Source organism: Pseudomonas sp. PAGU 2196, assembly GCF_022179005.1.
GTDB classification, from domain to species: domain Bacteria; phylum Pseudomonadota; class Gammaproteobacteria; order Pseudomonadales; family Pseudomonadaceae; genus Aquipseudomonas; species Aquipseudomonas kermanshahensis.
In genome coordinates this window covers 1-203,202 of the sequence record NZ_BNTL01000035.1, presented here as the reverse complement: position 1 = coordinate 203,202, position 203,202 = coordinate 1, and the positions used below count along the sequence as shown (strand labels likewise).

Below are 203,202 nucleotides of genomic sequence, written 5' to 3'. Positions count from 1 at the left end.
TGCCTGTCGTGTGGTGCGCATTCTACGCAATCCAAAAACCCTGTCAACACTTTTTTTCGCGCTAACTCACTGAATCTTAAACTCTTTATAGAAAGGCTTCGGCGACAGCCGGGTAAAGGATTTTTAACGGACGACTAGCGGGTGTTTATTATTATTGATAGCATCGCTACATTCGTTAAAAATATAAAACACGAGGTTCCTCGAGCATGGCCAACACCCCCTACCCCCAGTCCTACTACGCCGCCTCGGCTAACCCGGTGCCGCCACGTCCGGCGCTGCAGGGTGAGGTGGAAACCGATGTGTGCATCATCGGCGCCGGCTACACCGGCCTGTCCAGCGCCCTGTTCCTGCTGGAAAACGGCTTCAAGGTCAGCATCGTCGAAGCGGCCAAGGTCGGCTTCGGCGCATCCGGCCGCAACGGTGGCCAGATCGTCAACAGCTATAGCCGTGACATCGACGTGATCGAACGCACCGTCGGCCCCAAGCAGGCACAACTGCTGGGCCAGATGGCGTTCGAAGGTGGCCGCATCATTCGTGAGCGCGTCGCCAAGTACAACATCCAGTGCGACCTTAAAGACGGTGGCGTATTCGCTGCCCTCACCTCCAAGCAGATGGGCCACCTGGAGTCGCAAAAGCGCCTGTGGGAACGTTTCGGCCACAATCAGCTGGAGCTGATGGACCAGAAGCGCATCCGTGAAGTCGTCGCCTGCGACAGCTACATCGGCGGCATGCTGGACATGAGCGGCGGCCACATCCACCCGCTGAACCTGGCCCTGGGCGAAGCTGCCGCGGTCGAATCGCTGGGCGGCATCATTTATGAGCAGACCCCGGCCGTTCGCATCGAGCGTGGCGCCAACCCGGTCGTTCATACCCCACAGGGTAAAGTGCGCGCCAAGTTCATCATCGTCGCCGGTAACGCCTACCTGGGCAACCTGGTGCCAGAACTGGCCTCCAAGTCCATGCCGTGCGGTACTCAGGTGATCACCACCGAGCCCTTGGACGCGGACCTGGCACGTACCCTGCTGCCGCAGGACTACTGTGTCGAAGACTGCAACTACCTGCTCGACTACTATCGCCTGACCAGCGACAAGCGCCTGATCTTCGGCGGTGGCGTGGTCTACGGCGCACGCGACCCAGCAAACATCGAGGCGATCATCCGTCCGAAGATGCTCAAGGCCTTCCCGCAGCTGCAGAACGTGAAGATCGACTACGCCTGGACCGGCAACTTCCTGCTGACCCTGTCGCGCTTGCCTCAGGTCGGCCGCATTGGCGACAACATCTATTACTCCCAGGGCTGCTCGGGCCACGGTGTGACCTACACGCACCTGGCAGGCAAGGTGCTGGCCGAGGCGCTGCGTGGTCAGGCCGAACGTTTCGACGCGTTCGCCGGCCTGCCGCACTACCCGTTCCCGGGTGGCCAGATGCTGCGTGTACCGTTCAGCGCCATTGGTGCCTGGTACTACAGCCTACGCGACCGCCTGGGCTTCTGATCCCTCTGTAACATCGCACCGGCCGCTTTGCGGGTAAGCCCGCGAAGCGGCCGGTGCGCGGCTTACCGTCCCAGGCTGTTCACCGCCTGCTTCGCGGCGACTTCCTGCCCTGCGCGGGCCAGTTCGTCGGCAGCCTGCAACCAGCGTTGCCGGTCTACCTGGGCGGGCAGTTGCCGCGGCGGTTGCAGCAGCACTGCCCAACTCCCCTGCTTGGCCCAGGCCGAGGCAAAGTCATCAAAGGCCATCAGTTGCCGGCGGTGCATGCCTGAGCGCAACAGTACGCGTTGCTTGTAGCGGTCATAACCGATCAGCACGGCGTAGCGTGGCTCGCTCCACCAGGCCGAACCCTCCTCATAACGCAGCAACACCGGGTTGCCCGCCGCCACTTGCGTGAGCAAGGCGTCCAGTTGTTTGTCCAGCGCATACACCACCATGCCATAGTCCCGTGCGACACGGGGGATACTGGTATCCAGGGTCTCGGCGCCTTGGGGCAGGTTCAAAGGTTTATCCAGCAGCCCGGGGGTGATCGGCGCGCCCTGTTGCGAAAGCAGCGCCGCCAGCGCCATGGCCCCGCTGTGGTTGGCGTTACCCCGGTAGAACGGCACGCTGCTGATTTCGACCCGCTGCGGCAGGCCTTTGAGGCTAGCGGGCGGTGCGCTGGCGCAACCGGCCAGGCTGACTGCCACCAGGCCAGCCAGCAGCAACCGGCGTGGGGCTGAAGCCAGCGATTTAAAGGAAACTTGCTCCATGGGCACTCGCTTGTTCCGATGCCAGGCAGGCAGCGCCCGGCTCTGGGCACCGATCATAGGGCCCACAGGGGCGTGGGTATAGTCCGACACCGGCTTGTAGCGAATCGGCCTCAGCAATAGACCTAAGGTCAATGGAACGTCACAAGGGGCAGGCTAGACTAATGAGGTGTCTGTAAGGCGAGCCCTGGCTGACAGCGCGCTGGCCCGAGAGAAGGAGGCACACATGAGCCTGACCCTGGCAATCCTCATGCTGGTAGGTATGTGGCTGAGCGTCGCAGCCGCCATGCTGTGGGGTGTACTGCGTATCGTACGGCGTCATTCCCATCATCACCTGCCACCGCAGGGTGTGGCCGAACCTCAGGCTGTGCGCAGAGCGCGGCGGCAGGTAGAGGCACATTAAACGCACGTATTTGATGTATACCTGTGGGAGCGGGCTTGACCCGCGAATGGGGCCACGCGGTGGTTGGCACCGGCTTCGCCGGTGTTCGCGGGGCGAGCCCGCTCCCACATGGCCCCACTTTTTCTAGATCAACCTTCAGCCGCTTCGCGCTTCATCCGCGCCCGGCGGGCCATGATGTTGAGGATCTCGATCAAGGTCGAGAACGCCATCGCCGCATATACGTACCCTTTCGGCACGTGAGCGCCCATGCCTTCGGCAATCAGGGTCATGCCGATCATGATCAGGAAGCCTAGGGCCAGCATCACCACGGTCGGGTTGTCATTGATGAACTTGGCCAGCGGGTCGGCCGCCACCAACATCACGATCACAGCAGCGATCACGGCAATGATCATGATCGGCAGGTGCTCGGTCATGCCCACGGCGGTGATGATGCTGTCGATCGAGAAGACGATATCCAGCAACAGGATCTGGCCAATGGCCGCAGCGAAGCCCAAGGTGATGGTGGAGCCGGCCTTGGATTCTTCCTTGGCGCCGTGCGGGTCGACGTTTTCGTGAATTTCCTTGGTCGCCTTCCACAGCAGGAACAGGCCACCGGCGATCAGGATCATATCCTTCCACGAGAAGCTATGGCCGAACACATCGACCACCGGCTCGGTCAGCTGGACGATCCAGGCCACGGTGCTGAGCAGCGCCAGGCGCATGACCAAGGCCATGCTGATACCAATGCGCCGCGCCTTGGAGCGGTACTCCAGGGGCAGTTTGTTGGTGAGGATGGAGATGAAGATCAGGTTGTCGATACCGAGCACGATCTCCATGGCCACCAGCGTGGCGAGGGCGACCCAGGCGGTCGGGCTTGCGGCGAGTTCCAGCAAATATTCCATTTAATCAATCCTGCATCGGGTCTTGGGGTCAGATGTCCTGGGTCTTTTCTTGCTTTTCAACGTCTTTTGGCGGCTGGCCTTCGCTGCCGATGGCATCGCTCAGGGCCTGCTGCGCCGCTTCGTTGGTCTTGTCGATGGCCTGCTTGGCCGACTGGGCGGCCTGGTCGAGCATCTGCTGGGCGGATTTCTCGGCCTGATCGCAGCCGGCCAGGGTGAACAGGGCCAGGGCCAACACCAAAGGCGTGCCAATGGATTTAAGCTGCAACATGGGTTCCTCGCTTGTCGATATTCCGGCGGCGCACGCAGCGCCTGATGGAGTCGCATTCTAAAGAGGCTAATACATCAGGAAAATTCGTATTTTCAGCGGTTATACTTCGGTTTTTACGAATCGAGAAAAACCCGATGCTCAACTACCGCCAGTTGCACTACTTCTGGGCCGTGGCCAAGACCGGCAGCATTGCGCGGGCCAGTGAGCAATTGAACCTGACTCCCCAGACCATCAGCGGGCAGATCAGCCTGTTCGAGCAGACCTATGGCCTGGAGCTGTTTCAACGGGTCGGGCGGCAACTGGAGCTGACCGAAACCGGCCGCCAGACGCTGGTGTATGCCGAGCAGATGTTTCAGATCGGCGGCGAGCTAGAAGCCCTGCTGCGTGCCGGCCCACAGGAACAGATCCTGTTCCGTGTGGGCGTGGCCGACGTGGTCCCCAAATCCATCGTCTATCGCCTACTGGCGCCGACCATGGAGCTGGACGAGGTGCTGCGCATCAACTGCCGCGAAGACAAGCTCGAGCGGCTGCTGGCAGACCTGGCGATCCAGCGCCTGGACCTGGTCATCTCCGACAGCCCGATGCCCAGCCACCTGGACATCAAGGGCTACAGCCAGAAGCTGGGCGAGTGCGGCCTGAGTTTCTTCGCCACCCAGGCCTTGGCACAACGCCATGCCGGCCCCTTCCCAGCCTGCCTGCAAGATGCGCCGCTGTTGATTCCGGGCCAGGAGACGGTGGTACGCAGCCGCTTGCTGCGTTGGCTGGGCGAGCAACAGGTGCAACCGCGCATCGTTGGCGAGTTCGACGACAGCGCCTTGATGCAGGCATTCGGGCAATCGGGCAGCGGCATTTTCGTCGCGCCCAGCGTCATCGCCGAGGAGGTGTGCCGCCAGTATGGCGTGCAGTTGATCGGGCAGACCGAGGCGGTGCACGAGTCGTTCTACGCCATCTCGGTGGAGCGCAAGGTCAAGCACCCGGGCATCGTGGCCATTACCGAGGGCGCGCGGCGGGAGCTGTTCCACTGGTAACTTTTCCCACTTCATTGCCGGCAAGCCCTACAGCGGTCTGTGGTAAAGTCCCGCCCTTTCAAAAACCGAGACTGCGCTGCACATGACCCCTGTCTTCCGCCTCCTCAACCGCACCAGCCTGGTGACGCAGATCGTCATCGGCCTGCTCGCGGGCATCGCCCTGGCACTGCTGGCGCCCGACGTCGCCCGCGACTTGGGCTTCCTCGGCAAAGTGTTCGTCAGCGCCCTCAAGGCCGTAGCGCCGATTCTGGTGTTCATTTTGGTAATGGCCTCGATCGCCAACCACCGCCACGGCCAGGAAACCCACATCCGCCCGATCCTCTGGCTGTACCTACTGGGTACCTTTGCGGCAGCCGTGGTGGCCGTGGTCGCCAGCATGCTGTTCCCGTCCCACCTGGCACTGAGTGCCGGCGACGCTACGCTGAGTGCGCCGGGCGGCATCGGCGAAGTCTTGCAGAATCTGCTGCTGAGCGCCGTCGACAACCCGGTCAACGCCTTGCTCAACGCCAACTTCATTGGCGTGCTGACCTGGGCGATCGGCCTCGGCGTTGCCCTGCGTCATGCGGGTGACACCACCCGCACTGTGGTCGAGGACCTGTCCAACGGCGTGACCCTGATCGTGCGCGTGGTCATCCGTTTCGCCCCGCTGGGCATCTTCGGCCTGGTCAGCGCGACCCTGGCCCAGTCAGGCCTGAACGCCCTGCTCGGCTACTTGCACCTGCTGGCCGTGCTGATTGGCTGCATGCTGTTCGTGGCCCTGGTGATGAACCCGCTGATCGTATTCTGGAAGATTCGCCGCAACCCGTACCCACTGACGTTGTTGTGCCTGCGCGAAAGCGGTATCACGGCGTTCTTCACCCGCAGTTCGGCCGCCAACATTCCGGTCAACCTGGCACTGTCGGAGCGCCTTGGCCTGCATGAAGACACCTATTCGGTGTCGATCCCCCTGGGCGCGACCATTAACATGGCCGGCGCCGCGATCACCATCACCGTGCTGACCCTGGCGGCCGTGCACACCTTGGGTATCCCGGTCGACCTGCCGACTGCGGTGTTGCTGAGTGTGGTGGCAGCGGTCTGCGCGTGCGGCGCTTCGGGCGTGGCTGGTGGTTCGCTGCTGTTGATTCCGCTGGCTTGCAGCCTGTTTGGCATCCCCAGCGAGATCGCCATGCAGGTAGTTGCCGTGGGCTTCATCATTGGCGTACTGCAGGATTCGGCCGAGACTGCGCTGAATTCTTCGACCGACGTGCTGTTCACGGCAGCGGCGTGCCAGGCGGAAGAGCGACGCGAGGCTTAAGCGTGTTGGGGCCGCTTTGCGGCCCTTTCGACCAGCCCGGAGCCCTGGCAAGGCCGTTCAACAAGCGCTGCCAATTGCCTAATGCAGCGGCTTTACCTACGCTAGTGGCCTTTTCCTCGCAATGAGACTGGGCCATGTCAGAACACGAACCCGCAGGTGAAGGCCGTTTCAACAGCACCGAGATCCGCATTCTCGGCTCGCTGATCGAAAAACAGGCCACCAGCCCGGAAAGCTACCCACTGACCCTCAATGCCCTGGTCCTGGCCTGTAACCAGAAGACCAGCCGCGAGCCGGTGATGAACCTCACCCAAGGCCAGGTCGGCCAGGCCTTGCGCGCACTCGAAGGCCAGGGCATGACCCGCTTGCAGATGGGCAGCCGCGCCGACCGCTGGGAGCAGCGCGTGGACAAGGCCCTGGAGCTGGTGCCGGCGCAGCTGGTGCTGATGGGCCTGATGTTCCTGCGCGGGCCGCAAACCCTCAACGAGCTGCTCAGCCGCAGCAACCGCCTGCACGACTTCGACGACACTGAACAAATCCAGCACCAGCTGGAGCGCCTGATTTCACGGGATTTGGCTTTGCACCTGCCGCGCCAGGCAGGCCAACGCGAAGACCGCTATACCCATGCGCTGGGTGACCCGGCAGAAATCGAGGCGATTTTGGCCGCGCGCCAGCAAGAAGGGGGCGCACGCAGCAGTGGCGGCAGTGTTTCGGAGGAGCGCATAGAGGCCTTGGAAGCCCGGATTGCAGCACTGGAGGCGCGCCTGGCCGAGCTCGAAGGCTGAGCCCTTCAGTGCTCAGGGTCGGGGAAGTTGCGGCAGCTTTTGCGCTCGGCCAGTTCTTTATCGCTGGGGCGCTGGTCGACGAACACAGTGCGGCCGTCGGCGTAGATTTCCAGATAGCCCCAGTGCAGGTCCTGCTCCTTTTGCCCGGGCTTGGGTGGCACTAGCCACCAGGGTTCGCGGCTGATCAGGGTCATGAGTGAGATTCCTGAGGGTGTCTGGGGTAATCATAGACACCCTCAGGCTTGCGCTTGGCTTACGCCGGCGCCGAGGTGCGGATCAGGTGATCGAAGGCTGCCAGCGAAGCCTTGGCGCCCTCGCCTACTGCGATGACGATCTGCTTGTACGGCACCGTGGTCACATCGCCCGCGGCAAACACGCCTGGTATGTTGGTCGCGCCCTTGGCATCGACAATGATCTCGCCACGCGGCGACAGCTCGACCGTACCTTTCAGCCAGTCAGTGTTCGGCAGCAGACCGATCTGTACGAAGATGCCCTCCAGCGCCAGGTCATGCAGCTCCTCGGTGGTGCGATCCTGGTAGCGCAAACCGGACACTTTCTCACCATTGCCCAGCACTTCGGTGGTCAGCGCACTGGTGATCACCTTGACGTTCGGCAAGCTGTGCAGCTTGCGTTGCAACACGGCGTCAGCACGCAGCTGGCTGTCGAACTCGATCAGCGTCACCTGGGCGACAATGCCGGCCAAGTCGATGGCCGCTTCCACGCCAGAGTTGCCGCCGCCGATCACCGCCACGCGCTTGCCCTTGAACAGCGGGCCGTCACAGTGCGGGCAGTAGGCCACGCCGCGACCGCGGTATTCCTGTTCACCCGGCACGTTCATTTCGCGCCAGCGGGCACCGGTGGCCAGGATCACGGTCTTGGCCTTGAGCGAGGCACCACCGGCCAGGCGTACTTCGTGCAGGCCGCCATCGGTGGCAGGGATCAACGCCTCGCCGCGCTGCAGGTTCATGATGTCGACGTCGTACTGCTTGACGTGTTCTTCCAGCGCGGTGGCCAGCTTCGGCCCTTCGGTTTCCTGCACTGAAATGAAGTTTTCGATGGCCAGGGTGTCGAGCACCTGCCCACCAAAGCGCTCGGCGGCAACACCGGTGCGGATGCCTTTACGCGCGGCATAGATCGCCGCCGCGGCGCCGGCTGGGCCACCACCGACCACCAATACGTCGAATGCGTCCTTGGCGTTGATCTTCTCGGCCTGGCGGGTGCCGGCGCTGGTGTCGATCTTGCCCATAATCTCTTCCAGGCCCATGCGGCCCTGGCCAAACACTTCGCCGTTCAGGTAAACGCTCGGCACCGCCATGATCTTGCGCGCTTCGACTTCGTCCTGGAACAGCGCGCCATCGATGGCCACATGGCGCACGTTGGGGTTGAGCACCGCCATCAGGTTCAGCGCCTGGACCACGTCCGGGCAGTTCTGGCACGACAGCGAGAAGTAGGTTTCGAAGGTGAATTGGCCTTCCAGCCCTTGGATCTGCTCGATCACGTCGGCGCTGGCCTTGGACGGGTGGCCGCCGACTTGCAGCAGCGCCAGCACCAGGGAGGTGAATTCGTGGCCCATGGGGATGCCGGCGAAACGCAGGCTGATGTCAGCCCCCGGGCGGTTGAGCGAGAACGAAGGACGACGGGCGTCGCTTCCGTCCGCGCGCAGGGTAATCAGGTTCGACAGGCCGGCGATTTCCACCAGCAGGTCGTGCAATTCGCGGGACTTCGCGCCGTCGTCGAGGGAGGCAACGATCTCGATCGGCTGGGTGACCCGCTCCAGGTAGGTTTTCAGTTGCGATTTAAGCGTGGCGTCCAACATACGGGCGATTCCTTTTTCAATCTTCAGATACAAAAACGCCCAGGCAGTAGCGCCCGGGCGTTTGGCGGGGCGGTAGGTATTTCAGCTTTGGCGGCTGCTTACCGCCCGCGACTGGCGCACGACCTTAGATCTTGCCAACCAGGTCCAGCGACGGTGCCAGGGTGGCTTCGCCTTCTTTCCACTTGGCCGGGCAGACTTCGCCTGGGTGGGCGGCAACGTACTGGGCAGCCTTGACCTTGCGCAGCAGCTCGCTGGCGTCACGGCCTACACCACCGTCGTTGAGTTCGACGATCTTGATCTGGCCTTCTGGGTTGATCACGAAGGTACCGCGATCGGCCAGGCCGGCTTCTTCGATCAGTACGTCGAAGTTGCGCGAGATGATGTGAGTCGGGTCACCGATCAGCGGGTATTCGATCTTGCCGATGGTGTCCGAAGTGTCGTGCCAGGCTTTGTGGGTGAAGTGGGTGTCGGTGGACACGCCGTAGATCTCGACGCCCAGCTTCTGGAACTCGGCGTAGTTGTCAGCGAGGTCACCCAATTCGGTTGGGCAGACGAAGGTGAAGTCAGCCGGGTAGAAGAACACGACAGACCACTTGCCTTTCAGGTCGGCTTCGCTGACCTGGACGAACTCGCCTTTATGGTAGGCAGTGGCGTTGAACGGTTTGACTTGGCTGTTGATGATAGGCATGAGAGACGCTCCTTCATGGGGTTGGAATCAGTTGATGGAGAGAATCCTAACCGTTCATCCCAATGAAGGCTCATTGGCAAAGCTGATGCTGCTGATTGGTTTTGGCTATAACCAGGGTTTATTAATAGAAGAGATTGCGCTGAACAACGCAGCTGCTGCTGGTGTAGCAGAACCCTGTGGGAGCGGGCTTACCCGCGAACACCGGCAAAGCCGGTGCCATACACCGCGTTGTATTCTTCGCGAGTAAACCCACTCCCACAGGGTGGTGTCGTCACACGCGATTATTAGCGGGTAACGGTACGCATGGTCACGAACTCTTCGGCCGCCGTCGGGTGCACACCGATTGTCTCGTCGAACTGCTGCTTGGTCGCCCCGGCCTTCAGCGCAATCCCCAGGCCCTGGACGATCTCGCCGGCATCCGGCCCGACCATGTGGCACCCCAGGACCTTGTCGGTCTCGGCATCGACCACCAGCTTCATCAGGGTCTTTTCCTGGATGTCGGTAAGGGTCAGCTTCATGGCCCGGAAACGGCTCTCGAAAATCTGCACCTTATGCCCGGCTTCCAGCGCTTGCTCTTCGGTCAGGCCGACGGTACCGATCGGCGGCTGGCTGAACACTGCGGTGGGGATGCTCTGGTAGTCCACCGGGCGGTACTGCTCGGGCTTGAACAACCGCCGTGCAACGGCCATGCCCTCGGCCAGGGCCACGGGGGTAAGCTGCACCCGGCCGATCACATCGCCGATGGCGAGGATCGATGGCGCGGTGGTCTGGTACTGGTCGTCAACGCGAATGTAGCCGCGGGCATCCAGCTCGACGCCGGTGTTTTCCAGGCCCAGGTTGTCCAGCATCGGCCGGCGACCGGTGGCGTAGAACACGCAGTCGGCAACCAGCTCGCGGCCGTCCTTGAGGGTGGCCTTGAGGCTGCCGTCATCCAGCTTGTCGATACGCTGGATGTCCGCATTGAACTGCAGATCGAGGCCGCGTTTTTCCAGCTCTTCTTTCAGGTGCGTGCGCACCGAGCCGTCGAAGCCACGCAGGAACAGGTCGCCGCGGTACAGCAAGGTGGTGTCAGCACCCAGGCCCTGGAAGATGCCGGCAAACTCGACGGCAATGTAACCACCGCCCACCACCAGCACACGGCGTGGCAATGCCTTGAGGTAGAACGCCTCGTTAGAGGTGATGGCCAGCTCCTTGCCTGGGATGTCTGGCACCTGGGGCCAGCCACCGGTGGCAATGAGGATGTGCTCGGCGGTGTAGCGCTGGCCGTCGACGTCCACTTCGTTGGCGCCGGTCAGCCGTGCATGGCCTTGCAACAAGGTCACCCCGCTGTTGACCAGCAGGTTGCGGTAGATGCCGTTGAGGCGCTCGATTTCCCGGTTCTTGTTGGCAATCAAGGTGCCCCAGTCGAAATGCCCTTCTTCCAGGGTCCAGCCGAAGCCTGCGGCTTGTTCCAACTCATCAGCGACGTGCGCACCATACACCAGCAGTTTTTTCGGCACACAGCCGACGTTGACGCAGGTACCGCCCAGATAGCGGCTCTCGGCCACTGCCACTTTCGCGCCAAAGCCCGCGGCAAAGCGCGCAGCGCGCACACCGCCGGACCCGGCACCAATCACGAACAGATCAAAATCGTAGGCCATTTATTCAGTCTCCTAGGCTGGCGCCCAGCATACCGCCGTTGGCCGCCGCAAACAAAAAAGCCACCCCGAAGGGTGGCTCTCAGACCTGCCAGGCTTATCAGTAAGCCTTGCCCGTCTTGTAGTAGTTCTCGAAGCAGAAGTTGGTCGCGTCGATGTAGCCTTCGGCGCCGCCGCAGTCGAAACGCTTGCCCTTGAACTTGTAGGCGATCACGCAGCCATCTTTGGCCTGCTGCAGCAGGGCATCGGTGATCTGGATTTCACCGCCTTTGCCCGGCTTGGTGTTGGCGATGATATCGAAGATATCCGGGGTCAGGATGTAGCGACCAATGATCGCCAGGTTCGATGGCGCGTCTTCAGGGGCCGGTTTTTCGACCATGTCGGTGACGCGGAAGATGTCGTCGCGGATCATCTCGCCGGCGATCACACCGTACTTGTTGGTTTCCTGCGGGTCGACTTCCTGGATGGCAACGATCGAGCAGCGGTACTGCTTGTACAGTTTGACCATCTGGGTCAGTACACCGTCACCTTCCGGGTTGACGCACAGGTCGTCGGCCAGGACGACGGCGAACGGTTCGTCGCCGATCAGCGGGCGGCCGGTGAGGATCGCGTGGCCCAGGCCCTTCATTTCGGTCTGACGGGTGTAGGAGAAAGAACACTCGTTGAGCAGACGACGGATGCCGACCAGGTATTTTTCCTTGTCGGTGCCCTTGATCTGGTTTTCCAGCTCGTAGCTGATGTCGAAGTGGTCTTCCAAGGCACGCTTGCCACGGCCAGTCACGATGGAGATCTCGTTCAGCCCGGCATCCAGCGCTTCTTCAACGCCATACTGGATCAGCGGCTTGTTGACCACCGGCAGCATTTCCTTGGGCATGGCTTTGGTAGCGGGCAGGAAGCGGGTGCCGTAGCCGGCGGCCGGGAACAAGCATTTTTTGATCATATACGTCCTTAACGAAGGCTAGGCCTGTGGAATTCGGCGCAGTCTAATCAGGCGGCAGTCACCTTACAATGCCCCACCTGAGGCCGACCGATGCCATGATAGAGATAACCCAGTGTAGATAGTTCCTGAGCATCGTAAATATTGCGACCATCGAATACCACTGGCATGCGCATAAGCCCCCGCACCCGTAGGAAATCCGGCTGCCTGAATTGCTTCCATTCGGTCACCAGTACCAGGGCGTCCGCGCCTTCGACGCAGGCGTAAGGGTCTTCGCTCAGGCGCAGTTGGCCAGTGGCCAAAGCGTGCGGGTAGCGCCCTGCCATGCCGCCCAGCGCCACCGGGTCGCAGGCCTGTACCCGCGCCCCGGCCGCCAGCAAGGCGTCGATCAGTACCAGGCTGGGCGCCTCGCGCAGGTCGTCGGTACCGGGTTTGAAGGCCAACCCCCACAGCGCCACGCTACGCCCACGCATGAAGCCGCCAAAATGCTGGTGCAGCGCCTTGAACAGCAAGGTCTTTTGCGCTTCGTTACGGGCTTGCACCGCCTGCAGGATACCCGCCGGGTAGCCAAGCTGCTCGGCGGTGCGGATCAGCGCCCGGACATCCTTGGGGAAGCACGAGCCGCCATAGCCACACCCGGCATAGATGAAATGGCTGCCGATGCGCCGGTCGCTGCCAATGCCTCGTCGCACCTGCTCGATATCCACGTCCAGCTGAGCGCAAAGCCCGGCCAGTTCGTTGATGAAGGAGATCTTGGTGGCCAGAAAGGCATTGGCGGCGTATTTGCTGAATTCGGCGGCGCGCGGCGCCATCAACAGGATACGATCACGGTTACGGACAAACGGCGCATACAGCCGCTGCAGGCACTGGCTGGCGGCTGCGCTGTCGGTGCCGATGATGATGCGGTCCGGGCGCATGAAGTCTTCGAGGGCGCTACCCTCCTTGAGAAACTCGGGGTTGCTCGCCACCTCGACAACAAAGCCTGCGCCACGCTCGCGCAGACCAAGCGCAATGTGCCGGGCTACGCGTTCTGCGGTGCCTACGGGAACAGTCGACTTGTTCACCACCAGGCACGGGTGGGTCAGGTGTCGCCCCAGGCTGTCGGCCACGGCCAGCACATGCTGCAGGTCGGCTGAGCCGTCTTCCTGGCTCGGTGTGCCCACTGCGATGAACACCACCTCGGCGGCGGCCAGGGCTTGCTGCCAGTCATCGCTGAAGGCCAGCCGGCCCGCCTGCATGGCGCTGTGCAACAGCGCCTGCAGGCCTGGCTCGTGGATCGGGCAGTGGCCTTGGCGCAGTTGCATCAGGCGCTGCGGGTCGCGTTCCAGGCAGACCACGCGATTGCCCATTTCGGCAAAACAGGCCGCCGTCACCAAACCTACATACCCCGCCCCGATCACACAGAGTTCCATGGCCGCGCTCCTTGAGGATGATGGCGGCCATTGCAACCCGGCAGTGGTTGCAGGGCGGTGACGGGTAGATGACAAAAACGGTTGTTGCCTGTGCTTGCCCGCGAAGAGGCCAGCACAGCAACCCCGTCAGCTACCGGTTCCCTGCCCGATCAGCACCCCCTCGACCTTCTGCCCATACAGGTTCACCCCGTCATTGGCGTGAAACTTCAGCCGCGTCTTCTCCACAGACCCCTCCACCAACCGCGGGTCCTGCGGCCGCTCATGGCGGTTGATCCATGCCGCCACATCCCAAGCCTGTTCATCGCTCAGGCTGCCAGGCTTGCCCAGCGGCATGTTGTATTTGATGAAGGACGCCGCCGTATTGATACGGTGCATCCCAGCACCCCAGTTGTAGGAATCCTTGCCCCACAGCGGCGGCATCACATACTCGCCGGCCACCTGCTGCCCTTCACCCTTGTCGCCGTGGCAAATCGCACACTGGTCACGGTAGACCTGCTGGCCACGCTTGAAGTCGTAGCCACCCTTGGGCTGAGGGACATCCGGGTAGCCGCGCCCGGCGATCTCCACGCCTGTCGGCGCCTTGGTCGACAACCAGTAGGCATACACCGACAACGCCGTCATCTGCGGGCTGTCTGCCGCCGGTGGCTTGCCATTCATGCTGAACTGGAAACACCCCTGAATGCGCTCGGCATAGGTGTTGACCTTGTCGTTTTTCTTGCGATACGCCGGGTACATCGGATACGCACCCCACATCGGCGCAGAGTGGGCCAGGCGCCCCTGATCAAGGTGGCAGTTGCTGCAGTTCATGCCGTTGCCCACGGCTTCGGGCATCAGCCGCCGGGTATCGACAAACAGCGCATGGCCCTGGCGGACCATCTTGCCAAAGGCATTGTCCGGCAACTCGCTCTCGGCAGGCGGCACGAACTGCGGCGCGGCCTGCACGCCCGGCACTTTCAACTGCGACTGGTCTTCCATGGCGATCGGGGCTGCCTGGGCACTGCCCATGGCCAACAGCAGCACGGCTGGAATCATCGGCTTCATGGCGTGACCTCCGGGTGGACGGGACGGGCGAAGAACGCGGCAATCGCCTTGACCTCGTCATCGGTCATGGCCTTGGCCACGCCGACCATCAGTTGGTTGGGGTCATTGCTGCGGCTGCCGTCGCGCCAGGCATTCAGTTGGGCTACCAGGTAAGCTGCAGGCTGGCCTGCCAGCGGAGGGAAATGCTCACCCACGCCGCTGCCGCCTGGGCCGTGGCATTGCACACACCCCGGAATCTGCCGCCCCCAGTCGCCATAGAGTGCCAGGCGTGTGGTGGGGTCATCGGCTATCTGCTGGCGGCGCAGATCGGCTGCTGGCTCAGCCGGGAGGCTGGCCAGGTAGGCACTGACGGCTTTGATTTCGTCGTCGCTCAGGGCCTTGGCAAGCGGTTCCATGACCGGCTGCTTGCGGGTGCCATTGCGCCAATCCTGCAATTGCTTACTGAGGTAACCGGCCGGCAGGCCGGCCAAGCGAGGGAACCCGGCAGCGGCAATGCCCTTGCCATCTGGGCCATGGCAACCTATACAGGCCATGGCGGCGGGGTTCGCCCCGCCTTGGGTGAAGATCTTCTGGCCATCGGCGGCATGCGCCGTGGGCCAGGCCAGGATCAGCAGGCTGCCGATCACGACTCGACTCAACGGGGTCATCACGAATCTCCATTTCTTTTGTTATAAGCTTAGGCTTAAAAAACATAAGCAAATGGATACTAGACCCGTAGGGCAAGTCGCAACAACGCCAACACCTACCAGGTGACAGCTATTGGCCTTTTAACCGCGCATCCGTTGCGCCAGATCAATGGCCAGAAATGCACTGCGTCGCTGCGGTGCGCACATCACCCAGGCGCAACGGGAAGTTGTTCAACCGTTCATGCAATTTGATGCTGCTGCCGCTGCCGCGCGAGTCGATATCGACCAGTGCCGCCGGCCCAGCCCCGGCCGTGAGCTTTTGCGGGACGATCAGGCGCAAGCCATCACCGCGTTGCTCCTCGACCAACGGATCACGGGTATCGGCCAGCTTCTGCTTGACGCAATCGGCGTATTCACGCGGTGTCTTGCCAGACATCACATCCAGCGTTTCATGTGACTGTTCAAGCTCCGAAACGCTGACACAGCCCCCAAGCCCCAGGAACAACGCCGCCACCATCCACTTCATTTGCAGCACCTCTGCCATCAAGAATCCAGTTCGACCACAGCCAGGCCTGTTTGCTCCCTGCTTTGGCAGAATTATCTGCGCCTGGCCATCGAGCGCGGCAGCTTAGCGTGACATCGTGGTATCTTTCGCCTTTGCAGATCCAAACCTTGCGGAGCATCACATGAAATTCGTACACCAGCGCGAGCACCTCAACGAGGACGATATCGTCGTCATCGAGTGCTCTCAGCGCTGCAACATCCGCCTGATGAACGACGCCAACTTCCGCAGCTTCAAAAATGGCGGTCGACACACCTACCATGGTGGTGCCTTCGACAAGTTCCCGGCCAAGATCACCGTTCCAAGTACCGGTTTCTGGAACATCACCCTGGATACCGTGACCACGCGCCCGATCTCGGTAACGCGCAAGCCGACCTTGACCCACAAGATCAAGATCATCCGTCGCTCGTCGTCGAAACTCAGATAAGACCGCCATGACCCAGACCATCAAGTACGTCATCAAATACAAACTCGACGGCGAGCGCCGTTGGGATTTCGCACTCATGACCGATGCCTCCCAGGAGCAGGCGCTGCAAGCGCTGCGCAAGATCCACGGCGATGACGCCGAAAAGATCAGCGACATCCAGGTCAGCAAGGCCCTGTAAACGCCCCGCAGGTACTGCCGCACCGATCACGCCGCCCGCAAGGAGACCCGCATGAGCCGTTGGCCCGACCGCCGTATTCTCGATCTGCTGGGCATTGAAGTGCCTATTCTGCAGGCGCCGATGGCAGGTGCGACGGGCTCGGCCATGGCCATTGCCGTGGGCGCTGCGGGCGGCCTTGGCGCACTGCCCTGCGCCATGTTGAGCAGTGACCAGGTACGTGATGAGATCGAAGCGTTCCGCGCCGGCTGCCCTGCGCAGCCGCTGAACCTGAACTTCTTCTGCCACCAGCCACCACCGCCCGACGCGAACCGAGACGCGCGCTGGAAGCAGGCACTCACGCCTTACTACAACGAGGTGGGTGCCGATTTCGACGCCCCTACCCCGGTCTCCAACCGCGCGCCGTTCGATGAGCAAAGCTGCCAGTTGGTCGAGCAGTTGCGCCCTGAAGTGGTGAGCTTTCACTTTGGCCTGCCCGAGCCCCACCTGCTGCAACGGGTCAAGGCGAGTGGTGCCAAGGTGCTGTCCAGTGCTACCACGGTGGAAGAAGCGCTGTGGCTGGAGCGCAACGGCTGCGACGCGATCATCGCCATGGGCTATGAAGCGGGTGGCCATCGCGGCATGTTCCTCAGCGAAGACATCACCAGCCAGATTGGCACCTTCGCCCTGGTGCCGCAGATCGTCGACGCGGTCACGCTGCCGGTGATTGCAGCCGGGGGCATCGGCGACCACCGTGGCCTGGTCGCGGCCCTTGCGTTGGGCGCCTCGGCCGTGCAGATCGGCACGGCCTACCTGTTCTGCCCCGAGGCCAAGGTGTCTGCGGCCCACCGCCGCGCGCTGGACACGGCGCCCGCCAGCGACACGGCCCTGACCAACCTGTTCACCGGCCGCCCAGCGCGGGGCATCAACAACCGCATCATGCGTGAGCTGGGGCCGATGAGCGACCTGGCACCGCGCTTCCCGCTGGCAGGTGGCGCGCTGATGCCACTGCGTGCAATCACCGACCCGCAAGGCAACAGCGATTTTAGCAACCTGTGGTCGGGCCAGGCGCTGCGCTTGGGCAGGCATATGCCGGCAGCTGAGCTGACCCAGGAAATTGCTAGCAAGGCACTGCAAACGCTATCGCGCTGAACAGCACTTGCAGGCCATTATCGCCGTCGTCGTCCAGCCCCCTTCCCGGCCAATGGCCTATCGCTATATAGTTCACGCTATAACGATAACCTAAGGAGCTGTCTTCATGCGTATCCGCCCACTCCACCTGGCCGCCACTGCCCTGGCCAGCCTGATTTGCCTTAACACTGCCTGGGCCGACGAAGTCCAGGTCGCGGTCGCAGCGAACTTCACAGCCCCCATCCAGGCCATTGCCAAAGACTTTGAAAAGGACACCGGCCACACGCTGGTCGCCGCCTATGGTGCTACCGGGCAGTTCTACGCCCAGATCAAGAATGGCGCGCCGTTCGAAGTGTTCCTCGCCGCCGACGACAGCACCCCGGCCAAGCTCGAGCAGGAAAAGGAAATCGTCCCAGGTTCGCGCTTCACCTACGCCATCGGCACCCTGGCCCTGTGGTCGGCGAAAGAAGGTTACGTGGATGCCAAGGGGGACGTGCTGAAGCAGAACACGTACAAGCACCTGTCCATCGCCAACCCTAAAGCCGCCCCCTACGGCCTGGCTGCGACCCAGGTGCTCGACAAGCTGAAACTGACCGAGGCCACCAAGGGCAAGATCGTCGAAGGGCAGAACATCACCCAGGCCTTCCAGTTCGTGTCCACCGGCAATGCCGAGCTCGGCTTCGTCGCGCTGTCGCAGATCTATAAGGACGGCAAAGTCACCAGCGGCTCGGCCTGGATCGTACCGTCCAACCTGCACGACCCGATCCGCCAGGACGCTGTGATCCTCAACAAAGGCAAGGACAGTGCCGCTGCCAAGGCGCTGGTCGAATACCTGAAAGGCCCGAAAGCTGCCGCAGTAATCAAATCCTACGGTTATGAGCTCTGATGCCACTGGACGCCAGTGACCTGGGTGCCATCTGGCTGACCATCAAACTGGCCGGCCTGACCACCTTGATCCTGCTGATCGTCGGCACGCCCATCGCCTGGTGGCTAGCGCGCACGCGCTCTTGGCTGCGTGGGCCGGTGGGCGCGGTGGTGGCCCTGCCGCTGGTGCTACCACCGACGGTCATCGGCTTTTACCTGCTGCTCGCGCTCGGGCCCCATGGCTGGCTCGGCCAGGCCACTCAGGCATTGGGCCTGGGCAGCGTGGTATTCAGCTTCAGCGGGTTAGTGATCGGCTCGGTGATTTACTCCATGCCCTTTGTGGTGCAGCCCTTGCAAAACGCCTTTGGCGCCATCGGCCAACGGCCGCTGGAAGTCGCTGCCACCCTGCGCGCCAGCCCATGGGACACCTTCGTCCATGTGGTGCTGCCGCTGGCCCGCCCCGGGTTCATCACCGCCAGCATCCTGGGCTTTGCCCATACCGTGGGCGAGTTCGGCGTGGTGCTGATGATCGGTGGCAATATCCCCGACAAAACCCGCGTGGTTTCGGTGCAGATCTTCGATCACGTCGAGGCCATGGAGTATGCGCAAGCCCACTGGCTGGCCGGTGCCATGCTGGTGTTCTCGTTCCTGGTGCTGCTCCTGCTATACGCTGGGCGCCGCGGCAAAGCTGGCTGGAGCTGAAATGACTGCATCGATTGTGGCGCGCCTGAAACTGGCGCGCGACGACTTTACCCTGGATGTCGACCTGCAACTGCCAGGGCGCGGGATCAGCGCGCTGTTCGGCCATTCCGGGTCTGGTAAAACCTCCTGCCTGCGCTGCCTGGCAGGGCTGGAGCGCGCCGCCAGCGCCTACATCGAAGTAAACGGCGAGGTCTGGGAAGACAGCAGCCGCGGCTATTTTCAAGCGCCTCACCTGCGCCCGGTGGGCTATGTATTCCAGGAAGCCAGCCTGTTCCCGCACTTGTCGGTGCGCGGCAACTTGGAGTTTGGCTGGCGCCGGGTTGCGCCCAGTGAGCGCAAGGTCAGCCTTGAACAGGCGTGCCAGTTGCTGGGCATCGGCCACCTGCTCGCACGTCGGCCCGCCACGTTGTCCGGCGGTGAGGCGCAGCGGGTCGGTATCGCCCGCGCGCTGCTGAGCAGCCCACGGCTGTTGTTGATGGACGAGCCGTTGGCTGCCCTCGATGGGCCGCGCAAGCGCGAAATCCTGCCGTACCTGGAGCGCCTGCATCACGAGCTGGATATTCCGCTGGTGTATGTCAGCCATGCCCAGGACGAAGTAGCGCGCCTTGCCGACCACCTGGTGCTGCTGGAGCAAGGCCAGGCCGTGGCCAGCGGCCCGATTGGCGAAACGCTTGCACGCCTGGACCTGTCGCTGGCCCAGGGCGAAGATGCCGGGGTAGTGTTCGAAGGCCTGGTAGTCGGGCATGACCCCCATTACGACCTGCTCGATCTGCGCCTGCCCGGCAGCGGCGCGCCGATACTGCGCATCGCCCACCCCGCTCACGTCATGGGCAGCACCCTGCGGGTAAAGGTGCAGGCGCGCGACGTGAGCCTGGCCCTGACGGCGGACAGCGCCTCCAGCATTCTCAACCGGTTGCCGGTGCAGGTGCGCGAAAGCTGCCCGGCTGACAATCCGGCCCATGTGCTGGTGAGCCTGGATGCCGGGGGCAATGCCTTGCTGGCGCGCATCACCCGCTTCTCGGCAGACCAGCTCGGCCTGCACCCAGGCCAGGCTCTGATCGCGCAGATCAAGTCGGTGGCTTTATTGGGCTGAGCAACCCTGACGCGGCCGTTGTCCATTGATCAGAGACCTGATCGAGGCCTGCCGCCAATGCTCGACTGCCCCCTGCCCCGCACCCTGCATTACGTTGACGACAGCCAACCTGGCTTGAGCCGACGGCGCTGGCGCGACCGCTTCATCTACCTGGACACCGAGGGGCAGCGGGTTCGCGACGCCGACACCCTCGCACGCATTGCCGCACTGGTGATCCCCCCGGCCTATAGCGATGTGTGGATCTGCGCCGACCCGCAAGGCCATCTGCAAGCCACCGGCCGCGACGCCCGTGGCCGCAAGCAGTACCGCTACCATGAGCAATGGCGCGAACTGCGCGACCAGCACAAATACGGGCGCATGTTGGCATTTGCCCAGGCACTGCCGAAATTGCGCTCGCAACTGGAGACCCACCTGGCCAGACCGGGCCTGGACCGGGAAAAGGTGATGGCACTGGTCGTCAGCCTGCTGGACCACACCCTGATCCGGATCGGCAACCAGCGTTACCTGCGTGACAACCAGTCATACGGGTTGACCACGCTGCGCAACCGTCACGTCAAGGTGCAAGGCGGCACCATCCGCTTCCAGTTCCGTGGCAAGCGCGGCGTCGAGCACGATGTCACCCTGCACGACAGGCGCCTGGCCAACCTGCTCAAGCGCTGCATGGAGCTGCCGGGCCAAGCGCTGTTCCAGTACCTCGACGAAGAGGGCGAACGCCACAGCATCGGTTCCAGCGATATCAACCAGTTCTTGCAGGCGCTCACTGGCGCTGACTTTACCGCCAAAGACTACCGCACCTGGGCTGGCAGCAGCCTTGCGCTAAACCTGCTCAGGCCGCTGGCCTGGGAGCCGGAAACCGAAGCGAAACGCCAGGTCGCTGCCATCGTCAAGCAGGTCGCCACGCGCCTGGGCAACACCCCGGCGGTATGCCGGCGCTGCTACATCCACCCGGCCGTGCTGGAACACTTTGCCCTTGGCCGCCTGGCCAGCTTGCCCCGCAAACGTAATCGCAAAGGCCTAGATCCAGAAGAAGTGGCGCTGTTGTTATTTCTACAGGCGCTGGAGGAACAGGACGATCATTGACACTGTCTATTTAGGCCATGATGCAGAGAAATTTCCCATCCGGGCTGAACCCCCCTATTCTTGCCACCGAGCACCTTCGCCGGGACACTGCTTGCGGCAGTTACCGGCGCCTGCACCTGAAGATACGCAACAGAATTTGTCTGTCGGGGAATTCCTATCCGCCGAAAGCGTCTTTAATGAGAAGGAAGAGGGACTGGCTCCCACCGCCGCGGCAATTAGCCCGACGGATTTCAACATTACCAAGGAGAACTACATGCTGATACTCACCCGTAAGGTTGGCGAAAGCATCGTCATCAACGATGACATCAAAGTCACCATTCTGGGCGTCAAAGGGATGCAGGTGAGGATTGGCATCGATGCACCGAAAGATGTTCAGGTGCACCGCGAAGAGATCTTCAAGCGTATCCAGGCTGGCAACCCAGCCCCGGAAAAACACGACGACTCGCACTGAGCAGCACTGCCTCAAGCCGCACGGACGCGCTTGATCGACCTGCGCCTCAGGTGCCCAGCAGTTCGCGCACCTTGGCGATCATCCTGTCCATATCGAAGGGCTTGTCGAACACCGCGGCGAACAGCTCCGGGCATCCTTGGCTGGCCTGCGCGCCGCTCATGAGGATGACCGGCAAGTCGCTTAGCTGCAGCTCATCGCGCATCCTGCGTGCCAGCTCTTCACCATTGAGCAACGGCATCATGTAGTCGGTGATCACCAGCTCGACGCGTTTTTCCTTCAGTGCTTCCAGCGCCTTCAGGCCATTGCTCGCCTTTTCCACCAGATAACCTTCATCCTCCAGGGCAAAGCCGAGGATGTCGGCGATCAGGTATTCGTCATCGACGATCAGAATGGTGTTCATCAGCCGCCCCGTCACCCGCCGCCTTGCTGCACCGGCGTCCCCGAGAGCACGCCGCTGGCGCCCTCGAAGGCCTTGCGCAAGGTAATGCCCTGCGGGCCGAGCAACAGCTCGTGCAGCGCGGGGTCATGGTGGCTGTCACGCACCTTGAGAACCGACAGCATGCGCCGCAGCTGGGAATCCAGTTCGACGAAACGCATCAGCATCAAGTTGTCGACGATGCTCGACAGGTCCGGTGCCGGGGCCATGATTTCCGACCCAAACATGTCACGCATCTCCCAGGTCAGCAGCACACTGACGTCTCGCGCCCGCAACTCGCCGGTCAAGGCGCGGAAAAACGCGTTGAGCCGAGTCGGGTCAATTGCCAAACGGCTGAAGGCGCCCAGGCTGTCGATCACCACACGCTTGCTGCCTTGGGCCTCTACACGCGCCAGTAAGCGCGCACCAACCTGGTCCAGCAAACCCTCCGTGGTGGGCTGCCAGCACAGCTGCAGCGCACCTTCGCGTTCCAGTGCGGCAAAATCGTAGCCCAGCGATGCCGCCTTGAGGCGCAGGCGTTCGGGCGTTTCGTAGAAGCCAAAATGCACACCAGGGGCTTCTTTCGTGCACGCGCTAAGGAAGGCCAGGCCCAGGGACGTCTTGCCGATACCGGAGGGCCCCATGATGAGGCTGACCGAGCCTGTGGCCAGCCCGCCGTCGAGCATTTCATCCAGGCTCGGAATGCCCGAAGAAACACGGCTCAGGCTGGCGTTGCCCAGGTGGCTGGGGTGGCTGAACAGCGATTCCAGACGTGGAAAAACATGCATGCCCGCTTCATCGATCAAGCATTCATGGCGCCCCGACAGGGCTGCGCTACCACGCGTCTTGCGCAGTTGAATATGGCGCACGGCACGGCTGCCCACCAGTTGCTCGCCCAGTTCGAGCACGCCATCGACCATGGTGTGCTCCGGGCTGCCCTCGTCCAGCCGGGCGCTGGTCAACAACAGCAGGGTGCAGCCGGCAAAGGCCGCGTGGCCTTGCAGTTCCGAGACGAATTTCTTGGTGTCCAAGCTCGTTTCGGCGCGCACGCGGGCATTGAGCACCCCATCGACGATCAGCAGGCTGGCCTGCTGCCGGTTGATTTCCTGGCGCAGCAGCTTGACCACGGCATCGAGCCCTTCCTGCTCCAGGGTATCGAAGGCACTGACAAATTGAATCTGGTCGCCCACCAGGGTCGGATCAAAAAACGCCAGCGTCCCAAGGTATTGGAACAGCCGCTCGTGCGATTCACTGAGCAACGTCGCCACCAACACCCTGCCGCCACCCTGTACGTGGCCACAGGCCAACTGATTGGCGAGGATGGTTTTGCCCGCGCCAGGCGGGCCTTGAATGATGTAGGACGCGCCCGCTACCAGCCCGCCCTTGAGCAGGGCATCGAGCCCTTCGATCCCCGTCACCAGCCGCTTGAGTGCTTGTGCCATGGTGTGTACCTGTAGGTTGGCGATCCGCTTATGGGTCACACGCGGGCAAATAGAGACGCATGCACGTGCCTTGGCCAGGTACGCTATCGACGCTGATGGCGCCATTGCTCTGCTTGGCAAAGCCATAAACCTGGCTCAGGCCAAGGCCGGTGCCCTTGCCGAAGGCCTTGGTGGTGAAAAACGGCTCGAAGATACGTGGCAGTACGTCGGGAGTAATCCCGCTGCCGCTGTCCTGCACCTCGAAGCACACATAACGGCCCCGCAACCCTTCCACGTCCCCGGCCAGTTCAACAACATCGACCGCCAGGCCAATGCTGCCTTTACCCTCGATGGCGTCACGGGCATTGAACAGCAAATTGAGCAGCACCATCTGCAACTGCCCGGCATCCACTTCGATGGCGGGCAGACTCGCGGGCAAATGGTGTTGCAGGTCGATTTCACTTGTCAGCGAATGCTCGAGCAAGCCACGCGTGGCAGCGATCAATTCCAGGGGTGCGATGCGCGCGACATACAGTTTGCGGTGGCGGGCAAAGCTGAGCAGTTGCTGGGTCAGTTCGGTGCCCCGTTCGCCGGCCTCGACGATGTGATGCAACATGCGCTGGATGCGCTCCGGGTCGTGGGAGGCCAGGGCCAGCCGGGCGGAACTCAGGATGATCGTGAGCATGTTGTTGAAATCATGCGCCAGCCCACCGGTCAGCTGGCCGAGCGCTTCGAGCTTCTGCGCCTGGAACAGCTGCGCACGCACAGCGTCGAGCTGCAGTGCCGATTCGCGCCGGTCGGTAATGTCTCGGGTGACCTTGGCCAGGCCAATGATCTGCCCAAGGTCATCGCGAATCACATCCAGCGCAGCCAGCGCCCAGAATTGCGAGCCGTCCTTGCGCACGCGCCACCCCTCATCCTGCGCCACGCCTTGCTCGAGCGCCTGGCGCAGCAAGCGCTCGGGGCGCCCTTGCGCGCAATCTTGGGGGGTGAAGAACAACGAGAAATGCTGGCCGATCACTTCATCGGCCCGGTAGCCCTTGATGCGTTCGGCGCCAGCGTTCCACGACACCACATGCCCCGTCGGGTCGAGCATGTAGATGGCGTAGTCCACCACCGACTGAACCAGCTGTTCGTAGCGGTGCGCGGGCATGACAGGGTGTTCGAGACAGTCAGCTGAAACCATGCAAACTCCACAGGCACAGCGGGGAGGAATTGGGCGTGATCAGGAGTGTCCTCTGCAGCCGCCCTTGTGGCAACTGATTGTCAGCGTTCTCGGTCGACGAGTACAGGCAGTGCGGCCACGGGTGAGGGCTGTCTTCCCTTGATCATAGGTGCTGCGGTTGACGCAACTATAACAATGGGTTATAAAGCGCGCTTGAATGCAACGCGCTTTCTACTTAGATGCATCTGCTTAGAAGCCCGTCGGTCGTCAAGGCCCATTCAAGTGCGAGTGTGGTGGAATTGGTATACACAGCAGACTTAAAATCTGTCGGCGTGAGCCTTGCGGGTTCGAGTCCCGCCACTCGCACCAAATTCCTTCGAAAAGGCGCCCTGGTGGCGCCTTTTTGCTGCCCAGCGGAAATCCCCGGTGCAACTGCTAGAGTGGAGCTTGTCCCCGTCCACTGGTATGCCGCCATGCGCTACTCCCTGTTCGATGGTCAACGCGACTTCATCATCCTGGTTGCCCGCATTCTGCTGATGATTCTGTTTGTTGTGTCCGGGTGGGCCAAGTTGACCGGCTTTGATGGCACGGTCAGCTACATGACCTCCCTCGGCGCCCCCGCCCCTACGATCGCCGCGGCCGTTGCGGTGATCATGGAGTTTTTCGTCGGCATCGTGCTGATTCTGGGGCTCTACACGCGCCCACTGGCCTTCCTGTTTGCACTGTTCGTGCTGGGCACCGCATTGATCGGCCACCCGTTCTGGAACATGGTCGACCCCGAGCGCAGCGCCAACATGACCCAGTTCCTGAAAAACCTGAGCATCATTGGCGGCTTGCTGTTGCTGGCCGTGAGTGGCCCCGGCCGCTTCTCGCTGGAGCGTCGCTGACTCACGCGTCTTCGCAGTCGTCGAACCAGGCTGGATGATCACGTTCCTCATCATCGAGGTCATCCAGCGTTTCCTCATCCTCCTCGACAGGGTCTTCGGCGCCTTGGGCGTCTGCCTCGGGGTCGATGCCGTCGTAAAGGAATTCGTGGTCGAGCAGGTGATCATGCTCGGGCTCGTGCAGATCGTCTTCGTCGCGCATGCGGGGCGGGCTCCTGGAATGGCGGGAGGCCTGTATAGGCTGAACAGGAGGCGAGGTCAATGGGTTGCGGCTTAATGCTGAGTTAACGGAGCGGGCGCAGTCTGCAGGCTCTCCCTTCAAACGTTATTTGCCCGCCTTTTCATGGCGGGCTTTTTTTGGGTGGTGATTTTTGATAGTGGGGCGAAGGGCCTGGCTTGAGAGTTCTAGCGCCTTTGAGATCGAGCGCCGCCCGAGCGGCGCTCGATCTTATAAGCGCAAAAACTCCAACGCCATACACTTCGCAGCCCACATCCCCCCCAGAATTGAAACCTACCCACACCAAACGACAGCCTCATGACCCCCTCTTCACGTATTACCGACAATAGGGGCGGCACACTGACCTTGCTCCGTACGTTCTTTTAGCCCGCCCCTTGTAGGCGGGCTTTTCTTTTCTATTGCATCGCCCGACCGGCTGACCAACGAGCGCAACCTTCAAAACGCACTAAGCTCCACTATCCAATACTTGGGTATTCGGCTTTTCCACACATTGCCTATCGTCGCTCTGGCGATCCACACCGACGCGCCGACTTTCGGCGCAAAGAGGGTGCTCCAATGGCGACAATCGAGACAAAAGCGTTCGCTCGCGGGTTGCTCAAAGTAGAGAACTGTTGGCAGGCCTACATCCTGTCACGCCAATCCACCCAGGGGCTTGCCGGCCACGAACTCACGGCCGCGCAAGAAGCGTGCGACCGCGACTACATTCGGTTTCAGAACCAAAGCCAGCAGTTTTACGCCGAAGTGCGCAAGCGGGTAGGCGACGCTGAAAAGCTGGAAGCGGACTTGGCACACTATCCACCTCAATAACGCTTCTTCAGCCGTCATTGGGGTCGCTGTGCGACCCCATTCGCCTTATCTGACGACTTTGGAGCTGGGCCACCTCGCCGATGGCAGCTTGGGGCCAACACGATCGGATGCACCAATGCCAGACGCCACTTCCTGGATGGCTCCGCCTTTTGAAAGGAATGCTTTGATCTGCTCGTCTAGCCGCAGGTGGGCTTTGTGCGTGGGGGACTGGTGGGAGGCATTCATGACTGAACCTCGATAGAGGAGTCACTGAAATGCAGCAACTCGTTTGTCACTATACGCTGCATCGGCCACAGAATGGGCGAAATCCCCTGCCCTTGCCACCGGTGCCTGCCGTTACAGGGCCTCCACTCGCCGGTCGCCGGCCGGCGGCGCCGCTTTCAAGATGTGGGTAAAGCTCCCGGTCAGGCCGAACCGAAGCTCTTTGGGCATCAAGAATGTGAAGTGGATGAGCCATGACCCATCGCCGAGCAACAACGTCTCGCTTCTGTACCGAATGACTTCCGCTTCGCTAATGCCGATCGCCACAGCGACTTCCTGATTGCTTGGCTTGCGATCCATTGAGGTGACTCCCTCCGACATTGCGCCGGGAAGCCATCAATACTCCTCTAGGGTCGCAAGCGCTACTTATAAATTTGCACCCTGGCATACCGCTTCATGCTGCTGAAGCCCGTTCAGTATGAAACGCCATCAAAAGGCAATGAGGTACGCGGCAACGCCCTTAGCTAAACGCCAGGGTTTCCACAGGGAAAGGTGGTCGAACACTCGGCTGGAATTGCCCGCGACACCTGCAATAGCGAGGTAGACGAACCACTTTCGCAGCGCTCTGGAGAGTTTCTTTTTTGTGAATCGCAACAGTCGGTACACCTTAAAAAACAACCCTGTCGCTAAAAACGGAAAAACCCAACATGTGCTGAGCCTAGGCGTCATGCCTCAAGGGGCTTCTATATTTTCCGCCCCATAAAGAAAAACCCCGCAGACGTTAATCTGCGGGGCTTTCGAATAATGGAGGCCGAGGTCGGAATCGAACCGGCGTAGACGGATTTGCAATCCGGAGCATAACCACTTTGCTACTCGGCCTCAAAGTCGGATCTAGCTGCTTGCGCTTTGCTATCTCCTTGAAACACTGAACCTTTTTCAAAGTTCGCTGCGTTTCGATGGGCGCCATTATGTCTTCAATCATCGAACCTTGCAACCCCCTGAACGTAAAAAAATTTCAAGGGGTTCAAGGTGTTAGCGCAAGCGGCCGAGTTTGCTCCAAAGCCCCACCACGGTGTTCTCCACCGTGCCGCTGGCAGCCATGCCGATACGCTCCTGCAGGCTCTTGCGTTCGGCGTAGTGCAGGTGGAACAGGTTGGCGTTGCGAGCGCGGTCGCTGAGGTACTCGTCGCTGGTCTGCAGCTCGTCAACCAGCTTGCGGTTGAGAGCCGCCACGCCCAGCCAGACTTCGCCGGTGGCCACTTCGTCGATGTGCAACTGCGGGCGATAGCGCGAGACAAAGTCCTTGAACAGCTGGTGAGTGATGTCCAGGTCTTCCTGGAACTTCTCCCTGCCCTTCTCGGTGTTTTCGCCGAATACGGTGAGGGTGCGCTTGTATTCGCCCGCCGTGAGCACTTCGAAGTCGATGTCATGCTTCTTCAACAGGCGATTGACGTTAGGCAGTTGCGCCACCACACCAATCGAACCCAGCACGGCAAATGGCGCGCTGACGATCTTCTCGCCAATGCAGGCCATCATGTAACCGCCGCTGGCCGCCACCTTGTCGATGCACACGGTCAGCGGAATGCCCGCCTGGCGAATACGCGCCAGCTGCGAAGCCGCCAGGCCGTAGCTGTGTACCAGGCCACCGCCACTCTCCAGGCGCAGCACTACTTCGTCCTGCGGGGTGGCGAGGGTCAGCAGCGCGGTGATTTCGTTGCGCAGGCTCTCGGTGGCCGAGGCCTTGATGTCGCCATCGAAATCGAGCACGAAGACCCGGCCCTTTTCTTCGGCCTTGCCTTTTTTCTGCTGTTTTTCCGCCTTGGCCTGCTGCTTGCGCAGGGCCTTCAGCTGGGCCTTGTCGAGCAGGCCCGACTCCAAGCGCTCACGCAGCTCTTTATAGAACTCGTTGAGGCGGGTGACCTGCAATTGCCCGCCCGGTTTGCGCCGCCCTTTACCGCGCAAACCGGCGATGGCCGACAGCACTACCAGGATGGCAATCACCAAGGTGGCGGTTTTGGCGAGAAAGCTTGCGTATTCGGCAAGAAACTCCACGTTGACTCCTTCATAGACCAGCGCCAGTTCGGCGCGTAACTGCTGCAAGCATACCGGTGCGCCTGAGGCGCTGCCAGCCGGTGTAAACGCTGGCAACACAGTTCAAACAACCTTTTCAAACGCTTGTATGTTTTTTCGTTGACAGCCTGTGTGGCACATCCTAACCTCGCAGCAACCTCCAACAGGCCGGATACCTCCGTGGGCAACCTCTACCTGATCCGACATGGCCAAGCCTCCTTCGGTGCCGAGGACTACGACGTCCTCTCGACCATCGGTGTGCGTCAGAGCCAAGCCCTGGGTGAACACCTGGCACTCCTCGATGTGCAGCTGGATCGTTGCGTGGCCGGCGACCTGCGCCGCCAGCAGGACACCGCACGCCTGACCCTGGAGGCCTTGCACGCCACAGGCTGCCCGGTTCCGGCTGTTGAGACCGATGCGGCGTTCAATGAGTTCGATGCCGATGGCGTGATCCGCGCCCTGCTGCCCGGCCTGCTGGCGCAAGAACCCGATGCCCTGCACATCCTGCGCAATGGCGCGCAGCACCGCAGCGAATTCCAGCGCCTGTTCGCGCTGATGGTGCAGCGCTGGCACGCTGGCGATCATTCTGCCGACGATGGCCTGGAGACCTGGCAGGCCTTCACCGCGCGCGTCCAGCGTGGCCTGCAGCGTGTGCTCGAAGGCGCGGGCAGTGGCGACAACATTGCCATCTTCACCTCCGGCGGCACCATTGCGGCCCTGCTCCATCTGGTTACCGGCATTACCCCCAGCCAAGCCTTCGCGCTGAACTGGCAGATCATCAACACGTCGCTCAGCCAACTGAAGTTTCGGGGCCGCGACGTGGCACTGGCCTCCTTCAACAGCCAAGCCCACGTGCAGCTGTTGAGGGCGCCGGAGCTTGTCACCTACCGATGAGCCCGGCTTGTTGTGTCCCTGCGGACGCGAATATAACTTAATAAGGATTACGCCATGAGCGATGTAGCTAAAGCCGTCGAAGCGATGAAAGCAAAGTTCAATCCAGCCGCTGCCGCAGGCCTGGACCTGGTGTTCGGCTTCGACATCACCGACGAAGACAAAAAGTACGCCCTGATCATCAAGGACGGTACGTGTGACATCCAAGAAGGCGAAAACCCAGACGCCAACTGCACCCTGGTACTGGACAGCGAGACCCTCAAGGGTATCGTCAGTGGCGAGACCGACGGCATGCAGGCCTTCATGGGCGGCAAGCTGCGCGTCGAGGGCGACATGATGCTGTCGATGAAGCTCAGCGAGCTGTTCCCGTCCTGAGTGATGGGCACGCCGATTGATCAAAAAACCGAAGCCTGACCGGCTTCGGTTTTTTTTTGCCCGATCACATCAAGGCGATTGATCCATCAGCAACACCCTCACCTATATGACGGCTGGCACGCTTGTTCCAACGCCGGCAGGCCATTAGATTAGCCAATAGTTGTTGCGAACGAAAATAAGGAAAACGCATGACGCTCACCGATCAGTCCACCCAGGTCCGCCCCGGCGAAGAACTCGACGCGGCCGTCATCGACCCTTATCTCAAGGCCCATATTCCCGGCCTCGAAGGCTTGCCGAGCATCAGCCAGTTCCCCGGCGGCGCCTCCAACCTCACCTACCTGGTCACCTACCCGGGCCGAGAGTTCGTGCTGCGCCGCCCGCCATTCGGGCAGAAGGCCAAGTCGGCCCACGACATGGGCCGTGAATTTCGCATCCTTAATCAGCTCAACAGTGGCTTCCCTTACTGCCCCAAGGCGTACGTGCACTGCACCGACGAGACCCTGATCGGCGGCGAGTTCTATGTGATGGAGCGGGTCAACGGCATCATCCTGCGCTCGGACATCCCGGCTGAACTCAAGCTCGACGCAGCCAGCACCGAAGCCTTGTGCAAAAGCTTCATCGACCGCCTGGTCGAGCTGCATCAGGTCGACTACCAAGCCTGCGGCCTGGCCGACCTGGGCAAGCCGGAAGGCTATGTGCAACGCCAGATCGAGGGGTGGACCAGCCGCTACGACAAAGCCATCACCGATGATGCTCCGCGCTGGGAGCACGTGATTGCCTGGTTGCACGACAAGATGCCCGCCGACCACCCACGCCCCGGCATCGTCCACAACGACTACCGCTTCGATAACGTGATACTCGACGCCGACAACCCGATGCGCATCATCGGTGTGCTGGATTGGGAGATGGCCACCCTCGGTGACCCGCTGATGGACCTGGGCAACAGCCTGGCCTACTGGATCGAGGCAGCAGACCCGGCGCCCATGCAACTGATGCGCCGCCAACCCAGTAACGCGCCCGGCATGCTCACCCGCCGGCAGTTCGTCGACTACTACGCCGAGCGCGCCGGCATTCGCCTCGACAACTTCGATTACTACTATTGCTATGGCCTGTTCCGCCTCGCCGGCATCGTCCAGCAGATCTACTACCGCTACTACCACGGCCAAACTCAGGACAAACGCTTCGCCCAGTTCATCCACATGAACCGGCTGCTGGAGCAGATGGCCTTGCAGGTGACCCGCACCTCCACGCTCTGACGACAGATAACAAGGAAAACAGCATGTCCAAGACCCACTTGTTCGACCTTGACGGCAAGATCGCCTTCGTTTCCGGCGCCAGCCGCGGCATCGGCGAGGCCATTGCCCATCTGCTGGCGCAGCAGGGCGCCCATGTCATTGTCTCCAGCCGCAAACTGGACGGCTGCCAGCACGTTGCCGACGCGATCATCGCCGCCGGGGGCAAGGCCACTGCGGTGGCCTGCCATATCGGCGAAATGGAGCAGATCCAGCAGGTGTTCGCGGGGATACGCGAACAGTTCGGGCGCCTGGATATCCTGGTCAACAACGCGGCCACCAACCCGCAGTTCGGCAACGTGCTGGACACCGACCTGCTCGCCTTCCAGAAGACCGTCGACGTGAATATCCGCGGCTACTTTTTCATGTCGGTGGAAGCCGGCAAGCTGATGCGCGAACACGGCGGCGGCAGCATCATCAACGTGGCGTCGATCAACGGTGTTTCGCCTGGGCACTTCCAAGGCATCTATTCGGTGACCAAGGCTGCGGTGATCAACATGACCAAGGTCTTCGCCAAAGAATGCGCGCCGTTCGGCATCCGCTGCAATGCCCTGCTACCCGGCCTGACGGATACCAAGTTCGCCTCGGCACTGGTGAAGAACGAGGCCATCCTCAACGCCGCCCTGCAGCAAATCCCGCTCAAGCGCGTGGCCGACCCCAAGGAAATGGCCGGCGCGGTGCTGTACCTGGCCAGCGACGCCTCCAGCTACACCACCGGCACCGCACTCAACGTCGACGGTGGTTACTTGTCCTGATCAGGCCTTGATCGCCTGCAAGGTGTAGCTCAAGGGCAGGCGTGACGGCTGGTGGCGCAAACGCCACTCGCCGTCGGCGCCCTTGTCCATCTGCCCAGGCAGCGCTTCCCAAGGGATGCTCGGGTGCTCGACCAGGCCTGTCAGTTGCAGCCCGTGCGCCAGCAAGGCACTGATAACCTCGCCCAGGCCGTGGTTCCACTCATGGGTCTCGGTATGGACGAGGCGCTGGTCGGTTTCGACGTACGTCTGGTCGGTGTGCCACACCGTCGGGGTTTCGTGCTCGAAGTACGGATACTCGATCAACAGGCGGTCCTGGTGGTCTTCATTGACGGCCATCAGCATCGGGTGGCCATCGCGCAGGAACAGCCGCCCACCCGGTTTCAACAAGGCCGCCACAGCGCGCGCCCACGGCTCGATGCGGGGCAGCCAGCAGAGCGCGCCGATGCCGGTGTAGACCAGATCGAACGTCCCCGCTGGCAGCACCTGGTCGGCGGCGTAGACATCTGACTCCACATACGCGATTGGCGCTGCGCAGCGTTCGGCCAACGCCCGCGCCTGCGCCAGCGAAGCCGCGGAAAAATCCAGACCACAAACCTGCGCGCCAAGGCGCGCGAGCGACAGGGTATCGGTGCCGATGTGGCACTGCAGGTGAACGGCGTTGAGCCCGTGGATATCGCCCAGCAGCGGCAAGTCGAAACGAACGGTTTCGGAAAGATGCGCGGGGCGTTCGACCAGCAGCTCGACCTCATAGTCTTTCGAGGCAGCGTGCAAGGGGGCGCGTTCGTCCCAGCTGGTGCGGTTGAGTTGCAGCGATCGGTCCATGGTTGACGTCCTTGTCTGCTCGTACTGATTTATTACAGGCACGTCGCCGCAGCAGCACGCCGCTGCAGCGCCACGCCGTCATTTTTTTGCGCGTAGTAATCGACCCGCGCCCCACCCGCCTGCGGATAAACGTCCACGAACGCCTCGGCCTCGCGGGTATACACGGTGAAACCACCCTGTTTGCGCGGCTCCAGGTAGCCACTGGCATCGTCCCCGAACACCGCCTCTTCCTGCCAGCTGAACTGAATGCATTGGGCGACCAATTCTGGCGCCTTGTGCGAATCGAGCTGCGCGGTCGGCTTGCCGCCACGTGCCGTTTCCATGGTCGCGGAAGCGCAACCGACCAGCATCAGTACTGCGGCCATCGGCAGAATCGCTCGCATGTTCAATCCTCAGGGCAAAAAAGAAGGCGACTCTAGCATTGGCGGGCACCGCGAGTGAATTGTCGGGCGCATGCTGCTGTCGCAGTAGGAACATGCCGTCACAAGGAAACCGCGATGAAAAAGCATCACCTGATACCCGCCCTGCTGCTCGCCGCCCTGCCCTGCCTGCCGTTGGCCGCTTCTGCCGCCCCGTCCGCCGAAGAAAGCATTACGGGGCCAGAAACCCACAACCGTGAACTCAAGGTGGGTGACAAGGCCCCCGACCAATACAAGCGCGATGATCAGACGGTAAAAGACTGGAAGGCCAAAGGCCTGCCCACCCCAGAAAAGGAAAGCCATTGGGTACGCATGGGCGAGCACTACGTGCTGGTGCAGATCACCAATGGGGTAGTGTTGGCGATCCACCCGGCCAGCTGAATCAAATGACCTGCACCAAGGCCGCCATGTGCACGGTGTTGCGCCCAGCGGCCTTGGCCTGATAAAGCGCTGCATCCGCCTGCGCCAGCAGGCTGGAGGTGCTGTCCCTGGGCCCCGGCACACCGCACCACAGCCCGACGCTGAAACGCAGCTCGATCTCATCACCGGCAAAACGCGCGGGGCTGTTGGCAATCGCTTCCCGCAAGCCCTGCAGCGCGGCCATCGCCCCGCTTCTGTCGGCACCCGGCAACAACAGCAGGAATTCCTCCCCGCCATAGCGCCCAAGGCTGTCCCCCTGGCGCAAACGCTGCTGCAACTGACGCACGCAATGGCACAACACCTCGTCACCCGCCAAGTGCCCATACAGGTCGTTGATCCGCTTGAAATGATCGATATCGATCATGGCCACGGCCAGGCTGCTCTGCGCCTCGCGGGCGCGGTCCAGCTCGACGCCGAAGCGTTCGAGGATCGCCCGGCGGTTGTAGGTGCCGGTCAACACATCGCGCAAGGCCAAGTGCTGCAAGCGCGATTCGCTACGCTCCTTGGCCATCAACACCAGGCCGATGGAATACATCATCACCGTGACTGTGCCGATCGCCACCGAAATGCTCTGTTTGAGGTTGCTGGTGTCATAGCGCATTTCCACCGCCGTGCCATTGGCCACCGCCACGGCGCGCATGCCCAACCCGACCAGGCTGATCAGCGCACCGATCTGCAGCAGCAGGTGCGCCCTGCCTGGCCGCTCGACGTACCGCCTGGCCCAGTACAGGATCATCGAGCACTGCAACATCAGCACCAGCGTCGCCAGCAGCATGCGTGGTTCGAGGGTGTCGAGCAGCAGCATCAGCCCGACCAGCATGCACGCCGGGATGATGAAGATCAGCCGCCACGGGATCACTTGCTCACGCACCCGGAACAAGCTGGCCGAATAAAACGCCAGGGCCAGTGACAGCAAGCTGTTGCCCAGGCCATAGCTGAGCCACAGCGGCGCTTGCGCGTAAACGGTGTAGCAGACATACGCCAAGGCATGCACCAGCAGCCCGCAGCCGGTAAGCAGCAGGTTGTCGCGGCGGTTGCTGCGGCCGACCAGCAGCAGGCAGAAAGCCAGAATGGTCGCTACCAGGGCGACCGCGGCGAACAGCGTGGGGGTATGGGCGATCATCGTGATTCACCGTGTGGCAGTTTGCCGTCTTGGCTGCGGCTTACCGTGCAGTCTAGGTGCCGACGGCCGGCTCGGCCATGACCCAGCGAGACAGAACAGCAGCCGGCAAGCACGCCACTCATCGCTGGCAGGACAATTTTTTGCCCGCCCAGGAAACCAAATGGATCGATCCCAGTCTCAGGAAGTGTCCCGTAAACCTTTGCGGATCAAGGACCTATATCGTGATGACCCGCCTTGCAAGCTTTTCGCTGATTGCCGCCATCCTGCTGACTGCTGGCTGCCACAGCCATCGCTACCATGACGACGACGATGGCTGGCGTGATCGCGACCGTGGCCATGGCCACCATCATCGGCATGACCGTGACGATGACGACCGTCAGTACCGCGGTGACCGCTACTACCGCTGAAGCGTCTTTGCAACCCTGACCCGCCGCCCGCTGCGCGGCACCTTAACCTGATGATTCCTTTTGAGGTTCGTACCATGCGTCTGACTCTGCCTTCCCTTGCCCTCGGCCTGCTGCTGTGCCAGGGCGCTTTCGCCGGTGACGGTACCGCCGCCATTGGCGGTGGCCTGGGTGGTGTACTGGGTAACGTTGTCGGCCAACAGATCGGCGGCAGCACAGGCGCTGCCATCGGCGCCGGTGTCGGCGGCGCTGCCGGCAGTGCGGTAGGCGCTCGCAAGGGCAACCGCACCGAGGCTGCCATCGGCGGTGGCCTGGGTTCTGCGGGCGGTTCGCTGCTCGGTGGCAAAGTCGGCGGTTCTGCCGGCTCCACCATTGGTGCCGGCCTGGGTGGCGCGGCCGGTGGTGCCATCGGTAACCACATGGGCGACAACAACGGCAAGAAGCACCACCGTCACCGTCACTGATCCAGGCGATAAACAGGGGCCGCATAGCGGCCCCTTTTGCGTCTTAAACCCTGCAACACATCAACACACCCTTCATCCCAAGCTGGCACACTGGCTGCTAATGTCTACCGTGCCCCTGTGTGAAGGAACACCCCCTCCCCATGAACCACGAGCTGCTCTGGGTCCTCGGCCTGCTGGCCATCGTCGTCGTCCTCTTCATCATCAACCGCCCGCGCATGGACGTGGTCGCTCTCATGGTGATCCTCGCCCTGCCGTTATCGGGCATCCTCACGGTGGAGCAGGCGCTGGCCGGTTTCAGCGACCCCAACGTGGTACTGATCGCCGCCCTGTTCGTGATCGGCGAAGGCCTGGTACGCACCGGCATTGCCTACCGCATCGGCGAATGGATGAGCGAACGCGCCGGCAACAGTGAAGCGCGCTTGCTGGTACTGCTGATGGTAGCGGTGGCGGGCCTGGGGTCGGTGATGAGTTCTACGGGAGTGGTAGCGATCTTCATCCCGGTGGTGCTGAGCATCGCCGCACGCCTCAAGCTCTCGCCCAGCCGCCTGATGATGCCGCTGAGCTTTGCCGGCCTGATCAGCGGCATGCTCAGCCTGGTGGCCACGCCGCCCAACGTGGTGGTGCACAGCGAACTGGTGCGCCATGGCGAACAGGGCTTCAACTTCTTCAGCTTTACCCCGTTCGGCCTGGTGGTGCTGGTGCTGGGCATCGGCTACATGCTGCTCACCCGCCACTGGCTCAACGGCGAAGTGCGCAAGGACGGCCGGGTGGAAACCCGCCGCACGTTGCTCGACCTGGTACTGGATTACAAGCTCAGCGGCCGCGAGCGGCGCCTGCGCATCCGCCCGCATTCACCGCTGATCGGCCACACCCTGGGTGAGCTGGAGCTGCGTACAAAGCACGGCGCCAACGTGATCGGCATCGAGCGCCAGCACAAATTCAGCACACGGGTGATCACCGCCGACTCCAATACCGTGCTGCACCAGGGCGACGTGCTGCTGCTCGACCTGTTCGCCAACCGCGACGACCTGCGCAGCCTGTGCCAGACCATGCAACTGGAGCCGCTGCATTTCAAGGCGGCCTACTTCATCGATCAGTCGCAGGAACTGGGCATGGCCGAAGTGTCGCTGCCACCCGGCTCGCAGTTGATCGGCAAGAGCATCCTCGAGCTGGCGTTCCGCACCCGTTTCGACCTCAACGTGGTCGGCTTGCGCCGCGATCAGGTGGCCATCGAAGAGCAACTGGTGGAAGAAAAGCTGCGCCTGGGCGATACCCTGCTGGTGGTCGGGCCCTGGAAAGCCGTGCGTCAACTGCAGAGCAAACCGCACGACTTTCTGGTGCTGAGCTTGCCCGCCGAGATCGACCAGGTCGCCCCGGCCCGCACGCGTGCGCCGCAGGCCTTGTTGAGCCTGGCGGTGATGGTCGGGCTGATGGTCAGCGGCGCGGTGCCCAATGTGATCGCCGCGCTGATCGGCTGCCTGCTGATGGGCGCAGGCCGGTGCATCGACATGAACAGCGCCTACCGGGCAATCCATTGGCAGAGCCTGGTACTGATCGTCGGCATGCTGCCGTTCGCCCAGGCCCTGCAAAAAACCGGCGGCATCGACTTGGCCGTGACCGGGCTGGTCAGTGTGCTGGGCGGGGCCGGCCCCAGTGCCATTCTTGCCTGCCTGTTTGCCGTGACGGCGGTGATCGGCCTGTTCATTTCCAACACCGCCACTGCCGTGCTGATGGCGCCGGTGGCAATCAGCACGGCCACGCAACTGGGCATGTCGCCCTACCCCTTCGCCATGACCGTGGCCCTCGCCGCATCGGCTGCGTTCATGACGCCCGTCTCGTCACCGGTCAACACCCTGGTGCTGGGCCCGGGGCAATACCGGTTCGGTGATTTCGTCAAAGTCGGCGTGCCATTCACCTTGCTGGTAATGCTGGTGACTGTGGTGATGGTCCCGTGGTTCTTCGGCTTGTAAGGAAATCGACTGGGGATACCGGCAATTTGGCATTATCCTGCAGGATCGCGGCAGATTGACATCAAGTACCCTGTCGAAACACACTGACACGTAATTGCCCCAGGTGCTTCAAGCCGTTGTCCTGGATTTCGTTTCCGCTTGCCGGTCGAGTTCATGGTTTTTCCAGCCCAATCGCGCTTGTTGCCCTATGTCGCGTTGCTTTGCCTGACGTTTGCCCTGACCCTCGGCGGCATCCTGGCACGCCCCATCGAGTCCCTCTCCCTGTTCTGGCCAGTGAATGCGGTATTGGTCGGCGTGCTGTTGCGCTACCCCCGCCAGGCCAACGCCCTCGGCTTCATGCTGGTGTGGCTGGCCATGGTGCTCGCCGACCTGCTGTGCGGCAGCGCGTGGAAGCCGGCGTTGTGGTTCAACCTGTGCAACCTCGGCATGGTGTTCACCGTGTGGCAGTTGTTGTCACGCGTGCCGCGCCTGCACCGACGCATGCGCAGCCCGCATGGCGTACTCAGTGTGTTCGCCGCATGCGCCGCTGGCGCGATGGTTGCCGCGAGCCTGGCCTCGGTGATGGCCGCACCGTGGTTCGAGCAATCGCTGCAGGCCACCTGGCTGGCCTGGTTCAGTGAACAGTTCTCAACCGGAGTACTGGTGCTGCCGGTGCTGCTGACGGCGCCCTCGGTGCGGGCGATGGTGCGCAGTGGCGCCCAGGCAGTGCGTTTGCCGCCGCTGCTGGTGCTGCTTGGCTCGCTGGCCTTCAGCATCGCCTTCGGTGGGCCGGGGGCGATTGCCTTCCCGATCGCCGCCCTGCTGTGGTGTGCCTGGACCTACCCGCCGTTTCTGGTCTCGATGCTGACGCTCACCGCCGGCAGCACCCTCATCGTCGCAGTCGCGCAAAACCTCATGCACTTCAGCGTGCCGCAGAGCGAACCCGGGGTCACCACCCTGATGTCGGCGCGCCTGGGCATCGCCATGCTGGTACTCGGGCCGCTGGTGGTGGCCTGCGTCAGCCAGGCCAATCGCAGCCTGATGGCACGCCTGGCGCACCAGGCCACCATCGACCACCTGACCGGGGTACTGACCCGCAGCGCGTTCACCCGCCGCGCCAATGCACTGCTCGACAGCCGCCAGCAACATGCCCAAGCGCTGCCGCTGACGTTGATGATGCTGGATATCGATCACTTCAAGGCGATCAACGACGCGCATGGCCACGCAATCGGTGACCAGGTACTGCGCCAGTTCGCCCGCACCCTGCAAGACCAGTTGCACGAAGGCGAGCTGTTCGCGCGCATGGGTGGCGAGGAGTTCGTCGTGATCCTCCCAGGCCTTGCGCCAGATCGCGCCAAATTCACTGCCGAACGCCTGCGCCGGGCCGTTCAGGACCTGCATGTGGTGCACGCCGACCATCGCCTGCAAATCACCGTGAGCATCGGCCTCGACGGCTGCGCTGCCGACACCCCGGCGCCAAGCCTCGACGAGCTGCTGGCGCGCGCCGATCAAGCGCTGTACCGGGCCAAGGCGCATGGCCGCAACCGCGTCGAACAGGCCGAGGCACAGCGCCAGGTGGTCTGACTCAACCGGCCAGCAAATCCCAGGACAACTTGGCAATCAGTACGCACAGCAAAATCAGGAACAGCCCGCGCACGAAACCTGCGCCCTTGCGCACCGCCAGCCAGGTGCCGGTCAACGCACCGAGGATGTTGCAGGCCGCCATGGGCAAGGCGATGGCATACAGCACGTTGCCCGACGGCACGAAGAACACCAGCGCCGCCAGGTTGGTGGCGATGTTCACTACCTTGGCCGAAGCCGAGGCGTGCAAGAAGTCCAGGGCAAAAAAACGAATAAACAGAAAGATCAGGAAGCTGCCGGTCCCTGGCCCGAACAGGCCATCGTAAAAACCAATGGCCCCACCGATCAACACCGCCAGGCATTGCTCCTTGCGGCCGATCTGCGTGGGCGTGTGCAGCGTGCCGAAGTCCTTTTTGCAGAACGTGTAGATCGCCATCAGCACGATCATCACCAGCACGGCCGGGCGCATCACGCTGGGCGGCACCAGCGATACCGTGGCGGCGCCGGCAAACGACATGACAAAGGCACTGAGCGCCGCTGGCACGATCAGCCCCCAGTCCAATGTGACCTTGCGGATGAACGAGCGGGCCGCAAAGGCAGTGCCGCACACCGAGGCCAGTTTGTTGGTGCCCAGCAAGGCCGCCGGTTGCGCGGTGGGCAGCACGTTGAACAGCGCCGGTATCTGAATAAGCCCGCCACCGCCTACGGCGGCATCGATCAAACCGGCGGCAAAGGCGAACACAGAAAGTACAGCGATATCCATCATGACGCGGCTCCAGGCAGTAAGACAGGCTGCAAGGCTAATCAAAGTGCCGCGCTTGTGTTGAAATGCCATATTGCGAAAACTGCAATTAGGAGCAGGCAATGGCCTTGGACATGCTGCGGGAGATTCAGGCGTTCGTCAGTGTCGCCCACAAGCGCAGCTTCGTCGCTGCGGCACGCGCCCTGGGGCGTTCACCCAGCGCGGTAACCCGAGCGGTGCAAACGCTGGAGGACAACGCCGGCAGTAAACTGCTCAACCGCAACGCCAACGCGGTGACCCTGACCGAAGCCGGCGAGCGCCTGCTCCCCCATGCCGAACGCTTGCTGGATGTGCAACGTGATGCAGTCGACGAGTTGGCCGCGCTAAGCGGTAGCGCCCAAGGCTGGATCCGTTTCGCCGTGCCGCAATTGCTGGGTGAGCATGTGTTGCCCCGGGTACTCGCTGAGTTTTCCCAGCGTCATCCACAGGTGACCTTGGACGTGCAGTACAGCGATGCCGCCCTGGACCCGCTGCTGGACAAGTTCGACTTCGTGGTGCGCGGCGCTTTTCCGCAATCCAGCGAACTGATCGGCTATCCGCTGTGGGGTTACCAACGCCATCTGTATGCAAGCCCGGCTTACTTGGCCAGGGCCGGCAACCCACAACACCCAGAAGACCTGGAACACCACGCACTGATTCTGCATACCGCCCCACGCATACTCAAAGCCTGGCATTTCTGCCGAGATGGCCAAATCACCAGCCTGCGCCCCACGCCACGGCTTCGGCTGGGTTCTGGCGATGCGGTGTACCACAGCACACTGGCCGGGGCCGGTATCGCCCGACTGGCGGCCTGGGTGGGCGAAGCCCAGGTCAAGGCCGGGCGCCTGGTGCGGGTGTGCCCGCAATACCGTCTGACTTCAAGCACCGGCCAAGATCCACAAATGCACGCGCTGTACCCGGCCGGCGAGTTGCCCGCGCGGGTTCGTGAGCTGCTGCAGGCCCTGCGCCGCGCCGGCCTGTCGGCCTAACGGCGACGGCTCAAAAGGACTGTTCAAATTCTGCTCAATTTAACAGAGCCCGCTTCCGGCTTGGCTTACAGCATTTTATCCACAGACCTACCCACGTTTTTTGTGGACAGATTTCCCAGCGCAAAGAACGACTTATCGCACATGCAGCAACGCTGTATTGGCCAGCCTGACCAACTCGATCCACTCAAGCGTGCTTATCTCACCCGCCTGTTCCAATACGCCCGCGCTGCGCAGTGCCTCGTCATACGCGTCCTCATCGAGCGTGCCTTCAGCGAGAAAACGGCTACGCCACTCCAGCATGGCTGAAGTGCCTTTCTTGCATTCCATGTGTGTTTCGACTCCAAGGCAAAAGACCGGCCCATCAACGTGGGCCGCAGGACGGCGGCGGGAGATTACACGAGCCATTCGCACTTGAGAATTACTTGCAGGTACCACTGATCAGTCATGGTGAATGAACGGGGTAGCCGGGGGCGCAGGCGGGTGGGCCCATCTGGCGAATCAGACGGGCCGCGAAGGGAGGAGTCGGGTGAAAGTCAGCTTGGCGGAATGGTGCCCAAAATACCTATCAGAATGGTCAGGAGCAGAAAACCACCCAGGAACAGCGTCAGCTTGCCCATCGGAACCTCTACAGTGTGATGCGGGGATGTGCCTATTGTCGGTCCATGGCTGATACGGTTACAGATGCAGGTTTGTAGAAAAAAAGCGGATCAGATGCCAGTGATCAGCACAGCGGCGCGACCCACCTCAACTCAATTGCTCCAGTTTTGCCAGCGGCAACCAACCAAACTCATCATCGTCATGGCGCCGGCACCACATCCAGCCATTGAGCGAGCGCACCTGCTGCACCAGTTGCCCGGGGTCGGCATCCAGCTCATGGGCCGAGTAGTGATCAAGCGCCCTGCCTTTCTCCACACTGAACCGCTCGATCAATTGCGCCGGTACCCACCCCGGCTCCTGCCCAGGGCATGAACACAGGTACCAGTCCTGCCAGCCCGGCTCGCCTTCATAGCGCGGGCCGATATCCAGCAGCGTCCCTTTGGCAAAACGAATCGGCCTTGGGTATTCGCTGCGGTGGCGCTCGATCACGACATAATGCATAGGGCCTCTCCTTGGCCTGGGGGAAATTATCGATCGTAGCAGAAGCGGTCTGACACGCTGCGACGGCACGGTTGTATCTTTATGTGTACAAACTGAGACCTGATACACAAGAACGTTTCCTACAGCTAAATCGGACATACCCTTGATACAGAGGTCCTCTTTACTGGCTTGCATCAACCCATACCTGTGGCCTTGCCAAGGAGATGCACGATGCTTGCCCACCCCTCGACACCTTCAAGCCACCCAACACGCCGCATCCGCCACCTCCTCGCCTGTGCCCTTCTTCCCCTTGGCCTGATGGCGACTGCCGCCTGTTCGGCTGCGTCAGCACCGGCTCAGGCAACGGCCACCCCAGCGGAGCGCTTCGGCCCACTCAAGCACGTTGAAGCTGGCGTTCTCGATGTGGCCTATGTCGAGCAAGGCCCAGCCGATGGCCCTGTGGTCATCTTGCTGCATGGGTGGCCCTACGACATTCACAGTTTCGAGGCGGTGGCACCGAAGCTCGCCGCAAAAGGCTACCGCGTGCTCGTGCCGTACGTACGGGGCTATGGGCAGACCCGCTTCCTCTCAGCGCAGACCCTACGCAATGCCCAGCCCTCGGCCCTGGCCAGCGACGTCATCGCCTTCATGGACGCCCTTCACATCCAGCACGCCGTGCTCGCCGGTTTCGACTGGGGCGCCCGTACTGCCGACATCGTCTCGGCCCTGTGGCCCGAGCGGGTCAAAGCACTGGTGTCAGTCAGTGGCTACCTGATCAGCAGCCAGGAAGCCGCCAAGGCGCCGCTCCCGCCCAGTGCCGAACTGCAATGGTGGTACCAGTACTACTTCGCAACCGAGCGCGGCCAAGCCGGTTATGACAAGAACCGCCATGCGTTCGCCAAGCTGATCTGGCAAACCGCCTCACCCAAGTGGGCCTTCGATGACACCACCTTCGAGCGCAGTGCCAAGGCGCTGGACAACCCCGATCAGGTTGCCATCACCGTGCACAACTACCGCTGGCGCTTGGGGCTGGCACAGGGCGAGGCCCGCTACGCCCCACTGGAAGCGAAACTGGCCACCTTCCCCAGCATCAGTGTGCCGACCATTACCTTGGAAGGTGATGCCAACGGTGCACCGCACCCACCGGCAGAAAGCTATGCACAGCGCTTCACCGGCAAGTACGCGTACCGCCTGATCAGTGGCGGCATTGGCCACAACCTGCCCCAAGAAGCCCCCGATGCGTTCGCTCAAGCAGTGATCGACGCGGACCACCTGTAGTCACAGGCGTGTTTCCCGCGTCAGCAGCCCCTACTTCAGGGGCTGTAATTGCTACATAAGGTTTCACAATGTTCGGTAACCTTGCTTTACACCGCTGCGGGCGACGGCGCGTCCGAAATTGCTCAAAACCCTTGAGCCTGGGGCGTTGAGGACCTTCTGCAGCACACGATTTGAAACGGTCAGATGCGAAGTTTGTAGGATCTTTACCCGTGCATCGTAGGAGAAATCCAAGCAGTGGCATTTCCCTGTATGAAACATCAGTTTCATCGGCAAAATCGAGCTGCTACGGTCCCATTTTCCTACAACGGCACGGATGCCCACCGCATGAGAAAAGCATGGACCCGTTCGACGCCTCGGCCCTGAAACTGCAAAAAAACCTGCTCAACCTGCGACAGTCGCGTGATCGATTTAGAAAGGAGGGCTATGACAAGGAAGCCGATGACCTTGAGAAGTCGATCGCGCGAATAGAGGCGGTGTTGAGCAAGATGGCGGGCACGGTCAAACCACCGACCTTGCAGTAGCCCCTGTTCAGCCAGCGGCCAGCGCATGAGTGATTTCTAGCGTCTGCGCGGGTAAGCTCTTTGCTCATGCCTTCGAACGGGAATAGGGAAATGAGCGTTGACTGGCACGCAGGGCCGATCACCAGAAGCACCCCGCTGGACAAACACTACCGGAGCACGCAAAAAGTTCGACGCTTCCTGACGGATGAGTGCGGAAGCGCATTCAAGTTTGATCGCGCCTTCATGGCCTGGATCAAGAGCGGCGAACCGTTGACGATGGGCGACGTGGCTGACGGGTGGATACGTACCCATCTTTGAATTTGGCGCGCTGAGGGTGAGGGGTTAACTCAAGCTGGATGTACTCGGTAACGTGCAGTAATACACCGAACCCAGGCGGGGTGAGTTACCGAGATAATATCCATCGATGATGCAGGGCCACTCCCTCAATGGCCTGATGAACAATGGACTGGTCAGGACGCTTTATCGATGACGAGCTGGAACGCTTTCTATGAGCGCACGGACAAACGTGCCCCCTCCCCACTGCTCAGTTACGCGATTGACCACGTCAAAGATCAATACCCCCGCCACGCAGTCGACCTGGGGTGCGGCGCCGGCAATGAGGCTTGGCAACTCATCCAGGCAGGCTGGCAGGTTCTGGCAATCGACAAAGAACCTGAAGCCATCGCCAGGACGATCCGCAAGTGCTCATCGAGCGACGCCCGCATGCTCGACGCGAAAGTCGCAGACTTTGAGCACCTCACCGAGTTGCCTGCCTCGAACTTGATCCACGCCGGCCTTTCCCTGCCTTTTTGCCACCCTGGCCGATTCGATTACCTCTGGAGCCAGGTGCGCGATGCACTACTGCCAGGTGGCGTCTTCGTGGGCCATTTCTTCGGCCTGAGGCACAGCTGGGCGAGCCAAGTGCAGATGTCATTTCAAAGCGTGGAAGACGTTCGGCGGCTTTCAGAAGGGCTTGAGGTTATCCTGTTGCGTGAAACGGAATCCCCTATGATCATCGACTCTGAATCCGTGAATTGGCATCGGATCGATGTGATCGTGCGCAAGGTGCATTCCGCCAAGGCTGACCAAGCCTAATGACCCGAACCGTATGCCCTTTACGCCTTTTGTCGTTCTCTGCTGGAAGCCCTAATGAATAAATTGATCCTGCCTGTCGCCATCTTCTTTAGCGTACTCATCGCTGGGAAGGCCTCCGAGCATTTTGGGCTGGAGGGCAGCTGGAAAATCGGCCTGCTTTGCGTCGTAGCGGCTGCCGTGCAGATCGCCGTGACCCGTTTCCAGCGCCGGCAACAGCAAAAAGTATAACGCTCGCCCTCTGACGGAACCGCCCTAGCCCGCCTTGGCGGGCTTTGCTTTGCCCGTTGAAATCAGAATCGATATCATTTATGTTGTTACTTTATATCATTGCAAATGGAGATTCTGATGAAGCCTGGCATTCACCCCAATTACCGCCCCGTCCTTTTTCATGACGTATCGGCGAACGCGTTCTGGTTGGTCGGATCCACCATTGATACCGACAAGACCTACGTTCACAGCGATGGCGAACGCTACCCCTACGTCACGCTCGACGTCTCAAGCGCGTCGCATCCGGTGTATACCGGGCAAGAACGTAAGGCCAAAACTGAAGGACGGGTAGCCGGGTTCAACAAGCGGTTTGCCGGGTTCGCTTCTAGGTAGGAAGGAGCCTAGCGCTGGGGATGAGGGGATACAGGGCAGCTTGGCGCTTGGATTTCGCAGTTGTTGCGCAGAAGGCCACGTGCGTAGGTTTTTAGGCTGAAGGAACGGAGAGATTCGAGCGAAAGCGTCGAGGGCATGTACCCCAAAAACGCAAAAAGCCCTGAATAATCAGGGCTTTGAATATGGCGGAAGCGTAGAGATTCGAATCCTTATCCTAGGTACCCCTACAATCCGGTCAACGCTTACCTAGCCAGAATCCTACATTAACCCACCCAGCCCAGCAATACCGGGGCCTCGCAACCCTGACGATCCAGCGCCTAAGAATGCATCCTACTGCATGCTAAAAATTTCGAGCAAAAACACATACTTGCTGTTGTCTGACACTGCCCGCTCTCTAGGTTGTGCTAATTGCCCCAGCTAACTCAACCGGAGTATTCCGAACACAGCCTCCCCACCTAACAATGTGAGATGGGGACATACCTATGAAGACTAAGCTTCAGCTTAGGTTTTGCAGACAGTAAGGTGACGAGCCCGAAAACCGAACGTATAGCTTAGTTTTTTGCCAGCGGTTCGTGTCTGGGCGTCCACAGCCAATGACAGAAACCGCACGCGCCCTCTCGGTCTTTCTCGGTTTAAACGTCAACGCCCCACGCTCGAACCTGAGCTTTCAAACCCTCGCGGTGCACCTCGTTTTCAGCATGGCCCAAATAATTCGTACCCACCAGTTGGTTGAATTCTGGACGTATGCCTGGCGTGATCGATCGCCGCCCCTGCTTGAGGCCGAGGTGAATTTCAATGGTGCGGTACGCCAACTCAGCACTGTCTTGCCAGTCTTTGTCCTTAAGGTAAAGATCGGGCACATCTGCAAATGGCTCAAGAATGACCTTCTTAATCGCGTCCACCGTCATCCGCTCGTGCACTTTCCCCAGGTGGCGGTGGAAAAACGAGGTTACGCCAACACCGCAGATCTGCACACGCTCATTGGGCGATGGGTAAGTCGGAGTCAACCCCGCAGGAACGAAGACGCGCTCGTAAACCTGGCGCAACGCTTCGCCATAGGCCGGCAGCAGAGCATCCGCTCCTTCAGCATCGAAGGCTGGGGTGCGCAGCCGATTGATAATGGGGCGCAGGTTCGGGCATCTTGCTACTGCAGTAAACACAAGCCTGGTGCCAAACAAGTCGGCCCACATCTCGATGGCTTTGCTGTCTAGGTCATCCGTGTCCACATGCTTTGTATGGGCGTTTGCCCAATGTGCCAATTCATGGCCGGCGATGATCAAGCAGTAGAACAAGTCCGTGTGGCTGCTCACGACGCTACCTGCAAAGCGGTAAGAAAATTTCAGGGTCGGATGACCCGCAACCGGCAGGATCATGGCGAGCTCTGATGGATCGCCATTGAAGTCACATCGCACATCAGGCTGGTGGCTGGCGTGGTGCATCCACTTGAAGTCTGCGATGAATGCTTCGACAACATCCTGATAAGTGATCGACACCAAGCACCTCCACATTTTGGGGTGCCAATCATCGCCTGAACCCACGTCCAGCGCCAGCTAAGCGCTGACCATCTTCGCCTCGAATGCGCTCGCGAGCACCGATTGGACAAGACGCGTCAGGGGATCTAGGTTTTGGTGGCACCTAGCCACCCCGATGGCTGTGCGATCCGAACGTGCTCAGCATCGCTAAAGGAAAGATGAACCATGCACACCATACGCACAGCCGCCCTTTTGTCCCTGACCATCCTCGCAGGATGCTCCGCCCAACCCAAAGCCTTCTACCAAACCCCGCCTCCCCATGATGCGCCCTTGGCGAACGGTACAAGATACGAAGGTGACTGGGATGGGCTGCCGAAATTCACGCTCGCCAAGAGCCAGTTGGTCGTCGATTTCAAAGACAAAGACAAACAGACCTTGCCGCAGGTGACCTCAGTGCCCGCTGAGGCGAAATCGGAACCAGATGCTCAGACGCGCTTCATCCTGCGCCAAGACGACGCCTTCGGGGTCGACACCCACCTCAAAGTCACCAAACTGGACAACACTGACTTGCTTTCCAGTATTGGCACTGAGGTTGAGGACAAAAGGGTCAAATACATCCAAGCAGTGGGAACGCTAGCGGTTGGCATCCTTGGTGCCGCCGCACTGACCTCAAGCGCAGAGCTGCCAATCTCCATTGATAGCTATGATCTGCTGCGAAATAGCCAGATCAAGCGGAACGGTGGTAAAGCCTTCGCTAAACTAACCTCGCCCGATGCGTCCAAGGCCATTCATCTGGAAGCAGAATTTGGCCCGGTTAAAGACGAAGCGCTGGACAACCTTGTCTATGCCGAGAGGGCCAGTGAGAAATCTCAGGAGACGATTTTTTACTCGGCGTGCCGGAGCGTAACCGTGCTGTTTAACGACGGCCCTTTAGCAGGGCAGAAATTCAGCGCCACCGTCGCCGACCCTCGCTATATCGAGACCGTAAAATTCCCCAAGAAAGGCTCCATAGAATTCCACTCAGCCTGCGGAGCAAATACCACCAGCTCGGCTTCCGGTGCCAGCAGCACACTCGATGTAGTGAATGCGGTCATTGCGCAGTCGAAGTCAATACGAGAAGCCTGGAGGACTTTGAAATCGACAGAGCAGGAGTCGAAGAACGCAGCGGCTGCACTCCTTAAAGCGAAGAATGCGAAAGCTGCTGGAGGGAGCTAGGCCCAACCATTGCTCGCTCGGTACCCTCAGAGCACTCGTCAGCGATCATACGTTCAGCAGCACCCGGCCAGAATCAGCTGTCGCAACGAGGTGGGTCAGGTGAGAGTTAATCTGCTTCACGGCCTGGGTAATGACTGCCTGAGCCAGCTAACCCTCCCTTAGATTAGCTATCTCGGGCTCGACACTATTCAATACAATCCGAGTCGCTTTTGGGCTCAGCCACTTAGGGCCCGTAACATTTGGGCCTACCGACATCACCCGCCTTAGCCAATCCTTTTGACTCGCCGTTGCGTGAGCTCCGTAAACCTTAGCAATGAGTAGCTGAAGGATCTCCTCATGCGATCCGCTGTGCCCGCCCAGAGAATAGATATGGTCTTGGGACAGCGTTTCGACCTTGAGGACGACCTCAGATTGGGTATTCTTGTACCTTCCCATTCCCTGCGGAAAGTTATCTACCGAGCGCTTATGCTTTTTCACTGCCGCTTTGAAATCCGGGTCGCGAAACAGCTTCCACAGATTGACAATAATCTCTTCTGAATGGGGCACTCTCTCGAAAATAACGCCTTGCTGGCCCGCCCCCTTGGGTGGAACCCCGTTCTTGAAGCGCTTCGCAAGATCGAGGTCAAATGTCCAGGAGGAAATCTTCTCGGGCAGCGCCTGCTCCCCAAGGAGATCCCAGATGCTTCGTTTTTTGAGCGCTACTCTCCGAAAACAGGCTAATGAGACGACCTTGAACTCACTTGGAAGCGCCGCACACTCACGCTCCAAGGCCAGTCCTCGGGCCCTGGCAGTCTTTACATCACCACCGTTCTGCCAGTCACTGATGGCTTGTATAAGCGGGAGGGTGAACAGTTCAGTCATTGCGCCGTGACCTCATGTGAGGAGAGTGGAGCCTTAGCGTAGTAGGCATCAAAAATCTGCTTCCGATGCCTTCTCATAGTCGCCCAGGTGGGATCCGCAGGCTGCATGGTCACAGAGAAGCTGGTGAAGGCACAACCCGATGATAAAGACTCATCGACGAAGGCGGCGCCGATCGCAAGCCCCCTCTTTCAGACTGGTTCGGATCTGCAATGGAGCGAACATTGCCTCATGGTACGATTCTGCCACCACAGCACAAGGCAGGGACGCTACATGCTCAACAACATTCGATTCGACCTTTCCGATTACCTCATTCATTTTTTCCGGGACGTCGATCAGTGCAGCTCTGAAGGCATTCTCTTTCCGGAGCATGTGCGCTTTAACAACGTTGTAGAGTCCAGCGTGCTGGATTCGCTTTTCCTGATGCGATGTGCGCTCCGGCATAACAAGATTTTCGCGACTTGGTCATATCGAAACGAACGGCCAACCATTTATGGCAGGTCGCCAGCAGTCTGCTTCACAGACATGCCCCTGTCGGCATTCGTCCAGGCCAGCAACGAACGTCAGGCAAGAGGTGAGAACGTTGGCCGTTACGCCTTCATGATCCCAAAGACGGCGATGTTCAGCATCGGCGCCCGCCCGGTAATCTACGGTCTTAGCCAAGACGCCCGAGAGCGCAGAGACACCCATTGCTTCAGGGTACTTGAGGCAGATGTACTCCCCATCGGCGAGCAGTACCGTTACGTTGCCTACAGCATCGGCGATGTCAGAACGATTGACTGGACACATGAGCGCGAGTGGCGATGGTGCTACCAAGGTGACGAGTCCCACTTCGCACCAGATGGTGAATTGGTTGAGACTCTAGCGGAGATGCCGGGATTGAGCTTGGGAAACTCGGGCATTACTGGAATGGGGGTACTGGTTCAGGAAACTGAGGATGTGCCGAAAATTGTTTACGACATCCTGACCTTGGTGGACGCCGGGATCATCAGCCAGTCGATGATCAGTTTTGTGATACCGCTCTGTGATGTGGAACAGCATGGGGCTATACAGGATCCCAGCCGCGTTTCCGATTTGATTAATGCCCACTCGATCGACTTGTCAGACTATTTCTCGATTTCAGAGGCGCGGGTAGATGAGATCAACAATGAGGTTGATTGCATCATCAGGTCGATCACCATGTCGGTAGGTGATGAATCAATCGAGCGAGGCGAAGGGGGCGGAAAATCGTGGGTATGGCTTCCAGACAACACGTCGGATCTGGTGAGAGCACTCATTGCTTCAGGTCGCCTAATTATCAGCACCGAGGGCCGCTACCTGCTTGATATCTCCAGCTTTGACTCAGTCCCCTATGGGTTAGAGGAGCACTACTGCAAATGTGTCGCTCTAGGCCTAGCCACTGAATTTGAAGTCAATGCCACCTATTTTACCGTTCAGGGCAGCGAAAGCTGCGACGGAATACCCTACTACATGGGCCTTGATGACCTTGATCACCCCTTCTACAACTGCACATCACTTATGACTAGCTGAGATAGGCACATAGGGCTCGACCCGAGCTAGCGCCCGCGCAGCGGAACATGCGCGACGCCACCCTCGGGGCGCTCCACAGGCCTGGAGATGCGGGCTCCCCTCAAAGTCATGTCGAATCGAGATAGTGGGTCTTCTCAAAGTCCCCTTCCCGATGCGGCCCCACATACAGTAGGAAAACGTGGTACCCCACCGTCAGCTCCGCCGTCTGGTAATAAATCCGAGGGCAGTTCTGGGGGGTAGTGGCGTCTCCTTTCTTCAGGTGAATGCAGGACGTTTGCTTGTGAATCGACTTGCCCGCCAGAAACACCTCAAGCTCAATATTGTCGCCGCCAGACTGCGCAAGGTTCAGCTTCCTCGAACGGAAGAACTCCTCCATCGTGCCTTCGGTGCGACCTTTGAGGCCAATGATCTCCACCAGTGCATCAATACCATCCCTAACGAACCGATATCGCTGCTTGCTGACGTCATCGCATGTATCGATGGCATTGGAAACCACGACAAGCCCTGGGCAACTCGCCACGGCATCAGCAATATAGGCCGACGGGTTTTCAGGCTTCTCTTCACCACCGATCGCCTCAAGCAGCAGTCGAGTAATGGTCGAGGCCTTGGGTTGATCCAGCTGCTCATGTCGCTTCAGGAATGGCCAGCCATCTTTCTCCTGCTCGAAACAGACAACATTCGCCCCCATCCCCGACATTTCTACAATGTCATCAGCAACATTTTCAGGGAGCAGCGCGTACGGAAGGACGAAAATACGCGCGTCTTTAAACCCGTCACCGATCGTTTCGCAGTACTGCCAGAGAGCATGAATTGCGCAACTGGGGTGCGGTAAAAGGACGTATTCCCCTTGATTCCCCCAGCCACAGGGAATGATGTGAGCCTTCATCTGCCGCTTGAGCAACTTGCTCTCCACGCGACTTCGCTCACTTTGGGGCAGGCCAACAATAAAGACATCGGTCATCCCCGCAACCCCCTTTTACAGACGGGTGTTGGCGAGTACGTAACCTAGCAGTGCAGGAATTGCGATAGACACAACTTCCTGGTCAGTCATCATGCCAAGCAGCTTCTGTGCCTGCTCACGAGGACTCAGCTGCCCTGATGGAGTAGACGGTGCCGCTTCGGCTGGTTCAGCAGATTGGCCGACCTTGAAGGTGAATAATGGGCTCAGTGCAACGCCATGCTCCCCCGCCCAGCTCTGCACGATCTCTGTTACTCGCTCAGCGCGATAGCGTTTCCACTCGGCCTGTCGCTCACCAAGCGCACGACCAAACAGCACACTCAACTGACTTGAATACGGCTGGTCAAGCAGTTGGGAAAGCGTGGCAGCCTCAGCATCTGGAAAGTTGCTGATTGCAAGGAAGTGCTGCATCCAGGACAGCTGAGTCTCAGCGTCGATCCTTGGGATTTCCACAAAACGCCCTGAAGCTTCAGCAACCAAAGCCACGTTAGCGGAATCGGTATCCAAGAAGTGCAGTACCTTGCCACTCTCTCTGTCCAGATAGCGCTTACGGTGCTCATTGAGGTGCGTAAAGGCTTGCCACACATCGCCACGAATCAGTCGGACGGGAAGTGGCTTAGCTGATGCGACATGAGGCACGTCATTCGTGCCTAAAGGAGAGCTAGGGGATGCTGCCAATCGATGCTTTAGCGTGATCTGGATGTCACCGCCTTCGCGCGGTTTTTCAACCAGCAAGTAATCGCCGAGCTCAGAAATCAAAAATTCTGAAAATTTCCTGAAACCAAACTGTTTTTCATCGAAAGCTGGAAGCCCTGCGTTCAACAGGGTGCGGTTTAGACGCTGCTTGAGTCGAGCGCCAACCTCTAAGGGCCGATCCGAGAGAAGCTCCAGGATGGCGGTCTGAAGGTATTGCGAGTCCATAAATTCTCCGAGGCAATGAGCCGATACTCGCCACAAAGCATATGGCGAGTATCGTCAATTCGTTTTATTGCCCGGTTTCATTACTGTTGGCATCGTCATCTGGAAAGCGAAACCGTGGAGAACACGATCCAGCACACTGGCAATGCTACAGCCCTTAAGAACGAGTAGGTAGGTTTTGTTACCCAATGATCTCGCAGTAGCCCCCCAAAGCACGCACGTGTCAGCTTTGGAGCCGTGAATCAATGGTACGCAATGCTCGGTCAGCGCGTCAAATCAATTTGGTACAGTGATATTGTACGATGCAAATGGTAGCTCGCGATCCCCCAGAAAAATCTCAACGCTGGCTCCGATCCGATTGCTCAAAGCACCTCGTCTATTGGACTCATCTCTGCAGATTACGAGCCCGAGCCCGAGAGCCGATCTCGTCAGAAACCTGCAGGCCGTCCCCAAACCGCCATCACGAATGCACCATCACTCGGACGGAATTCGCATCTAGCGGGCTCAAGCAGCACCATCTGTCACTGAGGCGCTGACAGATGGTCTCGCTAGGTTAGGAGGGCACGACAGAGATCCTAAACCATCTAGATCTAGCATCTCTGTCCTGCTGACTTCATGAATGGCCGATACACCTAATCCACGATAAAATCGAGGCCTCAAAGCCGCCTCACCCTTCCCAAAATGCCCCTAAGGAAAGCCTACGAGATACTGAGCTTTTAGCCAGCTGCCGCAAGGATCAACTGGCGAGCCGAGTCGAGCTTCTTGAGGTAGTCCCTCAATGGCTTCGAGTCCAGATAGGTTCCCGTCAAGATTGAACGCACATGGTCAACCGCTGAGACCATAGCCTCCACACCCGAATACCTCTGAAGCCCGTCAGCACCGTAGTAGACATCGACATCGACATCGTCACGATCCTCCAACCTGTACTCGGCGAACATCCAGTTCTCAAGCTCAGACTGAATCTCCTCAAGCCTCGCGTGAGCCTCCAGTGGCATGGTTGAGGTATAGAGACGCTTGAGCGTGAGCCCCATCTCCTTGTGGTTCTCCATGCTCATCTGCTGTGCTGGGCGCCAGCGCGATGCATACCCTTCCTTCCAGCTGTATTCGACTGCATTTTTGCTGAAGCCGTAGGTAGTACCTGGACGTGGCTTGCGCTTTTTACCATCACGTTCGCGAGCGGGACTCACGAATTGGCCATTGTAGGGCTGGGAGCTGAAGGCCCAAGAAGCGATGCCGGCACGATTTTGCTCTGCCAGCCGCTCAACGGTCGCAACTGTTCTGCGAAGCAGCTCCGAGTCTTTAGCTACAAAGTACGGTACCGCATGGCCCGGGTAATACAACCCTTCCCATTCCGGCTTGGCCCAATGCAGGTCGCAGGATTGCACCCATGCATCACGCACCTGAGTTTCGCTCTGCCTAGCCACATGATCGTAGGGCTCATCCAGCATGATCCAATCCCCACTCCCCTCGTAGATCCACCGCGACACGTGATCGCAGTGAGGAAGTTGCTCGGCCCTTTCCATGGCTTTGCGATGAGTTTTTGTCGTGGCTGGCCGAAGCCGAGCCGCTTCCAAGAACTGCAACGCCAATGCCGCGCGAGTCAGCAACTCCTCCGCCCGCGCCTGGCTGTCAGCATTGCTGCGCATTTCAACGTGGTCGGAATATTCGAAGAAGAAACCCTGCAGGCCCTGGGCAAACCCACACTGATACCTGCTCAGGAATTCTGCCAACGGCCTGGGCAATTTCAGTTCGAGAATTTCAAGGCCCGATGACGGCCTGACAGTTGAGTCGCGCCAGTATGCAGACAGGAAGATGCTGTGCATCCGATGCACACGTTGAAGCACTTTCTGAGCGTGTTGGAAGCTTTCGAAGCCAGACAGCCTGGCAGAAGCATCAAGGGCCGCACGGTGAGGAAGGTTGTGATCGCGGCCAAGGGATTTGGCCTTACGCTTGATCCCAGGAAGGGTAGACGCGCGTACGTCGAGGGTAGTGCTCATGTTTTTTCTCCGCCCTACCGCAACGCCACCCGCCTACGCTGCATTGGGGCCTCGAAAAAAGGGGCCTTCAGCAAAGAGTTCCAACAGGTAGTACCGTTTCCAGCTTTCATGACGGGTGAGATGCGCCTACCCAGCGCAACACAAATCTATCAAGCGATCTTCGGTAGCGCAAGCCACCCAGCCCCGCCTTCGGCAGACATCTTCAAACCGAGCTCCGTGGGGATTTACCTGGCCATTAGCACCCGTCATGATGATCCCAAAGGGCTTCCGACAAGTCCTCAGAGGTTACTGATAACGGGATATTTCATGGCTGAGCAGTTCCACTACCCCCACGATATCTTTGAGCTACTGGTGGAGACCATTCCCCGTTTGGTCAAGTCCAAAAAGGACGTCTTCCTTTTCTTTGAAGGCGCGGGGGTAGCTGAAGCTGACTGGAGTGAGGCTCGTGCCACCCTCACCAAGGCCCCTCAGTCCATCAACAAATTCGAGATTGCCCGTGACGTGCTGACCCGCCTAAATCGGCGTGGTGACAGCGGACTTGCGGCTCGGCGCGAAATCATCAAACGGGTGACCCAGTTCGAAAGTTTTGAGTCCTGCTGGGAGAACGAAAGGCTCAAAGCCAAAGGTCTGGTGGCAAGCCTCAGGGAAGCTGTGAATGCAAAGGACGCATTCACCCGAATGAGGCAAGAGCGGGACTTCGAGCGTGAACAGAATCAAGCACGTCATCGCGAGGAGCATCAGCAGGCGGTCAGAAAACGGAACGAAATCGATGACATAAAGTCCCGGCTGTACGGCCTGTTTTCGATGGAAGACAGACCGCAGGAGCGCGGAAAGCTCCTTGAGAGCGTCCTCAATGATCTGTTTCGAGCCTATGGCGTCCACGTTAAAGAGAACTTCGTTCGCAAGCCGCTGGATGGTGCCACCGTACTGGAGCAGATCGACGGTGTGATTGAATTGGGTGGCAAGATCCACTTGGTGGAGATGAAGTGGCTGAAGGATCCTGTGGGAGTGTCGGACTTCGGGCCCCATCTTGTGAGAGTGATGGGCCGAGCAGATGCCTCTGGCATCTTCATTTCCAATAGTGAATTCACCCAACCCGCCATAACGCAATGCGCGGAGTTTTTGAACCACAGAACGACGTTCCTGTGCTCACTGGAGGAGATCGTCATGCTCCTGCAGCGCCAAGGTGATCTTGTGGATTTTTTGAAGACAAAGTCTCAGGCAGCGATCATCAGCAAGCAGCCTTTCCTGAAAATCCTCAATTGACCCCGGCTCCACGCGGCCAGTCCCCCCGGTGACCTTGATGAACGCCAAAACCCTTTACATCATCGGCAATGGTTTTGACCTTCACCATGGAATGCCGACCCGCTACCTGGACTTTAAAAACCACCTGCTTGAGGTTGATCGGGAGACGTATGACTGGGTGGATACCTATGTCCCAGCCGAAGGAAACTGGGCAAATCTCGAACAAGCCCTTGCTGATCTGGACACCGATAACATTGTCTCCGACATGGATTGCTTCCTGGGCTCGTACTCATCTGACGGCTGGAGTGATTCCGGCCACCATGACTTCCAGTACGAAGTGGATCGAGTCGCCACAGGGCTCTCGCACACCTTGCAGCAACAATTTGCAGACTGGGTGAGGTCTATCGCAATTCCTGAGCGCTCCGAGGTCTTGGCTGGTCTCGCGAACCTGGAAACCAACGCCACATTTTTAACCTTCAATTACACCAGTACCTTGTCCCACCTCTACGATGTTCCAGCAGAGAACATTCTGCATATCCATGGTGAGGCCTTAGACGCAAGCTCGACCATTGTCTTGGGGCACGGACGAGATGAGAAAAACCGGACATTGCTCTACGACAGCGTCGACCATGAATCAGCAGACCACCGTCTAGTGGAGGCCTATTTGACTCTGGACGACTATTTCAGTAGTACCTTCAAGCCCAGCGAAAAGATCATTCAAGACAATTCGAGCTTTTTCGAGCGTCTAGGTGATATCGAAAAGGTCACCGTGTTCGGGCACTCGATGTCCGATGTGGACAGCGCCTACTTTTCGAAGCTGCTTGAAACCTTTGGTGATACTCCCACGACCTGGACGTTTATTCTTCCCCCCGATGAAGATGGCCAGAGAGATCTTAAGTCCAATGTTGAGAAGCTGGGCTTGATGCCTGACCGGATCACCTTCAAGAAATGGAATCAGTTGTAGGGTAGCTGCGCCAGGTCATGTACCCCTGATCAACCACCCGACTACTGTTGGCTCCCTTTCACTGGCTCCAGCCATACCGTATATTACGCACCGCCTAGGCTACGAGCCTGACCCTACTTCCCCTGAATGCCTATGACTTCCTTCCCTATCCCTCGAACGCCCCTAGCTGCAACCATTATCGAGGCGACAGCCAAGCTGGTTGCTGAAGAAGGCATAGCGTCTGCGACCATTCGGAACATCGCCACCCAGGCCAACGTCCTTCCTCCGCAAATCTACAAGCATGTCGGAGGCATCGATCAGTTGCTAGACGCAGCGGCGCTGCACCTCTGGCAAAGTAAGCCAAAGCGGCCAACAGATGCCGGTGACACTATCAATGGTCTGTACCAGGCAATTGAAGATCTGATCTCGTTTGGGCTGAAATACCCTGACCTCTACCTTCACATCTGCAAGCCCCGTCAATCGAGCGTCTCTCATGTATGGCAAATTCAGCTTGATGACCTCAAGAATCGCGTAAGACTGGTCGCAGTAGCAGGACTACTGCAAGTCAGTCAAAAGCAGGCCATTGAGTTTATCCATCCTTTTTGTGCAGGTATGGTATTTAGTTGTCTGCATCAAGTGAGCCGCCCGCCCGACGCAAGCTGGCTTGTGAGACAAGCCGTTAAACCTTTATTAAAGGCAGGCGCGAGGCGCACCTTGCAAGACGGTGACCCGCCGAAAGCCGATCCCAACCGTCGAACTCAAAACCTGGCCTCTGAGTTGAGAGGGAATCTGAGCAACGTGAAAGTCTTCACCCGCTGCGAGTATTTGCTTCTGGGGGAATGGCTGGAGCGCATCGCCGCATCCTGAATTGAGTTTGCGAAGGGCCTCATCCGCGCGAACCTTCTGCAGCCATGCCAACTGCATACTTGGCGCCTCTGGAATAATTCTGAAGCGATACCCTTGAAGCGCGTCGAGAACCCCGTTTCGCGCCTGTAAAGCCCCCCTACTCCCGTCCTGACCGCCAAATTCCCCACCCCAATCAGCCTCGAAACAGCAGCCAGCAGGCCAACCTCAAAAATAATTTTTATTTTTTTGTGACCTTGACAATCAAGGCGATCTACAGTTTTTACAAAAACCTGATGGCCATACTTCACCTTCTCCTGATGCCCTGAAAGGCCTGGCGCATGCACTTTATGACGATGCGGTCAGCAAAACAAGGTACAACACATCAACTTTCCGCCCCAGAATCGATAACGTAGTTATATACCATTATATATCAACGTTAATTTGAATTTAGAAATCAACCTGCGCAGTTAAAAAGCACGCACTAGCGTGCAGTTGCATGCTTTGAAGTTCCCATGTAACCATTTGGTCACCCCAACAGAACTGGACACCTGATATGAACTCCGTGGCGCTACCTGGCTGTCTTACCTCTTTTGCGCCACCACTTCTTATCCCAATCACCAAAGATGGAAAAAAGATCTTCGCGCTAGCTTCAAACGACAAAGTAATGGATGACTTTTTCGAAAACTGGTGCTTCATGCTCAGTAAAAAGCATTCATTCAGAACCGTGAAGGCTTACGCAGGATACAACAGAGTTTTCTTAGAACTCCTCCAACTTATTACACATCTACATGGAGAACTGAGTGCAGCTCTACTCAGCGAGATTATCGAAAACTACGAGAGCTTCTTAGTTTTTGGAACCTCCAGTGAAATCCCTATGATCGCACGAGCGGCTGAAATCATGGGAAATCGTAACTTATCTGGCAGTTCTGTTGGTGTAGCGCTGGCGGCTCTTAATAGCTTTGTCGAAGCCAGTGAACGCTTTCGCCTTGGCTTGTTGGAATTGGAGGCACACGGTTATATAAAATCGAGGAATTTGTCGGGCTTTTCCCTGGCCCAGGCCGTCAAGATTGAATCAACTTCTAGCGTGAGAAGTGCTATTAAAAGGAGTAGTTGGCTGGCAGGATGCCTGGCGGGGGGCGCGCGGAAAATCAAGCGAGCGGGTCTTTCAGCGATTTCAAAGCCGTCAACACTTGCACACACCGACCAATATGGCGGAGACGAGTACGCATTCCCGATTGATCGCTGCAAGGAGCTTATTGAATCGGCGCCTAGTGCCCGTGACAAAATGCTGTGGAGCTTGCTGGCAGCGACAGGAGCGCGTATTTCAGAAGTACTAACAATGCTCAACGAAGATATTAAGCCTCAAATTGACCTAATGAACAGCCGTGTGATGATCATTGATCCCAACACGCGGCGAAATGTACTGATCAAATACATTTCATCTTCCGACATTGATGCGCTTCCGCATAAGGGTCGCGCCCACCCTGAAACATTTATGATTGAGCCATTCGCGTCCATATTCTGGATTGCGCTGGAACAATATAAAACTGAAATTCGCGCACAAAAATTGATGGTGCCGGTTAGGCATAATTTTTTAGTCAGAAATCTGGTAAACGGCGAGCCTATGCACAGCAGTTATCAGTCACTGTATGAGCGCTTCAGGAAAGCCGCATTTGAGCTGACTCAAAAATCTTATGGCTTTCACTCTTTAAGACATATGTACGGCTATTACCTCGTCAACCATTGCCCCAACCCGAACCCTCACAGCAACAGACGGTACGGACTCGAACTGAGCATGGTTCAGCAGCTAATGGGGCACGCACTCATCAAGACTACCCGACGATACGCTCGACAGGACGCGCATCTGCTGCAGGCCGCACTTTCAGCTGCGAACCTTGCCCGCCTGTCTGGGGGGCCTAAGACCATTCTTGAGGCAAGGATTGCGTACCATCAGCAGGAAATTAAACAACTTCAGCAGCTCGTCCTGGAGGACGTATGATTAATACATCGCATATCGAACCCATTTGGCTAATCAAGAATAAAGAAATTGGCCCCGCCTTTGACATGGCCATGATCGATGTGAGGCACCGGTACTGGAAAAAATATAACACGGTGGACGGCGGTCGTCCGCGCGACGTATTACTGGCTCTGAACCAACTGGGCGCTCGCCCTTTCTTCGCATTGAAACGCGCGCAGGTTGAACAACTGCTGACATGCTGCTTTTCTGGAAATGACAAGAGGGAGGAAATCGTTAACGCCATCATCCCTGAATTCCCAGTGTATCGTACCGCTCCCCTCATTTCGTTGCTGAAGCTGGCATTTCTGCGCCTATGGATGGAGAAAAAAATAATTCTACCGCTAGGCTGGAACTGCCCTATTCACAGCGACGCTATTTTGGACGACCTCATCCAAGAGCACGCGGACAGCTGCCCCATGCTCATCAAAATCAGGGAGCTGAACCCCGTGTCATCGCTTCCCTACAATGGCGCGATGACCAAGAAAGAACGCGATCTCAGGGCCAGCGGCTGGATGCGTCTATTGGTCGCCTCTAACCTCCATGACGCCAAAAGTTTCACGGCAGAAGATGCTCGCGATTTGAAACTCCGGAGTTTTGGACACAAATCAGAGCTTGCTAGATTCTACACGGACGATTTCTCTGTATTTCTGGCCAACGCCTCCAACAATCCTTGGATGCGAGATGCAGTCAATCAAATTCTTGCTGAAAGCCGCGAACAAGCTAAGCAGGCTCACAAATTAAAGTATGCTTCCGCTCGAAAAAACCAGGTTAGCAAACAACATTTGAAAATGGTTGAGAAAACTCGCTCTTATTTGGAGGGAACCAACCATGGTATCGAGCGGCTTGCAACCATCTTTTCCGACACAAGGGATCTAAGCCGTGCGTTTAGAATGGAGAACAGCCCAACACTCCCCGGCGGACTTGAACTACTGCCTGAAAAGGTCGTAAATTTCTGCAAGATGCTTAACACAACCTATCTTGCGTACATCAAGTCAAGAAGACTTGAGAGCGAAAAAAATACCAGAACCCCGCTCTACTACCTGCTTGCTTACTGCGGCCCCTACCTCTACAAATTCTTCATGAATCGTGATGGAAACCTAGAACTCTACCCAAGTACCTTCAACGATTTTACCTGCGCCATTTATATCACCGCCGACGCCGACCTCTTGAAAGAAGTCGGAAACTTTGAGCGAGAACTTCCAGAAACTCTGATCTCGATGATCAGCATTATTGTCGAAATTAACCAGAATACTCCAGACACTCAATATCAAAGAACCTACCCTATCGATGAATTCTTCGACTACATCATTTCCCAGTCCGCTGTCATTCCCAATGCAGAAAAAGTAAGGAATAGCTTTTCACCAGCTTGCTATCCGAAAACAGTAAAACGATGGGGGACGAGTAAGAAACCAATCCCAAGGACGTACTTCTCAACCTTTATCAGCATGCTGTACTCATTGGAATATCTGACCATGCACCTCAATGGCATGGCAGACGGCAGTGAGCCTGGTCTCGTCTCCGGCGAGCTGGCCTGGCCCACACTGAGCGAGCTTGTGCATGGTTCAAATTGGTCGGGACTATGGGGTCAGGGTGCCATGAGCTGCGAAAGCGTCGACTTCAATGCACTTAATTTCAGCCCCATTTTCTATCACAACGGGAAGCCCACTCCATTCAAGTACATTCCAAGATTCTACCGAATTTCAGATATGCACATTGATGGAAGCTTGCAGCCGCGCATCATCATGAACGATGTTCGCTCTACTTTGCTTATGTGTGAGACCGGAATTCGTCAGCAGCACTTGTTGTGGCTAGATAAAGATCGGTATGCAAACTATGTAGAGCGCAATATGACCAGGCCACTGGCCCCGCTGTTAGTAAGCACAGACAAAGCTCATGGCGAATGGACTGCGATCGTCTCCAGCAGAGTTATAGATATTTTAGATAGGCAGAGCAAATGGTATGAACGCTGCACAGAAGCGAGCTTTCAAAATACAGTTTGGTATAACCAGAACACAAACTCCAAGTTCGGACGTCTGCGCCCTCTATTTAGGCTCGCGCTCACCCCTAACAGGTGGAGCAACTATGACCCTTTCAGACTTCTCCTGCTGTGCCTACAACAGTTCTTCAAGTTTGAACTAGGAGATATGCGCTGCCCAGACATCGTATGGTGCAAACCACCTGCAGGCTCTACTGAAGAAATCATTACCATCAATGACCATTCAATTACCAGCGTATCTTCCATTACTGCTAGCACGCTAACTAGCGACTACACACCTCATGGCCTGAGAGCAGGCTTTGTGTCGGAGGCAATCAAGTTCCTACCTCCAAGCATTGTTGGACAGTGGCTCACTGGACAGTCAGAGCCCCTAGTAAATTATTATTCAGTTTTTGATGAGAGTGACCTCGGGATGACCCATCAGCAAATGCTCTGCATGTCTCTCATGAGTAATCAGAGCAAATTGTCGTCCGGTGACCTTCCAGAGTTGGCCGGAGCAATTTCAAAGCTAAACTTAACACTTAAGAGAGATATCGCAATCGACCCTGTGACTGCCATTAGTCAACACAGACTCATGAGCCTGTCGAGCGTGAAGCGAGAGTCAACTACCGGCCTGGACAAAATCCTCGCCAAGGAAGTTAGTGAACTTGCGTTTAACACTACGCATATTTGCCCTTTTAACAACATCTGCCCTAAGGAAGTCCTCGACTTATTTGGTGAGCCCAACTGCTGTTCTGCCTGCCCATTTGCTATCCGAGGAGTAGCGCATCTGCCCGCGATTTCCGCGAAGAAAGACAAATATCGGGAATTGATGGCAGGCACGCTTACTCTCATTCAACAATACGTAGAGCGCAAACCATCGGCACGTATTAGTACTGAACTTGAACAGCTTGAATCTGAAAATGACCGCTTCGCGCGGGAAGCCTGTCTGCTAGAGGCGATCGAGATTCAGCTGTTCCAGATGTATGAGAAAGGACTGGAACGAGAGCTTATGGTGAAAGACCGTGAAGAGATCGTCAAACATTACGAGCGCTTTTCACTACCTGAAGAGGCCGGGCTGCTGAAAAGGCTAATTGATGTCCAGAATTTCCCGGATGTTTCATCTGAGGATCTGAGCATGAAACTGGCACACCTACGCTATATCTTGTTAATGAAAGAAGGGGACATTTCAAAGCTACTGGGGATTGACCCGGACAAAACCACCCCGATTGCTACTAAAGTTTCAGCCCAGATCAGCTCAATGGTATTGTCTGGGGCAATCACTCCATACGAACTTTTTGCTGTAAGCTCGGGAGACGCCAGTGCAATCAAGGAACTGATTTCAGCGCCCGATCAAAAATTAAAACTTACTCACATGGTAGCTTAAAAACTTATCCGCATGAAAAATAAAATTAAGCCCACAAAGCCCCCGAAAAAACCATCTACATTCGATGAGTATGTAGCAGCCAGATCCGTGCAAACCGAAAAAATGTTGCGACAGGCTATCCGCGTGGTATCTGCCAGCAAATATGCTACAGTCACCGATTACTGCAAAGATTTAGCAGGGGTGATTTCGGAGGTGAGGGAAGCAAAGTCAGGCGACCCCGCAACACCATTTTTCAACAAAAAAATTCGGCCCTTTAGTTACATTACCTTACTCAGGAACAGCGATTACAGGCACCTGGTGGATGACGCATTCAATCATGGACGTGAATCGCTAGAGGAGCCAGAAGCCGTTTCGGAAGAAGTCTGATTGAAAATTTCCAGTTTGCAAGCACAAGTCAATCTTTTGAAAGACAGGCTCAGCGGAATTAAAACTACTGGTGATTCGAACGCACTTTTGGATGCAAATTCCCAGGACACTATAAAAAAGCTATCATCCTATCTCACTGCTACCCTGATTGCGTACACCGCGATGCGTGAACAGCTGAGTGGCTTTACCAAAGTTATTACCACGCCGACTGATAAACATAAAACCCCTGGCTTGTACAGCGGCATGGGTCTGCTTATTGAGATGGAAGTATTATATGAAATTGAAGATGGCCGAAAATTTCTGAAGCACTTTGCTCAGTGCTAGCCTCGCTTCTCGATAAAACCAAAACAACCTGACAAGGCGCGACAGCCCCTTGTCAAATCCTGATGAGGATCGGCCCTAACACGAGGGGCGTTTTTCTTGGAATTTTGGAGGCCACAAGAACATCAGCGCGGGGGCGCTTACAGGATGATTATGGTGAACCATAGAATGCAAATGTGCAGTAATTAGGCTTGCTACTGCGGATGTTCCGAGCCAATCATGGAACTGAAAGCGATAATGCCAACAGGAGTTCGAATTTGCTTGCCGATTGGGCGAAGCACGTTGCAGCCCCCCACTCTGAGCCTGGAACGCGGCAAGCCGCCAAGTGGACTCGTCGACCAATTCCGTAGCGAGATAGAAACATTGGCTCGTGATGGGGTTGCACCTCGACTAACTCTGCGACCTGTAGATTACGACCAGTCCGCCTCAGTGAAGACGCCAGTGTCAAGCTGCACTGAGTGGCCAGACCGATGAGTTTTTTTAACGCTCAGGGCAACCCCATAACTTAGGCGCCTTGAAATATCTGGCAACAAAACAACGTTAGGTCACCCCGCATTGGATCCCATTATGCTGGACGTTCAATATCAGCATCCACGGAGACTCCCATGTCGCAAGGTGTGTTTGAGGTTCAATTCCGCTCCAACATCCAGGATTTCGGATCTGGTCTCGTATTCGTCAAGGACGGCAGCGTGAATGGCAGCGATGCCAATTTCCTGTATCAAGGAAAACTTCCCACACAATCTGGCGAATTCAAAACCCAGATCAACGTGCAGCAATGGCAAGCCGGTAACACCCATGTTTTCGGCGGTACAGGCGGGTTCGTGCTTGAAGCAAATGGCACTGTCGATTACGAGAAAGGCGTTTTCTTCCTGCAGGGCTCCCCGCAAGGGAATACGCAGCTGACACTCCAGGCAAGTGGCAAGCGGATCGGTGACGTAGCTTAAAGGCATAGCGCAGCTGATCTCACATCGGCTGCGCATGCTTCTCCTCCGAGCCCCGGCATCTGCTTTCCAATAGAGAGCACAGAAACGCGAAGCTGCATGAACATGCCGAATAGCTTCCCAGCCAAGGCCTGCCTCAGCCAAAACCCGAGCTCAAAGCCCAAGATCTTTTTCAAGCCTCAGCTCCAGAAGGTGCAGTGGGAGCAGGTTTCCTGGACATAGCCTGAGCGCTTCGAAAGTGAGGCAATGCCAGATCCCGGCCATTATGCGGATCGACTCCAGGTTTTCCGGGCCCGAGGAAGTGACAGATAGATCCCAATCTGAAAGCAAGTGTTGGAGAAGGCAGATCACTACCGCCTGTAACCGAAAAAAACATACTATCAACAGCCAAAGCGCCGAACAAACTGAAGTCAAATATAGTACACATACTACCGATTCGCATACTATCCCGCCAAGCCTCCCTTCCCGACGCCTCGCCCAGCAGCAAAAAGCGATACTCACAGCGATTTGCTATTTCTATGAGTAGCTACTTCCAATGCGCACCTGTTCCTGACACAGCCGGCGCGATTCCGAACCCTCAGCGGGCTTGTCACGCCCTGTGCGGAATGATAAAAGCATGTTGTAACAGGTCGATGATACCAGGTAGCCATCATGATTCTGATTGCGTTTGTCGCATGCGCGAGAGCTGCAACCGATCGTTTGCCGCCGTTCAGAATCATTCTGAGGCTCTGCGTAGAAACACTGCGGCTATGATTCAAGCTGCCATCCAGCCAAATGCAATGAAGCGAAACATAGGCCTGAATCAAGGCTTAGGTCGACCAAGTCGACAGCAACGTGCGACCACATGGTCGACGACTATAAAAGAACCAGAGAAAATAAAGGACTCCTCTTAAGCATGGACAGAAAGAAATCAAGAAAATACAGAAAATTCATTAAAAATCTTTCAAAAGACCAGCTGGCCGCTTTCAATGTCGCTGGGGACTATGTAGCGGAGCAACGTAAACTTAAAATACTCCAAAGCCTTCCACAAGAAGATCAAGAAAGTTTACTCTGCACAATCTCGTGCATAACCTTTGCATCGGAATACGATGTGAGGAAACTTGAATCGGACGAAATCTTCAAAAAGGTCTACACACTCTTAAAAGAGAGCCAATCAACCAACGAAATAAAGCCCGAGCTCAAAGAAATTTATGATAAGCAGCGAGGCCAGGCAAAAAACTACCTGCATATCAAGAAAGGTAGACTGCTGAAAACAATTCTCTCTGATGCTTGCTCCAACTATAGAAAACTCAGAAAGGCAGATGCGGAAAAAGCTGAACACATGCTAAACCGCGCCATTAGCAGAGCCACTAAAAGTCAAAAAGAGGAATTAGAAGCCCTAGATAACATGTTGCTAAACCTTGAGTATAGCCCAATCATTTTACGCTTGACACCTGCACTATTAGTGGCAAGTCTCAGCGAAATCGACAGCTTTAGTTTGGCTGCTGCGATAATAACCAAGCCCAAACTTCAGCTACTCCAGCTAATGACTCTCGACGAATCCTGGAATAGATTCCCCCTTAAATGGTATATAGATCACTTACCAACCACAACGGGCAGAGCATTATTTGAAGCATATAAAAACGAACAAGATCTCTCCGGAATATTTACAGCCAATTATATAGACGGGAAATTCAAACGATTTGAAGAGCTTTTGTCAAGTCAATACATAAGCCCTCCTCTATCCCATGTACTTTGCTCACGAGCACACATAATTAACGACATAATAAACTGCTTTAGAAATAAAATATACTCCGCCTCAATCTGCACAGCCCTGACGGTAATTGAGGGTGTATTGTGGGACTTCTCACAAGAATTCAATCGCAGCAACGATAAGAAAATTTATAGTGACGATGCATGCGAAGAGCTAATACTGCTATCAGGAAAAACAGTTACTAATTTTACAGTTGGCACACTGCTCACGCAGACCGCGCTAGGAGATTTTTTTGACAAAAACTTCATCACATATTTCTGCGACGAACTATACAATGAGCGCAATCCGATTTTGCACGGTAGAGACACGAATGCTTTCACAATGGAAAATTCTGCAAAAAAGATCTCTACCATCGAACATATCTTGCGTAGAATCGACGATCACAACAAGCAGACATACATGCAACGCTTAGATAATAATCTTCCGCCTGAGTTAAAAGATAGGCTCACCCAATTTGCATCCAGGCCATTCCCTCATCAATTGGCGTGAATGTAAAGCGCTAGCTTGGAGAGCCAGGCTAGATCGCTAACAGGTTATCAACCAGAAGTTAACCAAAAAATGCCTTCCTGACTAACGGGAGTAGGCTTGGCATACTGGCTCGATTGCGGAAGCGCTCCTTCTCCCGTCAAAGCTCGATCACACGCTCCGCCTTTCCCAATTTGACAATTTCTCAGCCTGCTCCACCTAAAATACCCAGCTGCCCGGAGCGAAATCGTCGCCTCCCTATCTGGGTAATTGTGAGATCCAACATGGAAGGCCTCTTCGTTGACGGCTGTGCAAACGGCTTGGGCAACCATTTCGATGTTCCACATCCGGAAAGCACGCTGTCCCAGTACTTGCGTAATCGCCCCCTTGCGGGTCAACTACCTCGTCAGTGCTTCAGCGACGGCCATACTCGCTTTCATGGATGTACCGCTTATAGAGTGTCTCGGCGCGCTCAACGAGGGATTCATTTGAATAGGCAAACGGCCTGCGATTATTTGGACGAGTACACCCATGCTTCTGAAATCAGTATTCAGGAAGCTCAACCTGTAGCGTTTGGTGCAAAGCTTGCCCTGTGAAGTGGTGTACCACACTCGCAATGGGATACCGGAAACAGCGCAGACAGGGATGTCTCAGTCAGACGCTATCAAGATGCCCACTTCAAAATGGCGGAACGCAACTACCTCACTTCCCCGTGCACTCAACATCACTCGTCTGTCCTGCTGATGCATCGATTTCTGACAGCATCAGCTATCGCCTCACAATATTTGATCTAGCCCTTTTTCAGGAGCCAGAGCAGAGTTCCACCCAGGGAATTGAGGCTTTGGGAAGCTTCAGATTCTCAATCCTCGATATGAGCCGTAGCTGCGCGTTGCTGAGGTGATAGCGCTCCCAGGCCGCGCGCAAATCAGCGTCCTCCAGTGTGGCGACCACCCCATCCCTGGAGCCGACTACGACGTTTAGCGGATTAATCTGGTTAGCTCGACAGAAATCGAAAAGCAGCTGGTCAAAGGTACTCGGCGCGATGTGATCAACCGCAGCATTGAATCGGCTCAGAGCTTCTCCTGATAGCGGACAGACTGTGGTCGAAGCGAACGCTTGATCACGGAAAGACCGAATCTGGTTTCTGATTGCGGTACGCGCGCCATTACGAAAGTCTGTCAGGCCTTGAGGCTGACGGTTTCTCCCCCTGCTACTGGGAATGAGATCAGCCGAATGCTTAAACGAAATATCGATCTCGGTACCGCAGCGCCGGCGCAGAACGAAGCACCTTGTGCCCTGAACGGTCATTTGCGCCGTGATGCCTTCAACCCCACTTCCGGATTTCTCAGTCCATTCATCGTGGTACTGAAACAGCTCGTACAAGAACTCAGCATCCGCTTCAGTCACCAACGCACCGTCTGCAGTTCCCGCAAGGATTGCTCGGCATCGCCCCTTCACATCATCCTTGGTTCGAAACCACTCATCATTGATTAGATACGCCACAAGATCCCCTGATTTGGATGGCTCACCCACTGAAATGGAATGTGCCAGAGATGACCTTTGACTCTATTTCGGCACTATACGACGGCTGCACGCTTCGCGCCCTCTCGGAAAACATGCTATGGCTTCGACAATGCGATGGCCATCCGCTATCGTGGCGCGATAGGCGTTGATCAGCTCTAGCGATCAACTCGACCTCAACAAGTATGTCGGGCTTTCGAATGAGAATTTGCTACATCTGGGTCTCAGCTTTCAAAAATCTCAAGCACTTTGGAATAAACCTTTGCAATGATTTGCGGTTTTCTTTCAGTCCTGAATCTGGCGTACTTAGGCTAGTCGAGCAGACGCCGCTCCCTTCAGAAATATTTGGCGAAAATATTCATGACATCTCTGCAATTCTTGGCATTAATGGCGCAGGCAAGTCCAACGCGCTAGAGCTTATATGCCTTGCCTTGAAGTCCAACGAAAAAATTGATACACCTCTGCTCATCGTATACGAAAAAAATGAACAGTTGTTCTTCATAAAAAAATCAATAAACTACCTAATTCCAGTTTTTGACGCTAAAGAAAGAGACGACCACAAAGACTTCAAAGACCTTAACGTCGTATATTTTTCCAACGTATTCGACGAAAACAAGATGGACTTAGGGAAGCACGTCCAAGACATTTCAACAAACTTCAGATATAGCCGAAAACTCTATCCATTTGGAAAGGGCGGATCTGACACCGAAATTATCGACCAATTGGACTTTATTTCTTCAGATGTTTTTCACCATGCCCGGATTGACACACCTAAAACACTAGAAATAAAAATTGACAGAACGATTCGCCAGCGCCCCATGAACGAGCGCAATTACCCGTACAAAGAAATACTTCTCAACCTGGCGCAGTTACAACAGGAGACCCGAAAAAAAATAAAATACCATGCCGCTCCTGAAATTGCCGCCGAAGCCATACAAGCAATGTTCCTGCATCAAATACTGATAGAGAACCTTGATCACGAAGAACTCCGCACCCGGATACGAGAAGCACTGAATTACAATGCTGCCACGCCACCAAGCTTCAAGGGACTGCTTCGAATCACCGCAGAATTTTTCTACAAAAATGAAAGCTTAGACATAAAAAAACACCCGATTCCGCTGACTCAGCTCATTGAAGCCGCAATCAATCTTGAGTCTCTGCTTTTCTTTACGCATGCGAGGCTCGACAGCTCAGTAAAAACAAGCCGCTACTTTATCACCTTGGATTTCTTTAAGGGCGAAGAGCGCCCATACATAGAGCTAGCTTGGATTATCGAACGAATCAGGACTGGCTCTATGACCTGGACAGGGATCAGCTCCGGCCAGAAGGCCTACTTGAACATGTTTAGCTCTATATGGAGCACACTTACCCACTCCGATCTAACTAGAAAATCCAGCAGCACATTATTGTGTATTGATGAAGCAGACCTCTACCTGCACCCACAATGGCAAGTGGAATTTGTTGAGCGATTGATCTATTGCCTTCCAACCCTCTCGAATGGCAAAAAGCAAATTGTCATTACAACCCACTCACCTATTCTGGTCAGTGATCTGCCCAGCCAGTGCTTGATTGCTCTCCCTCCACCGCCCTCAGAGCATGATAAAGAACCCCCTGCTACCGACGATCTAAAAACGTTCGGTGCCAACCTGTTCGATATCTATTCCTCAACTTTCGGCCTGCACGGACAACGAACAGGTAATCTGTCATCGAAGTACATATCCAAAATTTTGCAAATCCTCGACTGCGATGACATCACGTATCGCCAGCGCGAAGCCCTTAAGCAAGCTGCCTCGATCATTGACGACGAACTGATAAAGTCTCACATCCTGAGAAGGATCAAGTACCAATGATCAGTATTCTCAAGCACTTGGAATCCATAACGCTTGACGTCAGCGCATTACTGACAGAGACCGTGGAAGAACTGTGGAATGATTTGAACCCAAAAAACCTAGACGGCTCATATTCAGACAGATCACTCATTAAGAGCGTAGAAAAATATCGGCTCAAACTGAACAAACCAGAATACATAAAACTAGCGGGCGCCGACGTCGTGGCACGACAGATTGCCTACATGGACTACATCGCGGACATCGACAACCTTAAACACATCATTACTGCACTGCCCGCTCAGCTAGATGACATTATCGCCAAAGCAAACGAGATGTTAGAGCCGGGCGATTTCCTCATCAGTATTGATGAGAAGACTCATGAAGATTCATTTGGGCCGAACCTGCTGACCCAGGTATTCAAATACGATAACTACCGAGGCAGCGAGCACTGTGCAGCCCGCTACAAAAAACTCGGCTTCGATAACGCCACATGCCCATACTGCAATGAAGCGACTATGAAAATTGTCCCCAAAGAGGATGAGGGCCGCTTTAATCAGCTCATGCTATTTGACATCGATCACTTCTATTCCAAAAGCGCCCACCCTTACCTAGCGCTCTCGTTCTATAACCACATTCCGTCATGCAAGGCTTGCAACCAGACCTATAAGGGCAATAATGAATTCTCATTTGCCACTCACATCCATCCGTACCACAGATGCTTCGATACGCTTTACAGCTTTCAGCTAAACCATACTGTACTTCGGAGCGACCCTCCCACCACCGTGAAGGTCAAAAAGAAATCTACGTTTGAGGAAAAACTGCTAGCAGATCTTCAAATTGAGAGTCGGTACCTCACGAATTTGGGGTACGCACGCCTGAATCAGTTAGTTAAAATCCTCTCTAATTACTCTCACATTCTGAGAGAGGGTGTCGAGAATGACGATGACCGAGCGCGGCTCAAAGGGCGCCTAGAAGATTTTGGATTAATTACCACTCAAAAGCACATTCTCAGCCAGTGTTATAGCAAGCTTCAGCGCGACACCATCGCCATGTTTGATCCGGACAACACCTTGGAGTTGCAGTAGTGAACGCGTAGGAATTACATATTATCGCGAATCCAAGCAAGCCCTCACCCGATGCCGTGCATTAAAAAGGTGTGCCTTGTGCACACCTGGAAGTCTATCTGCAACACACCAGCACCTACTTAAAGGTGCTGGGAGGCTGATCAGCAGCTTCTGGCGGACGTTCTGATATCCCCGCACTTTGTGCACCTGATTTGGTGGATGATACCGATCAGAGCAATGGCCACACCTGCCCCACCTGTCGAGACAACCAGAGCTTGGTACTGAGGGATCATCGACATGGCAGTCAAGCATCCAACGATGAAGATGATCACGGCCCACGTAAGCCAAGGGTAGAGCCACATCTTAAGCGGAATCGTCTGCTCTCGGGAGGGAGTGCAAAGCTTGACTCCGTCGAGACCGCGTTGATTGGCACTATGAGCATCAGCGAAGCAGTCCTTGAGAGGAAGCGTCAACAAGCTCAATCCACACTCTTTGAAAAGCTCAGAGATGTCATGAACTCACTGGGGTGCTTATAGGGACACCAATGTGGGTATTGTATTGATGGTTCAGAACCTAGGTGAAACCATCGAGTTCGGTATCTGATACCAGCCAACCGGCAGCCGAACCGTAGAGCCACATAAGGGCTGTGTGATGGGCCAATCACACCAATCCGGTTGGTCTTCTGCGCAATCAACGCTCTGCGGAGCGCCGGAACTGAAATGAAATTAGCAGCCACGCTCAGCGGCAAATCGTTTCAAAATAATTCAAAAGCAAACCTCAAAAATGGTTACGCAAAACACAAAATCAATAAAAATCAGATAGTTACAAAAACCATCTTCACCCCGCTATCGTAAAGCGCTTGGTAACTCAACGCTGATTAATCGTTTAACCCTACCACTTACTGACGCCAAAGAACCCACCCGACTATTGGGTTATCAAAAGCGATCAAGAGCCGTGATATCGTTCTGCCATCCAGCATGTCCCGCTAGCCAGGAGTCATTGTGAGCACCGAAGAAAAAGATGAGAATCTCCCAGCCACGGCCATTACTACATGGAGTGGCTATGTTTATCAGGGGAAAATTGCACTCTACCATTCCCTCAAGCTAATCAATGAGGGCGATGATGATTTTGAGCTCCAGCTAGATAGCTCAGACGACTTCGCCATTTATAAAAATAATGCTCTCGTAAGCGCTCACCAAGTAAAAGCCAAGATCAGCAAATACCGAAGCGAATATGAAGAGGCCCTAGAAAAATCATCTGTCATTGAGTTTGATCGCATCAAGGGTGTCTCACGATATTTTCACGTGTCCGTCCCACTGACGGATACCGCAAACCACACAGGAAAGGTAAGCGGAGAGCTCGTTGAATTCTACACCTACGGCGATAATAAATATTGCGGCCTGGGTGAGATCGAGGCACTCACAAAAGATATCATCAGGCAGATCTGCACCAACAAATCCGTGCTACTGAGCGAAAAACTGCTTCACTACAACTACTGCGTATTATCAGAAAAGATAAGCACCGAGGCTATAGCGATTCATCGCCTCGTACAAGTAGATCGCGAAAAAGCTGTGCAAGCGGCCTATGAGGCCAGAATAACGGCCATTAGCTTGCTAGACGACATCCTCCAATTAAACCCCCATAACGACACTGAATATTTCGCTGTTGAGCTAAGGGCAGACCTTTACAACCACCTTGAACAAAGACTCGACCAAGCTTTGCCTGGCATGAGCGATGAAGCGTACGGCAGAGCGCGCAGCCTATTCGAGCATATTCAAGACGCTCCCGTCGAAGATCTGATAACGCTCTGCCAGCTAATGAAACCGTCGGTGAAATTCTCAAAAATACAAAAGAATGATATCAGACAGTACTCCCGCCTGATAGAGGCAATGGCAGTCAAGCCAATCCTGAATCAATCCCCTCACTACTTGGACAAGCAAAAGACCTTCTATCTTCCAACGGCTCTCGACCTTCCCTCCATAGATGATCACGAAGATTGCATCACAGATCTCCTGGCTGAAATGGGAAATAACGATGATCTGCTCAAGCTCTTGTTTGAGTACAACCACCTCATCCCCAGCAGATCAACTGAGTCCTTTGTAATTGACACCAAGTTCTCTCACCCCGACGATCTGAACGATCCGGCAGTGAAAAGCCGCATCGACAGCAACATCATTAAATCCTTTTGCTTAAGCATTGTAACCAAAACAGAGGCAGAGGCCAGACTAAATGATAAATGACATTATTAAAGAGGCGCTCACTACTCATGACTTCAAAAAAGAGCACGAGACCGAAAGCACCAGCTTCTATATTCGACAGCAAGGCTCGGCTATACGCTTTGCGATCCTGCACGAGCTTGATGAACTTCCTACGCCTGCAGAACTGAATGCACTCATCAACAACTCAGCGCCCGATAAATTCCTCAGCCACCCTTCATTCAAAAAAAATTGCGACCTCATTTGCATTTATCATTTGAGTAAGCTATCCGAATTCAAGGATCACGAAGAGCAGATCTTCGCAATCGAAGAGGATCCGCATTTTTTCAAGAAATATGTACTGTATTACAGCGACACCGAAGCGCATGCAATTCAGGACTACACATTTAGCAAGCTGATCACTACCGTCTCGGACAAAAGCCAGTTCAGGGGCTACAAAAGCGAACCAACGGCTGCAACTCAATACAGCGTGGCAGCAAAAATCTTCATCAAACTTCCGTTTCTTATACTTCCGTATACGCGAGGAGAGCTCATCTCCTTGCGCCGTCAGGCAGCCGACAAGGTTGCTGAAGCTGATCTTGATGAAACATACAAAATCATCCAAAAACTCACCACTAGCAATGCAGACGAATTGATTACGGAGCTGATTAAGCATGAAATGGAAAATAGTTCAAATTGAAATCTCCCGCTTCAAGGCTTTTAAGCACGTCAACCTGGATCTCGGAAATTCTTCCCTATTAACGCTCGATGGGCCGAACGGGTTCGGGAAAACCAGTATTTTCGATGCTATCGAATTGCTACTCACCGGCCAAATCAAGAGAATCAATAATCTATTTACCACGCTATTTACCAAAGCCAAGATCAACTACGACGACAACCTGTTCTGGAACAAACGAACAGACGAGAAAGACCTCACCATCAAGATTGAGTTTCGCCAAGGTGAGGAACGCCTGATTCTAGCCAGGCATGCGCCTGTTGATGCTTTTGATACAAAATCAAATAACCGAGCAGATCAGTTTGAGCTTTTCCAGCTGTATGAATTGCCTAATTTCGAATCCAAGGCGTTCACCACTGCCAATTTACGCAATAATGAATATCTCGATGAGCTCTTTGGTAAAAACTTCAGAGAAAACTTCATTTTCCTGAACTACCTTGAGCAAGGGCAGAACAAGCTACTTCATTCGCGTGTCGACGAGCGTAAAGATAAGCTTGGAAACCTGTTCAACATCAGCGATGTTGCAGCAGAGATCGAAAGCTGCCGTTCGCTTTCATCGAAACTGACCAAGTTCCTGGGGGACAAAAAGCGTATTGCTGAAGTGGATACCCTTACCACAGAGAGCGCGGCCCTACGCGAGATGGTACAGGCCGATCTGGGTAGCGTGGAATTCAAGAAGCTGTCGAACACTGAACCGGAACCCAGTTGGGATAAAGAAGAGCCCTTCCCCACCTATGACAAAGAGGTTCACACCCAATTCCTGGACGCCCTTCGCAAGCTGAGTGAACTGCTGCCCCAGAAAGCGGCCATCCGCGTCAGAGCAGCGAATGATGCCATCGAAGCTGATATCAAATCGCATGCGGAGTCGCTGAGCAGTCTGGCGCTGTTAGGTACTGACCTGAACAAGCTGGATGCCCTGGACAAGAGCAAAAAGGAGATCGACGAGCTCGCTAAGGCAACCGGCATCATCAAGAAGGGTGTGTCAGCCATCACGGCAGAGCAAGCCCGTACATTGCCAGGTTGGGCGGCTGGGCGACTGGCTTGGTTTGAGGAGCAGATTGCGATACGCGATGACCTGAATACCAAGAACACCGCCAACGATAGCGCTGCTGCTGAGTTAACCCGTCTGAAGGCGCAGTTGCTTGATGAGCACGCTAAGCTTTATCCGGACGACAAGCATTGCCCGCTGTGCGGGAACGACTGGAAAACGCACGCTGCAATGCTCGAAGCCATTGAGGCAAGAGCCAAGAAGATCTCTGATACTCTGGGAACAGATGGGCAAGCACTTGTCGCTCTCACCGCCTTGATGGCTACCGAACTGGTCACCATCGAGACGTACATCCTGGGACGTGAAGCGATACTCAAGCCAGGGTATAACGGTGCACTGCACAAGGCGTTGATCAAAGTAAAAACACGCCTCCCCACAATTCAGCAGCTCCTTGAACGGCTCAGAGACAACGGTATCCCGATCACCTTCTCGTTCAACGAAGATGAAGTGGTGACCGATGCTCGATTGGAAAACCTGCGCGCGTTGATGCGAGCCAAGAAAACAGACGAGGTAGTGGTGCTACCTGATGATTGGCGGCCATCCATCGAGGCGGTGTTCAAGGACGTGCAGGACTTCTACATTCTCGACCCTCAGGATCTGAGCAAAAAAGAGCTCTACATCAAGATCAAAGCTAACGAAGCGCAGAGCAGCCGGCTTCAAAAATGCCTCGACAAGCTACATGAGCTTCAGCGCGAGACTGATGCTGCCAATAAAGCCAAGGACAAAGTGAACAGGCTGCGGGCGACGTTGGACGCGGCAGAGCAAAACTACGCGAGTCAGACCATCGCGGAGATCGAGCTCATTTTCCACATCTATAGTGGACGGCTCATTCAGAACTACCAGCGCGGCCTCGGCCTGTTCATCGAGAGCCGAGAAGGTAAGCAGTTGCGGTTCCTCACAGCAGAAAAATCTGAGCATGATGCGGTCATGTCGATGAGCACCGGACAAGTGTCAGCGCTTAGCCTCGCGTTCTTCCTGTCGCTCCATAAGGTCTATTCAGAGGTTCCGCTCATCCTCATCGACGATCCGTCACAATCGCTTGACGAGGTGAACATCGCATCGCTAACTGACTTGCTCCGTTGTGAGCTCAAAGACCGTCAGCTCATCGTGTCGTCGCATGAAGAGGATATCTCGTCGTACATGCGATACCGCTTCAATCGGGCCGGAATGACGGTGAGCTCGCTCAACATGCAGCGCTTGGCAAAGGACGCGGCGGCTTGATCGCGGCGCCGTAGCATCCCAGTAATAGAAATAGCCACAGCAAACAGAAAAAGTGGGATGGAAGACAACCTCTGAGGTCGTTCGAGGCTAGGGTGCAAAAGTGCCTTGGCCTCCTTCATCTGCCCCCGGTACACGTTCTACAACACTGTCTGGATCTGATCAAAATGGGGAGAGAAGTGCTTGAGCATCAGCCTTCATCAGGCTGCATCTCCCGGATACTCGGATCAATCGCGAAAACAAGCTGACCACCCAAACACAATGGCACTCGCCCTCCAAGCAGCCCAAGCTGGAAAGGATCAAGCAGCTGAGGCCTTGCACCCCGCACTGGCCGTCATCTTCCCAGACTGCTAGCTGCCTCTCCTCAACGCTAGCCCGCCCTGTCTGAATACTCCGCTCCGCGAAACCGGAAACACCAGCTAAACCCGGAGCGCCCAGGCGAGCTCAAAGCCCGAGATCTTTTGCGAGCCGCAACTCCAGAAGGTGTGGTGGAAGCAGGCTTTCTGGACAAAGCCTGAGCGCCTCAAACGTGAGGCAATGCCAGATCCCAGCCATTATGTAAATCGACGTAAGGTTCTCCCACCCAGATGAATTGACAGAAATATCCCAGTCCGAGAGCAAATGCTGGAGGAGGCAGATAACAGGCGCCGGGTACCTGCTCTCACCGCCTTCGAAGGCAATGGGGAAGCTCCCAAGTCCAGGATCATAACATGCCCGATCCAGGCAGGACGCCAGTTCGTCCCAGAGGTATTCGAATCGATGGAAGGAAGCTGCCGTCCACCAGATCGTCTCGACGTCCTCGACAGAAAGTCCTGAGGGGAGGATTTCCCCATAATTCTCGACTCCGGCAAGAAGGACAGTCGCTGGCTTGGGTATCGGCGTACCTGTAATCCATACGACCGGAGGTTGGCTGGACTGCATCATCTGGGAAAATGTGGGAACTGACATGAAAGGCCTCTTTGTTTACAACTGCGCAAACGGCTTGGACAACCAGTTCAATGTTGCCACGCCCGAAAGCTCACTGACCCACTACTCGACATAATCGTCACCTTGCGAGTCAAATACACCGCTGGTGCTCCAGCGACGGCCAAACTCGCCTTCATGGAAGTACCGCTTTAAGATTGTCTCGACTCGATCAAAGATCTGCACTCGCGGTACGCAGAGTGGCAAAGTCTGCACCGTGTTGGGGAGCCGCTACAGCTGACCTGCCCCAAGAAACGGATCACTTAGAACAAACCGTCCAATCACCAATAGCTTCCTATCGCCCTCTCGCACAATGGTGGCAAAGCTCCCCAAGGCTAGGCATCATCGCTGATGGTTCCCCTGCCACCTGAGGGAAGGATCAGCGCCAGGCGCCTATAGATTCTTGGTTATCTTCCTGCAGCGCCACAGGAGTACATATGTACTCCTACCATCACGAGGTACTCCCTCCTTCTTGACTCCGCAAGCAGAGCTCAGTTATCCGCAGCTCTCCCGCCTCGATCATCTTGGCGATGAAGTCCGGATCGTCAGATGCCTTAAAGTGTCCGCTGCCAGGTAGCGCATCTCATTCGTCCTCAATCCTGCGATGCAGGGCGATAAGCTCTGGCATGAATTTCAGGCAGTGCGCGGTAAAGAATTCCCGGGATTTGTTGATCCGATATTTGTCGAACAAGCAGTGCAGAGCTTGCTCAAGCTTTGAGTAGTTGGTCGTTTCTAGCTGGCTCACAACCGTGAAGCGAAACGGCACCCCAGTCGTGTACAGCTGGGTGATCCGTTTGTCGACCGAGCCGGTGGTGATCCCAATTTTGATTATTTCAACCTGGTCAGCGGTATACAGGCCGGTGGAAAGCACGTACAGGGTACCGATGTCCGCCTCCAGCTTGGCAAGATCTTCCCCCTCAATGAAATCATCAGCCTTGATTTCGCTAGCCCCCGCTTCCGCCAACAGTGTCATCAAATGCGGTTTTCTGCTCTTATCTGCCGAGATGTCTGAAGCGCTTCTGCAAGCCAGGTAGATTCGTGCCAGCACCGCATGATCCAAATCCTTGTAGTTGCCAGCCGCAACGTTTTTAAGGTGGCTCGGGGTACCGACGTGTTGCGGGTACTCCACCTTGACGATTTCTCGAATCTGCTGGGGTGTAAGCCCCTCGGGGTGCTGGCGAAGAATCTGGCGGATTACATCAGTGAAGTTGATTTCGTTCTGCATCTTCAATTCCAAAAAACTGCTCTGCTGATTCCTTTGACCGCCTGTTGTTTACGCTTCGCTCTCAAGCAAGCGACGCCCAACACCTCACAGCCAGTGAGGCCACATGCAAGGTTTCACAGATGGCCACTCCATTTTCACACAACAGGCCCACGATCAACGAAACGCCAACTGCTCATGGCGACAGCTAATGATTAATCTCAGCCGGCCCGCCCAGCGCCCGCAATTGATAGTCGGTCACTGCCTGGAACCTATGCTCAGCAAGTAGTCGCAAACGCTCAAGCTCTGCACCGGCCACCCCAGCGGCTTGGGCCTGATGATAGCTTTTCAAGGCTTCCACAGCGTCTGTATACAGTGGATCGTCTGGGTGCAAAACCTTGCTGATGTCCCTTTGCATTTCTGTCACTCCTGGGTCAATGGATGAGATGGAGCCAAGTCAATTACAGCAGCCCTGTGCTGCCCAGGATTTTCATTTGCTTCTGTCGGGATCAGCGATTCCCCCTAAATAGGTTACCGGGTCGGATTCACTAGATCGGTCTCCTATTTAATGCAGAGATGGAGCATCGAAACGCAAGATTTCGCTGAGCGGGTCATTGGGCAATGATGCCGGCAGTAGGTGGAGGTCGAGTGCAAAGCACGCCGATGAAGAGAGCCGATAGCCAAAAGGAGTACGCCTGTACTCCCACTATAAAACACCGCCCGCCTCCAGATTTGGCGAGATGCCAAGCACCTATCAACTGCCGTACCACCTGCAATCTACTTGCCGATCACCATGAAAGCTGAGCTTCAAGGGAGGCAGCATTTCTTGTATTTCTTCCCACTTCCGCACATGCAAGGCTCATTGCGGCCCAGCTCCATGTGAACCACTTCCTTCTTTAAAACGCCCATAGCGATGTTGATGCTTTTGGGCCTTTGCATACCCTTCGTGAGCTTGTCCATCACGCCAGACTGAGCCCAGGGTTGGCTATACATCATGCCGAACTGAATATCTCCTCGCGTGCTCACAGAGACCCCAAACCATCTGGCCGCTCGCTCCGCGTACTTGCGTTTCTCACAATGTAATTTGAGGTGCTCTATCGCAAGCGGATCTGGAAATGGATAGCAATGGAAGGTGATTCCAGCCTCTCCTCCATCGTCTACAAAGGTGAAGTCATGGGGTCTTCCGTCTCTGACTGCCGCTGCGGTGATGCCAGTAAGGCCTTGATGGATGATCTGGCACGCCTCCCCATCCAGCGACAGCAGCTCAAACCCGAGCTCCAGCAGCCCAGGATCCGCCTGATGCTCTATCTGCATGATCAGGCGCTCATAGAGCGTACCCTCCATGTGCGTCAGAATACCTGGCGGCGTTCGCTTCCCTGGCAATCCTTCTCTTCTCACTGTCATAGCGACATCGACATCGGTTGTGAAGGATTCATCCACCGCTGCCAAGCTGTACGTACGGTCAAGCCATAGGTTCTGGTTCAAGTGGTAACCGAGCGCAGCAAGCTCATGGCTGACCCTCAACCGGCTACTTGCAGCCCCTCGCAACCTTACATAGCTCAGCAGCCGCAATGGTGACGCTAGCAACTCTGCCAGGACATCCAGCAAAAACACGTCCATCACCAACGGTGCCTGGACAACCTCTGTCGTTTGATACTGAAGGTATTGGCTCGCCTGCAGGGCTAGTGCCGGGTAGTGGTCGGACACTACACAAAATGGATAGATCTCTTTGACTGAGTCCGGAAGGGTTATCTCGCGCCCCGTCTCATCAATCAGCCGACATTTGCGTGTGAGGATAGCCTCTGCACACTCCCACGCTTGATCTGATGCCTTCTGGATAGCGGCAGCGAAGTCAGCTTTGAGCTGACCGTCGTTGCCCTTTCGCGCAGCCAATGTCAGCTTCTTGGCCTTAGCTTGAACGATGATCATCCGATCACCGAAAATCACGAGAACGTCAGCCTCCCCGGCTCTGTTTTTGCCATCAAGAATATTGACGTTAGTGAAAACGTTGGACTCTCCAAAGACTGCAGCCAAGCGGCTGTGAGCGAAACGCTCCACAAAAGCGCCACGATTGTCCGAGGCTTGACGACGGTAGACCGGGTCATCCTTCATCCAGAAAAACGGGGACTCATAGAGCGCTTCGTACATTCCGTAGTGGCTGAAGAGAAGCACTGATCCGCGATCAGTTGGGAGCAGCGGCGTGGCGACCACACTGTTGTAATCGCCAAGCTCTCGAAACTCTTCGTTTTGGCCGGAGAAGGTCAAAGCATCAAAAACTGCCTGAACAATTGCTAGGTCTAACCCGGTTTTTCTAGCCACCTCACCGGCGGTAAACTCGAAAATAGTCAAAAGCGACACGGCATCCGCCTGACTCGCTCTACCCCCTTGGTACATCAAGCTGGCACGTGAGCCAGTCATCGAACACATCGCCTGGGCCACTCGCCGCGCCTGACGGCTGCTGAAGCCCTTGTTCAGTTCGAGCCATTCATCATCACAGCTGTGTTTTTCAACAAAGAAGTCACGGTACTGGAAGCTGTAAGCAGACTCCGAGCCGTAAAAAATTGGCTCTCTCATCAGCAAACCTTTCAGGACTGGCGACTGCTTTATCTCCCCCGTAACATTGCCTCTCACCCAATCGGCAATCGCGGCTGCCATAGATCCGTGTAACTCCCGCAATAACTCTTCACTGCGAGTAATGTGAGCTCGGATCTGAGCTGGCTTAGGAACCGTCAGATCCAGCGGCTGCCGCATCATCAGTCCAAGCAGCGTATTTACCTCCGGCCTGATGAGCCCGTCTGTACCACTCAGCTGACCTGCGTACGAGGCAGTGTATTCATCGCGATAGCCGACCAGGTTGTCGCGCAAGCAAAGTGCCGTGATCGCATAGGCGTAACCAGGCTGTGCGGTGAGCTCAACGAGGTCGGCAAACACCTCGGCTTCACTACGGGCTGTTAGTAGCATGCTTACCCTCTATCAACGGGAGATCAAGACTAGTCGAGACGAGCTACTCACTGAGAAGCCTCGTTAAACCAACGGCGGTACAAATGCTCATCCGATCCGACCCGCAGGTCTGGCAGCAACGACTCAACAGCAAATCCCTGTTCGATAATCGTTTGACGGAGAAATGCCTGATTGAATGCTTTCTGATAGCTCATAAAATCGTACCGCGAGATCACGTTCTGCGCATAATCAATAAGATAATAATTAAGCGTGACAGGAGTCTTCTCTGGCAGGTTATCTGTTAAGATCATTGTGAGTCCAAGCCCGCCGTATAACACCATGCTAATTACAGCTCTTTGTCTTCCTCCGGAAGCGCTATGTGAGATCAGCACACAATGATGGCCAGAGGGGATCTCCCCAAATGCTTGATGCTTAATATCCTTATCAAGAAAGACTGTTCTGTGACTTGATGACTTCCCAAAAATAAAATCCTTAACTGCCGCAAGGTCAGGATGTCTAGCGACTTCCAAGCCAGCATCTTTAGCCAGAATATTAATACCAATCTTAGCTATAACCCGATCACACTCCTGCGACCAACCTATGCCCGTAGTGGTCACGAGTGGTTTGTCAATAGCTACCGCTTCTGCGTGCATGGCTTGAGCCATGATCCCGGGCAATGTGTGCCTTATGTTTCCTAGTATTTTACTGGGCAATTCACCCGGCCTAGTCTTGATGGCCAACTGCGAAGCTGCACGCCGGTAAAGACATCCATCTGCCTCAGATTTTTTGTTTTGGGATTGCTCGATCCAAATCCCATCCTTAGGTGGTTTTTCGGCTCCCTCTCTGGCAAGAAAAGAATAAGAGCTACCAATATATCGATAACGCGAAATAGAAAATTTATTGCGAGTATTAGATCTATTCTTCTCAACTAAAACCAACTCAGCCTTGGCGAGAATAGCCTCAACCCTCTTAAGAAAACTGAGTAAGCTTTCCTTACCTGGCCCATTAGTTAGAACACGCTCACCGCTAACAATAATCTGGGGAAGAACCTCCGGATTAAAACCGTTCTTGTATCCTGCCTCAACAAGCTGTCCTTCCGAACCAACAATATGCGACTCGATAGGATCGTAGGTGGGAGATTTTCCGTCTCGATTTTTTGCCTGGTGAATGACCCTCGCCAGGCCCACTATCGACCGCCTCTGAAAAGTACTCTCGATCCCAGAAAATCCGTGATTGCAATCCCCGCATACACCAACATGGAGAATGTACCGAGAATCGTCTCCGCCTAGACCGGCAGGGAAGATATGCTCACCAGTTGGCGGCTTCCTCTCACCACAAAAAATGCAGGGTTCATGGGTGGTCTCCATTGGGCTTCAATCCTTTTAGCATGCACTGGCGGGTTCCTATATTAGATGCCTCCTGATACTACCAGCTAGCTATCAAAGCCAAAATTTCCCAAGGATTGGTTTAGCCGTTTAGGAAGGATCCGCATAAGGCCTTCCTGAAGGATGTCCCCAAATCTCTTCATTCTCCTCCACTCATTGCAAAATTTTGAGCCCGCTAGGCTGCGGCATATGACGGCATCAGAGCACCTGATGCCACGAGCATTTACCAAGCATTGGGATCGTCCAGCAGCATCGAGCTAGCAGTCAATGGAATCTATGTGTAACTACCAATCCAGTACTGCACCCTTAAGTCAACCTTTCCGAGCAGACCACAGATCGGTGGCCAACCGCCATCGCAGAATTAGGGCATCTCGGACGAGCTGCTGAGAAGCTCAATCGCACTCAGCCAGCGTTGAGCAAAAGCATTCAACGTTTGGAGGAGTCACTGGGTGCCCGCCTTTTTCAACGAGATAGCAGAAGAATCAAGCTGACCGATGTAGGTGAGCTACTGCTCGCCAGAGGCAAGCAGTAGCGTATCAACATTGCAGAAACCGAACGAGAAGTCCGGGATTACGCCAATGGCTTGGTGGGTACCATCCGGCTAGGGTGTGCAGCAAGCATGGCCGAGTATCTACTGCCGCAGCTTGCCGAGGAGTTGCTAGAGAGGGCTCCAATGATCACACTGAAGCTCTCCATAGGCCAAGATGATGTCCTTCGGGAGGCCCTCAGAGCCGGGCGGTTGGATGCCATCATCTACCCCCTTGTCTCTAACGATCCAGACTTTAAGATCTATCCGGTGCTTCAGGATGAAGCCGTGGTGGTCGCAAGTGCAGAGCACCCAATTTTCTCTGCTCCGTTTAATCAGCAGGAACTCTGCCGCTACCAGTGGGTGCTGCCGGGGCCAATGGTTACGGCCAGGCGGTGGATAGACAATGCTTTCATTTCGAGACAGCTTCCAGCACCAACTGTCCAGATCGAAACAAATTCGATTTCTTTACTTCCTGGATTGATCGCTCGCACTCGACTTCTGAGCTTCCTTGCTCGGGAAACCTTGGAGTATGGCCAAGGCATGTCGCGACTTAGGGAGGTTCCGCTGACTGAAACCACCATGAGTCGCACAGTTGCAGTGTCAGTGAGATCCGAGGGATATCTCCCGCCTGCCGCTGCTGCTTTGGTTGAACTTCTGCGAGAAAAAGGAGGCAGCTTTTTGCAGGAATTGTAGCTTGAGAGGTATTTCACTCACGCAGGGCGATAGTGACTCATGGAAAAAGAAAGCCCGCTGCTAGGCGGGCAAAGGTGTTTTTATCGCACGTAGAGATGGCCAGTTACAGCTGAGTGAAGCAACCTATTAACAGCTGCGAGGCCTGAGGACGTTCCTCCACTCACGCCAAAAGATCAAAACTACCTCACAAAGGCCCTGCAGAAACTCTGTGGGGGATCGTAACCACCCCTTCACAACGAGCCAGGCAAGCCGCATATCTGCCAGCTAGAAAATGAGGCCTCCGATTGGGAGGCCTTGCCAGGTAAAGCGGGATTATCGGCTCAGCCAGCTCTCAACTTCGTCGGAGCCGTATTCCGCCTTCCACTCCTTCAGCAGCTTATGATTGCCGCCTTTGGTTTCGATAATTTCGCCGTTGTGCGGGTTTTTGTACTGCTTGACCTGGCGCTCACGACGCTGAGCCTTCTCAGCGGCCACTGGTGCTGCAGTACGACGGCTGGCCTGTGGATCCAGGATATTGATGATGTCCCGGAGGCTGAAACCGTACTTGTTCAGCAAGTCCCGCAGTTTGGTCTCAAATTCGATTTCTTTCTGCAGTTCGGAGCTTCCTTTCATCGCTTCAAGCTCTGCGAGCTGTGCGGCCAAGGTTTGCTCCAGCTTACGGAATTCTGCCAAACGAGACATAAGTAACCCTCTGTAATTTATAAAGTGACGCTAGCCTAACGCAATTGGAGGCTCAAAGCCTAATGAATATGAGCCTGTATTGCTGAGTTAGTTCGTAAATTAAGGCGTCACGGCATAGCCATGCTGATGAAGTCGAGCATCACGAAACTAAAGATGCGCCCATTTTTCATGCACCAACCTGAGCCACGCCCTGACGTCTAACCTGATGAGCGTCCCCAGTCGCCGCATCCAGTCATGCCGCACTGAACTTTGCCAATGCTCTGGGGCCGTGGATCTCGGGACTGGCCATCAATACGGGCTGGGGTTGGACTTCAACGGGCTAATGGGGGCGGGTTGATTGACCAGCAATAGCCATGAGACAGGGCGATCAAGTGATCACGCAGGCGCACGCTAATCCCGACAACCATTACGTTCAAGGGGAGATTCACGGAAACGCTGAGAAGCCTAGGGAAACCCTCAGGGTAGTCACGAGCAGCTGAGCTCAGCTTCGTAATCATATGCAGAGAGGTCGATAACGGGAAAATTGGTGGTATGCATCATCACGCAATGCATAAAACCTTGATCAGATCGGACTAGCCGTTTGACCTGGTGGGGCGAATTTTAGAAACCGCTTCCGAAAAACGGTGGGTGAGATTCCAACGCGCTGACAGAACAACCGCCTGAACGAATTACTGTCTTCATAACCCACCCTGTCTGTGATGGAATCGAAGCATAGCCGGGTCGTTTCGAGCAATTGCTTTGCCTTCTCCAGACGAAGCGTTTGCAGATATTCAAGCGGGGAGTAGCCGGTGGCCTCTTTAAAACGACGCTTGAAATTTCGCTCACCAAAACCGAAGCGCGTAGCTATGTCGTCGATTTTACATGGTTTTTCAAAGTGTTCTTCCATCCAATCCTGTACTTTGAATATGGCGCTATCCGCATGGCCCCGAGGCATTGACCAAGTGACGTACACAGATTGACTCGTACGCACCCCGTCTAGCAAAAGAAAACTGCTACATTGCTGAGCTAGCTCGCGTGAAGCGAACCTACGAATTATATGCAACATCATGTCCACAACCGAGCTAGCTCCAGCTGAGCTTATGATGCGGCCTCGCTCGCAGAGGATGCGTTGCTCCTCTAAACGAACCTTCGGGAATTTTCGACGGAACAAGTCTGCAAATGCCCAATGGGTGGTGGCCTCAACGCCGTCGAGCAATCCTGCGTGAGCGAGCATGAAGGTAGCAGTACACATCGATGCAATCACCGCACCTTGCTCATGCTGACGGCGCAGCCAGCTTCGATAGTTGCCGAAGGTTGGTAAGGCATCCCGCAGGGTGAAAAGAAAGCCTGGGATGATCACGAGGTCAGTCCGCTCTATACCACTCAAAGCACCGTCCACGGCCATGGAACGACCAAGCGCATTGCGCACGGGCTGCCCTTCGAGCGACGCAACGTGAACCGAAAAGGGCTCAGCAGGTACAGCCAGACGGTTCGCAGCATCTAACATCTCAAGTGCCAGCGCGGCGGAAGCGTGTGAGCTGAGATCTGCTAACAAAACTGTTACGTGCATCAAGAACCTCAATGCTGGATCGGCATGGTTTAGGTCATTTCTGCATCTACTTTACGACACTTGTAAAGCCTAAAGTAGGCCGTTTCCAGCCTTGGATGGCCTTGAATATGAATCTCTGGTTCCGACTTTTTTTGATGCTCTTGCGGCTTCCTTGGCGCCGCCCTGTTCCAGGGCTTAGCACTACAACCGTCCGGATGCGCGTTTGGCCTTTGGATCTTGATTTCAATCGGCATGTCACTAATGGCCGATATTTCACTCTGGCTGACGTAGGCCGTATGGATTATGTGTTGCGCAGTGGTGCTTTTCGCGCTGCGCTCCGCCACCGCGCTATCCCGGTCGTTGGAGACGTCTGCGGTAAGTTCCGGCGCGAACTTAAGCTATTTGAGCGCTTTGAAGTTCGCACCCGGATGCTTGGTTGGGATGAAAAGTGGAGCTTTGTGGAGCACTGCTTCGTGAAGGATGGGAGAGTAGTTGCTATGGTTGTCATGCGCGGGCTCTTCAGAAGTCGTGGCGGCACAGTCCCTCCGGCAGAACTGGCGCGTGAATTGGGGATGGACGAAAAATCACCGCCTCTGCCTCAATGGCTAACTGAATGGTCGAAAAGCTGTGATGGGCTCAGCATTCAGCTTCGCCAAATGGAGACGCTGTGATCGCGCTCACCGCTAGCAGCAACTGAGCAATCCGAATGTGAGCGCGCAACGATGCCATGGTTTCCTCAACTGGATCGTTTCCCCATCCAGTTGGATCGCCCCAAACCGGCGTACCAGATTACATGCGAAGGAATACGCTGCTCTGTGTGTCACGTTCAGCTGCGCCAGTTCGCTCGGTTCCGCGAACGATGAACGTATGCTGGGCCTGGAGCACTGACCATCCGCTAACATTGATCAGTTGCCTGCCGATAAAACCTCTATACCCTATCTCGGCAGGACGCCCATGAATTCGCTATCAGCGTTACCGCACCAGGCACAGCCCTTGACGCCCACGCAATCAACCTCTGCCCTTGCCAGCAACGCGACCCCGATCGCCGGCGTCCCCACAATACCGAGCACTAGCGTAACCCTTGGTGAGAACACCACGGTCAACGATTCAGAAACCTACTCGAGGCTGGGCCTTCTATCAGGGCAAGTTCGCTATGCCTGGGAAGTCGAAAGCCAGGATAAGCTGACCAGCACGCTTCAGACTGCCTTCGAGGCGTCCAGAACCTCAGGGCGCTTCAAGGGAATTGGCGCAGCCTTGATTGAGCAGCTCGCTCAGAATGGCGGCAAAAATGTGTCTCAGTCAGTGTTTGCTTTCAATGACCGCTCCCTACTCGCTCCTGCTGAGCTGGCACTTCAACAGCAACAGCTGCGCGAGACTCCCGACAATGGCGTTTCCTTCAGCCTCACGACCTCTTCTGGCGCGACCATACGCCTGTTGCTGGCCAGTGGTGCCAATGGCCTAGCGGTGAGCGCTGAAGTCGAAGGAGAAACACTGAGTGACGAAGAACTCAAGGGGTTGGGTAACCTGGCAGACTCTTTCCAGTCTACTATCGACGGCTTGCATGAGGCGCCCCCTCAACTGAAGCTCGGCGCGCTGGTCAGACTCGATCCGAAGCTTTTTACGTCACTGGAAATGACCGCTAAGCTGGAAACGCCAAGCGGCGAGCAAACATTTGCCCTGATGCTTGATGACCATGAGCGCAGCATCAGTCTAAAAGGGCCGTCAGGACAGGTACAACTTAGCCTGGATACACGTAACTCCGAATTACTGGGCAGTTCGGCCCAGCGTAAGGCTGCGACCGACAACTATCTGACCCAGTTCGACGCCGCCCAAAATAGAGGACGCGGTGACAAGAACCTGATGAACATTCTCAAGGTCGCGTTCACTCAACTCAACAGCATCGACGATAACCGTCAGGCTGCGGTACAGCGCCCATCCCCGCTAAACGATAAGGATCGAGCCTTGCTCAGCGGGCTGGCCGACTTCAAAGCATCAATCAGCGAGAGCGTGAACAGAATCAATCCGATGCGCCAGGACGAGGTCGACAGCTTCACGTTCAACACCTCGCAGACCACCACTATCAAAGGCAGTGCTTTGCGAGACCTTTCGGTTGAGCAGACCCAGACGAGCAAGCTCAACGCATCGTTCCACCGCAGCCTCAACCCGATGACGGAACTGGCGCTAAGCAACGACCGCAAGTCGCAGAACTACACCTATCACCTCATTGAAGATCAGGCGAGTAGCATTACCCGCCTGGCTTACGATGAAGGCCGGCTGGTCGAAGCCAGCGCATCCCAACAGGCGAGTCAGAAAGAGCGGATCCTTTCGTATATGAATGGGGATCTGAAGAGCGACTTGACCACACCTAAATCGGTGACCCAGTCACGCAACGTGCTGAATCTGCTGGAAGAAGCGTTTAGACAAGACCGCACCTCCCAACAAAAGCTCGGTGTCTCGCTTCTTGATGATCTTTTGCAATCCCAGCGCAGTAGATGGGGACTGCAGGCGGATCCGTCTAAGATCTCCGCGTAATGCAAAGGCATCCTCCTCTTCTGTAGCATCTAATGGCAATTGCGCCCGCTTAAAAATACACGAACACGGAGGGAGGGAGCCTGATTGAACCAGAGTTTCAGGAGCTCGACGACCACCGGACAGCGCGGTGGTATCTGATCCGAGGCGCCGCATATAGTCGTTTGGGTGAAAATAGATCCGCTACACCGCGAGCGTATTTTGGCGCGTCGCGATTGAACATGCCGGTGCGGATGCTTACACCAGTACCCCCTTGAATTTCTTCCGATAAGCGGCGGGAGGAATGCCTACGCGCTTTGAGAATAGCTGCCTAAAAGAATTGCTATCAGAGTATCCAACCTGTTTAGTTATTGAGTCAAATGCCTGATTAGTTGTCTCCAGCAATATCTTCGCACGCTCCAGGCGAAGAGTCTGAATGTAGTTTATAGGTGTATAACCTGTCGCCTCAGAAAATCGCCGCTTGAAATTCCTCACGCCAAACCCAAACATTTCCGCCACGTCATTTACAACAAGCTGACCGCCTAAATTCTCTTCTAGCCACGTTTGAACCTCCAAAATCTTCAAATCACCGTGCCCTTTCGGCATCGACCAAAGCACGTAGCAGGTTTGTTCCGTTCTAGCCGAATCTATTAGTAAATAACGGCTACACGTATGCGCCAACTTAAAGTCCGCAAACTTTCTAATTATATATAGCATCATATCAAGCGTAGCGGTTGACCCTGCACTAGTAATGTAACGATTATCCTCACTTAATATTTGACCAGCATTAACAATAACCTTCGGATGCCGACTACTCAAAAGCCCAGCGAATGCCCAGTGGGTGGTAACCCTAATAAAATCGAGCATGCTATTTTCCGCAAGTACAAAAGTCGCCGTACACATTGTAGCTATCTCAGCACCTTGCGCATGCTGCGACCTGAGCCAATCTCCATATTTTTTGAATTCGGGAATCACATCCTTCAATGTCAACAAAAACCCCGGTATCACCACTAAGTCGGTGCACTGAATCTCATCCAAAGATTTCTCGACTTTTATCTGCTGCCCGCCATAAGCATCAACGTTACGCCCTTTCAGCGAGGCCATGCAGACATCGAAAATTGGATGTTCGCGCCCCGAAAAATGGTTTGCTAAAGCAAACACCTCCCAGGCAACCGCTGCACTGGCGGCGGAACATTGATCTATGACAAGAATTGTTACATGCATGGGCCGAATTTCACTTATCACATGTTTAATTGCACTAATGACTATTTTCGCAGTGATGGCACATCGCTATAATTGATGGAAACAATGTGCGCGCCCGTCACGCGACTAATAGCCTCGGCACCAATATATGTGGCAATTGAGATTGCGTCAAAGGCCGTTGCACCACTGATTCCACCTCAGATAAGGAGCCTTCAATGCTACATATGTTGCTGATGCTACCGATGCTGTTAATCAGTTACTCCGCACTGGCAGATGACCCTATTGAATTATACATTCCTAACTCGCCGCCACTGGCATGGTCAAAGATTACCAGCCAAGGTATAACCATCACCCCCATAGTTACAGCACTTGAGCAAACCAAAAAAAATATAATACTTCGAGAGACTCCTTGGCCACGAGCCCAGAAGGAGGTCTCCAGTGGCCGGAACAAGTTGATTGCACCTCTTGCACGCACTGCCCCTCGCGAAGATAAATTCACTTGGATAGCCCCTATTTTAGAGACTAAAAATGTGATGTTCACATTAGGCACTCCCGCCCGAAGCTTTTCTGAAGCGAGGAGAATGTATAGCCGTATCGGAGTAGGTCAAGGTTCGGCTCAAGCAGAGACTCTAGTTGAAAATGGTTTTCCACCAAAGCAACTCGTACACATCAAGCTCGGTGAAAATCCAGGAAAGCTGCTGCGCTTGGGGCGAATAGATGCATGGTTCACAAGTACAACTGAGGGCAATTACATCTGGCGAAATCGGTTAAACGAGATGAACCCACTGAAATCAAGCCCTATCCTAACGAGCACGACATTGTATTTAGCTTGCTCAATTGATTGCGACCCTAATCTAATCACAGAACTTAGATCCACCCTCATGCCCTCAGCCAATCCAATCCAAAACAACCCATCCAAAAACTAGTGACTGCACATATCAGACACACTTTAAAACCAGGCACCATCGTTTTATACGACCGATATCGCAGCGTCAGGAGTAATCGTGAACCTTAACAACGTAAAAATTGGAACCAGATCCATACTACTTTTTTCTATAGTTGCTGCACTAGTAGTATTAATGGGCGGAATCTCCTTATACCAATCAAAAAATATGAACGATGCCTCTGATGAGATAAAAACAGTCTGGATGCCCGGATTGTTCGAGCTATCAGAAATTGGCACAGATATCGGTAGAGGGCGCGCGTTGACGCTGCGAGCATTCCTGCTCAAGAACCAGGAAGATAAAGCATTGACCTTGTCAAAGCTTGCGGAAATCAAGGCTTCCATTCCTGAAGCCTTCAATAGATACAGAAAAACCATAAAAAGCAACGAAGAAAAAAAAGCATTCGACGAATTCGAAAAGCACTACCTCCGCTATCAAGACCTGCAAGATAACATAGTCAAAAATATCATAAAAAATGATAGCACCGAGGTAGAAAAGCTCATAAACGGGCCACTTATTGAATATGCGGAATCTATGATATCTGCACTAAAAAAAGTTTCAATGCTCAATTCAGAAGGTGCCAGCTCAGCTGCTGCTGCCAGCGATGATGCCTACACCGAAAACATTATAGCAATTCTAGCAACCATCACTACAATTCTATTGACGATGGTAGCACTTGCAACATATTTTACCAAAAGCATTGTCAACCCATTATCCGACGCAGTTTCGATTGCACATCAAATTGCTTCTGGCAATCTGTGCCAAACAATTAAAATCAGCGGGAAAGACGAAACAAGTGCACTACTAACATCACTCAGCCAAATGCAGCACGAATTGAAGAACACAATCTCTCAGATTGCGAGCTATTCAGATCAACTGGCGTCAGCATCAGAAGAGCTACAAGCGGTAACAGAAGATGCAAATAAGGGTCTTCATCAGCAAAATCTCGAAATCGATCAAGCTGCTACTGCCGTCAACGAAATGACTGCCGCAGTAGAGGAAGTAGCGAGAAATGCAAACAGTACTGCCGAGGCGTCGAAGGAAACTGAAAGCGCCACCAAGTCAGGGAGCTTGCAGATTGATCAGGCGCTGTCTCTCATCGAACTGCTCGCCGGCGATGTGACAACAACCTCACAAGAGGTGGAGCTTCTCTCTAGCAATATTGAAGATATCAATAAGGTTCTTGAAGTAATCGGATCAATTGCACAACAGACAAACCTTCTAGCGCTCAATGCTGCCATTGAAGCAGCTCGGGCAGGGGAGGCTGGTCGAGGCTTTGCAGTGGTCGCAGACGAAGTACGGGCCCTCGCGCATCGGACGCAGCAGTCCACTGAGGAAATTGGTGAGATGATCAATACGATCCTCTCAGGCACCTCTAGAGTGGTAGGCGCGATGTCTACAAGCGAGAAACGTACACACGAGACATTGGTTGCAGCTAAGGCTGGCGGGGATGCATTGCGCGAAATCTATGAATCTATCATGGGCATAAACGAGAGAAACTTAATTATCGCTACCGCTTCGGAGCAGCAAGCACAAGTCGCCAGAGAGGTAGACAGAAACATTGTTAACATAAGAGACCTGTCCACACTCAACTCTGCTGGCTCGAATCAAACAAGCGCTTCGTCGCAAGACCTTTCAAAACTAGCCGTCCAACTCAACAGTATGGTTTTGAAATTCAAGATATGAGCGTTCTCCTGGGTCTTCCGGAGCACGAAAGACCCAGGATAAACTCATATTCAAAAATTGAGTCTAGCCGGTAACTTCTTGCACAGCGGCTTTAGCTTGCTTACGCACCATGAAAAACATCACAAGCGCACCTGCACAGACTGCAGTTGCAACACCGAAGCTTATGCCAAAAGCAAACTGTTCGAACAGGCACAAAGCGAGAACAAGGGAGAACAAGAGAACCAGCCCGAGGAGAAGAAAAATTATATTTGCTAACGTTGGGGGCATATCAAAAGATTGGTCGGCCCTCAGTTCGCATCTCAAACAATACATATGACGCCTCTTGTTATTATTTGTTAAGCGCTATCACAATACCATCGCGTACCGACGGTTCATTTTGAGATCAGGCCCAAAGAGCCTTCTAGCTCCCACTCACTTGGGTACAGACGCTCAGACCCCTCTGGCGCCTGTAACCTTCTCGATAGAGAACGTCAGAATCTCTATCAGCTTGTCTACGTCTGCACGGGTATAGTTCAGCGAAGGAGCGAACCCGAGGATGTCGTCGTTGAAAGCTCGGAATACAAGGCCCTCGCTGAACGCATGGGCAAGGATCTTTTGGCCCACCTTCAACTTGGCATCAGGCTTCGCTCTGGTGTGTTTGTCTGCTACCAGTTCGACACCCGCCAGCATCCCGCGTCCACGTACCTGGCCTACCACATCCAGTTTTTCCAACGACCGCAGTTTGCTCTGGAAGTACTCACCTACTTCAGTGCCATTTTTCAGGAGCCCATTCTCGTAAAGGTCGAGCGTAGCATTGGCGATGGCCGCGCTGACAGGATGGCCGGCATAGGTTTGACCATGACCAAAGGGTGTGCCGTCAGATCCAGCCTCCGCAATCGCCGCGTACATTCGTTCAGAAATAATAGTCGCGCCCATTGGCGCGTAACCGGATGTCAGGCCCTTAGCCATGGTCATAACGTCCGGACTGACGCCTTCATGCTCACAGCCGAACATCGGGCCGGTGCGGCCAAACCCAGTGATAACTTCGTCAACGATCAGCAGGATTCCAAGCTCATCGCAAGTAGCCCGCATCGCTTTCAAATAGCCAGCCGGAGGCACAATAACTCCACCGGAGCCGATGATGGGCTCACAGATGAATGCCGCTACGTTACCCTGCCCGATTTCTTGAACCTTGCTTTTGAGTGCGGCAACGGTGGCTGCCAAGACAGCAGTCTCGTCTGGCCCGGCGCTGTGGCGGTAAGGGTAAGGTGCTTCGATGTGATGCTGAGTTGGCGTAGGCACATCGAAATATCGATGGAAAACTGGAAGTGCGGTCAGGCCGCTCCCTACAGCCGACGAGCCATGATAGCCACGTTGCACCGCGATGAAGTGTTTCTTTTCGGGTTGTCCGATGGCATTGAAGTAATAGCGAACAGTACGAATAGCGGTATCGACAGCGTCCGATCCACCTTGGCCAAAGATGACGTGATTCAGGCCTGGTGGAGCCAGCTTGGCCAAGCGATACGCCAGCTCGATTGCAGGCTCGCTCCCGAAGCCAAAGTATCCGGTTGCGTACGGCAGGACTTCGAGCTGCTTCTTCGCCGCTTCAACAATCGATTGTTGGCCGTAACCAGCGTTTACGCACCAGAGCCCCGAAAATGCGTCTTGTACACGGTGACCGTTCACATCCACTAAATGGATACCCTCGGCGCTTTCCCAAGCGCATACGCCCTTCGCCTGGTGATCCATCAGGGCGGTGACCGGGTGAACCCAGTGTTGATCTTTTTCCTGAAGCTTTTTCATACGACCTCTCAGCAATACATGCATGAACAGTTGGCTCTGTCCAAAACAACATCGGCCAGAGCCAACCCACGTCTTGGACGTGGAAATTAATCCAGTCCGCCTTGGCAGACGTATTTGATGTGCATGTACTCTTCGAGGCCGTGAACGGAGCCTTCTCGACCGTATCCCGAATCCTTCACGCCACCAAACGGAGCGGCTTCGGCAGCCAGCGCGCCTTCGTTCACACCGACGATGCCGCACTCAAGTGCGTCGGTTACACGATGCACACGGCGCATATCGTTGGTGTAGAAATAGGATGCCAGGCCGAAAGGCGAGTCGTTGGCCATCTTGATGACCTCTTCCTCGGTTTCAAACCGGGTGATCGGGGCTACCGGGCCGAAAGTTTCCTCATGGAAGCATTTGGATGACGGATCTACGTCGGCCAGAACGGTTGGAGCGTAGTAGGTAGACTCAGCACGCTGCTCGGTGAAAAGGCGCTTGCCTCCCGCCATGACGCGAGCACCCCGAGCTACTGCATCGTTGACATGCTCTTCAATCTTGGCGATCGCTTTCGCGTTGATCATCGGGCCAATCTGCGACTTCGAATCGCTGGCCGGGCCAACTACCAGGGCCGACACACGAGCAGTGAGTTTTTCCAGGAAATTACCGTAGACCTTGGACTGGACGTATACGCGGTTAGGGCACACGCAGGTCTGCCCGCCGTTTCGGAATTTAGCCACCATCAAGCCTTCTACGGCGGCATCAATGTCAGCGTCCTCAAACACGATGAACGGCGCATTGCCGCCCAGCTCCAATGCCAGCTTTTTCAAGGTACGCGAGGATTCGTGGGCCAGGTGCTTACCGACAGGCGTCGAGCCAGTGAAGGTAATTTTGCGAACACGTGGATCATCTAACCACACATCCGCAACCGTCTTGGACGCGGAAGTATTAACGATGTTAAGGACGCCAGCCGGGACGCCAGCCTCTTCGGCGAGCTTGACCAGTGCCAAAGCAGTGAGCGGCGTTTCCGCCGCAGGCTTACATACAACAGTACAGCCTGCAGCCAATGCTGGAGCGATTTTCCGAGCGATCATCGCCGCCGGGAAGTTCCAGGGTGTGATGGCCGCCACAACACCGACTGGCTCCCTGTAGGCCGCCATTTTGCGGCCACGTACGGCTTGAGGAATGATGTCACCATTTGCCCGAGTTGCTTCCTCAGCAAACCACTCGACATAGCTCGCGGCGTAGGCAATTTCGCCTACGGCTTCAGCAAGCGGTTTACCTTGCTCAGTTGAAATGATCTTACCCAGGTCTTCAGCGTTGGCCATGATCAAATCATTCCAACACTTCAAGATTACCGCTCGCTGCTTGGCAGGCGTCGAGCGCCAAGCTTCAAACGCATCAACTGCCGCTTCGACCGCTGCCTTTGCGTCCTTCTCGTTGCTGTCTGGAACCAGGGTAACGCGCTCCCCAGAGGCTGGATTGTTCACTGGGAGGGTTGCGCCAGATACTGCGTCCCGCCACACACCAGCAATGAAGTTCTTGGTGAGAATCAACTCCTCGCGCTGCAGCTTAAAGCTCATAAAACCTCCAGAGAAATGCGAAAAAATAAGCAAAAGGGCATGCGCCGCCCTGTAGCAACGATTATTAACGTGCAGTGAACACCAACTCGTGCACGCAGTTCAGCTTGATGTGACGTAGCTTTAACCATTGATCTGGAGTAGATGCTATGCGGCGAGGACGGGGGCTTCTACCTATTCGAAGTAGGATTAATCAGTGGTTTTTGAGCTTACCGAGTAGGAGTACACCTGTCAGCCTGACCATTAAACTTGTGACATCCTGACGTAAAGGGTGCGCTCCCCTATATAAATCAGAGAGTAGCGAGAGAGCAAAAGTGCACCAAGTCCATTTCAGATTGGGCTGCCCGGAGTGTTGTGAAAAGATAAGCAGCCGCTAGGCTAAGCGATACTCGACTTGGTTGTCAGGGCGAAGGCGTTTCGAGGAACTCATTGAGGACAGCGTCAATGAGGTTTTTCAACAGTGCCCCACTGGCCCCCGAATGCGTCCTCAACACATGACATACTTGAGGGAATTTAGGTAGGCCTTCAGCGATTTCCACCAGCCCTTCTGTCACATTCCTCGTGCTCAACAACGTCACACCGAGTCCGTTTAAAACTGCGGCCTTTACCCCTTCCCTACTTGGGCACTCAAAAACATTTTCCAACCTTATGCCAACTTCCTCTAGTTTTTTCTTGGCCGCCAGCCCGTAAAAACTATTCTTGTCAAACGACACGAATGGCACAATTCCTGTAAAGACGAATGGGTGAAGAGCAGCTTCGACCCAATGTAGATCTTCGCGCCAGAGCTCTATATCCCCAGGCATTTTCTCGTGCACGAACACTTGCATGATGGCCAGATCGATTTCTGTCATCCCAAGCCATTCATTGAGCAATAGGCTCTGAGCAACTCTGATATTGACCGACGCCATGGGGTTGGAACGGCGGAATCGACCGAAAACTGCCGACATCTTGCTGTCGATTGCATCTTCCGTGGCGCCAAGCCTGATTTCACCCGACAAGTCCGAACGCTTGAAAAACTCGACGGCTTCATCGTGAATCGCAACCAGTCGATTGGCAAAACTCAACAGGTGCGATCCGTCTGCTGTGGGCATCAGCCCGTTTGGGCCCTTGAACAGGATCGGGCGGCCCAGCTTTTCTTCCAGGCGGGAGATTTTATGGCTGACAGCGGATTGGGTTAGATAGAGTTTTTCCGCCGCTCGGGTTACTCCCCCAAGATCTAAAACCGTCTTGAAAGCCCGCAGAGAATCGATATCCAGCCTCATCGCGATTACCACGCCATCACACCTCAGACATTGAAGTCTAAAACATGAGACGCCCGGCGTCACCCGCTCCAGCATGCGCTTTTCAACAGGCAGCCTCCCGTACAGAAGGCTGCCTCGCGGCGGTCACTCACGCTTTATTTGAGGATCACGTACAGCTTGCGCATGGTTTTCTCGATAACCCAGGTACCGTGGGTGTCAGCTTCGAAGAAGAAGGTGTCACCGATATCAAACTCAAGGGTCTCGCCGCCGTCTGGAGTGAAGCTGCCTGAACCTTGCAGGAAGTGCATGATTTCTGCCTCTTTTACCGAGCGGCGGTAGCTGCCTGGTGTGCATTCAAATACGCCGGTATCAACAGACTCTCCACCGATTTCTACCCGGGAACCTGAAACTTTTACGACCTGGGAGTCAGGGAGACCAACCTCACCCCAATGCGACAAGCCAGACATTTGAGCCGGTTTAGTCAGCTTTTGTACCTTCATAATTACTGCCTCGTATTTGTTATGACATATATCTATCAAACGATTTGGGACTTCCCAAATCAAATAGTGCAAAAGGCTGTGCGCCCCTGCTTTTTTGATATCCAAGCAGGAGCACTCTAATTCTCACGCAAATCAGTCACAAGGGGATATGACAAAATTCGATACGGCCATGACAACGTGTCAATTTGCGACTTGAGATCATTGGGATACAGTCGCTTCACACCCCACCACCACCATGTTGGAAAAACAAAAATGAAACTGAAACAGCATAAAGTTTTGACTTTTGATGTCGTTGGCACCCTGATCGATTTCGAGCAAGGCGTTGTTAACTACATCCGTCCTCTGGCCGAGAAAGCCGGTCGCGGCGACCTGACCGACGAGCAAATCCTGGTGAGCTTTGCTAACGCCGAGACTGGCCTGCACAAAGAAACCCCCGGTGTCTCGTTCACCTCGATGCTGCCTCACATCTACCGCATCATGGCAGCCGAATTCGGCCTCTCCTCCGCCGAAGCCGACGTCGAAGGCCTGCGCCTTTCCATCTCGAACTGGCCAGCCTTCCCAGATTCCATCGAGGCCATGAAAACTCTTCGCAAGCATTTCCGCTTGATCGCCGCGAGCAACGCCGATAACTGGTCTGTTCGGGAAATGGCAAAAACTCTGCAGGAGCCCTTCGACGACATAGTCACAGCAGAGGACGTTGAAAACTGCAAGCCGGATCCGCAGTTCTTCTCCTACATGCGTGGCACCCAGCGCGTTCATGGCTTCCGCCTGGAAGACTACATGCATGTTGCTCAAAGCCAGTTCCACGACATCGGTGTAGCCAAACAACTGGGTTACACCGTTAGCTGGATTGAGCGTCGCCATGAGCAAGAAGGCTTTGGCGGTTCGCCAGTGCCAAAACAAGGCGTGACTGTGCCTGACTACCACTTCACAACTCTGGCCGAGTTGGCAGCAGCAGCAGAGTCAGAGAAGTAAGAGGATTACCTAGTACGATACTAGGTCTAAGCAGTTAAACACCGGCCACTCACATAACGTTTGGCCGGTGTTCTCGCCGTTAGCGCATGTACTTGCCGCTCAATTTATTAAGCATTTGCTCGAACTGCTCTAGCCATCCATATATAGCGCTAAAAATAAATATCTATATGGAGCTCCAATGAAAAACAAGCAAACAGTACAGTCACAGCATCATCCAAGCTCGAACCAAGCTAACTCCCTTGCGAAAGGATTCAAACCGCGTCATGTCACCATGATCTCCATTGCAGGGATCTTGGGTGCTGGTATTTTCGTCGGTTCAGGCCAAGCCATCGCTGCAGCTGGCCCTGGGGCAATCCTCGCCTACGTCATGGCAGGGATGCTCGTCATTCTCGTCATGAGGATGCTTGGTGAAATGGCCGTCGCCTCACCTGATACCGGATCGTTCTCAACATACGCTGACAGAGCCATTGGGCGGTGGGCTGGCTTCACGATTGGCTGGCTCTACTGGTGGTTCTGGGTACTGGTTATTCCACTTGAAGCAATTGTCGCAGGCGCGATTTTAAACTCATACTTCCCTCAACTGGACGTTTGGGTCTATGCCCTGTCTGTAACTGCCCTACTCACCATCACCAACTTATTTGACGTCAAGAACTACGGTGAATTCGAATTCTGGTTCGCCATTATCAAAGTTCTGGCGATTGTCTCCTTCATCCTGTTCGGTGCTGCGGTAATTCTCGGCTTTGTACCTGGAGTGGAGGCACCTGGCGTTGTTGCGCTCTCACAAAATTATGGCGGTTTCATTCCGAACGGATTCGGGGCAGTGATCGGCGCACTGCTGACCACAATGTTCAGCTTCATTGGTGCAGAGGTTGTAACTATCGCTGCTGCGGAGTCATCGAACCCAGCGCAGCAGATCGCGCGAGCCACACGCTCAGTGATCTGGCGTATTTGTATCTTCTATTTGGGCTCGATGTTTATCGTCATTTCGGTAGTCCCGTGGAATGATCCACTTCTTCCCGCACACGGCTCCTATCAGCGAGCGCTTGAGTTGCTGAACGTACCGTATGCCAAGCTGATTGTTGATGCGGTAGTACTGATCGCGGTAACAAGCTGCCTTAACTCGTCCATCTACATTTCGTCCCGTATGATTTTCTCCCTTAGCAAACGAGACGATGCACCACCTATTTTTCAAAGAACGTCGGCCAGCGGAGTACCAAAGGCAGCGGTTATCGGCAGCACTATTGTAGGCCTGGTAGTAACTGCCTCGAACTTCTTTGCACCTGAAGCAGTATTTAAGTTCTTGCTTTCCAGCTCAGGCGCCATCGCTTTACTGGTTTATCTGGTCATTGCTATTTCCCAGCTGCGCATGCGAGCTGTAAATAGAGCCAACGACCCAAACAGTGCATGCAAGATGTGGCTTTACCCTTATCTCACTTGGGCAGTGATCATCGCCATTTCCGGCGTCATGGTGACGATGCTCATTCTGCCCAACTTCCGCAGCGAAGTAACCTCAACAGCGTTGTTGGCCCTGGCACTCATCGTGCTGGGCACCATCAAGAAGAAGTCATCCAAGAAGATTGCAATGGCAGGGGCGTAGCTATGAACATGGTGCACAACTCATTACCAAACGTGAAAGACAACAGTCAGCCTCCGTTCCCGGACATCTCCTCTCTGTGGCAAGCCACCGCAGAAAAGGGCCCAAAACTGCCAACGTTGAATCGCGAACTGCAGTACGACGTGGCGATTATCGGTGGCGGATATACGGGGATGAGCACAGCCCGCTATCTGGCTCAAAAAGGCCTGTCCCCGGTAATTCTGGAAGCTAGCCGCATTGGGTGGGGCGCCAGTGGCCGCAATGGTGGAGTGGTGGAGGGCAAGTACCGTGTGACCCTGTCAGACGTCGCCAACCGATTCGGGTTGGATACCTCCCGCCGCATGTACAACCTCGCTCATGAGGCCGTAGATCATGTGGAGGAGCTTATCGAGGCGTACTCGATCGCTGCTGCCAACTACAACCAGAACGGCACCATGCGCTGCGCTCATCACAAGGCAGCCCTGGCCACCCTCGTCAAAGAAGATGAGTGGGTTCGCAAAACCTTTGGTGACACTAGCACCCGCGTGCTGGATGCCGAGGAGATGGCGCACGAAACCGGCTCCCGCGATTTCTGGGGCGGCATCCTCAACAGCCACGGTGGTACTATTCACCCGCTGAACTTCGCTCGCGGCATCGCCAAGGGCCTCACAGACAGCGGCGTGGACATCTTTGAGGAATCACCTGTTATCAAAATTCAGCACCACAGTAATGGGGTGAAGCTGTTCACTCCAGGTGGAGTAATCAACGCCTCTCAAATCGTCATCGCGACCGACGCATATACCGACATCACCGGGGCAACGAACGCCGTTACCAAAACCATCGTACCCTTCCGTTCGGCCATGATCGCAACCGAACCACTGGATCTGGCTGGTGTGTCGACACCACTGCAGGATGGCCGAAGCTACAGCGAGACTCGCCGCATGATGCGCTGGTTCCGTAAGAACGGTAACCGCCTTATGTATGGTGGCCGTGGTGCATTCGGTAAAACCGACTCGGAATCAGCTTTCAACGCACTGGAAACGGCATTGCGTAAGCAGTTCCCGCAACTGGAGAACGTGAAGATCACCCACCGCTGGTCTGGGCTTGTGGCACTGACACTCGATGCTGTCCCACATCTGGGTCGTCTGAATGACAGAACCACTTATGCCATGGGCTATAACGGGTTGGGTGTCGCCATGGCCTCGAACATGGGTAAGTACGTTGCTGAGGTTGTGACTGGTAACAGACCGTCGCTGGGAATGATCACTGAGTCCGAACTCAAATCAATCCCCTTCTACTCGCTCCGCGAGCCTGGTGTACGGATGGTCGCCGGTTGGTACCAACTGCTCGATAAGCTCGGCTACTGATAAGCCAACCAAAAAAGGGGGCTGTTCGTTGAACAGTCCCCTTTTTTGACACTTGAAATTGCAATCACATACTATCTGCGGCTCGACCAAGCGATGAAACGCTCTTCCAAGGCTTCGCCATGGTCTGTCCAGAAGGCGACATCCATCTGCAACGCGTTCTTCATATTTTCTGGAGCGGTTGGCAGTTCAGACGCCAGGTCTTTGTTAAGCATGCCAACGGCAGCCGTATTGGCAGGGCCATACGCCATTTGCTCAGTGTATAGCTTTTGCTGCTCCGGTCTCATCGTGAATGAAATGAACTCATACGCACTGTCGAGATTCGGAGTGCCTTTGGGAATGGCCCAGGTGTCGAACTGGTAGAGATTGCCGTTCCATACAATCTTGAGATTTGCCCCACTGGTTTTCGCGGCGTGGATCCTTCCATTGTAGGCCGAGCTCATCACTACATCTCCGGCTATCAGGTACTGGGGCGGCTGGGCGCCAGCTTCCCACCACTGAATACTAGGCTTGATCTCATCAAGCTTGGCGAAAGCTCGATCGACCCCTGCCGGAGTTGATAGCACCTGGTAGACCTCTGATGGCGGTACACCATCAGCCATCAAGGCAAACTCTAAGGATCCACGCGCGGATTTTCGCAGGCTTCGCTTGCCTGGGAACTTCTTCAAATCCCAGAAATCCTTCCATCCGGTCGGGGCCGTGGCGAGCTTGTCTGCGTTGTAAGCGAGAACGTTCGACCACACGAAAATTGCCACCCCGCATTCACTTTTAGCACCTGCTACCAACGGCTCTTTTATCTGCAAGCGATCGTAATCAAGCTCTTCAAACAGCCCCTCCTCACAGCCCCGCGATAAGTCATTATCCTCAATGTCCAAAACATCCCAGGACACGCTGTTTGTAAGAACCATAGCCTTCAGCTTGGCCATTTCGCCGTTCCACTCCCCAGCGATGAGCTTTTTTCCGGTACTCGCCTCAAAGGGTCGATAAAACGCGGTGACCTGAGCTGCCTTACTGGCGCCACCATATGAAATAACGGTGAGTTGATCTGCAGCCGAGAGATTGGCCGAGACAGCCAAAGAGAGAAGCGAGAGAAGCCTTAGATTTGGCATAGCTACATCCTTTATCTGCGCATAATTATTTAAATAGCAGCAAGCAGACGAGCTCACTTCAGACACGGGGGTCGAAGCGACGAACCATGGCGCATAAAAACGCCAAAGGGATAATAAACATAAGACTGCAGAAAATTCCTCCTAGCAAAAATAGGATTACAGCCCGCCAACTTCCAACCGCGCGCACTAATAAACAGATCCGGAAAGATTATGCGGCTTTCAGCCCTTAGAACCTGCAGGCAAAAAAAGCCCCCAAGTTGTAGGGGGGCAAAATACAGAAAGCAATTCTAAAACCCGCCAGAGTGACCAATCCAAGCCAGCTCCAGACTCATCGAAACATCAGCAATTAACGCCACATCGTCATTGCAAGCTTACCCAATGAAGATGCGATTTAAAACATGATAACACTTACCACATTACCCCCCTACCAAACTAATAATTAGCCGCAAACACCCCCGACAGGCTTGCGTTCGAGCACACTTAGGTTCGAGGTACGAATAACACTAAAGCAAGCTATAAAGACAGCCTGGAAACTGTGCAAACCAATTATATCAGCTTTGCAGCCCCCAGCACTCATCAAGCTTGCTTTATAAAGGCTGAGCCCGTGAATGTATAAATTCATACTCATGCTCAGTTTCAAGCAGCGTGCGATCACCTATGGCCTGAAATCAATCGAGACCGCCCTGACAGGTGTACTTGATATGCATGTACTCTTCAAGGCCGTGGGTTGAGCCTTCGCGACCGTAGCCGGAGTCTTTCACACCGCCAAACGGAGCGGCTTCCGCTGCCAGGGCACCTTCGTTGATGCCAACGATGCCGCTTTCCAGGCCCTCACTCACCCTCGCCACACGACGAATGTCAGTGGTATAGAAATAGGCTGCGAGACCGAAAGCCGACGCATTGGCCCACTCCAGCACCTCGGCTTCGGTGCTGAATTTGGTGATCGGGGCTACTGGCCCGAATGTCTCTTCTCGGAAGCAATCGGAAGCCTGGTCAACATCGGCGAGTACGGTTGGAGCGAAAAAGGTGGTACCTCCAGAGCCAACTACACGAACACGCTCTCCACCCGTGGTGACACGAGCTCCACGCTCTACAGCGTCACGGACATGATTTTCGATCTTTTCGATTGCTTTCTCGTTGATCATCGGGCCGATTTGCGACTCAGGATTCGAAGCTGGCCCTACGACGAGTGCTGCTACACGATCAGTAAGTAGGCGAACGAACTTCTCATACACACCTTCCTGTACATAGATCCGGTTCGGGCAAACGCAGGTCTGACCACCGTTGCGGAACTTGGCAACCATCAGGCCATCAACAGCAGCATCGATGTCAGCGTCATCGAACACGATGAACGGAGCGTTACCGCCCAGCTCCAAAGACAGCTTCTTAAGGGTATTGGCTGACTCACGAGCGAGGTGCTTGCCCACTGGCGTGGAGCCGGTAAAGGTGATTTTGCGCACCCGCGCATCTTCCAGCCAGACATCGGCTACCGGTTTGGATTTGGAGGTAACCACGATATTCAATACGCCAGCCGGCACCCCTGCCAATTCAGCCAGACGCACCAAGGCCAACGACGTCAGCGGCGTTTCAGCTGCTGGTTTGCACACCACGGTGCACCCTGCTGCGAGTGCCGGCGCAATCTTTCGAGCAATCATCGCTGCGGGGAAGTTCCAGGGCGTGATCGCCGCAACGACGCCGATTGGCTCTTTGAGAGCCATCATGCGCCGACCCGCGACCGGACTCGGAATGATTTCGCCATTGGAGCGAGTGGCTTCTTCAGCGAACCACTCTACATAGCTCGCGGCATAGGAGACTTCACCGATGCCTTCGTGCAGGGGCTTGCCTTGCTCGGACGAAATGATCTTGCCCAGGTCGTTCGCGTACTCGAGTATCAGATCATTCCAGCGTTTCAATATGGCGGCGCGTTGTTTGGCAGGAACATTTTTCCAAGTCGCGAAAGCCTTGCTCGCTGCTTCAACAGCTGCCTTTGCGTCTTCAACATCACTGTCAGCTACAGTGACGTAAACCGAAGCAGTGGCAGGGTTGATCACGGGAAAAGTCGCACCACTCGCAGATGCGCACCATTGCCCGTCGATGAAGTTCTCACCGCGCAGCAAGTCGGTTTTAACAATAGTAAACGACATATAAATCTCCAAACATCACTTAGATAGAGCTCGCGAATCACGCAGATTGAAGCGGCTCAACAACCGCGCAGGTCACGCCCAAGGCGATATCGAACCACTACTTTGACCTCAAACCCCGCCGGCAAAGCTGCACTCCATCGCACTGCAATCAGCCCCGTCGAGCACTCGGTACGGCGGCAAGCTGAGGCTGTTTACTCGCGTCGCCCTCCAACAGCGCCGCTGGGGCCACCATCGCAAAAAGAAGCTGCTGTAGAGTCACCAGTCCCACTGGTTGACCTAATGTGTCGACCACGACGAACTCGGAGTCGGGCGACGACCGAACGATTTGCACAGCCTCCTCGATGGTCAACCAGCTCTGTAGAGTCGGTGCCATCAGCGTCGGATTAGGTTTGACCGGTGACATTACCCCTTCCAGGGTCACGATCTTCGCCCTGTTAACCTGACGCACGAAGTTCTCGACGTATTCGTCTGCTGGACGCATGACGATGTCCTGCTTGGTGCCCTGCTGAATCATCTGCCCGTCCCGCAGAATGGAAATCTGATCACCCAAACGCAGCGCTTCATCCAGGTCATGGGTGATGAAGACGATGGTTTTTTTGATTTCCTTCTGAATGTCCAGCAGTACAGTTTGCATATCCATTCTGATCAGTGGGTCTAGGGCGGAGTAGGCCTCATCCATCAGCAAAACCGGTGCATCCATCGAGAGCGCCCTGGCCAACCCAACGCGCTGCTGCATTCCGCCAGACAGTTGAGTCGGATAGCGCTTTTCAAAGCCCTTCAGTCCAACCCGCTCGATCCAACGCTTCGCGACGTTCACACTCTCGGCTTTGTCGACGCCTCGGATCTCCAAACCGTACACCACGTTTTCGAGTACATTACGGTGCGGCAACAGTGCGAACTTCTGAAACACCATAGCGGTTTGCGAGCGACGGAAATCCTGTAGCTGCGCTTGATCCATCTTGGTCACGTCTGAGCCGCCGACAATCACCTCCCCTGCAGTAGGATCGATGAGCCGGTTGATGTGACGAATCAGCGTCGACTTACCCGACCCCGAAAGCCCCATGATCACTTGGATGGATCCTGCCGGGATATCAAGGCTGATGTCCTTCAAACCTAGAACATGGCCATGCTTGTCCAACAGCTCTGACTTCGGCATACCCTTTTTGACGGCATCCACATAGTCGCCAGCATTAGGGCCAAAAATCTTGTAGAGGTTGCTGATCTTGATACCAGCGTTGTGCTGATTAGACATGAGCCACTTCCTGATGCTTCTGCAGCCGTTTGCCGTAGGACTGGCTGACGCGGTCAAAGATGATTGCAATGCCAACAATCGCCAGCCCGTTGAACAAGCCAAGCGTGAAGTACTGGTTTGCAATCGCTTTCAGTACAGGCTGACCGAGCCCCTGAACACCAATCATGGAGGCCACCACCACCATCGCTAACGCCATCATGATGGTTTGGTTGACGCCAGCCATGATGGTCGGCAACGCCAATGGCAACTGGACTTTCACCAAGCGTTGCCAGGCGGAAGAACCAAAGGCATCTGCAGCTTCAATGATGTCCCGATCAACAAGGCGAATACCCAGATTGGTCAATCGGATCATAGGAGGTAGCGCGTATATCACGACCGCAATGAGCCCAGGTACTCGACCAATGCCCAGCAACATGACCACGGGGATCAGGTACACAAAGCTAGGCATCGTCTGCATGACGTCCAACAGCGGATTCACCACCCGTTGCACGCGATCCGACTTCGACATGAGCACACCCACCGGCAGCCCAACAGCAATGGCAACCACCGTTGCGACAAAAATCATCGCAAGCGTGCGCATCGTGTCTTCCCACATGTCGAAATAGCCGATTGCAAGCAGCACGACTGCGCAACTGGCCACAACTTTGACGCTGCGACTGGCGAACCACGCAATTCCCATAACCAGAAGCAAAATTACCGGCCAGGGCGTTTGAGTCATGAACCGCTCAGTGGCCAGCAAGAACTGTTGGAGCGGTGAAAACAAGCTGTCGAACGTGTCGCCATACGCACGTGTAAAGTCTCGAAAGCTCTCATCAATGGCCTTTTTCAAGGCCAGAAGAGAGGCGTCTTGCATATGTGGGAATTTCGTTAACCAATCCACTTCACACCTCACAGTGCCCGGATGAATTCATGATGTAAGCGACGAGACTTACAAGGACTCATGGATCTTCTTGGCGGCCTCAGCCGAGACCCAAGGCATCCAGACACTCTGGTTGTGTCGCAGGAAGTGTTTGGCTGCATCCGCTCCGGTTGCCTGGTTATCAGTCATCCAGGCCATCAGTTGGTTTACGAAATTGTTGTCCCATACACGTTTGTTCAGGTACTCCATCACCTCTGGGTTTACCCGCTTGGCAAATGGTGCCGAAGCCAGCGTAACCACCCGGTCGATCGGCCAGCCGGTGGGTTTCGGATCCGGGCAGTTCGCAACGGTGATGCAGCGCTTCCACTCGGCCTCGTCATAAGGCACACCTGGCTGGAGTTGCACCATTGGGTATTTCCCGAGGAGAGCGGTGGGCGACCAGTAGTAACCAACCCAGCCTTTCTTGCGCTCGTAGGCCTTGATCAACGACCCATCGAGTCCCGCTGCCGACCCCGTATCAACGAGCACGAAACCTGAGTCTTCTGCTTTGAAGGCCTTGAACAGTTGAGTCGTGATGCCTGTCCACCCCCATCCTTGGGCACCGTTGTAGATTGCGCCTTTGCTCGGATCCTCAGGACTTGGGAACAACTCGGGGTGCTTGAGTACGTCAGCAATGGTCTTGATGTCGGGATGCGCGTCAGCAAAGTACTTCGGAATCCACCAACCGCTGACACCGCCCTCGCTAAGAACCTTGGGCGTTGCGACCAGTTGCTTGGAGTCCAAACCTTTGCGGACGACATCTGGCAGCAGATCGATCCAAGCCTCCGGCGCAATATCAGGCGACCCTTTTTCAACCATGGAAGTGATGGTAGGCACAGTGTCACCAAAGGTGATTTCTGCGTCACAGCCGTACCCTGTTTCCAAGATGAGCTTGTCAATGTTGGACAGCACTTCAGCGCTTTGCCAGTTCATGCTGGCAATTGTCACCCTTCCGCAGTCTTGCGCACTGGCGGCAAAAGCTGTTGCGAAAATACCAACGGCCAAGCTGGTAGATACAAAACCCTTGTTCATCTGTATTCCTCTCTTATTATTTATCTAGGATCAGTGATTCGGCTGTATACATAAACCATTTAGCAACTACATTACCTTCAGCAGTCCCTTGAGAGTTTTGCACTACCCTTCATGCTTACCGAAACTCCGGCACGCAATTCGGCCTCCATGCAGTCACGCTACACATAATTTCCAACCCCACATGCAGAGCGCTGGAAAAATGCCTACAACTGGTACTCACTCGCGGACAGTGCAAAGGCTCATCCCGCCTGCGGGGAATACTCCGCACTCCTTTAGTCCTGGAAATCCTATATGACCTATCAAGGGCTACGCCTGAGCCTTAAGCAATTTTTTTGTTGCAAACTCGAAAAGCCATCTGCTGAAAAATAAATGCTTTTATTCGGTCTGCCCAGCAATGGCAACTGAGTCTAACTGTAACGAAGGCACCTCAAAAAACAAATTGACATCTTGTCATAGGGGCATTAATTTTTGTCATACTCCCCCACCGACAAAAGAATAAAGTTACCACGCCGAACCCTTCACAACATCTGAGAGCGCGTTGAAAACAAGCAATACGACACCTACAGCTAAAAACATGCGCAGGACAACCCGGCCGCAAACATAATGGACACACATCGAGCACTTTATTCCAAACGACACTTAAATTATCATACTACATATAGAATAAAGCACTTCAACAGACGCAGGAAAACACACGCCTTATCACAATAATTTGATCAAATTTACAGATAACCAAGCTTTATCAAGGCACTGAGGGAGAGCCAAAAATAAATACATTGCTGACAACTCGGCACGGCTTATAAACCCCAACAGAGCTCTAGACGTCTCAGAGAGCTATCAAAACACGCGTGCAACATCGAAGTGCAATAAATCCTTTGCACAAATTACAGACGGAGCAGCGTTGACAACCATCATGAATGGCAGGTGATGTGCTTGCGAGAACCACAAACAACCACCCGCCCAGGTTTATTCATTGAATAATGAATGGATGCACACGAGTGAAGCGCTCACCGTCAAAACTGCAGTGTACGGCCTCCTCAGGATTTAGAGCGGTCGCACCGGATCTGATGAAAAATCCCAATAATCACCAACGCGAGTGCCGCACTACCAGTTGACACGACCAGAACCTGATACTCAGGCATGAACGACATCACCCCCAGACAAACTACGATGAAGATTATTACTGCCCATGTCAGCCAAGGGAAAAGCCACATTCTTAACGGAATGTCACTGCCACTCGCCTCAAGCTTGCGACGCATCTTCAACTGTGAACACGCGATAACGAGGTAAACCAAGAGGGCGATGGTTCCCGTCATGTTCATCAGCGTATCAAGAATATCCTTAGGGCGCAGCACTTCGCTGAAATTGATCAACGCTAACACAACCGCCACGACGCAAGAGCCGATGATCGCATACAACGGAATTCCCGTTTCTGCTTTTGTGAACTTGAAGAACGACGGGGCATCGCCACGTCTCGCCAAAGAATAAAGCATGCGTGAGGCCGTGTAGTGAGCTGAAATCAGACAGCTACTAACCGACGTCAACACTACAAAGTTCATCAGCATTTCGGCACCCGGCACTCCCAACAGCTCGAGTGTACGCCGGTATGAGCCATAACCCGACTCGCCAAGCATAGGGTCATTCCACGGCACCAAGCACACGATAAGGAAGATTGACCCGACGTAAAATAAGCCTACGCGCCAAACGACTGACTTAGTCGTTTTGACGATCTGCTGCGCTGGATTCGCAGACTCGGACGCTGCAATAGTCGCAATTTCAGCGCCCAGGAACGCAAACATCACACCCAGCATGGCACCTACGACAGGATCTATTCCATTTGGCATGAAGCCGTGCGCAGTCAGGTTGCTGATGCCTCTCACCTCCCCTAGCGTCCAAATGTTAGTGACTGCCAGGCAGCAAACGATTAGGAAGCAAAAAATCGCCACTACTTTAATTAGCGCAAACCAAAACTCAAACTCGCCATAGTTTTTTACGTTGAAAAAGTTGATACTGATCAATAGGAGTGTCGTTGCCAGCACAAAGACGTTGACACTAATACTTGGGAACCAACCGTTTAAAATCTTGCCAGCTACATAGGCCTCCCAAGCCATTAAACTCACCCAATATCCCCAGTACAACCAGCCAATGGTGAATCCTGCCCAGCGGCCAATAGCGCGATCGGCATACGTTGAAAATGAACCTGTGTCGGGGGAGGACGTAGCCATTTCACCAAGCATTCGCATGATGAGCATCATCAAGACCCCACCGACCAGAAACGCTAGGAACGCTGCGGGGCCTGCACTATGGATAACGCTTCCGGAGCCGACGAATAGGGATCCTCCGATAACACCCGCAATGGACATCATTGTCAAATGTCGAGACTTAAGGCCAGCTTTGAGCTGACCCTCCTGACTTTGTACCTTGCTATTTGCTGTAACTGTATCCACAACTGCTTTCCTCATTTTATTTTAATCAAGTATTAATCACGGGCAGGTCGAATCCCCCTATGTGAAATAACCATCCAGGAGAGAAGTACAACGCACTGATATTCGGCCCACAGCGATCGGTGGCTACATACGCTCAAAAAAAAGCCCCCAGTGTGGAGGGGGCAAATACAACATAAAGGTAGAGACCAGAACCGAGTGACCAATTCAATCCTTTCTACCATTACTGCGCAGTACGAAGATTCCTGATTCGTTACTTGAGAGCCGGAGCCTCAGTCTTCTTGGACATGACCATCGATACAACAACCAATGCTGCCCCCACCCAGATATACCACTGCATACCTACATTCAGGTAAAGCGCCAAAAAGGCTGTTGATAGCACAGGCGTGGCATAGCTGAGCACGGCGACTTGTTCATGGTTTGCTTTCTTCATCGCATAGTCCCAGAGGTAGAATGCCCCACCCATCGGGCCAATGCCCATGTACAAGATTGCCCAGATTTCGTTAGTGGTTAATGTCGGCCACTGTGCACCCGTACGATAAAGCGCTAAGCAAACAGCTCCAGAAACAAGACAATACAAGCCAACAGAGGCGCTAGGCACATGAGGGTACTTCTTCGCCAATAGCGAGTATACAGCCCAGAAGATTGCAGAAACAAAAGCAAGGGTGTAGCCCAGCCAGGTGTTAGAAGAGTCGCCAACGCTGATCGAGTGATCAGGGTTACAGCTGATCATAGCACCTACAAAGCCAATAAGACCTGCAAGAACAGATTTGACTGTTAGTTTGCCGCCGCGAACAAACAATGGGCCCAGCAAAACAATGAAGACAGGCCAAAGATAGTGAAGCAGACTAACGCCGATTGGATCGGCAAGCTGCAAGGCATAAAAATAGATGACATGGTACGTCAACATGCAAAACGTACCAATCAGAAACAATTCGCGAGGCATCTTCCAGAGCTTAAGCCAAGGAAGGCCAATCACACCACCAATGAAAAGCGCAGCACCCGTAATAAACATGGGCGAAACATTACTACAAAACGTTACGCTTACGGCCAGAGTACTCCAGATAATGACCGCCGCTATGGCAGGCAACATACCAAAACCAGTCTTAGTTGCTGCCGTATCGAGTGAATTCATAGCTTTTGTACCATTGAAGTGAAAAAGCCGGCAGCCCTAAGGCTACCGGCTCTTGACTCAGCCTTTCAGGGCTTTCTTATGGGCTTCAGCCATCTCGCCCATGCTGTTGAAACGGAAATCGATATTTGGCATACGCGACGGCACATGGGTAGCACCATAGCCTTCTTTACCGTGACGACGGTAGATCCAGGCCGACGCCAAGCCTGCGTCGTTGGCAGGGATGTGGTCGTGATACAGGCTCTCTGCAGTGTGCAGAATATCGCCTTTCTCGATTCCAGCTTCACCCAGAGCATCGATCATGAAGGTGAAGTTGTTTGGATTTGGCTTATACGAACCAACATCCTGGGCGGTAATGATATGGTCGAACTCAACACCCAGTTTAGCATTGCTCAGCTTAAACTCGTTGCGATCGATGTTGGACAGGATCACCAGCTTGTAGTGGTTCTTCAGGTACTGAAGAGCCTCAACGGTGTCTGGGAAAGCAGGCCAGTTTTTGACAGAGGTGCCGAACTCTTCGCGCTCAGCGGCGTCGGGCTCCAGGCCCCACTCTTTGGCAATGCGATCGTACACAGCGCGCAGGATGTCCTGATACAGAGCACCTGGAGTTTCGGTCTGCTGAGGCGACTCGTTACGACCGAACACTTCCAGCAGCTCATCGGAAGTGAAAGTTTTGCCGGTGCGCTTTGCCAGCGGTTGGAGTGCGTTGACAATACCGGTTTCCCAGTCAATCAGGGTGCCGTAGCAATCGAAGGTCAGCGCTTTGAAGTCGGTCAGTTGCATCTTGATATCCTACTTTTAGGTTTACTTGTTTTGGGTTAGTCGCCAAACAGAAGCTCAGCAACTAAGGGTTAGAAAATTTTGCTTCCGATTGGCACTTGGCGTTCAGTGGTCAGGTAAACCACCTCACCCGGCTCGCGATCCACGCCCAGCATCAACACCTCGGAGGTGAAGCCTGCAATCTTCCTTGAGCCCAGATTGACGGCGCAAACCACCTGCTTACCGACAAGTTCTTCGGGGCTGTAGAGCTTGGTGTACTGAGCGCTGGTGGTCTTCTCACCCAGCTCACCAAAATTGATCCAGAACTTATAAGCTGGCTTGTTTGCTTTTTCATTGAGCTCTACTCGCACGACTTCGCCGACACGAATATCAACCTCATTGAACGCTTCAAACGGGGTCATAACCACTCCAGAATAATTGCGGTGCTAAACCGATAGACCGTCAGGCTCAGGCCTTGGCGGCAACCAGCGCACGCTCGAACATACCCAGCGCCTCAGCAACATCCTGCTCGGAAATCACCAGAGGGCAGATGAAGCGAACGACGTTACGGTAAACGCCACACTTGATGACCAGCAGACCTTCTTCACGGGCAGCATCAATCACGCGCTGGGCAGTGGCGGCATCGGGCTCTTTGGTATCGCGATCGGTAACGAACTCTACGGCGGCCATGGCGCCGGTGGCACGTACGTGACCAATGCCCTTGAAACGACCTTCCAGAGGTTTGAAGCCTTCCAGGAGCTGCGCACCAATGGCACGGCTGCGCTCGGTCAGGTTCTCAGACTCGAAAATCTTGATGACTTCCAGTGCTGCTGCGCAGCCCAGCGGGTTACCGCCGTAGGTACCACCCAGACCACCAGGCAGAGGTGCGTCCATGATCGCGGCACGACCTACAACACCCGAAATTGGCAAACCACCGGCCAGGCTCTTGGCAACAGTTACCAGGTCGGGCTGGATGCCCGAGTGCTCGAAGCCAAACATTTTGCCAGTACGACCGAAGCCGGTCTGGATCTCGTCGCAGATCAGAACGATGCCCAGCTCTTCGGTTTTCTTGCGCAGAGCACGCATGAATTCAACCGGTGCTTGAATGAAACCGCCGTCACCCTGAACAGGCTCAATGATGATTGCCGCTACGCGGTCGGCAGCAATCTGCGTGTCGAAGACTTCTTGCAAGGCGGCAAGCGCTTTCTCGGTGGTCACGCCACGGTACTCGTTCGGGTACGGGGTGTGGTAAATATCCGGGGCGTATGGGCCGAAATTCTGGCGATAAGGTTGGCTCATGCCAGTCAGGGTCATACCCATCAAGGTACGCCCGTGGAAACCGCCACGGAATGCGATCACCCCCGGACGATTGGTGTAAGCACGCGCGATCTTGATGGCGTTCTCAACGGCTTCAGCACCGGTAGTCAGGAACACCGACTTGTAGTGCTCCGGGCCGCCCACCAGGTTGTTCAGCTTCGCAGCGAGGTCGGTGTACTGGTCGTAAGCTGCCACCTGGAAGCAGATGTGCGAGAAGGTATCCAACTGCTTACGTACCGCTTCGACTACGCGTGGATGGTTGTGACCGACGTTCAGCACGCCGATACCACCTACGAAGTCCAAGTATTTCTTACCTTGGTCATCCCAAAGGTAAGCACCTGCAGCGCGGCTCACAGTGATCGGGTGAGCAACAGCAATACCGTTTGATACGTGTTGCGCGCGAGGCGATACAGACAGTTTTTGTTGAGAAGACATGGCATTCACCTTTGTGTGTCAGTTTGGAAATGCTACCCATACCCACACCCTCGAACTACGCACTCAAAACAGGAAAAAACCGGCATAAAATGCTTCCAGAAATAGGAGCTAGCCTACGCCCGCTGTCTGCAGGATTAAGCGGGCAGCATCTCGGAAGGCACAAACGCTCGGCGAGCTCACCTTTCCGCGCATTCGTGTGCACTCTGGTCGTTCACGCCTTATCTAGAAGGAGGTCTACACCTTACCAACCGCAACCAGGTGGAGAATGCAATTCGGCAAAGGGCGCCGACGGTAAATTGGCAGCGGCAACCGTTAGCTTGATTCACTCGGCCCGCATGAAGCGTTGCGCACCCGAGCAATATGGTGATTATGAGACATCCCCCAAAGACATGGATCCAAGTGAACCGAGCGAGGATGCCTGGTCACATTGCGATGAACCCTATCTTCCGGCGAGGGCGGCATCGGCTAAGGGACACAGAGCGCACCGGAGATACAGTAAGGCAGCGAGAGGAAGGCGTATGTGAGAACGTCCTACGCATGGGCATTACGTTCCTTTGACTTCATTCTCCAGCAGGCAGGGAAAACCCGCGACATGTCAGCGACCTGCCAGGGTCTTCAATACAAAGTCGGCGCGCTGCGCCACACTGACTTTGGGCAATAGCGATACCGCATAGCCCAGAGCGGGATAAGTGCACTGTAGTCGCTCAAACTCGACTAGCGCGGCGGTCATATCATGCCGGCGCTCCGTATCCTGCACATAGATGTCGGGCCACGGCGGTGCCAGGAAAACGTGTTCGTGGTAGCGATACTGATGACCCAACGCGTCCAACACAGGTTCTCCGGTCAACTCTTGAAGCGCAGCCGCCGCGTCGATCAAACCCCGGTCGAAGAACACCCATTGCGAGCCACTTTTCGGGGAGCTGACGTAGTCATTGACAGCCACCGCGACGGCTCGACGCAAGAAGGCAGTCATGTCTAGCCACGGCAGTGCTTGTCCTCCGACGCAAGCTTGTTCCTGCACAATGCGCCGCCCCGGTTCCTCCACTACTGCATAGCCGCGTTGCCGAAGCTCGGCCAAAAGTGTCGATTTACCGCCGCCTGAGCAGCCAGAAATGATGATGAAGCGATTCATGGCGTCAGTACCCTTTCGTAAGTAAGACCTGCCTGATCGACAGAGGAAAACGCCGGACATGCCAGCGTACTGCACTCCATTGCCCTCATGCTGGAGTCGCTGACGGCTTACGGAAAGCAGGAATGCAATTGCACCGTAAGCACCCGAACGAGAAAAGGGGTGACTACCTTAGGCAGTCACCCCTCGCAACACGTTTCAGCAATCACATTAGCGATCGACGACTGCCCTTTGAGACCAAGCGGCAGCCTTGGATCGACGCTTGGTGTACAACCCCGTGGCAACGATCGCGGCAGCGAGCACTGCAGTAGCAGCCACCTCACCCGTGTGCTTCGGCAGCGTCAACATCAGAGCCAGCGCGCCGGTGATGAAAATGATCACCAGCCAGGTCAACCATGGATAGAGCCACATTTTGAAGTCGAGCTTCTGCCCACTGGCGATCAACTGCTTACGCATACGCAGCTGCGAGACAGCGATGACCAGGTAAACCAGCAGGGCTACCGCACCTGAGGTTGCAAGCAGGAAGGCAAAGACCTTCTCGGGTGCGAAGTAATTGATTGCAGTTGTGAGGAAGCCGATCGCAGTACTGGCCAACACGGCCTTGAGGGGCACATTGGAAGCCGTGGTTTTTTTCAATCCCTGCGGGGCATCACCCCGCTTAGCCAACGCAAAGAGCATGCGAGAAGCGGTGTAGATTGCCGAGTTAAGGCAGCTCGCTACGGCTACAAGCACTACGATATCAACGATGAGCTTTGCGTAAGGAATCTGCAGCAGCTCCAAGGCCCGCTGGTATGAACCCACGACCGATAGCTGAGCGTCATTCCATGGAACGATGGAGACGACCATGAAGATGGATACGACGTAGAAAATGCCGATCCGCCAGATAACCGAGTTGGTGGCCCGAGCGATCTGCTGCGAGGGGTTCTTGGATTCTGCTGCTGCAATGGTGACGATCTCAGTGCCCATGAAGCTGAACATGGTAGTCAGCAATGCCCCGAGAACCGGGCCATAGCCATTTGGAGCGAAACCACCATTCGCGTTCATGGTCGCGATGAAACCATCAACCTCCCGACCTGGCAGACCACCTACCAGAGCGACGGCAGCCAGGACGATAAACGCCATGATGGCTACAACCTTTGACAACGCAAACCAGAATTCGAACTCTCCGTACTTGGCCACACTGAACAGGTTTGAGATTGTAAGCAGGGCTGTGATCGCCAAGGCAAATGCCCACGTTTCAATCCCTGGGAACCACGAGTTTAGAATGGCGGCTGCCGCAATGGCCTCAAGCGGGATGACAAGCACCCAGAACCACCAGTAAAGCCAGCCGATGGAGAAGCCAGCCCATGGGCCGATGGCTCTGTTGGCGTAGGTGGAAAACGAACCGGTATCAGGCGAAGCGACAGCCATCTCCCCTAGCATGCGCATGACCAATACGACGAGCGTACCGGCAGCTATGTAGGAAAGCAGGACAGCTGGGCCGGCTGCAGCAATTGCATGGCCAGAGCCGACAAAAAGACCAGCACCGATGACACCTGCAATGGAGAGCATCGTGACGTGGCGCTGTTTCAACCCTGTGGCGAGGTTCGAACCATCAGCATTCGCTGAATGGGTCGTCTGGGGAGCATGGGACATCAATTCAAGCCTCGAGTTATTATTAGGCAGGCAAACATTCATGTAACTGACTAATCGGCTGTAGCGCGACCGGCAGGCCCTATCCATGGGTCTTAACGGTCGTCATTGAACCGGATGAGCCGAGCACCGAACTACCTACTCAAGGAACAAATTGAAGAGATTTTTTTCCTCCCCATCTATCAGGCTACCTACTTTACCGGGCCTTAGACTGCCACCTTGGAACGGGATCCACTCCCCCTCACATCCAACAGGTTTACCAGGAAAGCATCCAATAACGAGCTCCCAACCCCCCTCCCTGCAGCGCTAAGCCCCACCACCGGGATGACACTCATATCGATCAGTTCGGTAAGAACCCCCACCAGCTGCTGTGCCCTGTGTTTATTGTGAAAGACCACCGCGTCCACCAGCACTTGGGCCGACAGCTCATTGCAGCCATCGAAGCATTTTTTCCATTCAGCCATCAGCTTTGTCTGCGATACCACCATGGCTGCATACCCGGTTCGATAGACCTGGTTGCCAGGGAAATCATTTCTCGTTGTAGGAGGTTCACCGATCGCCACCACGACGCGATGTCCCGCCAGCTTCAGACCGATTGCAGTTCGGGCCAGACCCTCAAGCTCGTGCTCAATCACTTTACCCATGGGATCAATAAGAGTGCTTTCCGATTGAGAAACCAGATGCAACCCACATGAGGTCTTTAAAACCCGCCTTGTCACGATAACTCTCCCCTGCGAACACAGTGCGACCGCATCATTAAAGTCGCGCCATGTGTCCAAGCAATCTCATTTTTCATCGGCTGCCAATACATACATCTGAGCAGCCACCTGCAGCTTGAATTTGTCATCTGGATTATCGAGTGAGATGTTCAGCATCGACTCGATTCGCTCGACCCGGTATCGCAGGGTGCTGATATGGATTTCCAATGCTTTGGCTGTATTGAGCAGTTGAAAGCCCTCCCTGGCCAAGGTCAGCACAGTCTCAATCAGGGCATTGCCTCGCTTAGGATTACCCAATGGCGCAATCAGCTTTTCCATCAGCAAGCGTCGAGCATCCGCATCGCCCATCAGAGCCCGAGGGAACAGAACTTCATCGAAGTCATGCAGCTTGCCCGGTTTAAGCAGTGGTACCAGTGCGAATACATCTTCTGCACCCAGAGCCATACCGGTCACGCCTTGATGCACACGACTAACAGCCATCGCACTGCCCTCGGTGCGCACTGACCTCCAAATCGTGTCCGGAGAGTTCTCTGCCGGCAGCAGAAAACTGATCTGATTCAGCGACACAGACACCAGTGGAGCAATCCCCAGCCCGCGCATCGACTGAGCAATTCGGTCAGCCGTTTTTGAGCGGCGATTGAAACCTTCCACAGAAAGCGGGATGGGTTCATTCAGCAGCACCAAGCAAACTCTGTAGTCCCTGTTTTCACCCCAACCAGATGCCTGTGCTCGCTCTATCGCACTTGGAGTGGCGGAAAACTTGCCCTCCAACAGACCTGCGACGAATGCGTAACCAAGACGGGTCTCCTGATCTGATAGCTGACGCTGGTAGGCCAGATGAAGCGCTGCAATCACCGCCGCATGTTCGAGAGCACGGGATTCCAGCTCCTCAAAAACGCCCTCGTCACTGTGCAACCAGACAACACCAACCACTTCGCCGCGTAGCCTAATGGCACCGCCTAATCGGGGCCGCCCTACACTCTCCGTCACGACTTTTGCAGTACTGAAGTCGAAGAACCCGGCAAGTGTGTCCAGCTCGGTGATTTTCTTTATGAGGGCGCGCTCCGCCACCTCGTCAACTGCGGAGTCAGACGCACCCAACACAGTCCCATCCATGGAGACGACCGTTGCATCCTTGTCTAAAGCCGATTTCAACGCTCTCGCCAAGCCCTCCAGGTTGTTCCCCTCAAGGGCTGCCTCAGTCAGCGTCCGGTGAATATGGTCTGAGCGGCGAATGGTCTCGGCCTGGATATTGATGATACGTGCCAACACATCGTGCATGATTTCGCTGAACTGAATGTCCCACGGCAACTCAAGCAGCGGTAGGTCACATCGGTTCGCTTCATCAATAGCTGCCTGTGTGAAATGCTCACGGAAATGCGGGACAGCCAGTACTACGCCAGCCAAACCGATTTCGGCCAGCCTCCGCACCATGACGCGACACTCTTCGTCGTCCACGGGCCAGTTGTAGCCCGTGGTCAACAGTAGCTCGCCAGGCTTGAGCCAATTGGTGATTTCAGGATGGTCGACGATGTGAACCCACGTAATTTCGCGATCCATGGCGGTTTCCCCCGCCACTACAGAGGCCTCGCGTAGGACAGTGTTTTCTACCGCTACTTCGAGTTTCATGACCTACCTATCTCACTCAAAAAAATACATACGACTGCATTCGGGGGCTGCCTAGGTGTAATGGCCACAGCAGCCTAACGCTTTGAGAATGCAGTCCCTGGCGCATCTAGCCCAGAATTTTTGCGAGGTATTCCGCCAAATGCATTGCCTCCCTGCCGCTCACATTTCGAATCTGCCCTCGACAGCTGAAGCCATCCGCAACTACCGCTGCCTCCTGCGGAATCTTGTCGATGTGAGGCTTGAACTCATTCTCACCGATGATCTTCGCAATCGGAGCAGTTTTGCTGTGGTACGCGTATGCACCTGCAACGCCACAACAGCCAGCGGCGATGACCTGCCCCTTGCCACCCAGCTTCTCCAGAACGCCCTGCTCTCCCCCCATTCCACCACAAGATTTCTGATGGCAATGACCGTGAATACGCACATCCTCGTTGATGGAAGGTAGCTCCAGAGCTCGGCTCTTGATGAACTCGCTCAAGGTCATGATCGACTTCTCAAGCTGCTTGGCACGCTTATCATTCGGGAAAAGGCCTGGCATCTCATCTCGGAACACAGACAGACAGCTTGGCTCAAGTACGATGACGGGCAGTCCGTCTTCGAGCACCGGCTCCAGCTGAGTAAGGATCTGTTCAAGATTAGATTTGGCCTCATCGATCATGCCGACGTCGTAATAAGGCCGTCCGCAGCAGACGTGCCGCTTCATCAACTTCACAGTGAAGCCAAGTGCTTCGAGTACGGTTACCCCTGCTTCAAGCACCTTGGGTGTGAAGCCATTGTTAAAGCTATCTACCCACAAGAGCACATCGTTACCGGCCCTGATGCCTTCATTTTGCAGGATGCGCTTGGCGGTGGCGGTGCTCCGGAAGCTTTTGGAAGCGATTTTTGGAAATTTGGCTTGCCGTGCCAACCCGAAATAGGCTCCAGCCGTGCGCACCAGCGGATTGCCCATAGCGTAGTTGAGGACAGGCGAGAGCTTGGTCGCATGAGGCAACCACTCCCCAATACGCCCGATCATAGCGTCCATCACAGGGCGGCGTTTTTCACTGTAATAACGGCTGAGGAATTCCGTCTTGTACCTGGCAATGTTCACATTGGTTGGGCAGTCCGTTTTACAGCCCTTGCAGCTAAGACAAAGATCGAGGGAGTCTTTGACCTCCTCGTTCTGCCAGGCATCCTCGATAACCTCACCCTTCAAAAGCTCGAAGAACAAACGCGCACGACCACGGGTGGAGTATTTCTCCTCGCGGGTTGCTCTGAAACTCGGGCACATGGTGCCGCCATCGAGGGAGCGGCACTTGCCCATTCCGATGCAGCGCTCGGTCTCACGGGCCAGGCCCTTGTCACCTAACCGTGCGTCGTAGGTAAATTGGCTGCGGATTTCACGGCGCTGGTAATCCGGGCCCAACCGCAGATTGGCATCGACCGGCATGGCGTGGATGAGTTTGCCTGGGTTCATCTTGTTCAGCGGATCCCAGATGGATTTGAAGTCTGCAAAGGCATTCATGATCTCGTCCGAGTACATGATGCGCAGATACTCACCCTTAGCTTGCCCATCACCATGCTCGCCAGAGAGCGATCCGCCGTACCGTACGACCAGATGCGCCGCTTCATCCAAGAATGCACGCCAGTTATCCACGCCATCCCGAGACTTCAAATCGAAGGTGATACGGGAGTGAATGCACCCGTCACCAAAGTGACCGTAAAGATTTGTCTTGTAGCCATAGCTGCTGACCAGGCTCTTGAATTCCCGCAGGTATTTACCCAGGTGTTCTGGCTCAACTGCAGCATCCTCCCAACCCACAACTGGATCAGGCTCGTTCGGATCCAAGCCCAGCGAAGTAGCAGACGCGCCGGTCTCGCGTATTGTCCAAATCCGATTCATCAACCCTGAGTCGGTAACCAATCGGACACTTGGTCGCCCCGGCAAATCAGGAGCGATGTCGACTGCTTTCTGAGCAAAGGCCGTTGCCTCTTCAGTGGACAAAGCACCGAACTCGATCATCAACCAGGCATTGCCTGCCGGCAGCTCGGCAATGTCAGCCAGCTTCATACCGCGCACCTTCAAGCCATCAATGATGCCGTCGTCCAGCCCTTCCATAGCAATCGGATTCAGAGGCAGCAGCTGCGGCACCGAGTCAGCAGCGTAATAGATTTCTTCGTAGCCCAGAACCACCAGTACCCGGTGAGTCGGATTCTTCACCAGAATGGTTTCGGCTTGCAGAACGGTCACACAGGTTCCTTCGACACCCACTAACGCCCGTGCAATGTTGAACCCGTTTTCAGGCAGCAACTGATCAAGGTTGTAGCCGGACACACGACGCTTGAGTTTGGGGAAGCCCTGTCGAATCTGCTCCTCGTTACGATCAACCAAATCCTTCAGCGCCCGAACGATCTCTGCCCGCCGGCCACCAGCCTCAATATGCTCCTGATAAGCCGCCTCATCAGTCGGCCCCACCCAGAAACGCTCACCGTCGTAAGTCAGCACCTCCAAACGCTCGACGTTCTCTACGGTTTTGCCCGCCATCACTGAGTGCGCACCGCAGGAGTTGTTGCCGATCATCCCGCCCAAGGTGCAACGGCTATGCGTTGCCGGATCTGGGCCGAATGTAAGGCCGACTTTCGCAGCCTCACCTTTCAACTGATCGCAAATCACCCCAGGCTCAACGCGAGCCAATCGCTTTTCAGGATTAATTTCATGGATGGCATGAAGGTATTTTGATGCGTCGATAACGACTGCCGCATTCACGGCCTGGCCACACATGGAAGTGCCAGCACCACGCGGCAGAATGGGGATGCCGGCCTCACGGCAGAGGCGAACCGTGGCCTCGATATCGGCAATGCTTCTCGGAATTACGATACCAATGGGCAACTGACGATAGTTCGAAGCCTCAGAGGCATAGATGGCGCGAGTGGCGGCATCAAATCGAACCTCAGCCGAGGTCTGCGCCTCAAGCTTTGAGCGCAGGCTCAACAGGAGGTTAAGGTCGAACGGGATAGGATTATTTTTTGTCATTTGGAAAAGCCTGGTCTCGATCAGCAGCACGGTTGCAACGAGGCGCTCTACAACGGCTGATAGAGGTAGAGCGACGGACGATAACAACTGTAAGCCGAGAGCAGACGCCGCTCTACCAACTCAAAATAGGAAGGAGCAGCGCCCTTTTCCACCCCTAAGAAGGAATGACAATTGGCGCTGAACCCCTTTGACTGCATCAAAATCCCAAACCCCTGACTCACCAAGGGCCTGGGATTTTCTCGGTTATCGACGGCACGGCTGCCTATAGCCAAACATGACACCCACCAGGCTGAATGCAGCAGCAATCATTACGTAGAAGGCAGGCGCCGTGACCGTGCCTGTTGCACTGATCAGCCAAGTCAGAATCAGCGAGGCAAAGCCACCGAAAGTCATCACCGCGAGGTTGTAGGCCAGGGACAGCCCAGTGGAAAGCACTTTGGCCGGGAACGTCTCTGACAGAGCCGCCAAGATAGGGCCGGTGTAGACCGCAATCAGCACACCGAATACAGCCTGAAACACGCACAGCGTGTACAGCGATGGAGCGCTAGCGATCATGTTGAACATCGGCCAAGCCAGCAGCAGCATCGACGCGGAAGCCCCCACCAACAGATACTTGCGTCCGATCTTGTCAGAAATCCAACCGGTAATTGGTGAGCATAGGGTGATCACGCCACCCCCTACCATTGCCGCAATGAACGATGCCGACTGAGGAAGCTTGAGCACCTTCACTGAATAGGTGGGCATGTAGAATAGGATCACATAGATGCACACCGTCCACAGCACGATCATGGAGAAGCTGGCAACTGCTTGCCATGGGTAATCACGAAGCACATCGCGCAGCGGCGTCTCAGTAAGATCCGAAGACTCCTCAAAGACGGGCGACTCATGCAGATTTCGACGAATGAAGTACCCGATCGGGCCGATCAAGATGCCGAACAGGAAAGGAATTCGCCACCCCCAGCTTTCAACCTCTTCAGGACTAAGACCCAGGGTGATACCAGTACCGAAACAAGCCCCCAGCAGCACGGCAAAACCGATACTGGTTTGAATCCAACTGGAATAGTAAGCCTTCTTGCCCTCTGGCGCCTGCTCGGTGAGATAGGCAGTAGCCGCCCCCATTTCACCGCCTGCAGAAACGCCCTGCAGCAGACGAGCAAAGACAATGATGCACGGCGCCAAAAGACCTGCCTGTTCGTAGGTCGGCGCCAGGCCAATCATGGCGGTGCCGACACCCATCAAAATGATGGTGAGCGACAGCGCACCCTTGCGACCATAACGATCAGAGTAGATACCAATGAGAACGCCACCTATGGGCCGGACTAAAAAACCGACACCAAAGGTCGCCGCCGATAGCATCAGTGACGTTAAGTCATCTCCGGTAGGGAAGAATAACTTCCCGATGATTATGGCGAAGAAGCCATACACCATGAAGTCAAACCACTCGAATCCATTCCCTAGAACAGTGGCGATGATGGCTTTGCGCCGCATCGCATTCGCGTCCACTGCATGACCTACATCCACGCTTACTGCACTCATTTTCAAATCCCCTTCGAGCTTTCTGTGAAAGCCGCGCCTTTTGTCGTTGTAGTAGGGTTCGATCATTGAGCGCCCGAGAACGGCTCGTTTCTACCGCACAAAAATAGGAATTCGGACTAAGAAAATCCTATTTCACACATTTCCACCTACCTCGAAATGGATTTTCCACTCAACCATTTGCACTCCAAACACTAAGAATCTGAGGCATCGCCCAGCTAGGATGATTGAAGGGCAATTGATCCAGCCGTGCATTCAAGCCGCGCCAACGGGACAGCTGAGATAGCCCATCACGAGCCTGAGCAGCACATTCGATTCAGGCCAATTTGACTACTGCCCATCTGCCTAGGGACTGTCCAATGCCACAGTCCCGACCTGAGTGGCTCGACACCGTGCTGGCTGAGCCCTCAGCTCCAATAGCTCCAGCACAAAGCCGTTGCTGAGTGCTCACTAGAATAATGGGAGACAACGTGAAGTCGAGCGCAGATACCCCCATCGAGGTAGGCGAAGAAATGGTCGCTGGCTTCGCCAAGAAGGGTCTTGGCCAAGTCAAACCCGCCACCAGCAATGAACGCGGTACCGGGCCATTCGTCCGACTGGTTCTTCGAGGCATCACAGTTATCGATGGCACCGGAGCCCCGCCCTGGGGGCCTGCCGATATCGTTATCGAAAATGGCATCATCACTGAGATCGCGGCAGTAGGCGTACCTGGGCTTCCGATAAATCCCGCTAGGCGCCCCGCCAAAGGCACCCGTGAAATTGACTGCCATGGCAAATTCGCCACGCCAGGCTTTATCGATTGCCACGCCCATGTTGGTACGCCCTTCCACGCAGAAAGCGGAGAAATGCTCCCAGCAGATTACGTATACAAGCTCTGGCTCGCTCACGGCGTCACATCCGTGCGGGAAGCAGGCTGCATGAACGGGCTTGCCTGGACATGCGAACAGCAACGCGCAGCAGCCGATAACGCCATCGGCGCCCCGAACCTATACCCTTACGTTTACTTCCCTGCAGTGAACGACTACCTGAAGGTGATCTACAGCCCTGAGCAAGGGCGTGAGTGGCTGCGACAGGTTCGCGAGAAAGGCGCATGTGGCGTGAAGTTTTTTGGATCTCCGCCGGCCATCATGGAAGCCGCTCTGGACGAGTGCAAAAAGCTCGGCCTCAAGACTTGCTGCCATCACGCTCAGCTCTCAGTTGGACGGATGAACGCGCTAAAAACAGCGATGTGGGGACTGACCAGCACGGAACATTCCTACGGCCTTCCCGAAGCGCTCATGGAAGGCAGCACCCTCCAGTTCATTGACGACGACTACAACTACAACGACGAATACATACGCTTCGCCACCGCCGGCAGGACGTTCCTCCAGGCAACAAAACCCGGGAGCGGCAAATGGAATGAGGTGCTTGAGGCATTCCTCGAAGCGGGCCACACCTTTGTTCCGACCATGAACGTCTACGACAGCAACCGTGACGTCATGCGCGCCCGCCGCGCCGATTGGCATGAGGAATACACCGACGCCACGTCCTGGAACTACTTCCAACCTCAACGTGGTGGGCATGGGGCCTACTTTTTCCGCTGGTCAACCAAGAACGAGCTGGAATGGAAGGAAAGCTTCAGGATCTGGATGCAGTTTCTGAATGAGTACAAAAATCGAGGAGGCCGAGTGTGCCCTGGCAGTGACTCCGGGTTCATGTTTCAGGTTTACGGCTTCGGCTACATCCGCGAGCTCGAACTCCTGCAGGAGGCAGGCTTCACGCCGCAAGAGGTCTTGCGTGCAGCCACTATGCAGGGCGCTGAACTACTGGGTATTGAGCACAAAACCGGTACGCTGGAGGTCGGCAAAGAAGCCGATATTCTCATTCACAATCAAAATCCCATGGCCGACTTCAAGCTTCTCTACGGGACTGGCGCCGTCCGGCTTAATGACGACACCAATGTGGCCGAGCGCAAACGTTGCCTTGATTACACGATCAAGGGCGGCGTGATTTTTGATACCGAGGAACTGCTCGCCGATGTGAGAGAAATGGTTGGTGAAACCTGGAGCAGCGACCACAGGTCAAGCATTTAGGAGGCACACATGATCCCTCCTTCCAAGGGCATCGATTTCTTCATTTTGACCGGGCCGCTGGGCAGCGGCAAAACCACCTTGCTGGAGCACCTCCTCTACACGTTAGAGGACAGCACCGGAACGGCGGTGATCGTCAATGACGCAGGTGCCGTCAACATTGACGGCGCTGTGCTCATGGATTCGGCTGATGGGATGGTGATCGAAACGCTGAGCAATGGCTGCGTCTGTTGCAGTCTTGGCAATGACCTGGTTAGCACAGTGCTAAGCCTGATCGAAACCAGAGCCCGAATGGATTTGCCTCCATTCGAGCGGATCATCTTGGAGTGCAGCGGGCTCTCAATGCCAGGCGAAGTAGTGCGCGCCCTGACGGGCCTTGCTCATCTACAAATGGCCGTGTCGATCATTTGCACGTACGACTGCGCCAGGCCTCCGCTACGACAGACGCAGATTGATGCAGTAGCAGCGCAGCTAAGCGCAGCGCACACGGTAGTGCTGACAAAGATTGATCAAGTTGTTGAGCAAGCGTTAATCGATGCTCGCGCCACCGTCCAGCGCATCAACCCCTTCGCAGTAATTATCGAGCAGGAATCTCCATCTGTGCGCAGTCAAAGGGCATTCCTGACTTCCTCACAGCGCCCCCTGGATACCGCACGCCCCCAACTTAAGCTGGTAATCGCTGCCGCCCATCCTCGTATTCATGTCTACCAAGCCCTGCTGACCGACCCAGACCCAGGTGACGCCATTGATTGGCTGGAAAACATCACGGGCTACCTAGGGGAAAAGCTCCTGCGATGCAAAACGCTCATCTGCGCTCCTGAGCGTGATCTGCTGATGCAGACAGTTGGCACAGCTTTCTCGGCTCCACGAGTGCTGCAAAAACAGCCCGGTGAACGATCTGTCGCCATCTTCATCACCCAGGACTGCGATTTAGTTGAGCTCAAGCAGATTCCCAGTGCATTCGCAGTCACCTGGTTAGACGAAGCCAAATAGCTCTGAATGACTCCCTGGATCAGATCAGGGAGTCAAATTTCGCGAGCACCTTACCCCATCTGCAACCAATTCCTCTGTGCCGAACTCGCTGAGCCTAGTCCTCCTACCACGGAGTGGAATCTGGGCTTTTAAAACCCTATCCGAGATAGATAGCAGCACAGGTCGATCGTCGTTAGCATTCAAAAAAAGTGAGCGATAAATGATCAGCTACAAAGCCGAGCTGATTGCGCGAAATTTCTCGCAATACTACCAAAACGGGAATTTCCAATCTTAAAACCACACAGGAGCAATTAAAAAAACACTAAGAAAAGATGCCCAATAGCACACAAGAATAATAATACCCAAAAGATCCAAATCTAAAACCTCAAACTGCCAAAGCCGACACTGGGCCGGCCAGTGAGAATCGTCATTGATACCTCTCACGCTGCCCGAATGAGCATCAAAGCAAATAATAAAGAGGCAAGAGCATGAAAACGATCTTCAAGGCATCAGTCGCACTCCCCGCCGCCATTTCCATGGCCCTTTCCATGACCGCCATGGCCGATATCAAAATTGGTGTCGGAGCCCCACTGACTGGCCCCAATGCTGCCTTCGGCGAGCAGATATGGCGAGGCGCAGAACAAGCAGCCAAAGACATCAACGCCAAGGGCGGCATCAACGGTCAGCAGATCGCCCTGGTCAAAGGCGATGACGCATGTGAACCCAAGCAAGCAGTCGCTGCAGCCAACCAAATGGTTGATAGCGCCAAAGTAGTTGCAGTCATTGGTCACTACTGCTCTTCCTCCACAATTCCAGCCTCGGAAATCTACGACGAAGCACAGATCGTCTCCATTACCCCCGCATCCTCAGCACCAAGCATCACCGAGCGAGGGTTGGTTGGTGTCTTCCGCATGGCCGGTCGCGATGATCAACAAGGACAAGTCGCCGCTGACTACATCGCAAAGAACCTCAAAGCCAAAACCGTAGCGGTCATTCACGATAAGGATACTTTCGGCCAAGGCGTAGCAGACACCACTAAGGCCGCACTCAAGGCTGAAGGCGTCGAGACAGTGCTTTATGAAGGTCTGACGCGGGGTGAGAAGGACTTCAACGCAGTCGTCACCAAAATCCGCTCGTCGAAGGCCGAAGTGGTGTACTTCGGCGGCTGCCACCCAGAGGCGGGCCCCTTGGTACGGCAGATGCGCGAACAAGGTCTCACCATTCCCTTCGTGACCACCGACTGCACGGTAACCGATCAACTGGTCACCACCGCTGGCGGCAAGAAGTACACCGATGGCGTGCTGATGACCTTCTACCCAGATCCACGCAATCTGGAAACAGGTAAAGCTGTCGTTAAGGAATTTAGAGACACTGGGTATGAACCGGAGAGCTACACACTTTTCTCCTATGCATCCCTGCAGGCGCTTGCCGCCGCTTTCAGCGCGACCGGCACTACAGATGGCAACAAGGCAAGTGAATGGCTGAAAAGCCACTCAGTCGATACTGTTCTGGGCACCAAGAGCTGGAACGAAAAAGGCGACCTCAAAGAGTCTCCCTATGTAATGTACAAATGGGACGCAGACGGAAAGTTCGGACAGCTCTAACTTTTCCTTTGCAGCGTGCAGATTGAATCCAGTCTGCACCCCTTCTGCCCGTTTGGGGAAATTCTCGTGGATACATTTATTCAACAGCTAGTCAATGGACTAACGCTGGGCTCGGTGTATGGCCTCATAGCGATCGGCTACACCATGGTGTATGGCATCATCGGCATGATCAACTTCGCCCATGGCGAAGTTTATATGATCTCCGCCTACCTGGCCGCGATCTCGATAGCCGTACTGAGTTTCTGGGGCGTTGATTTATTCCCACTTATCATTCTTGGTACCTTGATCTTCACAATCGTCGTAACCGGGGTTTACGGCCTGGCAATCGAGCGGGTTGCCTACAAACCATTGCGTAACTCTACGCGCTTGGCTCCTCTGATCTCGGCCATCGGCATATCACTCGTTTTACAAAATTACGTACAGATCAGCCAGGGCGCTCGACAGCAGGGTATCCCGACACTACTGGAGGGCACGCTTCGCATCTCGGTGGGTGATGGCTTCGTCATGATCACGCATACCAAGCTGTTCATCTTGGCTGCGGCCATCATCGGCATGCTTGCACTGACATTCATGATCAAAAGTACCCGCCTGGGCCGGATGTGTCGGGCGACTCAGCAAGACCGAAAGATGTCGCAAATTCTTGGCATCAACACTGACCGAATCATCTCCTATGTGTTCGTCATAGGCGCCTCGATGGGTGCGTTGGCGGGCGTGCTTATCACACTCAACTACGGAACCTTCGATTTCTATGCAGGGTTCATCATCGGGATCAAAGCCTTTACAGCTGCTGTCCTCGGCGGCATCGGGTCACTCCCGGGCGCAATGCTGGGCGGCCTGATCCTTGGCGTGTCCGAAGCTCAGTTCTCTGGGATGGTGAACGCTGACTACAAAGACGTCTTCAGCTTCTCCCTTCTCGTACTGATCCTCATCTTCCGGCCCCAAGGCCTCCTTGGCCGACCTCAAGTAACCAAGGTATGAAGTCATGAGCGATAAAATGAAAAGTATCAATCTCAAGAAAGTCTTGATCGATACCGTGATGGCCGGGCTGATCGCTCTGATCGTGTTTGGGCCCATCGTCGGTGTGGTTTTGCAGGGTTACGATTTCACCCCGCGATTTGACCGTGTTGGCTGGATCGTTGGGACAGTGATGGCTGGCCGATTCGTGCTGAGCTTGTTTCTGCAGACTGCCAGCGGCCATAAACTCATGGAGCGCTTCGACCGAGCAGGCGGTGGCGTTGGAGTAAAGCCGCCGGGACACGCATCGATCATGCGCTGGGTTCTCCCTGTGCTGATTTTGATGGCGCTCGTGCTGCCGTTTTACGCCAACAAGTATCTGCTGACAGTTGTGATCCTGGGCCTGATCTACGTCTTGCTCGGGCTAGGCCTTAACATCGTCGTGGGGCTGGCAGGACTGCTCGACCTCGGCTTTGTCGGATTCTATGCCATTGGTGCCTACGGGTTGACCTTAGGATACGAATATCTTGGTCTGGGCTTCTGGAGCATGCTGCCGCTGGCCGCCCTGCTCGCTGCTTTTGCAGGGATGCTTCTCGGATTCCCGGTGCTGAGGATGCATGGCGACTACTTGGCGATCGTCACCCTGGGCTTCGGTGAAATCATCAGGCTTGTTCTCACCAACTGGGTTTCGTTCACCAACGGCCCCAATGGGATGACGGCACCGTCCCCCACATTCTTCGGTCTCGAATTCGCTCGCCGCGCCAAGGATGGTGGCGTTCCGTATCACGAGTTTTTCGGAATCACCTACAACTCGAACATGAAGTTTATCTTCATCTACACCGTCCTGTTGTTGCTCGTTCTTGCAGTTCTGTACATCAAGCATCGCTTGACCCGTATGCCAGTCGGGCGCGCATGGGAAGCGCTACGAGAGGACGAAATCGCTTGCCGTTCGATGGGCCTCAACCATGTTTTGGTGAAGCTTTCCGCGTTCATGATCGGCGCATCAACTGCCGGGATAGCGGGCGTATTTTTCGCAACCTATCAAGGTTTTGTGAACCCGACCTCGTTCACCTTCTTCGAGTCGGCACTGATTCTCGCCATCGTGGTACTTGGAGGCATGGGATCAACCGTCGGAGTGGTAATTGCAGCATTTGTCCTGACGATTGCACCGGAGCTTTTGCGTAGCTTCGCCGACTACCGTGTGCTGATGTTCGGCATCCTGATGGTGCTCATGATGATCTGGCGTCCGCGCGGGCTGATTCGCATTAATCGAATTGGCATCGCCCCGCGCAAAGGAGTAGCTCCATGAAAGACAATATCCTCACCGTGGACAGCCTCATGATGCACTTTGGGGGCATCAAAGCACTCAACGATGTCAATTTCTCAATCAAGCGGCACTCGATCTCAGCGTTGATAGGCCCCAACGGCGCCGGCAAGACCACCGTGTTCAATTGCCTGACGGGATTCTACTCAGCCACTGGCGGCAAGATCCTGCTCAATGCACAAGGTAAACAGACGGACGTCATCCAAGTGTTGGGTGAACCCTTCAAAGCTCAGGACTTCATCAAGCCTGGACAGTTCGGGTCACGGCTCTGGTACAAGATGTTCGGCGGAACGCATCTGGTTAACCGGGCAGGACTTGCGCGTACCTTTCAAAACATCCGTCTATTCAAGGAAATGACTGTCCTGGAAAACCTGCTGGTCGCTCAGCACATGCTGGCTCAACGCAACCTGCTGACTGGCATCCTGAACACCCCCGCTTATCGAAAAACAGAGAGCAAGCTACTCGATACGGCCTTCTACTGGTTGGAAGTAGTCGACCTGGTCGAGCACTGCAACAGACTGGCAGGTGAGCTCTCTTATGGCCAGCAGCGACGCTTGGAGATCGCCCGAGCGATGTGTACCGGGCCGGAGCTGATATGCCTTGACGAACCCGCTGCCGGCCTCAATCCTGCCGAGACAATTGCTCTGAGCGCTATCATCCGCAAGCTTCGGGATGATCATCAGCTGACCGTACTGTTGATTGAGCATGACATGGGTATGGTCATGAGCATTTCTGATCACGTTATCGTGCTGGATCATGGCCTGGTTATCGCTCAAGGCGCACCAAGCGCGATCAAAGATGACCAGAAGGTAATCGCTGCTTACCTCGGTGCAGAAGAAGAGGAAGTAGCATGAGCACACCCATTCTCGCGTTCAAAGACGTCGACGTTCACTATGGCCCTATCCAGGCTCTGCGAAAGGTGAACCTCCACATCAACACCGGAGAAACTGTAAGCCTGATTGGGGCTAACGGAGCGGGCAAGTCGACGCTGTTAATGTCGATATTTGGACAGCCACGAGCCACTAGCGGGCAGATCCTCTATCAAGGGCAGGACATCACGCGCAAGAGCACCCACTTCGTGGCGTCTAACGGTATCGCTCAGTCGCCCGAGGGACGGCGCGTCTTTCCGGACATGACAGTCGAAGAAAATCTTCTTATGGGTACCATTCCTGTCGGCATGAGTCACGCCGAGGAGGATCGAGAGCAGATGTTCAACCTTTTCCCTCGCCTCAGGGAGCGGCGCAATCAACGAGCAATGACAATGTCGGGTGGCGAGCAGCAAATGCTTGCCATTGCCAGAGCACTCATGAGCCGACCCAAACTCCTGCTACTGGACGAGCCCTCACTCGGACTGGCACCTATCGTAGTGAAGCAAATCTTTGCAACTCTAAGAGAGCTCGCGAAGTCAGGCATGACCATCTTCCTGGTGGAGCAAAACGCCAACCATGCCCTGCGCCTAAGTGACAGGGCTTATGTCATGGTGACCGGCGAAATCAGGATGACAGGTACTGGCGAGGAACTGCTCGGCAACCAAGAGGTGCGCGAGGCGTATCTGGGCGGACACTAGATAAAGAGAGGGAGGCTCCTCACACGCCTCCCTCCCCCAAGCGCATCAATAGCCCTTTGAACGATCAACAACGTTGAGGAGTGGCAACCCAAGCTGCTCCCGCTCCATATTCGCCGTAATCACAGCCACAGCACCTTTGACCTGCACGTTGCTCGCAATGTGCGGCGTCACCAAAACTCGAGGGTGGCACCAGAACGGATGATCAGGTGAAAGTGGCTCCTGATCGAAAACATCCAGAACCGCTCCTCCGAGCCTTCCTCCATTCAATGCCTGCAGAAGATCTTCTTCAGCTATGTGCGCACCTCTAGCGACATTCACAAGCCCAGCGCCCTGCGGTAACCGATTCAACGTAGCAGCATTCAGAATCCCCTGAGTTTCAGGAGTTAAAGGCAGAAGGTTGACCAGAATGTCGCACTGCTCCAAGAAGTCATACAGCTCTTCTCGTCCGACATAACACCGCCCATCCGGTACCTCTTTGTAGGAGCGATTCCATGCGCTCAACTGAAAGCCGAAGGGTCGCAAACGGTCGAGAGCGACTAGCCCCAAATTACCTGCGCCCATGATGCCAACGCGGCGCTCGCTGGCTGGAATGATGGGCAAGGGCGTCCAGCATCTCTCCCGCTGACTAATTTGGTAATCAAAAATGTCACGATGCAGGGCGAGCACGCTAAACACTACGTACTCGGCCATGATGTCGGCCATCGACGTTTCGATGAGGCGCACCATCGAGACATGCTCTGGCAGCTGGGACAGGTCGAACTGATCGACACCGGCGCCGGCTGAGTACAGCGCCTTGAGGTTTGGGAAACGCTGCATGAGATCCGGAATCGGCTCCCAGGCGATGATGTACTGAACCTCATGTGGATTACCCGCATCTGGCCACAGACGAAAATCAAGTTCTGGGGCCTGCTGTGAAAAAACCTGACGCCATTCAGCTGCGCTGCCGGGCTCGGCCATGTACAGGATACACATGTCTAGCTCCTAGATTTCTGACCAGACATCATGCCCGCCCACAGCAGTGATTACTTGGCACCAAAACCCCAAAAAACTCGAACCAATTCCTACTTTGAGTTGATTGTTGGCCTCCGCTATTGAGGGCAGTCTGGGACGTTCGCACTTCCGTACCCCACAGAAAGGACTCTCATGGCTAGTCACTCCTTCTTGCTGACCTACAGCGTCTCTCCGTATACAGAAACCGATCGGCAACATCAGAACCAAGCCGTTCGCTTGCGTCAAAAATTGAACCGCATTGAGATCGAGGAATGGAACAAGCTCGAAACTGTCGAGACAGCTTTCAAAGGCGTCGTTCACCTGAGCGAAACGACCATTACTCAAAAGCGGAATGAGGCCGAGAACATCGCCTGGAATCAGATCAAGGAGGTGATGGAGTCCTTGGGCGCTTACAAAGACACAACCGTACATGTGGTGATGATGGTGCAAGGGCTTGGCGAAATCATCGAGTTCAAGCTCTGACGGCCACTATTCCCTGCCAACTGCGAGAGGCCATCTCAGTGAATGGATGATGGCCACTGCGTTTGTTTTCTCCACCGTGCAGAGAGAAGCTCGCGAGCTAAACGTGATTCATGAATCAATGTAGCGGAGAAACGAATCACTTCTGTCTGTCCAGACGTGCCAGCCACCACCTCACAGAACTGTCACAGTCGCGCCGCTCAACCTGGATGGCCACATCACCCCCTGCGTGTCAGACCGACATTGTCTGGTAACGGATCAGCGAGGTCGCCCAGAGATCTCCTTTGACCGCCGCCTTGTGTACTGATGCGGGGCTGGTAGCCAACCATTTACCAAGCTTGGGCTTCACGAGTGGTTTGGCCATTCGGGCCATGCAGGCCTTTAAGAAAGGCGTCATCTTCTCTTGGATGTGTGGTTCTAGGTACAAGGTCTCCGATGACGCACAGCGCGTTGTTTCGCGATATCTGAGCCCTTTGGGCAGAGCATGCCCCCTCCCCCAGTTGAGTGCTGGCATCTCGCTGGCGGGATAACTCGACTCGGTGGGTAAGTAGTACGTCCCGAGATCTATGATCGCTCCATCGAGCTCCACCCAGAAGTGAGAGACGGGCTCTGTGGGCGAACCATAGCCTTGGAGCGTGACATCACGCCCATCCTTTGAGACGACAAACGCCAGAAAATCTCCTCCGACAATCTCGGGCTTGTAGCCCATTCCCTCAAGGAGCCTCTGAATACCAAAGGCCGCATACATGCACCGCTTATGGTAGTCGTGGGGAAACTGGCTTCGTAGGCACTTATCCACCACATAGAGCACACGTTCGATCATCCCTGTATTACTCAAAGCCATCGTCCTCATGAACGTTATGAACCACAAAAATGCTATCGATGCACTCGATCAATCTCAGACCTTGCCGGAGCAGAAATCAGGTCGCTTTTGGCACCGTCCAAGGGGAATTTTCCGAGATTTCTTGAAGCAGGGAGGCGCTCCATCGAAGGCCGCCTCCTAGGGCTCCAACACTCAAAAAAAGCCCGGTATTTGTGACACAGATCACAAACCTGAGCAGAATTTCAAATTCTGCCCTATAAAATTTTTTTGCGGGACGGAGTTCTTATATTTGAGAGCCAAAAAAAAGCGGGGATCTGCGTCGCATCCATTTCTCGATTTTTCCTAGGTATTTGCCGCTCGCTTTTCCCAGCCTTTCAGCACTCGGTGATTCGGAAAGTATCCCGAGTCGGACTGCCCACACGGTCTAGCCCCCACCGGGGGCTTGGGCAGGTCGTCTGGTTCGGCCTTTAGGCCGGCTGCTTTTCACTTTGGGATCAAATACAAGGCGCAAAGCGCAACAGCGGGAGTCTATTTAGCGTGATCGAAAATTTCCGGTCAGTGTCGGACAACGGCTAGCTGTCTCTACCGGTTAGGGAGTGGTTGTCGGAGAGGCAGTTTTTACACGCCAATATCGTGAGCGAGAAGGTCTTCACTCATGATCTCTGGAGCCCTCCCGCTCTGCACCAGTAAGCGTTGCAGACTCCGGCTGAGATAATCAAACAGCCAGGTACGAAGCTCGATGTGCCAACCGTAATCGTAGTAGCTGACATGCCGGCGTGACTTGATCTGGAGGGCGGCGAGAAGCGACCTATAGGCTTCTTCGCCAATGAAATCAGCGGTGATCCGGATAGGTTCATCCTTCCCAGACTTGCGTACGTAATCATTCAGTAACTGATCCAGGGCCGCCGCAAATCCGGCCCCATAGCAGACCGAGGCGACACCCCAGACGTCACGGACAATCGTGCTCTCCATCCCACTCGCCCTAGCGCCCACTTCTTCAAGGCAAAAGGCCAGCAATATACTCCATAAACAGCCTATGCCATGTCAGGTGCTCGACCGACACGATATCCATGGCACAGAAACCAGTGAGCAGATGCTAAATGGCTGAGTGAAGCCGACTCGCAGCTGCTCATGGTCATGCAGCTGCCTTGGCTACACCGTGAACCCGTGTCCTGCGAGTTGCGCACGCAGATAGCTGTCTTTAAGCACCTTGGGAAATCCGATAATCAGCTTCCACATCAGGTACACAAAAACGATCGGCACCACGATCCCCAGGTAGCCCCCGAACAGCAAACCTACCAGGCTGAGCGGAATGAACAGCAAGGCCAATACGCCGCCGCTGATTCTCATTTTCCTGATCCAGCTGTTGAACCCGTCCGCCTCGTACAGCTTCTCACCAGATACCGTTTTGATCGCATACAGGATGAAGCCCAGCCGGCCAAGCTTCACAAAGTGAAATTCACCCTCCAGGCCAGGCTTCAGATATGACGCGATGTAGTGCCCCACTCCCACTTTCTTCACCATCCTCACGGCGCCAGACGGTTCCTTGAATCGCAAGTAGGTGAATTCGGTGCCCTCAGGCAGATTGCTCTGAGGGCCCACGACTTCAAGCACACCTTTCATGACACTCGCATCCGACATAGTTATCTCTCCTTTCGTGCTCGCAAGCGGCTGCAAGCTGATTTGTCCGTACGGACTGCGATTCACTGCGGTGCTAACACCCCAGCGGTTAGAGCAGACCCACCCTCACCTTGAAGCGGGTGATGGACGCGCTGGTCTGCTCTGGCTGTCTCGCGATATCAATATGATATCCCAATAAAGGCACTATATTGCATAGTGTGGGACTGATCAACGTGGCTTCATCCTCGCTTTTGCGAGGAGAGATCATGGCGTTGATGCCGGCGCTGGCAGCCTTGATACGAGGGATCAGGCACGCCAAGGCGCTCTCGCAAGAAGAGATGTCTGGCACGGTGGAAGCCCGCCATTTGCACAATATTGAAAATGCGCGCTCGAGTATCACCATCAACAAGCTTGAGGCCGTAGCCGGAAGGCTCGAAATCGACCCTGCCGCACTCGTCGTGCTGGCATCCGCGCTCTCGAATGGATTGTCCGATGACGAGGTGCTTGAGCACCTGCGCCTGGAGCTCAAGAAGCTTGACGTGCTGGGCTCAAGAGAAAGTCTTACAAAGTACTTTGATCAGGGAACAGTCACTCGGGGGAAGCCGGGTCGTCAAATTGATCATGTAAAGCTTGAGGCTATTCGCCAGGCGAAGGCGGCTGGCGAAACTCAGAAGTCGGTCAGTATCAGGCTCGGTATTCCCAAGTCTACGGTGGGCCGGCTGTGGCACTCCCTTGAAGATTGATGCGCCCCGCTTGAGGGCGCTCTCCACTATCCGCACCTAAATCATCGACTCAATAATTTATGACGCTTTGGGGCTAATGAGTTTCTCGTCATGCTCATTCACCATTACGTCCAAAATCAGCCACTGCCACACCACGCAGGACTGTCGAACCTCAACCTCCTCTCGGGGATGGATGGGCACTGCGTAATCTCGCTTTCATAATGGCCACAACCGGGATACCAAGATTGAGTTGCGGATCAAAAAAATCGACTCCGACGAGCCCCACGCGCGGGACAAAGAACAAGCAAGACAGACGATCCTGAAGAGCTCAAATTTGAGAAATCGAGACCTTCAAAAAGCTCGCCAAGCTTGAAGGCGCAGCATGAGGGTGTCGAGATAAGTCCCATCTTCAAGAGAGCGTGCGGGACGCTGCCCGCTCTAATCTCACTGGAAGGCAAGCTGCATGAGCCTGTCGCGCACACCAGAAACAGACTCTACGTGGCGTTCTCACGAGCACGAGGAGTTGAGTGTCGCTGATTCTGGATTCATGAACCCGCCGGCCTCTGAATAAGACCAACGGACGTCGAGCTGCTTAGGTGGGAGCCTGTGATCATCGGCAACGGGTGACAGCGGCGAAATCAGAATAACCATGCGCTCAGATATTGGAGCTGTGCCGTGACATCGGACATCTCGGCACTAAAGCTTGAACCGCACGTGGATCGTGCTTTTCTTCACCAGGCGATCCACGGTGATAGCCGCAGCTCCATATCCCGAATAGCTCTTGATCAGGCGCATCCCTAAACCAGTGCCGCTGGGCTTAGGGTAAGACTCGGGAAAGCCGTCCCCTTCATCTTCGACCGTAATCAGGGCGTGATCTTGAACACCCTTCACGCTGACGGTGATTGTGCCCTTTCCGTACTTCAAGGAGTTGGTGATCAGTTCCGAAATGACGAGACCAAGCGGCGCCATCCTCTCCGGTGGCAGAATGAAGTTGTCGGCCTTGAGAGTGATTTTGCGGTCAGACAACGCCTTGCTCAAATCCCTGAGCAGAGCAGCCAGGTAATCGGAAACACGCACATCTTGCGTACCAGTGCTTTGATAGAGCCGCTCATGAACGCTGGCGATCGTGACCACCCGCCCCGCCGCAGTCTCCAACTGTAGCCTTACCGCCTCATCCGCTGTCAGGTTGGCCTGCAAAAGGAGCAGCGTATTGACGAGGTGAAGGCTGTTCTTGACCCGATGATGGATCTCTTCCAGGTGAAGGTCTGTGGTCGTCTGGCGACTGTTCTGAGCTTCGATCAGGGACAACAACTGAGCTTCGTAGCTATGTCGCTCGGTAATATCTCGGGAAACTGCGATCAGTTTATCCACGTTGCCATCTGTGCCCAGGATAGGTGCGACGGTTACATCCCACCATTTCGGCTCGGCGTTAGCCGTGGGGCAATACGCCTCGAAGCGTATGGACTCCCCGTTTGTACCTTTAGCCACGGCGTTCTGAACAAGCCCTTTAGACTCGTCCGGCCACAATTGCAACCACGACAAGCCACGTACCTGTGCAAGATGACCGATTTGCATGAGGCATATGCCGGCGTCATTCATGAACTCAATTTCGCCATTAGCGGTTAGGATCTTGACGCAGTCCGGACTGGCGTTAAGCATGCTTTCCGAATAGGGGTTAACTGCTGGCACATTGGCCAACTCACTCAAGCGCTCTACCGCCATCGAGATGACGTTGGAAATTCCCTCAAGGAAAACCAGATCGCTCTCAATGAAATCGTCACCATCACTACTGTCCGCCTCCAGTACACCAAACGGCCCCAGAATGCCTCGGATCGGCACATTGATCGCACGCTCGATACCGTATTTCTTCAGCAGTTCAGGTGTTCGAAAACGGAATTCCTGACCCAGATGGTTCGACAAGACCGGCCTGTACGTAGCAATGGCGTAGCCGGCAGGGCTGGCCACATCACCACCTACCGTGGCGTGACCGATATCCGCGTCATCCCAACCGACGCCGTGGGACAGTAGAAAGTCATCGCTCTCAGGAATCGGCGTCAGCACCTTGGCAAAACGCGTTTCCATACCCCTCGCCACAGCAGCGCAGGCTTGAGTGAGCAGTGCATCAAGATCTGTCGACTTGAGCGACATGACACCATATTCAACGACGATCCCATGCTGCCGGTGGAGCCGGGCGTGCGACTTCTGCAATGCAGCACGAATTGTTTCGTCAGGAGGTACCTGTTGCATGGGTTGATCCCGCGATTCGATAACCAGGCAAGCTAGTGTATAGAGTAGAGCCCTCCCCTGATAAAGCTTCATCAGCAATAGGGCACTTTGTCGTACCGTTTACCACCGCTCGTCACCCGGACGCAACGACGAAATCTGTCTAAGCCCTAAGGAGGACAGGCAGAGAGTTGGCACAACATGCTCAGCAATATTCTAGTGGTCGAAGATGACACCACCCTCCGAGAAATCACGACGGATGGCCTGGCATCCCTCCCGGATGTCGCTGTCATGTCGTGTGCGAACGCCGATGAAGCATTCTGCCTGCTGAATAACGGGTTCAAGGCATGTCTGGTGTTCACCGATATCCACATGCCTGGGACGCTGGACGGCCTCGACTTGGCCAGGGAGATCTGGAAACGGTGGCCTCATCTGCCCGTGATACTGACGTCCGGAGACGCAGTCATCGCCATTGACACATTACCCGCCAACGCCGAGTTCATGCCAAAGCCTTGGACACTTACAGATCTCCTGACCACTATCGGCAAGCATCTGAGTTGATAGTAGAACAGCGGATGCTCTCGGTACGCGGCTTGCACCCGTTTGAGCGCCAGGTTTGGGGCTTGCCACAGCTGAAGCACTCGGTCAGAGATTTAAGTAAGAAGTGGGAACGGACACAGTGATGAAAAACCCTGGACACCTTACTACGCCCCCAAGCTGGTATCGCGATCGGCTTATCCATTTTCACGGGTTCTGTAATGACTGCTGCGGGAGTCATGGATCTGACACAGGGGGTAGCTAACCCCCTGTAATATCTCTATCCAGCCTGAGCCAGCTTTCGTGTGGGCTCACACCTTTGCGCAGCAACCTGCACATTCTTGAAAGCTCCGAGAGCGCAGGCATTGATACATGCTTGCGGGCTCCCCGCCCACCCAGCACGTACACCATTTCTTCCGCCTCAAAGAAGCAGTCTTCAAACTGCCTCATGAAGCCCGAGAGCATGGCTGCACCCTGCCTTACGCCTCTGCTGTCATAGAGCACTTGCCCGGCGAAAAGCGTGGACGGCTGTAGCTCCCTGGCGTGAATGTGCTTCTCATCTTGCTCACTCACCATGACATCCAGGATCATCCAGTCACGCACCACACGATACTCCCGACCCTCGAATTCCTCACTGGCCGCTGCCAACAAGGCATCATCCGTGAGGGCCGAGCCCATCAACACTTGAGCTGGCCCGTAAAGCACATCTTCCAACAACTCATTCACCACTCACTACCTCAGCTTCTGCGCTCAACACCCTGAGCGCCATTGAACTTCTGAATACTCTCGCGCATGACCTCTACCAAAACAGCCTCTGCCTCCTCAAATGTCTTGCCCCGCTGCAACGACCTGAGCAAGGGCCTGACCATCAAGTTCACCAGTTCATCGAGTGCCGCTTCGTCAATCACACGTTGATCTGCGCGTGCACCGTTCAAGAGGTCAGCGGCAGCTGCCCTTGCCGAGAGATAACCAGGGCGATCAAGAACCTCCCCCGGATCGACAGACACACGTCCGTTTTCGTAGCGCAATGTCCGAAGAGCTTTCAGTGACTCGGATATTTCCTGCTCTTCCAGGCTCAGTGGCTCACCAGCGAACCACCTCAGTAATCGGCTACGCGTCCTGCTGTACAAGCGCCGACATCCATCAACCCACATCACGGCTCATCCTGGCTTCACCCTCGCTTCAGATATCAACGACAAAGTCGGGAACAAAACCGGTCGGCTCGCCTGGGTAACCTCTCGGGTTCGAGATGATCCGACAGCCACTCACCACCACATCGACCTGGCGATGGGTGTGGCCAAAGATCCAGACATCCGCCTGCGCGACCAGGTCATGCCATTCATTGAAGTAGGCAGCTCCCAGATGACCTTCATTGTTATGCCCATTGACCTCTGGGATCGGGCAATGATGAGTCACCACGACCGTCTTACCAGCGAAGTCCTTCGAGAGTTCAGCGACGAGGAATTCACGAGTGGCGATGTTTCGAGCGATGAGATCAGCAGGACGTAGCTTTCTGTACTCATCCCCGATTCGGATACTCGTAAAGTCGTTCATCCACTCCCCGCACAGCTGCATCGCAACCCGGTAGTCACCGGTTGACGTGAAGTCTGTCCAACCCGTGCCCACCAGAAATCGGGTGTCGCCGATAATCAGGGACTGGTTTTCCAGGACGTGCACATGATCTGCGGCGGCCTCTCGCATCTTGTCCAGCGTTCGATCGAGGTGGCCTCGGTAAAATTCGTGGTTGCCACAAACGTAGAGCACCGGCGACGAAAACACCTCATTGGCCCACATCACTCCCCTGCTGAGCAGGTGGATGTCTCCGGCCAAGACCACCAGATCCACATCAATCCGCGGGGGTTGGAACTCCTTAAATTCCAAGTGCAAGTCGGAGTAAATCAGGGCTTTCATTAATCGCTTTGACTCCAAATTGAATCAGCACCACTAGCCCATTGCGCGCAGCGCAACACCCATTCCAAGGCCATCCGAGACAGGGCCATGTCGATTTAGCGGTATATTGAAATGGCCGCTTTAGGGCGACATGCATCGCCGCCTGCGGGACAACAGACCATGACCGTACACGGTCATGACTATAGGCATTTGCGTGTAAGGACGCAAATTCGACATATCGCTCCGTTTGCGGAACCACTTTCCATGGCCCTACGTACAGCCTTTGCAGCCGCGTTGAGATTTCTCAGGGCTCGCCGTGACCTTTCTCAAGGTGACCTTGCGCTACATCGAGATCAGTCTCATGTCAGCCGGCTTGAGGCGGGTCAGCGTGGTGTGACCTTGCAGGTCAGCGACGACTTGGCCAAAGCGTTGGGGGTTGATCCGATGACGCTGCTAGCAATCGCTTACGCAGCTGAGCACCAGACATCGCCGCGTGAGGTTCTGAGCCGCCTTGAGGCCGATCTAAGCAAGTTGAACCTGCTCGACGACTGCATTCCGCTGGATGCAACTGCTCAAGCGCATCCTGTCGCAGCGGAGGCAGGAACGTTGAGATCGCGTATTGAAGAATTGAAAGCTGAGAATCTGTCACAGGCAGAAATTGCCAGGCGACTCGGTGTATCCGGTGCAACGGTCAGTAGGCATTTGCACAAGTCGAAGTAAAAAATGGCCATCCGGTTTTCGAGCCGCTGGCCCGTTTTTTTTCGCCAGCATGTATAGCTAAAGACTTCGGCTCGGCGCCCCATGCCGCTCTCCTTGACTACCTCGCTTGCACAGTGGTCGCTGCGCACGATTCTCAAATGTGCCATAAAGCAACAAGACCAACCCAGGAGCTGACCCTCGAACTGGAGGGATTACTCCCCAGCGCGGGTCTATTGAACATGAAACAGCTTTCCAACTTGATACCGTCGATAGACAAACTGACCGGCAGCCAAAAGCTCGGCTTGGAGTTTATTGAAAAATGGAGAGCTCAATTCCAAGCCGAGCATCCGGATGGCGTTACGGAAGATTGGCTCCAGTTCAATGATCACTCCCTCGATCAGCTGCCCCCCTCATGCTGGACGAAATCGAAAGTGCACGAGCAGCTTCGTTGAATCGCTTTACCGTCCTCGGACTCTTGCAGGATCTGATGAGAGGAGATGAATGGGGGAGCAGCGAAATGCAATTCCTTAGGTCAGTTACCGTGCAGGCTTTCGAGAAGGAGATCAGGGCCGCGTCCGGTAAAGATCTTCAGCTTCTCGCCCAAAAGGGATTCGGATTCGTAAAGAATGCAGGGTTGCCTGAGGGTGATTATGGAAACACGCCTCATACGCTCCTACAGGCCTGCCGATAGATTGGTGAGCAGGAGCCGCATTCCCGGCTGGCTGAAATTCTTCGGCGGGAAGCCAAGATTGCAGGTGTAGATCCTCAATTTGAGCCAGAGGATTTTGCACTGATTCAATGGCAGGGTTGACCCGTTCGAAACGGAACCTATGTGTCTGGAGGGGTTGCTTTCGACTGGGCGTTGTATAACACCGCCCAGCGTTTATGTGCAATGCGCGATTTGATGTGCGCGAGCGTCCGGCAATTTCACCTTCCGAATCCCGGCATAAAGGCGATGGTGTCAGCGTATTTTTAACCGGACGCGATCACCCTTACCCCTAGGATTTCCATGCGTCAACGAAGCTCCGATCCGAAACTGTTCAAAGCCCAGGTCGTTCAGGAATGCCTGCAACCTTGAGAAGCGCTTCGGGAACCACTACTCCTATCTCTGACTAGTTCTTCAAATCCAACTTGAGTCTAGGAAAGGTGTCTCCTTTGAATCCGTGAGCCTCAGTTTTTTTGATACAATCCTAGCAACTTAGTGGGTACAACCATCGCCAATCCTAGCATTTGGACATGTGCCTTTATAACCTGATCGCATCCGCCTCCGCCACCAGGCTTCTCGCCATTGAGTAAAGCACATTGGCCTCAATTCATCACTTACCCTTCAGCAACTTGGTGTAATAGATGTAAATCTTATTGGAGAGATCTTTTTGAGTATTATAAATTAGCACCCTCTCACTCTGCAAATCGAAAGCAATATCTTCCAACCCCTCAGAAACAAGTAAGATATTTTTTCCTAGAGCATGGGCTATTCCCAGCTCATAATGCACATTTGGATTTCTACCATTAATATTTGCAACTACAAAAGGTGAGCATATGATTTGCTCAACAATGTGCTTTAAAATATTACCAACCTTGAACGCTTCATCACCACGAACCGCCAGCAAATTATTCATTTTGCAAGCGACTTTGATAGTATCATAAGTCTCATCATACATAGAGTGGAAAGGCGTCAAAACAAAAACTTGATTATCGATGATCTTTAATGAATCCAGATCGATTCCTAGTTCATCAATAAACTGATAAGGCCTGAGCGATGCGAGCGCACTGCCTCTAGGGCACTCTGCAGAATCACTATGGGCACGATTACCCTCAATGAGTAGATGATTTACATCATGCCAGCGATCCGGATTTTTTTGCATCCGCTCAGTGAGGTGATAGATCTTTTCTTCAAAAGACTTTCTCATAGCCTCAAGTTCAACACGCTGAGTCAACTCATTATAGCGAGTTTTACTTTTGCTAAAACGAAATATATACCAACCAGACACTAGCGACAGAATAGCAGAAACATAACCCGCTATAACGGCAACCTCTTTGAGATCAAGAAATACCATTTTGTTTACTCACCAGAAGTGCTACGGAATAGGACGCCATCATGATAGTGATAAAAAAGTTAAAGCCAGTTGCAAGAATTACACAAGTCAGCTTTAACTGTCCCATACGACCTTTTTCCACAGCAGCAAGGCAAATGCGCCAGAGCATAATACTAAATGCCTTTAATGCAATAAAGCTCAAGAGCAAAAAAATTGCTTCCGAAAGCGCACCACCATTACCCAAAATCATGATAAAGCTGATTAGGGTAGAGACTCCAAATATGGAAATATCCACCGGAATCTCCATGGTGGCCCGCCAAATTTCGTGACCATTTACAGGCCGGCAAGCTATAAGCTTTATCATGAAAACAATTGACAACAGCGCGATTGGCAGAACCGCCGTATAAGTTGCGGGGGTCATTCAGTGCAATCCTATGCCTCAGTATTTTTCTCGTTGGCTAAGCAAGCGGCATGCGGTAGGTGCCTGCCCAAGGGGCGGCATTATGGCGCACTTGAGGGCAGGAATTCTAGATGTCGAAATCCATGCGGATAGCGTCGTCGCTTTTGGGAACCGGATAGAAGCTGGGGCGCCGAAGCCTTCGAAGTTCTAGACATCGAGATCCAGAACCTTGTTGACGTCCACGTCCCTAGGGATGCTGGTGAACAATGGCTCATCACCCACCCACGTGATGATTTGGATCGTGATCGTCTAACTGGAGATCGATGGAGTGCTTGATTAGCACTACAAAGGTGGAGAGCTGATCACTCACAAGCCAGACCGCCGAACCGATGCGTCAAAGGTGAAAGCAGTGCTAGAAGCGATAGACGCAGGTAGAGCCAAGGAGCGGATCGCGAACGAGCTCTGCATGTGTGCCACCCACCCACCCCGTCGTAGGTGGTTGCGCTCACGTGCAGGTACATACTACTCCCTGAAGGCCCCACTTACCTCTATCTCACTACGCAAAAGCCAGATCCAACATGCCCTGGCTTTCTAGGGGTTGGCCAAGGTGACACACCACGGGCATTCTGGAGTTCCATTTGGACTGATAGCGAATGCAGTGAGCCGTCAATGAGCCAGCATGAATGTGGGCTAGGATGCAGGGATTTTCCAGATCGAAGTTTGGGTCTATGTAACCGAATATGAGAGCTGAATGCTTCTGCATCCGCCTGAAAAAGGCAAAAGAGCGTCCAAAATAAACCATTGCCGGACAGGCTCACAAGGGTTCTAAATGTCTGTACGACGTCAGGTATTTCCTCATTTTCGGCTACCAGACCATCAACTGGCGCTGCGTACTCTTAGAGAACTTCAGAAAGCAATAGCTGATCAAACACATATTCTGTTGCGATGCATGTTTTTGCCACCCATCTGCGAAGATGAGATCCATGGATGCAGTGAAATCTTATGACGTCTAGTATTGGTGCCAGCACTCTACCGAGAAATAGAGTTCGCTTGATGAGTTATGATTAATTACTTTAATTCAGCCTCCCTGAGAAACACTCAAGACCAAAGGAGCAATCACTATGACTACCATTTTTACACTCAATGCTCGGGGGAACGTATTTCTGGAGTCGATGGGCGATCATTACAAGATACCAGCCCCCAGGATGCGAAAAGAAATCCAATGGATGTTCGGCACCACTGTACAGAGCCTCGCCAAAAGCGGAGTAAATTATGAGACTCTCAGAACGACACTTGTCCCATCCACCAAAAAGGATGAGGCAGCTTTTCTTTTCGATTCCACCACGATAGATGATTACGGCTATGGGCGGGTCGCCATGGACAAGCTCTTACCTCTACTCGACCCTAGAAGCTCTCACAGCATCCTCCTTGGAGACCTTGTTGGATCCAAAGAACTGCAACAACGAATCTATGAAATTCTCAGAGAGCAATTAATCCTAGCAAGATCGTACAAATATAAACACAGCACTAATATTTTCTGCATTTACGTCAACAATCTAAGTAATGCGTCGCTGGAGCGGATCAACGAAGGTCTTTCGCCAGACCCAGCATATATTGGATACATTCCCACTACCTATGAGTCGCGAGCGAAGTCATACCTTTCAACGGTTCTGGCAAATCAGTGCATCAAACATGGTAATATGATGATTGTCGCGCACGAAGACGATCGCTCGAATGACGAAAACGTGAACATCACAAGCTATTCATTTGAGAATTACGACTACAAAATCAAAAGCATCCAACAGCATTACTTCAGTCACTTCTTAAGCTACAAGATAGAAAGGAAACCGATACCGGGCTTAGAGTTTGACACCTATTTTTCGCTAAACGCCATTTCCGATAACGTATCCCAACTCACTGGAATGGATGTCTTCATCGAAGATGCCAAATTCAATTACCTGGTCACCGCTGGCAAGCTTGTAAAAGGAGGGATCACAGACATTGAAAAGAACGAGCTGGCTTTTCTCATCCGCATGAAGATCGAAGACAACTATATCTACGGCCTTCGTTATCAGAAAGAACATGACGTTATGAGCTTTAACGTCGTAGTTGAACTTACTCGGCATGATACACACCGTCCTGTCCGGATGAATGTTGGCCTTGAGTACAGGCCAACCGAGAACATTTTGAGAATGATCACGTGCTTCTAGGAGCGTTTATCAAGAATTTTTAATCAGCCAAGCCCTGACCCAAAGTAATGAGCCAAAAGGGCGACCTTAGGATTGTCTCTTCATCAGCGCCCTCAATAGGCGACTTCGCCACCCACCCTGAAAATGCCATCAACCAAAATGGCATTTCGCCATTACTTTGTGGTAAACCACATCAAGAAGCGCATGCGCGCCGATGCATTAAGGTGGACTGCCGTAGGCAGAGACAGCGGCTATGCCGGCTAGGCCTATCTGAAGGATGAGATGACATGGACACGAAAGAGACCCTCGAACAGGGTGTCCTCTATGCGCAAGCTGGCTTCAACGAACTGCAGAACCAGTTCCTGACCGATGCATTGGATCAATACTCGGTGATGCTCAAGCAATCGATCACTAGAAAAGATGGTGAGTATGCAAACTGGGCCCTGGATAAACAGCAGGGTCGAATCGCAGAGGCTCACCACGCGGGCTCGTACAACATCGAAGCAGCTGGCAAGGGCGCCAACAACCACCGAGCCACGCTGGATGTAGGACGACACAACGATCCAGTCACCGACATTCGCATCAACACCCCTGATGGTTCCAAAGACTACCAGCTCAAGTTTTATAAGACCGCCGAGGACAGCACCAAAGCCATCAACCATGGTGACTATCAGGACGTAGGCAAGATCGTCCCGGAGGAACAACTGGCTGAGGCTCGAACCGTTGCCAATGACGAGGCGACAAATAACGCACAGAAGCGGCCCGAGGTCAGCAAGAATTACAAGAAGACTGCTGAGACCCTGGATGACTCGATCCACTCGGACGACCGCCCTGACATCAAAAGCAAGCCACTCAAGCGTCGCGGCAAAGGCAGCTCTGAGGAACTCGTCAAAGAAACAATCAAGGAAGACAAAGGCCCTGAGTACGCAGAAAAAGACCGCGTGCGCGCTGAGTTCAATCGCATGCAATACGCGAATGCAGCCAAGGCAGGTGCAATCGGTGGTGCAACGCTAAGCGCCGCGTCCGAGCTACTTGGCATCATGCGCAGCGATGATCCCCTCACGATGGAGCAGTGCTATGAGGCAGCTGAGCGCATTGTTCTGAGCTCGATAAAAGGCGCCGGCAATGCCGTTCTGGTCACTGGCATTCAGCACCTTGGCCAGAACCTGATCGACAGCGCCTCGCACACTGCTCTCAAGAACGCAGGCGGCCACCTGATCAAAGGCAACGTCGCTTCGGCTGTCGCTAATATTGCGGTGAACCTTGGCCAGAACATCTACAAGTTCTCGCGAGGCGAAATCGACAGCCTGGAGTTCGGCGGGTCAATGATCAGCACCACTGTATCAGTGGTTGGTGGATCCTTGGCGTACAGCGCAGGTACCGCAACGGCGACCTTCCTGGGCCAGTGGGTAGCCTCCGAGATCGCCTCCACAGCACTGTTTGGCGCCACGCTTGGCGCCCTTGGCCCCATTGCACTGGGCGCCGTGTTCTCGATTGGGTTCTCCTTCGCTGTCTCTGCTTATGTCGGCCACTTCGCAGGCCAAGGTAGAAAGCTGGCGATGGAGGATATGCAGGCTGCGATGTCCCAGCTCACCAACGGCTCGATCAACCTGTCGCAGTACGCTGGGCTCGTCGGCACGATGTCCGAATTCAAGTTCGAATGGAAGGACATGCTGCCGTTTTCCGGCAGCATCTCGGTATTCTCGGAATACCGTGCTCGCAAAGGTCAGCTCATGGCCGTGCAGAAGCAGATCGAGAAGCAGATCGCCAGCTTGCCCTCCCAAGAGGCAGAAGCCCTCTATCAGCTTAAGGCCAGCTACCAGCAGAAGATTCTGCAGATCGAAGAAGACTACGAGCGTCAACGCCAAGAGATCACACGACAGGCCGGTGAGCGCTATCAGATGTTGAGCAAAGACCTGAACGCTCACTTGGAGCTTCAGTTCCTCATGTTCACGCCTATCAAGAACACTCTTCTCGCCGACCGCAAGGCGCTCCAGACTGCCAGTACCGAACAGCAACTCGAACAGGCGCGCATGGACTCCTATTGCGAGGAGCTCAAAACATTGCAGCAGTCCCTTGAAGCAACCGCATTCGAGGGTGGTGATACCGACAAAATCGCACGGACGATGCTGGCCACAATCGATGTCCGTCTCACGGACGTACTGCCTGAGCAGACGTCTTGGGATCAGGCCTACGAATTTTTTGTGCGCCCGTAGTGCAAGGAGCCCAGGATGCTAAAGAAACTTGTCCATTACTTCACCAGCCGTAGCCTGGATAAGCACCTGCAGAAAACGCAGTGCATGATCGATGAGTATGAGCGCGAGGCTGCGGCTAGCCAGGCCCGGGTTCAAGCTCAAGCCGACGCATACAAGCTGCAGATCCAACAGCTCGCCAAGCTACGCGAAGAGGGGCTCAAGCAGTATGTTGAGTTCCTCAACGACCACATAGAGAAGACCACAGACTATATCGGCAATCTCAAAGACCTGCCGCAGGCCATGTTCCTGTGTGTCGAGGCTTGGCTGCGCAAAAACATCAGCGAGCTGCGCTGGAGTCTTGAGCGAGACAAAACCCAAGTCATCCGTTCGACGATTTCGTACTTGGATGAACTCAATCAAGAGATGATCCGGCTATCGCGCGCCGAGGAACGTCGCATCTGGCAAGCACAAACCGCGAACCGTCCGCCTCGCGTCACAACCCCAGAGATCACCAAGCTCGTCAAACAATTCGCACGAGATGCCAAGTCCGATGCCAAGGACTATGATCGCGATCTGAGCCGCATCAAAAGCTATCAGAGCAAGCTGCGAAAGCAGCTAAAAGAACTCAGAATTTCCACCTCCGAGCTCAAGGCCGAGAAGGAGCGGAACAGTGAGCAACACCAGCTCGTGAGACAGCGTGTGAAGGCCCTCTACGAGCAGTGCGGTACCAAATTCAGAGCAATTCAGGACATCTTCGAAAACTACTACCAGTTCTCGGACAGCGATTCACCCCTAGCCAACCTGTGGATTTCACAAATGCCCAATGGCGGTACGCTCAGGGAAATCAATCAGGTGCTTATCGATACGAGGCCCGATTGGGAAGACGCCAAGCGCAGAACAGCAGACCTCAAACAGCGGAGAACGATTATCCAAACACGCATCAAGTGGGCTCACGACTTTAAGGAGTTCTCCACGCTCGATGCGGACAAGGAAGCGCGCTCAGAGATTATCCATTCGCTGGCAGCCGCCCGCGAACACCAGGACAACTTCTTCAAGGCCCGTCAGGTGTTCACATCTCGTCGCGATGAAATCAAGAAGCTCATGGGCTGGATCAACGACCTGCACCCCTCAAAAACCATCGAGCAGGTATTCACCCTGCTCTCGCGCGACGACACAGACATCTACTGGCCAGCGATCGGCCTGGCAACCAACTCAGTGCGTCACCCAGCAAGGAGGCAACAATGAGCACATCAAGCACAACACGCGTGAAGCTCAGCTTCCAATGGGGCGCCTGGCAATTCAGGGAGTGCTTCATCGCCATTTCCGAGGCCGTGCGACTGGGCTACACCACCAACGATGAGTTAATCAACGTGCTGCCCCAATTTACGGTCAACCGCCTTGTCCTGGGCTTGGACAAATTGCTCGCGGCGGAAATGGCACACCTCAGCATGGACACGCTCTCCATCGATGATGACATGCGCATCGTCGAGGCACTCGCGGCTGGCCAGGTGCTTGAGTTGCCGCTGAGCATGGAGCAACTGGAGCGAAACGACCCACTGATGAGCAAGATTCTGATGGGCATTGGCGTACGAAACCCAGCGGGTGCACTGTCGCTCTTGAAGCCAAAAGTTGAGGGGATCTGAGATGACATCTAAAGAGCACTTCAACCAGGGAGACCTGAGAACATCCCCTTCCCCTATCACGCCGGATCCAGACTTCCTCGATCACATCGACGACTGGCTGGAATACTTGGTAAAGCTTGTCGAGATCACAGCCGATCCGATCACCCGCGCAAAGTATGAAAGACAGATCAGGTATGTCCTGCGATTCCGCAGTGGGGCCAACTGCAACGTCGCACACAACAACATTTTGGCCAGATATTACACCGAGACGGCAGGATCCGCAGACGACGCATCGGACAGCAAACTGGAGGAGAACCTCGACGCTACCGATCGCAAAACGAAGGTTGCTGCTGAACTTGCCGAGCTGGGGCTGCACGACTCGATGGCCATCCACGCCACTACACCCGTGCAGGAGTGTTACCTGACTGATACCTATGCCTACTCCCAAATCCAGAAAGCCTTGGCTTGCGAAGACATTTTCTTCCTCCAAGGGCCTCCTGGCACCGGTAAAACCACTGCAATCGTGGAGATCATCCTCCAAACCCTACGTAGCAAACCCGAAGCGCGAATCCTCATCAGCTCCGAAACACACGTCGCAGTCGACAACGCCCTTGATCGCCTGACCACGCACCTTCCAGCTTCCGACATGTCCATGGTGATGCGCTACCCACGCTTCATGGTCGTCACCTTGGAAAACTTAGCAGCCATCGAAGTACAAGCTTTAGATCGGGCTGATGCCGTTTGGAGAGATGCCTGGGAGAAAGCGCCAGAGCTCACAGAGCGTTTGTGGCAAAAGCTGGATCGCGGACGCACGAACAGCGACGGGAGCGTCGACCTTCCACGGTGGCTAGTGCGCAACCTCGCCAACCGACATCAGATCATCGGCGTGACCTGCAATCAGGTGGATCACTTCATCGACAAGGACAGTGACATGTTCGACCTGGCCATTGTCGATGAGTGCTCCAAGGCTACCCTGCCCGAGTGGCTAATGGCACTCACAGTGGCTCGCAAGTGCGTCTTGGTCGGCGATCACAAGCAGTTGCCACCGACCTTCTGCAAAGAAGAGTCTTCAGCCCTCTCGGCACTCGACAAGACCCAGGAAAAGCTCATCAGAGGCGGCGTCATCGAGCGCATCTTTGAAAACTTCCCAAAGCACATGAAAGGCACGCTGCTGAAGCAGTACCGGATGCTGCCTGAGATCGGAAAATTCATCTCCAAGCACTTCTACAACAACACCCTCGCCCACAGCCGCACGGAAGGTAATGGTCTGTTTGAGCACTTCGCCTGGCTGACCTACAATTCCAAGGGCTACATCGTCCCACCTGAACGCAAAAACGAAGAAGAGAAGACACTTATCAACAAGCGCGAGATTCAGATTATCGTTGATCGTCTGAAGACCATGTGCGAGCAAATCGGCGAAGCAAAAGCTGCGGCGATTGCTGAGGCTGCAGCTGGTGATAATGCTGCGGACTCTGGTGATGTGTTGCTCAATGCAACCAGCGCTACTCCTCAAGGTGAAAAGGCCAAGCCCTACTTCAGCGACGGCAAACGCCTGAGTGTAGCCGTGATCACGCCGTACCGCGCACAGTGCAGGCAGCTCAAGCTCGCTTTGGGCACGCTCGATTTCCATGATCACCTGACGATCGAGGTGGACACTGTCGATGCGTTCCAAGGGCGGCAGGCTGACGTCGTCTTCTTCTCGTTCGTGCGCACCGTGGGGCCCGCCACGTTCTATGCAGACGACCGACGCATGAACGTCGCCATTTCTCGGGCTAGAGACTGCGTGTATCTGGTGGGGAGCATCGACTACATCCGAAGCAAGAGGCTGCCTGCACTGACAGCGCTCGTGGGAAGACCGGTGATTTCCAGACTCGGTTGTTGAGGCAGGTTGCGCAAGTCGCGCTCTGACCGCAATGGTTGGCCCTGCACCTTAAATCTCGAAGCCCCAAATCGCGGACATGTCGGCGTTTTGGGGCTCTGGAGAACTCTTAGCAATCCGGGACTTCAGTCCGGTCGCTCTATTTGCTTGAGCACTTGGTCGTATGCTTGCTCTTCAGCATCTTCCCGACTTTCGCAGCCGAAGATCTCTTCTAGGCTGTCATATTCCGCCTCACGCTCCTCATCTGACAATTCCTCTTCATCGAAATCGTCGATTTCCTCGCTCTCAACGCCTGCCATGGTGATGCCCTCAACCGATTTGATCGGTGCAGTGTAATGTCGCGCAGCAGGCGTAACGTACATCGCATCGACTGTCGCGTCACTAGGAGATTTCGGCGACTCAGAGCGAGGTACTTTGGGGGATTTGCTCTGCAGTGCTTAGGGCCTGCTGGAGCGCGGATTGTCGGGAGGTGGGCCAGGTGCAGGCCTCTCTGGGCTAGAGAATGCATCCGGGGATAGCTTGAATGCTACGGATTCTTTGGCAATATTCCGGTCACTTTTTCAGTCGAGGCAGAGGCTCTCGACACTATGGACGGGATCGAGTGATGGGCATGCATGCTTCTGTATTCTTGGACTACTACCTCAACTCGGAAACCGATGCCGCCTACGCGGTGATGCTCAACGGCCCGTGGGGTGCAGGGAAAACCTTCTTCATCAAGAAATACCTTGATGACCGCGTTCAGGCTCCAGCGGTTGCCAACGGTCAGGGCAAAGCCAAAGGCAAAGCCGAGAAGAAAGCGCCAAACTACCTCTATGCGAGCCTGTACGGTGTTACCAGCACGACTCAAATTACTGATCAATTTTTCTCCCAAGCCCATCCTTATCTGAACTCCACCGCAGCAAAGCTTGTAGGCAGCGTTATCTCGAAAGGCCTCAACGGCTACTTTGGCACCGATGTAAACTCAAGCGCTGAGAACCAAAATATCATTCAGGACTTGGCACTGAAGCTCGAAGGACGCATTTTAGTATTCGACGACCTTGAGCGTTGTGCGATGCCCATTAGCGAAGTCATGGGTTTCATCAATAGCTATGTCGAACACGAGGGACTCAAGGTCATCATCCTGGCAAATGAACATGACATCCCAGAATCAGAAGTCCTCACCTACACCAAGCAAAAAGAAAAGCTTGTCGGCAAAACCATCCAAGTCAAATCCGATCCGCTAGAAGTCCTCGACAAGCTTATCGGCAAAGTCAAGAGCCGCGCCGCAAAGAAAACAATCGAGAAAGAGAAGACAGTCCTGCTAGAAACCTTCTCGGCCTCAGGAAAACCTAACTACCGCAACTTACGTTCAATTCTCGCCGAGTACGAGCGTATCGTAGAGGCTGTTGATAATAGGCTCCAAACAGCAGATGAGGCGCTCAAACAACTGCTGCTCTATATGATAGCCACTGGTCACGAATATCGGAGCAGCGACCTTTCTCTAGAGCACTTGAAGGCACTGCCGATATCTGAGAATTACAGCCTGCTTTTCGGTAAATCGGCCAAGTCCGAAGAAAGGGATAGATTTGACGCCCTCAAGGCTAGATACGTACACGTCAAATGGTTCAACCCCATCATCCACCCAAAAATTTTGGCATCAATCTACAGCTCTGGATTGATTGACACTCAAGCCATCGATGCCGCTCTCGCTCAGCACCCATTGGTCGTAGGGTATACCGAGACACCCGCCTGGCGGCTGCTGTGGAGCTGGACTGACCTGACCGGCACCGAATATCAGAAGGCGAGGCTGAAACTGATTGACGAGCTTTCCGACCGTACGCACTTACATCCAGGATTGATTCTTCACGTAGCCGGCATTGTTATTGGACTCAAGGAATTCGGAGACGACCTGCTGTCTGGAGTGGATCTACCGCGCTACTTTGCTGACTACCTTCGGGAATTGACTGCTCAAAACAAGCTCATAGCAGACAAGAAAACATTTGATTTTATCCCGGATTCGTATGGTGGGCTTGGTTATACCTCCAAGGACGACGACTCCTTCAAGTTCATCTATAAGCTAACCAAAATTGCCACACAAATGGCATGCGACAAGGACATAAAAGACAAGGCAGCTAATTACATTAAAATACTCGAATCATCAAAGGAGAATTACAGTTCTTTGTATGAGCTCGGTATAAATAAAGGGAATTATGGCAATGCAGCCATTTTGCAGCATATACCTGTTGATCAGTTTTCGAAGCTGCTGATCGTCGATTCCTCGCCTAACGCCCAATTGTTCGCAAGCCTAGCACGTCGGTACGAATCAATTCGATACCGCCGTCACGAACTACATGCTGAATTTGATTGGCTCACGAGGCTGAAGGCGCACCTGGATGACCTAGCCCGAACTACGCCGCCTCCTTTCCGCAATCTTCTTGAGCTAAGGATCAAGTACTACTTCGAGCTGATCGAGACCGGGACGGGCATTGAGTTCTAAAGGCAGCACTGGAATGACAAGTCTGAAGGTTTAGTGCAGTCAGGTGAGGCCGCTCGGCGCCACAGGTGACAGGAAAACTGAGTGCTACAGTCCTTGTAGGAGCATTTCACCGCTGTTTACCCGGGCTTGCATCTCCCGTCGCGGTCGAGATCGTGAGATCTTCATACACTAAAGCGCCGTTCCCTGAAATCGTTCAGGGCCCTAGGTTTTCAAACAGCGTGATCACCCAGAGCCACTGCATTCAACGTCGACATCAACAAAACATTATCGCAAGCCTCCTCCAACTCCATGTCCGCTTAGAGAAAACCGGAATGCTCGGCTGATGGCTTCATCTAACCTTAAGAGACACTAACTCGGACAAGATTTTCCACACATAGCGGCTATGCCATCATTCACGCATCGCCCATTGTTTCGCTTGCGAATCAGCACGCTCAGCGTCCGAGGCCCAAGAATCTGCAATCAGCTCAAGCATCGCACTCGTGCGAACAAAGTTCACCGATGCCTTAGCCCAGTCTCGTGTTTGCTGCTCTAGGACGCGCTCCTGCTCACCCCCTTCACCCATGTTCTTGACCACAACCCCTCGCATGTTGAATCGCTCGATCTGGATCCCGCGCTCGATCTCTTCCGATGCGAGGGCTTCAATGACATGCCTAACAGCTTCGTGAGGCCAAGCACCGTCTTCATGGCTTACTGGCGCATGTGCTAGTACTTGGCCGATCATTTGGTCGGTAATGGCCTCGCGATCTGACTCAACACCTAAGCGCCGAACCTCCTGACACCAACTCAACAAAGATTGCTCATTGACCTCTTCTCCAGATTGGCCAGGCAGCCGGTTAAGACTCTTGAGAAGACGATACGCGTTTGATGCATGCTGCCTATCAGTGTCAGAAACTTCAGATGGCTCGGCGCCTTCAGCCCTGAACACCCGCCTGACCATGCCCATAAAAAATTCAGGTTGCTCAAGCAGCATTTTATGAAGGGTTTTGGGTTCTTCACGAAGCGCCTGCAGATAGATGAACTCCAAGCTTGCCACTTCCTCAATCGCAACATCAGATCGCTCCGTCAAGTCGTCAATGACCTTCTCTACATCGAAAAAGCTGGAGCTCACTGAGTTGGAGTTATGCTCACCAACCCCGGCCTTGAGCAGGGAGATGACAAGCTGCGACGGTATGTCTTGGAGTCGGCGAGAGGCCGCGCTCAATGCTGCAGTAGGCCGATCGACCATGAGGTACTTCTTCATCGCATACAGCAGCTCGTTTGTGTCTAAGGTTATGGGGTATGGTGCCTTTTGCGACCAGTAGGCGCGCTCAACGTCATCGCCGAATGACTCGACGTAAAGCCAGATTCTTAGCTCATCGGGAACGAACGCGAATATTTGCGCAAGGCATTCGACAGTTAGATCGCTGTGCAACAAAGCCGCACGCGCTTCCTCCATCCATTGCTTCCCAAAACGGGAAACGCCCTCTGCAAGCGAGAAGCTTGCGGCCAAATCCATCTGCTTGGAATCGTGGGCTAACGTACTGGTAAATAGCTCCCACAACTGCTCATATGGCAACTCAAGGCGGCTAATGGTGGACATTACAAGTCGCGCATGCGCCGCCCGCTTCAAGAGCGCCAAGAGCCCTGGAACTGCCCGCGCTTCATGGATTGTTCTCAACGCGACCAGTCGAGCATCTTCGACAAGCTCAATAGGGTCTGCATCCTCATCATCAACTCCTTCGACTGGCGGCATCCAATCATCGAAAAGCCAACTCTGGCTTTCCACCAACTCCTCGGGCGCGTGTTTGTCTGCCACGAACAGGAGACGCTTCAGCCTCTCCTCAGACATGGCCCAGTTAGCGTTCGAATACTTCTGGTGACGCTTAACCTCGACATTCAAAGACTTCCACATACTGACCCGATCCTCGCCAGAGACTTCGCCGAGCACCTCATTCAGACGATTGGTCAGAGCACTGAACGGGGCCTCCTGGAAATGTGCCATGGCTCCGATCAAAGCCTCCCAGCGATCAGGTAACGCACCCGCTTCGTTGAGCGCGAGCGCGATGATTTTCGCTTCGCTTTCCCACACAAGCCCATAGGTCAGGTTCTCCCGATCATCACGCTCATAATCCCTGAACTTTGGTCTTGCGGTAGGGCTGCTGATGTCACCTGTTCGAGGAAGCAGACTTACCAGCAGTGGCCAGGCGATAGTTGGAACCTGCTTCACAATGCTCTGCAAAACTGCCAGCCGTCGATTCGTTCTTACGGAGGTGCAGGGTGACCAAGATAGGAATATCTCTCGCAGACTGTTGATAGGTCGGTTGGTTAGCCTGCCTCCCGGATCGATGGCCGCGAGTTTGGCCAGGCAAAGTACCGCACGCTCAAATGACGTCGCATCCCATGCAAGCACCTCAAGCGACCACAAGAGGCCACAGTGGTAGGTAACCGGGCTAAGCACACCAGGATGCTCATCAAAAATAGGCCGGATTGAAGGCGAATCGCCCTCAAGCTGACGCTCAAGGGCCTCAAGAAAAGAATTTGGCGACGCCTCTGCAAGCAGTTGCAGGTTCTGTTCTAAACTGGCGATCAGCACAGAATTGGATGATAAGCCCGTGATCGATTGAACAAGTTCATCCACGTAGCGCTGAGGGTCTTTACCTGCAGCCGTAAAGCAGGCTGGACTGTGCAGAACCGCCATATGAAGCAGGGTTGTCAGCATCCCCTTTTTCAAATGCTCACTGTGCTCTGTCGCAATGGCGCGTTTTGTAGGCATCACAAACGCATCTTCAGCTTTCGGAGGGGCGTGCGAAGCGACAGCTGTGTCAAAAACGGCAATCAGGGCTTCCCGAAACAGCTTGAGGTGCCGACGTCCAATTTGGGACGCAATGTTCAGGAATACATCTACGGGCGCCCTCGTCGCCCAAAGGTTGTCTTCACACTCGATGGGTGAATCCGACATCTGAAGATACTTACGCAGTGCATCTTCCGCATCGTCGTAGTCCTGCTCGCTGAGCGAGCTGAGGATATTCTTGTCGTGTTCCACATCCGAGTCCCATGCTCCCGCAAGTAGAGCTGGAACCAGTTCTAGCCCACTCTCTCGCCACTCGGGGTATTCCGTGTAGCCGTTGGGATTGAGGCGGGCAAACACCGCTAAGCTTCGGCCACAGCTACGAGCGGAATCATAGGCTTCGCTTTCACTCATTCCCATCAGCACAAACGCTTTGCTAAGCTCACTGCTCAATGGTCGTCGCAACTCGACATGGTCGATTTTTTTGTCACTCACCCCAGCACTGATGACGGTGGGCCCACGCTTCATGAGGAGCCCTGCGCTTTTACGTGCAGCTTTTCTTGGCAGGTATATCAGATTTGAAGTGCTGGCCAGATGACGTGCAGCTTCTTCTGTCTCTACGATCAACGTGCGTGACTCTAGGAACTTGCGAACCGTATCAGGGGCTTTTCGTATTGCTGCAACAGCAAAGGCGATAACCTCGTCGCTGGTATCAGCAGAAAAGGCCCAACATCCATCCTCTCTAGCCAGCTTGAGCAAGAGATCTTCCGCCTGCGACTCCCGTCCAGCGAGCAGGACTTCCTCGACAAGACAAGGCTTGAACTGGGAGGAAAACTCGATCCAGAACTCTTCCGTACTGAGTACACCGTTCTGAGGGGCCAGTTGAAAATCGCTGCGAGCCCAGCGGGAAGCTACTGCCGGACATTTCTGAAGCCAATCCTCAAGGATCTGCCCATCGACATAGACCACACGCTTCCACTGCGCAGACTTGTTTTTTTCAGCTAGCCAATCCTCAACCTTGTCTTGAGGCGTATTCCAGGTTCTGGGAGACACGAGAACTAGCGTGTGATCTGACCGAGTCTGCGAGTCCACTTCATCGGTTCGTTTTTTGTAGTCCTGCTCAGCCTTGGCTTTACCGGCACTATTGGTTCCAAACTCCCAGATAGACTTGCCGTCAGGTACAAACGGAGAGTTCGAGTCTGCATCCAAATATCCGTCATAACCACGAACCTGACCCATGTCACCGTACAGAAACCTCTGACGTCTGACCTTGGACGCAGTGGCCCATATCATTTCTGAGACGAGCTCGGGCAATTTATTCTCTGCTTGGAGCGTATTGGCCCAGACCCCAAGCTCAAGCGCACTAATCCATTTCAACGATAAACTCCTTTCTAACGCTCTCCGGCATTCAGAAGAGGTCGATACCCGCGCAACCTCATGGCATAAAGCCACTCTACCCGCGTCGCCATTGCCTGACCAGACAGCAGCCAAGCCCAAGGTGCTGATCGTCAAGCGTCATTAGCGTCCAGCCAAGCTGTTAGAGAGAAAACGCTTTTTCTGGGCTAGGAGAGTGCCTAGAAAGCTAGGGGCGATTCAGACCTCAGATCGTGGCTGACCGCTTACGACAGTGTGTGAATGGCGTAATTTGAGCTGAGTGCTTGATGACATCGCTAGGGTTTCAGTGGGCGCAATGATTCTGCCAAGGGCTGCGCTTAGCATTTCGTTGAGATGGGAGTCATCGTGGATGACTAAAGCGGCTTGGGCGAAGCCTAGCCAGGCGCACAGCAAGTGTGCAGTTGGATTTTTGAAGAATCCATCAACCGAGAAGTGTGCATTAGCGTGCATCTGAGCGCAGCTGAGGGCAGCTGATGAGCATGCTCGCCAAGCAACACAGCGCTTCCGCACCGGAAAAAATAGAAAAATCAGGCACAAAAAAAGGGCTTAGATTTCTCTAGCCCTTTATTTGTCTATGTCTGGCGGGAAACCAGGGATTCGAACCCTGGGAACGCTCTCACGTTCGCCGGTTTTCAAGACCGGTGCATTCAACCACTCTGCCAATTTCCCGATGCAATCGCTTGGCTATCCTGAAGTGTGCATCTAGGGACTACCTTAGATAAGAACTCTAGGATAGTTGCCCATCGACGGTTTTCAAGACCGTTGCCTTAAACCACTCGGCCACGCTTCCAGCTCGTTTTGCGGCCGCCATAATACCGTAATGAAACACGCTGTCAAACTCTCTGTGTCGCGGGTTGCAGGACGTCTGATAGACTCCTAGCATCTGAACGTCTGAAACCACAGGTTTACCAAGGAGCCTCGCCATGCGCGAACAGGATTACGCCGTACACCACGGCCAGCAGGTCGAGCAGCAGGAGATCAGCAAAGTCCTGCGCAACACGTACAGCCTGCTGGCACTCACCCTCGCCTTCAGCGGTGTCATGGCCTTTGTGGCCCAGCAGATGCGCGTCGGCTACCCGAACGTGTTCGTGGTGCTGATCGGCTTCTACGGGTTGTTCTTCCTCACCAACAAACTGCGTGATTCGGCCTGGGGCCTGGTGTCCACCTTCGCCCTCACTGGCTTCATGGGCTTCATCCTCGGCCCTATCCTCAACCGTTACCTGGGCATGGCCGGTGGCGCTGAAGTGGTCAGCTCGGCATTCGCCATGACCGCACTGGTGTTCGGTGGCCTGTCGGCCTATGTGCTGATCACCCGCAAGGACATGAGCTTCCTCAGCGGCTTCATCACGGCAGGCTTCTTCGTGCTGCTGGGTGCGGTGGTTGCCAGCTTCTTCTTCCAGATCAGCGGCCTGCAACTGGCGATCAGCGCTGGCTTCGTGCTGTTCTCGTCGGTCTGCATTCTGTTCCAGACCAGCGCGATCATCCATGGCGGCGAGCGCAACTACATCATGGCGACCATCAGCCTGTATGTATCGATCTACAACCTGTTCGTCAGCCTGCTGCAGCTGTTCGGCATCATGGGCCGCGACGACTGATACTGCGCCTCATGGAAAAGCCCGCTTCGGCGGGCTTTTTTGTGCGCCAAAGACTGACTTAAAAGTCAGCTTATTGAGCGAACAGACACCGATCATGCCGCCATCGTGCTTGCCCCTACCCCAATTGCGCTTCAGCCCGTAGAATGCGCTCCTTTTTTCTTCCGGGGCGGCTTTCTGCAATGAGCTCACACGAACACAGCCCAGGCGCATCGGCGCCTGCCAATGAACTGGTGCTGGGTCTTGAGGACAAGCCACGGCTGCTGATCGGCCTGCTGGCGGCGCTGCAGCACCTGCTGGCGATCATCGTGCCGATCGTGACACCTGGCCTGCTGATTTGCCAGGCGCTGGGTGTTTCGGCGCGGGACACCAACCTGATCGTATCCATGTCGCTGGTGATCTCCGGCATCGCCACCTTCGTTCAGTGCAAGCGCTTCGGGCCGTTTGGCGCGGGGTTGCTGATTGTTCAGGGCACCAGCTTCAACTTCGTCGGGCCGTTGATTGCTGGCGGTGCGCTGATGGTCAAGCAAGGCACGCCGGTAGAAGGCGTAATGGCGGCCATTTTTGGCGTGGTGATCGCAGGCTCGTTCGTTGAGATGGGTGTGTCGCGCATCCTGCCGTTCGTCAAACGCCTGATCACGCCACTGGTGACCGGCATCGTGGTGCTGATGATTGGCCTGACCCTGATCAAGGTCGGCCTGATCAGCATGGGCGGCGGCTTTGGCGCGATGGCCAACGGCACCTTCGCCAATGGCGAAAACCTGCTGCTGTCGGGCGTGGTGCTGGCGATCATCGTCATTCTCAACCGCATCCCGGTGGTATGGATGCGCAGCTGCGCCATCGTCATCGCCTTGGCGGTGGGCTATGCGCTGGCGGGCTACCTCGGCCGCCTGGACTTCACCGGCATGCACGAGGCTGCGCTGTTCCAGGTGCCCACGCCGCTGCACTTTGGCCTGAGCTTCTCGTGGGCGCTGTTCATCCCGATGTTGGTGATCTACCTGGTGACATCGCTGGAAGCCATTGGTGACGTTACCGCCACCAGCAAGGTCTCGCGCCAACCGGTCGAAGGCCCGGTGTGGATGCAGCGGATCAAAGGCGGTGTGCTGGTGAACGGCGCCAACTCGCTGCTGGCCGGCTTGTTCAACACCTTCCCCAGCTCGATCTTCGCCCAGAACAACGGTGTTATTCAGCTGACCGGCATCGCCAGCCGCCATATTGGCATCTGGATCGCCGTGATGCTGGTGCTGCTGGGCCTGTTCCCGTCGGTTGCCGGAGTAATCCAGGCGGTACCAGAGCCAGTACTGGGTGGCGCGGCCATGGTGATGTTCGGCGCGGTAGCGGCCTCGGGTATCAACATCCTGGCCAGCACGCAGCTGGACCGTCGCGCCCTGCTGATCATTGCCGTGTCGCTGGCCTTGGGCCTGGGCGTGGCCCAGGTGCCTGAGTTCCTGGCCCACATGCCGGCGGCAATCCGCAATGTGCTGGAGTCGGGCGTCGCCACCGGCGGTATTTGCGCCCTGGTGCTGAACTGGTTCCTGCCAGAGAGCAAAGAGCGCGCCTGACCCTTCAGCGCCTCGCTGAAAAGCCCACCCCCTCTGCACAAGGCCACGAGGTCCTTGTATGAGCGGGCTTGGGCTTTTTTGCTTTATCATGGCGGCATTCCTTTGCATGAGTTGTCCATGAAATTCGCTATCGCGGTTTTTTCCCCGGCCCATGCGCCCTCCTCGCGCCGCGCCCTGCGCTTTGCCGAGGCGGTGCTGGCCGGCGGGCATGAGATTGCCCGGTTGTTCTTCTATCAGGACGGGGTACACAGTGCCTCAGCCAACGTGGTTACGCCCCAGGACGAGCTGGATGTCGCCGCCCAATGGCGCACCTTCATCGACCACCACCAGTTGGACGCGGTGGTGTGCATTGCCGCTGCGTTGCGCCGTGGCGTGCTCGACGAGGCCGAAGCCAGCCGCTATCAACGGCCGGCCGCGAACCTGCCCAAGCCCTGGGAGCTGTCCGGGCTCGGCCAACTGCACGAGGCGGCGCAGAGTGCCGATCGGCTGATCTGCTTCGGAGGCGATTGAAATGGCCAAGTCCTTGTTGATCATCAGCCGCCAGGCACCCTGGAACGGCCCATCGGCCCGTGAGGCGCTGGACATCGCACTGGCCGGTGGCGCGTTCGACCTGCCGCTGGGCATGCTGTTCCTGGACGATGGCGTGTTCCAGCTCGCCCCGGGCCAGCAACCTTCAACTTTGCAACTGAAGAACCTGGCGGCCAACCTGCAGGCCTTGCCAATGTTCGGCGTCGAAGCGCTCTTCGCCTGCAGCCATAGCCTGCGCCAGCGCGGCCTTGCCGCCGACACCCTGGCGCTGCCGGTGCAGGTGCTAGACGACGCGGCACTGACCGCATTGATCGCCCGTTTTGACCAGGTGGTAACGCTGTGATGACAACCCTGCATGTAATTGCCCACTCGCCCTTCGGCGACGACCGCCTGGCCAGTTGCCTGCGCCTGCTCGGTGCCGACGATGCACTGCTGCTGTGCGGTGATGCGGTCTATGCACTGCACGCCGGCAGCGAGCCCCAGCACCAGCTGCAAGCCGCCGCGCTCGAGCAGCGCTTGTTCGCCCTCGAAGAAGACCTGCACGCCCGCGCGGTCGCCAACGACCTGGCCACGCCTGTGGACTATGCTGCATTCGTCGAGCTGTCGCTGCATTACGACAAGGTCAACAGCTGGCTATGAGTACGCTGAACGTTGGCGATCAAACGATTGCCCTGGACAAGGACGGCTTTCTGGTCGACCTGCACGACTGGTCCCCTGCCGTCGCCGATGCCCTCGCCACACGTGAAGGCATCCCGCTGACCGCTGACCACTGGGAAATCCTCGAGCTGCTGCGCCAGTTCTACCAGGAATTCCAGCTTTCGCCGGCCACACGCCCGCTAATCAAGTACACCGCGCTGAAGCTGGGCCCAGAAAAGGGCAACAGCCCGCACCTGAACCGCCTGTTCAACGGCACTCCTGCCAAACTTGCCGCCAAGCTGGCGGGCCTGCCCAAGCCGACCAACTGCATATGATCGAACCACGCCCGCTCACCCTGGAAACACCCGCCGAACACCCGTTCGCCGAATTCGTGCGCATCCTTGGCAAAGGCAAGCGCGGCGCGCGCGGCCTAACCCGCGAAGAAGCCCGCGCGGCCATGACCTTGCTGCTGGAAGGCAAAGTCGAGGACACCCAGCTCGGTGCCTTCCTCATGCTGCTGCGGCACAAGGAAGAAAGCGCCGATGAACTGGCCGGTTTCACCGAGGCCCTGCGCGCCCACTTGCAAGCGCCGCACCTTGCCGTGGACCTGGACTGGCCCACGTACGCGGGCAAGAAGCGCCACCTGCCCTGGTACCTGCTGGCGGCCAAGTGCCTGGCCAACAACGGGGTGCGCATCCTGATGCATGGCGGCGGCGCCCACACCGCCGGGCGCATGTTCACTGAACAACTGCTCGAACAGCTGCAGATTCCGCTGTGCCGCGACTGGGCGGCTGTCAGCACCGCGCTCGACCAGCAGCGGCTGGCGTTTTTCCCGTTGCAGGACTGGGCACCCCAGTTGCAACGCATGATTGACCTGCGCAACACCTTGGGCCTGCGCTCGCCAATTCACTCCTTGGCTCGGGTACTGAACCCGCTGGGTGCGCGCTGCGGCCTGCAGAGCATCTTCCACCCTGGCTACCAGGCGGTGCACCGTGAAGCTAGCCGTCTGCTCGGCGACCATGCCGTGGTGATCAAGGGCGATGGCGGCGAGATCGAGGTCAATCCCGATGTCATCAGCCATCTTTATGGCACTACAGCGGGTGAGGCCTGGGATGAAGAGTGGCCAGCCCTGAGCGAACGCCGCCATGTCAAACCACCGAGCCTGCAGCCGCAGCAACTGCTCGCCGTGTGGCAGGGCGAAGCCGAAGACAGCTACGGCGAAATGGCCGTGGTCGCCACCATGGCCCTGGCCTTGCGCGGGCTGGGGCAGAACCGTGACGACGCCTTCGCCACAGCGCGTCGCTACTGGCGCGAACGCAACGCATCGATTTAATCGATTAAAGACCCCGAGTCTTTGCGCTATTTATTCGAACGATATTCCCTAGACTGGGCTCCAACGACAAACAACTTTGTTCCAGGAGCTCAACATGGGCCTTTTGATCGACGGCCGGTGGCACGACCAGTGGTATGAAACCGGCAAAGACGGGGCCTTTAAACGCGAAAACGCCCAGCGCCGCAACGCGTTGCCCGCACCCGAGGCCGGCCGTTATCACCTGTATGTGTCGCTGGCTTGCCCATGGGCGCACCGCACCCTGATTTTCCGTGCCCTCAAGGGCCTGTCGCCGCTCATCGATGTATCGGTTGTGAGCTGGCTGATGCAAGAAAATGGCTGGACCTTCGACCAGCAGCAGGGCTCCACCGGCGACCACCTCGATGCACTCGAATTCCTGCACCAACGCTACACCCAGGATGACCCGCACTACACCGGGCGCGTTACCGTGCCGGTGCTGTGGGACAAAAAAGAGAAGCGTATCGTCAACAACGAATCGGCCGAGATCATCCGCATCTTCAACAGCGCCTTCGACGAGCTGACCGGCAACCGCCTGGACCTCTACCCCGAGCCCTTGCGCCCGGCGATCGAAGCGCTGAACGAACGGATCTACCCCGCGGTGAACAATGGCGTCTACCGCGCAGGCTTCGCCACCACGCAAGAGGCCTACGAGGCCGCGTTTGACGAGGTGTTCAATGAGCTGGATTACCTGGAAGACGTGCTGAGCCGCAATCGCTACCTTGCTGGCGAGTACCTCACCGAGGCGGATGTACGCCTGTTCACTACGCTGGTGCGCTTTGATGCGGTGTACCACGGGCACTTCAAGTGCAACCTGCGACGCCTGAGCGACTACCACAACCTGTCAAACTGGCTGCGCGAAGTGTACCAGTGGCCGGGGGTGGCGCAGACGGTGGATATGGAGCATATCCAGAAGCATTACTACATGAGCCACAAGACCATCAACCCGAATGGGATCGTGCCTAAAGGGCCGTTGCAGGACTTTGGTGTGGCGCATGATCGGGAGCGGTTGGCGGGCCAGGGGATCTGGGTTAACCGGTGACACAGCGGGGCTGCTTTGCAGCCCTTCGCAGCACAAGGCTGCTCCTACACAGGCGTGCACCAAACGTGTAGGAGCAGCCTTGTGCTGCGAAGGGCCGCAAAGCGGCCCCACCCGTTTCAGCTATGTTGCGAACCTTCAAACCACGCCAGCTTCTCACGCAACTGCACCACTTCCCCAACAATCACCAGGGTCGGTGCATGCACTTCATGCTGGGCGACAAGCGCCGGCAGATCCGCCAGGGTGCCCGTAAACACCCGTTGATTGCGCGTAGTACCTTGCTGCACCAGCGCCGCTGGCGTGCTGGCCGCACGCCCATGACGAATCAGTTCGGCGCAAATGGTCGGCAAACCCACCAACCCCATGTAGAACACCAGGGTTTGCGCCGGTGCCACCAGGTCATCCCAAGGCAAATTGCTGGTGCCATCCTTGAGGTGCCCGGTCACGAAGCGCACCGATTGGGCGTAATCGCGATGGGTCAGCGGGATGCCGCCATAGGCTGAACAACCACTGGCCGCGGTAATGCCGGGCACCACCTGGAAGGGGATGCCCTGCTCGGCCAGCTGTTCGATCTCCTCGCCACCACGGCCAAAGATGAACGGATCGCCACCCTTGAGGCGCAGCACGCGCTTGCCCTGCTTGGCCAAGTCGACCAGCAGGCGGTTGATCTGGTCCTGCGGCACGGCATGGTCAGCGCGGCGCTTGCCGACATAGATACGCTCGGCATCACGCCGGCACATGTCGATGATGGCCGGGGCCACCAGGCGGTCGTACAGCACCACATCGGCCTGCTGCATCAGGCGCAAGGCGCGGAAAGTCAACAAGTCCGGATCGCCCGGCCCTGCCCCCACCAGATACACCTCACCGCCCTGCTGCACCGGCGCGCCATCGACCATGGCCTGCAACAGGCGTTCGGCCTCGGCACCCTGCCCGGCCAGCTGACGCTCGGCAATCGGGCCCTGGAAGACATTTTCCCAAAAGCCGCGACGCTGGTTGACGTCTGGGTACAGGCGTTTGACCTGGTGCCGGAACCGCGCCGCCAGCCCGGCGAGCTCGCCGTAGGCCGAAGGGATCCACGCTTCCAGCTTGGCGCGAATCAAACGCGCCAGCACGGGCGCATCCCCCCCACTGGAGACTGCCACCACCAACGGCGAGCGGTCGACGATGGCCGGGAAGATCACCGTGCACAGGGCCGGCGCGTCCACCACGTTGACCGGCAGGTTGAGCGCCTGGGCATCGGCCGACACCTGGGCGTTCAGCCCAGCGTCATCAGTGGCCGCGATCACCAGCCGGCAACCGACCAGGTCGGGCGCCTGATAGCCGCGCACCAAGACCTCACCGCCACCTTCCCGGGCCAGTGCGGCCAGTTGGCCGTCAACCTCGGGCGCCACCACACGCAGCGCGGCGCCGGCATCGGCCAACAGGCGCGCTTTGCGCAAGGCAATTTCACCGCCGCCGACGACCAGTACCCGGCCGCCCTGCAGCTTGTGGAACAGTGGCAGGTAATCCATTTAGCGGATGACCTCGACACCACCCATGTACGGCTTGAGCACCTCAGGCACACGGATCGAACCGTCGGCCTGTTGGTAGTTCTCCAATACCGCCACCAGGGTGCGGCCTACTGCCAGACCAGAACCGTTGAGGGTATGCACCAGCTCTGGCTTGCCGGTTTCCGGGTTGCGCCAGCGGGCTTGCATGCGACGCGCCTGGAAATCACCGCAGTTGGAGCAGGAGCTGATCTCGCGGTACTTGTCCTGGCTCGGTACCCACACTTCCAGGTCGTAGGTTTTCACCGCACCGAAGCCCATGTCGCCGGTGCACAGCGCCAGTACCCGGTAGGGCAGTTCCAACAGCTGCAGCACGCGCTCGGCGTTGCCGGTCAGGCCTTCGAGGGCTTCCATCGACTTGGATGGCTCGACTACCTGGACCATTTCGACCTTGTCGAACTGGTGCTGGCGGATCATGCCACGGGTGTCACGGCCCGATGCGCCGGCTTCACTGCGGAAGCAAGGCGTGTGGGCGACCAGCTTGAGCGGCAGTTGCTTGGCATCGAGGATTTCACCGGCAACCAGGTTGGTCAACGAAACCTCGGCGGTTGGGATCAGGTAGAAGTCAGCTTCGCCTTCGCGGCTGATCTTGAACAGGTCTTCCTCGAACTTGGGCAGCTGGCCGGTGCCTTGCAGGGCCGGCGCCTGTACCAGGTACGGGGTGTAGTGCTCTTCGTAGCCGTGCTCACCGGTGTGCAGGTTGATCATGAACTGCGCCAGCGCGCGGTGCAGGCGGGCGATCGGGCCACGCAGCACGGCAAAGCGGGCGCCAGACAGCTTGGCTGCCGCTTCGAAGTCCAGGCCACCGCTGATTTCGCCCAGGGCGACGTGGTCTTTGATTTCAAAGTCGAAGGCCTTAGGGGTGCCCCAGCGGCGTACTTCAACGTTGTCGTCTTCGCTGGCACCAACCGGCACGCTGGCGTCCGGCAGGTTAGGAATGGTCAGCAGGATGCCATCCAGCTCAGCCTGAATGCCGTCCAGCTCGACTTTGCCTGCGGCCAGCTCGTTGGCCATGCGCTCGACGTCGGCCATCAGCGGCGCAATATCTTCGCCCTTGGCCTTGGCCTGGCCGATGGACTTGGAACGGGCGTTACGCTCGGCCTGCAGTTGCTCGGTGCGCGTCTGCACGGCCTTGCGGCGCTCTTCCAGTGATTCGATGCGCGCGACATCCAGGCTGAAGCCACGGGAGGCCAGGCGATCCGCCACTTCCTGAAGTTGGCCGCGTAACAGTTTGGAATCGAGCATATCGTTCTCTCGTTATGTGTAGGTGTTGGTTCAGAATCGGGTCAAGGACAGGCCGGCCCAGGTCGCGAGCAGCCCGCCCACCACGCTGATACCGGTATAGCCCAAAGCCAGGGGCATCTGCCCGCTTTCCATGAGGCGTACGGTATCGAGCGAAAAGGAGGAAAACGTGGTTAAGCCGCCCAGGAAACCGACGATCAGGCCCGCGCGCAGCTCGACCGGGACCATGGGCTTGTGCAAAAACAGGCCATACAGCAGGCCGATCAACAGGCAGCCGATCAAATTGACCGCCAGCGTACCGAGATAGAAGTGCCGTGGCCAGTGGGCGACCACCCAGTTGGTGGTCGCAAAGCGCAGCAAAGTACCCGCGATACCGCCTGCACTGACAGCAGCGATCAGTGCAATCATGGTTTTCTCCGTTGCCGGGGGCTGCTGCGATCCAGCTCGGCCAGGTGCCGTAGCTTCTCGCCGATCTTCAGCTCCAGGCCGCGGGGCACGGGTTGGTAATACTGGCGAGGCTCAAGCTGATCGGGGAAGTAATCCTCGCCCGCAGCGTAGGCATCGGGCTCGTCATGGGCATAGCGGTATTCGTCGCCGTAGCCCAACTGCTTCATCAACTTGGTCGGGGCGTTGCGCAGGTGCAGCGGCACTTCCAGCGAACCATGCTCGGCCGCCTCGCGCAGGGCAGTCTTGAAGCCCATGTACACTGCATTGCTCTTTGGCGCACAGGCGATGTAGGTGATGGCCTGGGCCACGGCCAACTCACCCTCGGGGCTGCCCAGGCGCTCTTGCACATCCCACGCCGACAGGCACAGGCTCAGGGCACGCGGGTCGGCGTTGCCGATGTCTTCGCTGGCCATGCGCACCACGCGGCGGGCGATGTACAGCGGGTCGCACCCCCCATCGAGCATGCGCGCGAACCAATACAGCGCGGCATCGGGGTTGGAGCCGCGCACCGATTTGTGCAACGCCGAGATCTGGTCATAGAACGCCTCGCCGCCCTTATCGAAGCGCCGACGGCTGTCACCGAGCAGGCTTTGCAGCAGCTCGACGCCAATTTCGCTGCCATCTTCAGCCAGGTCCGAGGCGTTTTCGAGAAAGTTGAGCATGCGCCGGCCATCGCCGTCGGCGGCAGCCATGAGCATCTTGAAGGCCTCGTCGCCCACCTGCAGGTTGTGCTTGCCCAGGCCGCGGTCTTCGCTCAAGGCACGGTCGACGAGCTTGCGCAGCGCCGGCTCGTCCAAGCTCTTGAGCACGTACACCCGCGCGCGCGAAAGCAACGCATTGTTGAGCTCGAAGGACGGGTTTTCGGTGGTGGCACCAATGAAGATCAGCGTGCCGTCTTCCACGTAGGGCAAAAAGGCGTCCTGCTGCGACTTGTTGAAGCGGTGCACTTCGTCGACGAACAGGATGGTGCGGCGGCCATACTGGGCCGCCTGCTGCTTGGCCACCTCGACCGCCTGGCGGATCTCCTTGACCCCTGCCAGTACCGCCGAGACCGTTTCGAAGTGCGCGTCACAGAACTGCGCCAGCAGCCGCGCCAAGGTGGTCTTGCCCACCCCGGGCGGCCCCCAGAAGATCATCGAGTGCAACGCCCCCTGCTCCAGCGCCTCGCGCAGCGGCTTGCCGCGCGCCAGCAGGTGCTCCTGGCCAACGTACTCGTCCAGGTTGGACGGGCGCAGGCGAGCAGCCAGGGGCTGGGCGACGGGTTCGCTTCGAAACAGGTCCATCACGGGCTCCGGTTACTCCTGGATGATATCCGCGCCTTTCGGGACATCGAACTTGAACTTGCTGTCAGGCACTGCCTGGTTGGCCTTCACCCCACTGAACAGGATGTTGGTCCGCTGGCCGACACTGTCGATCAGCTGCATGTCATTGATCAGCCCCTTGCGGAACGACACGCGCAGGGAGTCGAACAAGGTGTCCTTGGTTTTCGGCTTCAAGGTGAAATCCATGACTTCGCCCTGCTCCTTGGACGCGATGTCGAAGCTTTGGCTGATCTTCGACACGTCACCGGACAGCAGCAGCGCCGGGGTCTGGTTCAGGCGTACATCAAGCTTCTTGATGGTGGCCTGCTCAAGGTCCGGGTCCCACAGGGTGACCATCTTGCCATCAGACACCACCACCTGCTCCTGCGGGGCATCGGTGTGCCAGTAGAACAGGCCCGGGCGCTTGACGGTCATCTGGCCCTTGGTCTCCTGCAGGCTGGTGCCGTCGGCACCCAGCGTCAGCTGAGAGAAATTGGCATCGATCGTCTGCGACTTTTCCAGCAACTGGGTCAGGCGCTTCACGTCCAACTCGCCGGCATGGGCCGACACAGAGCCCATGGCCAGGGCAGAAACCAACAGCATGCGAATCGCGCGCATGGAAATCCTCGTAGGACAGTAAATGAGCCAGGCGCCCAGCAGGCGCCCGGCAAGGTGTTCATCAATCGCGCGGGCCGCCTGGGGCTATCACTTCCCGCGAGCCGTTGCTGTTCATCGGGGTGACCACGCCGGCCATCTCCATTGCCTCGATCATGCGTGCGGCACGGTTGTAGCCGATCTTCAGCTTGCGCTGCACAGCGGAAATGGAGGCACGGCGGCTCTCGAGCACGAACTGCACGGCTTCATCATACAGTGCATCGCTTTCCGAATCGTCGCCGTCACCACCACCGCCGCCGCCTTCGAAGCCGCTGCCGGCCTCTTCGACGCCGTTGAGGATGTCGTCGTTGTAGTCCGGCGCGCCACGCAGCTTCCAGGCTTCCACCACGCGGTGCACTTCGTCATCGGAAACGAACGCGCCGTGCACGCGGATCGGCAAGCTGGTGCCGGGTGGCATGTACAGCATGTCACCGTGACCGAGCAACTGCTCGGCGCCACCCTGGTCGATGATGGTGCGGGAGTCGATCTTGCTCGACACCTGGAACGCCATGCGCGTCGGGATGTTGGCCTTGATCAGGCCGGTGATCACGTCAACCGACGGGCGCTGGGTGGCGAGGATCAGGTGAATACCGGCGGCCCGCGCTTTCTGGGCAATACGGGCGATCAGTTCTTCGACCTTCTTGCCGACGATCATCATCATGTCGGCGAATTCGTCGACCACCACTACGATGGTCGGCAGGGTCTTCAACGCGGGTGGCTCGTCGTCCATGCTCTCACGACGGTACAGCGGGTCGTGGATGACCTCGCCGGCCTCCTGAGCGTCCTTGATCTTGCGGTTGAAGCCGCCCAGGTTACGCACGCCCATCGCGGCCATCAGCTTGTAGCGCCGCTCCATCTCGGCGACGCTCCAGCGCAGCGCGTTGGCGGCGTCCTTCATGTCGGTGACCACCGGGCACAACAGGTGCGGGATGCCTTCGTAGATCGACAGTTCGAGCATCTTCGGGTCGATCATGATCAGCCGCGCGTCTTCCGGGCCGGACTTGAACAGGATCGACAGGATCATCGCGTTCACACCCACCGACTTACCAGAACCGGTAGTACCGGCCACCAGCAGGTGCGGCATCTTGGCCAGGTCGGTGATCACCGGTTTGCCACCGATGTCATGGCCCAAGGCCAACGCAACCGGCGACTTGGACTCGTCGAACTGCGGCGACGACAGCACTTCAGAGAAGCGCACCATCTGCCGGTTTTCGTTAGGGATCTCGATACCCACGGTGGTCTTGCCCGGGATCACCTCGACCACGCGCACGCTGGTCACCGCCAGCGAGCGCGCCAGGTCCTTGGCCAGGTTGGCGATACGGCTGACCTTGACCCCTGCCGCGGGCTGGATTTCGTAGCGGGTAATGACTGGGCCTGGGTGGATGGAGTCCACCGAGACTTCCACGCCGAATTCCTTGAGCTTGATTTCCAGCAGTTGGCCAACACCGGCCAGGGATTCTGGCGAGTACTCGATCTTTTTCTGCTCGGCCGGATCGAGAATGGAGATCGACGGCAACGTGCCTTCCACAGCGCTGTCGACGAACAGCGGGGTCTGTTTTTCCTTCATCACCCGCTTGCTCGGCTCTGGCGCCTTGGCCGGGGCTGGCGGGATGATCACTGGCGCCGCAGGTTGCTCGCGGGGCACCACTGTGTCGCGCGCCACCACGGGTTCGCGTGTTGGGGCAGGCCGGGCGGGCGCCTCTTCGCGCTCGACGCTACGCTCACGCAGCTGAGGCTTGACCGGCTCGCGCTTCTGCGCAGCCGCCGGCGCGGTGTTGAAACTCGGTTCATCCACCTCACGCAACTGCGCCTCCAGGCGCTTGCGCTCGTTGCGGGCTTCCCACCAGCGGTTGGCGGCGCCTTGCACCAGCTCGAACAGGTCGAGGGTGATCTTGCCGGTAAGGTCCATCACTTTGAACCAGGACAGGTCGGTGAACACCGTCAGGCCAAACAGGAACAGGGCAATGAACATCAACGTGCTGCCCTGCACGTTCAACAGGCTGCGCGCCAGTTCGCCCAGGCTTTCGCCGAGGGCACCGCCCGCGGAGAACGGAATGCTCGCCGGCGGGTGGAAATGGATATGCGCCAGGGCTGCGCCCGACAGCACCAGGAACACCAGCCCGATCAGGCGCCAGGAGAACAGCCAGCCGCTCCACTCCCAGGGTTGGTGGCGCTCGCGGAAGATCTGCCAGGTCTTGATCGCCAGCAACAGCGGGAAGATGTAGGCGAAATAGCCCAGCACCATGAACAGGATGTCGGCGAAGTAGGCCCCTGCTCGCCCGGCGGCGTTTTGCACCTGGTCAATGTTGCTGGTGTGGCTGAAGCCAGGGTCGGAAGTGTCGTAGGTCAGCAGCGCCATCCACAGGTACAGGCACAGGGCGCCGACAGCGATCAACGCACCTTCCTTGAGACGATAGTGCAGCTGCTGCCGCCACATAGGCACTGGCAAGGGAGCTGGAGTTGCGGTGGATTTCTTCAAAACGCGTCTATTCCTGCGCGTGCTGCGCGTCCAATAGTGATCGGCCGGTGTCTGGCCAATGAACCACTACTTTTAACATTACTGCCCGCCAGCCGCCATGGCGGCGCGCCGCACATGGGCTTGAGGGGGCTGCTTTCACTTAGCTGCAATTTGAGCATGCATTTTCTTTTGTGACAAAGGCTTATGCTGTGTTTTTGCACAGGTGTGACAGCAAATGTCCCGGATGGTGCCTGAGGCCTCATGAATGTGTAGGAAAATGCCTAAGGGCTGCCTGCGCTACGGCGAATGAACCGCAGTGATTGACCCTGCTTTTCAGCCACGCCATGCTGACCACTCCCCTCCCCCACCGCACGATAGACCATGCTTACCTGGCTGACCCGCGACTCGCTGACCTTTCCGCCACTGGAAAAGGCCCTGCACGAACCCAACGGCTTGCTCGCCGCCGGCGGCGACCTGAGCCCCGAGCGCCTAGTGCAGGCCTATCGCCACGGCTGCTTCCCCTGGTACCAGGACGGCCAGCCGATCCTCTGGTGGTCACCCAACCCTCGCACCGTGCTGCTACCAGACGAACTGCACGTCTCGCGCTCGCTGGCCAAGTTCATGCGCCAGGGCCACTACCAGGTCAGTTTCGACACCGACTTCGCCGGCGTGATCGCCGCCTGCGCCGCGCCGCGTGACTACGCCGACGGCACCTGGATCACCGACACCTTGCGCGCCGCCTACTGCGAACTGCACCGGCTCGGCTACGCCCATTCGGTGGAGGTGCGCCAGGACGGCGAGCTGGTCGGCGGCCTGTACGGCCTGGCCATGGGCCGCCTGTTCTTCGGCGAATCGATGTTCAGCCGCGCCGACAATGCCTCCAAGGTCGGCTTCGTGACCCTGGTCGCACACCTGCGCCAGGCCGGCTTTGTGCTAATCGACTGCCAGATGCCGACCAATCACCTGCACAGCCTTGGCGCGCGCGCCATCAGCCGCGCCGACTTTGCCGACTACCTGGCGCGTTACCTCGACCAGCCCAACAGCGCCTCTTGGGTTCCCTAGGCGAGTTCTCAGAGCTGGCTTACACTTAAGGCAAAGTCTCACCGAAGGGGTTGATCATGACAGAGTTGGCGCGGTTGAAGTTTTATGCCACTCAACCCCACTCCTGCAGCTACCTGCCCGAGGAGCAGGCAACCACGCTGTTTCTCGACCCCAGCCAGCCAATGGACGTGAACGTGTACGCCGACCTGTCGGAGATGGGTTTTCGGCGCAGCGGCGATCACCTGTACCGCCCCCATTGCCAAAACTGCAACGCCTGTGTGCCAGCACGCATTCCGGCGGCGCGTTTCATCCCCAACCGCCAGCAACGGCGCATTCTCAAGCGCAACGCCGACTTGACCGTGACCGCCGCACGCCCGGCGTTCAAGGAAGAGTATTTCGACCTGTACCGGCGCTACATCGAGACCCGTCATGCCGACGGCGACATGTACCCGCCCAGCCGTGATCAGTTTTCCACCTTCCTGGTACGCGACCTGCCCTTCTGCTGGTTCTACGAGTTCCGCCTGGCAGGGCGCCTGCTGGCGGTGGCAGTATGCGACCTGCTGCCCAACGGCCTGTCAGCGGTCTACACCTTCTACGAGCCCGACGAAGAGCGCCGCAGCCTGGGCCGTTTCGCCATCCTCTGGCAGATCACCGAAGCCCTTCGGCAGAACCTGGAGGCGGTTTACCTCGGGTACTGGATCAAGAACTGCAAGAAGATGAACTACAAGACCCAGTATCGCCCCATCGAGCTGCTGATCAACCAGCGCTGGGTCACCCTCAACTGAAAGCATTGGCTTGAAATACTATTTTCCGGCATAATCCACGCCACTTTTTTGCCCGGTGCGGTTATGCGTCGGGCCAACACTGGACACCGAGGGCTCAACTGCATGTCGAAAGAAGACAGCTTCGAAATGGAAGGTACTGTCGTCGACACCCTGCCCAACACCATGTTCCGCGTGGAGTTGGAAAACGGGCACGTCGTAACCGCGCACATCTCCGGAAAGATGCGCAAGAACTACATCCGTATTCTCACTGGCGACAAGGTCCGCGTCGAACTGACACCTTACGACCTGAGCAAAGGCCGCATCACGTATCGTGCGCGCTAAGCCCAAGCCATGAAAAAGCCCGGCCAAGTGCCGGGCTTTTTTGTGCCTTCAAGAATGGTTGGGGCTGCTTTGCAGCGCATTCGCAGCGCAAGGCTGCTCCTACCTGGGAATGTGACACCCTGTAGGAGCAGCCTTGCGCTGCGAATGGGCCGCAAAGCGGCCCCCGCCATCACGCCACCTCAGCTGTGGTCTCGAAGTCGAACACCAACTCGCCATCGCGCAAGTCGACGTGCACCACGCCGCCATGCTCGGCCAGCTCACCGAACAGGATCTCTTCAGCCAGCGGCCGCTTGATCTTGTCCTGGATCAGCCGCGCCATCGGCCGTGCACCCATCTGCACATCGTAGCCCGACGCCGCCAGCCAGCCGCGCGCTTCATCACTGACCTCCAACAGCACACGTTTATCTTCCAGCTGCGCCTGCAGTTCGATAAGGAACTTGTCGACGATGCTCTTGATGGTTTCGTGGCTCAGGCGGCCAAACTGGATGATGGTGTCCAGGCGGTTGCGGAACTCCGGCGTGAAGCTCTTGCGAATGACTTCCATGGCATCGGACGCGTGGTCCTGATGGGTAAACCCGATCGAAGCCCGCGCCGCAGTCTCAGCCCCGGCGTTGGTGGTCATGATCAGGATCACGTTACGGAAGTCCGCCTTACGCCCGTTGTTGTCGGTCAGCGTGCCGTGGTCCATCACCTGCAGCAGCAGGTTGAAGACTTCAGGGTGCGCCTTCTCGATTTCGTCCAGCAACAACACGCAATGCGGCTGCTTAGTGATTGCCTCGGTCAACAGGCCACCCTGGTCGAACCCGACGTAGCCTGGCGGTGCACCAATCAAGCGCGACACCGTATGCCGCTCCATGTACTCAGACATGTCGAAGCGCACCAACTCCACACCCAGCGCCTTGGCCAACTGCCGCGCCGCTTCGGTCTTGCCGACACCGGTAGGCCCGGCGAACAGGAACGAACCCACCGGCTTGTCGGGCGCCTTGAGCCCTGCACGGGACAGCTTGATCGCCGTCGCCAGCGAGTCGATGGCCGCGTCCTGCCCGAACACGGTCAGCTTCAGGTCACGCTCAAGGTTGCGCAGCAGCTCCTTGTCGGAACTGGTGACATGCTTTGGCGGAATCCGCGCGATCTTGGCGACGATGTCTTCGACTTGTGGCACCTCGATACGCTTGACCCGGTTTGCCTCAGGCTGCAGGCGCTGGTAGGCACCCGCCTCGTCGATCACGTCGATGGCCTTGTCCGGCATGTGCCGGTCATTGATGTAGCGCGAGGCCAGCTCTGCAGCGGCGCGCAGGGCTTCGTCGCTGTACTCGATGTTGTGGTGGCTCTCGAACCGGCCCTTGAGCCCGCGCAGGATCCCCACGGTGTCTTCCACCGAAGGCTCGCTGACATCGACCTTCTGGAAACGCCGTGCCAGGGCACGGTCCTTCTCGAAGATGCCGCGGAATTCCTGGAAGGTGGTCGAACCGATGCAGCGAATGTCGCCAGACGACAGCAGCGGCTTGAGCAGGTTGGACGCATCCATGACCCCACCGGAAGCCGCACCGGCGCCGATGATGGTGTGGATCTCGTCAATGAACAGGATCGCCTGCGGGCGTTTGCGCAGTTCGCCGAGCAGCGCCTTGAAGCGCTTCTCGAAGTCGCCGCGGTACTTGGTACCGGCCAGCAGTGCACCCAGGTCGAGGGAATACACCACGCTCTGAGCCAACAGGTCAGGCACCTGGCCGTCGACGATACGCTTGGCCAGGCCTTCGGCGATGGCCGTCTTGCCCACCCCGGCCTCACCGACCAGCAGCGGGTTGTTTTTGCGCCGGCGCGCCAGGATCTGTGCAACACGCTCGACTTCCTGCTCACGGCCCACCAGCGGGTCGATGCGCCCGGCACGTGCCAGTTCGTTCAGGTTGCTGGCATAGGCATCCAGCGGATTGCTCGACGATGACGTTTCGCCACCGTCCTCGTCCTGCATCTCCTGGTCGCCTTCGGTGTTGGGGCCATGGCCCGGCACCTTGGAAATACCGTGAGCGATGTAGTTGACCACGTCGATACGGGCCACGCTCTGCTGCTTGAGCAGAAACACGGCCTGGCTTTCCTGTTCGCTGAAGATCGCCACCAGCACATTGGCGCCGGTCACTTCGCGCTTGCCGGAGCTCTGCACATGGAACACGGCACGCTGCAGCACACGCTGGAAGCCCAGGGTCGGCTGGGTTTCGCGGTCTTCGTCGTTGACCGGAATCAGGGGTGTGGTGGAATCGATGAACTCTTGCAGGTCGTGCTTGAGTTTGTCGAGATTGGCGCCACAGGCGCGCAGAACGGTCGCAGCAGCCTCATTGTCAAGGAGTGCCAGCAGCAGATGTTCGACGGTCATAAACTCATGACGCTTCGAACGAGCCTCCTTGAAGGCCAGATTGAGGGTGACTTCGAGCTCGCGGTTTAACATAGCTTCACCTCATACCCAAGTGGTCGGCGATTAACCGTCCTTCTCGATTTCACAGAGTAGCGGATGCTGGCTTTCCCTGGCGTATTGGTTGACCTGCATGGCCTTTGTTTCGGCGATGTCACGGGTAAACAATCCGCACACTGCCCGCCCCTCGGTATGGACGGTCAGCATGATCTTGGTCGCCAGCTCGCGGTTCAGACTGAAGAACGTCTCGAGCACTTCGACGACGAAATCCATTGGTGTGTAGTCATCGTTGAACAAAACCACCTTGTACATCGGTGGCGCCTGCAGGATCGGCTTGGCTTCCTGGACAGCAAGACCTGAGCCGTCGTCCTCATTCGATTGCGGGCGATCCTGATTGAATGTTAGTCGAATCTCACTAGGTGCATGCATGGAAAGAATTTCATCATGATCGACAGGTTAAAGTTGTGGGTTGAGCGCAAAGTCAGCCTCCGGCGCACGCGCCGCATGACCTTGACTATCGGCAAAACGGTGTTACAACCAATAAGAACCCACCGTGGTCGATAAAGATCCGCGCAGTCAACCAGATTTTTCGCATGGTTCGTATGCGGATGAAGTGGATGATACTCCAGTGATGGAGTCCTTTGCAGAGGGACATAGGGATGGCAAGCGGTAAAGTCAAGTGGTTCAACAATGCCAAGGGCTACGGATTCATCAACGAGGAAGGTAAATCCGATGACCTTTTCGCTCATTACTCGGCCATCCAGATGGACGGATACAAGACGCTGAAGGCTGGCCAGTCCGTGGAGTTCGACATCATCCAGGGCCCCAAAGGCCTGCACGCGGTCAACATAAAGGACGCCGCTGCCGCTGCGGCTGCCAAGGCCCAAGGCCAGACCGCAAGCGAAACCGCCAGAGCCTGACCACTGCTCCGTGTGGGTATACGAAAAAACCGGTCGCCTCTTTAGCCAGGCGACCGGTTTTCTCTTGCCTCACATATGCTTGATCATCTCATCGCCAAAGCCCGAACTGCCCACCAGCGTCGCCCCGTCCATCAGGCGTTCGAAGTCATAGGTCACGGTCTTGGCGGCAATCGCGCCATTGGTGCCCTTGATGATCAGGTCGGCCGCCTCGGTCCAGCCCATGTGGCGCAGCATCATCTCTGCAGACAGAATCACTGAACCCGGGTTGACCTTGTCCTGCCCGGCGTACTTGGGCGCGGTGCCGTGGGTGGCCTCGAACATGGCCACGGTATCCGACAGGTTGGCACCCGGCGCAATGCCAATACCACCCACCTCTGCCGCCAGGGCGTCGGACAGGTAGTCGCCATTGAGGTTGAGGGTGGCGATCACGTCGTATTCAGCTGGGCGCAGCAGGATCTGCTGGAGCATGGCGTCGGCGATGGCATCCTTGACGATGACCTCACGCCCAGTCTTGGGGTTTTTGAACTTCATCCAGGGGCCGCCGTCGAGCAGCTCGGCAGCAAACTCGTCACGGGCCACCTCGTAGCCCCAATCCTTGAAGGCCCCTTCGGTGAACTTCATGATGTTGCCCTTGTGCACCAGGGTGAGCGACTCGCGGTCGTTGTCCACCACGTATTGCAGAGCCTTGCGCACCAAGCGCTTGGTGCCCTCGCGGGAAACGGGTTTGACGCCGATACCGCAGTCCTGGTCGAAACGGATCTTGGTGACGCCCATTTCCTCCTTGAGGAACTTGATCACCTTGTTCGCCTCGGGCGAGCCGGCTTTCCATTCGATGCCGGCGTAGATGTCTTCGGAGTTCTCGCGGAAGATCACCATATCGACATCGCCCGGTTTTTTCACCGGGCTCGGCACGCCCTGGAACCACACCACCGGGCGCAGGCACACGTACAGGTCAAGCTGCTGGCGCAACGCCACGTTCAGCGAGCGGATACCGCCCCCGACCGGCGTGGTCAGCGGGCCTTTGATCGACACCACGTACTCGCGCACCGCATCAAGGGTTTCCTGCGGCAGCCAGGTGTCCTGGTCATAGACCTGGGTGGCCTTCTCGCCCGCGTACACCTCCATCCAGGCAATCTTGCGCTTGCCGCCGTAGGCCTTCTGCACGGCGGCGTCCACGACCTTGATCATCACCGGCGAGACATCGACGCCAATCCCATCGCCTTCGATATAAGGAATGATGGGGTTATCGGGCACATTGAGCGAATGGTCTGCATTGACGGTGATCTTGGTGCCGTCGGTCGGAACCTTGATTTTCTGGTATCCCATGCTTGCACTACTCCGCTTTCGGGTGTGATTGGACATCCTGCAATCCAATGAGCCTAAACCACATCTGCTGACCTGCAAGGGCTGCGACATCGCGCCACATTGCCCCTACGTCTTTGGTCTTATAAATGGCGCCGATGTCACTTGGCCTTGCTGATTAGCCCAAAGGGTTTGATATACTCCGCCGCGACCGAAGGGTCATTGGGGCGATCCCTAGGAAAATGCGGCTCGCCCTTGGCCAAGAACGGCCACAAAGCCTGGGCTGTTACCGCAGCTCAGCACTTGACGCTCGACTGATGCATCCACCATCACCGCTCGCAGCCTCTCGACTTTCCGCTCATGGCGTCGCCAGGGCGAAGCGCCTACCCTGCGCACCTCGAGACTCGAGTACGCTCAGCACATAGAGAGTTAACCCGCATGCCCACCCGTTCCAAGATCATCTATACCTTCACCGACGAAGCCCCCGCCCTCGCCACCTACTCGCTGCTGCCGATCGTCGAAGCCTTCACCGCTTCCGCTGACATCGCCGTCGAAACTCGCGACATCTCCCTGGCCGGCCGTATCCTCGCGGCATTCCCGGAGCAACTGGGCGCCGAGAAGCAAGTAGGCGATCACCTGGCGGAACTGGGCCAACTGGCTACCACGCCTGAAGCGAACATCATCAAGCTGCCGAACATCAGCGCCTCGGTACCGCAGCTCAAGGCCGCGATCAAGGAACTGCAAGGCAAGGGCTTCAACATCCCTGACTACGCCGACGAGCCGTCCACCGAGGCCGAAAAAGAATCTCGAGCCCGTTACGACCGCATCAAAGGCAGCGCGGTTAACCCGGTACTGCGCGAAGGCAACTCTGACCGCCGCGCGCCGCTGTCGGTCAAGAACTACGCACGCAAGCACCCGCACAAGATGGGCGCCTGGGCTGCCGACTCGCAGTCGCACGTTGCCCACATGACCCAAGGCGACTTCTACGGCAGCGAAAAGGCCGCCCTGATCGAGGCTGACGACAGCCTGCGCATCGAGCTGGTCGCCAAAGACGGCACCACCACCGTCCTGAAAGCCAAGACCGCGGTCAAGGCTGCCGAAATCGTCGACTGCGCGACCATGAGCCGCAAAGCCCTGAAAGCCTTCATCGCCGAGCAGATCGCCGATGCCAAGGCCTCCGGCGTGCTGCTGTCGGTGCACCTGAAAGCCACCATGATGAAGGTCTCCGACCCGATCATGTTCGGCGTCATCGTCGAAGAGTTTTATAACGACGTGCTGGCCAAGCACGCCGCTGCACTGGCTGAAGTAGGCTTCAACGCCAACAACGGCATCGGCGACCTGTACGCCCGCATCAAGGACCTGCCAGCTGACAAGCAGGCCGAGATCGAAGCCGACATCCAGGCCCTGTACGCCGTTCGCCCGGCCCTGGCCATGGTCAACTCCGACAAAGGCATCACCAACCTGCACGTGCCGAGCGACGTCATCGTCGACGCCTCGATGCCGGCCATGATCCGTGACTCGGGCAAAATGTGGAACACAGCCGGTGAGCTGCAAGACGCCAAGGCGATCATCCCGGACCGCTGCTACGCCGGCATCTACCAGGCCACCATCGAAGACTGCAAAGTCAACGGTGCCTTCGACCCGACCACCATGGGCAGCGTGCCGAACGTTGGCCTGATGGCGCAGAAAGCCGAAGAGTACGGCTCCCACGACAAGACCTTCCAGATCCAGGCCGATGGCGTGGTTCGTGTGGTCGATGGCAAAGGCCAGGTCGTGCTGCAGCAGAACGTCGAAGCCGGTGACATCTTCCGCATGTGCCAGACCAAAGACGCGCCGATCCAAGACTGGGTCAAGCTGGCCGTCAACCGTGCCCGCCTGAGCAACACCCCGGCGGTGTTCTGGCTGGACCCGGCTCGCGCCCACGACGGCGTGATGATCGAGAAAGTCCAGAAGTACCTGAAGGATCACGACACCGCTGGCCTGGACATCCGTGTCCTGGCACCGGTCGATGCCATCAAGTTCTCCCTGGCTCGCATCCGCGAAGGCAAGGACACCATCTCGGTGACCGGCAACGTGCTGCGCGACTACCTGACCGACCTGTTCCCAATCATGGAGCTGGGTACCAGCGCCAAGATGCTGTCGATCGTCCCGCTGATGAACGGCGGTGGCCTGTTCGAAACCGGCGCTGGCGGTTCGGCACCGAAGCACGTGCAGCAGCTGGTTGAAGAGAACTTCCTGCGTTGGGACTCGCTGGGTGAATTCCTGGCCCTGGCCGCTTCCCTGGAGCACCTGGGCAACACCTACGACAACCCGCGCGCCAAGGTCCTGGCCAACACCCTGGACCAGGCCACCGGCAAGTTCCTCGACACCAACAAGTCGCCTTCGCGCAAAGTCGGCGGTATCGACAACCGCGGCAGCCACTTCTACCTGACCCTGTACTGGGCCGAGGCCCTGGCTGCTCAGGCTGACGACGCCGCCCTGCAGGCGCGCTTCGCACCGCTGGCAAAAGCCCTGGCCGAGAACGAAGCGACCATCGTCGCCGAGCTCAACGCCGTTCAAGGCAAGCCGGCCGACATCGGTGGCTACTACGCCCCGAATGCCGAGCTGACCGCCAAGGTGATGCGCCCAAGCCAGACCTTCAACAGCGCCATTGCCGCCCTGTAAGGTCCGCTTGAAGTAACCCCACAAACCCCGGCCACGCACCGGGGTTTGTGCTTTCTGGATCTTGGGGGCTGCTTTGCAGCCCATCGCCGGCAAGCCAGCTCCCACAGGCAATGTGCATACCCTGAGTTTTATGCATCACCTGTGGGAGCTGGCTTGCCGGCGATGGACCGCAACGCGGTCCCGGCAATCGACAAGGACACTTCAATGACCTGGCAACCCCACATCACCGTCGCCACCCTCGTCGAGCACGAAGGTAAATTCCTGTTCGTCGAAGAATTCAAAGCCGGCCAGCACGTCTTCAACCAACCCGCCGGCCACCTCGAACCCAACGAAACCCTGCCCCAGGCCGCCCTGCGCGAAACCCTCGAAGAAACCGCCTGGGAAGTCGAACTGACCGGCGTGGTCGGCATCTACCTGTACACCGCCCCCAGCAATGGCGTGACTTATCAGCGCATCTGCTTCGCCGCCCGCCCCGTGCGCCACCATGCCGACCTGGCACTGGACAGCGACATCGTCCGCGCCGTCTGGCTGACCCGCGACGAGCTGCTGGCCGACCCCACCCGCTGGCGCAGCGAGCTGGTGCCGCGCTGCCTCGACGACTACCTCGCCGGCCCGCTGCACAGCCTCACGCTGCTGCGCGACTGACGTGCAGCCTCGGGTTTGATAGAATCGGCGTTTTTCCCCTCTGATACACATCGGTAGCCATGACCAGCCCAGCACTCAAAGACCCCGCCAAGACCCGCGTCATCGTCGGCATGTCCGGCGGCGTGGACTCCTCCGTCTCCGCCCTTCTGCTCATGGAGCAGGGCTACCAGGTGGAAGGGCTGTTCATGAAGAACTGGGAAGAGGACGACGGCACCGAATACTGCACAGCCCGTGAAGACCTGGCCGACGCCCAGGCCGTGTGCGACCGCATCGGCATCAAGCTGCACACCGCCAACTTCGCCGCCGAGTACTGGGACCACGTCTTCGAGCACTTCCTCGAAGAGTACAAAGCCGGCCGCACGCCTAACCCGGACATCCTCTGCAACCGCGAAATCAAGTTCAAAGCGTTCCTCGACTACGCCCTGTCGCTGGGCGCCGACCTGATCGCCACCGGCCACTACGTGCGCCGTCGCGACACCGGCACGCTCACCGAACTGCTCAAGGGGCTGGACCCGAACAAGGACCAGAGCTACTTCCTGCATGCGGTTGGCGGCAAAGAAATCGCCCGCACCCTGTTCCCCGTCGGCGAGCTGGAAAAGCCAGAGGTGCGCGCCATTGCCGAAAAGCATGGCCTGGCCACCGCCAAGAAGAAAGACTCCACCGGTATCTGCTTCATCGGCGAGCGCCGCTTCAGCGACTTCCTCAAGCAGTACCTGCCAGCCCAGCCCGGTGAAATCCAGACCACCGACGGCGAAGTCATCGGCCGCCACCATGGCCTGATGTACCACACCATCGGCCAGCGTCAGGGCCTGGGTATCGGCGGCCTGAAGGACGCTGGCGACGAGCCGTGGTACGTGCTGCACAAGGACCTGGCCCGCAATGTGTTGGTGGTCGGCCAGGGCAATGAACACCCTTGGCTGTTCTCCCGCGCCCTGCTCGCCTCGGAAATCTACTGGGTCAACCCGATCGACCTCAGCAGCCCGCGCAAGCTCACCGCCAAGGTGCGCTACCGCCAGAGCGACCAGCACTGCACCCTGGAACTGACCGAGAGCGGTTACCGCGCCGTGTTCGACGAACCGCAACGCGCGGTCACCCCAGGCCAGTCGGTGGTATTCTATGACGGTGAGGTGTGCCTGGGCGGCGGCGTGATCGAGACTGCCGAGCCTTGGAGCCCGCGCGCATGAGCAACCTGCAGGAGCAATTGATTGCCCTGGGCGGCGTGTTCCAGGCCGCCGTGCTGGTCGACCGCATCGCCCGCACCGGCCAGGCCAGCGAGGCCAACATCGGCTGCATGCTGGGTAGTCTGCTGGTGCGCGACCCCAAGGACACCCTGGAGGTGTTCGGCGGTGACGACCTCAACCTGCGGGACGGCTACCGCGCCCTGGTCGGCGCCCTGGAGCGCGACCCCAGCAGCCTGCAGCGCGAGCCCCTGCGCTATGCCCTGTCCATGTTGGGCCTGGAACGCCAACTGGCCAAGCGCGGCGACCTGCTCGACACCATCGGCAACCGTCTGCCGCAAATCCAGTCACAGGCCGACCACTTTGGCCTGGTTCATGAAAACGTCATCGCCTCCAGTGGCGCCTTGTACCAGGACACCCTGAGCACCTTGCGCCAGCGTATCCAGGTACACGGCGACATGCGCTTCCTGCAGCAGGCCAGCAATGCCTCCAAAATCCGCGCCCTGCTGCTGGCCGGCATCCGCGCCGCGCGCCTGTGGCGCCAGCTGGGCGGCCATCGCTGGCAGCTGGTGTTCAGCCGTCGCAAGCTGCTCAACGAACTGTACGACATGATGCGTACGCCTTCCTGAAGGCAACGCCGACCCTTGTAGGAGCAGCCTTGCGCTGCGAATGGGCTGCACAGCAGCCCCAGCCTCTCAGGCCTGACTCAAGATTGCCGGGGCTGCCGCGCAGCCCTTTCGCGACACAAGGCCGCTCCCACAAAGGCACTGCGAGATGTTTTTATAGGCCCGACCTTTGGTCAGCCACCCGACCCGGGCGCTTTTTTCATGTATGATATGCGCCCTTCCAAAAGCCTGACTGTCCGAGAACACCCCATGCAGCTTTCCTCGCTCACTGCGGTTTCCCCTGTAGACGGCCGTTATGCCGGCAAAACCCAGGCCTTGCGCCCCATTTTCAGCGAATACGGCCTGATCCGTTTCCGCGCCCTGGTCGAAGTGCGCTGGTTGCAGCGCCTGGCCGCCCACCCGCAGATCGGCGAAGTGCCGGCGTTCTCCGCCGAAGCCAACGCCCTGCTGGACACCCTGGCCACCGACTTCAAGCTCGAGCACGCCGAACGCGTCAAAGAAATCGAGCGCACCACCAACCACGACGTCAAGGCCATCGAGTACCTGCTCAAAGAGCAGGCTGCCCAACTGCCTGAGCTGGCCAAGGTCAGCGAGTTCATCCACTTCGCCTGCACCAGCGAGGACATCAACAACCTGTCCCACGCCCTGATGCTGCGCGCTGGCCGTGACGACGTGCTGCTGCCGCTGATGCGCCAGATCGCCGACGCCATCCGTTCCCAGGCCCACGCCTTGGCTGACGTGCCGATGCTGTCGCGCACCCACGGCCAACCGGCTTCGCCGACCACCCTGGGTAAAGAGCTGGCCAACGTCGTGTACCGCCTGGAGCGCCAGATCGCCCAGGTAGCCGCCGTGCCACTGCTGGGCAAGATCAACGGCGCCGTGGGCAACTACAACGCCCACCTGTCGGCCTATTCGCAGATCGACTGGGAAGCCAACGCCCGCGCCTTCATCGAAGACGAGCTGGGCCTGCAGTTCAACCCGTATACCACGCAGATTGAGCCGCACGACTACATCGCCGAGCTGTTCGACGCGATCGCCCGCTTCAACACCATCCTCATCGACTTCGACCGCGACGTCTGGGGCTACATTTCCCTGGGCTACTTCAAGCAGAAGACCGTCGCCGGTGAGATCGGCTCGTCGACCATGCCGCACAAGGTCAACCCGATCGACTTCGAGAACTCCGAAGGCAACCTGGGTATCGCCAATGCGCTGTTCCAGCACCTGGCCAGCAAGCTGCCGATCTCGCGCTGGCAGCGCGACCTGACCGACTCCACCGTGCTGCGCAACCTGGGCGTGGGCTTCGCTCACAGCGTCATCGCCTACGAAGCCAGCCTGAAGGGCATCGGCAAGCTGGAAGTCAACACCGCACGTATCGCCGCCGACCTGGACGCCTGCTGGGAAGTCCTGGCCGAGCCGATCCAGACGGTCATGCGCCGCTTCAACATCGAGAACCCGTACGAGAAGCTCAAAGAGCTGACCCGTGGCAAGGGCATCACCCCTGAGGCGCTGCTGACCTTCATCGACGGCCTGGACATGCCAGCCGACGCCAAGGCCGAGCTCAAGCAGCTGACCCCTGCCACTTACATCGGTAACGCGGCAGCGCAGGCCAAACGCATCTAAGCTGACCGTCGCGTTCAACGCCCGGCTTAGCCGGGCGTTTTTATTCCCGGACGAAAATTACGTTTTTTCAATAGGTTGAACATGAATCCTGATACTCCACTGCAGCTGCTGGGCGGCATCTCGGCCCGCGAATTCATGCGCGACTACTGGCAGAAGAAGCCCCTGCTGGTACGCCAGGCCTTCCCCGACTTCATCAGCCCGATCGAGCCCGACGAACTGGCCGGCCTGGCGCTGGAAGAAGAAGTCGAATCGCGCCTGGTGCTCGAACACGGCGAGCGCCCGTGGGAGCTGCGCCGCGGCCCGTTCGAAGAAGAAGTCTTCGCCACCCTGCCCGAGCGTGACTGGACCTTGCTGGTACAGGCCGTGGACCAGTTCGTCCCGGAAGTGGCCGAACTGCTGGAAGAATTCCGCTTCCTGCCCAGCTGGCGCATCGACGACGTGATGGTCAGCTTCGCAGCCCCGGGTGGCAGCGTCGGCCCGCACTTCGACAACTACGACGTGTTCCTGCTGCAAGGCCACGGCAAGCGCAACTGGAAGATCGGCCAGATGTGCAACAGCGACAGCCCGCTGATCGAGCACGCCGACCTGCGCATCCTCGCCGACTTCGAACAGAGCGGTGAGTGGACCCTGGAACCTGGCGACATGCTCTACCTGCCGCCGCGCCTGGCCCACTACGGCGTAGCCGAAGACGACTGCCTGACCTACTCGGTCGGCTTCCGCGCGCCAAGCGCTGCCGAAGTGCTGACCCACTTCACCGACTTCCTCGGCCAGTTCCTGCCGGACGAAGAGCGCTACAGCGACGCCGACGCCCAGCCGGTCAGCGACCCGCACCAGATCCAGCACGACGCCCTCGACCGCCTCAAAGGCCTGCTCGACAAGCACATGGGTGACAAAGACCTGCTGCTGACCTGGTTCGGCCAGTTCATGACCGAGCCGCGCTACCCGGAGCAGGTCGTGGGTGAAGAGCTCACTGAGGAACAGCTGATCGAAGCGCTGGAAGATGGCGCCATCCTGATCCGCAACCCAAGCGCGCGCATGGCCTGGTCCGAGCTCAACGACGACCTGATGCTGTTCGCCAGCGGCCGCAGCTGCCCGTTGCCGGCCAAACTGCGTGAGCTGCTGAAGCTGGTCTGTGCTGCCGATGCGTTACACATCGAAAACCTTGCAGAGTGGCTGCAGGATGAAGATGGCCTTATGCTGGTACAGCAGCTGATCAAACAAGGAAGCCTGGGATTCGCCAATGAATAAGATTCGTGTGCGCCTCGCCGACTGGCATAAGGACAACGCCGACATCCGCCGCATCCGTGAGGCGGTGTTCATTGCCGAACAGCACGTACCACCGGAGCTTGAGTGGGATTCGGACGATCCGACCGCGGTGCACTTCCTGGCCCTGGAGGGTGACTACCCGATCGGTACCGCCCGCCTGCTGCCTGACGGCACCATTGGCCGGGTCTCGGTGCTCAAGGACTGGCGCGGCCTGAAGGTTGGCGATGCACTGATGAATGCAGTCATCGTCGAGGCCCAGAACAGCGACCTGAAGCAGCAGATGCTCAGTGCCCAGGTACACGCCACGCCGTTCTACGAGCGCTTGGGCTTTCGCGTAGTCAGCGAAGAGTTCCTTGAAGCCGGCATCCCGCATGTGGACATGGTGCGCGACTCGCGCGCCTGATCCATAAGCAGTGGTTTCACTGACCCCTTCGCGGGGCAAGCCCGCTCCCACAAGTCTTGCACTGATCCTGAATGCAGTGGAGGGCTTGTGGGAGCGGGCTTGCCCCGCGAAGAGGCCAGCAAAGACAATACATCTCCACTGACAAAAACCTGTACATCCATCCAGATAAAACTTGCCTCTGCGCCCCTGCTTGCGCATCCTAGTACCCATCACCCCCGATGAAGCGTGCTCGGCCATGCGCCTGTTCCTCTGCGAAAAACCCTCCCAGGCAAAAGACATCGCCAAAGTGCTCGGCGCCAACCGCAAGGCCGACGGCTGCTGGCAAGGCACCGACGTCTGCGTCACCTGGTGCATCGGCCACCTGCTCGAAACCGCCCCGCCCGACAGTTACGACCAACGCTACAAGCGCTGGAACCTCGCCGACCTGCCAATCATTCCCGAAAAATGGAAGATGCTGGTCAAGCCTAAGACCGCCAGCCAGTTCAAGGCCGTCAAACGCCTACTAGGCGAGGCGCGCGAGCTGGTCATCGCCACCGACGCCGACCGCGAAGGCGAAATGATCGCCCGCGAACTGGTCGAGCACTGCCGTTACCGCGGGCCGATCCAGCGCCTGTGGCTGTCGGCCCTTGATGACGCCTCCATCCGCAAGGCCCTGGCACGCCTGCTGCCGGGCCAGGAAACCTTCAGCCTTTATCACTCGGCGCTGGGCCGCTCCCGCGCCGACTGGCTGATCGGCATGAACATGAGCCGGCTGTTCACCTTGCTCGGGCGCCAATCCGGCTACCAGGGCGTACTGCCGGTAGGCCGGGTACAGACCCCGACCCTGCGCCTGGTGGTGGACCGTGATCGCAGCATCGCCGACTTCGTCCCGGTACCGTTCTGGGCCATCGACGTGCAACTCGAACAGGCTGGCCAGGGCTTCAACGCTCAGTGGCGGGCCCCGGAAGATGCCTGTGACGACCAGGGCCGGTGCCTCAACCAGGCGCTGGCGCAACAGGCTGCCGCCGACATGGGCAATGCGGGCACTGCCCGCGTGGCCAAGGTGGCGACTGAACGCGTACGCGAAGCCGCCCCCCTGCCCTTCGACCTGGGCACCCTGCAGGAGCTGTGCTCAAAGAAGTTCGGCTTCGGCGCCCAGGAAACCCTCGACATCGCCCAGGCCCTGTACGAAACCCACAAACTGATCACGTACCCGCGTAGCGACTGTGGTTACCTGCCGCTGAGCCAGCACGCCGAGGCCCCCGCCACCCTTGCCGCTCTGCAGCGCGCCGATGGCAGCCTAGCGCCGCTGCAGGCTCACCTGGAGCCCCAGCGACGCTCCCGCGCCTGGAACGACGCCAAGGTCAGCGCCCACCACGGCATCATCCCCACTGCCGCGGCCAGCGACCCCTCGCGCCTGCCCGCCAAGTACAAGGCGGTCTATACCCTTATTCGTGCCCGTTACCTGGCGCAGTTCCTGCCCAACCACGAGTACGACCGCACCCAGGCGGATTTCGACTGTGCAGGCCATGCCTTGCGTGCCGTGGGTAAGCAGATCGTCGAGCCTGGCTGGCGCCGTGCCTTGCCCGAGGCGCTGGCCCCGGCCAAAGGCCGCGAGGCGCCGCCGGCCCAGGTTCTGCCAGCCCTGCGCGAAGGCCAGGACTGCAACGTGCAAGGGTTGCAACTCAAGGACATGTGGACCCAGCCACCCAAGCCCTTTACCGAAGGCGACCTGATCAAGGCCATGAAAAACGTCGCCAAACTGGTAGATGACCCGCGGTTGAAGCAGAAGCTCAAGGAAACCACCGGCATCGGCACCGAAGCGACACGGGCCAGCATCATCCAGGGCTTGCTCGACCGTGGTTATCTGGTCAAGAACGGCAAGGCCTTGTCCGCGACGCCCGCAGCCTTCAGCCTCATCGACGCCGTACCCAGGGCCATTGCCGACCCTGGGACCACGGCCATCTGGGAGCAGGCCCTGGACATGGTGCAGAGCGGCGAAATGAGCCTGGAAGAGTTCGTCGCCCGGCAGTCGGCCTGGATGGGCAAGCTGGTCGAACGCTGCAGTGGCATGCGCATGACCATTACCGCGCCAGCGGCCGGCGCCGCGCCACCTTGGAAAAAGAAGCGCCGGGGCGGCGGTAAAAGCAAAGCCACTGGGAGCAAACCGACCGCAGGCAAGCCAAGGCAACCTCGTAAAAAGGCAGCGACCTGAAGCCTGCACAGTACCTGTGGGAGCGGGCTTGCCCGCGAAGAGGCCGTCACAGGCAGCACCAAAACACAGGTAAACCACAAAACCCGACCAACGAACTGGCGCCGTGAAATTTACATGCTAAATTTTCATGAAAATAATCATAATAATTTTCATGAGGCACCAGCATGTTCAAGCAATCCGCGCAACACATCGCCAGCTATTACGCCCAGACCTACCCCACCCGCATTCCCCTGCGCCCCACCCTGCAAGGCCGCCACGACACCGACATCCTCATTGTCGGCACAGGTTTCAGCGGCCTGCACACCGCCCTGAGACTGACCATGGCCGGCAAGCGTGTCACGCTGCTGGAAGCCAGCCGTGTGGCGTGGGCCGCTTCCGGGCGCAACGGCGGCCAGGCGTTGCTGGGCTGGTCGTGCGACATGCCACCGCTGGAGAAGGCCCTTGGCGTAGAACGCACCCGGCGCCTGTGGGACAGCATGTGCTGGGCCGCCGATGAAATGCGTGAGCTGCCACAGCGCCATGGTTTCGATATCGACTACCGGCTTGGCAGCTTGTGGACAGCCGTGCTGCCGCGCCGCGTAAAAATGCTTGAAGAAGCCCTGCACGACGCCGAAACCAAATGGGGCTATGACGCCCTGCGCCTGATAGGGCGCGACGAGCTGCCCCAGTGGATCGACAGCCCACGCTACCAAGCCGCGCTGTATGACGCCAAAGGCGCCCACCTCAACCCCCTCAAGCTCGCCCAAGGCCTTGCCAGCAATATCGAGGCAGCCGGTGGCCACATTTTCGAGCAGAGCCAGGTGCTCGGCTACCAGCAGACCGGCAACGGTTATGTGACCCGCACTGAGCATGGTGAGGTACACAGCCAAATCCTGGTACTGGCCTGCAACGCGTACATCGACCGCCTCGACCCGGCCCTGTCGCGCCGCTTGCTGCCCGTCGGCTCCTACCAAGTCGCCACCGCGCCCCTGGAAGCTAACGTCGCCAAGTCATTGTTGCCGCGCAACAGCTGCGTGATCGACAACCAGTTCGTACCCGACTATTTCCGCCTTACCCCCGATAACCGCCTACTGTTCGGCGGCGGCTGCACCTACCTGGGCGGCATCCCCAAGGATGTGGCCAGCGCCACCCGCCCCTACCTTGAACGGGTGTTCCCGCAGTTGGCCGGCGTGGCCATCGACTATGCCTGGGGCGGCCACATCGACTGCAGCATCCAGCGCACCCCCGATATCGGCCGGGACGGCGAGCGCTATTGGTTACAAGGCTTCTCGGGCCACGGCGTGCTGCCGACCCTGGCCGGGGCGCGGGCGGTCAGCGATGCGATCCTTGGCAACGATGACCTGCTGGCGCTGTACCAAGGTATCGATAACGGCCGCTTCCCAGGCGGCGACTTGATGGCCGCACCGCTGGAAGCCGCAGCCAAGGCTTGGTACAGGTTGCGCGACCATGTCTGATGAAGTCCAAACACTGGCGCTGCTGATTCGCGACCTGCGCAAGCACCGCGGGCTGACGCTCGACGAGCTGGCCGGCAAGGTCAAGCGCTCACTGGGGTTTCTGTCCCAGGTCGAGCGCGGATTGTCACGGCCGACCGTGGCCGACCTGACCGCCATCAGCGAAGCACTGCACGTGCCGACCACCTACTTCTACCAGGCCGGCCAACCCCGGCCGCTGGACTGGGTTACCCGACCGGGCGAGCGGCGCACCATTTACTACGCCGAAGGCATCAGCGACGTGCTGGTGTCGCCTACCTTGAATGGCGGCTTTTCCATGCTCGAAAGCCACTTGGCGCCCGGCGCCAGCAGTGGCGAGGGGCACCTGAACGACAGTTCCGAGCAAGGCGGTTTCGTCCTCGAAGGTGAGCTGACGCTGTGGCGCGATGGCCACGCCGAGGCCGTCACACTCCGGCGCAACGACAGTTTTCAGCTGCCGCCGCACAGCCAATTCCGCTACGCCAACCTGACCGACCAGACGACCCGGGTTCTCTGGGTCTTCCGATGAGAGCACAGCATGACCATCACAACAGGTTTTCCCGATCTGCTCAGTGAAGTACGCGCCTTCCGTGCCCGCTACCCCGAAGTACGCCATGTCGACCTGCTGAGCCTGGACATCCCCGGGCATTTCTACGGCAAGCGCTACCCCGTCGACATGCTGGAAAAGGTCGCCGCCGGCAGCCCGCTGAAACTACCGCAGAACTGCGTGTTGCTAGGGGTACAGGGCGGATTGTTCCCGATCGGTGACTACTGTTTCAGCGACGGCGACCCAGATGCCGTGCGGCGCCTGATCCCCGGCACCCTCAAACCAGTCACCTGGGAGCGCGAGCCACTGGGGCAGATGCTGATCAGCTCCGACGGCACCGCCGCCCCCATCGAGTTCGAGCCCCGGGAAGTGCTCGCCCGCGTACTGCAACGCCTGGCACGGCGTGGCATTCGCCCGGTGGTGGCGTTCGAGCTGGAGTTTTACCTGTTCGAGCGGGCACTGAAGGAAGGGCTGCCGCAGTTCCCCCGCGACCCGTTCAGCGATGACCCGGACGATCAACCCAACATGCACATCGAGCGCCTGTCGCGCTTCAGCGACGTGCTGCGCGACATGGTCGAAACGGCCAACGCGCAAGGGGTGGATGCCAACGTCATCACGGCCGAGCTGGGGCCGGGCCAGTTCGAGATCAATTTCGGCCACTGCGACGACGGCCTGCGCGCCGCCGACTGGGCTGCCCTGTTCTGCCGCAGCACCCGTGGCGTGGCGCTCAAGCACGGGCTGCGTGCTTCATTCATGAGCAAACCCTACCTGCACGCCCCTGGTAGCGGCATGCATGTACACGTCAGCCTGTACGACAACGACGGCAACAACCTGCTGGCTGCCGATGGGCAACGCCCGCTGCGCCATGCGGTGGCGGGCTGCCTGGCGGTCCTGCCGCACTGCATGCCGATCTTTGCAGCCAACCACAATGCGTTCCGTCGCTACGGCGCCATGGTCAACGCCGCCAGCCGTGCGAGCTGGGGCTATGAAGACCGCGATGCGTGCATACGCATTCCCGAGTCCGATGTTCGCAATTTGCGCATTGAGCACCGTCTGGCTGGCGCGGATGCCAACCCGTACCTGGTGCTGGCGGCGATCCTGTGCGGGATGGAGCATGGGCTGGATGCGGCGCAGGAGCCGATCACACCGCTGAACGAAGACCGCAGCAGCGGCATCGACTTTCCCAAGGACATGCTCAGCGCAGTCACCGCGATGCGCAGCCACCCCGCAGTGAATGAGGGGCTGGGGGAAGAATTCGTGATGGTGTATTGCGAGAACAAGCGGCAAGACCACCTGGCATTCATGCAAGAAGTCAGCGCCAGGGAGTACCGCTGGTTCCTGTAATGGCTTGATTGCCAGTGTCGACCCTTTCGCGGGGCAAGCCCGCTCCCACAGGTTTACGACCAGGTTAAAGACGGTCCATACCTGTGGGAGCGGGCTTGCCTCGCGAAGAGGCCAGTACTGACAACACAGAAATCTCTCCTATTCTCAATAGCTCACTTGGCAATCCCCTGCACAGAGGAGACGCGACCATGAGCTACGTAACCACGAAGGATGGCGTTCAGATCTTCTACAAAGACTGGGGCCCGCGCGACGCGCCGGTCATTCACTTCCACCATGGCTGGCCCCTCAGTGCCGATGACTGGGATGCCCAGTTGCTGTTCTTCCTGGCCCAGGGCTTTCGCGTAGTCGCCCACGACCGCCGCGGCCATGGGCGCTCCAGCCAGGTGTGGGATGGCCATGACATGGACCACTACGCCGATGACGTAGCCGCCGTGGTCGACCACCTGGGCATCCAGGGCGCGGTGCATGTCGGCCATTCCACGGGTGGCGGCGAAGTGGTGCGCTACATGGCACGCTACCCCGGCGACAAGGTGGCCAAGGCGGTACTGATTGCCGCAGTGCCACCGCTGATGGTGCAGACACCCGGCAACCCAGGCGGCCTGCCCAAGTCGGTCTTCGACGGCTTCCAGGCCCAGGTCGCGAGTAACCGGGCGCAGTTCTACCGCGACGTGCCCACGGGGCCTTTCTACGGTTACAACCGGCCCGGGGCCAAACCGTCGGAAGGCATCATCGGCAACTGGTGGCGCCAAGGCATGATCGGCAGTGCCAAGGCCCATTACGACGGCATCGTGGCGTTTTCGCAGACCGACTTCACCGAGGACCTCAAGCGCATCACCCAACCGGTGCTGGTCATGCACGGTGACGATGACCAGATCGTGCCTTACGAGAACGCGGGCCCGTTGTCGGCAAAGTTGCTGCCTAATGGCACGCTGAAGACCTACAAAGGGTATCCGCACGGCATGCCGACCACCCATGCCGATGTGATCAATGCGGATTTGCTGGCGTTTATACGGAGCTGATGTAACCCCCTGTAGCGGCCCTTTCGCGGGCAAGCCCACACACGACTTTCACTGCCTTCGAACCAGTGAAAACCTATGGGAGCGGGCTTGCCCGCGAAAGGGCTAACACTGTCGGCACACCTATCTTGCGCCTGTAGGCAACTGGCATTTCTACCAGTTGCGCGCGAGCCCACGTTGCCTGAGGGTAGCCTAATTAATTACGCTCCGCGCCGCAGGCTGACCATGTTTCAGAACAGACAGCAGCATTTATTCTACAAGAATGGTCAACTGGCTTCGCAAATTGCCAGTGATCATGCAGTGACGGTGCTTTCAGTTTCAAACACGCCCTTGGCCGAGCGACGCTCAGAGGGACGCTCGGACAGAACTTCATTATTGGCCGTGGACTTACAATCTTCGGTACTGAACCATTCCCGTCGCCACAGTACTCACGCGCTCGCGTATACGGCATACGGACACAGCAAGCCCCCCCACAGCACTGCCCCTCTTATGGGATTTACTGGGCAGCGCTACGATGACCTCACCAACTGCTATCTCCTTGGCAATGGTTACCGGGGATTTAACCCACAAATGATGCGGTTCCTCTCCCCTGACAGCTTCAGCCCATTCAAGAATCGAACACTCAATGCTTACGGCTATTGTGTGGGTGATCCTATCAACCGCCATGATCCTTCAGGACATATATGGGGAAAGATCAAAGATTCAATTGGGAGATTAGGAGCATCCACAACGGCGCCATCCAAGAAAACGAAGCCTGATTATCACGAAGACGCTACGACAGCACTGAAAACAAATGCTGAGCTAAAAGAAAAATATGGCTATATCCTTGAGCACCCTAATGCAGAGCCAAAGCACTTCAAGGCTATTGCCAAAATCCCCGAACTCGATAATCAATTCACAAAAGCCAACGACCACGCCACCAATCAAAGAAAGAAATTTGAACCCGAGGACTCTTTACCGCTAAATATTGACGACCGCAACAACACAAGCCACCTATCATTCGACGATCACCTTCGAGCAGAGGGCAATAGAGCCAAACGTACAAAATATGAATACAGGCTACACAATTTTATTTCTCGACATCCCCCCCAAACGAAGGACACCCCCCCCCCAAACGAAGAAAACTCAGCGGTACGAAAACCGTAGATAACAATAATCGAGTGCTATTACCAACCGATCGAAAGCAACGCACTTGGATTTTAAATGGCAGGCATAAAGTCAGAGACTGACAGCTGCGCGTACTAACCATTATCATGGCTACTCTCTAGCGGTCGTGTGCCGCAGCCTGCCCTCCAGCTTGAAAGCCTCCCATGCCCTTCGAACTCACCGTAGAACCCCTCACCCTACTCATCCTGGCCCTGGTCGCCTTCGTCGCCGGTTTCATCGACGCCATCGCCGGTGGCGGCGGCCTGCTCACCACCCCGGCCCTGCTCACCGCCGGCATGCCGCCACACCTGGTGCTGGGCACCAACAAGCTCAGCTCCACCTTCGGCTCGGCCACGGCCGGCTTCACTTACTACAAGCGCAAACTGTTCCACCCCGCGCAGTGGCGCCCGGCGTTGTTCGCCACCCTGGTAGGCGCCTCGCTAGGTGCAGTGATCGCCCACTACCTGCCCGCCGAATGGCTGAACAAGATGCTCCCAGTCGTGGTCTTCGCCTGCGGCGTCTACTTGCTGTTCGGCGGCACGCCCAAGGCGCCGCTGGATGCCGACGCACCGATCAAGAAGAAATGGCAGGTCCCCCAAGGCTTCACCCTGGGTTTCTACGATGGCGTGGCAGGCCCCGGCACTGGCGCGTTCTGGACCGTGAGCACCCTGCTGCTGTACCCGATCGACCTGGTGCGCGCCAGCGGTGTGGCGCGCAGCATGAACTTCGTCAGCAACATCGCAGCGCTGACGGTGTTCATCATTTCCGGGCAGGTGGATTATGTCGTCGGCCTGTGCATGGGCCTGTCGGTGATGGTGGGTGCGTTCTTCGGCGCACGCACGGCGATCAGCGGCGGCAGCAAGTTCATCCGCCCGGTCTTCATCACCGTGGTGCTGGCGCTTACCGTGCGCCTAGCGTGGCAGCACTGGTTCGGGCAGGCCTAAGCGTTCAGCCACGTACAAATCGATCAGGTGACGGGCGATGGAGCGCCCAGCCGGCAGCGGCGGCAGGTCATGCACGCTGAACCACTGGGCATCCTCGATCTCGTCCGGCTGCATGACGATCTCGCCACCTGCGTACTCGGCATGGAACCCTAGCATCATCGAATGCGGGAACGGCCAACACTGGCTGCCGACGTAGCGGATGTTCTGCACCTCGACCGCCACCTCTTCACGCACTTCGCGCACCAGGCAATCCTCGGCCGACTCGCCGGGTTCTGCAAAACCCGCCAAGGTGCTGTAGACACCGGTGACGAAACGCGGCGAGCGGGCCAGCAGGATCTCGTCACCGCGGGTGACCAACACGATCATGCTCGGCGAAATGCGCGGGTAGCTGCGCAGGTCGCACGGCTGGCAGTACATCGCCCGCTCCCAGCGGATTTGCGTCATCGCCTGGCCACAGCTGCCGCAAAAACGGTGCTCGCGTGCCCAGGTACCGATCTGCGCGGCATAACCCAGCACCTTGTACAGGTCGAAGTCGCCTTCGAGCATGAACGCGCGCAGGCCGCGCCAGCTGCAACCCGGCAGGTCGGTGGCGCTGCGCAGCTCAAGCAGGAACACCGGCTCGCCATCGAAGTGACCGATACCATGCTCGCACAGCACGTCCAGGTCCTGGCGCTTGAGCCATTCGCGGGGGAACAGCGCGCCGTTGTCGTCCACCAGGAACCCTTCCGGGCTGCGGGCGACGGCCAAGCCCCCGGTGATCTGCGGGTCGAGTACTGCGGTAGTCCAGCGTGCTGACATGTCGGGGTTCCTTGCTGCGCGCCCCCCGACCCAGTCAGTCGGCGAACGTCGGTTTCTGTTTGCTCATGTGCGCCGCCACGGCCACGCGCAGGTCTTCGGACTGCAGCATCGCGGCGTTCCAGGTGGCGATGTATTCCAGGCCATCGTCAATGCGATGGTCACGCATGTAGCTGAGCATTTCCTTGGTGCCGGCCACGGCGATCGGCGATTTTGCGGCAATCTCACGGGCGATGGCAAAGACCCCGTCAAGCAGCGCGGCCTGATCATCATAGACCCGGTTGACCAGGCCGATGCGCAGCGCCTCATCGGCCTCGACGTTGCGCCCGGTGAATGCCAGCTCGCGCATGATGCCGTCGCCAATGATACGTGGCAAACGTTGCAGCGTGCCGACATCGGCGGCCATGCCCATGTCGATTTCCTTGATCGAGAACTGCGCATCCTGGCTGCAGTAGCGCATGTCGCACGCCGAGATGAGGTCGATGGCGCCCCCAATGCAGTAGCCCTGGACTGCCGCCAGCACCGGCTTGCGGCATTTGTCGACGGCATTGAACGACGCCTGCAGGCGCAGGATGGTGCTGCGCAGCAAGCGCGCATTACGGCCAACGTCCTTGCCCAACTGGCCGGCCAGCGAGGCCAGCATCATCAGGTCGATGCCGGCAGAGAAATGCTTGCCCGCACCGCTGATGACGACGGCGCGCACCGCATCGGTGTCGTCGACCCACTGGAAGATGTCGATGATCTCCTCCCAGAAGGCAGCATTCATCGCGTTGACTTTCTCGGGGCGGTTGATCTGGACGTGGGCGATGCTATCAGTCAGTTCAACCTTGAACGCGCTGTACTCGGTCACGGGCGGCACTCCTGCTGGGAAAGGGTCATGACGCAGGATGTTAACCCAGCCAGCAGGCCGCACTTGTGCCAAAAGCAGGACGGCAAATCTTGCCTAAGTCGGCACGATCCGGCACCGTGCGCCATCGCTGAATCATAAGGATACATATTCATGCCCCGCTCCCTGCCCGGCGCGCTCGCCCACAACTTCCTGGGCCAGTCACCGCTTTGGTACAAGGCTGTCATCGGCCTGTTCCTGGTGCTCAACCCTTTGCTGCTGCTGACTGCAGGCCCGGTCACAGCAGGCTGGGTGCTGGTGATCGAATTCATCTTCACCTTGGGCATGGCGCTGAAGTGCTACCCGTTGATGCCTGGCGGCTTGTTGCTGGTCGAAGCACTGCTGCTTGAGATGACCACCCCGCAGGCCTTGTACGAAGAGCTGCTGCACAACTTCCCGGTGATCCTGCTGTTGATGTTCATGGTCGCCGGCATTCACTTCATGAAGGAGCTGCTGCTGTTCCTGTTCTCGCGGATCTTGCTCGGTGTGCGCTCGAAGGCGGCCCTGTCGCTGCTGTTCTGCGTGCTGTCAGCGTTCCTCTCGGCCTTTCTCGATGCGCTGACAGTCACGGCGGTGATCATCAGCGCTGCAGTAGGCTTCTACGCGGTCTTTCACCGCGTTGCCTCGGGTGCAAACCCGCGTGAAGAAAGCGCGCTCGACAGCGACCAGCAGATCCCGCAACTGCACCGTGAAGACCTCGACCAGTTCCGCGCCTTCCTGCGCAGCCTGTTGATGCACGGCGCGGTCGGCACTGCGCTGGGAGGGGTGTGCACGTTGGTGGGCGAACCACAGAACCTGCTGATCGGCCATGAGATGGGCTGGCACTTCGCCGACTTCTTCCTCAAGGTCGCCCCGGTGTCGTTGCCGGTGCTCGGCGCCGGGCTGCTGACCTGCGTAGCGCTGGAAAAACTGCGCCTGTTCGGCTACGGCACACTGATGCCTGAACGCGTGCGCCAGGTGCTGGCTGCCTACGCCGCCGAAGATGACGCCGCCCGTACGCCGGCCCAGCGTGCCGCGCTGTGGGTGCAAGGCAGCGCCGCGCTGATCCTGATCATCTGCCTGGGCCTGCACATTGCCGAAGTGGGCCTGATCGGCCTGCTGGTGATCGTGTTGATCACTGCGTTCACCGGCATCACCGACGAACACCGCCTGGGCCGCGCCTTCCAGGATGCCATGCCATTCACCGCGCTGTTGGTGGTGTTCTTCGCCGTGGTCGCGGTGATCCATCAGCAGCAGTTGTTCAGCCCGCTGATTGCCTGGGTACTGGCACTGCCTGCCGAACAACAACCGGGCATGCTGTACCTGGCCAACGGTTTGCTGTCGGCGATCAGCGACAACGTGTTCGTCGCCACCATCTACATTACCGAGGTCAAGCAGGCCTTCATGAACGGCGGCATGAGCCGCGAGCATTTCGAGACGCTAGCGGTGGCAATCAATACCGGCACCAACCTGCCAAGCGTGGCGACGCCGAATGGGCAGGCGGCGTTCCTGTTCCTGCTGACCTCGGCGATTGCCCCACTGATCCGCCTGTCGTATGGGCGCATGGTGTGGATGGCGCTGCCCTATACCGTGGTCATGGGTGGCCTGGGCTGGTGGGCGGTGACTTACTGGCTGTAAAACCTGGCGGCGTGGGGATGTTCGATACAACTTTTCCCCCACGCCCGCATCGAAGCAAAGGTAAATCCCCATCCGCTTCAAGGAGGTTCGCTATGGCGATGCGCACGGCACTGATGCTTTCCTGCATGACCCTTGCCCTGGTCGGCTGCGCGGGTTCGAACGATGAACACCGCACGCCGCCGACCACCCAGCAGGTCGACCTGCAACGCTACCAGGGCACCTGGTATGAGCTGGCGCGCCTGCCGATGTTCTTCCAGCGCAACTGCGTGCAATCCGAAGCGCGTTACGGCCTGCGCGAGGACGGGCGCATCGACGTCAACAACCGCTGCAAGGAAAAGGACGGCCAGTGGAACGAGGCCAAGGGCATCGCCGAAGCCCAGCAACCGGGCAAGACTGACAAGCTCTGGGTGCAGTTCGACAACTGGTTCAGCCGGCTGGCACCGGGCCTGACCAAGGGTGAGTACTGGGTGCTTTATCACGACAAAGACTACCGCGTGGCCCTGGTCGGGCACCCCAACCGCGAGTACCTGTGGTTGCTCTCGCGCACGCCGGCAATCACCGACCAGGAACGCGAGCAACTGCTGTCGATTGCCCGCAAGCAAGGCTACGACACCAGCAAGCTGATCTGGCGCCAGGAAGGCTAGCCCGCTGCACGGCTGGCACGTCGACGACGCGGGGCAATCAGGCTAAGGTGTGCGCCCCGCCTCACCTCGAAGGAACGAGCCGTTGATCACCTGCCACGTCAAATACACCGTCGACCCTTACCAGCTGCCGGCCTTCGAGGCCTATTCGCGCCTGTGGATGCGCCTGGTCACGCGCATGGGCGGCAAGCACCATGGCTATTTCCTGCCTGCCGAAGGTGCCAACAACATCGCCTACTGCCTGTTCAGTTTTTCCAGCCTGGCCGCCTACGAGCAGTACCGCAAGCAGGCAGAGACTGACCCGGAATGCATCGCTGCAGTCGCCCTGGCCACTGAGCAACGGTTCATCCACAGCTATGAACGCAGCTTCCTCAAGCCGCTGCTCGAACCGCGCATTCGCTCGCTGGCGCTGTGCGTTTTCCATCACCAAGGGAAGATTCTGGTCAACGTCTTCGACGACCCGGTGACGCAGCAGACGCTGTGCCGCCCACTCGGGGGTGGCATCGAGTTTGGTGAGCGGGGCCGTGACGCCATCGCCCGGGAAATCGAAGAAGAACTGGGGCAGTCGATCAGCGATGTGCGGTTGCTCGGCACGTTGGAGAGCTTGTTCCACTATGCCGATACGCCGGGGCATGAGATTGTGCAGGTATTCGATGCACGCTTCGACGACGCCAGCCTTTACCAGCAGCCCTGGGTAGAAGGCCGCGAGTCCGACGGCAGCCCCTTCCGCGCCCGGTGGTGCGACAGCGCCGACTTCGACCGCATCGGCCCGCTTGTGCCGCAGGGCCTGCAAGCGTTGTTGCGCGACCTGTCGCTGCTGGGCTGAAGCAAAGGAGCCTGATCATGGACCTGCTGTTTCTAGGCACAAGCGCCGGGGTGCCGACCAAGGCACGCAACGTCAGTGCCACGGCCCTCATCGAGGCCAGCGGCAGCCACTGGTACCTGATCGATTGCGGCGAAGGCACGCAGCATCGGCTGCTGCAGACGCCGCTGTCGATACGCGACCTGCGCGGCATCTTCATCACCCATGTACACGGCGACCATTGCTTCGGCCTGCCCGGCCTGCTGGCCAGCGCTGGGATGAGCGGGCGTACCCAGCCGCTGGATATCATCCTGCCCGCCGCCCTGCATGACTGGGTGCGCCTGGGCTTGACCGCCAGCGACACTTACCTGCCTTTCGAGGTGCGCCTGCTCGCCGTTGAAAGCCTGACTGACTGGCGTAGCGAGACGCTGCAGGTCAGTACCGTGCAGCTGTCGCACCGGGTGCCGAGCGTGGGCTTCGTGTTCACCGAGCTCAACCCTGAACCGCGCCTGGACGTGCAGCGCCTGGATGCCGAAGGCATTCCACGCGGGCCGTTGTGGGGCGACCTGGCCAAAGGGCTGTCGGTCGAGCACGAGGGGCGGACCCTGCACGGCCAGGACTACCTGCGCGCATCGCGGCCGGCGCGACGGGTGATTGTGTGCGGTGACAACGACAACCCCGAGCTGTTGGCGGAGGCGGCCGAGGGCGCGGATGTGATGGTGCACGAAGCGACCTTTACCCAGGCGGTCGTCGAGCGCACGGGGGCTACCTTCGGCCACAGCACAGCAGCGCAAGTGGCACGGTTTGCCGAGGCGGCGGGTGTGCGCAACCTGGTGCTCACGCATTTCAGTGCACGCTACCAGGGCGATCCGCGGCGCAGCCCGTGCATCGACGATGTCCGTGTGGAGGCACTGGCGCATTACAGCGGGCATCTGACCTTGGCGCAGGACCTGCAGCGGTATCACATTGGGCGGGATGGGTGTCTTGTGGTGGTGGGGTAGATAGGGTTGCGGCTGATAGGTGCATGCCGTTAGGGCTGTGGCGCCTATGAGATCGAGCG

General features: G+C 56.6%; 184 protein-coding genes, 3 tRNA genes and 3 pseudogenes. 106 read left to right on the top strand and 84 right to left on the bottom strand.

The features are described from left to right. Window positions 1-206 precede the first annotated feature (206 nt). Window positions 207-1,490, top strand: a complete 1,284-nt coding sequence (locus MFF34_RS25785; protein WP_027592660.1) for an FAD-binding oxidoreductase — start codon at window positions 207-209, stop codon at window positions 1,488-1,490. A 62-nt stretch (window positions 1,491-1,552) separates the two neighbouring features. Here MFF34_RS25785 and MFF34_RS25780 read toward each other — a convergent pair whose 3' ends face one another. Beyond that, the gene (locus MFF34_RS25780) at window positions 1,553-2,296 is read right to left on the bottom strand and encodes a peptidase C39 family protein (RefSeq protein ID WP_099428859.1); all 744 of its coding nucleotides are present in this window, start codon (window positions 2,294-2,296) and stop codon (window positions 1,553-1,555) included. 166 nt (window positions 2,297-2,462) lie between these two features. Between MFF34_RS25780 and MFF34_RS25775 the strand changes: the two genes are divergently transcribed. Further along, window positions 2,463-2,639: a hypothetical protein gene (locus tag MFF34_RS25775; protein WP_238217316.1), complete on the top strand. Its 177-nt coding sequence runs from the start codon at window positions 2,463-2,465 to the stop codon at window positions 2,637-2,639. 128 nt (window positions 2,640-2,767) lie between these two features. Here MFF34_RS25775 and MFF34_RS25770 read toward each other — a convergent pair whose 3' ends face one another. Together MFF34_RS25770 and MFF34_RS25765 are read right to left on the bottom strand one after the other, a co-directional pair. Next, window positions 2,768-3,520, bottom strand: a complete 753-nt coding sequence (locus tag MFF34_RS25770; RefSeq protein ID WP_027592662.1) for a TerC family protein — start codon at window positions 3,518-3,520, stop codon at window positions 2,768-2,770. Window positions 3,521-3,548: 28 nt separating this feature from the next. Beyond that, on the bottom strand, window positions 3,549-3,788 hold the full coding sequence (locus MFF34_RS25765) for a hypothetical protein (RefSeq protein WP_027592663.1): 240 nt from the start codon (window positions 3,786-3,788) through the stop codon (window positions 3,549-3,551). Between the two features lie 134 nt (window positions 3,789-3,922). Between MFF34_RS25765 and nhaR the strand changes: the two genes are divergently transcribed. From nhaR to MFF34_RS25750, 3 genes are all read left to right on the top strand, one after another. After that, window positions 3,923-4,816, top strand: a complete 894-nt coding sequence (nhaR, locus tag MFF34_RS25760; protein ID WP_085273080.1) for a transcriptional activator NhaR — start codon at window positions 3,923-3,925, stop codon at window positions 4,814-4,816. Window positions 4,817-4,898: 82 nt separating this feature from the next. Continuing rightward, entirely contained in the window at window positions 4,899-6,110 is a 1,212-nt protein-coding gene (sstT, locus tag MFF34_RS25755) for a serine/threonine transporter SstT (protein WP_238217314.1), read from the top strand. 134 nt (window positions 6,111-6,244) lie between these two features. After that, window positions 6,245-6,892, top strand: a complete 648-nt coding sequence (locus MFF34_RS25750; RefSeq protein WP_099454670.1) for a YceH family protein — start codon at window positions 6,245-6,247, stop codon at window positions 6,890-6,892. Window positions 6,893-6,897: 5 nt separating this feature from the next. On the opposite strand, the gene MFF34_RS25745 is transcribed toward MFF34_RS25750, so the two are convergent. The 3 genes from MFF34_RS25745 to ahpC form a co-directional block, all read right to left on the bottom strand. Next, complete coding sequence (locus tag MFF34_RS25745; protein ID WP_027592667.1) at window positions 6,898-7,086, bottom strand: hypothetical protein; 189 nt, start codon at window positions 7,084-7,086, stop codon at window positions 6,898-6,900. A 59-nt stretch (window positions 7,087-7,145) separates the two neighbouring features. Beyond that, entirely contained in the window at window positions 7,146-8,708 is a 1,563-nt protein-coding gene (ahpF, locus tag MFF34_RS25740) for an alkyl hydroperoxide reductase subunit F (protein ID WP_238217312.1), read from the bottom strand. A gap of 124 nt (window positions 8,709-8,832) precedes the next feature. Continuing rightward, the gene (ahpC, locus tag MFF34_RS25735; protein WP_027592669.1) at window positions 8,833-9,396 is read right to left on the bottom strand and encodes an alkyl hydroperoxide reductase subunit C; all 564 of its coding nucleotides are present in this window, start codon (window positions 9,394-9,396) and stop codon (window positions 8,833-8,835) included. A 34-nt stretch (window positions 9,397-9,430) separates the two neighbouring features. On the opposite strand from ahpC, the gene MFF34_RS25730 reads away from it, so the two are divergent. Further along, window positions 9,431-9,643, top strand: a complete 213-nt coding sequence (locus MFF34_RS25730; protein WP_238217310.1) for a hypothetical protein — start codon at window positions 9,431-9,433, stop codon at window positions 9,641-9,643. 37 nt (window positions 9,644-9,680) lie between these two features. On the opposite strand, the gene gorA is transcribed toward MFF34_RS25730, so the two are convergent. From gorA to MFF34_RS25700, 6 genes are all read right to left on the bottom strand, one after another. Next, window positions 9,681-11,036: a glutathione-disulfide reductase gene (gorA, locus tag MFF34_RS25725; protein ID WP_238217308.1), complete on the bottom strand. Its 1,356-nt coding sequence runs from the start codon at window positions 11,034-11,036 to the stop codon at window positions 9,681-9,683. A 97-nt stretch (window positions 11,037-11,133) separates the two neighbouring features. Then, window positions 11,134-11,973 (bottom strand): UTP--glucose-1-phosphate uridylyltransferase GalU, encoded by an 840-nt coding sequence (gene galU, locus MFF34_RS25720; RefSeq protein WP_027592671.1) that lies wholly within the window; start codon window positions 11,971-11,973, stop codon window positions 11,134-11,136. 47 nt (window positions 11,974-12,020) lie between these two features. Beyond that, window positions 12,021-13,382: a UDP-glucose/GDP-mannose dehydrogenase family protein gene (locus MFF34_RS25715; RefSeq protein ID WP_238217306.1), complete on the bottom strand. Its 1,362-nt coding sequence runs from the start codon at window positions 13,380-13,382 to the stop codon at window positions 12,021-12,023. Between the two features lie 126 nt (window positions 13,383-13,508). Then, the gene (locus MFF34_RS25710) at window positions 13,509-14,423 is read right to left on the bottom strand and encodes a c-type cytochrome (protein ID WP_238217305.1); all 915 of its coding nucleotides are present in this window, start codon (window positions 14,421-14,423) and stop codon (window positions 13,509-13,511) included. Beyond that, the gene (locus tag MFF34_RS25705) at window positions 14,420-15,070 is read right to left on the bottom strand and encodes a cytochrome c (protein ID WP_099428852.1); all 651 of its coding nucleotides are present in this window, start codon (window positions 15,068-15,070) and stop codon (window positions 14,420-14,422) included. The genes MFF34_RS25710 and MFF34_RS25705 overlap by 4 nt, the downstream gene beginning before the upstream one ends. A gap of 145 nt (window positions 15,071-15,215) precedes the next feature. Next, window positions 15,216-15,575, bottom strand: coding sequence for a hypothetical protein (locus tag MFF34_RS25700; protein WP_027592675.1), 360 nt, complete (start codon window positions 15,573-15,575; stop codon window positions 15,216-15,218). A gap of 160 nt (window positions 15,576-15,735) precedes the next feature. On the opposite strand from MFF34_RS25700, the gene MFF34_RS25695 reads away from it, so the two are divergent. From MFF34_RS25695 to csrA, 8 genes are all read left to right on the top strand, one after another. Then, complete coding sequence (locus MFF34_RS25695) at window positions 15,736-16,038, top strand: DUF1883 domain-containing protein (protein WP_027592676.1); 303 nt, start codon at window positions 15,736-15,738, stop codon at window positions 16,036-16,038. Between the two features lie 7 nt (window positions 16,039-16,045). Further along, complete coding sequence (locus tag MFF34_RS25690; protein WP_099428851.1) at window positions 16,046-16,216, top strand: hypothetical protein; 171 nt, start codon at window positions 16,046-16,048, stop codon at window positions 16,214-16,216. 51 nt (window positions 16,217-16,267) lie between these two features. Beyond that, window positions 16,268-17,344, top strand: coding sequence for a nitronate monooxygenase family protein (locus MFF34_RS25685; protein WP_238217302.1), 1,077 nt, complete (start codon window positions 16,268-16,270; stop codon window positions 17,342-17,344). Window positions 17,345-17,450: 106 nt separating this feature from the next. After that, window positions 17,451-18,209 carry a molybdate ABC transporter substrate-binding protein gene (gene modA, locus MFF34_RS25680; protein ID WP_238217300.1) on the top strand — a complete coding sequence of 253 codons (759 nt, stop codon included), beginning with the start codon at window positions 17,451-17,453 and terminating at the stop codon, window positions 18,207-18,209. Beyond that, complete coding sequence (modB, locus tag MFF34_RS25675; protein ID WP_238217298.1) at window positions 18,209-18,889, top strand: molybdate ABC transporter permease subunit; 681 nt, start codon at window positions 18,209-18,211, stop codon at window positions 18,887-18,889. Before modA ends, modB begins: the two co-directional genes overlap by 1 nt. 1 nt (window position 18,890) lies before the next feature. Beyond that, window positions 18,891-19,982, top strand: coding sequence for a molybdenum ABC transporter ATP-binding protein (gene modC / locus MFF34_RS25670; protein WP_238217296.1), 1,092 nt, complete (start codon window positions 18,891-18,893; stop codon window positions 19,980-19,982). Between the two features lie 57 nt (window positions 19,983-20,039). Beyond that, the gene (locus tag MFF34_RS25665) at window positions 20,040-21,062 is read left to right on the top strand and encodes a DNA topoisomerase IB (RefSeq protein ID WP_238217294.1); all 1,023 of its coding nucleotides are present in this window, start codon (window positions 20,040-20,042) and stop codon (window positions 21,060-21,062) included. Window positions 21,063-21,315: 253 nt separating this feature from the next. Continuing rightward, window positions 21,316-21,513, top strand: coding sequence for a carbon storage regulator CsrA (gene csrA, locus MFF34_RS25660; protein ID WP_023381281.1), 198 nt, complete (start codon window positions 21,316-21,318; stop codon window positions 21,511-21,513). 46 nt (window positions 21,514-21,559) lie between these two features. Here the strand turns inward: csrA and MFF34_RS25655 are convergent, their stop codons facing one another. From MFF34_RS25655 to MFF34_RS25645, 3 genes are read right to left on the bottom strand one after another with little or no spacing between them, the layout of a single operon-like run. Beyond that, the gene (locus MFF34_RS25655) at window positions 21,560-21,913 is read right to left on the bottom strand and encodes a response regulator (protein ID WP_027592682.1); all 354 of its coding nucleotides are present in this window, start codon (window positions 21,911-21,913) and stop codon (window positions 21,560-21,562) included. Window positions 21,914-21,924: 11 nt separating this feature from the next. Then, window positions 21,925-23,370: an ATPase domain-containing protein gene (locus MFF34_RS25650; RefSeq protein ID WP_238217292.1), complete on the bottom strand. Its 1,446-nt coding sequence runs from the start codon at window positions 23,368-23,370 to the stop codon at window positions 21,925-21,927. A 28-nt stretch (window positions 23,371-23,398) separates the two neighbouring features. Continuing rightward, a complete protein-coding gene (locus tag MFF34_RS25645; RefSeq protein ID WP_238217290.1) occupies window positions 23,399-24,535 on the bottom strand; it encodes a nitrogen regulation protein NR(II) in 1,137 nt (378 codons plus the stop codon). 263 nt (window positions 24,536-24,798) lie between these two features. Here MFF34_RS25645 and MFF34_RS25640 point away from each other — a divergent pair. Next, window positions 24,799-24,883: transfer RNA gene (locus MFF34_RS25640), tRNA-Leu, on the top strand. Window positions 24,884-24,987: 104 nt separating this feature from the next. Next, window positions 24,988-25,401, top strand: a complete 414-nt coding sequence (locus MFF34_RS25635; protein ID WP_238217288.1) for a DoxX family protein — start codon at window positions 24,988-24,990, stop codon at window positions 25,399-25,401. A gap of 1 nt (window position 25,402) precedes the next feature. Here the strand turns inward: MFF34_RS25635 and MFF34_RS25630 are convergent, their stop codons facing one another. Next, window positions 25,403-25,600, bottom strand: a complete 198-nt coding sequence (locus tag MFF34_RS25630) for a hypothetical protein (protein ID WP_085273068.1) — start codon at window positions 25,598-25,600, stop codon at window positions 25,403-25,405. A gap of 591 nt (window positions 25,601-26,191) precedes the next feature. Here MFF34_RS25630 and MFF34_RS25625 point away from each other — a divergent pair. Next, complete coding sequence (locus MFF34_RS25625) at window positions 26,192-26,443, top strand: hypothetical protein (RefSeq protein WP_099428845.1); 252 nt, start codon at window positions 26,192-26,194, stop codon at window positions 26,441-26,443. Window positions 26,444-26,488: 45 nt separating this feature from the next. Here MFF34_RS25625 and MFF34_RS28405 read toward each other — a convergent pair whose 3' ends face one another. From MFF34_RS28405 to sohB, 4 genes are all read right to left on the bottom strand, one after another. Beyond that, window positions 26,489-26,668 carry a hypothetical protein gene (locus MFF34_RS28405; RefSeq protein ID WP_369124820.1) on the bottom strand — a complete coding sequence of 60 codons (180 nt, stop codon included), beginning with the start codon at window positions 26,666-26,668 and terminating at the stop codon, window positions 26,489-26,491. 111 nt (window positions 26,669-26,779) lie between these two features. After that, window positions 26,780-27,004 carry a hypothetical protein gene (locus MFF34_RS25620; RefSeq protein ID WP_027592688.1) on the bottom strand — a complete coding sequence of 75 codons (225 nt, stop codon included), beginning with the start codon at window positions 27,002-27,004 and terminating at the stop codon, window positions 26,780-26,782. 445 nt (window positions 27,005-27,449) lie between these two features. Next, window positions 27,450-27,523, bottom strand: a tRNA-Cys gene (locus MFF34_RS25615). A 153-nt stretch (window positions 27,524-27,676) separates the two neighbouring features. Then, entirely contained in the window at window positions 27,677-28,696 is a 1,020-nt protein-coding gene (sohB, locus tag MFF34_RS25610; RefSeq protein ID WP_085273210.1) for a protease SohB, read from the bottom strand. 198 nt (window positions 28,697-28,894) lie between these two features. On the opposite strand from sohB, the gene MFF34_RS25605 reads away from it, so the two are divergent. The 4 genes from MFF34_RS25605 to MFF34_RS25590 all read left to right on the top strand — a co-directional run bounded on the left by MFF34_RS25605 (window position 28,895) and on the right by MFF34_RS25590 (window position 32,027). Beyond that, on the top strand, window positions 28,895-29,608 hold the full coding sequence (locus MFF34_RS25605) for a histidine phosphatase family protein (protein ID WP_238217286.1): 714 nt from the start codon (window positions 28,895-28,897) through the stop codon (window positions 29,606-29,608). Between the two features lie 54 nt (window positions 29,609-29,662). Further along, window positions 29,663-29,980 carry an SCP2 sterol-binding domain-containing protein gene (locus MFF34_RS25600; RefSeq protein WP_085273065.1) on the top strand — a complete coding sequence of 106 codons (318 nt, stop codon included), beginning with the start codon at window positions 29,663-29,665 and terminating at the stop codon, window positions 29,978-29,980. A gap of 188 nt (window positions 29,981-30,168) precedes the next feature. After that, window positions 30,169-31,236 carry a phosphotransferase family protein gene (locus tag MFF34_RS25595; RefSeq protein WP_238217285.1) on the top strand — a complete coding sequence of 356 codons (1,068 nt, stop codon included), beginning with the start codon at window positions 30,169-30,171 and terminating at the stop codon, window positions 31,234-31,236. 23 nt (window positions 31,237-31,259) lie between these two features. Beyond that, a complete protein-coding gene (locus MFF34_RS25590; protein ID WP_027592693.1) occupies window positions 31,260-32,027 on the top strand; it encodes an SDR family oxidoreductase in 768 nt (255 codons plus the stop codon). On the opposite strand, the gene MFF34_RS25585 is transcribed toward MFF34_RS25590, so the two are convergent. Both MFF34_RS25585 and MFF34_RS25580 read right to left on the bottom strand, forming a co-directional pair. Next, window positions 32,028-32,849 carry a bifunctional 2-polyprenyl-6-hydroxyphenol methylase/3-demethylubiquinol 3-O-methyltransferase UbiG gene (locus MFF34_RS25585; protein ID WP_238217283.1) on the bottom strand — a complete coding sequence of 274 codons (822 nt, stop codon included), beginning with the start codon at window positions 32,847-32,849 and terminating at the stop codon, window positions 32,028-32,030. It lies immediately after the preceding gene. Between the two features lie 32 nt (window positions 32,850-32,881). Beyond that, window positions 32,882-33,232 carry a hypothetical protein gene (locus MFF34_RS25580; protein ID WP_027592695.1) on the bottom strand — a complete coding sequence of 117 codons (351 nt, stop codon included), beginning with the start codon at window positions 33,230-33,232 and terminating at the stop codon, window positions 32,882-32,884. A 114-nt stretch (window positions 33,233-33,346) separates the two neighbouring features. Between MFF34_RS25580 and MFF34_RS25575 the strand changes: the two genes are divergently transcribed. Beyond that, on the top strand, window positions 33,347-33,649 hold the full coding sequence (locus tag MFF34_RS25575; RefSeq protein WP_027592696.1) for an RcnB family protein: 303 nt from the start codon (window positions 33,347-33,349) through the stop codon (window positions 33,647-33,649). Window position 33,650: 1 nt separating this feature from the next. Here MFF34_RS25575 and MFF34_RS25570 read toward each other — a convergent pair whose 3' ends face one another. Further along, window positions 33,651-34,811, bottom strand: coding sequence for a GGDEF domain-containing protein (locus tag MFF34_RS25570; protein WP_238217280.1), 1,161 nt, complete (start codon window positions 34,809-34,811; stop codon window positions 33,651-33,653). 224 nt (window positions 34,812-35,035) lie between these two features. Between MFF34_RS25570 and MFF34_RS25565 the strand changes: the two genes are divergently transcribed. The 4 genes from MFF34_RS25565 to MFF34_RS25550 all read left to right on the top strand — a co-directional run bounded on the left by MFF34_RS25565 (window position 35,036) and on the right by MFF34_RS25550 (window position 39,212). After that, a complete protein-coding gene (locus MFF34_RS25565) occupies window positions 35,036-35,218 on the top strand; it encodes a hypothetical protein (protein WP_238217279.1) in 183 nt (60 codons plus the stop codon). A 74-nt stretch (window positions 35,219-35,292) separates the two neighbouring features. Continuing rightward, window positions 35,293-35,679, top strand: a complete 387-nt coding sequence (locus tag MFF34_RS25560) for a glycine zipper domain-containing protein (protein ID WP_027592699.1) — start codon at window positions 35,293-35,295, stop codon at window positions 35,677-35,679. Between the two features lie 140 nt (window positions 35,680-35,819). After that, window positions 35,820-37,649, top strand: a complete 1,830-nt coding sequence (locus MFF34_RS25555) for an SLC13 family permease (protein WP_099428837.1) — start codon at window positions 35,820-35,822, stop codon at window positions 37,647-37,649. 138 nt (window positions 37,650-37,787) lie between these two features. Then, window positions 37,788-39,212, top strand: a complete 1,425-nt coding sequence (locus tag MFF34_RS25550) for a GGDEF domain-containing protein (RefSeq protein ID WP_099454706.1) — start codon at window positions 37,788-37,790, stop codon at window positions 39,210-39,212. Window position 39,213: 1 nt separating this feature from the next. On the opposite strand, the gene MFF34_RS25545 is transcribed toward MFF34_RS25550, so the two are convergent. Next, a complete protein-coding gene (locus MFF34_RS25545; protein ID WP_238217277.1) occupies window positions 39,214-39,975 on the bottom strand; it encodes a TSUP family transporter in 762 nt (253 codons plus the stop codon). Window positions 39,976-40,073: 98 nt separating this feature from the next. Between MFF34_RS25545 and MFF34_RS25540 the strand changes: the two genes are divergently transcribed. Further along, window positions 40,074-40,979, top strand: a complete 906-nt coding sequence (locus tag MFF34_RS25540) for a LysR family transcriptional regulator (RefSeq protein WP_238217275.1) — start codon at window positions 40,074-40,076, stop codon at window positions 40,977-40,979. A 132-nt stretch (window positions 40,980-41,111) separates the two neighbouring features. Here MFF34_RS25540 and MFF34_RS25535 read toward each other — a convergent pair whose 3' ends face one another. Then, a complete protein-coding gene (locus tag MFF34_RS25535; RefSeq protein WP_027592704.1) occupies window positions 41,112-41,306 on the bottom strand; it encodes a hypothetical protein in 195 nt (64 codons plus the stop codon). A gap of 417 nt (window positions 41,307-41,723) precedes the next feature. Then, window positions 41,724-42,077: an SH3 domain-containing protein gene (locus MFF34_RS25530; RefSeq protein WP_099428834.1), complete on the bottom strand. Its 354-nt coding sequence runs from the start codon at window positions 42,075-42,077 to the stop codon at window positions 41,724-41,726. Between the two features lie 210 nt (window positions 42,078-42,287). Here MFF34_RS25530 and MFF34_RS25525 point away from each other — a divergent pair, with 210 nt between their 5' ends. The 6 genes from MFF34_RS25525 (at window position 42,288) to MFF34_RS25500 (ending at window position 45,529) form a co-directional block, all read left to right on the top strand. Then, complete coding sequence (locus MFF34_RS25525; protein WP_238217273.1) at window positions 42,288-43,334, top strand: alpha/beta fold hydrolase; 1,047 nt, start codon at window positions 42,288-42,290, stop codon at window positions 43,332-43,334. Between the two features lie 335 nt (window positions 43,335-43,669). Beyond that, complete coding sequence (locus tag MFF34_RS25520) at window positions 43,670-43,855, top strand: hypothetical protein (RefSeq protein WP_186704073.1); 186 nt, start codon at window positions 43,670-43,672, stop codon at window positions 43,853-43,855. A gap of 90 nt (window positions 43,856-43,945) precedes the next feature. Continuing rightward, entirely contained in the window at window positions 43,946-44,152 is a 207-nt protein-coding gene (locus MFF34_RS25515; RefSeq protein ID WP_027592708.1) for a DUF6434 domain-containing protein, read from the top strand. Window positions 44,153-44,320: 168 nt separating this feature from the next. Continuing rightward, complete coding sequence (locus MFF34_RS25510) at window positions 44,321-44,929, top strand: trans-aconitate 2-methyltransferase (RefSeq protein ID WP_238217271.1); 609 nt, start codon at window positions 44,321-44,323, stop codon at window positions 44,927-44,929. 54 nt (window positions 44,930-44,983) lie between these two features. Further along, a complete protein-coding gene (locus tag MFF34_RS25505) occupies window positions 44,984-45,157 on the top strand; it encodes a hypothetical protein (protein ID WP_172960347.1) in 174 nt (57 codons plus the stop codon). A 117-nt stretch (window positions 45,158-45,274) separates the two neighbouring features. Continuing rightward, a complete protein-coding gene (locus MFF34_RS25500; RefSeq protein WP_238217269.1) occupies window positions 45,275-45,529 on the top strand; it encodes a type B 50S ribosomal protein L31 in 255 nt (84 codons plus the stop codon). A 632-nt stretch (window positions 45,530-46,161) separates the two neighbouring features. Here MFF34_RS25500 and MFF34_RS25495 read toward each other — a convergent pair. Further along, window positions 46,162-47,022, bottom strand: coding sequence for a hypothetical protein (locus MFF34_RS25495; RefSeq protein ID WP_238217267.1), 861 nt, complete (start codon window positions 47,020-47,022; stop codon window positions 46,162-46,164). 204 nt (window positions 47,023-47,226) lie between these two features. Between MFF34_RS25495 and MFF34_RS25490 the strand changes: the two genes are divergently transcribed. Further along, entirely contained in the window at window positions 47,227-48,216 is a 990-nt protein-coding gene (locus MFF34_RS25490) for a hypothetical protein (RefSeq protein ID WP_238217266.1), read from the top strand. Window positions 48,217-48,363: 147 nt separating this feature from the next. Here MFF34_RS25490 and MFF34_RS25485 read toward each other — a convergent pair whose 3' ends face one another. Further along, a complete protein-coding gene (locus MFF34_RS25485; RefSeq protein ID WP_238217264.1) occupies window positions 48,364-49,077 on the bottom strand; it encodes a hypothetical protein in 714 nt (237 codons plus the stop codon). Between the two features lie 270 nt (window positions 49,078-49,347). Between MFF34_RS25485 and MFF34_RS25480 the strand changes: the two genes are divergently transcribed. Continuing rightward, window positions 49,348-50,604: a DUF4427 domain-containing protein gene (locus MFF34_RS25480; protein WP_238217262.1), complete on the top strand. Its 1,257-nt coding sequence runs from the start codon at window positions 49,348-49,350 to the stop codon at window positions 50,602-50,604. Between the two features lie 106 nt (window positions 50,605-50,710). Here MFF34_RS25480 and MFF34_RS25475 read toward each other — a convergent pair whose 3' ends face one another. The 3 genes from MFF34_RS25475 to MFF34_RS25465 all read right to left on the bottom strand — a co-directional run bounded on the left by MFF34_RS25475 (window position 50,711) and on the right by MFF34_RS25465 (window position 54,477). After that, window positions 50,711-51,565, bottom strand: coding sequence for a hypothetical protein (locus MFF34_RS25475; RefSeq protein ID WP_238217260.1), 855 nt, complete (start codon window positions 51,563-51,565; stop codon window positions 50,711-50,713). A 15-nt stretch (window positions 51,566-51,580) separates the two neighbouring features. Beyond that, window positions 51,581-52,483 carry a UPF0158 family protein gene (locus tag MFF34_RS25470; RefSeq protein ID WP_238217259.1) on the bottom strand — a complete coding sequence of 301 codons (903 nt, stop codon included), beginning with the start codon at window positions 52,481-52,483 and terminating at the stop codon, window positions 51,581-51,583. Window positions 52,484-53,196: 713 nt separating this feature from the next. Beyond that, window positions 53,197-54,477 carry a DUF5623 domain-containing protein gene (locus MFF34_RS25465; RefSeq protein WP_238217257.1) on the bottom strand — a complete coding sequence of 427 codons (1,281 nt, stop codon included), beginning with the start codon at window positions 54,475-54,477 and terminating at the stop codon, window positions 53,197-53,199. Window positions 54,478-54,783: 306 nt separating this feature from the next. Between MFF34_RS25465 and MFF34_RS25460 the strand changes: the two genes are divergently transcribed. From MFF34_RS25460 to MFF34_RS25420, 9 genes are all read left to right on the top strand, one after another. Then, entirely contained in the window at window positions 54,784-55,743 is a 960-nt protein-coding gene (locus MFF34_RS25460; protein WP_238217255.1) for a restriction endonuclease, read from the top strand. 37 nt (window positions 55,744-55,780) lie between these two features. Then, window positions 55,781-56,686 (top strand): bacteriophage abortive infection AbiH family protein, encoded by a 906-nt coding sequence (locus tag MFF34_RS25455; RefSeq protein ID WP_238217253.1) that lies wholly within the window; start codon window positions 55,781-55,783, stop codon window positions 56,684-56,686. Between the two features lie 132 nt (window positions 56,687-56,818). After that, window positions 56,819-57,532, top strand: coding sequence for a TetR/AcrR family transcriptional regulator (locus MFF34_RS25450; RefSeq protein ID WP_238217251.1), 714 nt, complete (start codon window positions 56,819-56,821; stop codon window positions 57,530-57,532). Between the two features lie 532 nt (window positions 57,533-58,064). After that, the gene (locus MFF34_RS25445; RefSeq protein WP_238217249.1) at window positions 58,065-59,510 is read left to right on the top strand and encodes a site-specific integrase; all 1,446 of its coding nucleotides are present in this window, start codon (window positions 58,065-58,067) and stop codon (window positions 59,508-59,510) included. Beyond that, a complete protein-coding gene (locus tag MFF34_RS25440) occupies window positions 59,507-62,890 on the top strand; it encodes a hypothetical protein (protein WP_238217248.1) in 3,384 nt (1,127 codons plus the stop codon). Before MFF34_RS25445 ends, MFF34_RS25440 begins: the two co-directional genes overlap by 4 nt. Window positions 62,891-62,902: 12 nt before the next feature. Next, window positions 62,903-63,256: a hypothetical protein gene (locus tag MFF34_RS25435; protein WP_238217246.1), complete on the top strand. Its 354-nt coding sequence runs from the start codon at window positions 62,903-62,905 to the stop codon at window positions 63,254-63,256. After that, the gene (locus tag MFF34_RS25430) at window positions 63,257-63,580 is read left to right on the top strand and encodes a hypothetical protein (protein ID WP_238217245.1); all 324 of its coding nucleotides are present in this window, start codon (window positions 63,257-63,259) and stop codon (window positions 63,578-63,580) included. A gap of 602 nt (window positions 63,581-64,182) precedes the next feature. Continuing rightward, complete coding sequence (locus MFF34_RS25425; RefSeq protein WP_238217243.1) at window positions 64,183-64,521, top strand: GrlR family regulatory protein; 339 nt, start codon at window positions 64,183-64,185, stop codon at window positions 64,519-64,521. 841 nt (window positions 64,522-65,362) lie between these two features. Beyond that, window positions 65,363-66,760 carry a hypothetical protein gene (locus tag MFF34_RS25420; RefSeq protein WP_238217241.1) on the top strand — a complete coding sequence of 466 codons (1,398 nt, stop codon included), beginning with the start codon at window positions 65,363-65,365 and terminating at the stop codon, window positions 66,758-66,760. A gap of 777 nt (window positions 66,761-67,537) precedes the next feature. Here MFF34_RS25420 and MFF34_RS25415 read toward each other — a convergent pair. After that, window positions 67,538-68,239, bottom strand: coding sequence for a DUF3223 domain-containing protein (locus MFF34_RS25415; RefSeq protein ID WP_238217239.1), 702 nt, complete (start codon window positions 68,237-68,239; stop codon window positions 67,538-67,540). Between the two features lie 218 nt (window positions 68,240-68,457). Between MFF34_RS25415 and MFF34_RS25410 the strand changes: the two genes are divergently transcribed. The 5 genes from MFF34_RS25410 (at window position 68,458) to MFF34_RS25390 (ending at window position 76,350) form a co-directional block, all read left to right on the top strand. After that, window positions 68,458-70,107: an AAA family ATPase gene (locus tag MFF34_RS25410; protein WP_238217237.1), complete on the top strand. Its 1,650-nt coding sequence runs from the start codon at window positions 68,458-68,460 to the stop codon at window positions 70,105-70,107. Beyond that, the gene (locus tag MFF34_RS25405) at window positions 70,104-71,171 is read left to right on the top strand and encodes a hypothetical protein (protein ID WP_238217235.1); all 1,068 of its coding nucleotides are present in this window, start codon (window positions 70,104-70,106) and stop codon (window positions 71,169-71,171) included. The genes MFF34_RS25410 and MFF34_RS25405 overlap by 4 nt, the downstream gene beginning before the upstream one ends. Window positions 71,172-72,151: 980 nt before the next feature. Beyond that, window positions 72,152-73,390, top strand: a complete 1,239-nt coding sequence (locus MFF34_RS25400; RefSeq protein WP_238217233.1) for an ABC-three component system protein — start codon at window positions 72,152-72,154, stop codon at window positions 73,388-73,390. Next, the gene (locus tag MFF34_RS25395) at window positions 73,380-74,045 is read left to right on the top strand and encodes an ABC-three component system middle component 1 (RefSeq protein ID WP_238217231.1); all 666 of its coding nucleotides are present in this window, start codon (window positions 73,380-73,382) and stop codon (window positions 74,043-74,045) included. The genes MFF34_RS25400 and MFF34_RS25395 overlap by 11 nt, the downstream gene beginning before the upstream one ends. Beyond that, window positions 74,020-76,350, top strand: a complete 2,331-nt coding sequence (locus MFF34_RS25390) for an AAA family ATPase (RefSeq protein ID WP_238217229.1) — start codon at window positions 74,020-74,022, stop codon at window positions 76,348-76,350. The genes MFF34_RS25395 and MFF34_RS25390 overlap by 26 nt, the downstream gene beginning before the upstream one ends. 441 nt (window positions 76,351-76,791) lie before the next feature. On the opposite strand, the gene MFF34_RS25385 is transcribed toward MFF34_RS25390, so the two are convergent. The 5 genes from MFF34_RS25385 to MFF34_RS25365 all read right to left on the bottom strand — a co-directional run bounded on the left by MFF34_RS25385 (window position 76,792) and on the right by MFF34_RS25365 (window position 82,818). Next, window positions 76,792-77,295 carry a hypothetical protein gene (locus MFF34_RS25385; protein ID WP_238217227.1) on the bottom strand — a complete coding sequence of 168 codons (504 nt, stop codon included), beginning with the start codon at window positions 77,293-77,295 and terminating at the stop codon, window positions 76,792-76,794. A 598-nt stretch (window positions 77,296-77,893) separates the two neighbouring features. Beyond that, window positions 77,894-78,535 carry a GIY-YIG nuclease family protein gene (locus MFF34_RS25380; RefSeq protein ID WP_238217226.1) on the bottom strand — a complete coding sequence of 214 codons (642 nt, stop codon included), beginning with the start codon at window positions 78,533-78,535 and terminating at the stop codon, window positions 77,894-77,896. A gap of 184 nt (window positions 78,536-78,719) precedes the next feature. Further along, a complete protein-coding gene (locus tag MFF34_RS25375; protein WP_238217224.1) occupies window positions 78,720-78,929 on the bottom strand; it encodes a hypothetical protein in 210 nt (69 codons plus the stop codon). Window positions 78,930-79,318: 389 nt separating this feature from the next. Then, window positions 79,319-81,472, bottom strand: a complete 2,154-nt coding sequence (locus MFF34_RS25370; protein WP_238217222.1) for an SEC-C metal-binding domain-containing protein — start codon at window positions 81,470-81,472, stop codon at window positions 79,319-79,321. 47 nt (window positions 81,473-81,519) lie between these two features. Then, a complete protein-coding gene (locus tag MFF34_RS25365; protein WP_238217220.1) occupies window positions 81,520-82,818 on the bottom strand; it encodes an HNH endonuclease in 1,299 nt (432 codons plus the stop codon). Between the two features lie 370 nt (window positions 82,819-83,188). Here MFF34_RS25365 and MFF34_RS25360 point away from each other — a divergent pair. Beyond that, a pseudogene (locus MFF34_RS25360) lies at window positions 83,189-84,058 on the top strand (LysR family transcriptional regulator). Window positions 84,059-84,370: 312 nt separating this feature from the next. Here the strand turns inward: MFF34_RS25360 and MFF34_RS25355 are convergent. Together MFF34_RS25355 and MFF34_RS25350 are read right to left on the bottom strand one after the other, a co-directional pair. Beyond that, complete coding sequence (locus MFF34_RS25355; protein ID WP_238217218.1) at window positions 84,371-84,739, bottom strand: histone-like nucleoid-structuring protein, MvaT/MvaU family; 369 nt, start codon at window positions 84,737-84,739, stop codon at window positions 84,371-84,373. A gap of 562 nt (window positions 84,740-85,301) precedes the next feature. After that, complete coding sequence (locus MFF34_RS25350; RefSeq protein ID WP_238217216.1) at window positions 85,302-86,288, bottom strand: GlxA family transcriptional regulator; 987 nt, start codon at window positions 86,286-86,288, stop codon at window positions 85,302-85,304. Window positions 86,289-86,395: 107 nt separating this feature from the next. On the opposite strand from MFF34_RS25350, the gene MFF34_RS25345 reads away from it, so the two are divergent. Beyond that, a complete protein-coding gene (locus tag MFF34_RS25345; protein ID WP_238217333.1) occupies window positions 86,396-86,938 on the top strand; it encodes a thioesterase family protein in 543 nt (180 codons plus the stop codon). A 283-nt stretch (window positions 86,939-87,221) separates the two neighbouring features. Next, window positions 87,222-88,799, top strand: a complete 1,578-nt coding sequence (locus tag MFF34_RS25340; RefSeq protein ID WP_238217214.1) for a hypothetical protein — start codon at window positions 87,222-87,224, stop codon at window positions 88,797-88,799. A 234-nt stretch (window positions 88,800-89,033) separates the two neighbouring features. Here MFF34_RS25340 and MFF34_RS25335 read toward each other — a convergent pair whose 3' ends face one another. Continuing rightward, on the bottom strand, window positions 89,034-89,999 hold the full coding sequence (locus MFF34_RS25335; protein WP_238217212.1) for a GlxA family transcriptional regulator: 966 nt from the start codon (window positions 89,997-89,999) through the stop codon (window positions 89,034-89,036). A 194-nt stretch (window positions 90,000-90,193) separates the two neighbouring features. Between MFF34_RS25335 and MFF34_RS25330 the strand changes: the two genes are divergently transcribed. Both MFF34_RS25330 and MFF34_RS25325 read left to right on the top strand, forming a co-directional pair. Further along, complete coding sequence (locus tag MFF34_RS25330) at window positions 90,194-90,904, top strand: ABC transporter substrate-binding protein (protein ID WP_238217210.1); 711 nt, start codon at window positions 90,194-90,196, stop codon at window positions 90,902-90,904. A gap of 78 nt (window positions 90,905-90,982) precedes the next feature. Next, on the top strand, window positions 90,983-92,608 hold the full coding sequence (locus MFF34_RS25325; protein WP_238217208.1) for a methyl-accepting chemotaxis protein: 1,626 nt from the start codon (window positions 90,983-90,985) through the stop codon (window positions 92,606-92,608). Between the two features lie 429 nt (window positions 92,609-93,037). On the opposite strand, the gene MFF34_RS25320 is transcribed toward MFF34_RS25325, so the two are convergent. From MFF34_RS25320 to MFF34_RS25305, 4 genes are all read right to left on the bottom strand, one after another. Then, the gene (locus MFF34_RS25320) at window positions 93,038-94,390 is read right to left on the bottom strand and encodes an aminotransferase class III-fold pyridoxal phosphate-dependent enzyme (protein ID WP_238217206.1); all 1,353 of its coding nucleotides are present in this window, start codon (window positions 94,388-94,390) and stop codon (window positions 93,038-93,040) included. An 86-nt stretch (window positions 94,391-94,476) separates the two neighbouring features. Beyond that, a complete protein-coding gene (locus MFF34_RS25315; RefSeq protein WP_238217204.1) occupies window positions 94,477-95,952 on the bottom strand; it encodes an NAD-dependent succinate-semialdehyde dehydrogenase in 1,476 nt (491 codons plus the stop codon). Between the two features lie 398 nt (window positions 95,953-96,350). Then, a complete protein-coding gene (locus MFF34_RS25310) occupies window positions 96,351-97,223 on the bottom strand; it encodes a LysR family transcriptional regulator (RefSeq protein WP_238217203.1) in 873 nt (290 codons plus the stop codon). Between the two features lie 122 nt (window positions 97,224-97,345). Further along, on the bottom strand, window positions 97,346-97,795 hold the full coding sequence (locus MFF34_RS25305; RefSeq protein ID WP_238217201.1) for a cupin domain-containing protein: 450 nt from the start codon (window positions 97,793-97,795) through the stop codon (window positions 97,346-97,348). Window positions 97,796-97,942: 147 nt separating this feature from the next. Here MFF34_RS25305 and MFF34_RS25300 point away from each other — a divergent pair, with 147 nt between their 5' ends. The 3 genes from MFF34_RS25300 to MFF34_RS25290 all read left to right on the top strand — a co-directional run bounded on the left by MFF34_RS25300 (window position 97,943) and on the right by MFF34_RS25290 (window position 101,605). Continuing rightward, a complete protein-coding gene (locus MFF34_RS25300; protein WP_238217199.1) occupies window positions 97,943-98,665 on the top strand; it encodes an HAD-IA family hydrolase in 723 nt (240 codons plus the stop codon). 178 nt (window positions 98,666-98,843) lie between these two features. Continuing rightward, entirely contained in the window at window positions 98,844-100,262 is a 1,419-nt protein-coding gene (gabP, locus tag MFF34_RS25295) for a GABA permease (protein WP_238217197.1), read from the top strand. Between the two features lie 2 nt (window positions 100,263-100,264). After that, entirely contained in the window at window positions 100,265-101,605 is a 1,341-nt protein-coding gene (locus MFF34_RS25290; RefSeq protein ID WP_238217195.1) for an FAD-binding oxidoreductase, read from the top strand. Window positions 101,606-101,676: 71 nt separating this feature from the next. On the opposite strand, the gene MFF34_RS25285 is transcribed toward MFF34_RS25290, so the two are convergent. From MFF34_RS25285 to MFF34_RS25210, 16 genes are all read right to left on the bottom strand, one after another. Next, a complete protein-coding gene (locus MFF34_RS25285) occupies window positions 101,677-102,711 on the bottom strand; it encodes an ABC transporter substrate-binding protein (protein ID WP_238217193.1) in 1,035 nt (344 codons plus the stop codon). Window positions 102,712-103,379: 668 nt separating this feature from the next. Continuing rightward, entirely contained in the window at window positions 103,380-104,855 is a 1,476-nt protein-coding gene (locus MFF34_RS25280; protein WP_238217191.1) for an NAD-dependent succinate-semialdehyde dehydrogenase, read from the bottom strand. A 148-nt stretch (window positions 104,856-105,003) separates the two neighbouring features. Further along, window positions 105,004-106,107, bottom strand: a complete 1,104-nt coding sequence (locus MFF34_RS25275; protein WP_238217189.1) for a glycine betaine/L-proline ABC transporter ATP-binding protein — start codon at window positions 106,105-106,107, stop codon at window positions 105,004-105,006. Beyond that, window positions 106,100-106,960: a proline/glycine betaine ABC transporter permease gene (locus MFF34_RS25270; protein WP_238217187.1), complete on the bottom strand. Its 861-nt coding sequence runs from the start codon at window positions 106,958-106,960 to the stop codon at window positions 106,100-106,102. Before MFF34_RS25270 ends, MFF34_RS25275 begins: the two co-directional genes overlap by 8 nt. A gap of 75 nt (window positions 106,961-107,035) precedes the next feature. Next, window positions 107,036-108,037 carry a glycine betaine ABC transporter substrate-binding protein gene (locus MFF34_RS25265; RefSeq protein WP_238217185.1) on the bottom strand — a complete coding sequence of 334 codons (1,002 nt, stop codon included), beginning with the start codon at window positions 108,035-108,037 and terminating at the stop codon, window positions 107,036-107,038. 1,037 nt (window positions 108,038-109,074) lie between these two features. Then, window positions 109,075-110,484 carry an amino acid permease gene (locus MFF34_RS25260; protein WP_283236630.1) on the bottom strand — a complete coding sequence of 470 codons (1,410 nt, stop codon included), beginning with the start codon at window positions 110,482-110,484 and terminating at the stop codon, window positions 109,075-109,077. A gap of 250 nt (window positions 110,485-110,734) precedes the next feature. Continuing rightward, window positions 110,735-111,616, bottom strand: coding sequence for a DMT family transporter (locus tag MFF34_RS25255; protein WP_238217183.1), 882 nt, complete (start codon window positions 111,614-111,616; stop codon window positions 110,735-110,737). Between the two features lie 57 nt (window positions 111,617-111,673). Continuing rightward, window positions 111,674-112,396: a haloacid dehalogenase type II gene (locus MFF34_RS25250; RefSeq protein ID WP_238217181.1), complete on the bottom strand. Its 723-nt coding sequence runs from the start codon at window positions 112,394-112,396 to the stop codon at window positions 111,674-111,676. A gap of 68 nt (window positions 112,397-112,464) precedes the next feature. Next, window positions 112,465-112,794, bottom strand: a complete 330-nt coding sequence (locus MFF34_RS25245; RefSeq protein ID WP_099429040.1) for a tRNA-binding protein — start codon at window positions 112,792-112,794, stop codon at window positions 112,465-112,467. Window positions 112,795-112,840: 46 nt separating this feature from the next. Continuing rightward, window positions 112,841-114,124 carry a 4-aminobutyrate--2-oxoglutarate transaminase gene (gene gabT, locus MFF34_RS25240; RefSeq protein ID WP_238217179.1) on the bottom strand — a complete coding sequence of 428 codons (1,284 nt, stop codon included), beginning with the start codon at window positions 114,122-114,124 and terminating at the stop codon, window positions 112,841-112,843. Window positions 114,125-114,719: 595 nt separating this feature from the next. Continuing rightward, window positions 114,720-115,256, bottom strand: a complete 537-nt coding sequence (locus tag MFF34_RS25235) for an AAA family ATPase (protein WP_238217177.1) — start codon at window positions 115,254-115,256, stop codon at window positions 114,720-114,722. 207 nt (window positions 115,257-115,463) lie between these two features. Then, window positions 115,464-116,888, bottom strand: a complete 1,425-nt coding sequence (gabP, locus tag MFF34_RS25230) for a GABA permease (protein ID WP_238217175.1) — start codon at window positions 116,886-116,888, stop codon at window positions 115,464-115,466. 203 nt (window positions 116,889-117,091) lie between these two features. Continuing rightward, window positions 117,092-117,664, bottom strand: coding sequence for a hypothetical protein (locus tag MFF34_RS25225; RefSeq protein ID WP_238217174.1), 573 nt, complete (start codon window positions 117,662-117,664; stop codon window positions 117,092-117,094). A gap of 6 nt (window positions 117,665-117,670) precedes the next feature. Then, window positions 117,671-119,233 (bottom strand): PucR family transcriptional regulator, encoded by a 1,563-nt coding sequence (locus tag MFF34_RS25220; protein ID WP_238217172.1) that lies wholly within the window; start codon window positions 119,231-119,233, stop codon window positions 117,671-117,673. A gap of 106 nt (window positions 119,234-119,339) precedes the next feature. Beyond that, complete coding sequence (locus tag MFF34_RS25215; RefSeq protein WP_238217329.1) at window positions 119,340-122,246, bottom strand: FAD-binding and (Fe-S)-binding domain-containing protein; 2,907 nt, start codon at window positions 122,244-122,246, stop codon at window positions 119,340-119,342. Window positions 122,247-122,489: 243 nt separating this feature from the next. After that, the gene (locus tag MFF34_RS25210) at window positions 122,490-123,734 is read right to left on the bottom strand and encodes an MFS transporter (protein ID WP_238217326.1); all 1,245 of its coding nucleotides are present in this window, start codon (window positions 123,732-123,734) and stop codon (window positions 122,490-122,492) included. Window positions 123,735-124,249: 515 nt separating this feature from the next. Here MFF34_RS25210 and MFF34_RS25205 point away from each other — a divergent pair. The 7 genes from MFF34_RS25205 (at window position 124,250) to MFF34_RS25175 (ending at window position 132,269) form a co-directional block, all read left to right on the top strand. After that, on the top strand, window positions 124,250-125,851 hold the full coding sequence (locus MFF34_RS25205; RefSeq protein WP_238217170.1) for an amidohydrolase family protein: 1,602 nt from the start codon (window positions 124,250-124,252) through the stop codon (window positions 125,849-125,851). 9 nt (window positions 125,852-125,860) lie between these two features. Then, window positions 125,861-126,841 (top strand): GTP-binding protein, encoded by a 981-nt coding sequence (locus MFF34_RS25200; RefSeq protein ID WP_238217168.1) that lies wholly within the window; start codon window positions 125,861-125,863, stop codon window positions 126,839-126,841. A 467-nt stretch (window positions 126,842-127,308) separates the two neighbouring features. Then, entirely contained in the window at window positions 127,309-128,424 is a 1,116-nt protein-coding gene (locus tag MFF34_RS25195; protein ID WP_063427181.1) for a branched-chain amino acid ABC transporter substrate-binding protein, read from the top strand. Between the two features lie 66 nt (window positions 128,425-128,490). After that, window positions 128,491-129,402, top strand: coding sequence for a branched-chain amino acid ABC transporter permease LivH (locus MFF34_RS25190; protein ID WP_238217166.1), 912 nt, complete (start codon window positions 128,491-128,493; stop codon window positions 129,400-129,402). Window positions 129,403-129,406: 4 nt separating this feature from the next. Next, the gene (gene livM, locus MFF34_RS25185) at window positions 129,407-130,687 is read left to right on the top strand and encodes a high-affinity branched-chain amino acid ABC transporter permease LivM (RefSeq protein ID WP_238217164.1); all 1,281 of its coding nucleotides are present in this window, start codon (window positions 129,407-129,409) and stop codon (window positions 130,685-130,687) included. Next, a complete protein-coding gene (locus MFF34_RS25180; RefSeq protein ID WP_063427185.1) occupies window positions 130,684-131,556 on the top strand; it encodes an ABC transporter ATP-binding protein in 873 nt (290 codons plus the stop codon). Before livM ends, MFF34_RS25180 begins: the two co-directional genes overlap by 4 nt. Then, window positions 131,553-132,269 (top strand): ABC transporter ATP-binding protein, encoded by a 717-nt coding sequence (locus tag MFF34_RS25175; RefSeq protein ID WP_063427187.1) that lies wholly within the window; start codon window positions 131,553-131,555, stop codon window positions 132,267-132,269. Before MFF34_RS25180 ends, MFF34_RS25175 begins: the two co-directional genes overlap by 4 nt. A gap of 45 nt (window positions 132,270-132,314) precedes the next feature. On the opposite strand, the gene MFF34_RS25170 is transcribed toward MFF34_RS25175, so the two are convergent. After that, window positions 132,315-133,241 carry a glyoxylate/hydroxypyruvate reductase A gene (locus MFF34_RS25170; protein ID WP_238217163.1) on the bottom strand — a complete coding sequence of 309 codons (927 nt, stop codon included), beginning with the start codon at window positions 133,239-133,241 and terminating at the stop codon, window positions 132,315-132,317. Between the two features lie 171 nt (window positions 133,242-133,412). On the opposite strand from MFF34_RS25170, the gene MFF34_RS25165 reads away from it, so the two are divergent. Continuing rightward, entirely contained in the window at window positions 133,413-133,742 is a 330-nt protein-coding gene (locus MFF34_RS25165; RefSeq protein WP_238217160.1) for a hypothetical protein, read from the top strand. Between the two features lie 229 nt (window positions 133,743-133,971). Here the strand turns inward: MFF34_RS25165 and MFF34_RS25160 are convergent, their stop codons facing one another. The 3 genes from MFF34_RS25160 to MFF34_RS25150 all read right to left on the bottom strand — a co-directional run bounded on the left by MFF34_RS25160 (window position 133,972) and on the right by MFF34_RS25150 (window position 136,203). Further along, window positions 133,972-134,562, bottom strand: a complete 591-nt coding sequence (locus MFF34_RS25160) for a hypothetical protein (protein ID WP_238217158.1) — start codon at window positions 134,560-134,562, stop codon at window positions 133,972-133,974. A gap of 618 nt (window positions 134,563-135,180) precedes the next feature. Beyond that, window positions 135,181-135,534: a hypothetical protein gene (locus MFF34_RS25155; RefSeq protein WP_238217156.1), complete on the bottom strand. Its 354-nt coding sequence runs from the start codon at window positions 135,532-135,534 to the stop codon at window positions 135,181-135,183. A gap of 180 nt (window positions 135,535-135,714) precedes the next feature. Continuing rightward, window positions 135,715-136,203, bottom strand: a complete 489-nt coding sequence (locus tag MFF34_RS25150; protein ID WP_238217154.1) for a hypothetical protein — start codon at window positions 136,201-136,203, stop codon at window positions 135,715-135,717. 245 nt (window positions 136,204-136,448) lie between these two features. Between MFF34_RS25150 and MFF34_RS25145 the strand changes: the two genes are divergently transcribed. Continuing rightward, a complete protein-coding gene (locus tag MFF34_RS25145; protein WP_238217153.1) occupies window positions 136,449-136,925 on the top strand; it encodes a helix-turn-helix domain-containing protein in 477 nt (158 codons plus the stop codon). A 675-nt stretch (window positions 136,926-137,600) separates the two neighbouring features. Here MFF34_RS25145 and MFF34_RS25140 read toward each other — a convergent pair. Further along, window positions 137,601-139,151 carry a sensor histidine kinase gene (locus MFF34_RS25140; protein ID WP_238217150.1) on the bottom strand — a complete coding sequence of 517 codons (1,551 nt, stop codon included), beginning with the start codon at window positions 139,149-139,151 and terminating at the stop codon, window positions 137,601-137,603. A gap of 177 nt (window positions 139,152-139,328) precedes the next feature. Between MFF34_RS25140 and MFF34_RS25135 the strand changes: the two genes are divergently transcribed. Next, window positions 139,329-139,688, top strand: a complete 360-nt coding sequence (locus MFF34_RS25135; protein ID WP_238217148.1) for a response regulator — start codon at window positions 139,329-139,331, stop codon at window positions 139,686-139,688. Window positions 139,689-139,925: 237 nt separating this feature from the next. On the opposite strand, the gene MFF34_RS25130 is transcribed toward MFF34_RS25135, so the two are convergent. The 3 genes from MFF34_RS25130 to MFF34_RS25120 are packed head-to-tail and all read right to left on the bottom strand — an operon-like array spanning window position 139,926 to window position 141,575. Further along, window positions 139,926-140,390, bottom strand: a complete 465-nt coding sequence (locus MFF34_RS25130; protein WP_238217146.1) for a hypothetical protein — start codon at window positions 140,388-140,390, stop codon at window positions 139,926-139,928. An 11-nt stretch (window positions 140,391-140,401) separates the two neighbouring features. After that, complete coding sequence (locus MFF34_RS25125) at window positions 140,402-140,794, bottom strand: hypothetical protein (protein WP_238217143.1); 393 nt, start codon at window positions 140,792-140,794, stop codon at window positions 140,402-140,404. Between the two features lie 52 nt (window positions 140,795-140,846). Then, entirely contained in the window at window positions 140,847-141,575 is a 729-nt protein-coding gene (locus MFF34_RS25120) for a metallophosphoesterase (RefSeq protein ID WP_238217141.1), read from the bottom strand. Between the two features lie 243 nt (window positions 141,576-141,818). On the opposite strand from MFF34_RS25120, the gene MFF34_RS25115 reads away from it, so the two are divergent. Together MFF34_RS25115 and MFF34_RS25110 are read left to right on the top strand one after the other, a co-directional pair. Next, the gene (locus MFF34_RS25115) at window positions 141,819-142,274 is read left to right on the top strand and encodes a helix-turn-helix domain-containing protein (RefSeq protein WP_238217139.1); all 456 of its coding nucleotides are present in this window, start codon (window positions 141,819-141,821) and stop codon (window positions 142,272-142,274) included. A gap of 218 nt (window positions 142,275-142,492) precedes the next feature. Then, window positions 142,493-142,705 (top strand): hypothetical protein, encoded by a 213-nt coding sequence (locus MFF34_RS25110; protein ID WP_238217138.1) that lies wholly within the window; start codon window positions 142,493-142,495, stop codon window positions 142,703-142,705. Between the two features lie 864 nt (window positions 142,706-143,569). Here MFF34_RS25110 and MFF34_RS25105 read toward each other — a convergent pair. Together MFF34_RS25105 and MFF34_RS25100 are read right to left on the bottom strand one after the other, a co-directional pair. Then, on the bottom strand, window positions 143,570-144,310 hold the full coding sequence (locus MFF34_RS25105) for a hypothetical protein (protein WP_238217136.1): 741 nt from the start codon (window positions 144,308-144,310) through the stop codon (window positions 143,570-143,572). Continuing rightward, window positions 144,297-144,710, bottom strand: coding sequence for a hypothetical protein (locus MFF34_RS25100; protein ID WP_238217134.1), 414 nt, complete (start codon window positions 144,708-144,710; stop codon window positions 144,297-144,299). The genes MFF34_RS25105 and MFF34_RS25100 overlap by 14 nt, the downstream gene beginning before the upstream one ends. A gap of 1,100 nt (window positions 144,711-145,810) precedes the next feature. Here MFF34_RS25100 and MFF34_RS25095 point away from each other — a divergent pair. From MFF34_RS25095 to MFF34_RS25075, 5 genes are all read left to right on the top strand, one after another. Then, window positions 145,811-146,899, top strand: coding sequence for a hypothetical protein (locus MFF34_RS25095; protein WP_238217132.1), 1,089 nt, complete (start codon window positions 145,811-145,813; stop codon window positions 146,897-146,899). Between the two features lie 266 nt (window positions 146,900-147,165). After that, complete coding sequence (locus MFF34_RS25090) at window positions 147,166-149,094, top strand: hypothetical protein (protein WP_238217130.1); 1,929 nt, start codon at window positions 147,166-147,168, stop codon at window positions 149,092-149,094. A gap of 15 nt (window positions 149,095-149,109) precedes the next feature. Further along, window positions 149,110-150,318 carry a hypothetical protein gene (locus MFF34_RS25085; RefSeq protein ID WP_238217128.1) on the top strand — a complete coding sequence of 403 codons (1,209 nt, stop codon included), beginning with the start codon at window positions 149,110-149,112 and terminating at the stop codon, window positions 150,316-150,318. Next, on the top strand, window positions 150,315-150,716 hold the full coding sequence (locus tag MFF34_RS25080) for a hypothetical protein (RefSeq protein ID WP_238217126.1): 402 nt from the start codon (window positions 150,315-150,317) through the stop codon (window positions 150,714-150,716). The genes MFF34_RS25085 and MFF34_RS25080 overlap by 4 nt, the downstream gene beginning before the upstream one ends. Window position 150,717: 1 nt before the next feature. After that, window positions 150,718-152,577 (top strand): AAA domain-containing protein, encoded by a 1,860-nt coding sequence (locus MFF34_RS25075; RefSeq protein ID WP_238217124.1) that lies wholly within the window; start codon window positions 150,718-150,720, stop codon window positions 152,575-152,577. A 122-nt stretch (window positions 152,578-152,699) separates the two neighbouring features. Here the strand turns inward: MFF34_RS25075 and MFF34_RS25070 are convergent, their stop codons facing one another. Continuing rightward, complete coding sequence (locus MFF34_RS25070; RefSeq protein ID WP_238217122.1) at window positions 152,700-152,936, bottom strand: hypothetical protein; 237 nt, start codon at window positions 152,934-152,936, stop codon at window positions 152,700-152,702. A gap of 242 nt (window positions 152,937-153,178) precedes the next feature. Between MFF34_RS25070 and MFF34_RS25065 the strand changes: the two genes are divergently transcribed. Continuing rightward, window positions 153,179-155,050: a P-loop NTPase fold protein gene (locus MFF34_RS25065; RefSeq protein WP_238217120.1), complete on the top strand. Its 1,872-nt coding sequence runs from the start codon at window positions 153,179-153,181 to the stop codon at window positions 155,048-155,050. A 388-nt stretch (window positions 155,051-155,438) separates the two neighbouring features. On the opposite strand, the gene MFF34_RS25060 is transcribed toward MFF34_RS25065, so the two are convergent. Both MFF34_RS25060 and MFF34_RS25055 read right to left on the bottom strand, forming a co-directional pair. Further along, a complete protein-coding gene (locus MFF34_RS25060) occupies window positions 155,439-159,194 on the bottom strand; it encodes a hypothetical protein (protein ID WP_238217119.1) in 3,756 nt (1,251 codons plus the stop codon). 597 nt (window positions 159,195-159,791) lie between these two features. Then, a tRNA-Ser gene (locus MFF34_RS25055) sits at window positions 159,792-159,881 on the bottom strand. Between the two features lie 254 nt (window positions 159,882-160,135). Here MFF34_RS25055 and MFF34_RS25050 point away from each other — a divergent pair. The 8 genes from MFF34_RS25050 to MFF34_RS25015 all read left to right on the top strand — a co-directional run bounded on the left by MFF34_RS25050 (window position 160,136) and on the right by MFF34_RS25015 (window position 165,920). Beyond that, window positions 160,136-160,807 (top strand): Bax inhibitor-1/YccA family protein, encoded by a 672-nt coding sequence (locus MFF34_RS25050; RefSeq protein ID WP_003251184.1) that lies wholly within the window; start codon window positions 160,136-160,138, stop codon window positions 160,805-160,807. A 179-nt stretch (window positions 160,808-160,986) separates the two neighbouring features. Beyond that, on the top strand, window positions 160,987-162,366 hold the full coding sequence (locus MFF34_RS25045) for a nucleobase:cation symporter-2 family protein (protein WP_033696754.1): 1,380 nt from the start codon (window positions 160,987-160,989) through the stop codon (window positions 162,364-162,366). A gap of 117 nt (window positions 162,367-162,483) precedes the next feature. Then, a complete protein-coding gene (gene tusD / locus MFF34_RS25040) occupies window positions 162,484-162,876 on the top strand; it encodes a sulfurtransferase complex subunit TusD (RefSeq protein ID WP_099428820.1) in 393 nt (130 codons plus the stop codon). Window position 162,877: 1 nt separating this feature from the next. Further along, a complete protein-coding gene (gene tusC, locus MFF34_RS25035) occupies window positions 162,878-163,237 on the top strand; it encodes a sulfurtransferase complex subunit TusC (protein WP_238217116.1) in 360 nt (119 codons plus the stop codon). Continuing rightward, on the top strand, window positions 163,237-163,533 hold the full coding sequence (gene tusB / locus MFF34_RS25030) for a sulfurtransferase complex subunit TusB (protein ID WP_238217115.1): 297 nt from the start codon (window positions 163,237-163,239) through the stop codon (window positions 163,531-163,533). Before tusC ends, tusB begins: the two co-directional genes overlap by 1 nt. Then, complete coding sequence (locus MFF34_RS25025; RefSeq protein ID WP_027592724.1) at window positions 163,530-163,865, top strand: TusE/DsrC/DsvC family sulfur relay protein; 336 nt, start codon at window positions 163,530-163,532, stop codon at window positions 163,863-163,865. Before tusB ends, MFF34_RS25025 begins: the two co-directional genes overlap by 4 nt. Then, the gene (locus MFF34_RS25020; RefSeq protein WP_238217113.1) at window positions 163,862-164,863 is read left to right on the top strand and encodes a glycosyl transferase family protein; all 1,002 of its coding nucleotides are present in this window, start codon (window positions 163,862-163,864) and stop codon (window positions 164,861-164,863) included. Before MFF34_RS25025 ends, MFF34_RS25020 begins: the two co-directional genes overlap by 4 nt. Window positions 164,864-164,957: 94 nt before the next feature. Next, window positions 164,958-165,920, top strand: coding sequence for a glutathione S-transferase family protein (locus tag MFF34_RS25015; protein WP_238217111.1), 963 nt, complete (start codon window positions 164,958-164,960; stop codon window positions 165,918-165,920). A gap of 116 nt (window positions 165,921-166,036) precedes the next feature. Here the strand turns inward: MFF34_RS25015 and cysG are convergent, their stop codons facing one another. The 6 genes from cysG to MFF34_RS24985 form a co-directional block, all read right to left on the bottom strand. Continuing rightward, complete coding sequence (gene cysG / locus MFF34_RS25010; protein WP_027592727.1) at window positions 166,037-167,428, bottom strand: siroheme synthase CysG; 1,392 nt, start codon at window positions 167,426-167,428, stop codon at window positions 166,037-166,039. Beyond that, entirely contained in the window at window positions 167,429-168,709 is a 1,281-nt protein-coding gene (gene serS / locus MFF34_RS25005) for a serine--tRNA ligase (RefSeq protein ID WP_085273003.1), read from the bottom strand. It lies immediately after the preceding gene. 30 nt (window positions 168,710-168,739) lie between these two features. Continuing rightward, entirely contained in the window at window positions 168,740-169,114 is a 375-nt protein-coding gene (gene crcB / locus MFF34_RS25000; RefSeq protein ID WP_085273002.1) for a fluoride efflux transporter CrcB, read from the bottom strand. Beyond that, entirely contained in the window at window positions 169,111-170,436 is a 1,326-nt protein-coding gene (locus MFF34_RS24995) for a replication-associated recombination protein A (protein ID WP_238217109.1), read from the bottom strand. The genes crcB and MFF34_RS24995 overlap by 4 nt, the downstream gene beginning before the upstream one ends. A gap of 12 nt (window positions 170,437-170,448) precedes the next feature. Then, a complete protein-coding gene (lolA, locus tag MFF34_RS24990; protein WP_027592731.1) occupies window positions 170,449-171,072 on the bottom strand; it encodes an outer membrane lipoprotein chaperone LolA in 624 nt (207 codons plus the stop codon). Window positions 171,073-171,133: 61 nt separating this feature from the next. Then, window positions 171,134-173,545 carry a DNA translocase FtsK 4TM domain-containing protein gene (locus MFF34_RS24985; protein WP_238217324.1) on the bottom strand — a complete coding sequence of 804 codons (2,412 nt, stop codon included), beginning with the start codon at window positions 173,543-173,545 and terminating at the stop codon, window positions 171,134-171,136. A gap of 402 nt (window positions 173,546-173,947) precedes the next feature. Between MFF34_RS24985 and aat the strand changes: the two genes are divergently transcribed. The 3 genes from aat (at window position 173,948) to infA (ending at window position 175,713) form a co-directional block, all read left to right on the top strand. Further along, window positions 173,948-174,628, top strand: a complete 681-nt coding sequence (gene aat, locus MFF34_RS24980; RefSeq protein WP_238217107.1) for a leucyl/phenylalanyl-tRNA--protein transferase — start codon at window positions 173,948-173,950, stop codon at window positions 174,626-174,628. Between the two features lie 56 nt (window positions 174,629-174,684). Beyond that, complete coding sequence (locus tag MFF34_RS24975; RefSeq protein ID WP_027592734.1) at window positions 174,685-175,392, top strand: arginyltransferase; 708 nt, start codon at window positions 174,685-174,687, stop codon at window positions 175,390-175,392. Window positions 175,393-175,494: 102 nt separating this feature from the next. Beyond that, the gene (gene infA / locus MFF34_RS24970) at window positions 175,495-175,713 is read left to right on the top strand and encodes a translation initiation factor IF-1 (RefSeq protein WP_002553999.1); all 219 of its coding nucleotides are present in this window, start codon (window positions 175,495-175,497) and stop codon (window positions 175,711-175,713) included. 169 nt (window positions 175,714-175,882) lie between these two features. Here infA and clpA read toward each other — a convergent pair whose 3' ends face one another. Together clpA and clpS are read right to left on the bottom strand one after the other, a co-directional pair. Beyond that, window positions 175,883-178,153 carry an ATP-dependent Clp protease ATP-binding subunit ClpA gene (clpA, locus tag MFF34_RS24965; RefSeq protein WP_027592735.1) on the bottom strand — a complete coding sequence of 757 codons (2,271 nt, stop codon included), beginning with the start codon at window positions 178,151-178,153 and terminating at the stop codon, window positions 175,883-175,885. A 30-nt stretch (window positions 178,154-178,183) separates the two neighbouring features. Continuing rightward, window positions 178,184-178,546, bottom strand: a complete 363-nt coding sequence (gene clpS / locus MFF34_RS24960) for an ATP-dependent Clp protease adapter ClpS (protein ID WP_003251220.1) — start codon at window positions 178,544-178,546, stop codon at window positions 178,184-178,186. Between the two features lie 230 nt (window positions 178,547-178,776). Between clpS and cspD the strand changes: the two are divergent. Then, a pseudogene (gene cspD, locus MFF34_RS24955) lies at window positions 178,777-179,035 on the top strand (cold shock domain-containing protein CspD); the annotation flags it as partial. A 71-nt stretch (window positions 179,036-179,106) separates the two neighbouring features. On the opposite strand, the gene icd reads toward cspD, so the two are convergent. Beyond that, a complete protein-coding gene (gene icd / locus MFF34_RS24950) occupies window positions 179,107-180,363 on the bottom strand; it encodes an NADP-dependent isocitrate dehydrogenase (RefSeq protein ID WP_186703741.1) in 1,257 nt (418 codons plus the stop codon). Window positions 180,364-180,777: 414 nt separating this feature from the next. Here icd and MFF34_RS24945 point away from each other — a divergent pair, with 414 nt between their 5' ends. The 14 genes from MFF34_RS24945 (at window position 180,778) to MFF34_RS24880 (ending at window position 197,401) form a co-directional block, all read left to right on the top strand. Beyond that, window positions 180,778-183,003 (top strand): NADP-dependent isocitrate dehydrogenase, encoded by a 2,226-nt coding sequence (locus tag MFF34_RS24945; protein WP_027592738.1) that lies wholly within the window; start codon window positions 180,778-180,780, stop codon window positions 183,001-183,003. Between the two features lie 204 nt (window positions 183,004-183,207). Continuing rightward, a complete protein-coding gene (locus MFF34_RS24940) occupies window positions 183,208-183,648 on the top strand; it encodes an NUDIX hydrolase (RefSeq protein ID WP_027592739.1) in 441 nt (146 codons plus the stop codon). 59 nt (window positions 183,649-183,707) lie between these two features. Beyond that, window positions 183,708-184,832: a tRNA 2-thiouridine(34) synthase MnmA gene (mnmA, locus tag MFF34_RS24935; protein WP_238217105.1), complete on the top strand. Its 1,125-nt coding sequence runs from the start codon at window positions 183,708-183,710 to the stop codon at window positions 184,830-184,832. After that, window positions 184,829-185,455, top strand: coding sequence for a high frequency lysogenization protein HflD (gene hflD / locus MFF34_RS24930; RefSeq protein WP_027592741.1), 627 nt, complete (start codon window positions 184,829-184,831; stop codon window positions 185,453-185,455). Before mnmA ends, hflD begins: the two co-directional genes overlap by 4 nt. Before the next feature lie 246 nt (window positions 185,456-185,701). Beyond that, on the top strand, window positions 185,702-187,072 hold the full coding sequence (gene purB, locus MFF34_RS24925) for an adenylosuccinate lyase (protein WP_238217102.1): 1,371 nt from the start codon (window positions 185,702-185,704) through the stop codon (window positions 187,070-187,072). 81 nt (window positions 187,073-187,153) lie between these two features. After that, the gene (locus MFF34_RS24920) at window positions 187,154-188,320 is read left to right on the top strand and encodes a cupin domain-containing protein (protein ID WP_027592743.1); all 1,167 of its coding nucleotides are present in this window, start codon (window positions 187,154-187,156) and stop codon (window positions 188,318-188,320) included. Continuing rightward, complete coding sequence (locus MFF34_RS24915; RefSeq protein ID WP_027592744.1) at window positions 188,313-188,741, top strand: GNAT family N-acetyltransferase; 429 nt, start codon at window positions 188,313-188,315, stop codon at window positions 188,739-188,741. Before MFF34_RS24920 ends, MFF34_RS24915 begins: the two co-directional genes overlap by 8 nt. 235 nt (window positions 188,742-188,976) lie before the next feature. Then, window positions 188,977-190,935 (top strand): DNA topoisomerase III, encoded by a 1,959-nt coding sequence (locus MFF34_RS24910; protein WP_238217322.1) that lies wholly within the window; start codon window positions 188,977-188,979, stop codon window positions 190,933-190,935. 164 nt (window positions 190,936-191,099) lie between these two features. After that, window positions 191,100-192,389 (top strand): FAD-binding oxidoreductase, encoded by a 1,290-nt coding sequence (locus tag MFF34_RS24905; RefSeq protein ID WP_238217100.1) that lies wholly within the window; start codon window positions 191,100-191,102, stop codon window positions 192,387-192,389. After that, a complete protein-coding gene (locus MFF34_RS24900) occupies window positions 192,382-192,933 on the top strand; it encodes a helix-turn-helix domain-containing protein (protein WP_027592747.1) in 552 nt (183 codons plus the stop codon). The genes MFF34_RS24905 and MFF34_RS24900 overlap by 8 nt, the downstream gene beginning before the upstream one ends. A 15-nt stretch (window positions 192,934-192,948) precedes the next feature. Next, the gene (locus MFF34_RS24895) at window positions 192,949-194,295 is read left to right on the top strand and encodes a glutamine synthetase family protein (protein WP_238217320.1); all 1,347 of its coding nucleotides are present in this window, start codon (window positions 192,949-192,951) and stop codon (window positions 194,293-194,295) included. 188 nt (window positions 194,296-194,483) lie between these two features. Continuing rightward, window positions 194,484-195,314 carry an alpha/beta fold hydrolase gene (locus MFF34_RS24890; protein WP_238217098.1) on the top strand — a complete coding sequence of 277 codons (831 nt, stop codon included), beginning with the start codon at window positions 194,484-194,486 and terminating at the stop codon, window positions 195,312-195,314. A gap of 222 nt (window positions 195,315-195,536) precedes the next feature. Continuing rightward, window positions 195,537-196,457 (top strand): RHS repeat-associated core domain-containing protein, encoded by a 921-nt coding sequence (locus tag MFF34_RS24885; RefSeq protein WP_238217096.1) that lies wholly within the window; start codon window positions 195,537-195,539, stop codon window positions 196,455-196,457. Window positions 196,458-196,621: 164 nt separating this feature from the next. Further along, complete coding sequence (locus MFF34_RS24880) at window positions 196,622-197,401, top strand: TSUP family transporter (RefSeq protein WP_027592751.1); 780 nt, start codon at window positions 196,622-196,624, stop codon at window positions 197,399-197,401. On the opposite strand, the gene nudC is transcribed toward MFF34_RS24880, so the two are convergent. Beyond that, complete coding sequence (gene nudC / locus MFF34_RS24875; RefSeq protein WP_238217094.1) at window positions 197,369-198,199, bottom strand: NAD(+) diphosphatase; 831 nt, start codon at window positions 198,197-198,199, stop codon at window positions 197,369-197,371. The genes MFF34_RS24880 and nudC overlap by 33 nt on opposite strands. A 34-nt stretch (window positions 198,200-198,233) precedes the next feature. After that, window positions 198,234-199,046 (bottom strand): crotonase/enoyl-CoA hydratase family protein, encoded by an 813-nt coding sequence (locus MFF34_RS24870; protein ID WP_099428805.1) that lies wholly within the window; start codon window positions 199,044-199,046, stop codon window positions 198,234-198,236. A 150-nt stretch (window positions 199,047-199,196) separates the two neighbouring features. On the opposite strand from MFF34_RS24870, the gene nhaB reads away from it, so the two are divergent. The 5 genes and pseudogenes from nhaB (at window position 199,197) to MFF34_RS24845 (ending at window position 203,143) form a co-directional block, all read left to right on the top strand. Beyond that, window positions 199,197-200,699: a sodium/proton antiporter NhaB gene (gene nhaB / locus MFF34_RS24865; protein WP_186681223.1), complete on the top strand. Its 1,503-nt coding sequence runs from the start codon at window positions 199,197-199,199 to the stop codon at window positions 200,697-200,699. A gap of 92 nt (window positions 200,700-200,791) precedes the next feature. Further along, window positions 200,792-201,343 (top strand): lipocalin family protein, encoded by a 552-nt coding sequence (locus MFF34_RS24860; protein WP_099428804.1) that lies wholly within the window; start codon window positions 200,792-200,794, stop codon window positions 201,341-201,343. Window positions 201,344-201,425: 82 nt separating this feature from the next. Continuing rightward, window positions 201,426-201,725: pseudogene (locus tag MFF34_RS28400) on the top strand (NIPSNAP family protein); the annotation flags it as partial. Next, complete coding sequence (locus MFF34_RS28395) at window positions 201,720-202,166, top strand: NUDIX hydrolase (RefSeq protein ID WP_238217318.1); 447 nt, start codon at window positions 201,720-201,722, stop codon at window positions 202,164-202,166. The pseudogene MFF34_RS28400 and the gene MFF34_RS28395, both read left to right, overlap by 6 nt. Window positions 202,167-202,183: 17 nt before the next feature. After that, window positions 202,184-203,143, top strand: coding sequence for an MBL fold metallo-hydrolase (locus MFF34_RS24845; protein ID WP_238217092.1), 960 nt, complete (start codon window positions 202,184-202,186; stop codon window positions 203,141-203,143). Window positions 203,144-203,202 lie beyond the last annotated feature (59 nt).

Bases quoted from the DNA above. Each gene is read 5' to 3' on its own strand.
- MFF34_RS25785 (WP_027592660.1), top strand. From the start codon at position 207: ATGGCCAACACCCCCTACCCCCAGTCCTACTACGCCGCCTCGGCTAAC.
- MFF34_RS25780 (WP_099428859.1), bottom strand. From the start codon at position 2,296: ATGATCGGTGCCCAGAGCCGGGCGCTGCCTGCCTGGCATCGGAACAAG.
- MFF34_RS25775 (WP_238217316.1), top strand. From the start codon at position 2,463: ATGAGCCTGACCCTGGCAATCCTCATGCTGGTAGGTATGTGGCTGAGC.
- MFF34_RS25770 (WP_027592662.1), bottom strand. From the start codon at position 3,520: ATGGAATATTTGCTGGAACTCGCCGCAAGCCCGACCGCCTGGGTCGCC.
- MFF34_RS25765 (WP_027592663.1), bottom strand. From the start codon at position 3,788: ATGTTGCAGCTTAAATCCATTGGCACGCCTTTGGTGTTGGCCCTGGCC.
- nhaR (WP_085273080.1), top strand. From the start codon at position 3,923: ATGCTCAACTACCGCCAGTTGCACTACTTCTGGGCCGTGGCCAAGACC.
- sstT (WP_238217314.1), top strand. From the start codon at position 4,899: ATGACCCCTGTCTTCCGCCTCCTCAACCGCACCAGCCTGGTGACGCAG.
- MFF34_RS25750 (WP_099454670.1), top strand. From the start codon at position 6,245: ATGTCAGAACACGAACCCGCAGGTGAAGGCCGTTTCAACAGCACCGAG.
- MFF34_RS25745 (WP_027592667.1), bottom strand. From the start codon at position 7,086: ATGACCCTGATCAGCCGCGAACCCTGGTGGCTAGTGCCACCCAAGCCC.
- ahpF (WP_238217312.1), bottom strand. From the start codon at position 8,708: ATGTTGGACGCCACGCTTAAATCGCAACTGAAAACCTACCTGGAGCGG.
- ahpC (WP_027592669.1), bottom strand. From the start codon at position 9,396: ATGCCTATCATCAACAGCCAAGTCAAACCGTTCAACGCCACTGCCTAC.
- MFF34_RS25730 (WP_238217310.1), top strand. From the start codon at position 9,431: ATGGAGAGAATCCTAACCGTTCATCCCAATGAAGGCTCATTGGCAAAG.
- gorA (WP_238217308.1), bottom strand. From the start codon at position 11,036: ATGGCCTACGATTTTGATCTGTTCGTGATTGGTGCCGGGTCCGGCGGT.
- galU (WP_027592671.1), bottom strand. From the start codon at position 11,973: ATGATCAAAAAATGCTTGTTCCCGGCCGCCGGCTACGGCACCCGCTTC.
- MFF34_RS25715 (WP_238217306.1), bottom strand. From the start codon at position 13,382: ATGGAACTCTGTGTGATCGGGGCGGGGTATGTAGGTTTGGTGACGGCG.
- MFF34_RS25710 (WP_238217305.1), bottom strand. From the start codon at position 14,423: ATGAAGCCGATGATTCCAGCCGTGCTGCTGTTGGCCATGGGCAGTGCC.
- MFF34_RS25705 (WP_099428852.1), bottom strand. From the start codon at position 15,070: ATGACCCCGTTGAGTCGAGTCGTGATCGGCAGCCTGCTGATCCTGGCC.
- MFF34_RS25700 (WP_027592675.1), bottom strand. From the start codon at position 15,575: ATGAAGTGGATGGTGGCGGCGTTGTTCCTGGGGCTTGGGGGCTGTGTC.
- MFF34_RS25695 (WP_027592676.1), top strand. From the start codon at position 15,736: ATGAAATTCGTACACCAGCGCGAGCACCTCAACGAGGACGATATCGTC.
- MFF34_RS25690 (WP_099428851.1), top strand. From the start codon at position 16,046: ATGACCCAGACCATCAAGTACGTCATCAAATACAAACTCGACGGCGAG.
- MFF34_RS25685 (WP_238217302.1), top strand. From the start codon at position 16,268: ATGAGCCGTTGGCCCGACCGCCGTATTCTCGATCTGCTGGGCATTGAA.
- modA (WP_238217300.1), top strand. From the start codon at position 17,451: ATGCGTATCCGCCCACTCCACCTGGCCGCCACTGCCCTGGCCAGCCTG.
- modB (WP_238217298.1), top strand. From the start codon at position 18,209: ATGCCACTGGACGCCAGTGACCTGGGTGCCATCTGGCTGACCATCAAA.
- modC (WP_238217296.1), top strand. From the start codon at position 18,891: ATGACTGCATCGATTGTGGCGCGCCTGAAACTGGCGCGCGACGACTTT.
- MFF34_RS25665 (WP_238217294.1), top strand. From the start codon at position 20,040: ATGCTCGACTGCCCCCTGCCCCGCACCCTGCATTACGTTGACGACAGC.
- csrA (WP_023381281.1), top strand. From the start codon at position 21,316: ATGCTGATACTCACCCGTAAGGTTGGCGAAAGCATCGTCATCAACGAT.
- MFF34_RS25655 (WP_027592682.1), bottom strand. From the start codon at position 21,913: ATGAACACCATTCTGATCGTCGATGACGAATACCTGATCGCCGACATC.
- MFF34_RS25650 (WP_238217292.1), bottom strand. From the start codon at position 23,370: ATGGCACAAGCACTCAAGCGGCTGGTGACGGGGATCGAAGGGCTCGAT.
- MFF34_RS25645 (WP_238217290.1), bottom strand. From the start codon at position 24,535: ATGGTTTCAGCTGACTGTCTCGAACACCCTGTCATGCCCGCGCACCGC.
- MFF34_RS25635 (WP_238217288.1), top strand. From the start codon at position 24,988: ATGCGCTACTCCCTGTTCGATGGTCAACGCGACTTCATCATCCTGGTT.
- MFF34_RS25630 (WP_085273068.1), bottom strand. From the start codon at position 25,600: ATGCGCGACGAAGACGATCTGCACGAGCCCGAGCATGATCACCTGCTC.
- MFF34_RS25625 (WP_099428845.1), top strand. From the start codon at position 26,192: ATGGCGACAATCGAGACAAAAGCGTTCGCTCGCGGGTTGCTCAAAGTA.
- MFF34_RS28405 (WP_369124820.1), bottom strand. From the start codon at position 26,668: ATGAATGCCTCCCACCAGTCCCCCACGCACAAAGCCCACCTGCGGCTA.
- MFF34_RS25620 (WP_027592688.1), bottom strand. From the start codon at position 27,004: ATGGATCGCAAGCCAAGCAATCAGGAAGTCGCTGTGGCGATCGGCATT.
- MFF34_RS25600 (WP_085273065.1), top strand. From the start codon at position 29,663: ATGAGCGATGTAGCTAAAGCCGTCGAAGCGATGAAAGCAAAGTTCAAT.
- MFF34_RS25595 (WP_238217285.1), top strand. From the start codon at position 30,169: ATGACGCTCACCGATCAGTCCACCCAGGTCCGCCCCGGCGAAGAACTC.
- MFF34_RS25590 (WP_027592693.1), top strand. From the start codon at position 31,260: ATGTCCAAGACCCACTTGTTCGACCTTGACGGCAAGATCGCCTTCGTT.
- MFF34_RS25585 (WP_238217283.1), bottom strand. From the start codon at position 32,849: ATGGACCGATCGCTGCAACTCAACCGCACCAGCTGGGACGAACGCGCC.
- MFF34_RS25580 (WP_027592695.1), bottom strand. From the start codon at position 33,232: ATGCGAGCGATTCTGCCGATGGCCGCAGTACTGATGCTGGTCGGTTGC.
- MFF34_RS25575 (WP_027592696.1), top strand. From the start codon at position 33,347: ATGAAAAAGCATCACCTGATACCCGCCCTGCTGCTCGCCGCCCTGCCC.
- MFF34_RS25570 (WP_238217280.1), bottom strand. From the start codon at position 34,811: ATGATCGCCCATACCCCCACGCTGTTCGCCGCGGTCGCCCTGGTAGCG.
- MFF34_RS25565 (WP_238217279.1), top strand. From the start codon at position 35,036: ATGACCCGCCTTGCAAGCTTTTCGCTGATTGCCGCCATCCTGCTGACT.
- MFF34_RS25560 (WP_027592699.1), top strand. From the start codon at position 35,293: ATGCGTCTGACTCTGCCTTCCCTTGCCCTCGGCCTGCTGCTGTGCCAG.
- MFF34_RS25555 (WP_099428837.1), top strand. From the start codon at position 35,820: ATGAACCACGAGCTGCTCTGGGTCCTCGGCCTGCTGGCCATCGTCGTC.
- MFF34_RS25545 (WP_238217277.1), bottom strand. From the start codon at position 39,975: ATGATGGATATCGCTGTACTTTCTGTGTTCGCCTTTGCCGCCGGTTTG.
- MFF34_RS25540 (WP_238217275.1), top strand. From the start codon at position 40,074: ATGGCCTTGGACATGCTGCGGGAGATTCAGGCGTTCGTCAGTGTCGCC.
- MFF34_RS25535 (WP_027592704.1), bottom strand. From the start codon at position 41,306: ATGGAATGCAAGAAAGGCACTTCAGCCATGCTGGAGTGGCGTAGCCGT.
- MFF34_RS25530 (WP_099428834.1), bottom strand. From the start codon at position 42,077: ATGCATTATGTCGTGATCGAGCGCCACCGCAGCGAATACCCAAGGCCG.
- MFF34_RS25525 (WP_238217273.1), top strand. From the start codon at position 42,288: ATGCTTGCCCACCCCTCGACACCTTCAAGCCACCCAACACGCCGCATC.
- MFF34_RS25520 (WP_186704073.1), top strand. From the start codon at position 43,670: ATGGACCCGTTCGACGCCTCGGCCCTGAAACTGCAAAAAAACCTGCTC.
- MFF34_RS25515 (WP_027592708.1), top strand. From the start codon at position 43,946: ATGAGCGTTGACTGGCACGCAGGGCCGATCACCAGAAGCACCCCGCTG.
- MFF34_RS25510 (WP_238217271.1), top strand. From the start codon at position 44,321: ATGACGAGCTGGAACGCTTTCTATGAGCGCACGGACAAACGTGCCCCC.
- MFF34_RS25505 (WP_172960347.1), top strand. From the start codon at position 44,984: ATGAATAAATTGATCCTGCCTGTCGCCATCTTCTTTAGCGTACTCATC.
- MFF34_RS25500 (WP_238217269.1), top strand. From the start codon at position 45,275: ATGAAGCCTGGCATTCACCCCAATTACCGCCCCGTCCTTTTTCATGAC.
- MFF34_RS25490 (WP_238217266.1), top strand. From the start codon at position 47,227: ATGCACACCATACGCACAGCCGCCCTTTTGTCCCTGACCATCCTCGCA.
- MFF34_RS25485 (WP_238217264.1), bottom strand. From the start codon at position 49,077: ATGACTGAACTGTTCACCCTCCCGCTTATACAAGCCATCAGTGACTGG.
- MFF34_RS25480 (WP_238217262.1), top strand. From the start codon at position 49,348: ATGCTCAACAACATTCGATTCGACCTTTCCGATTACCTCATTCATTTT.
- MFF34_RS25475 (WP_238217260.1), bottom strand. From the start codon at position 51,565: ATGACCGATGTCTTTATTGTTGGCCTGCCCCAAAGTGAGCGAAGTCGC.
- MFF34_RS25470 (WP_238217259.1), bottom strand. From the start codon at position 52,483: ATGGACTCGCAATACCTTCAGACCGCCATCCTGGAGCTTCTCTCGGAT.
- MFF34_RS25465 (WP_238217257.1), bottom strand. From the start codon at position 54,477: ATGAGCACTACCCTCGACGTACGCGCGTCTACCCTTCCTGGGATCAAG.
- MFF34_RS25460 (WP_238217255.1), top strand. From the start codon at position 54,784: ATGGCTGAGCAGTTCCACTACCCCCACGATATCTTTGAGCTACTGGTG.
- MFF34_RS25455 (WP_238217253.1), top strand. From the start codon at position 55,781: ATGAACGCCAAAACCCTTTACATCATCGGCAATGGTTTTGACCTTCAC.
- MFF34_RS25450 (WP_238217251.1), top strand. From the start codon at position 56,819: ATGACTTCCTTCCCTATCCCTCGAACGCCCCTAGCTGCAACCATTATC.
- MFF34_RS25445 (WP_238217249.1), top strand. From the start codon at position 58,065: ATGAACTCCGTGGCGCTACCTGGCTGTCTTACCTCTTTTGCGCCACCA.
- MFF34_RS25440 (WP_238217248.1), top strand. From the start codon at position 59,507: ATGATTAATACATCGCATATCGAACCCATTTGGCTAATCAAGAATAAA.
- MFF34_RS25435 (WP_238217246.1), top strand. From the start codon at position 62,903: ATGAAAAATAAAATTAAGCCCACAAAGCCCCCGAAAAAACCATCTACA.
- MFF34_RS25425 (WP_238217243.1), top strand. From the start codon at position 64,183: ATGTCGCAAGGTGTGTTTGAGGTTCAATTCCGCTCCAACATCCAGGAT.
- MFF34_RS25420 (WP_238217241.1), top strand. From the start codon at position 65,363: ATGGTCGACGACTATAAAAGAACCAGAGAAAATAAAGGACTCCTCTTA.
- MFF34_RS25410 (WP_238217237.1), top strand. From the start codon at position 68,458: ATGAGAATTTGCTACATCTGGGTCTCAGCTTTCAAAAATCTCAAGCAC.
- MFF34_RS25405 (WP_238217235.1), top strand. From the start codon at position 70,104: ATGATCAGTATTCTCAAGCACTTGGAATCCATAACGCTTGACGTCAGC.
- MFF34_RS25395 (WP_238217231.1), top strand. From the start codon at position 73,380: ATGATAAATGACATTATTAAAGAGGCGCTCACTACTCATGACTTCAAA.
- MFF34_RS25390 (WP_238217229.1), top strand. From the start codon at position 74,020: ATGAAATGGAAAATAGTTCAAATTGAAATCTCCCGCTTCAAGGCTTTT.
- MFF34_RS25385 (WP_238217227.1), bottom strand. From the start codon at position 77,295: ATGTCAGTTCCCACATTTTCCCAGATGATGCAGTCCAGCCAACCTCCG.
- MFF34_RS25380 (WP_238217226.1), bottom strand. From the start codon at position 78,535: ATGCAGAACGAAATCAACTTCACTGATGTAATCCGCCAGATTCTTCGC.
- MFF34_RS25375 (WP_238217224.1), bottom strand. From the start codon at position 78,929: ATGCAAAGGGACATCAGCAAGGTTTTGCACCCAGACGATCCACTGTAT.
- MFF34_RS25370 (WP_238217222.1), bottom strand. From the start codon at position 81,472: ATGCTACTAACAGCCCGTAGTGAAGCCGAGGTGTTTGCCGACCTCGTT.
- MFF34_RS25365 (WP_238217220.1), bottom strand. From the start codon at position 82,818: ATGGAGACCACCCATGAACCCTGCATTTTTTGTGGTGAGAGGAAGCCG.
- MFF34_RS25355 (WP_238217218.1), bottom strand. From the start codon at position 84,739: ATGTCTCGTTTGGCAGAATTCCGTAAGCTGGAGCAAACCTTGGCCGCA.
- MFF34_RS25350 (WP_238217216.1), bottom strand. From the start codon at position 86,288: ATGCACGTAACAGTTTTGTTAGCAGATCTCAGCTCACACGCTTCCGCC.
- MFF34_RS25345 (WP_238217333.1), top strand. From the start codon at position 86,396: ATGAATCTCTGGTTCCGACTTTTTTTGATGCTCTTGCGGCTTCCTTGG.
- MFF34_RS25340 (WP_238217214.1), top strand. From the start codon at position 87,222: ATGAATTCGCTATCAGCGTTACCGCACCAGGCACAGCCCTTGACGCCC.
- MFF34_RS25335 (WP_238217212.1), bottom strand. From the start codon at position 89,999: ATGCATGTAACAATTCTTGTCATAGATCAATGTTCCGCCGCCAGTGCA.
- MFF34_RS25330 (WP_238217210.1), top strand. From the start codon at position 90,194: ATGCTACATATGTTGCTGATGCTACCGATGCTGTTAATCAGTTACTCC.
- MFF34_RS25320 (WP_238217206.1), bottom strand. From the start codon at position 94,390: ATGAAAAAGCTTCAGGAAAAAGATCAACACTGGGTTCACCCGGTCACC.
- MFF34_RS25315 (WP_238217204.1), bottom strand. From the start codon at position 95,952: ATGAGCTTTAAGCTGCAGCGCGAGGAGTTGATTCTCACCAAGAACTTC.
- MFF34_RS25300 (WP_238217199.1), top strand. From the start codon at position 97,943: ATGAAACTGAAACAGCATAAAGTTTTGACTTTTGATGTCGTTGGCACC.
- gabP (WP_238217197.1), top strand. From the start codon at position 98,844: ATGAAAAACAAGCAAACAGTACAGTCACAGCATCATCCAAGCTCGAAC.
- MFF34_RS25290 (WP_238217195.1), top strand. From the start codon at position 100,265: ATGAACATGGTGCACAACTCATTACCAAACGTGAAAGACAACAGTCAG.
- MFF34_RS25285 (WP_238217193.1), bottom strand. From the start codon at position 102,711: ATGCCAAATCTAAGGCTTCTCTCGCTTCTCTCTTTGGCTGTCTCGGCC.
- MFF34_RS25280 (WP_238217191.1), bottom strand. From the start codon at position 104,855: ATGTCGTTTACTATTGTTAAAACCGACTTGCTGCGCGGTGAGAACTTC.
- MFF34_RS25275 (WP_238217189.1), bottom strand. From the start codon at position 106,107: ATGTCTAATCAGCACAACGCTGGTATCAAGATCAGCAACCTCTACAAG.
- MFF34_RS25270 (WP_238217187.1), bottom strand. From the start codon at position 106,960: ATGCAAGACGCCTCTCTTCTGGCCTTGAAAAAGGCCATTGATGAGAGC.
- MFF34_RS25265 (WP_238217185.1), bottom strand. From the start codon at position 108,037: ATGAACAAGGGTTTTGTATCTACCAGCTTGGCCGTTGGTATTTTCGCA.
- MFF34_RS25255 (WP_238217183.1), bottom strand. From the start codon at position 111,616: ATGAATTCACTCGATACGGCAGCAACTAAGACTGGTTTTGGTATGTTG.
- MFF34_RS25250 (WP_238217181.1), bottom strand. From the start codon at position 112,396: ATGCAACTGACCGACTTCAAAGCGCTGACCTTCGATTGCTACGGCACC.
- MFF34_RS25245 (WP_099429040.1), bottom strand. From the start codon at position 112,794: ATGACCCCGTTTGAAGCGTTCAATGAGGTTGATATTCGTGTCGGCGAA.
- gabT (WP_238217179.1), bottom strand. From the start codon at position 114,124: ATGTCTTCTCAACAAAAACTGTCTGTATCGCCTCGCGCGCAACACGTA.
- MFF34_RS25235 (WP_238217177.1), bottom strand. From the start codon at position 115,256: ATGAATCGCTTCATCATCATTTCTGGCTGCTCAGGCGGCGGTAAATCG.
- gabP (WP_238217175.1), bottom strand. From the start codon at position 116,888: ATGTCCCATGCTCCCCAGACGACCCATTCAGCGAATGCTGATGGTTCG.
- MFF34_RS25220 (WP_238217172.1), bottom strand. From the start codon at position 119,233: ATGAAACTCGAAGTAGCGGTAGAAAACACTGTCCTACGCGAGGCCTCT.
- MFF34_RS25215 (WP_238217329.1), bottom strand. From the start codon at position 122,246: ATGACAAAAAATAATCCTATCCCGTTCGACCTTAACCTCCTGTTGAGC.
- MFF34_RS25210 (WP_238217326.1), bottom strand. From the start codon at position 123,734: ATGCGGCGCAAAGCCATCATCGCCACTGTTCTAGGGAATGGATTCGAG.
- MFF34_RS25200 (WP_238217168.1), top strand. From the start codon at position 125,861: ATGATCCCTCCTTCCAAGGGCATCGATTTCTTCATTTTGACCGGGCCG.
- MFF34_RS25195 (WP_063427181.1), top strand. From the start codon at position 127,309: ATGAAAACGATCTTCAAGGCATCAGTCGCACTCCCCGCCGCCATTTCC.
- livM (WP_238217164.1), top strand. From the start codon at position 129,407: ATGAGCGATAAAATGAAAAGTATCAATCTCAAGAAAGTCTTGATCGAT.
- MFF34_RS25180 (WP_063427185.1), top strand. From the start codon at position 130,684: ATGAAAGACAATATCCTCACCGTGGACAGCCTCATGATGCACTTTGGG.
- MFF34_RS25175 (WP_063427187.1), top strand. From the start codon at position 131,553: ATGAGCACACCCATTCTCGCGTTCAAAGACGTCGACGTTCACTATGGC.
- MFF34_RS25170 (WP_238217163.1), bottom strand. From the start codon at position 133,241: ATGTGTATCCTGTACATGGCCGAGCCCGGCAGCGCAGCTGAATGGCGT.
- MFF34_RS25165 (WP_238217160.1), top strand. From the start codon at position 133,413: ATGGCTAGTCACTCCTTCTTGCTGACCTACAGCGTCTCTCCGTATACA.
- MFF34_RS25160 (WP_238217158.1), bottom strand. From the start codon at position 134,562: ATGATCGAACGTGTGCTCTATGTGGTGGATAAGTGCCTACGAAGCCAG.
- MFF34_RS25155 (WP_238217156.1), bottom strand. From the start codon at position 135,534: ATGGAGAGCACGATTGTCCGTGACGTCTGGGGTGTCGCCTCGGTCTGC.
- MFF34_RS25150 (WP_238217154.1), bottom strand. From the start codon at position 136,203: ATGTCGGATGCGAGTGTCATGAAAGGTGTGCTTGAAGTCGTGGGCCCT.
- MFF34_RS25145 (WP_238217153.1), top strand. From the start codon at position 136,449: ATGGCGTTGATGCCGGCGCTGGCAGCCTTGATACGAGGGATCAGGCAC.
- MFF34_RS25140 (WP_238217150.1), bottom strand. From the start codon at position 139,151: ATGCAACAGGTACCTCCTGACGAAACAATTCGTGCTGCATTGCAGAAG.
- MFF34_RS25135 (WP_238217148.1), top strand. From the start codon at position 139,329: ATGCTCAGCAATATTCTAGTGGTCGAAGATGACACCACCCTCCGAGAA.
- MFF34_RS25120 (WP_238217141.1), bottom strand. From the start codon at position 141,575: ATGAAAGCCCTGATTTACTCCGACTTGCACTTGGAATTTAAGGAGTTC.
- MFF34_RS25115 (WP_238217139.1), top strand. From the start codon at position 141,819: ATGGCCCTACGTACAGCCTTTGCAGCCGCGTTGAGATTTCTCAGGGCT.
- MFF34_RS25110 (WP_238217138.1), top strand. From the start codon at position 142,493: ATGAAACAGCTTTCCAACTTGATACCGTCGATAGACAAACTGACCGGC.
- MFF34_RS25105 (WP_238217136.1), bottom strand. From the start codon at position 144,310: ATGGTATTTCTTGATCTCAAAGAGGTTGCCGTTATAGCGGGTTATGTT.
- MFF34_RS25100 (WP_238217134.1), bottom strand. From the start codon at position 144,710: ATGACCCCCGCAACTTATACGGCGGTTCTGCCAATCGCGCTGTTGTCA.
- MFF34_RS25095 (WP_238217132.1), top strand. From the start codon at position 145,811: ATGACTACCATTTTTACACTCAATGCTCGGGGGAACGTATTTCTGGAG.
- MFF34_RS25090 (WP_238217130.1), top strand. From the start codon at position 147,166: ATGGACACGAAAGAGACCCTCGAACAGGGTGTCCTCTATGCGCAAGCT.
- MFF34_RS25085 (WP_238217128.1), top strand. From the start codon at position 149,110: ATGCTAAAGAAACTTGTCCATTACTTCACCAGCCGTAGCCTGGATAAG.
- MFF34_RS25080 (WP_238217126.1), top strand. From the start codon at position 150,315: ATGAGCACATCAAGCACAACACGCGTGAAGCTCAGCTTCCAATGGGGC.
- MFF34_RS25075 (WP_238217124.1), top strand. From the start codon at position 150,718: ATGACATCTAAAGAGCACTTCAACCAGGGAGACCTGAGAACATCCCCT.
- MFF34_RS25070 (WP_238217122.1), bottom strand. From the start codon at position 152,936: ATGTACGTTACGCCTGCTGCGCGACATTACACTGCACCGATCAAATCG.
- MFF34_RS25065 (WP_238217120.1), top strand. From the start codon at position 153,179: ATGGGCATGCATGCTTCTGTATTCTTGGACTACTACCTCAACTCGGAA.
- MFF34_RS25050 (WP_003251184.1), top strand. From the start codon at position 160,136: ATGCGCGAACAGGATTACGCCGTACACCACGGCCAGCAGGTCGAGCAG.
- MFF34_RS25045 (WP_033696754.1), top strand. From the start codon at position 160,987: ATGAGCTCACACGAACACAGCCCAGGCGCATCGGCGCCTGCCAATGAA.
- tusD (WP_099428820.1), top strand. From the start codon at position 162,484: ATGAAATTCGCTATCGCGGTTTTTTCCCCGGCCCATGCGCCCTCCTCG.
- tusC (WP_238217116.1), top strand. From the start codon at position 162,878: ATGGCCAAGTCCTTGTTGATCATCAGCCGCCAGGCACCCTGGAACGGC.
- tusB (WP_238217115.1), top strand. From the start codon at position 163,237: ATGACAACCCTGCATGTAATTGCCCACTCGCCCTTCGGCGACGACCGC.
- MFF34_RS25025 (WP_027592724.1), top strand. From the start codon at position 163,530: ATGAGTACGCTGAACGTTGGCGATCAAACGATTGCCCTGGACAAGGAC.
- MFF34_RS25020 (WP_238217113.1), top strand. From the start codon at position 163,862: ATGATCGAACCACGCCCGCTCACCCTGGAAACACCCGCCGAACACCCG.
- MFF34_RS25015 (WP_238217111.1), top strand. From the start codon at position 164,958: ATGGGCCTTTTGATCGACGGCCGGTGGCACGACCAGTGGTATGAAACC.
- cysG (WP_027592727.1), bottom strand. From the start codon at position 167,428: ATGGATTACCTGCCACTGTTCCACAAGCTGCAGGGCGGCCGGGTACTG.
- serS (WP_085273003.1), bottom strand. From the start codon at position 168,709: ATGCTCGATTCCAAACTGTTACGCGGCCAACTTCAGGAAGTGGCGGAT.
- crcB (WP_085273002.1), bottom strand. From the start codon at position 169,114: ATGATTGCACTGATCGCTGCTGTCAGTGCAGGCGGTATCGCGGGTACT.
- MFF34_RS24995 (WP_238217109.1), bottom strand. From the start codon at position 170,436: ATGGACCTGTTTCGAAGCGAACCCGTCGCCCAGCCCCTGGCTGCTCGC.
- lolA (WP_027592731.1), bottom strand. From the start codon at position 171,072: ATGCGCGCGATTCGCATGCTGTTGGTTTCTGCCCTGGCCATGGGCTCT.
- MFF34_RS24985 (WP_238217324.1), bottom strand. From the start codon at position 173,545: ATGTGGCGGCAGCAGCTGCACTATCGTCTCAAGGAAGGTGCGTTGATC.
- aat (WP_238217107.1), top strand. From the start codon at position 173,948: ATGCTTACCTGGCTGACCCGCGACTCGCTGACCTTTCCGCCACTGGAA.
- MFF34_RS24975 (WP_027592734.1), top strand. From the start codon at position 174,685: ATGACAGAGTTGGCGCGGTTGAAGTTTTATGCCACTCAACCCCACTCC.
- infA (WP_002553999.1), top strand. From the start codon at position 175,495: ATGTCGAAAGAAGACAGCTTCGAAATGGAAGGTACTGTCGTCGACACC.
- clpA (WP_027592735.1), bottom strand. From the start codon at position 178,153: ATGTTAAACCGCGAGCTCGAAGTCACCCTCAATCTGGCCTTCAAGGAG.
- clpS (WP_003251220.1), bottom strand. From the start codon at position 178,546: ATGCATGCACCTAGTGAGATTCGACTAACATTCAATCAGGATCGCCCG.
- icd (WP_186703741.1), bottom strand. From the start codon at position 180,363: ATGGGATACCAGAAAATCAAGGTTCCGACCGACGGCACCAAGATCACC.
- MFF34_RS24945 (WP_027592738.1), top strand. From the start codon at position 180,778: ATGCCCACCCGTTCCAAGATCATCTATACCTTCACCGACGAAGCCCCC.
- MFF34_RS24940 (WP_027592739.1), top strand. From the start codon at position 183,208: ATGACCTGGCAACCCCACATCACCGTCGCCACCCTCGTCGAGCACGAA.
- mnmA (WP_238217105.1), top strand. From the start codon at position 183,708: ATGACCAGCCCAGCACTCAAAGACCCCGCCAAGACCCGCGTCATCGTC.
- hflD (WP_027592741.1), top strand. From the start codon at position 184,829: ATGAGCAACCTGCAGGAGCAATTGATTGCCCTGGGCGGCGTGTTCCAG.
- purB (WP_238217102.1), top strand. From the start codon at position 185,702: ATGCAGCTTTCCTCGCTCACTGCGGTTTCCCCTGTAGACGGCCGTTAT.
- MFF34_RS24920 (WP_027592743.1), top strand. From the start codon at position 187,154: ATGAATCCTGATACTCCACTGCAGCTGCTGGGCGGCATCTCGGCCCGC.
- MFF34_RS24915 (WP_027592744.1), top strand. From the start codon at position 188,313: ATGAATAAGATTCGTGTGCGCCTCGCCGACTGGCATAAGGACAACGCC.
- MFF34_RS24910 (WP_238217322.1), top strand. From the start codon at position 188,977: ATGCGCCTGTTCCTCTGCGAAAAACCCTCCCAGGCAAAAGACATCGCC.
- MFF34_RS24905 (WP_238217100.1), top strand. From the start codon at position 191,100: ATGTTCAAGCAATCCGCGCAACACATCGCCAGCTATTACGCCCAGACC.
- MFF34_RS24900 (WP_027592747.1), top strand. From the start codon at position 192,382: ATGTCTGATGAAGTCCAAACACTGGCGCTGCTGATTCGCGACCTGCGC.
- MFF34_RS24890 (WP_238217098.1), top strand. From the start codon at position 194,484: ATGAGCTACGTAACCACGAAGGATGGCGTTCAGATCTTCTACAAAGAC.
- MFF34_RS24885 (WP_238217096.1), top strand. From the start codon at position 195,537: ATGTTTCAGAACAGACAGCAGCATTTATTCTACAAGAATGGTCAACTG.
- MFF34_RS24880 (WP_027592751.1), top strand. From the start codon at position 196,622: ATGCCCTTCGAACTCACCGTAGAACCCCTCACCCTACTCATCCTGGCC.
- nudC (WP_238217094.1), bottom strand. From the start codon at position 198,199: ATGTCAGCACGCTGGACTACCGCAGTACTCGACCCGCAGATCACCGGG.
- nhaB (WP_186681223.1), top strand. From the start codon at position 199,197: ATGCCCCGCTCCCTGCCCGGCGCGCTCGCCCACAACTTCCTGGGCCAG.
- MFF34_RS24860 (WP_099428804.1), top strand. From the start codon at position 200,792: ATGGCGATGCGCACGGCACTGATGCTTTCCTGCATGACCCTTGCCCTG.
- MFF34_RS24845 (WP_238217092.1), top strand. From the start codon at position 202,184: ATGGACCTGCTGTTTCTAGGCACAAGCGCCGGGGTGCCGACCAAGGCA.